This is a genomic window from Bradyrhizobium sp. CCGB01, assembly GCF_024199795.1.
Classification (GTDB): Bacteria; Pseudomonadota; Alphaproteobacteria; order Rhizobiales; family Xanthobacteraceae; genus Bradyrhizobium.
The window spans coordinates 5,890,797-6,119,111 of record NZ_JANADK010000001.1 but is presented as its reverse complement, the minus strand read 5'-3'; the positions used below and the strand labels follow the sequence as shown (position 1 = coordinate 6,119,111).

Below are 228,315 nucleotides of genomic sequence, written 5' to 3'. Positions count from 1 at the left end.
CAACTTATCGTAGCCCAGCACGTGCGTGTAGACTATTTGCAATTTCCACGGGGTATCGCTCTTGACACTTGGAGGACGGCGCTCCACGTTTCGCTCTGGTAGATACGACCTGCCGCTTGCGCCCTTCGGGGAATGGTGAACGTATCGCACGCATCGTCTTGGCCCCTTTGCCGAACAACGGGCTGGCAACGCAAGCACTGGCTTTCGAGTTGTTCAAGCAAAGGAATAAGCCATGCGCGACTTCCGCGATGCTAAAGCTATGGCGCAAACGCTGCGCGCCTCTCTCGTCTCCAAAGGCTTCAAGATTTCGATTGCCGAAAGCCTCGAACTGACTGCCGAGCTGTTTGGCTTGGCTGACTGGAACACGCTTGCGGCCGCTATTCGACGCGGATCGCCTGAGTCCCGTGCAGCCTCGTCTCGGCAACCGCGTGCAAGCATCAAATGGCCTGCGGGATTTACCCACGAACTCGACCTAACCCTGGCAAGGGCTCTGGCCTACGCCGAAGCGCGAAAGCATGAGTTCGCCACGCTCGAACATCTCTTGCTTGCGCTGCTGGATGATCCGGACGCCTTGGAGGTGATGAATGCCAACCAGATTGACCTCCAAGCCCTGCGGCGAGCCACGACCTCATATATCGATGACAAGCTGAGCACCTGGGTGATGATCAACGGCGAGCGCGACACGACGCCGACGATTGCGTTTCGACGTGTGGTGCATCGTGCAACCGTGCGCAGCTTGCAACGCGAAACGAGTGGGCTGGACGTGCTGGCGACCATGTTCGGCGAGAACGCGAGTCCTGCGGTTTGGCTCCTGAGCGAGCATGGAATGACCGGCGAGCGTCTTGAGAGGGCGCTTCCTCGCGCCAGTTGAGGGGACGGTGAACGTTTCCTGTCCCCGCGGAGCTGAGATGCGGGCTACGGTATTTCCAACGTCGCGATGCTGTCATAGGCTGACCGCAAACCCGCACCATCAATCACAACAAGCGGGCAGCGAGGAAACAGCCATGGAACAGATTCGCGTCTGCACCCACGCGGGGCCGGGCTCGGAGCCCGTCATCCGCACAGTGCCGTGGCCGAAGGTCGGCCGCAAGGCCGCGCTGATCAAGGTCGGTGCCTGCGGCGTCTGCGGCACCGATCTGCATATCCTCAAGGGGCATTGGCCGAAGCCGCTGCCCTGGCCGTTCACGCTCGGCCATGAGCTCGGTGGAATCATCGTCGAGTGCGGCGAGGAGTTTACCGAGGACTTCATGAGCAAGCCGCTCAAGGTCGGCTCGAAAGTGATGATCCCTCCGCTGATGCCCTGCGGCCACTGCTATTACTGTATTCATTATCCGCAGACCGCCAACAAGTGCCTGACGCCGGTCTATTACGGCCGCTATCTCGGCTTCGACAAGGCGCCGCACATGTGGGGCGGCTGGGCCGAATATGTCTATGTCGATCTCGACATGCTGCCCGGCACCAAGATCTACAAGCTGCCCGACGACATGTCGCTGCGGCTTGGCGCGTTGTCTGAGCCGCTGACGTCCTGCATTCGCGCCTTCAACCGCGCGAGCCGCGCCGGCGGCTTCAGCTGGGGCGACACCGTGGTGATCCAGGGCTCGGGCCCGATCGGCATCCTGGCTGTCGCGGCCGCAAGGGAGATGGGGGCAGGGCGCGTGATCTGCGTCGGCGCGCCGGAGGAGCCGCGGCTGAAGCTCGCGCGCGAGTTCGGCGCGGAGGCGACCGTGAACATCGAGGAGATCAAATCGCCGCAGGAGCGCATCGCGCGTGTGCGCGAGATTGTCGGCGGCTTCGGTGCTGACCTGGTGATGGATTGCTCGGGCCATCCGACCGCCGGCCCCGAAGGCATCGAGATGCTGCGCGACGGCGGCACCTATGTCGAGATGGGGCAGTTCACCGACGCCGGCTCTATCGAAACTTCATGGCATCGCATCTGTACCAAGGATCTCAACGTACTGGGATCCTGGGGCTTTACCGGCAACGACCTGCCGCTCGGCGTCGATATGCTCTACCGCACGGCGGGCAAGTACCCCTGGCTGAAGATGCAGACGATCTATCCGTTCACGGAAGCGGGCGTCGCGCAGGCGGTGAGGGATGCGATGGCGATGAAGACGGTGAAGTCGACCATCGTGCCGTGGCCGGAATTGGTGGAGTGAGATTGTATCTCAGCTTCCTCTCGCCGAGAGGGCGGCAAGCGGTCGCGAAAAAATCGCAACCGTGACTTCCATTTTACGTTGAAGCCGCTACCTTGCGCACCTCGCAAGGCCTGCAGGTGTCATGAACAATTCATCCGAGTTTTCCGACGCATCCCTCATCTCCGATATCGACCGGCTTGCCGCCGAAGCGATGTCCATCTGGAAAGTGCCGGGCACCGCGCTTGCCGTCGTCCAGGAAGGCAAGGTGGTACTTGCGCGCGCCTACGGCCAGCGCGACGTCGAGTCCGATTTGCCGGCTACGCCGCGCACGCAATTCGTAATTTGCTCGATCACGAAGTCGTTCACCGCGACCGCGATCGCATTGCTGCATCACGAAGGGCTGCTCGACTGGACCAAACCGGTCCGCGACTATCTGCCGGAGTTTCGCCTCTCAGACGCGGTGGCGACCGAACGTGTCACCATTCGCGACCTGCTCAGCCATCAGTCGGGGTTGCCGCGGCATGATTGGATTCATTTGCCTGGCGATCTGGCGCCGGCCGAGATGCTGCCGCTGATGCGGCACCTCGAACTAAGTCGCGACATCCGCACCACCTGGCAATACAGCAATCTCTGTTACAACGCCGCCGGTCTCCTTATCGAGCGGCTGAGTGGCCAGAGCTTTGAAGCCTTCGTGCGCGAGCGTCTTACAAACCGGCTCGGCATGACGGTCAGTTTCTCGCTCGATGAGCTCGAAGCAGGACCTGAACCGGCGCGGCCTTACAAGATCGACGTCGACACGCGGTCGCCAGCGCTGCGGCTCCCGATCCGCACCACGGCGGCAGGCGCCATCAACACGTCGGTCGCCGATCTCGCCAACTGGATGCGGCTGCATCTCGGCAAGGGCGAGTTCGAGGGCGAGCGCCTGCTTCCGGCTTCGCTGGTGGAGCAACTACACGCGCCGCTCGCTCCAGTCGGCAAGTCGGAATATTCCGAGTTCGGCCACGCGCACTATGGATTGGGGCTTCAGTCCAACAGCTACCGGGGCGAGCGCATGGTATCGCACGGCGGCGGTTGGAACGGGTGGGGCTCGTTTATGACCCTGGTCCCGGACGCCGGCATAGGCGTCGCCGTTCTGACCAACCGCAGTCCGAGCGAGATACCGCCGATCCTGGCGTGGTACATCATCGATCGGCTGCGCGGCCGGGAGCCGGTCGACTGGCTCTCGCGTTTCCGCAAGATGCGCGAGGACTTCATCGCCCATATCCCGGCCGACAAGGAGGCGCGCGAGAGGGCGCGCTACAAGGACACCAAGCCGGCGCATGCGTTGTCGGCTTATGCGGCCGACTATGCTCATCCCGCCTATGGTGTGATCTCGATCCGCGAGCGCGACGGCGCACTGCATTGGTCGTGGCGCGGCATGGGCGCGCTGTTGTCGCACCGGCATTTCGAGACATTCGTCACGCCGGAGATCATCGACCAGCTCCATCCTGATAATCTCCCTATCACCTTCCAGACCGACCGTGACGGCAACATTGTGCACCTGTCGGTGCCGCTGGAGCCGATGGTAAAGGACATCGTGTTCGAGCGCCGTGCGGCCGGCGACTGCGTCGATCCCGCATTCCGCGCACGCTGCGTCGGGCAGTTCAGGAGCGGCGCCATCACTCATCGCGTTACCATGGACAGCGAAGGCAGGCTCATTCTGAAGCCGGACTACCAGCCGGCCTATCGCCTGGAGCCGCAGCAGGGCCGCGGTTTTCGCGTCGCCGAGCTGGAGGGTTTTGCCGTCGAATTTCGCGGGGAGGGGGAGAGTATCGACCAGATCGTCTTCCACCAGCCGAACGGCATCTCCGTCGCCGACCGCGTGCTGGAGCAGGAGAGTGGTCACTGATGGAGTCAAGTAAGCCGCACTCCCCCTTCCACGCCATTCGCGCGATCGACTACACCGTCATTTTCGTGCGCGACATGGTGGCGATGCGCCGCTTCTACGAGGATGTGCTCGCCTTTCCGCTGCTGCGCGAGCTCTCGCCGAACTGGATCGAGTACGGCCTGGGCAGCAACACACTGGCCCTGGCACGACCAAGCCGGACCGCGGCTGACGCGCCGACGCCGGCGGGCAGCGCCTCGCTGCAATTGGCCTTCAAAGTGCACGCGGCCGAGGTCGATGCCTGCGCCGACGAACTCGTGCGGCAGAGCGTGACGCTGCTGTCGCCGCCGACGGACCAGTCGTTCGGGCATCGGACGCTGTTCTTCCGCGACCCCGACGGCAATCTTCTGGAGGTCTACGCGGAGATCTGAAACGCGGTGACCGGCGATGCCCAAAAAGTTCCACCGGGAATCCGCGACTTATTCACGCCGAGGTGAAACTTAGGCCCCTGGTTTCGGCTTACAGTTGGCGGGAGAGGTATCGTGAAGCGAATCCTGAAACCCGTCACTTACATCCTGGCCGCCATCTACTTCCTGGTGGATGCGGTCTTCATGACCGTGGCGAGGCCGGTAGCTCGCTGGATCGGCCGGCATTTCGAATTCAGGCGCTTGCGCGCCTGGATCAGGTCGCTTTCGCCTTATCCCTCGCTCGCCTTGTTTTCCGTACCCGTCATCATTCTGGAGCCGATCAAGCCGGTGGCAGCATACCTCGCCGCAACCGGTCAGATCGTAGGCGGCGCTGCGACCTTCATCATCGGCGAACTGCTCAAGCTCGTGCTCGTCGAGCGCCTGTTCCATCTCACGCGCGACAAGCTGATGAAGATTCCGGCTTTCGCCTGGGCGTACGGCAAGTTCACCGAGATGAAGGCGTGGCTACAGGCGACCGAGGCCTGGCGCGCCATCCGCGCCCTGACCCGCGCGGCGAAGGACGCTGTTGCGCGGGCGAGAGCCAAGCTGGCCGGCAGCTTCAGCAGGCTGGCTACGTCGAGGGATTAGATCCGGGCTACGCGCGTTGCCTCTACGCGAGCTTTCGCGCTGCGGCAGTGGCCTTGTCGCCAGTATTCGGCGTGCCGGTCGGCTCGATCAGCATGAGGTGAACCTCCTCGCGCGCCACTGGGCGGTGCTCGATACCTTTGGGCACGACATAGAGTTCTCCCGGACCGAGCGTCACTGTGCGGTCCCGCAATTCGATGTCCAGCTGGCCCTTCAGGACGAGAAAGAAATCGTCGGTGTCGTCGTGCTTGTGCCAGGTGAACTCGCCCTTCACCTTCACCACCATCACGTCGCAATCGTTGAAGGTCGTGACTGTGCGCGGCGACCAATGGTCCTCGAAGGTCGCGAGCTTGTCGGCAAGTGATATGCTGTCGGCCATGTTTCCCCCGTTGCTCTGTCGTGAGCACGATTTGGGATCGAATGGCCGGCGCGGCAAGGCCGGCTATTTGACATGTCCGGATAACATGGCCTGCGCCCAATCCGGACGGCCGTTGGCGAGCGCCTGCGCCGATGCCGCTTCCCAGTCGTATTCCAGGGCCAGCATCTCGACCTGCCAGCCTCTCATTCGTTTCGTGATGATCGCATAGCGGGCGTGAGGCGAGCGGTATTCCAGCTTTGCGGCAAAAGGAATGTCCGCGAACACGGGGCAACCGACACTCCCCGGATTGAGAACCAGACACCCGCCGGGTCCATGAACAGCCGCCTGGCGGTGGCTGTGACCACACAGGACGACGCGCGCCGTTGGCTCGCTCTGGAGGCGCGTTGCAAGCACGTCGCGGCACGCCGGCACAAAGCGGCCGTCGTCGAGCGATTCTTCCAGCAGGCACGTCGTATCGTCATCGGGCGTGCCATGGCAGGCCAAAATCCCGTCCTCCAGCCGCAGCTGGGCAGGCAAGCTGTGGAGTGCGAGACGTTGCTCCGGAGTCAATGCGTGACGCGCAAATCGGCCTGCCGATGAAAGCTTGTCTTCTGGAAACTCCTCAATCCAGCGGTCATGGTTTCCGCGCACGGTCGGTAACGATAGCGATTGGAGTGCCTCGAACGTCTCTCGCGGCCACAAAGGGCTGGTGACGCAATCGCCCAGATTGACCGTGCTATCGACGCCACGCGCCTTGATGTCGGCCAGCACGGCCTCCAAGGCAGCAAGGTTGCCGTGGATATCGGAAATGACTGCCAATCGCATCGTTGTGCTCCCACGACCCTCGGCCCGAACTTCGTCCAATTGCGCTTCAGGTTAATCGAGGTGGCCAAAAAAATCTGCTGCAACCTTCGGGCGCGGTTCTCCCCGCCAAGCCATGCATCAGAGGTATGGTGATTTCAGAGCACTTGGCGTAAAGAGCGCCCTGATCAATCCAGCGTGCGGCCGGGCCGTTTGCCGCGCATGCAGCTCAGGTCTGCCGGTTCACCGTTCCGCGCCTGAATTAACCAAGGTTTTCCATCTCGTGTCTTTCCCGGCCCTGACCCCGCCGCTCGCCCGAGCTTTGGCCGAGCGCAACTACGATTCCCCGACCCCTGTTCAGCTCGCCGTGCTCGCGGACGACGCCGCTGGCCGCGACCTGCTGGTTTCGGCCCAGACCGGCTCCGGCAAGACGCTCGCCTATGGTCTGGCCATGGCCAAGGATCTGTTCGGTCACGCCGAGCGGTTCGAGCAGGCCGGTGCGCCGCTTGCCCTGATCGTCGCGCCGACCCGGGAGCTTGCCTTGCAGGTCCAGCGCGAGCTCGCCTGGCTTTACGGACATGCGGGCGGCCGCGTCGTCTCCTGTGTCGGCGGCATGGATCCGCGCCGCGAGCAGCGCGAGCTTGCGGCCGGCGCTCACATCGTCGTCGGCACGCCCGGCCGGTTGTGTGATCATTTGCGCCGCGGCCGTCTCGACATCTCGCAATTGAAGGTGGTCGTCCTCGACGAGGCCGACGAGATGCTCAATCTCGGTTTTCGCGAGGACATGGAATTCATCCTCGAGACCACGCCGGATACGCGGCGCACCCTGCTGTTCTCGGCGACGTTTCCGCGCGGCATCGTCGCGCTGGCCAAGCAGTACCAGCAGCAGGCGTTCCGGATCGAGGTTGCCGGCGACGAGGGCGGTCACGCCGACATCGAGTATCGCGCGATCCGGATCGCGCCCGCCGATGCCGAGCACGCGGTCGTCAACGTGCTGCGCTTCTACGAGGCGCCGAGCGCGCTGGTGTTCTGCAGCACACGCGATCACGTCAGGCATTTGCAGGCGGCGCTGCTGGAGCGCGGCTTCTCTGTCGTCGCCTTGTCAGGTGAATTGACCCAGAACGAGCGCACCATGGCGCTGCAGTCGCTGCGGGACGGACGCGCCCGCGTTTGCGTCGCGACCGACGTTGCCGCCCGCGGCATCGATTTGCCGAGCCTCGATCTCGTCATTCATGCCGACCTGCCCAACGACGCCGAGGTCATGCAGCATCGCTCGGGCCGCACCGGGCGTGCCGGCCGCAAGGGGACAAGCGTCCTCCTGGTGCCGCCCGCGCGGCGGCGGCGCGCGGAGCTGCTGCTCAATCTCTCAGGCATCGACGCTGTCTGGGGCACGGCGCCGCAGGCGGAGGAAATCCGCAAGCTCGATCATGACCGCATGAAGGACGTGCTGTTCACCGAGGAGACGACCGCCGACGATCTGGCGCTGGCGCAGGCATTGCTGGCCGAGCGGTCGGCCGAGGACATCGCCGCGGCGCTCGCGCGGCTCTATCGCGCGCGGCTGCCGTCGCCCGAGGACATCATCGATCCCGGTGAGCGAAGCAGCCGGCCGCGCGACGATCGCGGTCGTGACAGGTTTCAGGGCGAGGGCGGCGACGATCGTCCCGGGAAGGTGCGACCGAAGTCCGGCAAAGCGTCCTCGAAACACGGCATGGCGGAGGCGAGCGTCTGGTTTCGCGCCGCGATCGGACGGCGCAAGAATGCGGAGGCGCGCTGGCTGCTGCCGATGATCTGCCGCCGCGGCGGCATCGACAAGCGCGACATCGGCGCCATCAAGATCATGGACACGACCACCGAGTTCGAGATTTCCGAGCGGGTCGCGGAGTCCTTCGCCGTCAAGGTCAAGCGACCGGACAAGGAAGACAGCATTCGCATCGAGCCGATGGCGGATGCGCCGCAGCGGCAGGCGCCGTCAGAAGAGCGGTTCGAGGCACCTCGGCGCGAAGCCCGCGACAGCGACCATCGTGAACGTCAGGGCGATCGCGCGCGCGACACGGGTGGATTCAAGCCACGCGGCAAGCCTCACGGCGAGCGCGCGCCGAAATTCGACGATGCTCCGGCGTTCGGAAAGAAAAAGAAGCACAAGAACAAGCCGGGCCACGCTGAGCCCTCAGTCACCCCTTGGCCGGTGAAGGGCGCGCCGGGAAAGAAGCCGAAGAAGAAAAAGCATCGCGGCTGAACTGCCGGCGATCAACATCGACAACAATGATGCCGCCGGATCGCACCGGCGACATCATCTGAAAAATCAGGTGCGGGATCAGCGGCCACCGCCGCCACCACCACCACCACCACCTCCGCCGCCGCCACCACCGCCGGCATCACGCATCGCCGAGCTGTAGCGGGGATCGGTCTGCTTCATGTAGGTGGGTGAGGTGTCGTGAGTGAGGTTGACGCGGCTTCTGCCAACCGGGGTCGGCATCTCGATCAGAAAGCCGCAGCCCTCGAAGAAAGCGGAATCGCAGCCGTAGGTCCGGAATTGCGCAGCGTTGGCACTGGTTGCGCTGAACGCCGTCGTCGCAACGAATGCAATCAAAGCAACTTTCGACAATGTGAGTTTCATGGAAATTCTCCAGTCTCGTTCGGCGAGACCAGAACGGCCCGCACAGTTCTTCGACGGAGGCTGGCTAAAACCGGTTCGAGTGCCACGCTTCACGCCCGCGTGAGCCGGGGCGCAGGATAGGGGCGTTACGTCGCAGCGAGGTCGCGGAGCATGTAGGTCGCGCCTTCGCCGTAGGACGCGAGCTTTGCGCGCAGTTCCGCGTCCGCCGTGACGGGCTGGAAGCCGAGACGTTCCCACAACGGCCGCGTGGCGTAGACCGAGACCAGCGCGAGCGTTGCGACGCGTGAGGCGCGCGCCAGCTCCTCGGTCGTTGCAACATAAGCGCGCGCAACGCCGCCGCGGAAATCAGGCAGCACGGCAACGTCGTGCACGTAGAGACAATCCGCATCATCGGGCAACCGTTCGAGGAAGCGGTTGAGCGGCGGAATCCGGTGCTGCTTCCAGGGATGCGCCAGTCCGTAGCCGGCGATCTCGTCGTCGGCGATGAGCACGCGGCAGCCATCGGGATAGAGCCGCATCTTCTCCGCGAACACGTCGGGGCTCTCAGGAAGATCAGGATGGATCCGCGCTGCGATCGCGCTGATCGCGATCAGGTCGGAGGCGCGCGCGGGACGCCAATGCGGCATGCTCATGTCGATCTGTTGGTCCGTCTCAATCATTCCAGTTTATTCCGCCGCGACGCTGCGCGCAGCGAAAAATATCTTTGCCGCCGTCCGAGGAATACGAAGCGTCGCGCGGCGTCCTATCCCATGCAAGCCAATTGCATGACAGGAGATACCATGACGTCCTCGATCCGCCTCGCGCTCACGCTCGCAGTCTCGCTCGCGATCGTTCCCGCCGCCTTCGCCGCGCCGCCGACCAAGACCGGCGAGACCGACAAGGGCAACGTGCTCACCGACGCCAAGGGCATGACGCTCTACACCTTCGACAAGGATGCGGACGGCAAGTCGGCCTGCAACGGACCTTGTGCGACAAACTGGCCCGTGCTGAAGGCCGAGCCGAGCGATGCCGCGGCCGACGGCTACACAGTCATCACGCGCGACGACGGATCGAGGCAGTGGGCCTACAAGGGCAAGCCGCTCTACACCTTCGCCAAGGACCAGAAGCCCGGCGACGTCACCGGCGACGGCTTTTTGAACGGCGCCTGGCATCTGGCGATGCCGTGAGCGGACCATCCGCTGCGGGAATGCGAGGTGGCGTCTGAAATTCGATGAGACGCCACCGGTCTCGTGCCCCGGACGCAGCGCGGCGTTGGCGATACGAAGTATCGTTCAAGGCGGTGCGCGGCAGGGCGGTCCATCAACGCGCAGCCAATCGGCAACAAGCCGCTATCCGGAAACGGGCAAGTCCTGGCCGCACACCCGGAGGAAGCTCCGGGTACCGGCGTCGCCGGAGCTGATCTCAAGTTGGCAGAAGTCATTGCGGCAACTTGAACGACGTAAAAGCGGCCGCCTGTGTCGCTTCGTCGCTTGAGGCGAATTTATTCAAGTCGAGAGTCCGAAAGCGAACCGAAGGCCCGACTTTAGTTGGTCATAGTTGGCTCCGGCGGGGGCGAGAGCATCACATCGGCAACAGCATCCCTCCGTTTTGAGAGTAGGGGCACTGGTTTCCCGGTGCGGCCCGCACCAGGGAGCTTCGGGGAGTCTTCAATCCATTATCTGGTTTCGCGTGAAAGGATGAATGACGATGAACGATGCCAATGTGAAAGCGGAGACGAATGCCACTCCGCCGAATGGTGACGCAAAGCTCAAGTTCGGCATGCCATTTTTCAACATCCAGGCGATCTTCGGCGATCTCGCCGAGCAACGCGCCGCGCGGGCCAAGGCAAATTTCGAGCAGATGAAGGTGGCTTCCGAGGAGATCAGCGGAGCTCTCCGCGAAGCCTGGTCGACCAGTGCCACGCGTGCCGCCGATTACGGCACCAAGGTCATTGAAATATCGAACGTCAATACCAGCTCCGCGCTGGAATTCCTGTCCCAGCTGGCGAATGCGAGATCGTTTGCCGATGTCGTGAACCTCTCCACCACCCACAGCCGCAAGACCTTTGAAGTGGCTTCTGGCCAGAATCGGGAGCTTTGGGACCTTGCCCAGAAGGTCGCGACCGAAACGGCCGAGCCGATCAAGAAGAGCTTCAACCGGGTTCTACATAGGGCTGCTTGAATCGAGGCTAACGGCCGCGTGGATCGGCTGGACGAGCGTCTTCGCCAGAAGAGACGCCGTCCAGCCGGTGGCGGCCAGACTTGCCGCGAGCTGATGCCAAGCTGGAGGAAATCAGATGGGTATGGTGATGATCAAATGCCCGGAAACGGGCCGCGCCATTTCGACCGGGATCGAGATGGATCGCGAACGATTTCGATGCAGTGCAGTGTTCTTTTCGCGCACATATTGCGGGATGTGCGCGGCGACGCACGAGTGGTTCGCCAAGGAGGCCTGGGTCTATGAATCGGTCTTGGCGAACGGGAAGTCCGGGGGCGGGCAGCCGTTGCGGGCCGGCGCGGCGTGAAGCAGCCTGACGGCATCCTGCGAAACGATCCGATCGATCCGGCGGCTCATCACCTTGTAGCACTCGCATGCGACGATCTCGAGCCGCTGCCTGTCGATTTCGAGTTGGCCGCGCCGGCTGGATTTCAGGGCCCTTGACGCGCGAAGTGCGCTCACGATGTGCGTGACGGTGGTGCGCCGGACGCCGAGCAGTTCCGACAGCGTCTCCTGCGTCAGGGGCAGGGCGTCACTGCTGCCCTCCGTCCGATCGTGAATGTGAAGCAGCCAGCGGGCCAGGCGGGCTTCGACGGAGTGCAGCGCGTTGCAGGCCGCGACGTGCTGGACTTGGGTCATCAGCGCCCTGGTGAGAATCTGAACCAACCTTCTGATGGCGGGACTGCGTTCGAGCGCCGTCTGAAACCGCGCGGGCGAGACTTGCAATGCGGTGCCGGCGACGCGGACGACCGCCGTCATGGGGGAGCGGAGGGGGCCGAGCGCCGTCATGAGGCCGACGGCGCCGTCGTTGCCGATGACGGCGGTTGCGGCCGTCTGTCCGTTCGGCAACTCCATGATGAAGGCGATCGCGCCGCTGCAGGGGAAGTAAAGGTGTTCGATCCGGTCGCCCGACCGGACCAGGACTGCGTCGTGTGGAAGAGGCACTTTCCGCAGATGCGGTGCGAGCAAGGCGAAGTCGGCCGGCGGTAACGCAGCTAACAGGCGATTACCAACTCTGGTCGCGTGCTCCATCACGGGGAATGGTCCCTCGACGGAGGCCCGGCGGCGAGCGAATGCATCGTCTCCGGCCGAGCCGCGTTGCCGTGCAGACACTTGCCCGGCAGACAGGAAAACGCACGATAGCAGTTAAGGTTCCACTGCTAGATCGCAAGTCTACACGCCGGCACGTTGATCCGAGATCTGATCGGGCGACAATGATCGGGCCGTTTGCACGCGCTGCGCGCACGGCATCAGCGTTGCTCTAACTCAGCCCCTCATACACCATCAGCCTGCGCGCGATCTGCAGCGGGCAGATGGCTACGCGATCAGCCGGCGCTGCAAGCCTTGCTCACGCAGCCGGTACCAGTCCGTAGCGCAGCATCGTCTCTTTCATCTTCGCGGGATCGGGTGGCGCGCCGGCCGACAGGAGTGCGGCCATCTCCGTGAAATATTGCGGGCCCAGCACCCCGGGGCTCAGGATGCACAGGCATGTTGCCGGTCCCATCGAACGGTTGGTGAAGCCGTGCACGATGCCGCGCTTGATGAAGACCGATTCTCCGGGGCCGAGATCGTTCTGCTTGCCGTCGATCGTCCAGGTCGATACGCCGGACAGCCCGTAGATGGTTTCGTCCCAGCGGTCGTGATAGTGCGGGATCGGCATCCGCGCATTCGGCTGCAACGTCATTTCGAAGATGTCGACGCTGCCGCCGGTGTCATCCTTGCTGTGCAGGAAGCGGAGCTGAAGCGTGCCGAAATCGATCATGTCGGACATGGCCGGATCATCCGGTGAGAGGCTGCATCGAAGTCGCGTCGTTCGCCCACATCGGAGCGAAAAATTACCTCAGCCCCTCATACACCATCAGCCCGCGTGCGATCTGCAATTTGCGGATCGCGCGCGGCAGCAGCTTCTCCGGCTGGTGCAGATAGCGCCAGGAGGTGAGGGCGAATGCGGACAACGCGCCGCATTCGTCGTCGAACGGTGCGAGCACGCCCGTGACACTCACCGGCGTATGCGGGCGGGCGTTGAAGGGCAGCAGCAGCAACTCGAGATGCGCCTTGCTGCCGTCTTCACGCGCCGCGGTGATGCCGGCGATCGCACCTAACGTCTCGTCGGCGACGATGGTGGTGATCTCCTCGATCTCGCTGCGGCTGGCCTCGGTGAACATCGCCGCAAAACTCTGGTCCTTGAGGTCGAGCCCCGCGAGCGCGCAGACGCGCGTGCCGGCAACGCGGAACGGGAAGCCGAGGTTTTGTTCGCAGGACAGCACGAAGATGTCGCCGAGCAGGCCGCGGACCGCGGCCGGATCGATGTCGGCCCGATCAGGGGCTCGCGCAGTGCCGCGCTTCTTGTCCCAATACGCGAAGAATGCGCGGCTCGATGGATGTTTCATGACTGAACGCTTACCCCGGGGCGCTACTTCACGGGACAAACCTGTCCCGCTTCAGTGCACCCGCGATCCCTTTCGTTGTTGTGCAGGAGGGGATTTGCAGCGTCCATGCCGTGGAGGCGTTTTCGCACCCCCGGAGGCCGTCTTTGCGTCGTTAACGTTAAATTAACTATGCGCTTTCCGTCCCAAGCCCCGCTGGTATGGTGATCGCGGTCGCAAGCCTCGCCGCTTTCATCCAGGTTCTCGGCGGGGCCTGTACACAGGCGTCAAACAGTTTGGTCGCGGGCCGCGGGGAGGGGGGGGGATACACCTTTTTCCTCTGGGTACCGGAAGACCGACACGGACAGGCAGGGCTTTCCCAGGGCCCTGCCTTTTCCTTTTGTGCACTTGCGCTAGGCCGGCAAAGGCGACTATCTCCAAGATCTGTCGTTAAGCCCGTCGCTCCGATCGCGCCTGAAAGCGAAGCTGCCTTGGATTCCCCGCAAGATTCTCCGCCGCAAGATCCTCGACCGGACATGCCGGCTGTTGTCGAGGGACCTCCGCGCGAGCCGATCCTGACGCTGCCGGTCGCGCTGACCGCCTACATCATCCTGCTGGCGGTGATCCATTTGCGGATGCTGCTGCCGCCGGAGATCGAGAACTGGACCGTCGACGTCTTCGGCTTCATCCCGAAGCGCTACGATTCTTCGCTGCTCAATCTGCAGATCCCCGGTGGGGCCGGCGCAAAGGTCTGGACCTTCGTGACCTATTCGCTGCTGCACGCCAATCTGACCCATCTCGGCTTCAACGTGCTGTGGCTGCTGCCGTTTGGCAGCGCGCTGGCCCGGCGCTTTGGCGCGATCAGGTTCTTCCTCTTTCTGGCGGTGACGGCGGCCGCCGGCGCGCTCGCCCATCTCGTCACCCATGAGCACGCGGTGGCGCCGATGATCGGCGCCTCGGCCTCGGTGTCCGGCGCGATGGCGGCGGCGATCCGCTTCGCGTTTGTTCGCGGCAGCTTCCTGTCGTTCAACCGATCGGACGCCGATACCGCCGCGCGGGTTCCGGCACTGCCGCTGTCGCGCGCGCTGCGCGACGGGCGCGTGGTCGGCTTCCTCGCGGTCTGGTTCGGCGTCAACATCATCTTCGGCGTCGGCGCCATCGGCGTGGACTCCGAAACCACGAGCGTCGCCTGGCAGGCGCATATCGGCGGCTTCTTCGCAGGCCTTCTGCTGTTCGCGCTGTTCGATCCCGTGCCGCGCGTGCGAAACGATGCTGCGGATGCGTCATCACAGGACGTTTCAGACCGAATTTGAAGCGGCGCTTGCGACGCCGCCCGAATTCATCCATCATTCCCGAGAAGAATGTTCCGAAGCGACAAGCCGCTAGCGGCAATGCTTCGCAAAGCGCCCGAGCGCGAAACCGGCGCCTAAACTGTTAGTTGAAGACTCGAAGAACAAGTCCGGACCGCGAAGAGCGGACGGATCCGATTCAGGAGGCGACAATGACGGTACGTTCCATTCTCAACGCCAAGGGCCACCAGATCATGAGCGTCGAGCCCGACGCCAAACTGGCTGCTGCGGTCAAGCTGCTCGGCGAGAAGAAGATCGGCGCAGTGCTGGTGATGAACCAGAGCCGCCTCGAAGGCATCCTGTCCGAGCGCGACATCGTGCGCGTGATCGGCGAGCGCGGCGCCGGCGCGTTGGAGGAGCCGGTCTCTCAGGTCATGACCCGCAAGGTCGTGACCTGCAAGGAGACCGACACGGTTGCCGAGCTCATGGAGACGATGACCACCGGCAAGTTCCGCCATCTGCCCGTCGTCGACAACGGCAAGGTGGTCGGCCTGATCTCGATCGGCGACATCGTCAAGCGCCGCGTCCAGGAATACGAGAACGAGCAGGAAGCCCTGCGCGACTACATCAAGACCGCCTGACCGGTCTCACTCGTTCGCCGTCGGCGCGGTGCCCGCGGGCGCCGGCGCCAGCACATGGATTGCCTCCTGGATCGATTCCAGCGCGCGCTCGGCGGCGCGCGTACCGTGCGCGATCAGATCCTCGGAGCGGTGGAAGTCGAACCAGCCGAACTGGCCGACCCGCGGCGTGATCAGGAGATCGGGTGGATCGCCGGCAAGGCGGGCGCGGGTGATGCGGTCCTGCATGATGTTGAAGGCGTCGACCATCACCGAGGAGATGCCGGGCCGTCCGGCCCCGCCGAAGAACTCGCGCTTCATGGTTTTCTCGGGCGAGAACAATCGCGGAAAGCGCCGCTTCGCCGGTGTCGCCGCGACCACGGGCGCGTCCGGTTCGGGCACCGTGCCGTGCGCATAGATCGTCGTGGAATGGGTGAAGATGTCGCTGGAAAGATTTGCAGCGATGACGATTTCGGCGCCGAGCGCGCGCGCGGCCGAGACCGGCACGGGATTCACCAGCGCGCCGTCGACCAGCCAGCGGTCACCGATCAGGACGGGCGAGAAGATGCCCGGCAGGGCGTAGGAGGCGCGCATCGCCTCGACCACGCGGCCGCGCGTCAGCCAGATCTCGTGGCCGGTGCGGACTTCAGTCGCGACGGCGGCGAACTTGATCGGAAGGTCTTCGATCAGGGTCTGGCCGACTGCTTCCTCGAGCCGGGTGGCGAGCTTTTCGCCGCCGATCAAGCCGGAGCCGTTGAGGCGGATGTCGAGATAGCCGAGGATGTTGCGCATGCCTTGCAGGCTGCGCCCCCAGTCCTCGAGCGTATCGAGCCGGCCGGCCGCATGAAGGCCGCCGACCACGGCGCCGATCGAGGTGCCGACCACGACGTCGGGGACGATGCCATTGGCGGCCAGGGTCCTGAGGATGCCGATATGGGCAAAGCCGCGCGCCGCGCCACCGCCGAGTGCAAGGCCAATAACCGGCCGTCGGACGCTGCCAAGACCGACCTTCTCGCCATTGGAGCCGTTCACGCCCCGACCCTTCAAGATATCAAGCACCGAAACCCTCCTACTCCGGGCCAGCCCTCACACCAGAGTAGGCGCCGTACTTCCGCTCCGCCAGAACAGGGGCAAAGCATGGTTTATACCGTTCGGGACGCAGGGGGCAGGAGTGTGGCGAGCACCGGCTGCCTCTGCTTTAATCATGCAGGCGTGAAGCGGGTTCCAAAGAACGTATCGGGGCCGTATTTCCTGGGGGGTCGGAGGCTTGAATTTGCCGCGTTTTCGGTGAAAAGCAGGTGGCATGACTCTCGGGGGTGACGGCATCATCGGATGGCGGCGCAGCGTATCGCTGCTGCCGACGCTGATCGTTGCTGCCTGCCTCTATACCCTTGGCCAAAACGCTGCGCAGGCGCAGCTTTTCTCCGATCGTCCGCCGCCGGTGCCGCCCGCCTCGGTGCCCGATCCCGGCGGCGCCGTCAGCTTGGCGCCACCCTCAGGCCCGGGCGCCGGGCCTCCGAGCCTGCCGCCGACCCTGATGCAGCCGAATACACCCAGCATGCCGCCGCCCGCGGTCTCGACCGTGCCGGCGGCCCCGCCGCTCAACGCGGCCGTGCCGGGCCAGGGCGTGCTGTCGCTGACCGCGAAATACGGCAAGGATTCTCCCGCGATCAGCAGCGGCCTGGTCTGGCGCGTGTTCGCCGACCGTCCCGACGAGAACGGCACCTTCAAGCTGATCCGCGAGGACCGCAACGCCACGCCGAACATCGTGCTGCCGCCCGGCAATTACGTCGTGCACGTCGCCTTCGGCCTCGTCAGTGCGGTGCGCACCGTCAGCCTCAAGGCCGAGACCGACCGCGAATCTTTCGTGCTGCCGGCTGGCGGCCTGCGCATCGAGGGCCGCGTCGGAACCAGCCGCATTCCGCAGAACCAGATCTCGTTCGCGATCTACAAGGGCAGCCAGTTCGAGTCCGGCGAGCGTGCCTCGCTGGTGCCGAACGTCGCTGCCGGCGACGTCGTGCTGATCCCGGAGGGCACCTACTACATCATCTCCAACTATGGCGACGCCAATTCGGTGGTGCGCTCGGACATCCGCGTTCAGGCCGGCAAGCTCACCGACGTCACCATCACCCACCGCGCCGCTGTGATCACGCTCAAGCTCGTCAGCGACAGGGGCGGCGAGGCGCTCGCCAACACCGCCTGGTCGGTGCTGACCCCGGGCGGCGACGTCATCAAGGAATCGATCGGCGCCTTCCCGCGCGTCGTGCTCTCCGAAGGAGAATACCGCGCCATCGCCAAGAACGAGGGCAAGGTCTACGAGCGGGGCTTCAACGTCGTCAACGGCGTCGACGGCGAAGTCGAAGTCGTCGCGCGCTAGCCACCCGCAAGCCTTCTCACTTCCGATACCGCAGCGCCTCCACCAGCACGGCGAAGGCCGGCGTCGGCTGCCGCCGGCTCGGGTAATAGAGGTGATAGCCGGCGAACGGCGCGCACCGTACCGCGCTTCTCATTCAGCGCACGAAAATCAAACCGGACGCTTGTCGAACTGCTCGGCGAGATCCGCGGCAGTGAAGAAGGTGACGCCGGCACAGATCGCGCTGGCCTGGCTGCTCGCGCAGAAGCCGTGGATCGTGCCGATCCCCGGCACCACCAAGCTGCACCGGCTCGAGGAAAATCTCGGCGCGGCCGCAGTGACGCTGTCGGATGCGGATCTGACTGCAGTTGCAGGGGTGCTGGCCAAGGTGGCCGTGCAGGGCGACCGCTATCCCGCGCATCTCCAGGCGCGAGTCGGCCGCTGAGCGGTGTCGTGAATGCCCGGTGAGCGTTCGCTTACCGGGCGTGCCCGACTTGTGTTCTGACTTGAATACCTTTGCGAGCGCTACCAGGCAGCATTCGAAGCATTAAGAAACACCGGCAGCGCGTGCTTATTCCACAAGCGTCGCGACTTCGTCACAGCCGGTGCAAGATACGCATTTCCGATAATCAATTTTATTCTCTTTCCATCCTGCTGCGTTATATGTCGGACATCCGTCTAACGGGGGAGGCCGGAGCAGGCGTACGCGCTTTGCGAGACCGGCAAGAGCAGGGGACCAAGCCCGTCGGCATGTTCGAAGTGATCCTCACCAGGCGTAAGCGGTTTGGCTGGCGATGGCAGGTGTGCGACCAGTCCGGCAAGATATTCGCCGGCGGCTTCGAGCGCACCCGGCCGTCCGCGAAATATCATGGCGAGCGCGCATTGTTCTTCCTGTTGTCGCAGGCCTATCTGCGCAATCGCTCCGCGGCGTCCAGCGAGGACTAGCCGCGTTCGCGCTCCGGGCTACCAGGCCAAGCTCAGACATCGACGACCAGTTTCGTAGCCCGGGTGAGCGAGGCGATACCCGGGACAGCTCTTGCGGAATCCCGGATGTCGCTTCGCTCATCCGGGCTACAGCTTCGATCTCAGATATCCACCACCAGCTTGCCCTTTGTGGCGTGATCCCTGATCAGTGCATAGGCATCGCCCACACTCTCCAGCGTGAAGCGCCTGTTATCGACGAGCGGCACCAGCTTGCCGGCCTCAACGAGGCGCGTGGCCTCGATCATGATCTCACCGTGATGCGCGCGGCCTTCGCCTGACAGCAGCGGCAGCAGCGTGAACACACCGGAATAGCTGGCGGCGCGGAACGAGAGCGGCGCAAGCGCATGCGTGCCCCAGCCAAGCGCGCTCACGACATGGCCAAAACGGCGCACCGCTTCGAAGGACGCATCGAGCACCTTGCCGCCGACAGTGTCGTAGACGACGTCGAAGCCGCGCCCGCCGGTATGCTCTGTAATGTAAGCTTCGATCGCAGCGCCGCGGTCGATGAATACAGCGCCAAAGCCTTCGATGGTGGCGCGCTGCGCTGCCGAGCCGGTCGCGAACACCTCTGCCCCGAGGGCGCGCGCGATCTGGATCGCGACATGGCCGACGCCGCCCGCACCGCCATGAATCAAAACCTTCTGGCCGGCCTTCAGCGCGGCGCGATCGATCAGGCCCTCCCAGGCCGTGATGAAGATCAGGGGCAGGGCGGCTGCCTCCCGCATGCTGAGATTGGCGGGCTTGGGCGCCAGCAGGTCGGCATCGACGGCTGCGAATTCGGCCAGCGATCCCGGCACGCCGCCGACGCCGCCAGTCATGCCATAGACTTCGTCGCCCGGCTTGAACCGCGTCACGTCGTGTCCGGTCTGTTCGACCACGCCGGCAAGGTCGATCCCGGGGATCGCGGGCAGCGGATGGCACGCATGCGCCGCAGCACCCGCGTGGATCTTGGTGTCGAGCGGATTGACCCCGCTGGCGCGCACCCGCACCAGCACCTCGCGCGGGCTGATCTCGGGTGTGGAAATGGTTGAAAGCCGCAATGGCGCGTTGTGGGTCTCCAGGATGGCTGCGCGCATCGTCGATGGCCTGGTCATGATCGTCTTGCTCCGTTGTCGGCCTCCAATATGCTCATGAATTTTTGCATGAGAAGGAACAAGAATGTACGATGATCGTGCATTTATGTATGAGGGGGCTGGATGGACTGGAGCGATCTGCGCATCTTCCTGGCAATTGCGCGCGAAGGCACGCTCGGGGCTGCCGCGCGAAAGATCGGCCAGACCCAGCCGACGATGGGACGGCGGCTTCGCGCGCTCGAGACGGCGTTGGGACAGACGCTGTTCCAGCGTACCGCCGATGGTTTCGTGCTGACCGACGAGGGCACCGCCGTGCTGCGCCACGCGGAGCGGATCGAGGAAGAGGCGCTTGCGCTTCAGCGTCACGCCTCCGGCGCGGAGACGCAGCTCGACGGCGTGTTGCGGCTGTCGTCGTCGGACTGGTTCGGAACGGTCATGCTGTCTCCGGTGATCGCCGCGTTCGGCAAGCGCCATCCCAAGGTGACCGTCGAGCTCCTGACCGATGCGCGCCTCTACAGCCTGCCGCGCCGCGAGGCCGATCTGGTCTTCCGTATCAAGCCATTCGACGAGCCTGAAGTGATCTCGCGAAAACTGCTGCACATTCCCTACGCGCTCTACGGCAAGAGGGGCAGCAAGCCGCCGCGTGCGGGAGACGGCAGCGGCATCCGCGTTGTGACCATGAATGCCGAATTCGCCGACATGCCCGACGCCGTGTGGCTGAAGCGCACGCTGCCGCATGCGGAGATCGCTTCGCGCAGCAACAACAGACAGGCACAGGCCGAGCTCTGTGCGAGCGGCGGCGGGTTCGCCGTGCTGCCGCGTCCGCTTGGCGACAGCGACCGCCGCCTCGTCGCGCTCGACATCGGTGCGATGCCGCCCGGGCGCGATACCTATGTCGGCTATCACCGCGATCTCAGGAGCCTGGCGCGCCTGCGCGCGCTGCTCGATGTCGTGATCGAGAAGCTGGCGTGATGGTCTCGTAGCCCGGGTGAGCGAAGCGATACCCGGGACCGGTGGTGCCGTGGAACCCCGGATGTCGCTTTGCTCATCCGGGCTGCGAGATATCGCGTTGCCCCTCGGGCAAAATAGCTCAACACTCGATCAACCCGCGCCGTGCTGGGCGGCTCTGCGCCGCAACGCCAAGCGCGTTGCAGCGCGTCCGGGACACGAGAGGGACGGACGCCTTTGCACCACCGTCATAGTCTCTAACGCGCACTAACCAACGCCTGACTTAAAACTGTCATAATCGCTGAATTGGAACCACGCCTGCGTCCTTTTTACACGCCATTAATCGCCTCTGCATTGGATACGCGGGGAAAGTGCGTTGGGGACTGCAATGAGTGCCGCGAAGAAAGCGTCGGGAAAACCGGCCACCGAAATGTTTGACGACATCCCGGTGCTTCAACGCAAATGGCGTGCCGCGTTGAAGCCGGGTGACCGGCTGCCGCGCTATGAGGACGTGATGCTCGGCAGTCTTGGACGGCTCGCCGACCATATCGCGCTGCTGAAGAACGATGGCGCGCTCGAGCTGTCGCGCAGCGGGCGTTACGTGCAGAAATGGCTCGGCGAGGAGCGCTGGGACATCCCGGTCGCCGAGCTCTCGCCCGATTGCGCCACGGCGCTGTCGGAGGCCGTGGCGAGCGCGCTCGAAAACGGACGGCCGCACCAGGCCAGCGCGCATTGCGTGCGCGACGGCATGGTCAGGACTTACGATCTGCTGGCGCTGCCGACCGCCTCGCGCTGGGGGGCCACGCTGGTTGGCGCCTACATCAACGAGCGCGGTGCGCAATACAATCTCCTGGACGCAATCTTCTCTTCGACCGATGACGCCGTGGTCTCGCTGGCGACGCTGCGCGATGCCGCGGGCAAGCCGTTCGACCTCCAGATCGTGCACCACAACAAGAGCGCCGGTGCGCTGCTGAAGGTCGCGAGCGCGGGCCTGTTGTGGCGGCGGATCGGCGAGGGGAATACGCTCCTGGCCTTGCCCGAAGTCATGGATTTCCTGCTCAAGGCGGTCTCGGGCGGCCGCGGCGAGCAGCTCGAGATCGAAAACGACGGACGCTACCTTCGCCTCAGTGCCACCGCGTTCGCCGACGTGGTCTCGCTGACGGTCTCCGACGTCACCGCGTTGAAGCGGCGCGACGCCTCGTTCCGCCTGCTGTTCGACAACAACCCGATGCCGATGTGGGTGTTCGAGGCACAGACCAAGGAATTCCTCAGCGTCAACGATGCCGCGGTCCAGCATTACGGCTACAGTCGCGCCACCTTCCTGCGCATGAAGCTGCACGAGATCTGGCCCGAGGACGAATGGGACAGCCACGCCGAGGCGCTCGAACGCATCGGCGACACCTATCACTCCTCGCGCAACTGGCGCCATCTGCGCGCCGACGGCAGCGAGATCGAGGTGCTCACCTTCGGCCGCCGCGTCGTCTTCGACGATCGCGACGGCTATCTGGTCGCGGTCGTCGACATCACCGAGCGGCGCAAGGCCGAGGCGCGGATCGCTCACATGGCGCACCATGACGGGCTCACCGACCTGCCGAACCGCGAACATTTCCAGCAGCGCTTGAAGCAGGCGCTCGACCAGGCCGGGGGAAAACGGGTTGGCGTACTCTATATCGACCTCGACCTGTTCAAGAACATCAATGATTCCTTCGGGCATCCGGTGGGTGACCGCCTGCTGAAGCAAGTAGCCGAACGCCTCAATACCGCGGTCCGCGGCGCCAATCTCGCGGCCCGGCTTGGCGGCGACGAGTTCGCGGTGATCCTGGCGGCCGAGGTCTCGCCGAACGAGGCCAGCGCCTGCGCGGCCCTGCTGATCGACATGCTGAAGGCACCCTACGACCTCGACGGCCAGGAGATGGTGATCGGTGCCAGCATTGGCATCGCGCTGTCGCCCGGCGATGGCACGACGTCGGAAGAGTTGATGCGCAATGCCGACATGGCGCTGTACCGGGCCAAGTCGGACGGCGGCGGCGTGCATCATTTCTTCGAGCGCGAGATGGATCTGCAGGCGCAGAAGCGCCGCGACATGGAGCTCGACCTGCGCCGCGCGTTTGCCAATGGCGAGTTCGAGCTGCACTACCAGCCCCTGGTGTCGATCGCTTCCGACCGCATCGCCGGCTTCGAGTCGCTGCTGCGCTGGCGTCATCCCGACAAGGGCATGATCTCGCCGGCAGAGTTCATTCCGGTCGCCGAAGACATCGGCCTGATCACGCAGCTCGGCGAGTGGGTGCTGCGCGAGGCCTGCGCCGAAGCGGTGAAATGGCCCGTCGACGTCAAGGTCGCGGTCAATCTGTCGCCGGCGCAATTCCGCAGCCGCAACCTGGTGCAGGTCGTGATTTCCGCGCTTGCGCAGTCCGGCCTGTCGCCGAAGCGGCTCGAGCTCGAGATCACCGAGTCGATTTTCCTGGCCGAGACCGATGCCAATCTCGCCATCCTGCATCAGCTGCGCGAGCTCGGCGTCAGCATCTCCATGGATGATTTCGGCACCGGCTATTCCAGCCTCAGCTATCTCCGCAGCTTTCCGTTCGACAAGATCAAGATCGACCGTTCCTTCGTCAAGGACCTGGCGCGGCGGCCCGATTGCGGCGCGATCGTGCGAGCGATCTCCGGCCTCGGCCGCAGTCTCAACATCACGACGACCGCGGAGGGCGTCGAGACCGAGGATCAGCTCGACTGGCTGCGCGCCGAAGGCTGCAACGAGGTGCAGGGCTTCTTGTTCAGTGCAGCGCGGCCCGCCGCCGAGATCGCAAAGCTGCTGGCCGATTTCGGCCAGCGCGCCTCACGGGCGGCGTAGCCCCTCCGGATAGCAGCCGTAGACCAGCTCCTTGAAGGCGGGCGTGATGCGGCTGCGCTCGTTCTGGGTCTGCTGCATCAGGAGGTAGACCATATCGAGCTTGGGATCGACACCGAAATAGGTGCCGCTGCCGCTGTCCCATTTCAACTCGCCGATCGAGCCGGCCGGGGGCGGCTTTGCGTTGCCGGGATCGGTCCGCACGCCAATGCCGTAGCCATAGCCGAAGCCGTCGCCCGGAAAGTAGAAGTAGTCGCGTCCGACGCCGGAGCCGGGTCCGACGTGATCCGTCGTCATGGCCTTGAAGGCGGCGGGGCTCAGGTAGCGCCTGCCCTCGAACTCGCCGCCGTTGAGCAGCATCTGCGAGAAGCGCTGATAGTCGGTGATAGTCGAGAGCAGGCCGCCGCCGCCGGATTCCCATTCGGGATGGGCGAGGCGGTCCTGCTCGCCGGCGAGCAGGACCGGGTCGTTCGGCAGCGGTCGTGCCATCCGTGCGTGCTCCTCCGGAGTCTTCAGCACGAATTTGGTGCTGCTCATGCCGAGCGGATCGAGGATGCGTTGCTTGAGGAATTGATACAGCGTCTGGCCAGAGATGATCTCGATGACACTGCCGAGCACGTCGGTGGAATGGCCGTAGCGCCACAGCGTGCCCGGCTGCCGCGTGAGCGGCAGCTTGGCGATGCGGTCGGCGAATTGCCTGTTGTTGAAGGGGCCTTCGAAGATATTGGCGGCTTTGTAGACCTGCATAACCCATGGGGCGCCGATGTATTCGTAGCTGATGCCCGAAGTTTGCCGCAGCAAATCCTCAATGTTGACAGGACGGATCGGCGGCTCGAGTTCGACAGTCGATGTGCCTTCTGGCTCGATGCCCACCTTGGTGCTGGCAAAGAGCGGGATGTATTTCGACACGGGATCGGTGAGCGCGAGCTTGCCCTCGTCGATCAGCATCATCGCGCCGAGGCACGTGATCGGCTTCGTCATCGAGTGGATGGCGAAGATCGTATCCGGCGTCATGGCGAGGCTGGTTCTGGTGTCGCGCACGCCAAAGGTCTTCAGATAGACCGGCTTGCCGTGCTGCTGGACCAGGATCACCGCACCCGGCAGCCGGCCGAGCGTCACCTCGTTGTCGAAGAATGCGGTGATGCGGTCGAGGCCGTCGGCCGACGGAGCAGGGATGTCGGCGGCGCGGCCTCGCGCCATGGTGCCGGCCAAGAGCGCGGCCCCGACCAGAAATTCGCGGCGTTTCATCCAGGCTTCCTCCCTCACCGGGAACAAAGCCGCAAGACGTCGGAGGCGTCAACAAGCCTTCGATTAAAATCGCGTCACGATTTCCGAAAGGAACGGCCGCGGACGGTCTTCGCTCGGCTTGGTCGGCGTGCCGATATGGACGAGGCCGGCGAGCTTTTCGTCCGGCTTGAGGCCGAGGCCGTCCAGCACGTCGCGATCGAACGAGAACCAGCCGGTCAGCCAGCAGGCGCCGTAGCCGAGGGCGGTCGCGGCCGTGACGATGTTCATGACGCTGGCACCGGCCGACAATTCCTGCTCGAACGCCGGCACCTTCGGATGCGGCTTGGTGAAGCTGACGATGCCGATCACCAGCGGGGCGTCGGTGAGGCGTCTGCGCTCAATCTCGACGTTCGCCGCCGGCGCGTCCGGATTCTTGCGGGCGAAGACCTTCGCGATGACCTCGCCGGCACGCTCTCGAGCGTCACCCTCGAAAATGATGAAGCGCCAGGGCGCGAGCTTGCCGTGGTCGGGCACGCGTGCACCGATGGTGAGGATGGTTTCGAGCTCGGCCGGGGAGGGGCCGGGCCCCGTCATCTCGCGCGGCTTGACCGAGCGGCGGGTTTTCAGGAGTTCGATGGCGTCGGGCACTGCGATGTCCTCTTCGGCTGGTCGTCGGGCGTGCCATGCCGAGATAAGCATGCACGCCCGCAACCGAAAGCGAGTTTAGATCGATTTCAGGACTCAGGCCGCCTCGCGCGCCCGCCGGACGTCCGGCGGGGTGGCCTCGTCGACGAGGGCGGCAAGCGCCTCCACCGTCGTCATCACCTTCTGGCCGTCGCTTCCGAGCCGGCGGACGGAGACCGACTGCGTCTCGGCCTCCTTCTTGCCGACCACGAGCAGCGCCGGGATCTTGGCCAGCGAATGCTCGCGGACCTTGTAGTTGATCTTCTCGTTGCGCAGATCGATCTCGGCCCGAAGCCCCGCGCGCCGGACCTGCTCCAGCACCTGCTTGGCATACTCGTCGGCCTCCGAGGTGATGGTGGTGACCACCACCTGCACCGGCGACAGCCAGAGCGGGAAGTTGCCGGCATAGTGCTCGATCAGGATGCCGATGAAGCGCTCCATCGAGCCGCAGATGGCGCGGTGCACCATGACCGGCGGCTTCTTGCCGCTGTCGTGGTCGATGTAGAACGCGCCGAACCGCTCCGGCAGGTTGAAGTCGACCTGCGTGGTGCCGCACTGCCAGTCGCGGCCGATGGCGTCGCGCAGAACATACTCGAACTTCGGCCCGTAGAAGGCGCCTTCGCCGGGATTGATCTCGGTCTTGATGTGATTGTTCTGCGTCTGGATCTCGCGCAGCACGGTGGCCATCACGCGTTCGGCGTGATCCCACATCGCATCGGTGCCGACGCGCTTCTCCGGCCGCGTCGACAGCTTCACGGTGAGATCGCCGGTGAAGCCGAAGTCCGCATAGGTCGACAGGATCAGATCGTTGATCTTCAGGCACTCGTCGGCGAGCTGATCCTCCATGCAGAAGACATGCGCGTCGTCCTGGGTGAAGCCGCGCACGCGCATCAGACCGTGCATGGCGCCTGATGGCTCGTAGCGATGCACCACGCCGAACTCGGCAAGGCGCAGCGGCAGGTCGCGATAGCTCTTCAGGCCATGCTTGAAGATCTGCACGTGGCCGGGGCAGTTCATCGGCTTCAGCGCAAACCAGCGCTTGTCCTCGGCCTCGTCGCCGGCCGACTGCGCCGCGAACATGTTCTCGCGGTACCAGCCCCAATGGCCCGAGGTCTCCCACAGCACCTTGTCAAGGATTTGCGGCGCGTTGACCTCGCTGTAGTCGGCGGCGAGGCGGCGGCGCATATAGGCGATCAGCTGCTGGAAGATGGTCCAGCCCTTCGGGTGCCAGAACACGACGCCCGGACCTTCCTCCTGGAAATGGAAGAGGTCGAGCTCGCGCCCGAGCTTGCGGTGGTCGCGCTTCTCGGCTTCCTCGATCTGCTTGAGGTAAGCGTCGAGGTCCTCCTGCTTGGCGAAGGCCGTGCCGTAGATGCGGGTCAGCATCGGATTGTTGCTGTCGCCGCGCCAATAGGCGCCGGCCACCTTCATCAATTTGAAGGCGTTGCCGACCTTGCCGGTCGAGGTCATGTGCGGGCCGCGGCAGAGATCGAACCAGTCGCCCTGGTAGTAGATCTTGATCGGCTCGTTGCCGGGAATGGCATCCACGAGTTCGACCTTGAAGGCCTCGCCCTTGTCGCGAAACACCTGCTTGGTCTTTTCGCGATCCCAGACTTCCTTGGTGAAGGGTTTGTCGCGCGCGATGATCTCGCGCATCTTCTTTTCGATCGCGGCAAAGTCTTCCGGCGTGAACGGCTCGTTGCGGAAGAAGTCGTAGTAGAAGCCGTTCTCGATCACGGGGCCGATGGTGACTTGCGTGCCCGGCCACAGCGTCTGCACGGCTTCGGCGAGCACGTGTGCGCAGTCATGGCGGATCAGCTCGAGCGCGCGCGGATCGTCGCGGTTGATCAGCTCGATCTTGGCATCGGCTTCGATGGGATCGTCGAGGTCGGCGACCACGCCGTCGAGCGCCATTGCAACCGTGCGCTTGGCCAGCGACGGCGAAATGCCCTTGGCGATATCGAGGCCGGTGATGCTCTTGTCATATTGGCGCTGGGCGCCGTCGGGGAAGGTGAGGGTGACTTTGGCGGCGGGGGACACGGGCTTGAGATTGCTGAGGCTGTATTGGAAACCGGATTCGGATTTGGGCTGTTCGGACATTGCATTTCTCCTGAAGCTCACTCCTGCGAACGAGCGCAGGTAAGCGGGAACGAGCGATATATCAGGCGATTCGGCCTGCGCAATCCGGCTTTTCCAAGAAAAGGCAGCGTGGCCCATCATCCGCGACGCTGGAGCCCCGGTTGCGCTGAAATATGCCGCACCGCTCGATCCGGCCTGTTCGATCAGGCCTGGCCCCGGAACAGGCGGGGCGGATCTATCGGGATGGCGGCTTCAGGACCTTTTCGCGCGTCTTCGGCGGAGGCGTTGACGTCTCCTCCGTCAGCTTCCAGCCCTCGGCGTCGCCAAGCGCCTTGCTGATCGCCCGCGGCGCGCCGGCGACCAGTAACATGTTCGGTTGTTGTTCTACGATCTCCAAGCCCTCGGCGCGCAAGCGCTTCACCACGCTCTCGCACGCCTCGGATTTGGGATCGGCACGAAAGACCACGGTGCGTTCGCTCATCGTCTGCCATCCGTCAATGAGCCGGGCCTTCCGAGCGCTGCCCTATGGAAGGGGTAGTCCGAACCCTTCATAGTCGCGGCCGAAATTCTCCGGCTTGCAAGCAGCATATAGGGCGTCCTTGAGGGCGCGAGAACGGTTGGAACCGCTTTTTTGCTTCAATGCCGGATCCTTGGCAAGGAGATAGGCCGCAAACCCCGCGACGGCCGGGCACGCCATCGACGTTCCGCTCATCGAGCCGTGGCCGGTTCCAGGCAGCGTGGAGACGATCTCGACGCCGGCTCCGGTGGTATCGATCTCGGGGCCGAAATTGCTGAAATCAGCGACGAAATCCCCTGTGTGCGGACTGCCTTTCGGAGCGGCGACATTGCTGCTCCCGATCGAGGTCTTCGGAAAGGTGCCGACCCGCCCCATGGCCGACACTGCGACGCACTCGACGTACGCGGCGGGAAACGAGACCGGGCTTCGATCGTCATTGCCAGCGGCTGCGACCACCACGACGCCGGCCGCGATCGCACGGTCGATTGCCGCGCGCGTAAGGTCATCCTTGGGACCGCCACCAAGGCTCATGTTGATGATATCGCACTTGTCTGCGACGGCCGTGTCGATCGCCTTGGCGATGTCGAAGTTGCTGGCGCCGTTGTTCGGCGGCGGTCGCGGGTGATCCGGGAATACGCGGTAGCTCCGAAGCTTGACCCCCGGAGCAACGCCGCGGAATCCGCTCGCTGGTCCACGGCCACCGACGATGCCCGCGACGTGCGTGCCGTGCTCGCCCTCGGTCAACGCCGGCCGCCAATTCTGCGCGGCCGCGGGATTGGCACGGACCTCGTCGCTCACGCAATTCAGGCCGCCTGTCACGTTGGTCAGGTCGGGGTGCGTGCCGTCGACGCCGCTGTCGATGATTCCGACGGTGACGTCAGCGCCGGCATTCACGGGGAGCCCGGCATAGAGCTGGGTGAGCAGCAGCGTGGAATCGCGCACGTCGATGGACGTCAACTTGATCTGCGCAAGGTTCGCGCCGGTTGTGTTGATGGCAAAAAATCCCCAGTAGCCGGCCGGCGCATAGACATAGACGCGTTCGAGGGGCTGGCTCGGCGGGAGCAGGTTCAGCGTGGCGCTGCCGTTGGCGCCCGTTGTCGCCTCGGCCCCCTGACGCGCTGCGAAGTCCGTGAAAGCGACGATGTGAGCGCCTTCGACCGGAGCGCCGCCTGACCGTGCCACGACCGAGACGGTGAAGCTGGTTGCCGAGACGCCTGCCACGGTGGCCAATCTGACCCGGCCCGCGGCGGCCTTTTTCGCGGTTTTCTTGCCGGCCGCCTTTTTGGCGGTGGTTTTCTTCGCGGCTGCCTTCTTGGCCGCGGGCCGGGGAGGACGCTGATGAACGCGGAAGCGCTCCCACTGCCGGTGATAAAAGACTTCCGGGATGATCTTCAGGTCCGGTGAGCTGAGACGAAGGCTGAGCTCTCCCTCGGGAGCCATTTCGACCAGCTTGGGGCCGTTCTCGTGAAGCGAATCCAGCACCCGCATTTGTGGGGCCGGCGCGACGGCGCGCGCCCGCGTGGCAAGCGTTACCGTGCCGGCACTCGGTTGCAGGTTCGCGGTATCGAGCGGCTCTGCAAGATAGCCATCCTTGCTCATGACGATGTAACGGCGGACGCCTTCGGGTTTGCTCGGCATCGATGTTTCCTCAAATGTTCAATTAAAAATAGCAATAATATCCCCAACAAACCTCTGGAAGACAAGTGGCTTCGTGTTCCGCGGGCCGGATTTGGAGTTGTGCAGCGCTTTCAATCGGCGTGCACATCCACTACATGCACGTGCATGAAATCCCTGTCCCCCGCCGCCTTTCGTTTTACGCCAACTGCCCTGATGCTCGGCAATCTCGTCACCGGCTGCTCGGTGCTGGCGCCGGCGGGCATGCTGCCGGAATTGTCGACGGGGCTCGGCATCAGTATCCATGCAGCCGGGCTGCTGATCACCTTCGGCGCGATCACGCTGTGCATCGGCTCGCCGCTGACCGCGTGGCTGACCAGCCGCATCGAGCGGCGGACGCTGCTGACGACGACGCTCGCGGTGCTCGCCCTTGGCAATCTCGCCTCGGCCTTTGCCCCTGACTACACGAGCCTGCTCGTCATCCGCCTGGTGATGCTCGCGGTCGGCGCGCTCTACACGCCGCAGGCCGCCGGCACGGCGGCGCTGATCGTGCCGGTGGAGCGGCGGGGCAGCACGATCGCCTATATCTTTCTCGGCTGGTCGTTGGCTGCCGCCGTCGGCCTCCCGCTGATCACCTTCATCGCCAGCCGCTATGGCTGGCGCGCGGCCTATGGCGGGATCGGCGCGCTCGGCTGCATCAGCTTCCTGTTGTTGCTGCTGCGGCTGCCGGCGGGCCTGACGGGCGCGCCTGTTGACCTGAAGACCTGGAGCGCGGTCGGGCGAAGCAGGGCTATTCTGCTGCTGCTTGCGATCACGATGCTGCAGATGTCCGGGCAGTTCGTGGTGTTCACCTTCATGGGCCCGCTGCTCAAGAAGCTCACCGACGCCAGCCCCGATGCGATCGGCATGGTGTTCGGCATCTACGGTGTTTGCGGTTTCCTCGGCGTTGTCATCGCGACCCGCATCGTCGACACCTGGGGACCTTTTCGGACCTCGCTGCTGTTCACCTGCCTGCTGCTTGCGGGCATCACCGGCTGGGCAGTCGGTGCGGGGAGCCTGGTGTTGATGGCGATCGCGGTCGCGATCTGGGGCCTCGGCTTTGCCTCGACCAATTCGATGCAGCAGGTGCGGCTGGTTGCGGCGGCGCCGCCGCTTGCATCGGCAACCGTCGCGCTCAACACCTCCGTTCTCTATATCGGCCAGGCTGTCGGCTCCGCCATCGGCGGACTGCTGTTCGCCCGCGAACTCCTGCATCCGCTCGGCTTCGTCGCGGTCGGCTTTGTCGTGCTGGCTTTGATCCTGGTGGTCCTGACCCGGCCGCGGCCGGCTGTGGCCGCCACAGCCTGAATCCCGCGTTTTCGTGTGCGCAAGGTGCTTGGCAAACCGCGCGCGGGAGCGCTAGAAGGCGAGGCATGGGGACCAAAGAGAGTTGACTGAGATGAGGATGATTCTGGCGGTTGCCGCGGTGCTCTATTCAGCCTCCGCGTTTGCGCAAGCCGACAAGCCACCGATGGTGGGGGACAAGCCGCTGGTGCAGGTCAAGCCCAAGGGGACTAAAGAGGCGGCAGCCAAGCCGGCCGCAGCGCCGAAGGGCAAGCCGCAATCGATCGCGGCGCGGCTCCAGGCCTGCCTCGATCTTGATGACGGCACCAAGGACCGCCTCAACTGCTACGACGCCATTATCCCGCCGACGCCGAAGCCGAAGCCGGCGAAGGCCAAGGGCTACGCCGATTGCCGTTTCTTCAAGGAAGAGGACGAGCGGCTGGCCTGCTTCAACGGCTTTGCCGAGAGCATTCCGAAGCTGCCCAAAACCTGAAGATCAAGAGCTGAGGTCTGGAAGCCGGACGGCTAGTCGCTGAGCCGGCTCAGCACGGCCCTGAAGGCCACGCCGGGCACTTGCAGCGCGGTGCCTTCGAACTCCGCCGTGTCGCCGTCCTCACGGCCGGCGAGCGTCAGCGTGATCCGGTCGTTCCCGAACAGCGGCTTGAAGGACGGATCATCATTGTAGCGCTCGGTCGAGATCTTGACCTTGATGCTGTCGCCTTCGCCCGCATAGGTGCCGATGAAGGCAAAGGCGGAATTGCCGCCGCGCATCTTGCCCTCAGTCACATAGACGACGCCGCAACCGGTTCCGTGAACCGTGTGGAAGTCGACCTTGTACAATCCCTGACGCACTGCTTGTCCCTGCGGAATTTCAACACCAACTTGGCCGCAAATTATGGTCCTTGCCGGCGGAAGCAATCCGGTCGGCCCCGGGGATATCGGCCAATCAACATCACATTTTGATCAAAGCCTGAGACAATTACGGGCAGCGCGGCCAAATGCCGGCGCGCGCAATATCGGTTAGCGGCTTGATGCAGGCGGATTGGTGGATGCCACGCGCGTCAGCGCCAGCGACGGCGTCGCCGACATCTTCACCAGCACGTCCTTGAGCGGGTCCCGCGTCCAGGCGCGCGTCACATAATCACGATGTGTGATGCCGTCGCCGGTTTCGACGAACACCACGCTGCCGGGACGCAAGGGCCCGTCCATGTCCTCGGAGACGCTGATGCCCTTTTGCCGCAGCATGCTCATCAGCTCGCGGTCGCGCCGCGCGGTGTAGCGGGTGTAGGAGCTGACGAAGAAGCCGGAGCGGTGGCTCTCGATCCAGGAGGCGAACTTGTCCATCTCGCCATACACGGCATCGAGCAGCACGACGCCGCGGACGCGGTCACTGATGCCGCCGACCTCGAGGCTCCAGGCCGTCGGCAGGAAGCCGCCGCTGTAGCCGACGATCACGATCGGCATGTTGGCGAAGGCGCGTGCGTTGTTGGGATCGCCGGTGACCTGAGCCAGATGGTTGGCGGACTCTTCCATGAAGCGCTTGAAGCCGCCGGGCTGCCAGAATTTGCCGGCGCTGGAATCGGCGGCATCGACCGCCATCTGCGGCGCCAGCAGGATGGCATTGGCGCCGGAATCGGTGACCTGCCGCGGCACGAGTTGGCGATCGCGCACGTCGCGCTCCAGCGTTGCGCCATTGCCGTGGAAGAACACCACGATCACGCCCGGCTTGCGCACGTCGAAATGCTCGGGCACGTGCATCAGCACACGGCTGTCGCTGTAGGTCTCGTCCTGCCAGTAGACGCGACCGGAATAGCTGCGGTGGCCGCGGCGGTCGCCCTTGGAGATGTTGAGGAACGGCGCGTCCGAGGCAGGGTTGTTGCCGAAATAGGGGAAGGCCGACGATTTCATGCTGACGAGCGTCGTCAGGTCCTCGCGCGGCGGACGCTGGTAGGGGACCTGCGGCGCGAGCGAGGCCACCTTGTAGGGCGCCTGCTCCTGTTGAGGCTGCTGCTGCACGGCGCGTTTGGGCGAGAAGTCCGACATCTGCCGTTGCAGAAAACTCTCGCTCGCCGACGGGAAGCGCTCCCCGAACTGCGGGGCCGGGAAGCGATCCTCGAACGTGTCGGCGCTTGCAACTTGCGGATTGGCGGCTCGCGGATTTGTCTTGGCGACCACCTGGACGTTGGCCTGCGAGTTCGCCGCGAGCGCCGCCGGGTTGGGCGCCCGGCCGCATTGAACCAGCGCCAGCGACAGCGGCACCAGGGCCGAGATCAGCCCGATCCGGAGCGCGCGACCGTGCGCAACGGACAGCGTCCGATCGGCACGAGTGTCAGCTCTCAGTTTCGGAACGGCCCCGACCATCCACCCATGACCCCAAGTCACGACCCAAGTCACACGTCCATCGGCAAGCATTTAAGACAATTGAGCCGACTGGCGTTTAGGCGACGTTAAGTGTCCGGAGAAACTTCCCCACATCCGGAACGCTCGAAGGGACCATGCAATCGTGTCCTGATTGTGGGGGCGCGAAACGGGATTCTCCGGTGTTTGCGGTGGTTTATTGCCCAGGACCATGCATAAAAGGTGCGGCGGTACCGATTTCGCATGCCTCATTTAACCCTTGTTAACCCTGCTTGAATTGACTGGACCGAACGGCACGATGCTTCCCACGAGGCGTGACGCCTCAGGTTTGAGGACCCCGATGACGGCATCAGATGTGGGACCTGCGCCCTGGACTGGCCGGCTGACCGGAAGCGGATCCGGCGTCTCCGTTCTGGTCGCAACCGCCATCGTCGTGGCCGACATGATCGGGGTCGGCGTCTTCACCAGCCTCGGCTTCCAGGTCAAGGACATCCCGTCCGGCTTCTCGATCCTCTCGCTCTGGACCATCGGCGGCATCGTCGCGCTGTGCGGAGTGTTCTCCTACAGCGAGCTCGGCGCCATGTTTCCGCGTTCGAGCGGGGAGTATAATTTCCTCGGCCGCGCCTACCATCCCGCCTTCGGCTTTCTCGCCGGCTGGGTCTCGGCGACAGTCGGCTTCGCCGCGCCCGTCGCGCTTGCGGCGATGGCGTTCGGCGAATACGCGAAATCGGTCCATCCCGGGCTGCCGCCGATCCCGCTCGCCATCGCCGTGGTGTGGCTGGTCTCGATCGTGCAACTGACCGGCGTCAGGCACTCCTCGACTTTCCAATTGATCTCGACCATCTTGAAGGTCGTGCTGATCGTCGCCTTCCTGGTCGCCGGCTTCGTCATCGGTGTGCCGCAGCCGATCGCCTTCACGCCGCAGCCGGGCGACTTGGCGCACATCGTCAGTGCGCCCTTCGCGATCGGGCTGGTCTTCGTGATGTACTCGTTCTCGGGCTGGAATGCTGCGACCTACATCATCGGCGAGATGAACACGCCGCAGCAGAGCCTGCCGCGCGCGCTGCTCGCGGGCACGCTGATCGTGCTCGTCCTGTACGTCGCGCTGAATGCGGTGTTTCTCTACGCGACGCCGGTCGGCGCGCTGGCCGGCCAGATCGATGTTGCCAGCGTCGCCGGCAGCGCGATCTTCGGCAGTCTCGGCGGCCGGATCGTCGGCGCGATGATCTGCGTCGGCCTGATCTCCTCGATCAGCGCGATGATGTGGATCGGCCCGCGCGTGATGATGACGATGGGCGAGGACATCCCGGCCCTGCGCGTGTTCTCGAAGCGATCGGCGAGCGGAGCGCCGGCCTATGCCATCCTGTTTCAGCTTGCCGTCGCCAATCTGCTGCTGTTCACGCGCAGCTTCGAGGCGGTGCTCGACTTCATCCAGTTCGCGCTGTTGTTCTGCTCGTTCTTCACGGTCGCCGGCGTCATCAAGCTGCGCATCACCGATCCGGGCCTGCCGCGACCCTATCGCGCCTGGGGATACCCGTTCACGCCGCTCGTTTTCCTGCTCGTGACCGGGTTCATGATGTACTACCTGTTGACCGAGCGGCCGGTGCAGTCGTTGTCGGGAATGCTGCTCATGCTCTCGGGCCTGTTGATCTATGCTGTTTTCCGCAGGCGGCCGGTCGCCGCTGGCACGTCACACAATCGCGAATAGACATGTTCCGACCCATGAGAATTGCGGCTGTCGCGCTTGCCCTTCTGGCTGCGGCCGTCTCGTCTGCGCGTGCCACCGAGGTCACCTTCGATGATACCGCGCGCTTCCTCGCGGGCATGCAGCCTTCGGCGGACTCGCCGCTGGTGCCGCTCACCAGGGACCCGGGCTGGCAGCGCCACGCAAAATTCTTCGACGGCGCCTTCGCCCAGCTCGAGCAGCGACAGCTCTCGAAGATCCGCAATTGGGCCGAGGTCAACCTGGCCGCGCCCCGGCCGACCATGTTCTACTTGTTCAGCGGCCCGGATTTCCTCTACGCCGATGCGTTCTATTCCAAGGCCAGCACCTACGTGCTCGGCGCGCTGGAGCCGGTCGGCGCGGTGCCTGACCTGACGCGGCTGCCGCGCGGCTCGGTCGGTGCCGCGCTCTACAATGTCGAGCGTTCGCTCAGCTCGATCCTGAGCTTCTCCTTCTTCATCACCAAGCACATGAAGGTCGACCTGCACGCCAACCAGGTCAACGGCACGTTGCCGATCCTCTATGTCTTCCTCGCGCGCTCCGGCAAGACCATCCGCAACGTCGAGATGGTCGCGCTCGACGACAAGGGCGGGATGCACGTCGGCAACGACAATCCGGGACGGAACGCCACGCGCGGCGCTCGCATCACCTTCGTCGGCAGCGACGGCGAGGTTCGCACGCTGTATTATTTCTCGACCGATCTTTCCAATTCCGGTGCACGCGCAGCCGGCTTCCTGAAGTTCTGCGGGACGCTCGGTCCCGGCAACAGCCTGATCAAGAGCGCATCCTATTTGATGCACTCCGGCAACTTCACCGTCGCGCGCGACTGGCTGCTCGCCAACAGCGCGACCATCGTCCAGGACGATTCCGGCATTCCGCTTGCGAACTACAATGCGCGGCAATGGCGGTTCTTCCCGTTCGGGCGCTATCTCGGCCCGATCGACGAATTCCCCGGCCGTTATCAGGAGCGTTACGCCGAACTGTTCACGCGCGCGCAGCCGATCGATTTTGGTGTCGGTTACCGCTGGCGCATGCACGAGTCGAACTTGCTGCTGGCGGTGAAGGTGCCGGGAAGCGAGATGGCGCCGGCGGCGGAGACCACGTCATCCGCCGAACCGCCGCCAAAGCCGGCGCGTCCGAAGCGGCTGCGTCCGCCCGAGCCGATCCCGCCGCCGCCCGGACGCTTTTTCTGGTTTCGCTAGCTACCAGTGCACGCTCTGACTAGGCACGATGAACGCCGTCGAGCTCGGCGGCGTGGCAAGGCTCGTCGCCAGATACCAGCCGGAGCCGGCCGCGAGCGCCAGCAGTGCGATGATGGCGAGCATGTCGATGGTTCTGGGGTCGTGATGCCCTTTGGAACCACGATGAGGACCAAGCTTGAAGTGAAAATGAGGGCTGATTTTCCAGCGCATTGTTCTTTCCTCCCGCGGGAGCATCAAAACAACGCGACGGGAAAGTTCCGGTTCCATCCAAGGCAGCGATGCGGGAAGCACCGCGGCGCTTCTGGTCAGCATGCTCAGGAAGCGTTGACGCCGCGCCAGCGGGCGTAACGCCAGGGAAAGTACCAGCGCGCGCCCTGCGGTGCGGTGAGGGGCACGTTGTCGATTCCCGAAGTGCCGAACGGGTTGCAGCGGAGCAGGCGCGCCAGTGTCATCCAGCCGCCGGCCCAGAGCCCGAACCGTTCGATCGCCTCGTCGCCGTATACGGAGCAGGTCGGCAAGTGCCGGCAGTTGTAGCCGACCAGCGGCGAGAGCGTGTGACGATACAGCCAGATCAGTCCGCGGCCGAGATTACGAGGCTGCCGCCGCAGTGACGCAGCGATTGTGGAACCGACACCGGAGTCTGGATGCTTCATGTGCGCTCTGCTTCAAACCTTGACGTCACTTGCGCGGTTCCTGCGCAGGGAACCAGACCTTGTTGCGCGCGCGCCATATTTTGCATGTTTTTAGGGAGCAGTGCAGCAAGTGCGTGGACGAGCTGTATTCCTCCGGATACCATTTTTGTGACACTCGTGGAAACATACGTCCGTATGATCGACTCATCGAGCGCGAAGCGGGGATAATCGCGCAAATGGGGCTTGGGGAAGGGACCAGTTTGAAACTTCTGAAGTCGCTCAAACTTCGCGGCTGGTTGTTGGTGGGGACCGCCGCATGTGGAGTCGTGCTGGCTGGCGCCGTCGCGACATTCGGGTCGTCGGCCCGGGCCGGTGCTGCCCTCGAAGAGCGCAAGCTGCCGATGAAGTTCAACTGGGTTGCCTGCGAGCCGAACTGCCGCGGCTGGGTCAGCGCAGTCGGCATCATCACCGCTGACACGCCCAGGGATTTCGAGGAGTTCTCGCGCGGCCGCCAGCTTGGCGGCGCCACCGTGGTGCTCGATTCCAGCGGCGGCTCCGTCAACGACGCGATCACGCTCGGCCGGCGCTTCCGCAATCTCGGACTCCTGACTACGGTCGGCATCAGCGTTCAGAACCGCGGCGGGCAGGCGGCCCGTCCGGCGATTGTGCCCGAGGCCTATTGCGAATCCATGTGCGCGTTCCTGCTGCTGGCCGGCAAGAAGCGCTACGTGCCCGAAGCCGCACATGTCCGGGTCCACCAGATCTGGATGGGCGATCGTGCCGACGATGCCAAGGCGGCGAGCTACAGTGCGCAGGACCTGATGATCGTGGAGCGAGACATCGGCCGGCTCGCCAAATATACGTTCGACATGGGCGGTGCCGGCGACCTTCTCTCGCTCGCGCTCAGCGTGCCGCCGTGGGAAGATCTGCACGAGCTGGATGCTGGCGAGCTGAAGCTCACCAACCTCGTGACCACCAACCTGATGGCCGACGTGCTGCCGCATGTCGACGTCGCGGCGCCTGCGGTGGCGGAACTTGCGCCGAAGACGCAGGCAAGGTTCGGCGCGGAAGCCGAACAACAGCCGCAACCCGTCAAGTCGACCAAGACGGCGGAGGCCGTGGTGCCGACGGGCACGGCGCCGAGCGCAGGCTCGCAGAAGTAACGAAAGTCCTTGATGGTCATTCCGGGGGCGCGCGTCAGCGCGAACCCGGAATCTCGATCGGCAACCGGCTGGATTCCGGGGGCGATGCCGTGCATCGCCCGGGAATGACTGGAGGGGTCAGCCCTGCGCCGCGGCCGGCTGCTTGGCCTTTGCCTCGATCTGGCCGATCGCGTCGACCACGGCATCGAAGGTCAGGAGGGTCGAGGCGTGACGCGCCTTGTAGTCGCGGACCGGCTCGAGGAATTTGATCTCTTCCCATTTACCTTCAGGAGGCGCGCCGTTCTCCTTGAGCATCTTGCGAACGGTTTCACGTAACTCACGGAGTTCGCTCGCGGTCGAGCCGACGACGCGACTTGCCATGATGGATGAAGAGGCTTGTCCAAGAGCACAGGCCTTCACGTCATGGGCGAAGTCGGTGACCTTGTCGCCCTCCATCTTGAGGTCGATCTTCACGGTCGAGCCGCACAATTTGGAATGGGCGGTGGCGGTGGCGTCGGGGTCCTGCAGCCGTCCGAGGCGCGGAATATTCCCAGCCAGCTCGATGATCCGCTTGTTATAGATGTCGTTCAGCATGTGATGGAGTCCAACACTTCCGCACCGGATCGGCCTTGGCGGGCGCCGTCCAGGGTCCTATATAGGGTTGGAACTGGCGGAAAAACAGTCCAGCGGTGCGGCAGCGGTGATCCAGACCTGCGCTGCCGGCGCGATGACCCGGGGCCCTTTTTCGTCAAAACTGTTCTCTTCAGGCGTCCGGCGGCTTGGCCGCCCCGTCTGCCGGTGACACTCCGGCCGCAAGGCCGTCGAACGGAGTAGACATGGACGCTACCATCAAATCCATCCGCCCTAACAAGCCTTCTGACCGCCAGCCCGAGAGCCGCCCGGCGGAGCTTGATCCTGCCGAATTCCTCGCGGCGGCTGTTCGCGCCGACCAGCCCCGCCCGGCGCGCGCCGAAGCGGAAGCGGCGGTGAAGACGCTGCTCGCCTATATCGGCGAGAACACCCAGCGCGAGGGTCTGCTGGATACGCCGCGCCGTGTCGTCGAGGCCTTCGACGAGCTCTATCAGGGCTACCACCAGTGCCCGGCCGAAGTGCTCGACCGCACGTTCGGCGAGACCGCCGGCTACGATGACTTCGTGCTGGTGCGCGACATCGAGTTCACCTCGCAGTGCGAGCATCACATGATGCCGTTCTATGGCAAGGCGCACATCGCCTATACGCCGGTGGAACGGGTCGTCGGCCTGTCGAAGCTTGCGCGCCTGACCGACATCTTCGCCCGCCGGCTCCAGACCCAGGAGCATTTGACGGCGCAGATCGCCGCCGCCATCGACGAGATCCTCAAGCCGCGCGGCGTTGCCGTTCTGATCGAGGCCGAGCATACCTGCATGTCGGTGCGCGGCGTCGCCAAGCACGGCGCCTCGACCTTCACAAGCCGCTTCACCGGCATGTTCCGCGACAATCCGGCGGAGCAGGCCCGTTTCCTGTCCCTGGTGCGAGGCCTGCAGCGCTGACCTCGCAAACAACTGGCGAGGTTTGTCGTGTCCGCTCACTCCCATGAGATCGAGGAAGGCCTCGCCTTCCTGCCCAGGTTCGATGCCGCGGGCCTCGTGACGGTCGTCGCGACCGACGTCGCCACCGGCGACGTGCTCATGGTCGCGCACATGAACGACGAGGCGCTGCGCAAGACGATTGCGACCGGGGAGGCCTGGTACTTCAGTCGCTCGCGCAATGCCTTGTGGCGAAAAGGTGAGACCTCGGGTCAGACCCAGCGCGTGGTCGAGATGCGCACCGATTGCGACCAAGACGCGGTCTGGCTTCGCGTCGAGCAGATCGGTGCGGCGTGTCACACCGGTCGCCGGTCCTGCTTCTACCGCAAGGTCGAGGCCGAAGGCGGCGGCGCCAAGCTCGTCTTCGTCGATGCGGACAGGCTGTTCGATCCGGATGCGGTGTACAAGAAGTAACTCTCTGTCATTCGGGCGCGCACGGTACGCCCGGGAATGACGGGGAGGTCAAATTAACCCCGCGTTAACCATACCTGTCCCACGGTGAGACGACAGGGCGCCAAATTGCCGGCGCTGCTCAACGCCGCACGGGGCGGGCACTTCATCATGTCGGTCGACAATTCCAGTGCCTCGCAGACGGCGGTTCTCGATCCGTCGCGGGCGCGCGTCGCCGGTGCGATCAAGCAGGCCTCGAACATCAGCGGCGTCAGCTTCCAGTACATGCTGACCACCGCCAAGATGGAATCGGATTTCGATCCGACGGCGGGAGCCACCACGTCGTCCGCGCACGGGCTCTACCAGTTCATCGACCAGACGTGGCTCGGTACCGTGAAGGAGGCGGGCACCCAGCTTGGCTATGGCAATTATTCCGACGCCATCACCAGGACGTCCTCAGGCGGCTACACCGTCGATGATCCCGTGATGAAGCGGTCGATCATGAAGCTGCGCGACGATCCGGAAGCCGCTTCCACCATGGCGGCGGCGCTGACGCAGTCGAACAGTTTCAAGCTTACCGGCCTGCTCGGCCGCAGGCCATCCGACAGCGAACTCTACATGGCGCATTTCATGGGCGTCGGCGGCGCCGCGAAACTGATCGCCAATGCCGAGGACAATCCGCAAGCGGTCGGCGCGCGGCTGTTTCCCAATGCGGCATCCGCCAACCGCTCGATCTTCTACGCCAGGGACGGCCGCGCCCGCAGCGTCTCCGAGGTCTATTCGGTGCTCGATGCGCGTTACGCCAGCGCGGCGAATTCGAAGACGACCCGCAGTGCGATGGCGATGTATGGCGGCACGCCGTCGACCACGCAGGTCGCGAGCGCCAACGGCGTGCAGCCCACCGCGCCCGTCATCGACAATGCCGCTTATCTCCAGACCTTTCCGGATGCGCGCGGCGTCACGCCGGTGAGCGCGACGTCGTCAACGACGGTCGCAGATAGCGCGCCCACCACGCCCGCATTCCGCTCGATCTATCAGCCCGGTGACGTGCAGCCAGTCTCGACGACCGTGCAGAAATTGTGGGGCAACAACGCCTCGCTCACCTCGGTCGCATCGGCGACGCCCGAGGTGCGGCCGCCGCAGCCGCTCGATCTCTTCAGCGATCGCAGCGGCACGTTCTCGAGCTGATACTCACGCTCGTGTCCCGGACGCGCTGTGGCGCAGGGCCGGAATCCCGTCGCTCAGCCGGTTTGGTTCCCTTAACAAAACGTCAATAAAACCAGCCGGTTATGGTGAACGCTTTGTTAAGCGTCGTGGTTTATTTTGTGTTGCAGGTGACGAGCCGTCACCGCCTCGTCTTCGTTGCGTAAGCCGGAAGCACCATGATCGTTCGGCAGTTCATCAATTGGATCAGGACGGCGCCCGCTGGCGAGCGGGCCGAGGCAACACGGGCGTTGGCCCGGGCCTGGCTGATCTCAGACCTTTCCCATGACGACCGCGTCGCCGCCGAAGGCGCGCTACTGATGCTGCTCGACGATCCCTCGCCGCTGGTGCGGCAGGCGATGGCCGAAGCCTTTGCACGCAGCACCGATGCCCCGGCATCGATCGTGCGGGCGTTGTCGGGGGACCAGCCGACCGTCGCGCTGCCCGTGCTCGAACATTCTCCGCTCCTGATCGATGCCGACCTCGTCGACATCGTCGCAACCGGCAATGACGAGGTGCAGTGCGCGGTCGCGCGCCGCATCGCGTTGCCGGTCTCGGTCTGCGCCGCGATTGCCGAAGTCGGCTGCGCGGCGGCGGCCCTCGAGCTGATCGAAAATCCCCACGCCGAGCTGGCGCCGTTCTCCTGGGACCGCATCGTCGAACGTCACGGCCATCTCGCCGCGATCCGCGAGGCGATGCTGGTGCTGGAGGATCTGCCGGCCGCGACGCGTGTCGCGCTGGTGGCAAAACTCTCCGAGACTCTCGCGCAGTTCGTGGTGGCGCGGAACTGGCTGAGCGCCGACCGCGCCGAGCGCATTGCGACCGAGGCGCGTGACCGCTCCACCATGAACATCGCGGCGCGTTCGCGTGGCGAAGACATGCAGGGCCTGGTGCGGCACCTGCGCATCACGGGCCAGCTCACGGCGGGTCTGATCCTGCGTGCGCTGCTGTCGAGCAATCTCGATCTGTTCGATGCGGCGCTCGCCGAACTCGCGGACCTGCCGCTCGCGCGCGTCTCCGCGCTGCTGCACGATCGCGGCGGCAACAGCCTGCACGCGCTGCTCCGCCGCGCCGGGCTGCCCGAGGCGACCTTTGCGGCGTTCCAGGTCGCGCTCGATGCCTGCCACGAGCAGGGTTTTGTCGACAGCGACGACGGCGCGGCGCGGCTGCGCCGGCGCATGGTCGAGCGCGTGCTCACCCATTGCGAGACCGACCGCGGCGCCACCGAACCGCTGATGGTCCTGCTGCGCCGCTTTGCGACCGAGTCGGCGCGCGAAGAGGCGCGGCTGTTCTGCGATGAGCTCGTCGCGGATGAGGCGATCGATCCGGTGTATGACGATCTGATCGCGGCGTAGTGAGATGCCGTAGGGTGGATTAGCCGAAGGCGTAATCCACCACTGTTCGTCTCCGCAGATACTGAAGTGGTGGATTACGCTACGCTAATCCACCCTACGATTCCTATCGTGGCGATAGAGCGAGCTCGTCGCCCCAAACTCCGTCATTGCGAGCGCAGCGAAGCAATCCAGCCTGTCTCCGCGGAGGGGCTCTGGATTGCTTCGCTGCGCTCGCAATGACGAGAGGAAAGAGCTGAGCCTTACTCCGCCGGCACGATGCTCGGTGCCAGGATCACTTCGAGATGCTCGGGGCGGTCGCGGTTGACGTCGGCGAGATAGTCGTCGGCGACCTTGCGCAGGCGGCGGCTGAGCTCGGCGGAGACGCTGATGCTGTCGAGCTTGGTGTTCTCGTGCACGATGGCGAGGATGGCGTTGATGTGGTGCGTGAACAGTTCGACCGGCACCTTGTCGAGATCGGGCGCGTGCTCGATGACGCGGCACAGGCTCTCCGCAATTCCCGCCGCCGCCGGATAGCCGAATGTCGCAGCGTCGCCCTTGATGTCGTGCGCGGCGCGGAACAGTTCGTCTCGCCTGTCCTTGGTGAAGCCGTCATTGCGGATGGCGACGTAGGCGGCGGACAGCCGGTTCACTTCGGTCGTCATCCAGTCCTTGAACTCGCCGGCGAGGCCTGCCAGCGCCTGCTCGGCGCGGCCGACCGGATCGTCCATGTCCTTTTCCTCGACACGGCGCAGAACCTTGCGCAGCGGATTGGGCTGCGTGATGACATGATGCGTGGCGAAGGCCGTGACCTCGATGTCCTTTGCGCTGTTCTTCGCCATGATGCCTGCCTCGCGTGAGACGCTGCGCTAGATGGAGGACCGCGCCTTGTCGAGCAGCGAGGGCTGTTGCATCACCTCGTGCTTTTCGCCGACGCGGCGTTCGGGACCCATATAGGCGGAGTTGGTGTTGCGGCGCCGGTCCGGACCGAAATAGGTCTTGGTCTTGATGAAGGGGCGGGGACTGGCGACCACGTTGAGGATGCGCTGGTAGAGCCCCTTGGCCGAGATCGGCTTGGCGAGGAATTCGGTGACACCGGCATCGCGCGCCACCGTGACGCGGCGCTTCTCGGAATGACCGGTCAGCATGATGATCGGCGCGTAAGGATTGCCCTTGGATTCCGGCTGCCGGATCATCTGCGCGAGCTCGAGCCCGTCGAAGATCGGCATCGCCCAGTCGGTGATGACGATGTCGGGGACGTAATGGCTGTACATTTCCAGCGCGGTTGCGCCGTCCTCGGCTTCATAGACCTCGCGCGCGCCGAAGGAATGCAGCAGCGTCCGCAGGATGCGGCGCATGTGCGGATTGTCGTCGCAGACGAGGAAGCGCAGCTTGTTGAAATCGATGCGGAACATGGCGCCCGGGCGGAAGCGGTCAACTTTCGTTAACCATATCGCGCCGGGGGTTAACGAAGGGTTGCCGCGGCCTTCGGTGACGCTTCGGAGCACGGGAAATTTGCATATCGTAATTCTGCCATTTTTTATTGTAAAACAATAAAAATACTCGATTGAGCGGGAGTTGTTTCGATGAGCGTGATCGCGTTTCCTTATCCTGTCCCGGCCGAGCCGCGGCTCCGGCGGATCGGGCGTGTCGTGGCCGTCGGCGCGCTCGTCTGCGTCGCCGGCGCGGTGCTTGCGGTGCCGCTGCTCTGGTCGAGTGACGAGGTGCTTCGGCACTGGATCGCGACAGAGTCCCCGCTGGGGGCGCGGCCGTTCACCCTCAATTTTGGCACGCGCTTCGCCGGCGGGCTGATCAGCCTGATCGGCCTTGCGCCCGTCATTTACGCGTTGTTGCAGCTCTCGATGCTGTTCTCCCGTTTCGCGCGCGGCGAGGTCTTTGTGACCGGGAACGCCTGGCGTATCCGCCGCATGGGCCTCGCGCTGATCGTCAATGCGTTCATGTCGCCATTGGTGCAGATGCTTACCACGATCAACCTGACGCGGGCCAACGATCCCGGCCAGCTCGTGGTCATGTTCGGGATCGAGCAGTCGCATGTGCTGTCGGTGCTGAGCGGCCTGGCGCTCGTCGCCTTCGCGACCGTGATGGCCGATGCCGTCCGCCTGTGGCACGAGAACAGTGAGATCATCTGACCATGCCGATCGTCGTCAATCTCGACGTCATGCTCGCCAGGCGCAAGATCAGATCGCGCGAGCTCGCGGCGCGCATCGAGCTCACGGAGGCGAATGTCTCCCTGCTGAAGTCCGGCAAGGTGCGCGGCATTCGCTTCGACACGCTGGAGCGGATCTGCGCCGTGCTCGACTGCCAGCCCGGCGATATCCTGGAATACGTCCCTGATGGCGCGGACGATGCGTTGGAGCCTCGCACGGCCGGTCGGAAATCGGCCTAGCCAAGCCTCGTTCAATCCAAGCCTCTTTCAATCTTGAACCGGAGATGCCTGCGATGAACCGCCTCGCGCGCGTTCTTGCGAGCGCGGCTGCGCTCGCGCTTGCCGGATGCAGCGCGGTGCCGCTGACATCGATCCCGCCGCTTGCCCGCATCGACGCCAAGACGACCGACCTGTCGATGCTGCGCGTCGCCGTGCAATTGCCTGATGCGTTGCGGCCACGCGCGGGCGGCGTCAAGCTCGACGTTGTCACCAGGGTGGTGGGGGAGGCGGAGGCCAGGACGAGCTTCGCCATGCTGGAGATGAGCGCGCGCGAGCGCCCAGGCCTGCCGGCCTCGCCGCAGGGCTCCTCCATGTACGCCTATCGCTTGTCGTCAGAAGATGCCGCGCGCTTCGAGGTGCTGCGTAGCTCGATGATCGAGCAGGGGCAGAAAGGCAGGCGCGGGTCGATGGGGCTCGGCGTGGCAGCCAAGGAATTCTGTCGCGCCAACGCGGCGCCGCAGGCATCGCTACTCGTAACGATCTATCTCATGACGTCGGAGACGAAGAGCCTCGTCCCAGTCGTCAGGGATTTTGACCTGCTTGGCGATCCCGCAATGGCGGGAGGCCTGGAATCGATTCAGCCTTGCGGCCAGTGATCCGCGCCTTGGCTCAGGAGCCGAATTGCTCGCGCAGGATCCGCTCTTCCAGGCTGTGGCCGGGGTCGAACAGCATGCGCATCGAGATGGTCTTGTCGGACAGGACCTCGACACGGCGGACATCGCGCACCTCGTCATGGTCGGCCACCGCCGCCACCGGCCGCTTGTCGCCCTCCAGCACCTCGATCACGACGTAAGCGGTGTTGGGCAGCAGCGCGCCGCGCCAGCGGCGCGGGCGGAAGGCGCTGATCGGCGTCAGCGCCAGCAGCGCGGCGTTGATCGGCAGGATCGGTCCCTGCGCGGACAGATTGTAGGCGGTGGAGCCGGCCGGCGTCGCCACCATGATGCCGTCGGCGATCAGCTCGGCCATGCGCTCGCGCTCGTCGATCAGGATCCGCAGGCGCGCGGCCTGGTAGGTCTGCCGGAACAGGGCGACCTCGTTGATGGCGTGATGCAGGTGGACGCGGTCGTTGACGTCGGTGGCCCGCATCAGAAGCGGGTTGATCTCGGATTCCTGCGCCGCCTCGAGACGGGCGCGAAGGTCGATCGTCGAGTACTCGTTCATCAGGAAGCCGACGGTGCCGCGGTGCATGCCGTAGATCGGCTTTCCCGTGTGCATGTTCCGGTGCAGCGTCTGGAGCATGAGCCCGTCGCCGCCGAGCGCGACCACGACGTCGGCGTCCTTCGGGTCGCAATTGCCATAGTCGCGGGAGAGCTGGCTGAAGGCGGTTTGTGCCTCGCTGCTCGGGCTGGCGACGAAGGCGATCCGGTCGTATCGCGCTGGCTTGGTCATGGCTTCCGGGCAGGGCCGCTGGCTGGAGAAAGTTCCGCCGGGCTCGTCTATACGACCTGGGCCTCCATTGTCGAGAAGGACCGCTCTTCAAGGCAAACAGCGTCCATCCGATTCAGGGCAAAACCGGGTCGATTTGCGCCCGCCCGGCTTCTTCAGGGCCGAGGGGCCGGCAATCCCCCAAACCGTCGCAATTTCTCGCTAGCCTTTCGATACTCGCCGGCTCTCATCGCCGGACAAGGAGAATGATCATGGTCATGCGTTTGCCGGCGCTGCGCCGCGCGACCCTGGTACTGGCGGTGTCGACTTTCGCGCTCGCGGGATTTGCGCGCGCGGAGGATCCGCCGCAGCCTCGCGCCGAGACGACGGCACCCGCCGGACAGAAGGGTGGGCGCGGCGGCAACGCGCCAGGCGCGCCGCAGAATTCATCGTCCGCCGCCGAGCCGCATCGTCTGCCGCCGGATTCGACCACGAAGCAGACGCTCGATCTGCCGGGCCGCGCACTCAACTTCAGCGCGACGGCCGGCTCGATCCGCGTGTTCGACGGCAAGGGTGAGCCGCTCGCCGACATCGCCTACACGTCCTATGAGCTCGATGGTGCCGACCGCGCGACGCGGCCCGTGACGTTCCTGTTCAACGGCGGTCCCGGCGCGTCCTCGGCATGGCTCCAGTTCGGCGCCGCGGGTCCGTGGCGGCTGCCGCTCGATGGCGAAGCGCTGTCGCCGTCGGCCTCGCCCGAGGTGAAGCCGAACGCGGAGACCTGGCTCGACTTCACCGATCTCGTCTTCATCGACCCCGTCAGCACCGGCTACAGCCGTTTTGTTGCGAGTGGCGACGACGCGCGCAAGTCCTTCTATTCCGTCGACGGCGACGTCAATGCGATCGCGCTCGTGATCCGTCGCTGGCTCGAGAAGCACGATCGGCTGACTTCGCCGAAATACGTCGCGGGCGAAAGCTATGGCGGCATTCGCGGGCCGAAGGTGGTGCGCCAGTTGCAGCTCCAGCATGGCGTCGGCGTCCGGGGACTGATCCTGGTGTCGCCGCTGCTGGACTTCCGCGAGTTCACCGGCACCAGCGTCCTGCAATATGTCGCGACGCTGCCGAGCTATGTCGCGGTGGCGCGCGAAGCCAAAGGATCGGTCAAGCGCGCCGATCTCGCCGACGTCGAGGCTTACGCGCGCGGCGAGTTCTTGGCCGACCTCGTCAAGGGCGAGGCGGACAAGGAGGCCACCAACCGTCTCGCCGACAAGGTCGCCGAGCTCACCGGGATCGACCAGGCTGTGAGCCGCAGGCTCGCCGGCCGCTTCGACGTCGGTGAATTCCGCCGCGAGTTCGACCGCAAGAACGGCAAGGTGACGGGGCGCTACGACGCCTCGGTGCGCGGCTTCGATCCCTATCCGGATTCGAGCAGCTCGCGGTTCGGCGACCCCTCAGGCGATGCGCTCCAGGCGCCGCTGACGAGTGCCGCGGTTGACGTGCTGACGCGCAAGCTCAACTGGCGGCCCGATGGCTCCTACGAGGTCCTGAACGGCGCCGTCGAGGGCCACTGGGATTTCGGCCGTGGCATCAACCCGCCGCAGTCGGTGTCGGAGCTGCGCCAGATCCTCGCCACCGACGCGAAGCTCAACGTGCTGGTCGGGCACGGCCTGTTCGATCTCGCCACGCCCTATTTCGGGACGAAGCGGGTGCTCGACCAGTTGCCTGCGTTCGCAACACCGCGGGTCAAGTTCGTCGTCTATCCCGGCGGCCACATGTTCTATTCGCGCGACGGCTCGCGGCAGGCGTTTCGGAGCGAGGTGGAGGCGTTGATCAGGGAGTAGGCCGCCGCTTGCGCGGCTTGTATCTCCGCTCAATCTCCTTCGCCACGACGCTCGCAGGTTTCACGTTGGCGCCGGCGATCCAGATGTCGCTGACCTTGCCGCGCGCGTTGCGGACGCGCCGCACCGGCTCGCCGTGGCTGGAGTAACCGGCCGCCCAGGCGAGCTTGCCGGTGTCGCGGCCGGTGACCTCGATCTCGGCGGCATCCATGAACGGATTGTTGAACTGCGGATTGGCGACCAGCACGCGATTGCCTGCAGGCACCAGGTCGCTCGCGCCCCAGATTGTCCACCAGCGGCCGGTCCAGTCGCGCACGCGGCGGTCGGGCGCACCACGTGTTTTGAACACGCGTAAAATCTGCATCGCGCCGTCCATCCAGAACGGTGCTGCGCCGTCGATGGAGTTGCTGAGGATACTGATCGCGAGCTCGCAGGAAGGGATCGAGCAGGTCCTGGAGATGTAGCCCTGGAAACCGCCGCCATGGCCGAACCAGTCCCAGCCGTCGGTCTTGCCGGCGTTGACGCCGAGGCCGTAATACCCCTCGAAGCTTTGCGGGATGCGCCAATGGTTTCGCGTCATCTCGCGGCGGCTTGCGACCGACAGAACGCTCTTCCTGGCATTGGGCGCGAGCTGCGCGAAGAAGCGGGCCGTGTCGCCGGCGGTGGCGACGAAGCCCGCGGCGGACGCCATCGCATGCGCGGGATTGTCGCCGGGGACCACACCGCGCTCGCCGAACGGCAGCTTTCGCGTGTGGCCGCGCGCAAAAGGCGCCCCCTTGGGAAGCGGCGCGTTCGGCTCGGTCTCGCGCAAGCCCGCCGGCTCGATGATCTCGCGCTTGATCCAGACCGGGTAGGGCTCCTTCGTCACGGCTTCGATGACGAGACCGATCAGGCCAAAGCCGTGATTGGAGTATTTGAAGCGTGTGCCGGGCTCGATCGCGGTCGGCAGTTTCAGCTCCGCGAGCAGCTCCCTGGCGTTCAGGTAGGGACGGCTGTCGATGAACTGGCCGGAATCGACGCCGTCGCGCGTCAGCCCCGCGCTGTGCGAGAGCACCTGCGCAATCGTCGTCTCGGCGACGCGCGGATGCAGGCCGCCGATATATTGGCCGATGGGATCATCGAGCCGGAGCTTGCGCTGCTCGCGCAGCTTCATGATGCCCGCGGAGGTGAAGCTCTTCGAATGCGAGGCGATGCGGAAGCGGTGGCGCGGGGTGAGCTTCTCGCCGGTGTCGAGATTGGCAAGGCCGAACGCATGCTCGGCGACGACCTCGCCGCGATGGACGAATGCGACGAGGACGCCCGGCTGCTGGTATGTCGTCTGTTGGAATTCGATCCAGGAGCCGATGTAGTCGATCGCGGATCGCAGCCACGTGTCCATTGCGCTACCGGTTTTCGGGGGGAGATTTGGTGCGCGAGGCTAGCCGAGAAAGCGGAACGGGCACAACCTGAAAGGTTGTGCCCGTTCGTTTCGTTCGAAGCTGCGACGTCTCAGTAGACGAGCGTGGCGCCGGTCGGCTTGTCGAGCGCGGCGGCAAGCGAGCGATATTCGGAGCTGTCGGTGCCGGCGAGCGAGGCGATCTTGTTCAGATGATACTGCGCCTGCTCGCGGTTGCCCTGCTCGAGCTGCCAGAGGCCGTAATACTGCCAGGTGCGGACGTGGTTCGGATCGTCCTTCAGCGCCAGCTCGTAATAGACCTTCGACGACTGGTAGTCGCCGAGCTTGCGATAGGAGTAGCCGATCAAATTGGCCACGTCGGCGACGTCGTCGCGCTTGAGCGACTTCAGCTGGCCGATCGCGCTCGTGTAGTCGTGACCGTCGTAGATCGTGGTGTAGGCGGTGCGATAGGCCGCGAGGAATTTGGGATCGCTGATGGAGGAGCTCTTCTTCTTCCCCTTCTTGGCCGAGCTGTCCGACTTCGGCGGCGGCGACGGCTCGTCGCTGCCCGCGGCGTAGGCGCTGGTCAGCGCCGGTCCGGCGGCCAACGCCATCGAGACAAGCCCCGGTACCAGAAGCATGGAAAGTCTGCGCATCTATCTTCTCCCGTATGGAACGTGGCGATCCTACACGATTGCCCGAAGACCGGAACACCCAACGGGCAAAAACATTCCCGCTTCACACGATCTATTCGCCCAGGGGCAGATGACAAACTTGTCATCGAGATGAACGGAAGCTGGCAGCCGGCTTCAGAATGGGTTCAGCGCGCCGCGCCTAGGCTCACACCCACGATCGAAGAGCTGGCGAGAGGGCGCCGCCTCAAGATCCTTCCAAGAGGAGACACACCATGTTGAAGACCATTTCCGCAGCCTTGCTCGCAGCTTCCGTGATCGCAGCCCCGGCCTTCGCCGCTGAAGCCGGCAAGACCACAACGACCGCGCCGGTGATCAAGGCGGACCAGGCCCAGACCAAGGTATCGACCCCCGCCGCGAAACCCGAGGCCGCCATCAAGGCCGACGCCAAGGCCACCGACGTCAAGGCGGACGCCAAGGTCGATACCAAGGCGAAGGCGATGAACGCCAATGCCGCGGTCACGCCCGACGAGCACAAGACCGTGCGCACGCATCGTCACCACAACAAGCATCTGTCGGCCAAGAAGTCGCTGAAGGCGCAGCCCGACGTGACCAAGCCGGCGACCGTCGACAAGCGCAGCTAAGACTGATCCCGCGCGGCGGCATCCAGCATTGCCCCGCCGCCGCGTGCGGAATTCAGGCCAGGCCCGTCGTCATGCCTTGTGCGAAAGCGCGAGGTGTTGGCGGCGGGTCGGTGCGCCGATGCCGGGGCGCAAGCGAATTCCATTCGTTTCGCGACCGCAAACAAAAATCTCGAAAACAACCCCATGCACAGTAGCCGCCGATAGATGAATCAATGGGTTGACGGTCGGTGCGCTACTCTGCGGATTTTGCGAATCCGTTTGACTCGTCGGGCAAAACACCTCTAGACGTGTATCATTGCAACCTTGGGGCTGGAACATCTCCGAGTCTGATCGAGCGGAGAGCGTGACCTGTGGGGCATCTGGTGAAACGTGCGGTGATTTTGGCATTGCCGTTGGCGCTCGCGGCATGTTTCGGCAGCGATGGTGACCGCCCGACCGTGATGGGCGGGGCCCAGGCCGGAGGGCCGCAGCCGTTTCCCGACAATTTCCGTAGCGATACACTCGCCTTGATGCGCTCCTATCTCAACAATCCGGTCGGCGTGCGCGAGGCCAGCATGGCCGAGCCGGCGCAGCGCGAGGTTGGCGGCCGCCAGTTCTATGTCAGCTGTTTGCGCTTCACACCACGCGAGACCGACGGCAGCTACAAGGGCACGCGCGAGCGTGCGGTCATCTTCGTCAACGGCCGGGCGGACCGCGTCGTCGACCGCGCCGGCGAGCTCTGCGCCGGTGCGGTTTACGCTCCCTTTCCGGAACTGGAAAAGATGACGCGGTAGGGCAAAGCCCGCCTTCATCGCTTGCTGCTAGGACAGAAGCCACCGGAGCCGCTGGATCACATTTTGGCGAGCTTTGAACGGGGCGGTTTCGCCTTGCGACAGATCGTTACGGCAGGCCTTGCGCCAATGACAAAATTGGTCAGCGCAAGCAGGTGTGACGGAACAAAATCGCGTTGTTGCCACCCCGTCACAGTCACGAACGATCAACGTTCCGGCATCGCTGCGAAGCAACCAAATTCACGCCACGTTGTTTGCTGAGGGTCGATTTTGAAAGAACGGGGATGACAATGAAGACGATTTTGCTGGGCGCTGTCGCTCTGCTTGCGCTGGCCGCGCCGGCCGCAGCGGCCGACATGCAGCCGCGCACCTACACCAAGGCTCCGGCCTATACGCCGCCTCAGGTGATCTACAACTGGACCGGCTTTTACATCGGCGGCCATGTCGGCGGCGCCTTTGCCGGCGACAGCAGCTTCCAGTCCAGCGACGCCCGCTTCCTGGGCGGCGTGCAGGGCGGTTTCGACTATCAGTTCGCGCCGAACTGGGTGGTGGGTATCGAGGCCCAGTACTCCTGGCTGCCGACCAACAACAACGGTGTCACGTTCCCGCTGGGCACGCAGGTGACGTCCAACACCGACCAGCTCGGGTCGGTGACCGGCCGCATCGGCTATACCTGGGGTCCGACGCTGCTCTACGCCAAGGGCGGCTACGCCTGGCGCAATGGCGGCCTCGGCGTCAACGTCGCCGGCGTCGCGCAGCCCTTCACCGCCACCGGTAACAGCAAGGACGGCTACACCGTCGGCGCCGGCCTCGAATACATGTTCGCCCCCAGCTGGTCGGCCAAGGCCGAATACCAGTACTACAACTTTGGCAGCACGACCTTCACCTCCGGCCCGGCCGACATCGTCGGCGTCCGGGGCCGGGAGGACGAGCATACGGTCAAGGTCGGTGTGAACTACCGCTTCGGCTGGGGCGGTCCGGCAGCCTCGCGCTACTGACGCCCGGCAGCGACCACGATCTGACAAAGGCCGGCTCACGCCGGCCTTTCGTTTGCCAGCCCGTTGTTTGCCTGCCTGTTGTTTGCCAGCCTGTTGTTTGCTTTACGTGAACCATCTGGCGCGTCATTTGCAAGCAAATGGTCGGGCGCGCACCTTCTCACGCGCGTCATGGGACTGGCGTAAAGCAAAAATAATTTTTGCCGCTTACGGAACTCGCGCTCCGGAAGGCGTTATATGACAATTACCGGGCTGGTGGGACGACGGACATGCGTATCTTTGTGTCGGCAGTAGTGCTCTCGTGCTTCATCTCCCTGCCGTGCGCTGCACAGACAATCCTCAAATCCGAGCCTCTAATGCTGGCACCCTATGAGGTGGCCTTCGTCAAGGACGCTTCCTGCCCATCCGGCAAGGTGCTGAAGGTGACAGGCGCGATCCGCGGGCTGCACCGCCGCAAGGCCTGCGTGGTGCTGGCCGGCGAGCAGGCCTCGCTGGCGACCGCGACCCCCTGAGATCCCTTCCTGAGATAGCTTCCCGGGACAGCCTGGGCTTCCTGCCGAACCTCAAGAATTCAGCTCGAGCTCCATCCGCGACTGCCGTTCGGCCTCGGCCTTGTTTCTGGCGGGGTCCTCGCCTTGAGCGGCCCGGCAGGGCTTGATCTCGTAGTCATTGTCCAGGACCCGGCGCGGCCCCTGGCGCTCGTCGTCGGCGCTGATGTCCACGACGAGGCCGCTCTGTTGCGCGAGCTTCCAGACATCGGCATCGCTGGGATAGGCCTTGCTGATTTGGGCGTCGTGGCAGAACAGGGCGTAGGGCATGCTTCCCGCTCCTGGAAAACGCTTTAACGGCCTGACGGGCGAGGGGTTCCGGCCGGCTGTTCGATCACGGGGGCGTGATCAGGGCCGCCGGGCCCTGAGTCCTTAACGAGTCCTGAATCCCCAAAAAAAGAAACCTTGGGACTCGTTTGCCGGAATCAGCGGATGTTTCCGGCCATGACGACCGACCTCAAAACCTGCTGCGGGCACATGCTGCTGCCACTGACGCTGGCATTGTTCGGCGCCTGTGCGGCCAATCTCTGGCTGGTGTGGTCCTGGCTGTGAGGCGGAAGCCGCCTCACTTCTCCGCCGGCGGGCGGGGGGAGATGTCGCCGATGGCGGCGCGCAATTTGGTCAGGGTGGACGCGCAATACTCCTCACGCTCGCGTTCGAACCGCTCCTGGTGCTTACGGAAATTGGCGATGCGGGTCTGCATTTCGGAGCGGAAATCGCCGCTCGTCCGTGCAGGCGGGATCACGACGGGCGCGGGCGGCGGGACGGCTTGCGGCGGCTCGATCTCGACCGCGAGGGCCTCGACGGTCAAGGTCTCGACCGTGACGATCCCCACCGGCACAAGCGGTGTAGGCGTCGGAATCTCCGGCGGATGGACGTCATCCTTTTTGCCGGTTACCGATTGGACGAAGGCCATTGTCTGCGCGATCAGTGCGTCGCGCTCCCTGATCCACTTCATGGTCCACCTCTCTTGGAGCTATTCCAGCAAAGCTGGCGGGGGCCGAATCAAGAAGGTGTCCGGTTGGGGATTGCATATTTTTCCCGCTCGCCCGACAGTGAGAGATGGACGCCAAAACAGACCAGTCGGACGAAGCGCAGGGCCTGAGGCTTGTCCGCGCGTTTCTGTCGCTGCCGCCCGACAAGCGGGCGGAGGTGATCGCGTTCGTCGAGGAATTGGCGCGGGCCCAAGGCCGGCCCGAGGCGGGCTCGGAGGCATCACCGACGTGAGCGCTATCGCTCGCGCGGGTTGACGTTGGGCTCGAACGGCGCCCCGACCACCCGGACCGGAGTCGGAGCGGTCACGTCGATCGGCGCGGGTTCGGCGACCTGCGTTGCCGGAGCCGTTCCCAGTGCCAGGTCGAACAGCGCTACGGTGCTCGCCACGGCGACACAGCACAGCGTCACCATTGCCAGCAGAAACATGTTTCGGTTTTCTTCCTTGATCCGCATGGGCGGACAACGACTGAGGCCGGCGACCTGTTCCGGCCGGCCTTGCCTGGATCGTGCCCCGGAAAGGCCGAAGCTTACGTGAAGCTTACGCCGCCACCCAAAATAGTTATTTTTCCGTAAGACTACCCGGCGCATTTGGTATCAAATCTTAACGTCCGCCGGTTCCAATGCACCATGCTGGGATTATGCGTCAGCAGGAATCATTGGGACGGCTGCGATGAGCTTTTTGAACAATCTGAAAATCGTGTGGAAGGTCGCGCTGATCGTGGCCGTGATGGGCTGTGCGATGGTTGCCGTCGCTGGCTTCGGCACGCAAGAACTCTCGGCGACCGTCGACGGTTTTGCCGAGCTCTCCGCCGCGCAATCCTCGGCGCTCAACCTGACGCGGGCCCAGCGCCGTGCCGAGACCTATCATGCCGCGCTCTACGCGGTCTTCACTGAGGCGACGGAGGCGGGCAACGCCGGCCGTCTCAAGACCGCGACGCAGAACCGCGACGAGATCCGTCAATTCCTGGATGCGGCGGAGCAGGACGATCCGGCGCGCGCGAACCAGATCAGGAGCATCGGCGACCAGTTGAAAGCAGCGTTCGCCGGCTGCGATCCGGTGCTGAAGGCCGGCTCGCAGGCGAACAGCACGGAAGAGAATGCCAAGGCTGCCGACCGTGCGCACAAGGAGTGCGATCCGGTGCTGGATGCGGCCCTCGCACGCATCGTCCAGTTCGTGACCGAGACCGCGCAGACGGTCAGCAAGCGCAAGGAAGCCATCAACCGCGACGCCAGGTCGGCGACATGGACCGTGATCGGCGTCAGCGCCGGTGGCCTGGTCCTCGGCATCGCGATCGCGCTGTTCATCGGTCTCAATGCGATGTCCCGGCCGATTGCCCGCCTCAAGCTCGCGATGGAGGGGATCGCCCGCAACGATCTCAAGACCGAGGTGCCCGAGAAGGACCGACGCGACGAGATCGGCGACATGGCCAAGACCGTCGAGGTGTTCAAGACCAACGCGCTCGAGGTCGAACGCCTCAAGGCGGCGCAGGCCGAAGCCGAGACGCAGGCTGCAGCGCAGCGCAAGCGCGACATGGTCAACCTGGCCGACGGCTTCGAGCGCGCGGTCGGCGAGATCATCGAAACCGTCGGATCCGCGTCCACCGAGCTCGAGGCGTCGTCCTCGACGCTGGCCACCACGGCGCAGCGCGCGCAGGAGCTGACCTCGGTCGTTGCGGTCGCGTCGGGCGAAGCCACCGGCAACGTGCAGTCGGTCGCAACCGCCACGGAAGAGCTGTCCTCCTCGGTCAACGAGATCAGCCGGCAGGTGCAGGAGTCCGCGCGCATGGCGGGCGAAGCCGTAACCCAGGCCCGTACCACGACCGAGCGCGTCAGCGAGCTTTCGGTCGCGGCGACGCGCATCGGCGACGTGGTCGAGCTGATCAACACCATCGCCGGCCAGACCAATCTGCTGGCGCTCAACGCCACCATCGAGGCGGCGCGGGCCGGCGAGGCCGGCCGTGGTTTCGCCGTCGTCGCCTCCGAGGTGAAGACGCTGGCCGAGCAGACCGCGAAGGCGACCGGCGAGATCAGCCAGCAGATTTCCGGCATCCAGACTGCGACCCAGGAATCCGTCAACGCGATCCGCGACATCTCCGCGACGATCGAGCGGCTGTCGGAGGTGTCGTCCACCATTGCCGCCGCCGTCGAGGAGCAGGGCGCCGCCACCCAGGAGATCTCGCGCAACGTGCAGCAGGCCGCTCACGGCACCCAGCAGGTCTCCACCAACATCACCGACGTGCAGCGCGGCGCGGCCGAGACCGGCTCGGCGTCCTCGCAGGTGCTCTCGACCGCCAAGATGCTGGCGACCGACAGCAACCGGTTGAAGGACGAAGTCGGAAAATTCCTCCGCACCGTGCGTGCGGCGTAAGTCGGCGCGACGGCATCGGCCCGTCGCACCCTCTATCGCGCCAGCAGGAAACCGAGCGCGAATACCAGCAGCACGGCCGTCATGACGACGGCCGTCACTGCACCGGCGGCGATCCTGGCCTTCTCTTTGGCGGTGGTCGGGCGCATCGGATACGGAGACTACCTCATGTTGAGCTCCGATCCAATCTGTGGTCAGTAACGGTGCGCGCGATGCGCGCGGCCACGATCCATTCCCGAAGGTCGACCCATGAACGAGGATGTCAGCGACGGCTGGGCCGCGTCCGCGGCCGCCTGGATCATCGAGCAGGGGGAAGACGGCGACTATGGCCGCCGCTTCGTGCTGGATGCGCCGATGCGGGCGCGGATCGAAGGGCGCGGCTTTCGCAACGCGCTCGACGTCGGCTGCGGGGAGGGGCGCTTCTGCCGCATCATGCAGCGCGCGGGCATCCGCACCACCGGCATCGATCCGACCGAAGCGCTGCTTGCGCGCGCCAGGGAGCTCGATCCCAGCGGCGACTACCGGGTCGGCCGCGCCGAGACGATGGATTTCGACGCGGAGTTCGATCTGGTTGTCAGCTATCTCAGCCTGATCGACATACCCGATCTTGCTACGGCCATCGCGAAAATAGCGACGGCGATGCGGCCGGGCGGCACGCTGCTGATCGCCAACCTGACCAGCTTCAACACCGCCGGCCCGCCCGAGGGCTGGACGCGTGACCGCGACGGCGCCCTGCGGTTCACCATTGATCACTACATGGATGAACGTGCGACCTGGGTGAGCTGGAGCGGCGTCCGCGTCCAAAACTGGCATCGTCCGCTCAGCACCTACATGACGCTGCTGCTCGATCACGGCCTCCAGTTGCGCCTGTTCGTCGAGCCGCAACCCATCGGCGGTGATCCCGACAGAATCGCCCGTCATCGCCGGGTGCCGTTCTTCCACATCATGGAGTGGCAGAAGCCGGCTTGAGCGAAGAGGCTGGCGATTTCGGACGCGACGCTCCCCCTGTATAGTGGACCCGCGACGGAATCTTGACGCGAGTCCCGCCCGATGATCGCCAAACGTCCACCCGTGCTCGCTCACGAACGCTTCGTCGCCGACCGCGACAGTTTCGCAGGCCTCGATCTCGCCGCGCGGTTCGAGCGGATCGAAAAGACGAACCTGTGGGGTGCCGCCAGCTCGGTCTCGGGCCTCGGCTCGGAGGATCCGGCGACCGCCGCGCTCCGGGAGGCGCTTCCTGCCCTGTTGCAACAGCTCGGCGCGCGGTCGCTGCTCGATGCGCCCTGTGGCGATGCCGGCTGGATCGGCCGCATCAAGCTCGACCTCGACTACACCGGCATCGACATCGTGCCGTCGCTGATCGAGTCCAATCGCCGGCGTGTGGCCGGCGGCGATTTGTCCGGCCGTTTTCTCGTTGCCGACATCACGCGCGATGTGTTGCCGCGCGCCGATGTCATTCTGTGCCGGGATTGTCTGGTTCATTTGAGCTTCGGCAACATCGCCCGCGCCATGGCCCGCTTCCGCGAGAGCGGCGCGCGCTTCCTGCTGGTGACGACATTTCCGGAATGGAATGCAAATCGCGATTGCGAGGATGGCGACTGGCGCGCGCTGAACATGGAGAGGGCGCCTTTCCATTGGCCCTTGCCGCGCGCCCTGATCAACGAGCGATGCGAGGAGGGCGGCGGCGGCTGGCGCGACAAGAGCCTCGCCCTGTGGCGGCTGGACGAGCTGCCCGATCGCGTCGGCATTGCCACGGATGTGTGACAGGCGCGGGCGGAACGTCCATTGCTTCCGGGATCGCTCCAGCGCTACACTTTGGGTTGTGTGCCGCCATCCCCGGGGCGCGGTGACATGTCGGAGCCCACCATGAGAGCAAGTGCCATCCTGGCCGCTTTGTTGATCTGGTTCTCCGCGCCGGCGCTGGCGCAGCAGGATGGCGCCGCGCTCTACGCAGCGCACTGCGCACAATGTCACGATGCCGGCGACGCCCGGAGCCGCGCGCCCGCGCGCTCGGCCATGCAGGCGATGTCGTTCGATCATGTGCTGGGGACGCTGACCTCCGGCAGCATGGCCGCGATGGCGAAGGAGCGCAGCGACGACGAGCGCCGCGCGATTGCGTCCTTCGTCACCGGCAAGGCCGCGATCAACAGCGCGTCCGACGCGCAGGGCCGCTGCACGCAGCAGATCAGCGGCTTTCCGCAACCGCTCGACGGTCCTCACTGGAATGGGTGGGGCGTGGACCTCAACAACAGCCGCTTCCAGCCGGCCGACATGGCGGGCCTGACCGCGGCGCAGGTGCCGAACCTGCGGCTGAAATGGGCCTACGCGTTTCCAGGCGCCTCGGTGTCGTTTGCGCCGCCGACGATCGTCGGGGGCCTGTTGTTCATCGGCGGCACCGACCGCAAGGTCCACGCGCTCGACGCGCGAACCGGCTGCACCCTGTGGACCCTCGCGACCGATGGCGCCGTGCGCGCCGCGATCACCTTTGCACAGCTTCCGGGCTCCGATCAGTTCGCGATCTTCTTCGGTGATTTGCGTGCCAACGCCTATGCCGTGAACGCGCTGACGGGTGCGCTGATCTGGAAGACCAAGGTCGAGGAGCATTCGGCCGCGCGGATCACCGGGGCGCCGGTGCTGCATTCCGGCGTTCTCTACGTGCCGGTGTCATCGCTCGAGGAAGCCGCAGGCTCGCAAGCTTCTTACGAATGCTGCACCTTCCGCGGCAGCGTGGTGGCGCTGGAGGCCGCGACCGGCAAGCTGGCCTGGCAAGCCTATACGATCCCCGAAGTGCCGCATCCGACCGACAAGAATGCCAGGGGTACGCAGCTCTTCGGCCCGTCCGGTGCCGCGATCTGGTCGGCGCCGACGATCGACGCGAAGCGCAGCGCGATCTATGTCGCGACCAGCAATTCCTATTCGAACCCGCCGGCCGCGACCGCCGATGCGGTCCTCGCTTTCGATCTCGGAAGCGGAAAGTTGCTCTGGAAACAGCAGGCCACGCCGAAGGACGCCTTCGTCGTCGCGTGCTTCACCGCAGACAGGACCAATTGCCCTGACGATCACGGGCCCGACCACGATTTCGGCCAGTCGCCGATCCTGGTGACCTTGCGCGACGGCAAGCGCGTGCTTGCTATCGCGCAGAAATCCGGCGTCGTGCACGCGCTCGATCCCGACGACGGCGGCAAGATCCTGTGGCAGACACGGATCGGGAAGGGCGGTGCGCTCGGCGGCAGCGAATGGGGCTCGGCCGCGGACCAGGAGCGCATCTACGTCGCGAACTCCGACGTGCGTTTCCTGCGTGACGGCACCAGACGTCTCGACTCCACGCAAGGGGGCGGCCTGTTCGGCCTCGATCTCGCCAGCGGGACGGTTGTGATGGAGGTGCCGCCGGTCGCCTGTGGCGATCGTCCCCAATGCAGCCCTGCGCTTTCGGCGGCGGTGAGCCTGATCCCCGGCGTCGTGTTCTCCGGCGGCGTCAGCGGTTTCCTGCGCGCCTATGCCACCGACGGCAAGCTGCTCTGGGAGTTCGACACCGCGCAGGATTACAAGGCCGTCAACGGCGTCCCCGCCCATGGCGGCGCGATCGATGGTCCCGGACCGGTCATCGCCGGCGGCATGCTCTACACCAATTCCGGCTATGGCCAATGGAGCGGCGTCGCCGGCAACGTGCTGCTGGCGTTCGAGGCGCGAACGGAGTGAGGCTTCGTCGTCGTTGCGATCCGATCGACAGATCGCATTGCATGCACGGCTTCTCGCGGCGTAGTTCGCGCCAGCTTTGCGGTCTCTTCCCTCCAGGAACAGTGCTCCATCCGGGCGACCAGACCCGTCGACGAACGAGGAGTGAGTTCGATGCTCGACGCCAGATGCAGTTGCGGCGCTGTTGCGCTTTCGCTTCCGGGGCCGTCCCGCCTTGTGGCCGCTTGTCACTGCATCGCGTGCCAGCGGCGAACCGGAGCGCCGTTCGGCGTCGGCGCCTTCTATCCGGTTGCGGTCGTCACGATCTCGGGAACGCCGAAGGAGTATGTTCGTGCGGCCGACAGCGGTAGCAGCGTCCGGTTCTATTTTTGTCGTGACTGCGGGTCGACGCTCTATTGGAAGGCCGACAATCTGCCTGACATGATCGGCGTTGCCGTCGGCACGATCGCGGACCCGAATTTCCCGGCGCCGGTCAGATCGGTTTTCGAGCAGTCGAAACATGGCTGGGTTGAGGTCAACGGCGCCGGCGTCGAGCACTTCCGGCAAAGCAGCGCGCACAAGAATTCGAGCTAAGAGACCGGGCGTCGAGCAATGGTGCCGGCTGAGGGGATTGAACCCCCGACCTTCGGTTTACAAAACCGCTGCTCTACCGCTGAGCTAAGCCGGCCACGCTGGGATGTGGGAAGAGACCGGCACGTGCCGGGGCCGTCCACCCGCGCGTCGCAATATCAGACTTGGTTGGAAAGTGCCAGAACCGGTGCAAGCACTGTCGGAATGAAACAGGCGGCCGTGGGGCCGCCTGAATCGCTTCGCCAGATTGTGGCTTATTGGCAGATGTGCTGGAGGCCGTCCGCGCCCTTATACCAAGTGCCGGGCCGGCAAACGATGCCGTTGCGAGCCGCGTAGGTATCCCAATTGCCATACCAGCCCATTTCGCCACGGTTGTAGGTGCCGTAGCCGCCGGAATTGTCATAGGCGTACGAGTTGCCCCAGCCGCTGAACGGTGCTGCGGCAACGGCTGCTGCGGTGCCGACGGCGGCGCCTGCAACCGCGCCTGCGGTCGCTGCTGGCCAGAAGCCGCTATTCGTTCTGTTCACATCGTTGTAGCGGTTCGGGTTGCGATAGGCTGCCCGCTGATATTGTCGTTGCTGACGGCTGGTGGCGTAAGGGCTGCCGGCGCCAGCGTTCAGGCAATTGGCGCTGGCGAACATGGATTCGCAGGCGGCGGGATTGGTGATGGATGCTTGACCCATTGCAGGGCCTGCGAGCGCGGAGGCAACGATCGAAACCGCGCCGATCAGTTTCAGGCTCGTCATGGCATATCTCCATGTGGTTGGAACGGTTGCTAAGTTCCTCAGTCGCGGAGACGTTCCCATCGTTTCGCGCGAACGAGGTCACATCGCTGTGAGCACGCGGAGGATGTGCAGTTTGTGCCATGCATGCGGCTTGTCGGACGATGGCGGCATCGCGAGCGGGGCCAAGTGTTAACGCTTCGCTAGTGCGCTCGGTGCATTCGAAAGACGACCGATCCTTACGCGTTAGGCTTACCGGAAATTGGTGAAGCGGCCTTAACTCTCTCGGCGGAGCGATCGGTTAGGTTGTAGCCCGGACAATTCGGGATCCTTCCATGCGCGCTCTGGCGCTCGCAGCCTTTCTGATCGGACTGCCCGCGACGGCGCTTGCCGGTGGCGGCTTCGATATCGTCGTTCCCGGCCGCCCGGGCGTGCCCATCATCATCAACAACATCGACGCGTCCTACACCGTGGTCGAGGGTGTCTGGGGCCTCGGGAAAAACATCCAGGTGCAGCCGACGATCTATGGCGGGCGCTATATCGCCGAGCGGCAGCCCGAAGATGTCGGCCATTATTATCCGACGCTGGGCTTGCGGCCCGGCTATGGCCGGCTCGAGGTCGAGCCGCCCGCGAACCGCAGATTGCCCAAGCCCGCCGAGAGCTATCACCAGAGCTGGGGCGCGCAATCGGCGCCGCTGCCGCCGCAGATGGACGTGCCCGTCAATCCGCCGCCGGTGATCTTCGCGCCTGAGATCAACGACCGCCCGCGGCGTCCTCGGCCGCGGCCGCACGCAGAAATACCCGGCAGGCCGCCGGGTTAAGAAACGTCAAAAACCAAAGATACGAAATTCAACAGGAGAGAGTAATGCGTCAGATGATTTCGGGACTGGTCGCGGCGGCGGCCGTGATGTTCGTCGGGGCCGCGCCGGCCGCGGCTTGCGGCTTCAACGGCTGCGCGCCGGTTGCGCCGGTCTATAGCGGCTGCAACACGGGTTGCGGCAGCTGGGGTTATGGCCCGGGTTATGGCGGTTGGGGCTTTGAGCAGCTCGCCGAGCCGGCTACGCAGTACTATTACGTCAACCAGGGGCCGACCTATACCGGCCCGGGCGCGTTCGCGCCGTATCCGACCTATCGTGAGGACGCGGTCGTTGCGCCCGCCAACTACGGTTACGGCTATGGCTATCGTGCCGCCGCGATCGCAGCCCCGGGCGCCTATCCCTATCGCCGCCCCTACTATCGTCCGTATCGCTACGGCTACGGCCCGCGCTACGGCTATCTGCCGCGCACGCACTACGGCTACGGTCCGCGCTACGGCTACCGCCCGGCGCCGTACTATTACGGCGGCCGCCGCGTGCTGCGCCGCTATTACTGATCGCTTGATCGGCTGAGCTGACGAGACGCCCGTCCGCGTGATGCGGACGGGCGTTTTGTTTTGCTAGCGCTTCATCAGCCCGAGGCGGCTTGCGCCGACATAGAGCGAGAGCACGGCGGCGTTGGAGACGTTGAGGCTCTTGATCTCGCCGGGCATGTCGAGCCGCGCCACGACGCTGCAGGTCTCGCGGGTCAATTGCCGCAGGCCCTTGCCTTCCGCGCCAAGCACCAGCGCGAGCGGCTCGCGCAGAGTGACCTCGGAGAGATCCGCGCTGCCTTCACTGTCGAGCCCAACAGTCTGGAAGCCGCGCTCGTTCAGCGCGGTGAGCGCGCGGGCGAGGTTCTGCACCGTCACCATGGGCACCAGCTCCAGCGCGCCGGAGGCGGCCTTGGCGAGCACGCCGGTGGCCTCCGGGCTGTGGCGCGCGGTAGTGACGATCGCCTTCACCGCGAAGGCCGCGGCGGAGCGCAGGATGGCGCCGACATTGTGCGGGTCGGTGATCTGGTCGAGCACCAGCACCATGCCCTCCTGCGCCAGGGTCTCGATGTCGGGCGAGGGCAGGGCATCGGCCTCGGCGAGCAGGCCCTGGTGCACGGCGTCGGGCGAGAGCAGCCGGTCGATCTCCTGGGGACGGACGATCTCGGGCGTGACGCGGGTTTCGATGTTTTCGTCCGCAAGGCGCCTTGCGGCGTTCTCGGTCAGCGTCAGCTTGCGGATCCGTCGCTGCGGATTGGCGAGCGCCATGGTGACGGTGTGCCAGCCATAGAGGATGACAGGCCCGCCGGGGTCCGAATCACGGTCGCGCCAGGCCGGCCGGCCGGCCGATTTCCCGGGCCTGTTGAAGGGCTTAGCCCCGCCGCGCGGGCCCCTCGGGGCGAATTTCTTGTCCTTCATGGGCTCGCTTGTGTCACGGGTGCCGGAATATGGCAATTTGGGTGCGAATGGGGGCCATTTTAGCTGTTCGCCTCGGTTGACTTTGCCCCACCGCTTCGCCCATAAACGCGCCCGGTCGCGCCCCCATCCGGGCTGTCGCGGCCTTCACGTTCCATGGCCGTCTTCGGTCGCCGGCAAGGTCCGGCCCGATTGTGCTGCCGTCGAGCGGGGGAGTGTCCCGAGTGGCAAAGGGAGCTGACTGTAAATCAGCCGCCTCATGGCTTCGCAGGTTCGAGTCCTGCCTCCCCCACCAGCCTTGTTGATCAAGAGTTTAAATCAGACGCGGGATTGGCCCGGCGGTGGGTTGGCTCCCGGACGTACGGTGGCTGAAGGGGCGCTCGCGTAACGGACTTCTTCCAGGCTTGATAAGAATGCTCCGCTTTGGCACCTTGTTGGAGTATTCGGAGAAAAGTCATGTATCGTTCATGCTTCATGGCAATTGCCGCCGTCATCTGCATGAGTGGAGCGTCCGCTGGCGCTCAAGCCAGTCCGTACCCATTCGGAGATGAGCCATATCGGCTCAATTGGTATTCCGATCCAGAGATCGCGAATGGTTGCTGGAAGTGGAATTGGCAGCAATACCAGTGGGACAATTATTGCCCCGTCTACGTCCACCCCAAGGCCTTTATGTATCCTCGGGCGAGACCGGTCGTCGTTCGCACCAAAGGCTAACAAGCGAGGCGAACAGGCGGCGCCCCTGTGGGGCGCCGACCGGGCACGTCACCTAGTAGTTCTCGATTGTGCAGGCGACCTGGCTGTGCTTGCCAAAGTTGAGCAACGCATTGCCACGGAAGCCGTCGACCCAAACGCCGGCGCCGGCATAGCGATATCCGACGCCCATCGGGACCAAGCGCACGTGCACGCCGCCGGAGCGGCCGGTATGCAGCGACGCAGTCACGACCTCGCCTTCGACCGATACGGCTATCGGGCACAGCGGATACTGTCTTCCGTTCTCGCAGGTAAAAACCAACTCCGAGCAACTTCCGATCGCGCCGGGAGAAGCCTTCAAGGCCATGTCCGCAGCGACTGCCCTACCGGGGTCACCAGCCGCTCCCGCTCCGAAAAGGACAACTGCCGTCAGATACCTGAACATCGAATTGCGCATCGCCGCCCCCAGAGAAAATTTTTTAATCACGGGGCCCAAGAGAGCAAAAATCGCAAACAGCGTCAAACCACGGCGTTGCCGCGAGGGTCCTTCAGCCGCCGCTGCGTCGCGACAAGGCCGGGCGCGTCCGACCGCGCAGTCGCCTAGTATATAAGGTCTGTTCAGCGAATTCGCCGCGGTAGCCGCAGGAAGCGTGCCGAGGGGGCGCGAAAGCGCACTTCGCGCAGCGTCTTCATCGGCCTGATTTTGCAGCAACGTAAGAATGCCGCGGCTAGATTTTCTGCTGCGCGCCAGGGCCTGAAACGTTGACCGTGATCTTCTGAATTTCCGTTCGCCCGCCGGCGTATTTGACTTCGATCGTAAGCACATCGTCGCCGACGAAGTCGGGCTGCGATTTGTAGAATGCAACGTAGGCCGGCACTTCCAGCGCGAGACAGGATTTGTAGTTGGTCGCTTTCACCTTGGCCGACTTCACAGTGACTTTCCCGGACGCTGGCGGATTGACCAGGCGGATCGTTGGCAAGGGCCGGATGTGCAGTCGGGCAGTACGTTGAGGTACAGGCCGATTCGCGTGTCCTTGTTGGGGGCGGACTTCACCATTCGCTCGACCGGGATATTTGTGTCCTCAGCCCATACCGGGCCGCCAAATCCGCTCAGCGCAACGATCGTGGCGTAAAATAATACCTTTTTGGCCGCTCGCGAGCCCGCTTTGCCGTTCCAGTCGATACGCCGCAAGGTGTTCATTTCTCGTGCCTTTTTTGGCGTCATTGGCCAAAAATTGATCTATTTACCACGCTCGGCCGAAAACTGCTTGTTAACTAGTTGATTTTGTTGACCCATCGTGCGGTTAACAATAGCTTAATGCCTAAGTTTTTCGGCTTACTTTCTGTTTTTTCCAGTGCACAAGTCTTTGGCAGGGGCAATTCATGAATGCTCAATTCCAGGTGGCGCAAGCCACCGGTACGGCTGTTGCGACCAATTCAACCCCTGTTCGAACCTTCTCACTAACGAAGCCGCTGACCGATCAAGCCGTGGTGCTAAACCTCGGATATGATCAGAAGGTCAAGCTCGATTTCTCGGCAATTGCCAATGAGAAGATCACGCTCGTCCATGTCGGCGAGAAGCTGATCATTCTCTTTGACAACAAGTCGACGATCACCGTCGATCCCGTCTTCGACTCCCGGCACGACGGCCAGCAACTCCTGTCGATCGAGCTCGCGCCTGGGCGCGACGTCAACCTGCAGGAATTCGCGAGTCTCTTCCCCATTACAACCGATCAGTCGGTGCTGCCCGCTGCCGGTGACGGCAACGGCAACGCGCAAGGGAGCGGCGCCAACTTTACGAGCAGCACCGTCGACGCGTTGAGCGCCGGCGATCCGCTCGATCTGCTCGGACAGGAAGAACTTGGAACCTTCCAGACCGGCGATCCGCAGTTCCTCGCGGTCACGGCTCCTACAGTCAGCGTGACGGGTTCGATCGAACTTGTGGTCGACGAAAGCTTCATTCCGCTCAACGCCACGAATTCGGCCGGTTCGACGACCGGCCCGGCCGGGTCGAGCATCAGCACCCAGGCCCTCCAGGCCGTCTTCACGGTGAACTCGCAGATCGGCCTGCAGTCCCTGACCTATGCACTGAAGGTCGACAATCCGAATACCAATTTGATCGACTCGCTCAGCGGCAAACCCGTTGTCCTGGTCCAGAACGGGACCGGCGAAGTCGACGGAGTCGTCACGATCGATGGGCAGCAGGTCACGGTCTTCACGCTGACGGTGAACGGCAACGGTCTCATCACGATGACAGACCTGCGCGGCGTTCACGAGAACGATCCGCACGACAACAATGAGAGCATTCATCTCGATGCAGGTCTCGTCTCTGTAACGGCGACGGCGGTCGACGTCAGCGGCAACTCAACGAGCGGAACCTTCGACCTTGGTCCGCACATCACAATCAACGACGACAGCCCGAGCATCGACGTGGCGCAGGGCGAGGGCGGAGAAGAGGGGCCGCGGCTCCTGTTCCTCGGTCCCCTCGAAGTCGACGAGAGCGCGCTGCCGGACGGCACGCAGCCGGCATCGTTCTCGACCGTCGCCAAGCAGAACTTCAGCGGCGCCTTCACGCATGTCGATGGCGCCGATGGCGCCACCATCACCTTCGCGCTGTCCGTTACAGCCGGCGGCGTCGATACGCACCTGATCGATTCCCTGACCGGGCACGGGGTGTTCCTGTTCAACGAGAACGGCACGATCGTCGCGCGCGTTGGCGGGGAGGGCACCACGCCCGACGCCAATGGTGCGGTCGTTTTCACGCTCGAGGTGGATTCGTCGTCCGGCCAGGTGACGATGACGCTTGAGCGCTCGGTGCACGAGCTTACGCCTGAAGCGAATGTCCCGAGCGACGAGCCGATCCAGCTCTCGGGTGTCCCGATCACGCTGACCGCGACGATCACGGACAATGACGGCGATACGGACAGCGCCAGCATCGATATCGGCACGACGATCATCATTCATGACGATAGCCCGACCATCGCCGTAGTGCAGGGCGAGGGTGGCGAAGAGGGTCCGCAGCTCCCTGTCCTTGGTTCCCTGGAAGTCGACGAAAGCGCGCTGCCGGACGGCGTGCAGACGGCGTCGTTCCCGACCACGGCCACCCAGGACTTCAGCGGCTCGTTCACGCACGCCGCCGGCGCTGACGGCGCCACCGTCACTTATGCGCTGTCCGTTGCAGCCGGTGGTGTCGACACGGGTCTTGTGGATTCCCTCACCGGGAACAAGGTGTTCCTGTTCAGCGTGGACGGTGTCATCTCGGCCCGCGAAGGAACGGACGCCACCGCTGCGGCTTCGGGCCCCGAAGTTTTCAAGCTCGAAGTGGATTCCACGTCCGGCGAAGTCAAGCTGACGCTGGAGCGCTCGGTTCACGAGCTCATTCCTCAAGCGAATGTCGACAGCAACGAGTCGATCCAACTGACGGGCGTCCCGATCACGCTGACCGCGACGATCACGGACAATGACGGCGATTCAGACAGCGCCAGCATCGACATCAGCTCGACGATCGTCATTCACGACGACAGTCCTTCGCTGACCCTGTCAGCCAGCGAAGGATCCGTCACGATCGACGAAACGGCCGGTCAGCAGGCCGGCACCGACGAAGTCCAATTCACCGGCCTCTCGACCGCGGCGCAGACGGCGTTCGATGGCGTTGCAAACAAGGGCAGCGATCCCGACTTTTCGTCGGGTCAGAAGGACCATGGCGCGATCGGCTATGCCGTGAATTCGGGCCTTGTTTCCGCCAGCATCAATTTCGGCGCAGATGGCGCCGATGGTATCCAGTCGAAACTGTATGAACTGACGCTGGCCAAGAGCGGCGTCGAGTCGGGCCTCCAGACGACTTCGGGCCGCGAGATCTACCTGTTCCTCGAGAACGGTGTCGTCGTCGGCCGCTATGACGCACCTAATGACGGCAATACGGTTGTCAACGGAAGCGATCCGGCTGCTTTTGCGATCACTATCGATCCGGCCACCGGCGAGGTCTCGGTCGCTCAGTATGTCTCGCTCAATCAGCCGGACCACGCGACGGCCGCCAATAGCTACAACAGCTACAACGAGGCGATCTCGCTCGCGACGGGCAGCGTATCCATTCAACTGACGGTAACGGATGCCGATGGCGATACCGCCAGCGATCGTGTCGATATCTCCGGCAAGATCCAGTTCCTGGATGATGGCCCGAGCATCTCAGGCAAGGCGATCAATGAGAAGGTCGCCGAGAATGACATCGACACACAATATGCGTTGGGCACCAGCCCGAACGACGGCGACGCCGACGGCTCCTGGACCAACAGTCCCGACAACGAGAGCCCGGGTCCGGCCGACGTCTTCGGTACGCTCGCGGGTCATGTGAACTTCGGTGCCGACGGGCCGGGGGCGAACGCCTTCACCTTCGCGAGCAGCTATGCGACGACGTTGAGCAATCTGAACCTCACGTCGCACGGAACGGCGCTGACCTATCAGGTCAACGGCGACACGCTGACCGCCAGCGCCAACGGTCACACCATCTTCACGCTGCAGGTCAATGCCGCGACGGGGACCTATGCGTTCAAGCTCTACGATAGCCTTGACCACGTCACTGACAATGGCACCAATTCCGATCTGAAGTCGGGTAACAGCAGCATTTCCAGCATCGACTTCGGTTCGGTGCTGGTGGCGACGGATGGCGACGGCGATACGGTCGGCATGACCGGCCAGCTGAAAGTGACCATTGTCGACGACGTCCCGCACGCGCACGATATCACCGCCCAGAAGATCCTGGACGACGAAGCGCAATCGCTGTTCACGCCGGTGAACTTTGGCGGCAATGGCGACGTTTCTCCGAGCGTCAACTCGACCTCGGGCGGAGTTGGCTCGCTGTTTGCTCCGGGTGCCGATGACGTCAAGACCATCAGCTTTACGACGCCTTCGGATATTAAGGCCATCTACAAGCTGCAGAGCGGCTTGGCCGGGCAGGAGACGCTCGACTATACGACCACGACGAGCAACGGCCACACGATCCTGACCGCGACGGGTCACTCCTCGGGCAACGTCGTCTTCACGCTCGACGTCGCCGCCGACGGCTCCTACACCTTCAAGGTCAGCGAGCCGCTGGTCCATCCGACCAACAGCACGACGGAAGAAAACATCTCGGTGAAGATCGGCTTCACCGTAACCGACGGCGACGGCGACAAGGACACGGGTTCGCTGACCGTGAAGGTCAACGACGATACGCCCACGGTCGAAGTCGATCAGGCCCAGAATAACCAGCATCAGAATATCACGCTGGCGACGCTGACGCTCGACGAGTCGATCGGCACCACCGCCGGCGACTCGAACGCGACCAGCGACGATCGTGCCGGGGTCACCGCTCCCTCGCTGCTGACACTCGCCGATGCCACCAAGGCGATCGGCATCGTAAAGACGCCGACGTCCGGCGGGACCTCCGTGGCCGACTTGTTCACCACCGACGTCAGCTTCGGCGCCGACGGTGCCAAGTCCAATCCGACATCGACCTACAGCCTCACGTTGAAGGACGATCACGGCAACACGGTTTCGAACGGCTCCTCGACCGGCGTGGAAACCAACCTCGTCGTGACCGCGCTCGCCGGAACGGCTCTGGCGAACCTCACGGATGCGCAGCGCACGATCTACCTGTTCAAGGAAGCCGACGGTTCGATCGTCGGCAAGATCGGCATCGGCGGTGGCGGCAATGTCAGCGATTACGTTGCCGTGCACGTCGTCATCACCGGCACGCCCCCGCAGATCTCGATCGAGCAGTACCTGCCGATCGAGCACAGCAACACCGCGTCGAGCGACGAGGCCGCCTCCCTGACATTCGCGGATCGCGACGCCAGCCTTGGCGTCACCTTGACCGTCACCGCGACGGACGGCGACGGCGACGTCGCCTCGGACTCGAAAACCGTCACGCTGGTCGGCTCCGACGGCTCCCTGATCAAGATCGAGGATGACGGCCCGACGGTGACGCTGGCCACTACCTCTGCAAAGGTCGTCGAGGACGAAACGCCGGGCGTGCAGACCTCGCCGGATCCGAACGCCGCGAACGACGTGAGCAGCAGCGGGCTGCCGACCGGCGTGCTCGCCAAGTTCGACGCCATCTCCAACAAGGGCGTCGACAACGACGTTCCGTCCGGATCAAAGGACCATGGTGCGATCGGCTTTGCGGTCAGCACGTCGTCGCTGGTCTCCGTCACGGCCGATTACGGCACCGACGGCAAGGCCCTCACCAATTCGCAGGTGCTGGCGCTCGCCATCAATGGGGGTAACGGAGCGGATTCCGGCCTGAAGACCACCGATGGCCGCGCGATCCATCTGTTCATGGACAGCAATGGCCTGATCGTCGGCCGCTATGACGCGAACGGTGGAAACATCACCAGCAGCGATCCCGCGGCGTTTGCCATTGCGATTTCGCAGGACGGTAAGGTCAGCATCGCGCAGTACGTCTCGCTGCAGAATCCGACCGGTGGCACCAGCTATGACGAAGCGGCCACTGGACTGAAGAATGTGCTCGCCAGCGTGACCGTCACGGATGGTGATGGTGACACGGCGACCAAATCCGTCGACATCTCCGGCCAGATCCAGTTCCAGGATGACGGTCCGAGCATCGCGGGAACCGCCATCAGCGAGAAGGTCGCCGAGAACGACATCGACACGTCGTATGCGCACGGCACCAGCCCGAACGACGGCAACGGCGACGGCTCCTGGACCAACAGCCCCGACAACGAGAGCCCGGGTCCGGCCGACGTCTTCGGCACCCTCGCGGGTCACGTGAACTTCGGTGCGGACGGGCCGGGAGCGAATGCCTTCACGTTCGCGGCGAGCTATGCGACGACGCTTGGCAATCTGAACCTCACCTCGCACGGCACGGCGCTGACCTATCAGGTCAACGGCGACACGCTGACCGCCAGCGCCAATGGTCACACCGTCTTCACGCTGCAGGTCAATGCCGGGACGGGAAGCTATGCGTTCAAGCTCTACGACAGCCTCGACCATGTCACCGACAATGGTGCCAACACCGCGCTGAAGTCGGGCAATGGCAGCATTTCCAGCATCGATTTCGGTTCGGTGCTGGTGGCGACGGACGGTGATGGCGACACCATTGCCATGACCGGCCAGCTGAAGGTGACCATCGTCGACGACATTCCGAATGCGTACGATGTCACCTCCCAGAAGGTCCTGGACGACGAAGCGCAGTCACTGTTCACGCCGGTGAACTTCGGCGGCGACGGCGACGTCGCGCCGAGCGTCAACTCGACCACGGGCGGAGCCGGCTCGCTGTTTGCGCCGGGTGCGGACGGCATCAAGACCATCAGCTTTGCGGCACCCTCGGACATCAAGGCGATCTACCAGCTGCAGAGCGGCCTGGCCGGACAGGAGACGCTCGACTACGCGACGACGACGAGTAACGGCCACACGATCCTGACTGCGACGGGTCACTCCTCGGGCAACGTCGTCTTCACGCTCGACGTCGCCGCCGACGGCTCCTACACCTTCAAGGTCAGCGAGCCGCTGGTCCATCCGACCAACAGCACGACGGAAGAAAACATCTCGGTGAAGATCGGCTTCACCGTGACCGACGGCGACGGCGACAAGGACACCGGCTCGCTGACCGTGAAGGTCAACGACGACACGCCCACGGTCGAAGTCGATCAGGCCCAGAATAACCAGCATCAGAATATCACGCTGGACGCCGTGAAGATGGACGAGTCCATCCACGTGCTCGCCGGTGATACCAACGCGGCCGCCGACAATGTCAGCGGTGTCGCGGGCCCGACCGTGACGTCCACGCTCAATCCCGCACTGGCGATCGGCATCCTGTCGACGCCGGCGTCGAGCGACGGCACCTCGGTGAAGGAGCTGTTCGATCCCCAGGTCAGCTTCGGCGCCGATGGCGCCAAGGCGAATGCCACCTTCACTTATAGCTTCACATTGAAGGACGATAACGGCCAGACGGTGAACGGGCCGACGTCGCATGGCGTCGAGACCAATTTGGTCGTGACCGCATTGACCGGTACCTCGCTGGCCGGCCTGACCGACGCCCAGCGCACGATCTACCTGTTCAAGCAGGCCGACGGCTCGATCATCGGCCGCGTCGGTGACAATCCGAACGGAGCGATCGCGCTGCATATCGTGCTGTCGAGTTCGGCCGATCCGCAGATCACGGTCGAGCAGTATCTGCCGATCAAGCACGGCAACACGGCTTCGGGTGACGAGCCGGCGTCGCTGACCTTCGACGATCGCGATGCGAGCCTGGGCGTCACCCTGACGGTGTCGGCGACCGACGGCGATGGCGATACCGCAACGGACTCGAAAACCGTCACGATTGCCAGCCAGAGCTCGTCGTTCCTCGTCATCGAGGATGATGGTCCGACCCTGACTGTGACCGCGCCGGCTGCCATCAACGGCCTCGACTTCGGTACGTTCAATCTCAACAATAACGAATGGGGACTGGGAAGCGGGACCGCGACCGGCACCAACGGCGGCTGGACCATTTCGGATACTAACAGCGGCCATTCCGGCGGCGATCTGGTCGCCAATCCCGGCGGCGGCACCGTTCAGCTCGAGCGCGTCGGTGACGGCTACCAGGGCATGCATTCGTCGACCGGCAGCTACATGGTCGACCTCGATGCGTCTCCCCACGACGTCAAGATCAGCCAGGTCGTCAACGGCCTGACGACGGGTCAGACCTACGACCTGAGGTTCGAGGCGGGCGCGCCGTATCCCAATTCGGCCCATCTCGAAGTGTGGTTTGGCGGCGTCAAGATTGCCGACATCTCGCCCACCGGCCAGATGCAGGAATACACGATCCAGGTGGTGGCCGGGTCCGGCCCGAACCATGACAATGTTCTCGAATTCCGCGAGACCGGTGCGCCGGACAATCAGGGCACCTATCTTGCCAACGTCTCGGTCGGCACCCTTGTCATCGACGAGACTGCCAACATCCAGGCGGGTTCGAACGAAGTCAGCTCGGCAACCCTGTCTCCGCTGTTCGCCGCGGTCGCCCTCAAGGGCACCGATCCGGACATGGCGGCGCAGTACGCGCAGGGGACGACGGCGGCGGTCAGCGTCACCGCGGATTACGGCGTCGACGGCAAGGCGGCCACCAACGCGATGCTTTTCGCGCTGAGCACTGCCGTCAATCATACCGACTCGGGCCTGCAGACCACGGACGGGCACGAGATCTACCTGTTCAATGAAACCTATAACGGCGTCGGCTATGTCGTCGGCCGTTACGACGCGGCCAATGGCAGCGTCGATGGTAACGATCCCGCCGCCTTCGCGTTCACGATTGATCCGGCGACGGGCAAGCTGTCGGTCGCGCAATTCGTTTCGCTGCATCAGCCGAATACGCACAGCAACGACGAGGGCGTGTTCCTCGGCACCGGCACGCTCTCCGTCACGGTGACCATCAAGGACGGCGACAACGACACGGCGTCAAAGACCGTCGATATTTCCGCCAACATCCGCTTCGACGATGACGGTCCGACCGCGGCTTTGGTCGTGACCGAGACCAGCGTGACGATCGACGAAACGGCCGGGCAGGACGCCGGCACCAACGATGTCGCGCATCTGTCCGACTATACCGGTCTGTTCAGCTCGCTTCCGGGGACGCCGATCGAGATCGCGCGGAGCGGCGTGGCCGTCGTTTCCGCGGCTGCGACGGGCTACGGTGCCGACGGGCAGGGGGCTTCCCCGGTGTTCGCGCTGAACGTCTCCACCAGCGGAGTCGATTCAGGTCTCGATGCGACCGACGGGCGTAGTGTGTTCCTGTACAAGGAAGGCAACCTCATCGTCGGCCGCGAAGGCCTGGCGGATGGCACGGCCGATTCAAGCGGCAAGGTCGCCTTTGCAATCTCGATCGACAGCGCGACCGGCGTGGTGACGGTCGCCGAATATACGGCGCTCCATCACAACAACCCGCTCGATCCGAACGAAGCGTCGAGCCCGCTCTCGATCGCCACCAACGCCATCCAGGCGAGCGTGACGGTGACAGATGGTGACGGCGACACCTCGGTCGCCTCGGTCGGCATCGGCGGCCAGATCCGTTTCCTGGACGATGGTCCGACGGTGGCCGCGGCTCCGCTGAACCAGATCGTCAACGGCGACTTCTCGCAAGGTGTCTGGTCTGCACCGGATTGGTGGGGTTCGGTCTCCTACAACGTGGCGGGCTGGGCTCTCGCTCCGTCGCCGGTCAATCCTGGGACGGTCGATCTCGAAAGGGCGCCTGACGGTCTCTATGGCCTGCACAGCTCGACCGGCGGTTACATGGTCGATCTCGGCAGCTCGCCGGGCAACATGCAGATCACCCAGGACTTCCAGCCTGGTGCGCTCGCGCCCGGCCAGACCTACGCGATCCAGTTCGAAGCCGGTGCGCCGTTCCCGGAGACGGCCAAGCTCGAGGTGATCTGGGACGGCCAGGTGATCGGCACGATCGATCCGACCGGACCGATGACGTCCTACAACTTCATCGTCACGGCGAACGGAACGGCCGGCGATACCCTGATCTTCCGTGAAATTGGCACCGGCAATGCTCCGTTGGGCTATGACTCGCAGGGCCACAATCTCCAGGACGAAGGTTACCAGGGCACTTACCTCGCCAACGTCAAGCTAGTCGCGACCTATGTCGTCGACGAAGACGGCCTCTCGGCCGGCAACCACGACCTGCCGACTCCGTCGCAAGGCGATACTGCTGGAATCGCGACCTCGGTTACCGGCGCGCTCGGCATCAACTGGGGTGCCGACAATTACGATCCGTCGAACGACGGCACTCACGCCGATGGTTCGTTCGCGCAGGACAACAACGGATCCGCGCTCACCGGCCGCTACCTGACCTTCACTGACGCCACGGTCGGTGCCAGCGGCATTGCGGGCCCCGACCTGATGTCGAATGGCCAGGTCGTCAAGTACATGCTTGCGGACATGGGGACCACGCTGATCGGCTATGTCGGCGACCTCAACCACAAGGTCTTTGTGGTGTCGCTGTCCGACGACGGCACAGGTGCGTTCAAATTCAGCCTGCTCGGTCGGCTGGACCACGCGCCGAACGGCTCCGAGAACGATATCGACCTGACCTTCCACTTCACTGCGACCGACTCCGACGGCGATTCAGCCTCCGGCAGCTTCATGGTCGGCATCGACGACGACGTGCCGGTGGTGACCGCCGCGGGCGATACCGTCAATGTGAACGAAGCCAACCTGCTCGACGATCGCAATCCGAATCCGGTTGCGCTTCCGGGCGGCGGCTTCGCCGGCGAGGCGCAGGCCGCGACCGGCTTCTTCCACATCAACTGGGGTGCCGACAACGGCGATGCGAAGCATCTTGCCTTTGCCAAGGATTCCCAAGGCCATGTGATCGGTCCGCAGCTCGAGTCCGACGGCGTGCAGCTCGACTATGTCGTCCGCTTCCCCAGCGACTCGCCCGACAACGAGCAGATCATTGCCTACAAGCATGGCACGGACCCCGACGTTCAATCCAACGTGGTGTTCTCGATCACGCTCTACGAGCAGGGTCACGGCTACTACACCTATGTTCAGTACCAGAACATCGACCATCAGGGCTCCGGCACCGATGTCGCTCAGCTGAACTTCAACGTCATTGCGACGGACAGCGATGGCGACAGCGTCCAGACCTCGCTTACTGTCAATGTGACCGACGACGTGCCGCAACCGGTCGTGACCGCGCCCACAACGCCGGTTTTGATCGTCGACGAAACCGCTGGCGAGGACAGCGGGACGAACGACGTGGCGTCGACCCCGGCCTTGCAGGCGCTGTTCACCGGTGTCTCCAGCTCGCCGATCATCCAGTTCGCGCAGAGCGGCGCGGCCCTGTTCTCGACCACGGGCTCGACCTATGGCGCCGATGGCGCCAACGGTTCTGCCTTCGGTCTGTCGGTCACGAGCGGGACCGATTCCGGCCTGACCGCTACCGATGGCCACAAGATCTTCCTGTATCAGGAAGGCAATCTGGTGGTCGGCCACGAGGATAACGCGGCCGGCAAGGTTGCGTTCGCGATCGCGATCGATGCGGCTACGGGCCAGCTCAGCATCGCCGAGTACACTGCGATCCAGCATCCGAACCACAGCGACGCGGACGAGGCGGCCTCACCGCAGACCATCGCGAGCGGTGTCCTCAAGGTCACTTATTCGCTCACGGATGGCGATCACGACACGGTGGCCGCGTCCGCCGACATCGGGAGCCTGATCCAGTTCCGCGACGACGGTCCGACCGTCACGCCGCAGACGAACCTGATCGTCAACGGTAGCTTCGAGGAAGGGCACCCTGAACTCGGAACCAGCGGATGGTCGATCTTCCATTCGATCCCCGGCTGGACCACTGCGGACATCGGCGACGAGGGGCCGGCTGGCGACGTTCCCTTCGAGATCCAGGTCGGCGGCGTCGGTGGCACTCCGGCGCAGCACGGAAACGCGCTCGTCGAGCTCGATGCCGACCTCACCAGCGGCACCGTTCCCGGAGATACGACCCAGCATTTCAATGATTCCGGCCAGCTCAACGCGACGATCCAGCAGGTCGTGAACGGCACCACCGATGGTCAGACCTATGAGCTGACCTTCTGGTACGCCCCGCGCATCGGCGAGGGCGGCAACGACAGCGGCGGCCTGAACGTGCTGTGGAACGGGCAGATCGTGAAGACGATCAACTCGGACGGCATGACTGAAGGCCAGTGGCAGCAGATCACGGTGTTCGTTGAGGGCACCGGGGCAGACACGCTTGCATTCCAGGGCACGGGGCAGGCCAACCAGCTCGGCGCGCTGATCGACAATGTCAGCCTCATCGCTGCGACCGTCGTCGACGAGGACGGCCTGACGAAGGGCCATCACGATATGCCGACCGCGTCGGCGGGCGACATTGCCGTTCCCGATGCCGATGGCGACCATAACGAAGCCACCGCAACTGGTCTCCTCAGCATCAAGTGGGGCGCCGACAATGCGGACGCCGGCGTCGATACGACCGGCTCCATGGGCGCATCCGTTCAGGATCATCCCGGCGGTGCTGGCAATCGCAGCGTCACCTTTGCCGACAGCGCACTCGCCAGCTTCAGCGGCACCCTGACGTCGGGTTCGCTGACCTCGGACGGCCAGACGATCACGCTGTCCTACAACGCAGACCACACCGTTCTCACGGGCATCGCAGGCACCGGCGAGAACGCACGCGCGGTGTTCGAGGTTTCGCTGTCGGACGAAGGCACGGGCTCCTACCGCTTCATCCTGCTCGATCGCCTCGACCATGCGAGCGGCAACAACGAGAACAACATCGTTCTCAGCTTCAACTTCGTCGCGACGGATTCCGACGGCGATGCGGCGCCGGGTACGTTCACGGTCGTCGTCAATGACGACGTTCCGGTGCTTACGGGCCAGACCGCGTCCGGCACGGTGTACGAGGCCAACATTCCGGTCCCGACCACGACCGGCTTCAATTTCTCGTTCACCAGCGATACGGTGAACCAGGCACCGAACCTCGGCACCTCGCATCTGCACGTGACAGGAAGCTACGTTGCGGATGTCAGCGGACAACATGTCCTGTTCGGACCGGATGCGCCCGGAGGCGTCGGCGCCTCGCCGTTCAAGCTGACGGCCGATGCCGGCACCACCTTCACGGTGGATAGCGTCAAGCTCAGCCTTTGGGGCTCGGGCACGACGACCGCAACGGTCATCGGGATCGACGCAAACGGCGTGCAGCACACTGCCCAGGTGTCGCTGCACAACACGCTGACGCCCGATACTCTCTTCACGGCGTTTGCGGGCCTGCAACTGACGAGCCTCGAGGTCGATCCGGCCTCCGGATTTGCGGGACGTGTGATCCTCGACGACCTCGGCGTTCACACCACCACTACGCCCGCCACCAACTACACCCAGTCCATCGTCGACCTGACATCGCTGGTCGACGTCGGTCCGGATCAGCCCGGCACCTGGTCGCTGGCCTCGTTCTCGACGCCGCAGAACGTGGGTACGCTGAGCTACAACGGCACCCAGATCACGATGACGTCCGATGGTCACACGATCACCGGCGTTGCCGGTGGCGCGACCATCTTCACGCTGACGGTCGACCCGGCAACGGGCAAGGCCACGTTCGATCTGTTCAAGCCGGTCGATGGCGGCCTGGAGAAGCAGATCGACTTCGCGAATCTGGTGAAGTTCACCGACTATGACGGCGACAGCCTCACGCTCGGCACCGGTGAGCTCATCATCAAGATCGATTCACCGACGGACAAGCTGCCGACGGTGTCGGCGTCGTCGATCACGGTGAACGAGGCTGGCCTTCCGCCGCATGGCGGCCTGCCGGCCGGTTCGGCCGAAGCTGCCGACGGCAATCCGAACAACGACAGCAACCAGAGCGAGAAGCAGACGGGCACGATCGCAATCTCGCTCGGCGATATGCCGTCGGTTGTGACCATTGCCGGCCACGTCATCGATGCGGGCTTCGTCGGTCATACGATCGACGGCCAGTACGGCACGCTGACGATCACGAGCTTCAGCTCGACCTCGATCGGCTACAGCTACACGCTGACCACGAACGTCACCACGAATCCGTCCGCCAACGACGGCGCGGTCGTGTCCGGCCATGACGATTTCACCGTCAAGGTCACGGATGTCGACGGCCAGTCCCAGACCGCTACACTCTCGGTCAGCATCGTGGACGACGTCCCGGTCCTGATCGCATCTGGCAGCGTGACGGGAGAGGTCGACGAGGACGGCCTGGCCTCACCGAATCTGTCCACCGGAAACGCCGATGCCGGCCGGACCGGTGAAACCGCCGGCACCGAACATGCGACCGTCTCGGGAGATGCCGGTTCGCTGAAGGCACTGGTCAATTTCGGTGCGGACGGTGCGGGCGCGCATCCGTTCCAGCTCGTCGACCAGACCACCGCGTCGACCTGGATCAACGGCCTGCATCTGACGTCCCAGGGCAAGGCGGTCGACCACGCCACGGTTTCCGGCAACACCGTCACGGCGCAAAGCCAGGATGGTCGCGACATCTTCTCGCTCACCGTCAACGACGATGGATCGTGGACCTTTGCTCTCAACGACCAGCTCGATCATCCGAAACATGATGATCCCAGCACGCAGCCGGTGGAGAAGGAGTTCGAGGATACGATCTCGGTCAGCCTCGGTGGACTGATCAATGCGGTCGACGGCGATGGTGACGTGACCTCGCTGAGCTCGGCGAATTTCTCGGTCACGATCCGCGACGACGAGCCCTATTTCGGGACGATCAGCACGGGCTCGGTGACGCAGCTCCATACGGCCACGACCGGAACGTTCGATTTCCACGTCGGTGCCGGCGAGCCGGGGCACATCTCCGTGACGGCGCCGACCATCAGCGGCGTCAATGTCTCGACGTCCACTGACAGCAATGGCGTCACGACCGTCACCGGCACGTTCAGCGGCACCGGGCTGACCTACTACGTCCTCACGGTCAATCCGAACGGTACCTACAGCTTCGAGATCGACAACCTTCCGACGTCGACAACGCCGCTCGCTCCGGTGAGCACGCTGGGGGCGTTTGGTCCCACCCCGGTGAAGGATTTTGGTCTGTTCACGTTCTCGTCGGATCAGGACGTCAACGGTTCGGCCAACGGCGTCGGCGTCGCCAGCAATGGACTCGAGGGCGGCGAGCACCTGACAGTGACGTTCGACAACCCGATGACGGTTGCGAACGTCGGCATCAATCTGAACGGCAGCGGGAGTCTGACTCTCGCCTGGAAGGCGATCGACAGCGCAACGCACCAATACGAAACCGGCACAGCGACGTTGAACGCTGACGGTACGCTGACGGTCGACATCCTCGGCAATAACGCTTCAACCGACGGCGATCCGAATACGACGGATATCCTGCATTTCGACACGCTCGAAATCTCGGCCACTGGTCCGAACAGCATCCACGGCAGGATCGTGAGTGTTGGAGGAACACAGCTGACGCAGAGCGGCCAGGTCGCGCCGTTCGAGTTCACGCTGACCGGCAGCGACGCCGACGGAGACGTTGCGACTGGCACGATCCACATCAACGCCAACATCGGCGTCAACAACCTTCCGTCGATCATGTCGACCGACTCCGCAGCGCTGAACGATGCCGACGGCAACGATCACGCCACTGGTCCGACCTTGCATGCGTTCGTTGCCCAGTCTGTGACCGGCTCCCTGCACATCGACTACGGCCAGGACGGAGCGGGTTCGCCGAAGTTCACCGCGGTCTATGACGGCGGGCTGGGATCTGCCGTCTCGCAGACATCTGCGGCCGGCGTGACGACGATCACGACCGCGTCGTGGACGCTGACCATCAACGAGACCACGGGCGACTACACGTTCAAGCAGACCGCCGCGTATCACCATGACATCGGCGCGGACACCGATAGCGGACAGGTCACCGTCACGGTGAAGGACGCCAGCGGTGACACGGTCACGGGTACGCTGACGCTGACGATCAACGACGACCTCCCGGCTGCGTATGCGGACAGCAATTCGGCCCAGTCGGGTGCGATTGTTTCCGGCAACGTCGAGAGCAACGACGTCGGCGGCGCCGATGGCATCGCGTCGATCGCCTGGAGCAATGTGTCGGCCAATCACACGGTGCCGGGCGCTCATGGCGTGCTGACGGTCGGCACGGATGGCTCCTATAGCTATCATGCCAATCCGAACGCTCCGACCGGCTCCGACCAGTTCAGTTATACGATCACCGATGGCGACGGCGATACGTCGACAGCCACGCTGACGATCAATGTCACGAACGGCCAACCCACGATCAGCGCTGCAGTCGCGACGGTCGACGAGGCCGCGCTCGACACCACGAAGGACACCGGCGATCTCGCGTTGAGCGCTTTCACCGGCTCGCATCCGATGTCGGGTGCGGAGACGGCGACGGGAACGCTGTCGATCACCGATGCGGATGGCGCCACGGTCACCGGCGTTGCCGCCGGCAACAGCGGTGCCGATGTCAGCGGCCATGTCGGGACCCTGGTTCAGGGCACCTATGGCGTGCTCGAGATCGACTCCGCGGGCCACTACACCTACACGCTGACGAAGCCCGTCACGGAAAGCCCGGCTGCCGATAACAGCACGGACACCGTCAATGGCGCGGATGTGTTCACCTTTACGGTGACGGATGCGCTCGGAAACACGTCAACTTCGACGGTTACCATCAACATCAAGGATGACGTTCCGACCGCGAACAGCGATGCCAAATCGCTCGAATCCGGCGCAATCGTTTCCGGCAACGTCGAGAGCAACGACGTCGGCGGTGCCGACGGCATAGCGTCGATCGCCTGGACCGGCGCATCGAGCGGCTCCATCACCGGCTCCTACGGCACGCTGACGGTCGGAACCGACGGCTCGTACAGCTATCATGCCAACACCAACACCGCGGGCACCGATCACTTCACGTACACCATCACCGATGGTGACGGCGACAAGTCGACGGCGACGTTGACCATTGATGTCGCGAACGGTCAGCCCACGATCGCAGCTGCGGTCGCGACGGTCGATGAGTCCGCGCTCGACACCACGAAGGACACCGGCGATCTCGCGTCGAGCACTTACACCGGCTCGCATCCGACGTCGGGTGCGGAGACGGCGACGGGAACGCTGTCGATCACCGATGCGGATGGTGCCACGGTCACCGGCGTTGCCGCCGGCAACAGCGGTGCCGATGTCAGCGGCCATGTCGGGACCCTGGTTCAGGGCACCTATGGCGTGCTCGAAATCGACTCCGCGGGCCACTACACCTACACGCTGACGAAGCCCGTCACGGAAAGCCCGGCTGCCAACAACGGCACCGATACCGTCAACGGTGCGGACGTGTTCACCTATACGGTGAAGGATGCGCTCGGAAATACGTCGACCTCGACAGTTTCCATCAACATCAAGGACGATGTTCCGACGGCGCAAGGCGAGACGGCGAACGTAGCCGAGGCTTCGGCGACCAACGTCGTGTTCATGATCGACACGTCGGGCAGCACGGACGGCACCGCTCTCGCGCGCGAGAAGCAGGCTGCGGTCAATCTCCTGAATGCCGGCATCAACGGCGGTCAGGTCCTGGTGGTCGATTTCAGCGACTCCGCCCACGCGTCGGGCTGGATGAGCGTTTCGGACGCGATCACCTACATCAATCAGCTCAGCGCCGGCGGCGACACGAACTACGATCTCGCCCTGAGCACCACGCAAACCTACATCAACACCCACACGACGCCGGACGCTGGCCAGACCATCGCGTACTTCCTGTCCGATGGTCAGCCGAACGAGCCGTCGGGCAGCGTCGGCATCAACGGCACCGAACAGGCCGCGTGGGATTCGTTCCTGGCGACCAATCACATCAGCGTGGTCTACGGCGTCAACGTTTCCTCGAGCAGCGGCGACTCCGACATCGCGCCGATCGCGTACCCGAGCTCGGGCAACAATATCGGCATCGGCAGCAACGCCAACGGACTGCTCAACACGATCCCGGCGTCCGTTCACACCACGTCCGGTAACGTGCTGACGAACGACACGTTCGGCGCGGACGGCCACGGCACCGGCGCGGGGATTCTGTCGATCAAGGTCGGCAGCACGACCTACACGTTCGACGGGACGAACTTCAATGACGGGCAGGGACACACCACGTCAGGTGCCGTCCTGACGGCAACGACGTCTCTCGGCACGCTGACGTTCAACTTCTCGACCGGCGCGTATTCCTACTCGACGTCCGCGTCAGTCAGCGCCAACCAGACCGAGACCTTCCACTACACGCTCGTGGATCGTGACGGAGATCAGTCCGGCGCGGATCTGTCGATCATCATCAAGAATGCGCCGCATGCGCCGACCGGGCTCGATCTGGCCTCGGCGGATGACAGCGGAACCAACAGCGACAACGTCACCAATCACACCACCGGCCTCACGATCTCGGGCGTGGCGGAGAACGGGACCACGGTGACGCTGTACGACGACGCCAACAACAACGGCAGCCAGGACTCCGGCGAAGCCACGCTGGGCTCCGCCAATGTCAGCGGCGGCACGTTCAGCGTCGACGTCGCGCTGGCGGAAGGTGTTCATCACGTTCGCGGCTTCGAGACCGACGGCTCCGGCAATGTGAGCCCGTCGTCCTCGCCGCTCGACATCACGGTCGATACGACAGCGCCGGTGGTGACCTTCACCAACATGGTCAACGACACCGGTCTCTCGTCGAGCGACTACATCACCAATGACGACAACAAGCTGACGTTCAACGGCACTGGCGAGGCCGGGGGCACCGTCACGCTGACCCGGGGAAGCACTGTCGTCGGTTCCGCGACCGTAGACGGCACGGGCCACTGGACCATCACGGACGGCGACAGCTCCATCAACGACGGGAATTACACCTACAAGGCGACCGAGGTCGATCTGGCCGGCAACACCGGCAGCGCGACGGTCAATGTCACGGTGGATACGGTTCGGCCGACGGAAGACGTCAGCATCAAGTCGATCTCGCAGGACACGGGTGTGTCGTCGACTGACTTCGTCACCAATGACACCCAACTGACGGTCTCGGGCACCAACGATGCGCTTGCCGCGGGAGACAGGGTGCAGGTCAGCAGTGATGGCACCAACTGGGTCGATGCGACCCAGGTGGATGCAACCCACTGGACCTATGCCGATCCGGCCACACACACGACGGACTTCACCTACTACGCGCGGGTCGTCGACACCGCGGGGAACGTCAGTTCCAGTTCCCATCAGGACAGCGAAGAGGTCGATATCGACCTCACGGCGCCAAGCACGACCGTGGCGATCTCCGGCATCCAGAACGATACCGGTGCAAGCTCGTCGGACTTCATCACCAGCGACCGCACGCTGACGCTGAACGGCACGTATGGCGGGAGCTTGGGCAGCAACGTCATCCAGGTGAGCACAGACGGCGGGCAGACCTGGAATAACGCCAGCGCCTCGTTCGGTTCCTGGAGCTACTCGGATCCGGCCACTCATGCCGACGGCACGTTCATCTACCAGGTTCGTGTCATCGACGTTGCCGGAAATGTCGGCAATACGACCTCGCATAGCGTGACGGTCGACGGTACCGCACCGACGATCGCAATCGCGACGACGCTCGCGGGAGACAATGTCGTCAATGCAGCCGAGGATGGCTCGCTCGTGATCTCCGGCACCACGACGGGTGCGGAGGATGGGAGGACCGTGACGGTGACGCTGTTCGACGGCTCGCATAGCGTGACGAAGACGACGACCGTGTCCAACGGTGCCTGGTCGACGTCCGGAGCCGATATCAGCGGTTTCACCAATGGCAACGTCACCGTGCGCGCCGACGTCTCAGACGTCGCCGGGAATGCGGCTACGCAGGCCAGCAAGACCATTACGCTGGACAACGTGGCGACGATCTCGATCGCATCGACGATTGCCGGTGACAACATCGTCAATGCCGCCGAAGACGGCTCGGTGGTGATTTCGGGCACCACGACGAGCGTTGAAAACGGCCGGACGGTTACGGTGACATTGTCCGACGGCGTGCACACCGCCGTGACCACGACCGCTACGGTCAACAACAACGCATGGACCGCGACTGGGGCCAATATCAGTGGCCTCAACAATGGCAGCATCACGGTAAAGGCGGACGTGTCCGACGCCGTGGGCAATCAGGCGACCCAGGCCAGCAAGACGATCGCGCTGGACAATGTGGCGCCCAACGCGCCTTCAGCGCCCAACATGACAACGGCCAGTGATACCGGAGCGTCGAACTCCGACAACATCACCAGCGACCAAACTCCGACCTTCACCGGCTCGGCGACGACCGGCACCAACGTGACGATCTATTCTGACGGTGTCGCCGTCGGGTCGGGTACCGCGAGCAGCGGAAGCTACTCGATCACCACCAGCACGTTGCCCGATGGACAGCATACCATCACGGCAACGGCGACTGACGCGGCCGGTAATGTGAGTGTGGCCAGCAGCGGCCTTTTGGTACGAATTGATCATACGGCGCCGACAGTGGCCATCACGACGGCCAACTCCACCTCGGATGTCATCGCGGGCACGGTCAGTGACTCCGGAAGTGGTGCCGTCTCTGTAGAGGTGACCAGAAACAGTACCTCGCTAGGCACCGACACGTCTTTCCCGAGCGGCAATTGGAGTATCTCAAGCAACAACTTCAATTCGGGGAACACGGTCACAGCAACGGCGACCGACCTGGCCGGCAACACGGCCACCGCATCGCTGAAGGCTGTCGCCCCCGCCGGCACCTCCGGCGAGGCGATCAACCTTGCTCTCGCCAGCACCGTCGCCGCCTCGCATGTCGGCCCGGTCTCGCTGACCATCTCCGGCGTGCTGGAGGGCTGGACCCTGAACGACGGCACACGTAATGCCGACGGTACCTGGTCGGTCCTGTCCAACGACGTCAGCAGCCTGTCGGTGACCTCGCCCGATGGTTTCACCGGCGCGCTGGTGTTCAACGTCATGGAGAGCTGGACCAACGCGGACGGCAGCGTCGGCACGGCCTATGTCCTCGACAACGTCGAGGCCTATGCCAAGGGCGCGCCGATCTTCGCCTGGTCCGGCGACGACACGCTGACTGCGTCGAGCGGCGACGATACGCTGGTCTTCGCCAACCGGATCGGCACCGATGTCGTGCACAAGTTCGACGTTGCGCATGACAAGATCGACCTGATCGGCTTCGACGGCTTCTCGAGCTTTGCCGACGTTCAGGCGCATCTTTCGACCGATGCGGCCGGCAATGCCGTCCTCACGCTTGGCGACGGCCAGACGATCACTCTGGTCGGCGTCGACGCGAAGACGCTGACCGGCGACGATTTCGTCTTCAACGAGACGCCGGTGATCCACAATACCGGCGATATCGTCCTGGGCGACGGCGCGATGTTGCCGCTGAGCGGCATCGTCGACAATTCGGGCAGGATCGAGCTCGGCTCGGCCGGTTCGACCACCGAGCTCGAGATCATCCAGCATGGTGCGACGCTCCAGGGCGGCGGAACGATCGTGTTGTCCGACAATTCGGAGAACCTCATCGTCGGCAGCCAGGGTGATGTCACGCTCACCAACGTGGACAACACCATCATGGGTGCGGGCGAGATCGGCGACGGTCAGCTCACGCTCGTCAACGAAGGCACGATCGTGGCGACCGGCGTGAACGCGCTGGTGATCGACACGGGGACGAACGTCATCACCAACTCCGGCACGCTCGAGGCTGCCGGATCAGGCGGCCTGATCATTCACGGGACGATCGACAACGAAGGCCTGCTGTGGGCCAACGACGGCGATCTCTCCGTGTCGGGCGATGTCAACGGTGGCGGCTCGGCCCTGATCTCGGGCCACGGCCTGCTCGAACTGGCCGGCGCGTTCAGCGGCGAGATCAAGTTCGACGCCGCCGCGTCCGGAACGCTCGTGCTCGACAATCCCTCGGATTTCCACGGGATTCTGTCCGGGTTCGACGGCAACGACACGCTGGATCTCGAGGGCTTCCTCGGTGGCAGCACGACCATGAGCTACAACGAAAACGCGCAGGGCAATGGTGGTGTTCTGACGGTGACGGATGGAAAGACGACCGCGAATATCGCCTTCACCGGCGAGCATGCGGCGTCCGATTTCCATCTCGATACGGGCGGCTCGGCGAACCAGGTCCTGGTCCATCTCGAGAACCAGGCCCAGCAGCAGGCGGCCGCGATGGTGCACGCAGCGTAGTGGGCTGACGAGCCTTCACAAAGAAAGGCGTCGGTTCGTCCGGCGCCTTTTTTCTTGTTTTATAGCATTTGTCCGCGAGCGGTGCTGGCGATCACAGCAGGAGCGGCAAGGAGCCGAGGCCGCCTTGGCCACCGCTACCGAGTGTCTCCTCTCCGGTCCATTCGACACGGTCGGTGCCTTCGGCCGCCGGTGCGGCCGCGATTTCGCCGGTGAGAGGCTGCCGTTTCGCGTAGGGCGCCGCGAACAGGTGAACACCGTCATGATTGATGGCGAACAGCGGAGTGAGGCTTGTTGCTTCGCCATCCTCGATCAGGCTGTTCCGCCGATTGTCGAGAATGAGCCAGCGGCCATCAAGGCGTGCGGCGAGCACCGCATGATCCTGGCGTACGGCGCGGTCGCGCACCAGCACGAGCCGCATGTCCTCGCTCGGAAATCCAGCCTCGTTCAGCGCCAACAGTTTCGCGATGGCATAGTCCTCGCAATCGCCCTTGGTCGTGGCGAAAGTCTCGAGCGGCGAGCTCCAGCGGTCGGCCTCGCCGTGCTGCGCGAAGTCGCTGACGTAGCGAACGACCATGTTGACGGCCCAGTTCGCCTCATCGAGGCGGTCCCGCCCTGATTTTGATTTGACGGAGGCGATCAGCCGCAGGAACTGGGCAGCATAGGTGGGGCAATTGCCAGCGTCCGACTGGCACTGTTTGAGTGTCTCGGCGTCCTTTGTGAGCTTCGCCTCGAGGCCACGCCACTTGTGCCACAGCAGCCCCTCGGGCGCGCGGAAGGTGAACAGGCCGAACGGTTCTTCGCCCTTGGCGGGTGCCGGTTTGGGTTCTGGTGCTGCGTCGGTCGCGGTACCGGAAGGCGTGAGGGCGGCAAGGCGGACCGCCTTCGGGCCGCGACCTCGCATTGCGTCGAGCTTGGAGAGCACATCGTTGATGCGGAAGAACGTCGCCGGCGGACGTGAGGCGGCGTCAATGCCGGGCGCGAAGGCTTCCTGAGAGTCCGACGCCATGGAGTCCGAAGCAATGGCCTCATCGGCCCGGGAGGGCGATGTTGCACCGGTCGCGATCAACGCAATCAGGCCGACGCCAAGCGCGCGCAAGCCTGCTCGCTGCAATTCCAATTGCAGTGCCATAAACGACGTCCCCTGCCGGGAGCGTCGTCAACGTCTATTGCGTCGATCCACGCCCCGATCCTGTTGTTGGATCGAGACTGCGACCTGGGACGCTTAGGTGAGGTTAAATCGCGGAAGGAGCGGGGTAATTGTCGCGAAGGCAGTCAATCGCATGCTTCGAGCGGCCGCCAAATTGCCGCACCTGACTTTGCGCTTTATTAACCGTACCGCGGCTCAGCGCTCGCGTAGCGCTTCGTCGCGCAGGGTGCGGGCCGGCTTGACGATGTAATCCAGAACCGATTTTTGGCCGGTGAGGACTTCAACCGTGGTGACCATGCCGGGAATGATGGGGAGTTGCTTCTCCTCCGTTCCCAGATGGTTCTTATCGGTCCGGATCATGACCCGGTAGAAACTCTCCTGTCGCTCCGGCGTCTTTTCCGCCTTGTCGTCGACGATGGTATCGGCGCTGATGCGCTCGACCTTGCCTTTCAGCGAGCCGTAGACAGAGGAATCGTAGGCCGAGATCTTCACGACGGCATCCTGGCCGGGCCGGATGAAGGCGATATCCTGCGGCCGAATGCGGCCTTCGACCAGGAGCGTATCGTCAAGAGGAACGATATCCATGACGTTGGCACCAGGCTGGACGACAGCGCCCAGGGTGGTGATGTTCAGCTTGTTGACGATCCCGTGCACTGGCGCCCTCAGATCGGTTCGCTTGACCCGGTCCTGTGCCGATTTGATGTTTTCGTCGAGCACGGCGAGGTCGCCCTTCGACTTGGCAAGGTCTTCGTCCGCCTGGGAACGGAAGGAAGAGACCGTACTCGCGATCTTGGATTGAGCCTCTGCGAGCTGTCCCCTCATTTCGGTCGCCTGGCGGTCGAGGCGCAGCATCTCGATCTCCGGCACGACCTTCTGCTCATACAGCTTCCGTGTCAGAGCCAACTCCCGATCGAGCAGCTTGAGCGTGCCGGTCAGGCGCGTGACTTGCTGGTTCAGCACGTCCACGTCCTGCGCCAGCTTCTGCGAGCGCATCTTGAACACGCTGGTCTCTGTGGCCACGGCCGACGGTACGACCTGGTCGAGTTGATCGGGAAATGCCAGCTCGGTCTTTCCCCTCGCTTCGGCCTCCAGCCGGGTGACGCGTGCGGCCATTGCGGCGCGTCGCTCCCTGATCTCGCCGAATTCGGATGCGAATTTCGTATCGTCGATGCGCATCAGCGATTGCCCCCGCTGGACGATCGCTCCTTCCTGCACGAGGATCTCGCCGACGATACCGCCTTCGAGTGACTGCACCACCTGGATCTGGCGCGCCGGCACGACACGCCCGTTGCCGCGCTTGACCTCGTCCAGGATGGCGAAGTGCGCCCAAGTCACGAACACCGCCAGCATGGCGAGGAATGTGATCAGGAGCATGCGTGAAGTTCGCGGCGTGCGCGTGAGCGCGGCAGCCCGGACATCATTGGCGAAAGCAAAATCGGATGACGCCATGGTTCAGCCCTGCGATTGAGCTCGGGACATGGTGGGGTGGGGCGCATTTTCGGCGGAAGGCCCACTCGGCCTTCCCTGAAGCAAGGCGAGGACCTTGTCGCGTGGCCCGTCGGCGACGAGGCGGCCGCTATCGAACAGCAGCAGCCGGTCGACCGCATTGAGCAGCGAGAGGCGGTGCGTCGAGATGATCAAGGTCATGCGGTCGCCGTGGATCGCCTTCAACCGCTCGAGAAACTCGGCTTCGCTGCGCACGTCGAAATGCGCCGTCGGCTCGTCCATGAATAGAATCCGCGGATTCCTGATCAGGACACGCGCGAGGCCGATTGCCTGCTTTTGACCGCCCGAGAGGCTGCGACCGCCTTCGGCGATCGGCATGTCATAGCCCATCGGATGGCCGGCAATGAACGTTTCAACACCGGACAGACGGGCCGCGTGAAGCACTTCCTCGTCAGTCGCCTCCGGCTTGCCGAGGGCGATGTTGTCACGCAGTTTGCCGAAAAAGAGATCGGTATCCTGGAGGGCAAAGCCGATGCCGGCGCGAAGATCGGCGGGATCGTATTGACGTGAGTCAACGCCGTCGACGAGGATTCGCCCTTCCTGCGGCTCGTAGAAGCCCAGCAGGAGCCGGCCAACTGTCGTTTTCCCCGATCCGACGCGTCCGATGATGCCAACACGCTCGCCACTTTCGATTTTGAACGTGACCTTTTCGAGCGCCTTGCCCGGCGCATTGGGGTAGGCGAAGCTGACGTTATCGAAGCTGATGCGCCCCTGGTCGATCTTCCTGGATATATAGGTGCGCTGGGGTGACCGTTCCCGTTCCAGCGACATGATGCGATCGATCGATTTCAGCGAGGATAGCGTCTGGGTGCCGCGCGTGATCACCGAGGCGATACCGGCGATCGGAGCCAGCACGCGACCAGCCAGCATGTTGGCTGCGACCAGCGCACCCATCGAGAGCTTGCCGTCGAGAATGAGGAGCACGCCGATGACGATGAGGAGGAGGCTCGTTGCCTGCTGGGCTGCGTTGGTGGCGGTAAGAGCCATCGAGGACCAGAAATGCACATCCTCGCCCGAGCGGGCGGTGGCCGCGACAGAGCGCTCCCAAGCCGTTTGCATCCGAGATTCTGCGCCAGTGGCGCGCACAGTCTCCATGCCGGACAGCGATTCCACGAGCACGCCGTGCCGCGCGGCAGACTCTGCCTGGAGCCTCTTCATGGCACGGCTCAGCGGACGCTGCAGCCCCAGACCGATGACAATCATGATCGGCAACATGGCGAGCGGTATCCAGGCAAGCGGACCCGCGATCGTGAACAATACACCGATGAAGATGATGGCAAAGAACAGATCGGTCGCCGAAACCACGCTGCCGGATGTGAAGAACTCACGGACCGAATCGAAATCACGAAGCTGGTTGGCGATGATGCCGACCGACGACGGCCGCTGCGCCATCTTGACCGACATGACGTGCTCGAAAATGTTCGCGGCCAGTACCACATCCATGGTCTTGCCGGTCGTGTCGATCATTTTGCTTCGAACCATCCGCAGCACGAAGTCGAACAGGATGGCAAGGCCCATTCCGATCGACAGCGCGATCAACGAGGGAACGGCGCCGTTCGGCACGACGCGGTCGTAGACGCTCATCGTGAACAGCGGCGTGGCCAGTGCGAGCATGTTGACGAGCAATGCGGCGAGCGCGATGTGCCCGTAGCTGCGCCAGTGCACTTTGGCGGTCGACCAGAACCAGTGACTTCGCGGCAGATCGCCGGCGGCTACGACACGCTCGTTGCTCTCGGCTGCAGCCCTGACGAAGAACGCATATCCGGTGTAACCCGGCGCGAGAGTTTGGACGGAGTGTACTTCCGGGCTATTCGGCGTCAGGGACGGATCGATGACCCTGATGTCGCGTCCGGAGTTTTCGAACTCCAGGAGAATGAGCGTCGTCCCGTTTTTCATGATCAGGACGGCAGGCAGCACAAGTGCGGGTATGTCCGCGATCTCGCGCTTGACCGCTTGGGTCTCGAGTCCTGCGCGCCGAGCTGCGCGATCGTAGAGCGGGACTGACAATCGCCCGTCGAGGATCGGCAGTCCTCCGAGGAGCGCCTCTCGACTGACGGCGCGGCCGTGATAGGCGGACAAGTACATCAGGGATGATGTGAGCGGGTCACCCTGATGGGGAGCGGCTGCTGCTTGCTCGGGTTCGGGCGCGGCTGTCGTTACCGCAGCGGAGCGGCCATGCGTGCGCGTTGGCTCGGTTGATCGAAACAACAATTGCAAATGCCCAAAATGAAATGACGTGTTTCGTTAACAAGTTCGTCATTCCAACATAGCCGAAAACGTCGAGGAATCATTTAGTTAATAGGTTGAAGTCCGACTAAAGGTTAATCGTCAAAGAGATTTTCGTCGTTTGGCGCACCGCCAACCGCACCCTTCTCCCTGGATTACATTCCGGAACCGGAACTATCTCTGAACCGGGTCAAATGCTGTCGCCAGCCAATGTGGCTTCTTGTCTGCCGCGTAAGCGGCAACAGGTAAGGTCTGCAACGCAACCGGGGCGTCCGTGCCTAGCTGCTGGGTAAGCCACGCGTTTGCTCCCGCCGAACTCGGCAGGGCGGACGATCTTGGCCACCTGTCCTTGAACATATCGGCGTCGGGTGCTTCACGCGCATGGCCAAGACGTTGCGGCGCCGCTTCAGGTGCGGGCACCGGAACATTGAGTGGCTCAGAGCCGGTCTGTGGCAACTTCAAGCGAGGCGTAGGCAATTTGTAGGTCGGCGTCCCAAGGAGCCCGAGATCCACCGGTGCGGCATCAACCGGTGGCGGAGCCTTCAGGTATTCGAGTAAGGTGCCCGTGGCCGCCAGGAGTTGATAGTCGGCAAATACCACGACGCCACGTGCCGAAGTCAACGAGACCAGCCCATTGAAGTACTGGTTCTGCGCGTTCAAGAGGTCGATCAGCGAGCGCTGGCCAAGCTCATATTCCTTCTGAAAGGCCGCAATCGTCTTCCGACTGGCGTCGTTCTCACGTATCAGCGTCGTTATTCTGGTCGCCGTGACCGTGCGCGCCGCCCACGCCTTGTCGATCGACTCGATGGCGTCGCGCTGGAGGCGTGCATGCCGCGCCGTGCTCTCGACATAGCGTTCGGCCATCTCGGACCGACGCCAGACATCCTGACCGCCGCGGAACACGTCCCAGGACATCACGACCTTGCCGCTGTAGTCGTCGTGAGTGACGCCCAGGTAGGGATAGGTGTTGTCGTTGTGTGTCGCGCGGCCCTCGAGTGAGAAGGTCGGCACAAACGCGCCGTCCGTCACGCGATACGCATGCTTTGCCGCATCAACGTCGGCCTGAGCGGCCTGAATTGTGGGGTTGAACCGGACAGTGGTCGCGAGCGCCTCGTCGCGGCTCGACGGCAGGCCGGCCAGCGGGGCCGGGAAACGAAGATTGATGGGTTCGAGTCCAACGACCTTGCGGTACTTGGCGCGCGACTCCTCCAGGCTGCGGCGGAATTCGATGAGCGTCGCACGCGCACTTTCAACCCGTTCGCGGGCCTGTTCGAGATCGCCTTCGCCGGCCCGTCCGCCGGAAAAGCGCGTGTTGACGTTGGAGAAGATCTTCTCGTGATTTGTGACGTTCTGCTCGCCAAGCTGAACCAGTCGCAGATAGCGCACGACGTCGACATAGGCTTCCGCCGCGTCCAGGGCAATCAGTTCGGTGCGTTCGCGCACCCTGAATGCGGCTGCATTGACACGGGCCGTCTGCCGCCAGATGTCGTGGATCGAAGCGAAGCCATCAAACAGAAGTTGTCGGACGACCACGGACTCCTGCGATCCGTTCCGCCACAAGCCATTGCCCGCGACCGGGATGGGCAGGGCGGTGCTGCTCGTGACGGCAGCGCTCTGATCGAACTTTTCGGGCCCCCACCGTGCTTCGACACGCACCTGCGGCAACAGCGTGCTCTGGGTTTGCCGAAGCTCGCTCTCCGTGGCGCGACGGTTGGCCGATGCCTCGCCGACGCCCGGGTTGGTTTTGACGGCCTGCTTTAGCGCGTCGTTGATCGAGAACGGCTCCGCCATGGCGGTTCCGCACGGAACGAGCAGCAAAGCACTAGAAATCAGAATTCGCCCAAACAATTTAACCTCCACCCGTGTCGGTTGCGACGAACGCGGGGCCCCCGGAAATAGCGATCAGCTTTGCAAGGACTGGAATGATAATCTAGGCCGAATGAGTAAAAGGTGGGCAAATGGAGAAGAGCTGTCGCATTTTCGCCACTTATTTGCGAAAAAGGGTGTTATATTACCTCTCCTGAGAGATTAGAGCGGCCCGCCCTTACGATTTGTTTACCTTGTCCTCCGTCAGGGATGCCCGATTCTCGTGCGCCGAATGAGAATACAAGCCATTCGTCGATGCCTTTAAGAATTGCATGTCTCTTTTACTGGAGGCGGGGATTGCAGGTTTGCCATCTTCATTTCCCGATACTTCGTCAATCTTGATCGAGCCGGCGCGGGCCATCTCGCATTCAGCCCATGATCTCCTGCACCATCGGCACCACCTTGCGGCCGTAAAGCTCGATGCTCTTCATCAGCTTCTCGTGCGGTAACGGCCCGGCCGAATATTTCAGCTGGAAGCGCGCAATGCCGAGCGCCTTCGCCGTCTCGGCGATCTTGCGCGCGACGGTCTCCGGCGAGCCGACATAGAGCGAGCCGTGCTCGGCTTCGTTCACGAACTCGTCGCGGCCCATCGGCGGCCAGCCGCGTTCCTTGCCAATGCGGTCGCGCATCGCCTTGTAGTCGGGCCACAGTTCTTCGCGCGCCTGTTCGTCGGTTTCGGCGACGTAGCCGGGTGAATGCACGCCGATCGGCTGCGCGATGCGGCCGAACTCCTTGAACGCGCGGTGATAGAGATCGACGAAGGGCGCAAAGCGTGCGGGATCGCCGCCGATGATCGCGAGCATCAGGGGCAGGTCGTAATGCGCGGCGCGCACCACCGATTGCGGGCTGCCGCCGACGCCGATCCAGGTCTTAAGCCGGCCATTCTCGACCGGCGGATAGACCAGCTGATCCCGCAGCGGCGGACGCAGCTTGCCTTCCCAGGTCACCGGTTTCTGCGACAGCAGCGCGGCGAACAAATCGAGCTTTTCCTCGAACAGCGCCTCGTATTTGCGCAGGTCGAAGCCGAACAGCGGAAAGGATTCCGTGAACGAGCCGCGGCCGAGGATCACCTCGGCGCGCCCGTTGGAGAGGGCGTCGAGCGTGGCGAAGCGCTGGAACACGCGGATGGGATCGTCCGAGCTCAGCACGGTCACGGCCGAGCCGAGATGGATGCGCTTGGTGCGCGACGCGACCGCGGCGAGCACGGTCTCCGGGGAGGAGATCGCGAAGTCGGCGCGGTGATGCTCGCCGAGGCCGATGAAGTCGAGGCCGAGCTCGTCGGCAAGCACCGCCTCGTCCACGACGTTGCGGATCACCTGCGCATGCGCAAGCATGGCGCCGGAGGCGTCCCTTGTGACGTCGCCAAAGGTATCCAGTCCGAATTCGAGCGGTGCGGTCATCGTTCAGGTCTCTGAGGGGAGGATCGACCACACCTAATGGACCGCCCTCAGTTCACAAGTCGGCTTTCGGAAATGCTCGGTTTCCGTTTGGAAGACTATCAGGAGATCCGCACGACCATCTTGCCGAGTGCCCCGCGGGTCTGCATCGTCCTGAACGCCTCGCGAAAATCATCCAGCGCGAAGACGCGGCCGACCGCTGGCTTCAGCTTGCCCCCGGCGAGCCAGCCGATCAGCTGCGCCATCAGGCGGTTCTGTACTTCGGGCTCTCGTGTCGGAATCTGCGCGAGATCGACGCCGAGCAGGGCGCCGCCCTTCAGCAGCGGCAGATTGAAAGGCAGCGCGGGAATGGCGCCGGCGGCAAAGCCGACCACGAGATGACGTCCGCGCCAGGCGATGGATCGGAACGCCTGCACCGAGATCTCGCCGCCGACGGGATCGAAGATCACGTCGGCGCCGTGTCCGTTGGTCAGCTCTTTGAACGTGTCGCGCCAGCCCGACTGCGTGTAGTCGATCACCGCGTCGGCTCCGTGCGCCAGCGCGAACTCGCGCTTCTCCGGGGTCGATGCCGCCGCGATCACGCGGGCGCCGAGCAGCTTGCCGATCTGAACGGCCGCGGTCCCGGTGCCGCCGGCCGCGCCCAGCACCAGAAGGTGCTCGCCTGCGACCAGCATGGCGCGTGCGCTCAGCGCATAGAGGGCGGTGAGATAATTGGCACGAAACGAGGCCGCGACCTCAGCCGTGACGCCGTCCGGGAGCGGATGGAGCGCTTCGGGCCGGACGACGATCTCTTCAGCGAGCGCGCCCGACCGCGTCATTCCCATCACTCGCATGCCGGGCTGATAGCCACCCGGCCTGCCAGGCGCTTCGCTCACGATCCCGGCGAACTCCGTCCCGGGAATGAAGGGCAGGGGATCCTTGGTCTGATAGAGCCCTTGAATCTTCAGGCCGTCGACAAACCCGATTCCCGCAGCCTCCACCCTGACGCGCAGCTGTCCCGGCTCGATGTGCGGCGACGGAACATCCTTCAGCGCGATCTGATCGATGGGCGCGTATTGCTCGACGACGACGGCTTTCATTCCGGACCTCTGTGGTTCCAGCTATCCTGACAGGTCCCGAGATTAGCCTCTTGTGTCTACCGCCACATCCCCCGCATCCGCGCGCCGATGTCGACCTTGGGTCCTTGCGCGGCGGTGCGCGCTCCGGCCGCGCCTGCCTTCGGCCAGGCGGTGCGCTCGAACAGATAGACCAGGGATTCCGGGATGAAGCGGGTGCGCGAGGCGTAGACGTGGCGGTCGCCCTTGGCGGCCTGGCCGTGGACGAAGAAGCGCTGGGGCACGACGAGGTGCAGATCGTCCTTGGCGCGGGTCATCGCGACATAGAGCAGGCGGCGCTCCTCCTCGAGCTCGGCGCTGGTGCCGGCGCCGAGATCGGAGGGCATGCAGCCGTCGACCACGTTGAGCACGAACACCGACTTCCATTCCTGGCCTTTTGCGGAGTGGATGGTGGAGAGGATCAGATAGTCCTCGTCGCGCAGCGGCGGCCCGGATTTGTCGCTGGTCGCATCCGGCGGGTCGAGCGTGAGCTCGGTCAGGAATTTCTCGCGCGAGGCATAGCCACTCGCGATCTGCTCGAGCTGCATCAGATCGGCACGGCGCGTCTCGGAGTCTTCGTGGATGCGGTCGAGATGCGGCTCGTACCAGAGCCGCACGCGCTCCAGATCCGCCGGCCATTCCGAGTAGCGCAGATTTTCGACCGTGCGGACGAAGTCGGTCCAGTCTGCACCGGTGCGCGCCGGTACCGGGAGCTGGCCGAGCGCGTGCAGCGGGTCCATGCTCTCCGCCATCTGATCGAGCACGCGCTGTGCGGTCGCGGGGCCAATGCCTGGCAACAGGTGCAGGATGCGAAAGCCGGCGACGCGATCGCGTGGGTTCTCGGCGAAGCGCAGCAGCGCCAGCACGTCCTTGACGTGCGCTGCGTCGAGGAATTTGAGCCCGCCGAACTTCACGAACGGGATGTTGCGGCGGGTCAGCTCGATCTCCAGCGGACCGGAATGCGAGGAGGTCCGGAACAGCACCGCCTGATGCTTGAGCAGGGCACCTTGCTCGCGATTGGCCAAGACTTCCTCGACGATGTAGCGCGCCTGGTCGGCCTCATTGTGCACGGTGACGAGCTGCGGCTTCTGCGAAGCGTTGCGGTCAGTCCAGAGGTTCTTGGTGAAGCGCTCGCGCGCGAGCCCGATGACGCCGTTGGCCGCCGCCAGCACGGGTTGCGTCGAGCGATAATTGCGGTCGAGCGTGATCATTTCCGCGCGCGGCGAAAAGCTCTGCGGGAAGTCCAGGATGTTGCGCACGGTGGCGGCGCGGAACGAATAGATCGACTGCGCGTCGTCGCCGACCACGGTGAGGCCGCGTCCATCCGGCTTCAGCGCCAAGAGGATCGAGGACTGCAGGCGGTTGGTGTCCTGATATTCGTCGACCAGCACGTGATCGAAGCGGCCGCCGATCTCTTCGGCGATCAGCGCATCGCTCATCATCTGCGACCAGTAGAGCAGGAGGTCGTCGTAATCGAGCACGTGCTGGGCCTGTTTGGCTTCGACATAGGCCGCGAACAGGCCTTTCAGCTCGGCGGCCCAGCCCGCGCACCAGGGATAGTGCGCCCCCAGCACCTTCTCGATCTCCATCTCGGCATTGACGCAGCGCGAGTAGATCGACAGGCAGGTGCCCTTGGCCGGAAAGCGGCTCTCGGTTTTCGACAGGCCGCGCTCGTGCCGGACCAGGTTCATCAGGTCGGCGGAATCCTCGCGGTCGTGGATGGTGAAGGCGGGATCGACGCCGATCCGCTCCGCATATTCGCGCAGCAGTCGCGCGCCGATGCCGTGGAAGGTGCCGGCCCAGGTGAGGGCGTCGCGCATGATCGCGGCGTTGTTCTCGCCGAGTACCTTTCGGGAAATGCGTTCGACGCGGCCGGCCATCTCGGACGCGGCGCGGCGGGAGAACGTCATCAGCAGGATGCGGCGGGGATCGGCGCCGGCGACGATCAGATGCGCGACACGGTGGGCCAGCGTGTTGGTCTTGCCGGAGCCGGCGCCGGCGATGACGAGCAGGGGGGCGCCCACGGTCGCACCGTCGGCCACGCCATGCTCCACGGCGCGGCGCTGCTCCGCATTGAGCGTGTCCAGATATGTCGCCACGAATCGCCCCGGTGAAAGGGTGAGAATCGGCGATCCCGGCACGAATCGCAATGCGGCTGGACGGAACCGGTGTTAAGACCTAGGGACAAGACGGCCCAAAGTTCCAGCCCGAAAAGCGCACCCGGCATGACCGAGCTCAAGCCCGACCAGTTCGAGATGCGACGGCTGGAATCGCTCAGCAACACCATCTTTGGCGTCGCCATGACGCTGCTCGCCTACGACCTGCCGAAGGCGGCGGTGTTCACCAGCGCGCCGGACTGGAATGATCTCGCGCGGGTCTATTCCGGCAAGCTTGCCGGCTTTGCGCTCAGCTTCATCATCGCCGGTGTGTTCTGGATCAGCCATCACCGGCGGCTGGCGCGCCAGCCCGTAGGCAGCCGCGGCATGGTGATCCTCAACCTGTTCTTCCTGCTGTCGATCGTGCTGCTGCCTGTCACCAACGGCCTCTACACCAATTACGGCATGAGCAGCGCGGTCGCGGTGCTCTACGGCCTGCACCTGACTGCGATCGCCGGCCTCAATGCCTGGCTGTGGCGGAGGATTCTTGGCGGCTGGAGCCAGGAGCTCATGGCGTCGCTGTTTCCGCTGCTGGTGTTCATCCCGGGCACGATCGTTGCGGCCTTCGCGCCGCATGTCGCGCCCTTCGTGTGGTTCATCGCCTTCGGCGGGCTCCTGATCCAGCGCTTCTATGTCGCGCCGAACCCGTCGGCCGGCACGTAAAGCTTGACCGGGCGGATTTCGTAGACCGCGCTCGGATTGACCTCGCGCAGCTTCCGCGCCGCCGCGATCGCCTCCTCATCCGTGTCGTATTCCACAAGGTGGAAGCCCAGAAGCTGCTCCTTGGTCTCGGCAAACGGGCCGTCCAGCACGATGCCCGCGCCGGGACCGCGCAGGGTGCGGGCCTTTCGGGTCTCATCCAGGCGGGCGGCCGGCCCGAGGTGCCCGCTTGCCCGGAGCGGCTCCTGAACCTCGATGACTTTCGCCACGACCGCGGCGTCCTTCTCCGGAGTCCAGGACAGGATCTCGTCTTCCACGTGATAGGCCAGGATGGCGTAGAGCATCATTACCTCGTTGATTTTGCTGCGCGCGCCCCAAAGGACGTATCACCCCAACCGCTCCCGACAATGGCGGCGCGTAAAATATTGCGTGGCGGGAGCGGCGACGAAACCGTTCTGAAACCCGATTGCGGCCCAAAAGTGTGAACGCGGCCCGAAACCGGCGCGACTGATGGCCACTGAGAATAATGAAGCAATTCGGAGGCGGCCATGTCGACCATCAAGATCATCTGCGATGCGCGTCGGGCGGCACAATCGGTGCCTGCCGATCTGCACGACCAGAGCGGCCATCACCGCTATTACGGCAGCTCGGTCGAGAACGGCGGCGAGCGGATCGTCGAAAGCCGCCGCGGCAAGCAGCCGCGCGCACTGAACGTCTGCGGCTTCTGAGCCCTGCGCGGCGAACCGGGGTGCGACAATGAGCGTGCTTCACATATTGATCGCCACGATGCCGTTCCTGCTCTCGCTCGCGAGCCGGTCCAGCAAGGTGATCGCCCCGTGCCTGTTCGCCAGCATCTTCACGGTCCTCCTCGGCGATGATCCGCCGCGCGCCGCCATGGCCTGGTGCATCGGCCTGCTGATTGCCGCCGTTGCCCTGCGTGAGCGGCTGCGTGCGAGCTGAGCCCGGCGAGGTCACTGCGCGCTCAGGACCCGTTTGACCAGCGCCTCGCGCAGCGTTGCCAGCTCGCCGCTCGCTTCCATCTGCGCGATCACCGTGCCGACCTTCGGCACCAGATCGCGATGCCGTTCGTGCAGATAGTGGTAGATGTGGATGCGCTCCAGCGGCGGCGAGAGCGGGTGGATCCTGGCCTGCAGATCGAGTTTCCTCACCGCGACGAGCCCGCTGAAGAGGTCGGTGACCATCACGTCGAAACGGTCGGCGTCGAGCATCCTGACCATGTTCTCGAGGCTCGTGGTCGCCGTGACGCGGGCCATGCCGCGCGTGCCGGCTTCCGAGGAGCCGACGCCGCGGACGATGCCGATGCTGTAGTCTTTGATCGAATTCCAGCCATCGACGTCGAAACGGAGTTTCGTCGCGAAGACCGCCGGCTCGATATAGTTGATCGCCGGCGTGACCTGAATCAGCGTCGGGTAGTCGCGGGAGAGCGTTCCGATCCGCTGGATCTCGCCGTCGACCTCGCCGGCGCTCGACAGTGCCAGCGCGCGCTTGCCGGGGACGTCCTCGAACTCCAGCTTGATGTTCAGCTTGGCGTAGACGGCCCGCAGCATCTCGCCGCCGACATATTGATCGGGGATGTCGGCGATCCGCGCCAGTCGGATCAGCTCCTGCGCCGGTGACGGACCGGCTGCGAGCAATGCCAGGCAGGCGACGATGATCCGCCACATGAGGCGTCTCCTTCGATCGTTTGTTGCTACCACTGGATTCTGATGCCCGCGCGATCTACCGGTGGTGGCGCCTGTGGCGGCCGCAGCGCTCACCGCGCCCCCGTCATGCAGGACTTTACCCAATGTCATTCCAGGACGTGAAGTGATAGTTTGCGCGAGAATCCTGCTGCTGGGCGCAAGATAAGACCCCGCCAAGGCGCCCATGGGCCGGCAGGATCATCACGCAAGTCGCGTGAAGAGAGAATCTCAACTGTCGAATTGCTCGCGGCCGCGACCGGCCGTCCGGAGCAGGGTGTCGCCATTCCGGGGACGTGGTGCATGGGCAATGCAGGCGACGAGGACTCCAAGCGCAGCCGCCGTGCCGTTGCCCCGGCGGCCGCGAAGCAGGATTTGAGCGGGATCGGCCCCGCACTTGCGCCAGCGATGACCGGGACACTGCTGTCGCGGATCTTCGACTGGTTGCGCAGCGGCGTTGGACCGCGCCTGCTGGCCGCGGTGCTGCTGTTCTCCTCGATCGTCACGCTGATGCTGACCGCGCTTCAGCTCTATCTCGACTACCACCGCGAGGTCGGGCTCATCGATACGCGGCTCGACGAGATCGGCCGCAGCTCGACCGGCAGCCTCGGCGAGAGCCTGTGGAATCTCGACCAGAACCAGCTCAAGCTCCAGCTCGAAGGCATCCTGCGGCTGCCGGACATCCGCGCCGCCGAGGTGCGCGAGATCGCCGATCGTCCCAATCCGATCCGGGTCGCGGTCGGCGAGAAGGGCACCCGCTCGGCGGTGACACGCGACTACCCGCTGAACTACAGCGTCCAGGGGACGGCACGCCCGATCGGCGTGCTCCATGTCGAGGCGACGCTGAGCGAGGTCTATCAGCAATTGCTGAACCGGGCCCTGATCATCCTGGCAAGCCAGGCAGCGAAGACCTTTCTCGTCTCGTTGTTCATCATCTACATGTTCCACCTGCTGGTGACGCGGCATCTCGTCGCCATCGCCGAGTTCGTCAGCAAATACAGCCTGGCGCGGCCGCCGCCGCCTTTGCAGCTCGAGCGCCGGCCGCCCAACGATCCCGACGAGCTGGACAAGGTGATCGACGCCTTTAACGCCATGTGCGCGAACCTCGGGCGGGGCTATGGCGAGCTGCGCGAGGCCAATGCGAATCTGGAGCGCGACCTGAAGATCCGCCGGCGCGCCGAAGAGGACGCGCGCGCGAGCGAGCAGCGTTTCCGCGACTATGCCGAGACCGCCTCCGACTGGTTCTGGGAGACCGGACCGGATCACCTGTTCACCTACATCTCGGAGCGGGTCGGTGCCTTCGGCATGGACCGTGCGGCCCTGATCGGCAAGCGCAGGTCCGATGGCGCCTTCGACCGCGACGCCGAGCCGGAGAAATGGCGCGCGCACAATGCGACGCTCGACCGCCACGAGCCGTTCCGGAAGTTCGAGTATCGTGGCCGCGATACGGCCGGACGCGTACGCCATTTCAGCGTCAACGGTCACCCGGTGTTCGACGCCGACGGAGCCTTCATGGGCTATCGCGGGTCGGCCACCGACCTCACCGTGCAGCACGAGACCCAGGAGCGGCTGCGCCAATCCCAGAAGATGGACGCGATCGGCCAGCTCACCGGCGGCGTCGCGCACGACTTCAACAACGTCCTCACGGTGATCACCGGCACCATCGAGATCGTCCAGGAGGGGCTTGCGGACAAGCCCGAGTTCGCCGCGATCGCGCAGCTGATCGACGATGCGGCCGCGCGCGGCGCGGAGATCACCTCGCAACTGCTGACCTTCGCGCGCCGCCAGCCGCTCGAGCCGCGCGAGATCGACGTCAATGCACTTGTGATCGAGACGGCGAAGCTGCTGAAGCCGATCCTCGGCGAGCATATCGAGATCGTGACCCGGCTCGCGGACGACGCCTGGTTCGCGATGGCGGATCCATCGCAGCTCTCGTCCGCGATCGTCAATCTCGCCGTCAACGCCCGTGACGCGATGCCGGGGGGCGGCAGGCTCACGCTCGAGACCGCGAACCGCGACCTCAACGGCGCCAGCGGGGCCGGCGACGGCGATGTCATGCACGGCGCCTTCGTGATGGTCGCGGTCACCGACACCGGCCACGGCATTCCCGCCGATATCCGCGAGCGGGTGTTCGAGCCGTTCTTCACCACCAAGGGCGTCGGTCGCGGCACCGGGCTCGGGCTGAGCATGGTCTACGGCTTCGTCCGCCAGACCGGCGGCACTGTCGCCATCGAGAGCGAAGAGGGCCACGGCACGGTCATGCGGCTGTTCCTGCCGCGCTCGGAGGGCGAGGCGCCGGACAGGACGGCACCGGTTCAGGCGCTCGCGGCGGCGCGCGGGCACGAGACGATCCTCGTGGTCGAGGACGATCCGCTGGTGCAGGGCTATGTCATCGCCCAGCTCGGCACCCTCGGCTATCGCACGCTCGCCGCCGGCGACGGCGCAGCCGCGCTTGCGCTGGTCGACCAGGGCGCCAAATTCGATCTGCTGTTCACGGACATCATCATGCCCGGCGGCATGAACGGGCGCGAATTGGCCGACGCGGTCCGGATTCGCCGCCCCGGGGTGAGGGTGCTCTACACCTCCGGCTACACCGACGACACCATCGTCCATGAAGGGCATCTCGATCCCGGCGTGGCTCTGCTCGGGAAGCCCTACCGGAAGTCGGAGCTGTCGCAGAAAATTCGCGAGGTGCTTGCGGGCGAGCCACCGGCCTGACGGCGCGGACTTCATGAAAAAGGCGCGGCGGGGAAGGCCCCGTCGCGCCCGATTTCTTGCTCGCTGGTCCAGGGCTGAGAGCGCCCCGATGCCAAGCCCTACTTAAAGCTCAGCGGGCGATCCCAGCGAGGTGACAGCGCTTGGTAAAAGACACTGGATCACCTCCTTTCGTTGGTTTCGGGAAACCTCAATATAGGGGCAAACCCTGCCGCCGTTAAGGGGGGCGCCGGAGGCGGGAACAGGCCTGTCCGCGAGGCGGGAAAGACCGGTCCTGAGCAGTTGAGACTGCCGCCCGGGCGTGTTAGGTGATCGCCCGACGCGGGTGTAGCTCAATGGTAGAGCAGCAGCCTTCCAAGCTGAATACGAGGGTTCGATTCCCTTCACCCGCTCCAATGATTTCAATAGCTTAGTGCGTCAAGTTCTTTTCATTCTGACAAGTCGAGCGTTTTCATTCTGACAAGCGTTCACTTTCCTTTCGCTTGTCTTGCTCGGCCCTTGATGCGCGTCATTTGCGCATCTTGCTTGGCTTCGTCATCATCGCGCAGATCGTGCGCCATGGCCGCTGTTCACGACCATTTTCCGTGAGCCCTGATGTGCTTGCTTCGGTCGTGCCGCCATGGCGACGTACGGCAGCCAATCGCGCTATGAAGACCGCTCGTAACACCTCTTTGAAGAGGAGCTTATCGAAGAGCTGATCCACAAAAGGGGTGTCGATGCTTGTGACCCGGCGCGTTCCCAGTCGTCGGCCGTCCTGCAACGCGTACTCGCAAATCATCTGATGCCTGTCTCATGAACACCGCGTTGGCCGGGGCTTAAAGGTTGAAGTCGCTTCGCAGTTTTCTGGGACCAAGTTTGCCGCGCTCTTGGAGTATGCACTTCAGTGCAGAGTCGGGGTCTGCTCTCTTGATCGATTCAGTTTTGAGCGATTCTGATTTGCGCCACTTTCGTGCGCCGCCTGGTCTCCGTAGAAGGGACCGAAGGATTTTTGACGGACGAATAACGGGTGACCACACGAACGATGGCGGGGGAGGCGGGCCGCGGGAACGAGCGGCTCCAGATGCTTGCCGGCGCGATGATCCTGTCCGCCGGTATCAACCGCTTCGAGCAGCCCAAGCGGGTCAATACGGCGCTCACCGCGGGCATCAAGACGGTGGTGTTGCTCAGCGGCCGTCTTCAGATCAGCGTCGGCGGCGGGCGCGAGCGCGAGGTCTGCGGGCCGGCCGTTCTGTTGATCCGCAGCTCGGCGGAGACCGAGCGCGACCAGGTCTTCGCCGCCAACGTGCCGATCCGCTATCTGATCGTGCAGATGAACGAAAGCGTGCTCGGCGCCGCGATGACGAACGCGCTCGACCGCTCCTTCGAAGCGATCGACAGCAAGGGCGCCAGCGGCGCGCAGCTGGCCTCCTGTCCCGCCGGCCGGGATCTGCAGGCGCTGGTGTTCCAGATCAACAACTGTCCGATCCAGGGGCCTGAGCGCGAGCTCTATCTCTGCGGCAAGGCGATGCAGCTTGTCGCACTCGCGATCTCGTCCTGCACCACCAAGGCGGGCGATGCCGACAACCGGCTCGCGGCGCGCGACGTCGAACGCATTCGCAAGGCGCGTGATCTGCTTGTGGCATCCGTGCGCGAGCCCCCAAGCCTCGATGCGCTGGCGCAGCAGGTCGGCCTCAACGTGCGAAAACTCTCCGCGGGCTTCCGCCAGGTCTATGGCGCCAGCGTGTTCGGCTTCCTCCAGGAATACCGGCTGGAGCAGGCGTACAAGCTGATCTCGACCGGCGAGATGAGCGTGTCGGAAGCGGCCTTCCATGTCGGCTACGGTGCCGCTCATTTCGCCACCATCTTCCGCAAGCGCTTCGGCGTCTCGCCGAGCAGCCTGCGTTGATGGCAGGAAACGCGACACCATTCGCGGCATCCTGGCCCAGTTTTTAGGTCTCCTAACTTTGAACGAAAGCGAGAGTCTGGCGAACGAAAGTCGGCCCCTAGGTCCTGTTCCCCCATCGTGCAACACCGATTGCTGCGCGGCGCGGGGTGCCGCGGCAAATGTCGGACTTTGGGGATGATGAAGATTTCTCGCGGTAGATGGATGCTCTACGCTTCGGCGTTGGTTGTTGCGGGCCAGTGGCCGGATGCCGTCCAGGTCGCCCATGCGCAATCGGCCAATGGGACGAACCTGCCGCCGGTGGTGGTCGAGCGGTCGACGCCGAGGACAGTGCGCCGTCCGGCGCGCGCGACGGCTGCCGCTCCGCGCGCCGCCGCGGCAACCCAGCCGACGCCGACGCTGGCCGCAGGATCAAGCACTGCGAAGGAGACGGCGCGCGGACCCGTGCGCGGCATCGTCGCCCATCGCACCGGAACGGGATCGAAGACCGACAGTTCGATCCTGGAGACGCCGCAGTCGATCACGATCGTCACCCGCGAGCAGATGACGACGCAAGGCGCCCGCTCGGTCGCCGAGGCCCTGCGCTACGAGCCGGGCGTCGTCGCGGAGAGCCGTGTCGGCGACCGTTTCGACAACGTCTTCATCCGGGGCTTCGGAGGCTTCGGTGCGAACGCCAACTATCTTCATTTCTGGGACGGCCTGCGGGTGCCACGCGGCGTGTCCTATGCGATGCCGTCGATCGACCCGTATCTGCTGGAGCGCGTCGAGATCCTGCGCGGCCCGGCCTCCGTGCTCTACGGCCAGAACAATCTCGGCGGCATGGTCAATCTGATCAGCAAGAGCCCGTCGGCAACGCCGCAGGGCGAGGTGTTCACCCGCTTCGGCGACCACAATCGCATCGAGGGCGGCTTCGACGTCAGCGGTCCCATCACCCAGGACGGGCAGCTGCTCTACCGGTTGATCGGACTCGGCCGCAAGGCCGACACCGACGTCAACTACACCACCACCGAGCGCGAGTTCATCGCGCCGATGATCACGTGGCGGCCGACGATCGACACCACCTTCACCGTGCGCGCCGTGCACGATCGCGATCCCTCGAGCTACCAGCCGAACTGGCTGCCGGCGCTCGGCACGCTCCAGGTCAACGCGAACGGACAGATCCCGCGCAACTTCTTCGCGGGCAATCCGAACTACAACAGCTACGACCGTACGCAGAATTCCATCGCCTACGAGTTCGAGCATCATTTCGACGAGACGTGGACGGTCCGGCAAAATCTCCGCTACATGACGGTGTCCAGCGACTTCAAGGCACTCTCGGTGACAGGCTTCGGTGCGGGCGCGACCTGCGGCGCGGGCGCCACGACCAACCTCTGCATCGGCCGCACCAGCACGCATTACATCGAGACGCTCAAGGCCGGCGCGATCGACAATCAGGCGGAGGCGAAGTTTGCGACCGGCTGGCTCCAGCACACCGTGCTAATGGGCGTCGATTTCCAGAAGACCACGGCGGACGCCACCTTCGGCAACGGCACCACCACCTATGTCAACTACCTCAATCCCAATTACGGCACGATCGCCGCGCCGGCCATCACGACACAGACGCTCCAGGATCGCGAGCAGACCGGCGTCTATCTCCAGGACCAGATCCGCCTCGGCAAGCTCGCCGCGGTGATCGGCGTGCGCAACGACTGGGCCAATGCCACTTCGGACACGCGCACGATCGCAACCGGTGTCTACAACAACCGCAGCCACCCTTCCGACTCCGCAACGACATGGCGCACCGGCCTGACCTATCTGTTCGACAGCGGTTTGGCGCCCTATGTCAGCTATGCGACCTCGTTCGAGCCGACCATCGGCACGGACTACACCGGCGCGGCCTTCGTGCCGACCACCGGCCAGCAATACGAAGTCGGCGTGAAGTACCAGCCCAACGGCTTCAACGGCTTTTTCATGCTGTCGCTCTACGACATCACGCAGAACAACGTGCTGACCACGGACACGACGCATCTCTATGCGACCTATCCGGCGTGTACCCAGTCCGGCGTCAACTGCCAGATCCAGCAGGGCCAGGTGAACTCCAAGGGCATCGAGTTCAGCGCCAAGCTGACGCCGATCCCCGGTCTCGACATCATCGCGGCCGCTGCCCACAATGACATCGAGATCACCAAGAGCACGCAAGTGGTCAGCGGCATCTCGATCCAGGGCAAGGCGCCGGTCGGCGCGCCCGCCAACACGGCTTCGCTGTGGGCCGACTACACCATCCAGAGCGGCCGGATGGCGGGCTTCGGCTTCGGCGGCGGCGTTCGCTATGTCGGCGAATCCTTCGGCGACAACATCAACTCCATGGCGATGATCGTGCCGGCCTACATCCTCGCCGACGCCATGCTGCACTACGACCTCTACGGCCTGTCGCCGCAATTGAAGGGCTGGAAGCTGGCGCTGAACGTCACCAACCTGTTCGACAAGACCTATGTGTCGGCCTGCGCCTCCGCGACCCAGTGCTTCTATGGCAACGGCCGCTCGACCATGGGGACGATCCGATACCAGTGGTAGCGAACGATAAGTCTCCGATGATCGATGCCGTGCTGCCCGGTGCGTCGGTGCGCGACATGCGCTCGAACGCCGGGCACGACTATCGGATATTCGTCTGGCAGCCGGAACCGCGGCCGCGCGGGCCGCTGCCCGTGCTCTATCTGCTGGACGGCAACGGGATGTTTCCGATCGCGGCGGCCGCGCTGGCGCTGCAGTCGCGCCGCGCCGAGCGTACCGGCGTGGCGCCGTCGATCATCGTCGGCATAGGCTATCCGGCCGCGCACTGGATCGATGCCAGGCGGCGGACCTGCGATTATACGCCGCCGGTCGCCGGAGGTCGCCTCGCGCAGCGGCCGGGCAATCGCGAATGGGGCGAGACCGGCGGCGCCGACCACTTCCTCGACTTCATCCAGCACGAGTTGGCGCCGGCGATCTCGAACGAATTCCCCATCGATCCCGACCGCACCGCGCTGTTCGGTCATTCCTTCGGCGGCCTCTTTGCGCTCTACGCGCTCTTGACCCGGCCGGCGCTGGTCCGTAGCACCATCGCGGCCAGCCCGTCGATCTGGTTCGCACCCGATGACCTCAGGGAGCGGTTGGCAAACTTTGCGGCGCCGCCGATGGCGCGGCGGCGCGTGCTCGTTACCGTCGGCAGCCTCGAGCAGGGCGGCATGTCCGGCGACAATGATGCCGACGATTACGGATCATGGATACGGCGCAACCGGATGGTGGACAACGCCCGCGAATTCTCGGCCGAACTTGGGCGCGCAGGCGACGCCTCGCTCGATGTGTCCTTTCGGATGTTCGAGGACGAGAATCATGCGTCCGTGGTGCCATCAGCCATCAGTCTCGCGCTTCGTTTCGCGCTGTCGCCGAAGTGACCCCATGCGCCGCCTTGTGATCATTCTCCTCGCTGTGATCGCGTCCGCGTATGTCACGCTTGCCGCTCTGCCGGCCGCGGCGGACGAAGGCGTCGTCGTGACCGATATCACGGGCCGCACCGTCACCTTGCCGCGCCCCGCAAAGCGCGTGTTGCTCGCGGAGGGTAGGCAGATCATCGCGCTGTCGCTGCTCGATCCAAAGCCGGTCGATTTCATCGCGGCCTGGCTCGGCGACTTCCGCCGCAATGACAGCGAGAGCTACGCGCAATACCGCCGGAAATTCCCTGAGATCGATCAGGTCCCGGTGCTCGGCATCGGCAGCGACGGCACCTTTCCGGTCGAACGGGCCATCGAAATCAAGCCCGACGTTGCCGTGCTCGGGATCTCCTTCGCACCTGGCGGCAGAGCCAATGACGTGGCGCGGCAGCTCGAAGCCGCCGGCATCCCGGTCGTGTTCACCGACTTCTTCGTCGCGCCGTTCGAGCACACGGTGGCGAGCGTGCGTATCCTCGGCCGGGTGATCGGGCGCGATGCGCGGGCGGATGAGTTCGCCGAATTCTACGAACCGCGCATGAAGCGCATTGCCGACCTCGTCGCGCGTGCCAATGGGCCGCGTCCGCGCGTACTGCTGGAGACGCACGCGAGCGTCGGTGACTGTTGCCACGCGCCGGGCGCCGGCAACATCGGCCGCTTCATCGCATTCGCCGGCGGCGACAGCATCTCGGCCTCCGTCGCGCCTGGGCCGACCGCGCAGCTCAGCCTCGAATATGTCATCGCGGCCAATCCCGACATCTATATCGCCACAGGCGGGGCTCATCTGAAAGCGTCAGGCGGTCTCGTCATCGGGCCCGGCTTCGACCCTGCGGCCATTCGCGAGCGGCTCGCCGCGGTGGTGGCGCGGCCGGGCTTCTCCGGCCTCAGCGCCGTCCGCAACGGCCGCGTCCACGGGCTGTTCCACAACATCATCTCGACCCCGCTCAATCTGGTCGCGGCCGAGGCGCTGGCGCGCTGGATCCACCCGGAAGCCGCGCGCGAGATCGATCCCGATGCGACCATCTCCGAGCTCAACGCCCGCTTCCTCGCCGTGCCGTTGCAGGGTGTCTACTGGATCGACCTGAAATGAGCGCCGTGTCGCCGCAGGCCGGCCGGGGGCAGGGGGATGCGTCACCCGATCTGCTGGCGCGCACGGAAGCCGCGTATCGTGCATTGATGTGGCGCAGGATGATCTGGCTCGTGCTGGTGGCGCTGGTCGCACTCGCCGCGTTTATCGCCGATCTCGGCACCGGGCCTTCGCGGCTCGGGCTTGGCGGCGCGCTCGGCGGCATCCTGCGACCGGACTCGCTCTCGGGGGCCGAGGCCGCGATCCTCTGGGAGGTCCGTCTGCCTCAGGCCGTGCTCGCCGTGCTGGTTGGCCTCGCGCTCGCCACAGCGGGCGCCGAGATGCAGACGATCCTGGACAATCCGCTCGCAAGCCCCTTCACGCTGGGCGTGTCGTCCTCCGCTTCGTTCGGCGCGGCGCTGGCGATCGTGCTCGGCATCGGCATCCCCGGCGTGCCGCAGACCTGGCTGATTTCTGCCAATGCCTTCGTGTTCGCGACCATCGTCGTGCTGGTGTTGCAGGCCGTGGTGCGCTGGCGCGGTTCGGGGACGGACATCCTCGTGCTTTGCGGCATCGCCCTGTTCTTCACCTTCAACGCGCTGGTCGCGCTGACGCAGTTCCTGGCGAGCCAGCAGGCGCTCCAGCAATTGGTGTTCTGGACCATGGGCAGCCTGTCGCGGGCGAGCTGGGACAAGGTCCGCGTGCTCGCGCTCGTGCTTCTCGTTACCTTGCCGTTCGCCCAGCGCGCAGCATGGCCGATGATGGCGCTGCGGCTCGGCGAGGATCGCGCCCGCAGCCTCGGCATCAACATCGCACGGCTGCGGCTGATGGCGCTGTTGCGCGTCAGCCTGATGACGTCGACTGCCATCGCTTTCGTCGGAACGATCGGATTTGTCGGGCTTGCCGGCCCGCATATCGCGCGTCTCTTGCTGGGGGAGGATCACCGCTTCCTGCTGCCCGCGAGCGCCCTGACCGGCGCCGCCATCATGTCGCTGGCCTCGGTCGCTTCCAAGACGATTATTCCCGGCGTGTTGATCCCGATCGGGATCGTGACCGCCATGGTAGGGCTGCCTGTGTTCTTCTCGCTGATTTTCAACAGGCGCGGGACGGTCTGAGTGATGACGGGTCTCGAGATCGACAATGTACGGGCGGGCTATCGCGGGCGTGAGGTGCTGACGGGACTGACGCTGCCGCCGATCGGGCAGGGACGCATCACCGCGTTGGTTGGCCCCAACGGTGCGGGCAAGACTACGCTTCTGCGTGCGCTCGCGAGCCTGCTTCCGGCCAGCGGCACGATCCGACTGGATGGAGTGAACCTGCTGGGTATTTCTGCCGCCGAGCGGGCGCGTCGGATTGCGTTCATGCCGCAGTTTGCGCCGCAGCGGCTATCGCTCACGGTGGTGGAAGCAATCATTGCGGCGCTCCGTGCCTCTCCCGTCGATGCGCCGGCTGATGGACACGACGCACGGCAGCGCGCGCTCGAAGCGCTGGACCGGCTCAAGATCCTCGACCTCGCGCTCCAACCGTTCGACACGCTCTCTGGCGGTCAGCGGCAACTGGCCAGCCTTGCCCAGGCCCTGGTGCGTCGTCCACGGCTCCTGCTGCTGGACGAGCCGACCAGCGCGCTCGACCTGCGCTACCAACAGAAAGTGATTGCCAATGTTCGCGAGACAGCAAGCGCGGGCACGATCGTGATCATGGTGCTTCACGATCTTCAGGCTGCGGCGTCATGGGCAGATTCGGTCATCGTGTTGAGCGACGGCAGGCTGTTCGCTCACGGCGGCCCGGGAGAGGTGATCACATCGTCGATGCTGGGAAAGGTCTACGGGATCGATGCGGTCGTGGAGCATACGGCCGGAGGCGGACTACATATTCAAGTCGGCTGAGCGCGGCAGCTCAACCGGTCAGGTACCCTGCTGAACCGCTAAGCCGACAATTTATGTAGCAGAAACTCGAAGAATTTCGGGTTGTCGGCCCGTGAGACGTTGATGCGGATAGCTCTGGCGAGCGGGCTCCGCTTGTTCAGGCAGAACAGGCTTCCGGGCGCGATGAAGATGCTCTCCTTCGCGCCGTCGCGTGCGAGCTTCATGTCGTCCACGCCTTCCGGAAGCAGCAGGTAGACGTAATAGCCTGCCTTGGCGGTAGAATAGATCTGATGACCCGCCCGTAACAGATTGGCCTGAACGCGGCTTGCCGCGGCTTCGGTCCGCTGCCCGAGCCTCTTGAGGTGCCTGTCGTAGTGGCCATCGACGAGCAGGCGATGCAGCAGGCGCTCGACATGTCCGGAGCTGTTCACCGTGGTGAGCATCTTAAGCTCCGCGAGCGTCGCGATGCGGTCGATGTGGGCCGCAATGAAGCCGGACCGTAGGCTCGCCGATAGCGTCTTCGAGAAGGTTCCTATCGATATGACGTTGTTGAGCTGGTCGAGCGTCGCCAGTCTGTTGGCCGTACTCATGGGAAGATCGGCGAACGGATCGTCTTCGACTATCACGAGGTTGGATCGTGTTGCCGCCTTGAGCACGGCATGCGCCACGGGGAGGGTGATCGAGCCGCCAGTCGGATTATGGCCAAGCGACTGCGTGAAGAACAACTTTGGGCGTTCAGCATCGATCTTGGCCATGAGGTCGTCGACATCGGGGCCATCGGGCGTGCGGCGAACGCCGACAATCCGGACCTGCGCCAGCGTAAGCTTCGCGAACAGCGGATAGTAGCCGGGTTCGTCCACGAGGACGGTATCTCCCGGCGACAGCATCGCCCGGATCACCAGGTCGAGGGCGTGGTTCGCGCCGAACGTGAGCAGCAGGCTGTTCTCCTTCACTGCAACCTGCTGCGCTTGCAAGCGTAACGCGATTTGCTGCCTGAGTGGAAGGAAGCCCAGCGCGGACCCATAGGCGTCGGCATCGGCCGGCAGAATCCGTCCGTTGCTGCTCAGGTAACGCTTGATTTCCGAATGCTCGGTCCAAGACGCGGGCGGCCGACCATCGCCGACGCGGATCTCGAAATTCTGCGAGAGCTGGGCGCTCAACAGCGATGCGATGTCGACGGCTTCCGAGACGTGTCTCGGTCGGCCCCCATCGTCGCCACGATAGATGATCACGAAGCCGGAGCCTGCCTTGGCGGTGATGAGCTGGTCGAGCACCAGCCGGTCGTAGGCTTCGACCACGGTGTTCTTGGACACCCCGAATTCTGCAGCGGCTTTTCTGATCGAGGGCAGGCGGCTGCCTTCGGGCATCGCGCCAGACAGGATTTGCGCACGCAGTCGATTGGCCAGCCCGCCCGCTAGCGTTGCCCCATGATCGCGATTGTCGGGCGCTCGCGCCAAGCAGCCCCTCCTGTCGGGTACGGTGTAGGACAGTGGTTCGGAAGTGTATCCTGAATTGACAGTAATCAGATGCTGTCGGACGGTTCAATGGGGCGGCGGCCGACTTGTCGCGTGGCCTCGAACCGCAAAAACGGGAGTTCCGCCCGAGAAAGCCGTCCGATCTTCCCGCTCATGCGTGGGTACAGTTGTGGACAGTATTTTCAAATTGTCCCTTTTGGCCGCAGTGCGATGCTGCCTAACGTCGCCCCAACCGAAAAATTCGTGGTGGGAGACGCGGCAATGGCCGGACCCGAGGCGGGGCAGCTGTCCCGAAACATCAATTCGCGCCTGGAGAATCTGCGTAACCTGTCGCCAGCGCAGCGGATGGGGCGCGTGACTGAGGCGACCTCGCTCGGCGAGGCCGAGAGCAAGGCCTTTGGTGCCGGAACGCTGCCGGTCGAGCTCGCCAATGGCATGATCGAGAACGTCATCGGCACGTTCGAGCTGCCCGTCGGTATCGCCACCAATTTCACGGTGAACGGCCGCGACTATCTGGTTCCGATGGCGATCGAAGAGCCCTCGGTCGTCGCTGCGGCCTCCTACATGGCGCGCATCGTCCGCAAATGCGGGGGCTTCCACACATCGAGCACTGGGCCGATCATGCGGGCACAGGTGCAGGTGCTGGGCGTAACCGACGTTCACGGTGCCCGTGCACGGGTGCTGAAGCAGCGCTCGGGCATCATCGAAGCCGCCAATGCCAAGGACAAGGTGCTGATCTCGCTCGGCGGTGGCTGCCGGGACATCGAAGTCCATATTTTCGAGGAGACGCCGGTCGGCCCCATGCTCGCCGTGCATCTCATCGTCGACGTCCGCGATGCCATGGGCGCCAACACGGTCAACACGATGGCCGAGACGGTCGCGCCGATCATCGAGCGGATCACCGGCGGCACAGTGCGCCTGCGCATCCTCTCGAACTACGCGGATTTGCGCATTGCACGCGCCATGGTGTCGGTGACCCCGGAGGCGCTGAATACCAACGAGTACAGCGGCGAGCGCGTCGCGCGCGGCATCGTCGAGGCCTGTGCGTTCGCGATCGTAGATCCCTATCGGGCGGCGACCCACAACAAGGGCATCATGAACGGCGTTGATCCCGTCGTCGTGGCCACCGGCAACGACTGGCGTGCGATCGAGGCTGGTGCCCATGTCTGGGCGTCGCGCTCCGGTCGCTATACGTCGCTCTCCAATTGGGAACTCGACGGCAAGGGCAACCTTGTCGGCACGCTGGAAATGCCGATGGCGCTCGGTCTCGTCGGCGGCGCCACCAAGACACATCCCGCCGCGCGCGCGGCGCTGAAGATACTGGACGTGCAGAGCGCACAGGAACTGGCGGAGGTCACCGTCGCGGTCGGGCTCGCCCAGAACATGGGCGCGCTCCGCGCGCTTGCGACAGAGGGTATCCAGAAGGGGCACATGGCGCTTCACGCCCGGAACATCGCGATCGTTGCAGGGGCCGCCGGCGACGAGATCGAGAAGGTCGCCGCTGCGCTCGCCGCCGATCACGACGTACGCGTCGATCGCGCCAAGGAGGTTTTGGAGAAGCTGCGTTCGTGAGGTGCCGATGCCTGCATGACGTGCAGGCATTTCGTCGCCTCGACGCGCGAGCTCGAAAATGTATGTTCGGCGCTCACCCCCTAAGCGAGATTGCGCGCCATGCCGGCGGGCGTTCAACGGGGGAGGGAGGATGATGTGAAAAAAGAAGAAAACATGGGCGGGTTGGCCGCGCGCAGCGGCCCTCTCAAAAACGTCGTGGTTCTCGACATCACGCGTGTCGTCGCAGGACCGTTCTGTTCGATGCTGCTAGCCGATCTCGGCGCCACTGTGATCAAGATCGAACATCCCGGTGATCCCGATTATGCCAGGACGTTTCCGCCCTTCGTCGGCGACGAGCAGCTCAGCGCCTTCTTCACGCAGTTCAACCGCAACAAGCAGGGCATCACGATCAATCTCAAATCGGATGACGGCAAGGCACTGCTGAAGAAGCTCGTCCGCAAGGCCGACATCCTCATCGAGAATTTCCGCCCCGGCACGATGGACAAGCTCGGCCTCGCCTACGAAGTGCTGCGCGCCGAGAATCCAAAACTCATCTACACCGCGATCAGCGGCTTTGGCCGCACCGGGCCCAACTCGTCGAAACCCGCCTATGACAATACCGGGCAGGCGGCGGGCGGATTGTGGTCGATGAACGGCTACGCCGAGATGCCGCCGGTCCGCGTCGGCACCATCATCGGCGATCTCGCGGCCTCGCTTTATGCGGCGATCGGAACGCTCGCGGCGCTGCGCGAGGCCGAGACATCAGGCGTCGGCCAGGTCGTCGACGTCTCGCAGCAGGATTCGGTCCTGACGCTGACCGAGAATGCGGTGGTCCGCTACACCGCCGAGAAGGACGTCGCATCGCCGCTCGGCAATGATCATCCGTTCGTGCGGCCCTATGGCCAGTTTCCCTGCAAGGACGGCTACGTCTTCTTCGGCGGCTACACCGACAAGTTCTGGGCGATCACCTGCGCCCTGTTCGGCGAGCCCGAGCGCGCCAGGGACCCTGATATCGACACGATGGAGAAGCGGTTCGACCGCGTCGTCGCCGAGACGAAAGTGAAGCCGCTGCTGGAGCGCTGGTTCAGCCGCTACACCAAGGCCGAGCTCGAGGAGATGGCGGGTGACAAGATCCCGCTCAGCGCGATCAAGACCATCGCCGAGGTGGTCGAGGACCCCCACATCGCCGCGCGCAACATGATCGTCAACGTGCCCGTTGCCGGCAAGCTGATCGGCATGTTCGGCCAGCCGATCAAGCTGTCCGGTGCCGAGCAGATATCCTTCGAGAAGGCGCCGCTGCCCGGCGAGCACAATGCGGACGTGCTCGCGCGGCTCGCGGAGGTCTCTCCCGAAGAGCTGGCGCGTCTCAAGGCGTCGGGAGCGATTTGATGTCGATCGAATTCACCAGGGACGGCCATATCGCGACGGTCAGGATCAACCGGCCGGACAAGCTGAATGCGCTGACGCTCGCCATGTATGACGATCTCGGCCGCGCCTTCTTCGAGATCAGGGACGATGACAAGATCCGCGCCGTCGTGCTGACCGGGGCGGGCGAGCGGGCCTTCTGCGTCGGCGCCGATCTCACCGAATCCATTCCGGCGCTCGCCTCCGATCGCTTCGATATCTCCGAGTGGGATCCGGCGCACATCAAGTTTCCCGGCTTCTTCAAGCCGGTCGTCAGCGCCGTCAAAGGCATGTGCATGGGCGGCGGCTTCGAGATCATGCTGGCGACGGACATCCGCATTGCCGCGCGGAATGCGGTGTTCCAGCTGCCCGAGCCGAAGCACGGTTTCGTGCCGGCCGGTGGCACGCTGGTGCGGCTGGTACGGCAGATCGGCTACGCGCATGCGATGGAGATCATGCTGACGGCGCAGCGCTTCTCCGCGGACGACATGCAGGCCAAGGGCGTCGTCAACCACGTCGTCGACGCCGACAAGGTCGAGCCGCTCGCGCACGAGTTTGCCGAAAAGATCGCCGCGCTCAGCCCGGTCGCGATCCAGACCATCAAGGAAGCCGCGCTCACGCTGCAGGACCTGCCGCTCACCGAAGCGTTTCGCATCGAGGCCAAGCTCGGCCAGCGCACGTTCACCAGCGCGGATGCCAAGCGGGGCCTTGCCGCATTCGCGGGCAGGGCCGGCGACAAATGACGTCACGGCCGCTTCGGTGGCCGCAAACAAGAAGACTTCATTGGAAAGGGGTAGGGCTATGAGGCGATCGGAATTCAGGATGTGTTATCTGGCGGGCGGGGCCGCCGGCCTGTTGCTGTTTGCGGCGCCCGCGGCGGCGCAGAACGAGAAGGTGTCCGACGGCGTCGTCCGCATCGGGCTGATCGAGGACATGTCGGGCGTCTATGCCGACATCACCGGCAAGGGCGCGGTCACCGCCGCGCAGATGGCGGTGGAGGAGTTCGGCGGCAAGGTGCTGGGCATGCCGATAGAGATCGTCTCGGCCGATCACCAGAACAAGCCTGATATCGCCGCCAACGCCGCGCGCAAATGGTTCGACACCGAGAAGGTCGACGCCATCCTCGACGTCGCGTCGTCTTCGCCCGCCCTGGCCGTGCTCGAGATCGCCAAGGAGAAGAAAAAGATCATCACGCTGAGCTCACCGGGCTCGACGCGCATCACCAACGAGGTCTGCGGACCCTATGTCGTCCACTGGGCCTACGACACCTTTGCGATTGCCAACAGCACCGGCAAGGCGCTGGTCGGCCAGGGCTTTGACAGCTGGTACTTCGTGACGGCGGATTACGCGTTCGGCCAGGGCCTCGAAAAGGACACCGGCGAAGTCGTCACGGCGCTCGGCGGCAAGGTTCTGGGAAGCACGAAGCACCCGGTCGGGACGGCCGATTTCGCCTCCGTTTTGCTGACCGCACAGGGTTCCAAGGCGAAGGTTGTCGCGCTGGCCAACGCCGGCGGCGACACCATCAATTCGATCAAGCAGGCTGCCGAGTTCGGCCTGACCTCAGGTGGCCAGAAACTCGCTGCGCTCGCCGGCTTCATCAACGACGTCCATGGTCTCGGACTGAAGGAAGCCAAGGGCCTGACGATCACCGAAGCGTCCTATTGGGACATGAACGACGATACGCGGAAGTGGTCGAAGCGCTTCTATGCGACCATGAACGCGATGCCGAACATGCTGCAGACCGGCACCTATTCGTCGGTCCTGCACTATCTGAAGGCCGTGCAGGCCGCGGGCACCGACAAAACCGAAGACGTCATGCAGAAGATGCGCGAGCTGCCGGTCAACGACGTCTTCTACAAGAACGGCAAGATCCGCGAGGATGGCCGCATGGTCCATGACATGTATCTGTTCGAGGTGAAGAAGCCGGAAGAGTCCAAAGCACCTTGGGACTACTATAAGCTTCTCGCCACGATCCCGGCCGATCAGGCTTTCCAGCCCTTGGCGCAGTCGCGCTGTCCCTTGATCAAGAAACCGGGATAACGTGACCGTCTGACCGTGGTTGTCAAAGCCGGGCTCATGGCGGCAGACGGCGAGCGCAAATGAGGGAGCGTACGCGTATCGAGAGACGGGCACGCGCGCTCCCGTGCAGTCGCGGCGATTAGCGCAGCACGACTTCTTGATCGGTCCAGCGGAGGTAATGCCGCGGTGCCGCACCAAGCTCACGTTTGAACATGGCGGCGAAAGCGCTTGGGCTATCGTAGCCGACATCCAGCGCGACGCATGTCACGGGTTCGCCCGCACCCAGGCGTGCCAGGGCTTCCAAAAGCCGCACGCGCTGCCGCCACACCGAAAAGCTCTGGCCGGTCTCGCGACGGAATAATCGGGTCAACGTTCGCCGGCTCAGGCTGCATTTGTCCGCCCAGTCATCGAGCGTGAGGTCTGAGGCCGGATCGCCGAGGACCGCCTTGCAGATAGCCGCAAGCCTTGGGTCCGGCGGCACCTGCACGTGCAGCGTCACCTCCGGCATGCGCGCGATTTCGGTCAGCAGGAACTCGACGAGCTTGCCGTCGCGTCCGCTCTGATCGTAGGTCTCTGGCATGCGCACCGCTTCGTCCATCAGCGCTTCCACCAGCGACGAGGCACGGACCAGGCGGCACATATCCGACGCCTCGCGTTCGCGGTCGGGCGTGACGTAGATCGACTGCGCCTCGACCTCGCCCCAGGCGCGCGACTGATGCACAACGCCGGCCGGAATCCACAATCCGTGGCCGGGCGGGATCACGAAATGGCCGCGCTCCGTCATCATGGCGGTGACGCCCGCGATTTGGAGGACGAATTGATCGCGCCGATGCGCGTGCCGCGTGCTGGTGGTCTCGTTCGGGTAGATTGCCGTCATCGCGGCCACCGGTCGTTCGACCTTCTGAAGCTGGCCGGCATAGCGTGCCACTTCTGCGGGGCCCACCGGCTTGTGGCTGGAGCGCAATTCGCCGGTGTCATTTCGCCGCGCTACGATTCTCACGTGTCGTGAACTCCCGATTTAAGTCCTTTTCGCAAGGCTCTTATGCATCTTCCAGGCCAGTTATGGCCCGATCGCGATGGTTATTGTCCCCGATCAGGTAGCGCGGGACAGGACGTTTGGCAACAATGCACCCGCCCGCGACATTCGCCGAACCCCGAATGCGAGGCTTGACCAAGTCGATATGCGACCACGGAGAGCTCGATGAACAGACGCGAATTCACCCAGGCCATGCTGGCGGCGGGTGCAGCTATTCCCCTTGGCATCACACGGGCGGTGGGCCAGACACGTGGTGGCACGCTCAATGCCATCATCCAGCCCGAACCGCCGGTGCTGGTGACCGCGATCAACCAGCAGCAGCCAACGCTGACGCTCGGCGGCAAGATCTACGAGAGCCTGCTGAAATACGGCGAAGACTTGAAGCCGATGCCGGGCATGGCGCAGTCCTGGGAGATATCGCCCGACGGTCTCACCTATACGTTCAAGCTGTTTCCCAACATCACCTTCCACGACGGCAAGCCGATGACGTCGGAAGATGTCGTCTTCAGCTGCATGAAGGTGCTGACCGAGACGCATCCGCGCGCACGGCAGAATTTTGCCCGCGTCGCTTCCGCCGAAGCGCTCGATCCGCTCACCGTAGTGTTCAAGCTCAAGCAGCCTTTCTCACCGTTTCTCGGTTGCTTCGACTGCACCTCGGCGCCGATCGTGCCCAAGCACATCTACGAGGGCACCGATTTTCGCAAGAATCCGATGAACGACAAGGCGATCGGCACCGGGCCGTTCAAGCTGAAGGAGTGGGTGCGCGGCTCGCATGTGCATCTGGTACGGCATGAGGGCTACTACCTGAAGGACCAGCCCTATCTCGACGAGATCGTCTATCGCATCATTCCGGATTCGGCCTCGCGCGCCCTGGCGCTGGAGAACGGAACGGTGCAGCTCACTCAGTGGTCCGATCTCCAGTTCTTCGACGTGCAGCGCTTCAAGTCACGGAAGAATCTCGAAGTGACCACCAAGGGGTACGAATATTTCGCGCCGCATTCGTGGCTCGAGATGAACAATCGTATCGCGCCGATGAACGACAAGCGCTTTCGTCAGGCCATCATGCACCTGATCGACCGCGACGCGTTGAGCAAGCGGGTCTATTTCGGGATGGCCAAGCCCGCGACCGGCCCGATCTCGTCGAAGACGAAATTCTATGACGGCAAGGTCAAGCGCTACGAATATTCGATCGAGAAGGCCAAGGCACTGCTCGACGAGATAGGACTGAAGCCTGACGCCAACGGCAAGCGTGTCGAAATCAAGTACGTCGTACCGCCCGTGGACGAATCCTACCAGCGTGCCGGCGAATTCTTCCGCCAGAGCTTTGCCCGCGTCGGTATCGATCTCGTTTTGGTCGGCACCGACATGGCAGGCTGGGCCGAAAAGGTCGGCAACTGGGACTACGAAATGACCCAGAACCTGCTTTACCAACTCGGTGATCCCGCGCTCGGCGTCTCCCGCACCTACGTCTCCTCGAACATCAAGAAGGGCATCCTGTTCTCGAACACGCAAGGCTATTCCAACCCCGAAGTGGACAAGCTGTTCGACGAGGCCGCTGTGACGCTCGACGAGGCCAAGCGTCAGGAGCTCTATTCCAAGGTGCAAGCCATCCTGGTCGAAGACGTGCCGGTCGCCTGGACGCTGGAACTCGAATATCCCATCATCTACGACAAGGCGTTCAAGAACATCGTGTCGACTGGCATCGGCTCGCACGAAACCTTCGGGTCGGTCTACAAATCGTGATCCGTCTCGGCAGCGCGGTGACGATCGGGCTGATGGCGCTGAGCCGGATCGCCCAGCTCGTCGCCGTCATCCTCGTCATCGCCACTTTCAACTTCGTGCTGGTGCGGGCCGCCCCCGGCGACCCTGCCCAGGTCATGGCCGGGCAATCCGGCGCGGCTGATCCAAAGCTGCTCGAGGATCTGCGCAAGGAGTACGGGCTTGACAAGCCGTACGCCGTGCAGCTCGCCAGCTATCTCGGGCGTGTCGTCAGGCTCGATCTCGGCTATTCCTATCGCCAGCGTCGTGCCGTGGTCGATCTCATCCTCGAACGTCTCCCGGCGACGCTGTTGCTGACGGTGACGGCCTTCTGTCTTGCGCTGCTCATCGGTACGATACTTGGGGCGCTCGCGGGGCTCGCGGCGGGAAGCGTGCTCGACACGGTCTTCACCGTGCTTTCGCTAGTGCTCTATGCGACGCCGGTATTCTGGCTCGGGCTGATGCTCGTCCTTGTCTTTTCGGTGACGCTCGGCTGGCTGCCGCCGTTCGGCTACGAGACCATCAACGTAAAAATCTCGCCGTTCGAGCACGTGCTCGATATCGCCAAACACATGATCATGCCGGTGACCTCGCTCGCGGCGATTTATCTCGCGATCTATGCCCGGCTGATGCGCTCCTCGATCATCGAGGTCGCCCAGCAGGACTTCATCAAGACCGCACGTGCCAAGGGCCTCTCCGGCCCCAGCATCGTGGTCGGCCACATGCTGCGGAACGCGCTGGTGCCCGTTGTCACGGTCGCCGGCATGCAGGCCGGCGCGCTTGTCGGTGGTGCCGTGGTGATCGAGACCGTGTTCGCCTGGCCGGGACTGGGGCGGCTCACTTTCGATGCCTTGCTGCAACGCGATTATCCCGTGCTGCTTGGCATCTTTCTCATCCTGTCGGTCGTGGTCATCGTGCTCAATCTGCTGACCGACCTGATTTACAGATTGATCGATCCCCGAATGACGACGGGGGCCGCATGATGGATGCAATCCGCGCCTTCCTGCGTCATCCCTCCGGCATGGTGGGTCTCGTCGTGTTGCTTGCCGTGGTGATCGTTGCGATCATCGCGCCCATCGTCTTTCCAGTCTCCCCCTGGGAAATGGTCGGCGCCCCTTTCACGCCGCCCGGTGAGGACGGACTGCTGCTCGGCGGCGACACGCTCGGTCGCGACGTTGCCGCCGGCGTTGCCTACGGCGCCCGTGTGTCGCTGGTGATCGGCATAGCCTCGGCCATGGCCGCGATGGTGATAGGCGTCACGATCGGCGCGATCTCCGGCTATTTTGGCGGCAAGGTCGATATGGTCCTGATGCGGATGACCGAGCTGTTCCAGACGATCCCGGCCTTCGTGCTCGCGATCCTGCTGGTCGCGACCTTCGCTCCGTCGCTGCTCACGATCATCCTGACCATCGGTGCGGTGAGCTGGCCGCCGTTGGCACGCCTCACTCGTGCCGAGTTCCTGCGGCTGCGCAACCGGGAATTCGTCGAGGCAGCGCTGTGTCAGGGGGAGGGCACGTTGCGCATCGTGCTCGGCCACATCCTGCCCAACGCGATCTCGCCAATCCTGGTCGTGACCTCGCTGACGGTCGCAACCGCCATCCTGCTCGAAAGCGCGCTGTCCTTCATGGGTCTCGGCGATCCCAATCTGATGTCCTGGGGTTTCATGATCGGTGCGGGCCGCACCGTCATGCGCAACGCCTGGTGGATGAGCGTATTCCCCGGGCTTGCCATCCTCATCACCGTGCTGGCGATCAATCTGTTCGGCGAGGGCCTTTCCGACGTCCTCAATCCGCGTGTGTCGAGGCGCCGGTCATGAGTGACGCCGTGCATGCCAATGCCCCCGTGCTGTCGGTCCAAGGCCTCTCGATTGGGCTGCCCGAAGGTGGCGATCGACCGTTCGCGGTCGAGAACGTCTCTTTCGAGGTCAGGCCGAATGAGGTCGTCTGCCTTGTCGGCGAGTCCGGCTCGGGCAAGTCGATGATCGCGCACGCGGTGCTGTCGCTCCTGCCGAAGGGCGTTGAGGTCGCTTCTGGTGCAGTGACGGTCGCGGGACAGAACCCGGCAAAGCTGGACTGGCGTACGCTGCGCCGCCTGCGCGGCGGCGAAGCGGCGATGATTTTTCAGGAGCCGCTGTCCTCGCTGAACCCTCTCAAGCGCGTCGGCAAGCAGGTCGAGGAGATGATCCTCACCCATCAGCGGCCGACGCCGTCAACGAACGAAGTGCATGAGCGCGTGCAGCAACTCCTTACACAAGTTGGTCTGCCCAATCCAAAGCTGCTCGAAAGGAGCTATCCGTTCGAGCTCTCCGGCGGCCAGCGCCAGCGCGTCATGATCGCGATGGCGATGGCCAACCGGCCTGCGCTCCTGATTGCGGATGAGCCGACCACGGCGCTCGACGTCACCACCCAACGTCAGATCCTGCGCCTGATCGACGATCTGCGCCGTGACCGCGGCATGGGCGTGCTGCTGATCACCCACGATTTCGGTGTCGTCGCCGATGTCGCCGATCGCGTCGTGGTTCTGCGCCATGGCAAGGTGGTTGAGCAGGGCACCGTCCAAGAAGTCCTGCGTCATCCCAAAGCAGACTATACCCGCGAGCTGATCGACGCCGTGCCTAAGGCGCGGCTCGACGAGATTCGCCGCGCCGCGGTCGACCCCGCACCGCTGCTCCAAGTGATCGGCCTAGAGAAGACGTTCCGGGTCAAGCGTGGCTTCCTGCAGCCGCCGCGCGAAGTCGTCGCCGCCGACGGCATCTCGCTGACCCTGCACGAGGGCGAGACGCTCGCTGTCGTCGGCGAATCCGGTTCCGGAAAATCTACGCTCGGGCGCATGATCATGCGTCTGACCGAACCCGACGGCGGTGCGATCCGCTTCAACAATCAGGATCTCCGCCAACTCCGCGGCGAGGCGCTGCGTCAGGCGCGAAAGCAGCTCCAGATCGTGTTCCAGGATCCTTTTGCGAGCCTCGATCCCCGCCAGAAGGTCGGCGATGCCGTTGCACGCGGGCCGATGGCCTATGGCACGTCGCGCGCGGACGCGATGGAGCAGGCGAAGAAGCTGTTGGTGCGAGTTGGCCTCAACGCCAATGCCGCAGATCGCTATCCTCACCAATTTTCCGGCGGCCAGCGCCAGCGCATCTGCATCGCGCGGGCGCTCGCGCTCAAGCCTCGGGTGCTGATCGCTGACGAGGCGGTGTCAGCGCTTGACGTCTCTGTACAAGCCCAGGTGCTGGCACTGCTCGCCGAGCTGCGTCAGGAGATGAAGCTCGCGATGGTCTTCATCACCCACGATTTGCGCATCGCCGCTGAGATCGCCGACCGCGTCATCGTGCTCCAGAAGGGCCGTATCGTGGAGGAGGGGGCGACCGCGGACGTCTTCAGCGCGCCGCAAGCGGCCTACACCCGCGATCTGCTCGACGCGATCCCGGGCCGCGACTTCTTCGACCAGCCGGGCTTTGCCAGCGCGGCCGGTGCAACTCCGAAAGCAAGGATCAGTTCATGACCGACAACCTCCCGCTTCCAGCCGGTGCCCGTGAGCGCATCGAAGCCGCCGTGGATGCCGCCTTCGACAAGCAGATCGACACTACGATCGCGTTTACGGCCATCCCGAGCACGCGCGCGGCGGAAGCCCCTTGTCAGGACATGTTCGCAAAGCTGCTGCGCGAGCGCGGTTATGAGGTCGACGATTGGGTCATCAACCAGGATGATCTGAAGACGCTCCCCGGTTACGGGCCGGTTGAGACCGATTTTTCCCGCGCGCGTTCCGTCGTCGGCACCTATCGGCCGGCGAAAGAGGAGGGCCGCTCGTTGATCCTCCAGGGCCATTGCGACGTCGTGCCCGCCGGGCCGCTCGACATGTGGGAGCGGCCGCCGTTCCAGCCCGTGGTCGAGGATGGCTGGCTCTATGGCCGCGGCGCCGGTGACATGAAGTCCGGCACCATCTCGGCGCTCTACGCGCTCGATGCGATCAAGACCGCGGGCTACAAGCCCAAGGGCCGCATTCATCTGCAGTCGGTAATCGAGGAGGAGAGCACAGGTCTCGGCGCGCTCTCGACGCTCCAGCGCGGCTACCGCGCGGACGCTTGCATCCTGCCCGAGCCGACCGACGAGAAACTGATGCGTGCCCAGGTCGGCGTGATCTGGTTCCGCCTCAAGGTGCGCGGGATACCGGTTCATGTCGCGCGCGCCGGCACCGGCTCGAACGCGATCAAGGCTGCCATCCACCTGATCCAGAAGCTCGAAGGTCTCGAGGCCGAGTGGAACGAGCGCGCCAAGACGCATCCCTCCTTCAAGTCGGTGGATCATCCGCTCAATTTCAATCCGGGTATCATCAAGGGCGGCGACTGGGCCTCCAGCGTGCCCGCCTGGTGCGATGTCGATTGCCGCATCGGCGTGCTGCCCGGCTGGAAGATCGCCGACGCCCAGGCCGAGATCGTGGATTTCGTCGCCAAGGCGGCGCGCTCACATCCGTTCCTCGCCAACAACCCGCCGGAGATCGTCTGGTCCGGCTTCCTGTCGCCGGGCTACGAGGCCACCGAGATTCAGGAGAGCGAAGCGGTTCTGGCTCCGGTCTACGAGCACGTGTTCGGCCGCAAGCTGACCAGCTTCTCGTCAACCGCGCTGACCGATGCGCGCTTCTATGGTCTCGATTTCGGCGTTCCGGCGTTCTGCTTCGGCGCCACGATGGAGGGAGCGCACGGCTTCAACGAGCGCGTCGATCTCGCCTCGGTGAAGCGGGTGACCAAGGCGCTTGCGTTGTTCACCGCGAGCTGGTGCGGGATCGAAGCCAAGTAGTCGAGAAGGAAACTCACCACAAAGGGAGGTTCGCGAATGGACAGCCAGGGTGCAGGCGCCAAGCCGCCGGTCAAGACGCAAGAGGATCTGCGAGCGCATTTCGGGCAACTCAGCCCGCTAGCCGAGAAGAAGGTTCTCCACCATCTCGACAAGTTCTGCCGCGACTTCATCGCGCTGTCGCCGTTCCTGGTCCTCGCCACCAGCGACGGCAATGGCCACGCCGATGCCAGCCCCCGCGGCGACGCGCCGGGCTTCGTCGCCGTGCTTGACGACAAGACGCTGCTGATCCCCGACCGGCGCGGCAACAACCGCGTCGATACCTTCGGCAACATCATCGCCTCGCCCGGCATCGGCCTGATCTTCCTGGTGCCGGGGATCAACGAGACGCTGCGCGTCAACGGCCGCGCCGAGATATCGCAGGATGCCGAGCTGCTGACGCCCCTCGCGGTGCAGAACGTCGTCCCTGTCATCGGGTTGAAGGTTCATGTCGAGGAAACCTATTTCCACTGCGGCAAGGCACTGATGCGCTCGAAGCTGTGGAACCCGGCCGCGCAGGTCGAGCGCAACAGCTTTCCGACGCTCGGCCGGATCATTGCCGAGCAAACCGCGGCCATCGCGATCGAAGAGGCCGAGAAGACGATGGAAGAAGGCTACCGCACGAGGCTCTACTGAGAGTAGCAGATCTGACGTCTTGGCGGCAACGAGCCGGCACACTCTTCGATTGCGAGAAGAGCCCGCAATTTTGAGTGCTAAACGATGGTTTTCAGATAGAGACCCGGATCAAAATATTTCGAAGCCGGCGTGAAGTCCTTGATACCGGCATTAGCCATGAAGAAATCCGTCGATTGCTGCAGCCAATTGGTGACCGTGCCGTCTGAATACATGCGCTTCCAGTCCTTCGAAGTGAACATCTTCTGGGCCTTGAACGACTCGTTGATATCGGCCATCGGGGTTTGGCTGTAATGGCCCTTCTGCAGCCTCTCCATTGCTTCGGTACTGTTGGCGACAATGTAGTCGTTGGCGTCTGCCCACCCACGGATCAACTTCGCAAGTGTTTCCTTGTTTGGCTCGTAATAGTCGTTGGCTGCCGCCCAGCCGCCGATGATCGCTGCCTTCGGATAATAGGCTGACGCATCGGCGAGCTTGACCGCGCCCGGTACTTTGTCGCGCACCGTCACGTTGAAGGGCACCCAGAGCGCGACGGCAGGCACTGCGCCGGAAATGAAGGCGGTTACGGCGGCTGGCATGGTCTGGTTGACGAGCTCGACCTCCTTGGGATCGACCTTGTTGGCGCGAAGCGCGGTATCCAAGAACACATGCGCAGTGGTGCCGGTCGCGGTCGCGATGCGCTTGCCCTTCAAATCCGCGAACGTCTTGATGCCCTGGTCGCCGCGAACCCACAGCTGAGCGGTTGCGACCTCGATGTCGTTGATCAAAAAAACCTTGCCTTGGCCGCGGGCAGGGAAGTTCGAGAGCACGGCGCCCGTCGCCAGCACGTCGAGGCTGCCGCCGATCAGCGCTTGGAAGATTTCGAGGCCGGTGTTGAATTGTCGCAGCTCGAGATCGAGGCCCTGCTTTTCGAAGGAGCCGCGGTCCATGCCGGTCCAGATCTGGCCGTCGACGGCGACGGTGTGGAGGTAGCCGACGCGAACTTTTGTCTTGGCCTGCGCGATCGCGGGCGCTGCGGCGGTGAACGTGCCGAGTGCAAGGCCTGCCGTCGTGGTCAGAAATTGCCGCCGATCCATGATGTGTCCTCCGTTTCGTTTGTTATTCCGAGAATGAGACTGGACGCATCTGCGCCTGCTGGGCGCGGTACTCGTCCATCACGAGCTGCTTGATGTAGCTGCGCAGTTCACTGAATTCGGGCCGCTCCTGGATCGATTCGTCTCGCGGATAGGCGAACGGCACGTCGATGATTTCCCGGATGCGCGCCGGTCGCGCGGTCACCACCACGATGCGGGAGGCGAGGTAGATCGCCTCTTCGACGGAGTGGGTGATCAGCATCACCGTCTTGCCCTCGGTAGCGAGCACGTTGAGCAGCAGGTTCTGCATATTGGAGCGGGTCTGCGCATCGAGCGCGCCGAACGGCTCGTCCATCAGCAGGAACTGCGGCTTGACGGCATAGGCGCGCGCGATCGCGAGCCGCTGGCGCATGCCGCCGGACAGATGCTTCGGATAGGAGTTGGCGAAGTCCGATAGCCCCATCAGGCCGAGATAATGGTCGCAGATCGCGTCGCGCTCGACCGTCGGGACATGGTTGGCGTTGAGCGTCAAGCCGAAGGCAATGTTCTTCTTCACCGTCAGCCACGGGAACACTCCATATTCCTGGAAGATGACGCCGCGCTCGGGACCGGGGCCGACGACGGGACGCCCTTCGAACAACACGTTACCGGTCGTCGGCTTCTGGAAGCCGGCGAGCATGCTCATCATCGTCGTCTTGCCGCAGCCGGACGGGCCGATCACGGCGATGAAATCGCCGTCGTTGATGTCGTAGCTGACGTTCTCGACGACGTTGAGGCGCCCCTTCGCCGTATCAAAGGACAACGAAACGTTTTCGAACTGTGCACGCTTAATCATGCGACGGCCCGATCCTGCCAGACCAATAGCCGCGCCGTGATCTTGCGCAAGATCACGTCCATGATCAGCGCGATCAGGCCGATGCAGATGATGCCGACGTAGATAACGTCGAGCAGGAAGTAGGTCGAAGCGTTCTGAATCATGGCGCCGAGTCCACGCTGGGCCGCGATCAGCTCGGATGCGACCAGCGTTGCCCAGGCTACGCCCAACGCGACGCGCAGTGCGGTGAGTATATGCGGGACGGTGAGGGGAATGATCACCTTGCGGAAAATCTCCGCCTGATTGGCGCCGAGCGTCTGCGCCACGCGGATGTAGAGCGGCGTGATCTGCGAGACGCCCTCATACATCACGATCACGCCGGAGAAGAACGAGGCGTAGAACAGGATGACGAGCTTTGCGACCTCGTCGACGCCGAAATAGACGATCACCAGCGGGATCAGCGCGATCGGCGGCAGCGCGCGGAAGAAGTTGATCATGGGATCCGCGAAGGTGCGCGCCGGGCGATACCAGCCGAGCAGGAAGCCGACCGGGACGGCGACGAGGATGCCCAGCGAGACGCCGAAGAGGACGCGACGGGTCGAGGCGAAGACGTCGATCAGCAGGCCTTCCTTGGTGAGGAGCTCAACAAACTTTGCCGCAACCTGATGCGGTGCGGGGATCAGCGTGACGTTGACAAAGCCGCTCCAGCGTACGGCGTACCAGAGCAGGATCGCACCGATCCACGGTGTCAATCCGAGAACAAAGCGTCTCACGCCAGCTCCGTCCATTCGACGCGTCCACCCAGATAGCGATTGATGTTTTCAGAGGTCATATTATAAATAGGATGACCATACAAGAGGCGCCTTTGGTCGTAGGTGCCGCAGGCTTTTCGCGCATGACATCGCCTCCCTTCACCATCCGCAGCGTCGAAGCCTTCGGCTTCCGATACCCGCTGAAGACGCAGGTCATCACCTCGTTTGGGCGGATGGCGGACCGGCCGGCCGTTTTCGTCCGGGTCGAGGATACCGACGGTTACGTGGGCTGGGGCGAGGTATGGTGCAACTTTCCAGCGCCGGGCGCCGAGCATCGTGTTCGCCTCGTCAACGAGGTGTTGGCGCCGGCCCTTGTCGGATTCAAGGCGAAGCAGCCTTCGGATACGTTCGCACGCCTGACGCAGGGAACCGCGGTGCTCGCGTTGCAATCCGGCGAGGCGGGGCCGTTCGCGCAGTCGATCGCCGGTATCGATCTCGCGGTCTGGGATCTCCACGCGCGTCGCCAGAACGTTGCGTTATGGAAGCTGCTCGGCGGATCGCGGAACCAGATCAAGGTCTACGCCAGTGGCATCAATCCAATCGGGTCGGAGCAAGCCGCTGAAGCCGCGCTCGGCCGTGGCTACCGCGCCTTGAAGCTGAAGATCGGCTTCGACCCGGCGGCCGACCGCGCCAATCTCACGGCGCTGCGCCGGCTTGTCGGCGATGGGATGCTCGCAGCCGACGTCAATCAGGGTTGGACTATCGCGCAGGCGCTCGAGCTTGCGCCGCAGCTCGCGCATTTCGGACTTGCCTGGCTCGAGGAGCCGCTTGTCGCCGACCGCCCGCGGCAGGAATGGCAGCAGCTGTACGAAGCCATCCGCTTTCCACTCGCGGCCGGCGAGAACATCGCAAGTCACGCGGGCTTTGCCGAGGTGCTGGGCGAGCCGGTTCTCGGTGTCGTTCAGCCCGATATCGCCAAGTGGGGCGGGCTGTCGGCTTGCGTGGGCATTGCCCGCGACATTCTGAAGTCGGGCAAAATGTTCTGCCCTCACTATCTCGGTGCCGGCATTGGCCTCTTGGCATCGGCGCATCTTCTGGCCGGCGTCGGCGGCGACGGCCTGCTGGAGGTCGATAGCAACGAGAATCCGCTGCGCGATCTCTTCTGCGGGCCGGTGCTTGATGTCCGGGACGGAATGATCGAGCTTGGCGACGAGGCTGGTCTTGGCATTACGCCCGATCTTGCGTCGATCGAACAGTACCGGACGCTGTGATGTCCAGGCAAAGCTACGACTACATCATCGTCGGCGCGGGATCGGCCGGCTGCGTGGTTGCAAACCGGTTGTCGGCCGATCCGACCTGTCGCGTGTTGCTCCTGGAGGCGGGCGGATCGGATCGGAACTTTTGGCTGAAACTTCCGGTCGGGTACTACCGGACCATCTACAATGAACGCTTCTCGCGCCTGTTCAGGACCGATCCGTCGGAAGGAAGCGGCGGGCGCTCCATCGTCTGGCCGCGCGGGCGCGTGCTCGGTGGATCCTCGTCGATTAACGGGCTGATCTTCATCCGCGGCCAGCACGAGGATTTTGATGATTGGGAGCGCCTCGGCGCCGATGGCTGGAGCTATCGCGAAGTGCTGCCCTACTTCCGGCGCTACGAGCGCTATCGTGGCGGCGAGAGCCAGTTTCACGGCGGCCTCGGCGAGTTCGAGGTCTCTGATCTCCGCAACGACAATCCGGCATCACAAGCCTGGGTCGAGGCGGGCGTGCAGTTCGGCCTGCCGCGCAATCCCGACTTCAACGGCGCGACGACGCTCGGCGTGGGCACCTATCAGCTCGGCATCGGGCGGCATTGGCGGACCAGCTCGGCATCCGCGTTTCTTCGGCCGATCGCCGACCGGCCCAATCTTTCCATCATCACGCACGCACAGGTGAGCAAGGTTACCTTCGCCGGCCGCGTCGCGACCGGCGTCGAGTGGATCAGCAATGGGCAGGTGCACAACGCTGCGGCCGATCGCGAGGTCATCCTGTCCGGTGGCGCGTTGCAGTCGCCGCAGATACTCCAGCTCTCCGGCGTCGGCCCGGCCGATCTGCTCCGCAAGCACGATATTCCCGTCATTGCCGACTCGCCCGAAGTCGGCGCCAATCTGCAGGACCATTATCAGGCCCGGCTGATCGTGCGCCTGAAAGAGCGGATCTCGCTCAATGACCAAGTCCGCAATCCCGTCGAGCTTGCGAAGATGGGGTTGCAATGGATGCTGGCGGGCAGGGGGCCTTTGACCGTAGGAGCGGGACAGGTGGGTGGCGCGGCCTGCACCGAATTCGCGCTTGATGGCCGTCCAGACGTGCAGTTCAACGTGATGCCGCTCTCGGTCGACAAGCCCGGCGAGCCACTGCACAGCTATTCCGGTTTCACAGCCTCGGTCTGGCAGTGCCACGGACAATCGCGCGGGCAGCTTGCGATCAGCTCGGCCGATCCGTTCGAGCAGCCGCGGATCGCGCCGAACTATTTTGCCGAGGAGATCGATCGCAAAACCGTGGTCGCGGGCCTAAAGATCTTGCGCGAGATATATCAGCAAAAGGCGTTTCGCCCGCTCTGGGACGTCGAAATGGTGCCGGGCGAATCCGCAAGCAACGACGCCGGGCTGTGGGATTTTGCGCGGACCACCGGCGGCACCGTGTTTCACTGCGTCGGGACCTGTCGCATGGGCCGAGACGAGGCAGCCGTGCTCGATCCGCAACTGCGCGTGCGCGGCGTTGAACGGCTCCGGGTGATCGATGCCTCGGTGATGCCGCAGATCACCTCGGCCAACACCAATGCGACCAGCCTGATGATCGGCGAACGCGGTGCAGCCCTTGTCATGGCCTAATTGGGCCGCCTGATTACTGGAGGACGAGATGGAATTGAGTTCCGATAGTCACGTCCCCAAATACGCGCAGATTGCGGATATCTTCCGCCAGCGGATCGCGCGCGGCATCTGGACCCAGGGCTTTCGCCTGCCGGCCAACGAGGAGCTGGCGACCGAGTTCGGCGTGTCGCGAGTCACGATAAGGCAGGCCGTCGAGCTGCTCGCCCGGGACGGCGTCATCGAGGCGCAGCAGGGCCGCGGCACCTTCGTCACCGGGACCGTGCGGCAGGATCGCTGGCTCAAGGTCGAGACTACTTTATCCGACCTCGCGGACATGTATCGCGACACCTCGCCGGAGATCATCAACATCTCGGAAAGCCGCAGCGATGCGCCACTGCTTCCCGAAGACGGCAAGCCGGCCGAGAAGTACGTATTCATGCGCCGCCTGCATTCGCGCGAAAAGCAGCCTTACTGCGTCATTTCTATTTATCTCGACGAGAAGATTTTTCGCAGGTCACCAAAACGCTTTCGCAACGAGACCGTGATTCCAATTCTCAATGATCTCAGGGATCCCGCCATCGCCAGCGCCCGTCAGACCCTGACGATCGGCACCGCGGATATCGAAGCGGCGCGGCTGCTGCGCGTGCCCCTGAACTCGCCGGTTGCCGAAGTCCGCCGTGTCTTCACAGCCAGGGACCGTACCGTGATCTATCTCGGCGAAGTGACCTATCGAGGTGATTTCGTGCGGATCGACATGGACCTGCGGCCGTAACGGGTTTACCGGGAAAACAGCTCCTGGTTCCGGCGCTCGAGCTCCTCTCCGTAAGTCCGTAGCACATGCGACTCGCTCAAGGTGCCGATCGCGGCGCGATGGTCGGCTCGGTGCACGACGGCGAGAACGTCGGCCTCGCTCCGTTCGAAAGCCTTCAAGATCTCGCGGACCGAGGTGGTCGGCAGCAGGCATTCGTCCTGCTGCTGCGCCAGCGATCCCAACGGTTCGTCGTCCTGGTTGGCGACGGAATGCAGCGTCGCGGCTGCGACGATGCCGGCATAGATGCCGTTGGCATCGCGCAGCACGACTTGGCGGACCTGCGCCGGGGAAAACAGCTTTTGCGCCTCGCCGATCGGCATTGTCGTCAGCGCGTTCTCGAAGTCGGTGCGCATCAGCGAGGCTGCGCTCATCTGCCGGACCCAGCCGATGTCCTGCGGGCCGCGGATCGCCTCGCCGCGCAGATGGAAGCGCCATGTCGCGAAGCTGTAGCCGAACAGCTCCCGGACGATCAGCGCGCAGACCGTTGACGCAACAACGGCCCCGACGGTCACCGAGAAATCGCCGGTGATCTCGAGCGCGAGACAGACCATGCTGAATGGTGCCCCCAGCACGCGGGTCCCGAGCGCGGCGAGCGCCGCGATGGCGGCCGTGCCGGGCTGGAGGGCGAGCGTGGGGAGCGGGCCGCTCAGCGCGACGCTGTAGAGCTGCCCGATCAGCGCGCCGAGCAGCAGCGAAGCGAAGAACAGGCCGCCACGAAAGCCGGAGCCCAGCGAGATGGCGGAGGCCAGGATCTTGAGCACGATGGTCGTCGTGAGCAGGAGCCCGGTCGGGTTGCTGACCAGCAGGATCTGCATTGCGCCGTGGCCGGCGCCCAGCACGGTCGGGGTCAGCAGAGCAAAGCCGCCGAGGAGAAAGCCTCCGAGGATTGGCCGCATCAATCCCTTGAACAGCGTGACGCGCTGGAAGCAGCGTTCCGAGAACGCGACCGCGAGCATGACAAGGATGCTGACGAACGCGCAGATGATGCCAATCAGTACGGTTTGCCCGATCATCTCGACCGACACGGGCGAGGGGAAGCCGGGTACCATCAGAAAGGACTGGTGTGTCAATTGCCGCGCGACCAGCCACGCGGTGACGGCGCTTGCGATGACGGGCACGAGGGCGGCGGAAGTGTAGGCACCCAGCACGACCTCGAAGGCGTAGAAGGCGCCGGCCAGCGGCGCCGAGAACGCCGCGCTGATAGCGCCCGCAGCGCCACAAGCCACCAACAGCCGCATGTCGTTGCGCCGCGCGGCCAGGCGTTGGCCGACGTGCGAGCCGAACATCGAGCAGATCTGGGTGTAGCCGGCTTCCAGTCCGACCGACCCACCGAACCCGTTGGACAGCAGGGTCTGGATCGAGATCAGAAGGCTGCCCCGAAAAGACACCCGGCCGCCGTAGAGAGCGTTGGCCTCGATGGCGTCGGCGAGTTGCTGGCCCTTCACCCTTCGCGCGAAATACAGTCCTATCAACGCGAGTACCAGGCCGCCAAGCATCGGGATCAGCAGCGTGCGCTGCCAGGAAATCACGCCGGTGGCGCTGAGATGCGCGTCGAAGGGAATGTCGAACAGCAGTGCGTGCGAAACCTGGCTAAGACTGGAAATCGCAGCGACCAGGACGCCGCTGAGGCATCCGACGACGATGGCGACCAGGACGAGGCCGGTCTCGCGATTGCGCACGAAATTGCGCAGAAAGAGCGGCAGCAGACGGATCCCGGGAGCTTGGGTCGGCTTCGAGGCATGCGGCGCCATCCTATGCCGGATCCCGCAGCGGTTCAGCGCGCACGACACGGAAGCCGATATTGCTCGACGAGGAGTCGGGCGTGTTGGAGCTTCGCGCCGCAACGCGGTAGCGGTTGCAGTAGGACTCGTGGCAGAGGAAGGACCCGCCGCGCATCGATCGGTTGGGAGCTGGCTCGTGGTTCAAGGGGTCTCGTGATGGCGTGAGGCGGTGATAGCTCGGCGAAAAATAGTCCTCGCACCATTCCCAGACATTTCCGGCGACATTGTGCAGGCCATAGCCGTTCGGCGTGAAGACGTGAACGGGCGCCGTGCCGAAATAGCCGTCGTCCATGCTGTTACGATCAGGAAAATCGCCCTGCCAGATGTTGCATCGATGCTCGCCGCCGGGCTGCAGCTCATTGCCCCAAGGGTAGGTCGCCTGATCCAATCCGCCGCGCGCGGCCATCTCCCATTCCGCTTCGGTCGGCAGGCGCGTGCCCGACCATGCGCAATAGGCCTGCGCATCATTCCAGGAGACATGGACCACCGGGTGATCGAGCCGTTCGAGGACGCTACTCGACGGCCCCTCCGGCTGCGCCCAATAGGCATGCAGTACCTGGATCCACCACGGTGTTTCCTGGACGCGGGTCGTGTGCGCCGCTCGCGTCTCCTCCGGCAAAAGTCCGTCGAAGACAAAGCTCCAGCCGTAGCGCTCAGCTTCTGTGATGTAACCCGTTGTACGGACGAAGTCGCCGAATTGCAGATTGCTCACGGCGTGGCAAGAAATCGCAAAGGACGACAACGTGACTGATCGCGCCGGGCCTTCGCCGTCTTCGACAAAGACCTTGTCAGCCGATCCCATGTGGAAGGTTCCACCGATCAGTTTGCTCCAGCGGCGCGGGATTGCGGTCGGACTGGGAAGGATCGCTGCTTGCGCATCATCGATCGCCGCCGGTGCCTTGTCGGCGGCGCCTTGAGTGCAGCAGTGCGACCGATCCCTCGTCATGTCCTATTTCTGCTTCTCTTCCTCCCAAAAGGCTGTCCCGCCTTCCGCCTTCATCAGCTCGAGAATCTTTTCGCGCGGGATCACGCCGCAACGGCTGGCCCATTGCTGATACTGCGCGGTCATCTCGCGGACGCGATCCGGATGCTGCGCGGCCAGATCGTTCATCTCGGTCCGGTCCGTTTCCATGTCGTAGAGCTCCCACGGTCCTGGATATTTCCGCACTAGCTTCCACTTGCCGACGCGTACGGCCGCATTGCCCTCGTGCTCCCAGAATAGCGGGCCACGGTTGCCATAGGCCGCCGCGAATGACGGCACAAGGCTCTCACCCTCGCAGGGCAGGATGGCGTTGCCGTTGTACTCCTTGGGGTAGGTGGCGCCGGTGACGTCGAGGATGGTCGCCATCACGTCGGTGAGCTGGCTCGGATTGTGCCGCAGGCCGCCCTTTTCGGAGATGCCGCGCGGCCAGTGCACGATGAACGGCGTTGCGATGCCGCCTTCGTGGATCCAGTGCTTGTAGAGCCGAAATGGCGTGTTGGAGAGATTGGCCCACGCCGTGCCGTAGCTCTGATAGGTGTCTTCGGCGCCGGGCATCAGGGTTGGATCATTGCCGAAGCGCACTGGCTTGCCGTCGCGCGTTTTGGCCTTGGCGATCATCAGCTGGTCCACCAGCTCCTTTGCGGTGACGCCTTCCGGAATGTCCTCGGCGCAGGCGCCGTTGTCGGACAGGAAAATGATCAGCGTGTTGTCCATCTGGCCGGTCTCTTCCAGCGCCTTCAGGATGCGGCCGATACCCTGGTCCATGCGGTCGATCTGGGCCGCATAGACCTCCATGCAACGTAGCGTCCATTCGCGCTGCTCGGCGTCGGTCCACGGCGGCTGGGTCGGGTCGCGATCGGTCAGGCGCCAGTTCGGATGGATGATGCCGTCATCGACGAGGCGCTTGAGGCGTTCTTCCCGCAGCTTGTCCCAGCCCGCATCGAAACGACCTTTGTATTTGGCGATATCCTCGTCATGGGCATGGAGCGGCCAGTGCGGCGCCGTGTAGGCGACATACTGGAAGAACGGCGCGTTAGGCTTCTCCGCCTTGTGCTGGCGGATGAAGGCGGCGGCCTGGTCGCTGATCGCGTCCGTATAGAAAAACGATGGATCTTTTTCAGCCTCGTGCTCGATATTGTCGTTGCCGCGCGTCAGCGTGTTTGGATGATAGAAGCTGCCGGCGCCGATGATGGTGCCGTAGAAATGGTCGAAGCCGCGCTGCATCGGCCAGGCGTCGGTTGGTTCGGTGAGGCTGCTGGCGATGTGCCATTTGCCGCTGAGATAGGACGTGTAGTTCCGGCTCTTCAGCGCCTCGGCGATTGTCACGCAGCTCTTGTTGAGGTTGCCGGCATAGCCCTCGGGTCCGTTGCTGTAGGTGAGGATGCCGATACCGGTCTGGTGCGGGTGCAGGCCGGTCAGGAGCGAGGCGCGCGAGGGGCTGCAGCGGGCGGTGTTGTAGAACTGCGAATAGCGCAGCCCGTTGGCCGCGAGGCGATCGAGGTTCGGCGTCTGGATCTCGCCGCCGTAACAGCCGATGTCCGAAAAGCCCATGTCGTCGTTGAGGATGAGCAGGATGTTAGGGCTCTCAGGGGTCTTTGCGCCATTCGGCATGTTTGTGTCCTCGTGATTGACGTGTGGCGTAGTTAGTGGCGGCGCGTCAGGCTGATGCTGAGGCGGAAATATTTCGGCAGATAGACGGCGCGCAGCAGCTCCAGCGCCCGTCCGTCCTTGCCGAAGGTGACGCGCTCGATGGCGAGCAGCGGCGAGCCGACTTTCACGCCGAGCAGCTTGGCGCTGCTTGCGTCGGCGAGATCAGCGCTGATGGTCTGCTGCGCATCCTTGATGGCGAGGCCGAGCTCGTCCTCGAAGACGCGGTACATGATGATCGAGATCAGATCGCGCTTCTCGAGCTCGAGACCGATGTCCGGCGGATAGAAGGCATGCTCGATCGCGATCGGCGTGTCGTCCGCGAGCCGGAGGCGTCGAAGCTGCCAGACGGCCCGTTCGCGAAGCTGCTCGCGAACGGCGGCGTCGTGCCGGTTGGTCATGCCCTGCTGCAGGATCCTTGCACCGGCCTGGTAGCCAGCGTCGCGGATGGTTTCCGAAAACCCCATGAGGTGACCGACCCAGTTCTCGGGCTGGTTCGAGCGCAGGAAGGTGCCGCGGCCGCGAGAGCGGTCGAACATGCCTTCGTTCACCAGCGGCGCGATGGCGTTGCGGATGGTGATGCGGCTGACGCCGAAATGACGGCCGAGCTCGGCTTCGGTCATCAGGCGGCCGGTCTCGTCGATCAGCTTGCCGTCGCGTACCTGGCTGCGAATGGATTCTCGGATCTGGATATGCAGGGGCGTCGAGCCCTCCGCGACGACGTCGCTGCCGAGCGGTGCAGGTTTCTTCTTGCGCGTTGGAACAGCCATGGTGTCAGAGCCGCATGCGTGTCGCTGGATCGAACAGGTGAATGTCTTGCGGTCGGGCCGTGATCGAGATCGTGTCGCCTTCGCCGGGAATGTTGCCGTCGGCGACGCGCATGCGGATCATGGTGCCGGCGCAGTCGAGATCGAGCACGGCGGTATCTCCGAGGTCCTCGATCAGGTCGACGCGCGCGCCGAGACCGCCCTCCGTCATGCGCAGGGCGCCGGGGCGAAGCCCGACCACCACGTCGCGCTCACCCGCGGTCGTGGTCGTCGTCTTGAGACGATGGCCGGCGACAATGACGTCGCCATTCACGTAACGGGCGGGGACGAGGTTCATTGGGGGATTGCCGATGAAGCCGGCGATGTCGATCGAGTTCGGGCGCGCGAACACTTCCGCGGGCGTCCCGACCTGCTGGATCTCGCCGGACATGAACACCGCCATGCGGTCGGCGAGCGTCATGGCCTCTTCCTGGTCGTGGGTGACGTAGACTGCGGTGACGCCCAGCGAGCGCTGCAGCTTCTTCAACTCGGCGCGGGTCTCAAGCCGCAGCTTGGCGTCGAGGTTCGACAGCGGCTCGTCGAGCAGGAACAGGCGCGCCTTGCGCACGATGGCGCGGGCCAGCGCGCAGCGCTGCTGCTGGCCGCCCGAGAGCTGGCCGGGCTTGCGGTCGAGCAGGTGATCGATCTTCACCTTGCGTGCCGCATCCTTCACGGCGGGCGCGATCTCGGCCTTCGGCAGCTTGGCCATCTCCAGCGGGAAGGCGATGTTCTCGGCTACCGTCATGTGCGGGTAGAGCGCGTAGCTCTGGAACACCATCGCGATGTCGCGGTCGCGCGCATCGGTCGAGGTGACATCCTTGTCGTCGATCAGCACGCGGCCGGCGGTCGGCGCATCCAGGCCCGCGAGGATGCGCAACGTGGTGCTCTTGCCCGAGCCGGAGGGACCGAGCAGAGCGAAGAACTCGCCCGGCTTGATGTCGAAATTGACGCCCTTGAGCGCGGCGAACTCGCCGTGCATCTTGACGATGTTGCGAAAACTGACCTGGCCCTGGCCGCTCATCGTCGCCCTCCGCCCTTGACTGCACCGACCGTCAGGCCCTTCACGATATGCTTCTGTGCGACCACGCCGAGCACGACGACAGGCAGCATGGCAAGGACCGAGACCGCTGCGAGCTTGGCCCACAGCGTCTGCTCGACGGAGACGAAATTGAACATGGCGACCGTGACCGGACGCACCGTGTTGCCGCTGAGCACGACGGCGAACAGGAACTCGTTCCACGCATTGAGGAACACGAACACGACGGTCACAGCGATGCCGCCGCGGACCTGCGGAATGATGATGCGCCACAATGTCTTCAGTCGGCTAGCACCGTCGAGATAGGCGGCTTCCTCCATCTCGAAGGGAATGTCCTCGAAATAGGAGACAAGCAGCCAGATCGCGAAAGGCAGGGAGAACGACAGGTAGATCAGGATGATGCCCTGATAGGTGTCGATCCAGCCAATGTTCCGCAGCACCAGGAAGTAGGGGATGATGATGCCGACCGGCGGCAGCATCTGCGTTGCCAACACGTAAAAGCCCGCGAACTTCTTGCCGCGAAAGCGCAAGCGCGCCAGCGCATAGGCCGCTGGCACCGCCATCAGCATGGTGACGATGGTGGTGCCGACCGAGATGATGACGCTGGAGAGGAGGTTCGGCAGGATCGATCCCGAGCCGAACAGCACGTCGCGATAGGCTTCGAGTGTCGGTGCGAACACCAGCTTGGGCGGATAGGCCAGCACGTCGGAATCGGTCTTGAGCGAGTTCAGCACGCTCCAGATGATCGGGAATGCCCAGGCCAGCAGGAAGACCATGGAGATCGCGAGCAAGGCGATAACGCGAAAGCGCTTTGCAGTCATTTCGCCCTCCGCATCGCAAACAGGATGCCGGAGATGATGATGGTCACGATCAAGAGCGCCACCGCGAGCGCCGAGCCGTAGCCGATCGACAGCTCGGTGAAGGATTTCCGATAGGCATAGAGATTGAGGATCTCGGTCGCCGTGCCGGGGCCGCCCGCGGTGACGGTGAAGATCGCGGCGAACGCGGTCAGCGCCACCATCGTCCGCATGATGATAACCATCACGATTGCGGGGCGCAGCAAGGGCAGGGTGATGCGACGGAAACGCTGCCAGGCGGAGGCACGGTCGAGCCGCGCGGCCTCGTAGATGTCCTCGGGCAGAGAGGCCAGCGAAGCCAGCAGCACCATGAACGCGAACGGCGTCCACTGCCAGGTATGGATCGCGATCACCGAGACCATCGCGAGCGTGGGATCGCCGAGCCAGTTCTTGCTGCCGAGCCCCGCATTGATCGCTAGGAAATCAACGATGCCGAATTCGGGGGCCAGCATGAAGGTGCGCCAGATCATGCCGACCACGGCCGGCGACAGCACCACGGGCAGGATGGCGATAACCCTGAACCAGCCCTGGCCGCGCTTCATGTCCATGACCAGCAAGGCGAGCGCCAGCCCGATGATGACCTGGAGCGCGACGGTCGAGCCGGTATAGACGAGGCTCACCAGCAGCGAGGTCCAGAAGCGCTCGTCGGCAAGCAGCACCTGGTAGTTCTCGAACCCGACGAAGCCGTTGGTGAACGGCATCGCCAGATCCATCCGGAACGCGCTGGTATAGACCAGGAAGAGCAGCGGAAACGTCGTCGTGGCGAGCAGGGCGAGAAACGCCGGTGCAAGCAAAGCTGCTGCAAACCGGCGCTCGCGCTGCGCCAATACGCGGCCGAAATCGCTGCGAGGCGCCTCACTCGCAATGTCGACCGATGTCACCGCTGTCGTCGCCATGGCTCAGCCGCGCATCATTGGCTCGATGCGGCGCTGCGCATCGTCCAGGGCGGCCTTGATCGTGGCCTGGCCGGAGAGGGCCGACTGGATCGCGGTCGCCATGGTGTCGCCGATCGCCGGCCATTGCGGCACGCGCGGACGCCAATCGACATCGGTGTCGTCCTGCAAGGCGCCCATCGTGGCCTCGACGAAGTTCTCGCCAAAGCCGTTCATCAGCTTGATGTAGTCAGCATCCTTCCAAACCGAGGTGCGGTTGACGCCGGAACGCTTGGTGGGACCAGCGAAACGATACGAGGTGCGCGCCTGGGTCTCGGCGCTCGCGGCCCACTGGATGAACAGCCAGGTGGCCTTCCGCTTCTTCTCCGGCAGCGCGGAATTGATTGGAAAACCCCAGTTCCAGATCGAAGTGGTGCGCTTGCCCGAGGGCCCCTTCGGCCAACGGGCATAGGCGACCTTGCCGATCACTTTCGACTTCTCGGGATTGTTGATCACCGAGGCCGACGAGTGCGCATCGATGTAGCTGGCAACGGTGCCTTGCGAGAAGGCATCCGCGATATCCGGCCAGTTCCAGTTCGCCGCCGCGGTCGGCGCGTATTTCTTCATAATATCGACGTACCAGGCGAGCGCCGCCTCGGCCTCGGGGCCGTTGACGGTGAGCTTGCCGCCCTTCATCCAGTCGCCGCCGAATTCGCGGAAGATCGACGGATAAATGTACATGTTCTGGCCCGCGCCGGCGACGCCGCGCAGCGCCGCGCCCCAGACGCGATCGTTCGGCGTGTTCAACGCTGCGGCATTAGACATATAGGCTTCAAGCGTATCGGCCGGCTTCAGGCCCTTCGCATCGTAGAGATCCTTGCGATAGACCTGGATTGTGACCTCGCCGTCATAGGGCATGCCGTAAAGCTTGCCGTCGATGCCGTTGGCGCTGCGCCAGGCCGGAATGATGTCGTCGAGCTTGAACCAGGCCTGATCGGTCAGCGCCTTGTCGTTCAGATAAGTGTCGAGCGGCTCGACCCATTTGTTCGCGGCGTAGAGCGCATAATACATGGGGTCTGCGGCGTGGGTCGCGTAGGTGCCGGTCTTCGAGGTCAGGTCGATGACGCTCTTCTGCCGGATCTGCGCCGGCGGAATCTTTTCGAAGCGGACGTCGATGCCGGTCAGCGCCTTGAACTGCGGCGCCAGCGTGATCAGGTTTTCGAAATAGCTCGCCGGGATCACCGCAACAGTAATGGTCTCGCCGGAAACCTGTTGCCAGTCGATCTGCGCGGATTTGTAGGGCGCGAGGTCGGCGTCCTGTGCGGATGCGTGCCGTAGGATGCCAGGCCCAAACGTTGCCAGAGCCGCAGCCGCGGTTCCGGTTTTGAGTAGTGTTCGTCGCGTCGGCTTGAATGACGTCATGCTGTCCTCCCGAAAATCCGGATTTTTCCGGTTAGTAGGGACTTTTGCCTAAATGTTATAACAAGTCAATCGGGGGGAGGTTCGGTCGAGGAGCCGGCGAATGACGGCGGTGAGGAGTGACGCCGGCGGAGCTGGAGCCCACCGTGCTAGATCCAGACGGCATAGGCGCATCTATCGTGCGCGCAACGAGATCGTATCAGTTGGGGTTTTCCAGGCTGAACCTGTCCGACTGCTCGTCATAGGCGAACAGCTGGGCATAGCGCCCCCAGACACCACCGTCCTCAGCGTCTCCTCCGCATAGTTCTCGGACATGTAGTCCTCGAGCTTGTTGCGGAACCGCGCCGAACGGGCGGTATGCGAGGGACGCTCGTCGAGCACGCGACGAATCAATCCCATCAGAGGCACGTAAGCGACGAGATGTTCTTTCCGCTCTCGCGTGATCGCCAGACATCGCAGCGAAGCGGAGATCTTGAACTCGCTACGGCCCGCGATCGCGAAAGTCAGGTTGGCGAGTTTTGGGGCGTCCCTTCGGGGACGATGGTGCGGACGATACTCTGATCAAGCGCTTCGTAGTCCGAATATCCGATGGTGCGATAGAGCTCGGCGCGGGTCTGCATCGAATCGAGCATTCCGTGCGTGCCATGGTCGCGCTTCAAGGCAGCGTAAAGGTTTTCCTGCGCGCGCGCGGCAACGCGCAATGACGAAACCGGCCAGATCACCATCTTGTAGCCCATCGCCTCGAATTCCGGCGCCGTAAAGAAGGGAGTTCGACCGAACTCCGTCATGTTGGCCAGCAACGGGACGTCAGGCATGCGGCGCGAAAATTCCCTGAACATCTCGGAGGTGGTCAGCGCTTCCGGGAAAATGGCGTCGGCTCCTGCCTCGATATAGAGCCGGGCGCGCGCAACAGCCCCTTCAATCCCTTCTTCCGCTGCGGCGTCCGTGCGTGCCACGATATAGAGATGGTGGCGGGCCTTTGCGGCCGCGGCGATCTTCGTGGCGAAATCGCGGGGATCCGCGAGCTTCTTGTCGTTGAGATGCCCGCACTTCTTTGGCAAGAGCTGATCTTCCAGCTGCACCGCAGCCGCGCCCGCGTCTTCGAACACGCGCACCATATGCATGACGTTGAGCACTTCGCCATAGCCGGTGTCGCCATCCGCCAGGATGGGAAGGTCGGCCGCGCGCTTGAGCTGACGTATGAAGAACGCGACCTCATCCACGGTGATGATGCCAAGATCCGGAATGCCCATGGACGCGGTCATCGCGGCGCCCGACAGATAGAGAGCGCCGAAACCGGCCTGCTTGGCCTGGAGTGCCGCCATGCCATTGTGGGCGCCGGGCATTGCCAGAATGCCGGGACGCGCAAGAAGATCGCGAAACCGAAGGCCGGGGGCGCGCGTGTTGGTGTCGGCTGAAGTCAGATAGGTCATTGGCGAGGGCTCCCGTATTGTTACGCGCTGCGCTTCGCAAGCGCAGTCGTTCGGTCATTCCTGTAAAAGACGTTTCCCTCGAACAGCCGTCTCGTGGTGCGGTAGACCGCGCCGTGAATCGCCCGCGCTTTTGCGGGATCGTCAGCGTGTTCGACGGCCGCATCGACCACGGTCGTGCCGGAGGGGTGTGCAATGGTGATCGGGCCATCGCCGGCGCGCGCCATCCGGTTCGCAAGCGTGCCGTTGATGCGCACCGCGATCGCGAGGCAGGTGGCGCCGGTGATCGGGACCGCCCGGTGCGGCTGGCCGATCGAGATCATCCGGATGCCCAGCGACATGTCCGAGGGCTCCAGCCGCTGCCCCGACAAGGTCGTCATCGGGCGCGGCGAGACAATCATCGCGACCTTGGGCACGCTGGGGATCCTGGCTGCTTCGGCCACGCTCGGCGCGAGGCCCATCGCCACGGAGGCTGCGCAGCGAATCGCTTCCATCCGTTCGAGAAAAACTGGATCGCTCTCGAGTGCTTCGGGCATCTCGCCGCCGTCCTTGCCGACCGAGGCGGCCGCAACAAAGACGCAAGGGTTGGCGGCATCGACGAGAGATGCTTCGATCGAGCCGAGGCCGGGAATATCGAAATGATCGCACGGATGCCCGGTCGGGAGCAGGCGTCCGGTCCTGGTGCCGCCGGGATCGATGAATTCCAGCCGGACAGGGGCACCGTGTCCGCTCACGCCATCGATCGCCATCTCGCCGTCGGTCTCGATCTCACCGTCGTTCACAGGGAAGCGCGCGACGATGATCTTGCCGGTATTGGTGTTGTGAATGCGCACGACAGCTTCACCGTTCGCGGGCGCCTTCACCAGGCCTTGGCTGACGGCGAACGGGCCCATCGCCGAAGACATGTTGCCGCAATTTGCGCTGTAATCGACCGCGGCGCTCTTCACCGAGATCTGGGCGAACGTATAGTCGATGTCGGCGTCCGGCCGCGTCGGCGCGCCGACGACGCAAACCTTCGAAAGGGATGACAGCCCGCCGCCCATGCCGTCCAGCTGGCGGCCATTGGGATCGGGCGAACCCATCACGGACAGGAAGATCGGATCCCATTGTGCAGGATCTGCCGGCAGGTCGCGTCTGTTGAACACAACGGCTTTCGACGTGCCGCCGCGCATGAAAGTGGCTCTGAGCTTGTTCTGGGGCATTAAGTCCGTCTTTTGCATACCGATGTATACGCTGGATACCACTGTATACATTCATCCGGCGGGCTGCTACCCTTATTCTATTCGGTGGACGCTGATTGCCTCGTTCCAGACAGGCGGCGCGGCGCCGAATATTTTGTGTCGTTCGCTTGCCTTGTACGGTCAGAAGAATCGGACGCAGATCATTGATGGACGGCTTGGCGCGTCACGCTCGTACGAGCAGCTCCTGCCGAATGAGATCGGAAAGACTTCATGAACGACGAGATGGTGTTGCCGGACCGCACGAAGTTCGCATCTGCTGCCGACTACGCTTACGCGGCGCTGCGGCGTGAGATCGTCGAAGGGCGCTTTGCTCCGGGGCGGCGCATGCGCGAAGTCGAATTGGCGGAACATCTCGGCATCAGCCGAACGCCGACGCGTCAGGCGTTGACGCGGCTCGAACTCGAGGGCCTGCTCGATCTTCGGCCGCGAACCGGGCTTGTCGTCTCCGTTCTCGATCTGGATGCGGTCGAAGAACTCTACGAGATGCGTGCGGCGCTCGAAGGGACTGCGGCCGCATTGGCCTCGAAGCATGCAAGCCCGAAAGATCTTGCCGCACTGGCAAGACTTGTCGCCGAAGGTGAAAAGCTCGAGCGCGAGCCGTTCAAGCTCTATCGCCACAACAGGGAGCTGCATGACGCAATCCAGGTCGCCGCCCACAACCGCTATCTCGAAAAGAGCTTGTCGGCTCTTCAGGATGCGATCGCGCTGCTGGGGCCGACGACCTTGGCCGAGAAGGGCCGCTTTGCCGTCGCGCAAGCCGAGCATGCGGCGATCGTGCAGGCCATTTCGCAGCGAGAAGGGGAGAAGGCCGAGCGGCTTGCGCGGGCGCATGTCCTGAGCGCGCTCGAGACCCGTCGGGCGATCCTGGCGAAAGAGCGTGATCTGGAAGCGCGCCGCGAACAGGACGGCTCCTGAATCAACGTGCGAGCTGAACCGTCTTCGTTGCTCGCAGAGCTGTTTCTGATCCTCAGTCAGCCGACATATCCCCCGTAAAATACTGTTCTGGCTCAATTTTCCGTAAAATCCGGAATCGTCTCATTCTGTCTTGCATTCCAATGTATACATTGGTATTCACAAGAATACAGAAACGCAGCGACGAAGGCTTGGCGGGAAGGAACGGAAATGCACGAAGAGTTCGATGTGATCGTCGTTGGCGCGGGAAACGCCGCTCTGGCTGCGGCAGTCTCGGCGAAAGAAAACGGCGCCGATCGTGTCGTCGTTCTCGAGAAAGCTCCTCGCGAAATGCGAGGCGGAAACACGCACTGGAGCGGCGGCGTTCTGCGCTTCGCTTATGACGAGCCGCGCGAGATCGGGGCTCTGCTGCCGGGCATCGAAGACGAGTTCGACAATTTCTACGACGGCATATCTCCCTACACGCAGGAAGACTTCCACGGCGATCTCGTGCGCGTCACCAACGGGCGGACGGATCCGACGTTGTCTCGTCTTCTCGTGTCGAACTCGCAGGCGACCGTTCGCTGGATGAAGGACACCGGCGGCATCAAGATGGAGCCGGCGATCAGCCTTTCCGCGGTCAAGAAAGACAACGTCATGGTCTGGGCGCGCGGCCTCGTCGTGCGCGCGGCGCACGAGGGCGTCGGTCTCTCGCGCAGCTGGTTTTCGACCTGCGAGCGCATGGGCATCGAGGTGCGCTACGGCAATGCCGTCTCGGAGCTGCTTGTCGATGACCAGGGGCGCGTCGTCGGCGTCAAGACCAAGGACGAGGAGGGCGTTCGCTCGCTCGGCGCGAAGGCCGTCGTGCTCGGCTGCGGCGGTTTTGAAGCGAATGTCCAGATGCGCACGCAACACATCGGTCCGCTGGTCGGCGCTGCGAAGGTCCGCGGGACGCCTCACAACCAGGGCGACGGCTTGCGGATGGCTCTGGCGATCGGCGCCATGCCATGGGGGCAATGGAGCGGCTGCCATGCCACGCCGATCAGCGCGGATTGGGGTGACTTCGCGCCGCGCGAAATGACCGACCGGAGCAATCGTCTGTCCTACGTCTATTCGGTGATGATCAATCGCAAGGGCAAGCGCTTCGTCGACGAAGGCGAGGACGGCGCGCTCTTCACCTACGCCAAATTCGGCCGCGCCATTCTGGCCGAGCCGGGCGCCAAGGCCTACCAGCTGTTCGACAGCAAGGTGATCCATCTGCTCGAGCCGCGCTATTCGACCAGCGATCCGATCAAGGCCAATTCGCTCGAGGAGCTGATCGCGCAACTCGATATCGACGACAAGGCGCAGGCGCTCAAGACGGTCCTCAACTACAACGACCACGCGCGCTCGGCGGACGAAGGCTTCGATCCCACGAAGAAGGACGGCCTGTCCACCAAGGGGCTCGATCTCGAAAAGACCAACTGGGCGCTGCGGCTCGACAAGCCTCCTTACTATGCCTACAGCGCGACGGGCGGCATCACCTTCACGTTCGGCGGCCTGAAGATCAACGAGAACGCCGAAGTGATCGGCACGGATTGGCGTCCGATCAAGGGATTGTACTGCTGCGGCGAACTCGTCGGCGGCCTGTTCTACGACAATTATCCCGCGGGCACCGGTCTCGTCTCGGGCGCGACCTTCGGCAGGATCGCGGGCCGCAATGCCGCGAGCCAGCAAAGCGTCGCGCCGGCCGCGGCGGTGGCATCGCGATGAGCGCCGGCGCCATGAGGTCGGGTCCTGATGCCTGGGCCGAAAGCCTGGCGGACAAGATCTCCGCCCGCGATCCGCGGTCGCGAGATACCAAAGCGGCAGCAAGGGCCAGGGCGGCGGTCATCACCGCGTTCGGTCGGACGCTGTCCGGTGCGCCGGCCACCATCACGAAAGCGCTGCTGGGGACGTCCGGTGTCGCAACGACCGGCGGCCCGTCGCTGATCTTCGGCACCGAACGGCGCACGAGCGCGGTCGATGCTGCGTTGATCAACGCCACGGCTGCGATGGCGGGATCCGAAGCATCACGTGAAGCCGTGAATTCGGCCTGTATCGTGGCGCTGTTTGGGCTCTGCGAGGAGCGCGGAAAAACCGGGCAAGACTTCCTCGACGCGTTGATGTCAGGCGCGGAGATCGCTCCTTGTCTTGCGCCGATGCTGTCGCCGGCAGGCGGCCAGTTCGGACCAGCCTTGTTCGGTGGCGTCGCGGCGGCTGCACGCGTGCTCGAATTGAGTCGCCCGAAAATTGCAGCCGCGCTGCTCCTGGCAGGAATGGCAAACGTTGACAGTCCTCCGGCCGGACGGGTCGGACCGGCGTCGCTCATGGTCGGTCTGAGCTTTCGAAGCGGATTGCTGGCTGCCTTGCTTGCCGAAGCCATGGACGAAGCGTCCTGCGCCGAGATGATCAGGAGCGAAGGGGGCGAGATCGCAACTCTGGCGGCGAACGACAGCGCGCCGAGCGATGCGGCCTTCGATCTTCTTGCAGTTCAATTGCCGCCGTCAGCTGATCTCTGGGATCAATTCGAGCGGCAGGCGAGCACTGTCCTGCCGCGCGATCAGATCGGTCCGCTGTTCGAGCGGCTCGAGACCATCGACAAGGTGACAGACCTCGCGACGGTATCGCGCCTGTTGCAGGGACGCGGTGCCCAAGCGGCTCCAAAGAAGGTCGTCTTCGCCCCGCGGGGAACGCACGAGCCGGAGGAGACGAACTGGGTTCCGTAACCCGCGAGTGAATGCGAGGCGGCCAAGCCGCGATCGCAACGACAAGCCTTACCTGAAAACAAAAGAACAAGGCAGACAAGAGTCACATCTGGGGAGAGATTGGAATGAAGCGTTTTGAGTTGGTTGCCGTACTCGCCGCATCGGTCGTGTGTTCCGCGGCGCAGGCCGAAGACAGTGTCACGATCGGCGTGCACGCCAGTTTTTCCGGTGCCGGCGCTGCGTTTGCCGAGGGCATGCTCGCCGCCACCGATTTTGCCGCCGAAGACGTCAATAAAGACGGCGGCCTCGAGGTCGCCGGCAAACGCTACAAAGTCCTGCTCAAGCAATATGACGACCGCTATCGCGCCCAGGACGCGGTCACGGCCATGGATCGCCTCATGATCCAGGACGGAATCCGCTTCGTGGTGGGTCCGATGGGATCGGCAGCGGCGGTGGCAACGAAGGATCAGACCACCTCTGGAAAAGTCATCACGATGACGCTGGCGTTCACGCCGCGGGCGCTCGGCGCGGATGCGCCGTATGCGTATCGGCCGGTGATCACCACCGGCGAATTCTCCGACCCGCAGGTGGCCTGGCTGATGAAGAACACCTCTGCCAAGCAGGTCGTGTCGCTGCTTCCCAATGACGAGACCGGGCAGCAGATCGGCGTTGCGAACTTCAACTCATACGCCAAGGCCGGCGCGAAGCTGCAGGTCGAATATTTCGAACGTGAGCGCGTCGACTTCGTGCCCATTCTGACCCGCATCCTGATGAAGGCCGACGGTCTCGAGCTTGGCGGCAACTCTCCGACCACCGCCGGGCTCATCCTCAAGCAGGCCCGCGAACTGGGCTATCGCGGTCCGGTGTTCGTCACGGGCGGCGATGTCGCCGCCGAGATGCTCAAGGTGGCGGGCAAGGATGCGGCTGAAGGCACCTATGTCCACCTGCCCATCGATACCGGCCTGCCGGACACGGCGGCCTATGTTGCCCGCTTCAAGGCCAAATACGGCCCGAACATGAACGGGTTCAGCCCGTTCTTCTATGCCGGCCTGCAGATGTTGTTCACGGCCATGAAGAAGGCCGGGACCGTCGACGACACGACGAAGATCGCAACGACGCTGGATGGATTGTCCGACGTTCCCACCGCGATGGGCAAGGCGGGCTGGACCGGCGAGCAGAAGTACGGGATCAAGCACCAGATCGATCTTCCGTTCTATGTGGGGCAGATGAAGGACGGCGTCGTCACCAAGGTAGCCACCTGCGACGTCAACGCCTGCAAATAAGCGACTGCCGGAACACGCGAGGCGCTTGGCGCGCCTCGCTGAAGCGATTGGAGTTGTCGTCCCGTGAGCATGGAAATCATTCTAGCCCAGACCATCGTGAACGGCCTCATGGTCGGCATGATCTACGTGTTGATGGCCATCGGCTTCACCATGGTGTTCGGCATCATGCGCATCGTGAACTTCGCGCATGGTGAGTTCTACATGGCCGGCGCGTTCCTGTTCGCGATCCTCTATGGCAGCAACGATGTGCCGTTCTCCATCAGCGTTCTGCTGGCCGTAGGCGCCACGGCGTTGCTGGGCCTGCTGATGGAGCGGATCGTCTTCCGCAAGTTTCGCGGCAACGAGCTGAACGGGATGATCGCTTCCGTCGGCGTCGCTCTCATTCTGCAGAACAGCGCGCTGCTGATGTGGGGGGCGTCGGCACGCACCGTGCCGCCTGTCATATCCGGGGTCCTGTCCGTCGGTGGCGTGGTGTTCCCCTGGTCGCGGCTGGTCGTCATCATCGGGGCGATCGTCGCCGTCGTGTCGCTCAACCTGCTGATCGGTCATACGCGAATTGGTCGGGCCATGCGTGCCGTCGCCCAGGACGCCGAGATCGCGCAGGTGCAAGGTATTCGCGTCGACGTGATATTTCCGGTCGCGTTCGTGCTGGGCGTGAGCCTTGCGGCCTTCGCCGGCGTCCTCATGGCTCCTGTGCTGTCGGTCTCGCCCTTCATTGGCCTCGCGCCGACGCTGAAGGCCTTCGTGATCGTCGTCATCGGCGGGCTTGGTAGCGTTCCCGGCGCCGTGGCGGGCGGATTGCTCATCGGCCTGATCGAGAGCTTTGCGGGAACGTTCGTGAGCGCCTCGCTATCGGAGATCCTCCAGTTTCTCGTCGTCATCGCTGTCGTACTGCTGCGTCCGCAGGGCCTGCTGGGCCGAAAGGAGCGTGAGGCGTGATTGCTCACACAGCCCAGTTCAAGCCGATGTCCTATGTCGGCGTCGCAGCCGCCGTCGGTCTCGCCGCGCTACTGCCCTGGTTCGCACCGAACCAGTTCTATGTTCACCTCGCGACAGTCGGCTGCATCAATCTCATGCTCGTGCTGGGCCTCGCCATCATTGCCCGGGCGGGGCAGCTATCCATGGGCCATGGTGGCTTTGCGCTGGTCGGCGGATATGTTTCGGCGCTGTTGTCGATGAGGGGCTGGCCGCCTCTGGTGACCCTGTTCGTCGCGGGGCTGGTTGCGGCCGTCATCGCCGCCGCTCTTGGCTGGATCATCCTGCGCTTGCGCGGCGTCTATTTCGTGCTGGTGGCCTTTGCGTTCAGCCAGATCGCGGTGTTGCTGGCGCTGGACATGAGCTCGGTCACGGGCGGCGCAAACGGGCTCGTCGGTGTGCCCCCGATCTCGATCTTCGGCTACGTCCTTCGCACCAAGCCGCAATTCTATCCCTTCGCGCTCGGTTGCGCGCTGGCGACGCTGCTCCTGACCTGGCTGCTCTACCGGTCGCCGCTCGGCACGATGATGGCGGCGACCGCCGAGAACCAGCGCCTTACCGAATCGAGCGGCATCGACACGCATCGAGTGCAGGTGATCGCCTTTACGATCGGATCCGGCATCGCGGGTTTTGCGGGCGCGTTGTCGACGCACTATCTCCGGTTCATTTCGCCGGATTCATATACGTTCTGGGAGTCAGTCTCCTACCTGACCATGCTGGTCGTCGGCGGGCGTGACGGGGTGCTGGGGCCGGTCGTCGGCGTGCTGGTCCTGACGCCCTTGCCGGAGCTGCTGCGATCCACTGAGGGATTGCAGCATATCATCTACGGGGGCGTGCTCGTGCTTTGCCTGATGTTCGTTCCGAACGGTCTGGCGAGCGTTGTCCAGGCCTGGCGTTCGCGCCAACGGGTTGCAGAAATTAGCGCAGCGCGCGTGGCCGAGGAAGTGCCATGAGCATGCTCGAAGTCGATAGCCTGAAGCGTTCCTTCGGCGGGCTTGTTGCCGTTCGGGACGTGTCGTTTGATGTCAAAGAGGGAGACTTTCTCGGCCTGATCGGTCCGAACGGCGCAGGCAAGACCACGTTGTTCAACGTGATCTCGGGCGTTCTGAGGCCGTCGGCGGGGACGGTCCGGTTTCTGGGCCGCGATATCTCCGGGCAGCCGGCCAATCAGACGGTTCGCCAGGGGCTGTCGCGGACCTTCCAGGCTGCAACCATCTACCCGGAGGCGACGGTCATCGAAAACGCCGCGCGTGGCACGCTGGCTTCGGGCTTGTCCGGCCTGTGGGGTGGGTTGCTTTCGGATAGATGGCGGGTGGCAGCGGAAGAGAAAGCGTTTGATGTGCTCGATCTGTTCGGGCTAACCCGTCGCGCAGGCTTAAAGGCTCGCGAGCTGTCCTATGGCGAGCAGCGGCGCCTCGGCGTCGCCATCGCGCTCGCCAGCGAACCCAGGCTCCTGATGCTCGATGAACCGGTCGCAGGGCTCAATCCAGAGGAAGCGGCTGAGCTCGCGTCAGTTCTCCGCCGTGTGCAGGCGGAGCGCGGTGTCACCATGGTGATGGTCGAGCATCACATGCGCACCGTCATGGGCCTGTGCAATCGCGTCGTGGTGCTGGACCACGGCACGCTGATCGCACAGGGAACGCCTGCGGAGGTCGTATCAAACCCGGTCGTGATCGAGGCGTATCTCGGCAAGGAGGCTGTCCATGCTTGACGTTCGCGGGATCAGCGTTGCCTACGGCCCTCTCACGGCGGTCCGCAATCTGAGCCTGTCCGTTGCCGACGGCGCCATTGTCTCTCTCATCGGTTCAAACGGTGCGGGCAAGACCACCACGATGAAGGCCATCATCGGCCTTAAACCCGTGAGCGGCGGAGAGATCTATTTTGACGGCGAGCGGATCGACGGTGCCTCTGCGCCCCAGCGCGTCGGGCGCGGTATCGCGCTGTCGCCCGAAGGACGACGTGTCTTCCCGCAGATGAGCGTGCTCGACAATCTCCTGGTGGGTGGTTATTCGCAGCGAGACAGGGCTCACCAGAAGAAGACGCTGGACCAGATCTACGGATATTTTCCCCGTCTTGTGGAGCGAAGGAGCCAAATGGCCGGTTCGCTGTCGGGCGGCGAACAGCAGATGGTCGCCATTGGCCGCGCGCTCATGGCGAGGCCGCGCCTGTTGCTCCTGGACGAGCCCTCGCTCGGGCTCGCTCCGATCATCGTCGACGAGATCGCGCGTATCATCGTCGAGATCAACCGCGATATCGGCATGTCGATCATCCTGGTCGAGCAGAATGCAAAGCTGGCGCTCAATCTCTGCAACGAAGCCTTCGTGCTCGAAACCGGCGCGGTCGCGCTGAGCGGGAAGGGCAAGGACCTGCTGGCCAGCGACTACGTGCGGCGCGCCTATCTCGGCATCTAAATAAGTGTCTGTCTGGAAATTCCGGAGTTGTAACATGACTGGATCTTCGACCTTCGGCTTCATCGGTTTGGGCGTCATGGGCGAACCCATGTGCCGGCACCTCGTGCAGAAGACGAAGCAGAAAGTACTGATTCACGACATCAATGCCGAGCCAGTGGCGCGTCTCGTTCAAGCTGGTGCGGTCGATGTTGGCTCGATCTCGGGGCTCGCAGGGGCGGATGTGATCTTCATTTCCATGCCGAGCGGCGAGCACCTCAAGAAGATATGCGAGATGCGCGGAGGGCTGCTCGAGTTCGCACGCGCCGGCCAGACCATCGTCGATCTCTCCACCAGTCCGTTGAAACTGACGCGCGAACTGGCCGGCGTCTTCAAGGCAAAGGGCGCCGACTATGCCGACGCACCCGTGGCCCGGACGCGGGCGGCGGCGGAGGCGGGGACGCTTGCGATTTCGGTCGGGGCGACGGCGGACGTGTTTGCCCGCATCGAGCCGCTGCTCCGCTGCTTTGCCAGCGAGGTCACCCATTGTGGCGATGTCGGATCGGGTCAGGTCGTGAAAATCCTCAACAACATGGTCGTGGTCGGGACCGTGACCGCGCTGTGCGAAGCCGTCGCAATCGCGAACTCGGCGGGCGTATCGACAGAGACCTTGTTCGACGCCTTCTCCAAGGGCTCCGCCGACAGCTTTGCGCTGCGCAATCATGGCTACAAGGCGGTCGCGGCGCAGGAATTTCCCGAACGGGTGTTCTCGACCGACTACATGCACAAGGACATGTCCTACGCGCTCGACATGGCCAGGGATGCCGGGATCGAGGCGAGGGAAGCGGCCCTCGGCGCCGGTCTTCTGGCCGAAGCCTCGCAGAACGGCTTTGGGGCGAATTACTGGCCGGTGATCCTGAAGATCATCGCGCGTTCCTCGAAATAGTCGTGATCGAGCCATTCGGGCTCTAGCAAGAAAGACAACGGGAGGGTCTGGTGCGGGTGCTGTTGTTGACGATTGTCCTGCTGCTTTCGCAGTTGAGCGGGGCAGGGGCGCAAAACTATCCCTCGCAGCGGATTACGGTGATCGCGCCGTTCGCGCCCGGCAGCGGGACCGATGGCGTTGCGCGCATCGTGTTTCAGCGGCTGTCGGAGCTGCTGAAGACGACGATCGTCATCGACAATCGCGTCGGCGCCAATGGAGCGCTGGGCGCAACGGCGGCTGCTCGTTCAGTACCTGATGGATATACGTTGCTGGTCGGCGGAACGTCCACGCACGCAGCCAACCCCAGCATGCTGAAATCGATCCAGTACGATCCCGTCGCCGACTTCGCGCCCATTTCGCAGTTTGGCCTGTTTCCCTATTTTCTGATCATTGATCCGGGCCTGCCCGTCAAGAACGTGGCCGATCTCGTGGCGCTGGCCAAGACCAAGCCGGGCTCGCTCACGTTCGGTTATGCCAACGCGCTTGGCCAGCTGTCCGGCGAGGCATTCAAGCGGCGGGCGGGCATCGATATTGCTGCCGTGCCCTATCGGAACAGCCCGCAGGTCGTCACCGACATCATCGCGCAACGCGTGTCCATGACGTTCACGGATATGGCTCCCGCGGTGTCCCAGGTCGAGGCCGGCACGGCACGCGCGCTCGCCACCACAAACCTCGGCCGGGCCTCGCGTTTCCCCGAGATCCCGACGATGAAGGAAGGGGGCCTCGAGTTCATCAACATCTCCGCATGGAGCGGGCTCTTCGCGCCCAAGGGCACGCCGCCGGAGATCGTTGCAAAGCTCGCCGAGGGCGTGCGCGAGGTGTTGGCCGAGCCCGAGACCCGCAGCCGGCTCGCCGATATCGGCTTCGAGGCGCAATGGGTCGGGCCGGCGGAGTTCGGCGAGCACGTCAAGAGCGACATGGAATTGTGGGCGACGACAACGAGGGAAGCTGGCATCGAGCGCCAGTGAACGACGACATGTCCGAGTATGAAATCTATGCGATCCGTTACGCCAGGAAGGATGACCGGCGCTCGTCGGAGAACTTCATCGCGCACGATGCGCCCGATACGCAGATGCCGATGGACTTCTTCGTCTGGGCGCTGGTCAGCCGAAACCGGACGGTGATCGTCGATACCGGCTTTGACGAGAAGGCCGGAAGGGCGCGCAACTACGCCGTCACGCGGCCGGTTGCCGAAGGGCTGAAGCAGATCGATATCGATCCTGAGAACGTCAAGGACGTCATCCTGACCCACATGCATTGGGACCATGCCGGCAACCACGATTTGTTTCCCCGGGCGCGGTATCACGTGCAGGAGCGCGAGATGCATTTCTGCACGGGCCGGTGCATGTGCGACGCGCAGCAAAGCAAGGCCTACAATGCGGAGGACGTCGGCCATATCGTCAGACGGAACTTCGAAGGAAGCGTGACCCTTCACGATCCAAACTCCGATTTCGACGACGGAATATCCTTGCACTGGCTCGGCGGTCACACCGCGGGACTTCAGATCGTCAGGGTCAGGACGCGACGAGGTTACGTGGTGCTCGCCTCGGACGCTTCGCACTACTACGCCAACATTCTCCAGAGCCGGCCATTTCCTGTGTTGTTCGATACGAAGCAGACGCTGAACGGCTTCGCGGTCATCCGGAAATTGGCCGATAGCCCGTCCCATATCATCCCGGGGCATGACCGGCAGGTGCTGTCGCTGTTTCCTGCCGCGCGCGATGAGCTCGACGGCATCGCGCGACTGGATGCCGATCCTCGCGGAAGCCCTGCCTAAACACCAAGCCAAAAGCGAAGGCCGGCGCAGCGCGCGCTGTCCGGATCAGAAGCACAACAATTCGCCAATTGCGGAGATGATGGATCATGCCCAGGAAGTATGGACTTGCGATTGCCAACGAGACGGTGACCACGCCGAACCAGGAATGGTTCGCCGCCATAAACCCCTATAGCCGCGAGGAATGGGCATTGGTGCCGCAGGCAACGCCCTCGCAGGTCGCCGATGCGATCGCCGCTGCCAGGACCGCCTATGACTCCGTCTGGAGCAAGACCACCGGGCTCGCCCGCGCGACGTTGCTGAACAGGCTGGCCGATCTGCTCGATGCCCAAGCCGAGCGCATGGCCATCATGGAGAGCACCGACAACGGAAAGATCATCCGGGAGACCCACGGTCAGATGCATTTTGCCGCGCGCGCCTATCGGTTCTTCGCGGGCTGCGCCGACAAGATCTTCGGCGATACCATTCCGCTGGACCAGCGCGATGTCTTCGACTTCACGCGCCGGGAGCCGATCGGCGTTGCGGTTCTCATCACGGCCTGGAATTCGCCCATGGGCCTGCTTGCGAACAAGCTTGCCCCGGCGCTTGCGGCAGGCAATTGCGTCGTCATCAAGCCTTCCGAGCATGCATCGGTGACGACGCTGGAATTCGCCGAGCTGGTCCGGGAGGCGGGCTTTCCGGCGGGCGTCGTCAATGTCGTGACCGGCGACTACAGGGCGGGGCAGGCGCTGCTCACGAGTGGCCGGATCGATCGTGTCAGTTTCACGGGGAGCCCCAATGTCGGCCGTCAGATCGCGGCAGAGGCGGGCCGCTCCCTTGTCCCGGTCACGCTGGAGCTGGGCGGCAAGTCTCCCAACGTCATCTTCGAAGACGCCGACCTCGACAAGGCGACCGTCGGGGCTCTCGCCGGCATTTTCGGCGCAACGGGGCAAACATGTATTGCCGGCTCGCGGCTCCTCGTTCAGCGCTCAGTTCACGATGAGATCGTGAAGCGGCTCGTCGCCCGCGCCCGGAAGATCAGGCTCGGCAATCCATTGGAAAAGGCGACCGATATGGGGACGGTGGCGAACGAGCCACAGTTCGAGCGGATCCTCAAATGCATCGGCGATGCGCAAGGGGAGGGCGCGGTTCTCGCTTGCGGCGGAAAGCCAGCGACAGGGGATGGTCTGGGGAAAGGCCTGTTTATCGAGCCGACCATCTTCACCGGCGTGGAGAACAAGATGGCGATTGCCCAGGAGGAGGTGTTCGGGCCTGTGCTCTCGATCATTCCCTTCGATACGGAGGAGCAAGCGATCAGCATCGCCAACGATACCAGATATGGCCTGGCCTCCGGGATTTGGACGACGAACCTGTCGCGCGCATTGCGCGTCTCGCGGGCCATTCATGCAGGGACGGTCTGGGTGAATACCTATCGTGCGTCCAGCGCGATGGCGCCGTTCGGTGGCTTCAAGGAGTCGGGATTTGGCAAAGAGCGTGGGGTGGCGGCACTGGATGAATTCTTGCAGACCAAGAACGTCATGATCGATTTTTCGAACGAAGAGCGCGATCCGTTTGCTCTGAAGATGTGAGGTCTCGTGAACAGAGCGGTGCCAACGTGCCGCTCCTCGCAATCTCTGGAGGCACAATCGCTGCCTCCGGAGAACAACGGCGGTCGATGAGATCGCCATCGCCCTCGGGGCGTTTCCTCCCCTGACTCGAGCTCCGTGGCCGGCGCGGCTGCGGAGCTCCTTTTCCCGACAATGCCGGGCTGCCTCGGCCGGCGAGGGCGATATTTGACCGGCAGATCGAGAGCTCGGCGAAGCCTGCCAAGCGCTTTGACGGGCGACGCCGTCGCATAGTCGGTCAAAAAAATGCATTATCTTGAGTCGAGCGCCTTCCTCTGATTGAGCCCTCTGAGGCTGATTTCGCTGATAGTTCGACCGAATTCCCGCATCGATGCAGGAATTTCTGTCAAACGAGGTGTTGACCGTCGCCGAATAGAATGCATTATGCATTTTATGTTGGTCACTGAAGCCCAGGGCAAGGCGCTGCTGCGCGCCGCCGCCATCGCCACACCGTCCAGCCAGGAATTGCGCTCCCTCGACGAAGCGCGGACCTGTCGCATCGAGCTGCCCGTTGCCGTGAAGGCGCAAGTCGCCGCCGGTGGGCGCGGCAAGGCGGGGGGCATTCGCAAGGCGAATTCGCCCGCCGAGCTGGAAAATGCATTCGATGCGATCATGGGAATGCGGTTCGCCGGCGAGGCGCCGTCGTCCGTTCTGGTCGAGAGCTGGCTCGATATCGAGCGCGAGCTCTATCTCGCCGTGGCGATCGATAGCCGTGTCGGCGGCTTCAACGTGCTCTATTCGCCGCGCGGCGGGGTCACCATCGAGGATGGGCCGCCGCCGCTGAGCTATCCGGTCGGGCTCGCACGCAATTTCCGCGCCCACGCTTTTCGCGCGCTCCTCGCGCCGGTCGAGAGTGACCCGAAGGTGCGCGAGCGCGTGATCTCCATTGCGCGTCGCCTGCTCGATATCGCGCAGGCGAATGAATGCACGACGGTCGAGATCAATCCGCTGGTCGTCGCCAGGGGCGGCGCACTGATCGCAGCGGATGCCAAGGTCGTCCTGGACGAGGCGGCGGCCTTCCGCAAGGCCGCCACGGCGTCGGCCATTGCGGCGTCCCGCGACAGGGCCGAGCGTGAGATCCGGTTGTGCGAAGAGGCCAGCCTGATGCTGGTCTGGCTCGACGGCGAGATCGGCCTGATCTCGGGCGGGGCCGGCATGACGATGGCTGCGATGGATGCGATCGACGGCGCCGGCGCGCAGCCGGCCTGCTTCCTCGATGTGAGCGGCAATCCGACGCCCGCAGGCTTCGGGCTTGCCTTTGATCTGCTTGATCGCGCTCCGAACGTGAAGGGCATTCTGGTCAGCATGTTCGGCGGCGGGCTGCACACCGACCGTGTGGCCAAAACCCTCGTCGAACTTCTCGCGAGGCGAACATCCTCGAAGCCGGTGACTTTGCGGCTGAATGGCACCCGCAGCGATCTCGCGACGACCATCCTGCGCGACGCCGGCCATCGAAACCATGCGACGTTGGAAGCGGCCGTGACCGACATTGTGAAGCAGGTTGGGGAGGCGCGGTCATGAGCATCCTTCTCGACGCGGATGCGCGCGTGCTGATTGTCGGCATCACCGGCAAGTTCGGGACATTTTCAGTCAAGGATCTCGCGCAGAGCCAGACCAGGGTCGTGGCCGGCGTGGCGCCGGGGCGCGGCGGTCAGACGATCGAGGGCGTTCCGGTCTTTTCCAGCGTCGCGGCCGCCATGAAGGAAACGCACGCCAATGCGGCGCTGATCTATGTGCCGGCCGCGGTCGCGCTCGACGCGGTGCTCGAGACCATCGAGGCAGGCTGTCCGCTGATCGCCTATCCCGGCGACGGCCTGCCGGTGCTGGACGCGATGGAAATGCGTGCTGCTGCGCTGGAGCATGGAGCGCATCTGGTCGGCCCGAACTCACCCGGACTGATCTCTCCCGGCAAGGCCAAGCTCGGTTTCATGCCCTCCTTCTGCTACGCGCCGGGACCGATCGGCGTCATCTCGCGCAGCGGCTCGCTCTCCTATGAAGCCTGCTTCCGCCTGTCGTCGGCCGGCCTCGGCCAGACCAGCGTGATCGGCATCGGCGGCGATCCCGTGCGCGGCGTCAATGCCGCCGAAGCGATCGCGTTGTTTCACGGCGACCCGGACACGCGCGCCATCGTCTATCTCGGCGAAATCGGCGGCTCCGAGGAATATGCGCTTGCCGAATACGCCGGGCGTCCGGATGCCAAGCCGTCGGCGGCCCTGCTGGTCGGCCGCACCGCGCCCGCCGGCAAAAAGATGGGGCACGCCGCCGCGATGATCGGCTCCTACGCCGAGAGCTGGGCCGCCAAGGTCGAGGCGCTGGATCGTGCCGGCGTCGTGATCGCGCGAGACCTCGACGGTCTCGCCGCAGCTGCCGCTGCGGCACTGGCCCGCGCCATGAAACCCGCAGCCTAGCAAACGTAAACTCATACAGGGATGGAGACGAGAATGTCAGACGTGATGGAAAAAGAGGTCGGTCACGCACCGGCGGAAGGAAAGATCACCGACGAGGCGATCGCGCAGGCGCGCAGCATGATCGGTCTCCAGCTTCGTCCCGAAGGGCCGTATCTCCAGGACGCCACCGAAGACACCATCCGAAATTTCTGCAACGGCATCGGCGATCTCAACCCGCTCTATCGCGATGCCGAGCACGGCCGCCAGAGCCGCTACGGCGCCAATGTCGCTCATCCCATGTTTCCGATGGCGTTCGGCTGGATCGGCCGCACGCGCTGGGGCCTTCCGGGCGTGCACGGTTTCTACGCCGGCAACGATTGGGAATTGTTCCGCCACATCCGTCCGGGCGACCGTATCACCGCGATCGAGCGCGTGGTCGGTATCGAGGAGAAGGAAAGCAAATTCTCCGGCCGCCTCGTGCTGCAATATGTCGAGGCGACCTATTCCAATCAGCGCGGCGACGTCGTTGCCCGCGCGCTCGGCACCTGCACGCGTCACGAGCGCAAGGCCGCGCGCGATGCCGGCAAGTACAAGGACGTCAAGCCCTATGAGTACACCGCCGACGAATTCGCCGCGCTCGACGAGGCGATCCTGAAGGAGGACGAGCGGATGCGCGGCACCGCAGTACGCTACTTCGAGGACGTCAATGTGGGCGACGAGTTGCCGCCGATCGTGCGGGGCCCGCTCTCGCTGATGGACACGATGGGTTTCCTGGTCGGCTGCGGCCGCGGTCACACCCACGGCATCGTGCTGAAGTCCGCGGTCAAGCATCCCGGCCATTTCTTCCGCAATCCGGAAGCGGGCGGCGGCATCGAATATACCGGCATCGGGCACCATCGCGAGTCGGTCGCCAAGGAGGTCGGCGTTCCCGGTACCTATGATTACGGCCCGCAGCGCTCCTCCTGGCTCGCGAGCCTCGTCACGAACTGGATGGGCGACGCGGCGTTTCTGAAGCGCGTGCGCACCGAGATGCGGCGCTTCAACACCATGGGCGATTCCACCTGGTGCAAGGGCAAGGTCAGCAGGAAATACGTCAAGGACGGCTTTGCGCTGGTCGATCTCGAGATCTGGGGCGAGAATCAGCGCGGTGAATTGACCACGCCGGGCCTCGCCACCGTGATGCTGCCGTCGCGCAACGTGGAGAACCGCGTGTTCTTCGATGGCGGCCAGCTCGACCTTGAACTGCCGACGATCCGCTAGAGCGGACGCGAACAACGGCCCCGAAAGCATGATGCGACTTCGCGTCATGCCTTCGGAAAGAGCCGGCCAATGACAAGACGGGGAAGCGTTGCCATGATGGACGGGGCCGTAGCGCCGCTGTTGGCGGGAGTGACCGTCGTCGAGATCTCGCGCGGGGTTGCGGCGGCCTACGCCGGCCGGCTGCTCTCCACCCTCGGCGCCGAGACGGTTCTTCTCGAGCCGCCGGATGGCAATCCGCTGCGCCGCGAGCCGCCGTTTCTTCCGCCGGCGGCCGAAGCCAGTGCTCTGTTCGCCTTCCTGGCCGCGGGGAAGAAGAGTGTTACTTGCGATTTCGAAAGCCCGGCCGGGCGAGCCGGGCTGTCTACCCTGCTAGCGGCGGCCGATGTCTTCATCCATGATCTGCGGGCCGACGAATGCGCGCGCCTGGAAGTCGACGAGCAGACAGTCAGGGCGCGTTACCCGAAGCTGATCGATGTCTCGGTGCTGCCGTTCGGCGCGGTTGGGCCGAAGGCCGGCTGGCAGGCCGAGGAGATCAACCTGATCCACGCATCGGGCGAAGGCTTCCTCTTGCCAAACGGCCTTGCTGCCGAACTCTTTCCCGATCGTCCGCCGCTGAAGGTCTACGGCCATTTCGCCGAATACCAGGGCGGCGTGGTGGCCGCGCTCGGCGCACTGTCTGCGTTGATCGGACGCCAGCAAGGTGATGCCGAAAGCGTCGACGTCTCGGTGCAGGATGCCGCGCTCGCCGTGGGCGCGTTCGCGCTCCAGCGTTTCGGCGACGGCTCGCTGGAGCATCGCCGCACGCGGTCGTTCAAATATGGCGGCGTGCTCCAATGTGCCGACGGCTATGTCGAGCTGCTGACGCTCGAGGAGCGGCAGTGGCAGGGCCTGATCGAGCTGATGGGACGCCCCGGATGGATGCTCGACCCTGTCCTCGCGGACTCGCTGGAGCGCAGCCGCCGCGGCGCCGAGATCAACCGCGCCATTCGCGCCTGGGCGCTCGAACAGCAGACGGCAGACGTCGTCGCGCGAGCCCAGGCGCTCGGTGTCCCCATGGCGAAATATGCAAGTCCCGCGGAGGTCCTGTCCGATGCCCATGAGCGCGCGCGGGAGCTGTTTCAGCCGGTCGAGATCCCGGGCGGCGGCTCCTTGCCGCTGTTGTCGGCGCCGTTCCATGTCGATGGTGCGGCACTACGCCTGAAAGCCGGGCCGCCGCGGCTCGGCGAACATCAGCACCTGCTGACAGCCAGCCGCACCCGCAATCAGCCGCTCGTCGCTGCGGAGGCCTCATGAAGCCGCTCGCCGGACTCCGCATCGCCGATTTCACGCTCCACGCCGCGGGGCCGTTCTGCACGCACATCCTGTCGCAGCTCGGCGCGGAGTGCATCAAGGTCGAGAGCGCGGCGCGCCCGGACATCTTTCGCAAGCCGCACCCGGTCTATGGCCGGATGGGGCCCGCGAGCTTCGATCAGGTCGCATCGAACAAGCTCTCGATCCGCATCAATCTGAAGGACGCCAAGGGCATCGCGCTGGCCAGGAAGCTCGTTGGCGTGAGCGATCTCGTCTGCGAGAGCTTTCGGCCTGGCGTGATGGAGCGGCTCGGCCTCGGCTATGCCGCGTTGGCCGCGCTGAAGCCGTCCGTGGTGATGGTGTCCGTGTCGTCGTCGGGCCAGAGCGGGCCGGATTCGCATTTCGCCGGCTACGCGCCGCTGTTCGGTGCCTGGGGTGCGCTCGGCTATCTCACCGGCTATGAGGACGGACCGCCGGTCGAGATGCGCCATGTGATGGATCACAGCGTCGGCATGAACGCGGCGATGGCCGCAGTGGCTGCGGTGTATCGCCTTCGCCGCACCGGGCGTGGCGGACATGTCGACGTCAGCGCGCGCGAGGTTGCCTGCTCGCTGGCTGGCGAGGCGCTGCTGTTCGCCGCCGCCGGAGGCGTTCCCACACGGATCGGCAATGATCATCTGCGCATGGCGCCGCACGGCGTGTTCCGCACCCGTGAGGAGGATCGCTGGCTGACCATCGCGGTCCGCACCGAGGCGGAATGGCGATGCCTGGTGAAGTTGATCGATGCATCGCATCTGCTGACCGATCCGCGTTTCCAGACCGCGGAGAGCCGGCACAAGCACCGGCGGCCGCTACATGGCGAAATCGAGCACTGGACGATGACGCGCGAGGCCGGCGAAGCCGAGCGATCGCTCCAGGCCGCCGGGATCGCGGCGCACGTGTCCTGCGACATGGAAGACATCGCGCACGACGAGCATCTGCGCGAGCGCGGAACCATCGTCGATGTCGAGGATACGACGGGCCGCAGCCGCGCCGCACTGAAGGCGCCGATCCGTTTTTCCAGATCCGACGTCGGCATGACGCGCGGCACGCCGCGTCTCGGCGAAGACGAGGACTATGTGTTCGGCGAGCTGCTCGGCCTCAGCGGCGAGGAACGCCAAAGCCTGATCGACCAGCGGGTGATTTACTGACCGATTGAAGTGGAGTTTGCCGTCATGAGCGAGAGCACCGTATCGGGCGAGGAAGACTGGCAGGCCTGGGTTGGCCGCAAGGAGACGATCCACGAGCTGATCGCGCCGGATCGCGCCGCAGCGCTTGGCGCCACGCTCGGTCTTGAAGGAAACCGCGCGGCCGGCGCTCCATTGCCGCCGGGATGGCACTGGATCTTCTTCAACCGCGTCGTGCCGCGACAGCAGCTGGGGACGGACGGGCATCCCAGGCGCGGTGGATTCCTGCCGCCGGTGTCGCTGCCGCGCCGTATGTGGGCCGGCGGCCGGCTCACCTACCACAAGCCATTGATCATCGGCAGGGAAGCTGAGCGCGAGAGCACCATCGTGAAGGTCGAGGCCAAGTCCGGCCGTGCGGGAAAGCTGGTCTTCGTGACTGTCAGCCACAGCATTGGCTGCGACGGCGCGCTGTGTATCACCGAGCAGCAGGACATCGTCTATCGTGAGGCGGCAGCACCGGGGGCGCCAGCACCGGCGGCCACTCCCGCTCCGCAGGATGGAGCATGGTCGGAAGAGTTTCGGCCCGATACCGTGCTTCTGTTCCGCTATTCGTCGCTGACGTCGAACGGGCATCGCATCCACTACGATCAGGCCTACGCGCGGGCGGAAGAAAACTATCCCGATCTCGTTGTGCACGGACCCCTGACGGCGACGCTGCTGCAAGGCTTTGCGGAAAGGCACGCCGGCAAGCCGCTCAAGTCCTTCGAGTTCAGGGGCGTCTCGCCGCTGTTCGTGAGTTCGGCGTTTAAGCTGGAAGGGAAGGGCGATGCGAGCGCGCTTGACCTGTGGGCCGGCGGCCCCAACGGCGCGCTCGCGATGCGCGCAGCCGCAGAGGTCTGAGGGCGCGATCCGGGGCGGAACGGAAACATGAGACGTGCAGGGGAGGCAAGACGATGAGATCGGCGCACCTGTCTGTTGTCCCTGCGCAAGGTTGCGATACGCAACGCGTGCCCGCGGTCGAGCTGCGCGGCGTCAGCAAGACCTTCAGCTCGCGCAATGGCCGGGTCGACGTCCTCCGCGGATTGGACTTCTCGCTTCAGAACGGCGAATTCCTCGCCATCGTCGGCCCGAGCGGCTCGGGCAAGTCGACGGTGCTGAACCTGCTCGCCGGCCTCGATCAGCCGACCGCAGGTACGGTCCTGTGCCAGGGCGCGCCGGTTGCGGCGGTCAACACCGGGATCGGCTACCTCACCCAGCATGACAGCCTGCTGCCGTGGCGGACCGTGGAGCAAAACATCGCAGTCCCCCTGGAGCTTCGCAACGTCGACCGCGCCGAGATCGCCGCGCGCGTGCACGACGTGATCGTGCAGGTCGGCCTCGAGGGCTTTGAGCGGCATCATCCGAGCCAGCTCTCCGGCGGCATGCGCAAGCGCGCGATGCTGGCCCGCACGCTGATCTATGATCCGCCGGTTCTCCTGATGGACGAGCCGTTCGGCCCGCTGGACGCCCAACTCAAGCTGGCACTCCAGGGCGAGCTTTTGGAGCTGTGGTCGGCAAGGCGCAAGACAGTGGTGTTCGTGACCCACGACATCGTCGAAGCGATCACGCTGGCCGATCGCGTCCTGGTCTTCTCTGCGCGCCCCTGCCAGATCAGGCTCGATGAGCCGATTGCTATTCCGCGGCCGCGCGAGGTGCACGAAGTGCGCTTCCATCCCGCATTTGAAGAGCACTATCGGCGCCTCTGGGCAGCGCTCGAACCTCCTGCGAGGCGACCATCGTGAGCACACAGGCATTATCCGAGACGCGGGCCGAACCGGCGCTTGGCCCATCCAGCCGCGTGTGGCTCTACCGCACACTCTTCGTGGTCGCGGTGCTGACCGCCTGGGAAGCCGCATCGGGAACGCTGCTGGATCCGTTCTGGGTGAGCAGCCCGAGCGCCGTGTTCAAGACGCTGGTGGCGTGGACCGCGAGCGGCCTGCTCGAATATCACCTCTTCATCACCTTCAAGGAGACGTTCGCCGGATTCGTGCTGGGTGCGACGGCGGGCATCCTGTTTGCGCTGCTGGTCGGGGCGGGCGATATCCTGCATCGCACCGTCGATCCCTTCGTCACCGCGGTCTATGGCGTGCCCAAGGTTGCGCTCGCGCCGCTCTTCATCATGTGGTTCGGCATCGGGCTCGCGCCGAAGATCGTGCTCGCCGCGATCAGCGTATTCTTCCTGGTGTTCTTCTCGACCTTGCGCGGCGTGCGCGAGGTCGACCTGAAAATGGTCGATGCGCTGCGGACCATGGGCGCGGGAAAATTCGCGATCCAGCGCATGGTGATCTTCCCGGCCGCGCTGCCGTGGCTGTTCACGGGATTGAAGCTCGGCCTGCCATACGGATTTGTCGGCGCGGTCGCGGCCGAGATGATGGCCTCGAATGCCGGCATCGGCTACCTCACGCAGAATTCGGCGGGCCAGCTCGATACCGCCGGCGTGTTCGCCGCGCTGTTCGCGCTGATGGTCGTCACCACCCTCCTGAACGAAGCGCTCGGACGGCTGGAGAGCTGGATCTTCCGCTGGCGCTGAGGAGACGTCGTCACAACGAAGAAAAGAGGGAGGACATCATGATCACGCGTCGGACGATGCTCGGCGGTATCGCCGGAAGCGCGCTGGCCGGTTCGGCCACGCGAAGCCTGTCGCAAGGTGCGGGCGGCAGGCCGGTCACGATCGCGATCGGCGGCTACACATTCGCCTATCTGCCGCTGCTGGCCGCAACGGCGGCTGGTTTCATGAAGGATGAGGGGCTGGACGTCTCCCTGATCGATACCGGCAGCGGCACCAACAGCATGGCGGCCATCCTCGGCGACAGCGTCGACGTCGCCGGCCTCGTGATGAGCGACGTGATCCTTGCGGTCGCCAAGGGGCAGAAGATCAACGCCTTCGCCCCGCTGATGTCGCAATATGCGAGCGATGCCGTGATCAGCCGGAAGACGGCGGAGAAGATCGGTCTTGCACCGCAGATGCCGCTGAAGGAGCGCATGGCCCGCATGAAGGGCCTGACGCTGGCGATCTCCGGCCGCGGCAGCGGCACCGACAAGATCTGGCGTTATCTGCTGTCGCTGGGCGGGCTCGATCCGGAGAAGGACGTGAGCCTCACCGTGGTCAAGCTCGACAAGATGTATCTGGCGCTGCGATCCGGCCAGATCGACGGCTTCAACACGACGGCGCCCGCGAACAACCAGGCGGTGGAGGACGGCCTTGCCGTCTGGGCCGCGCGCCCCTCCCACGGCGAGGTCCCGGGCATCGAGAATTTCCTCTACACCGTACTGTGTGGAAGGCCGGATTTCCTCGACAAGAATCCCGACACGGTTGCGGCGCTGGTCCGCGGCATGACCAGGGGGGCGGCGTTGATCCGCAACGATCCCGATGCGGCTGGGCAGGTTTTGCGCGAGCGCTTCTTCCAGCAGACCAGTCTCGAGCTGATCAAGCACACGGTGTCGGATCAGCGCATGACCGTTTCGGTGCCGCCGACGCTGTCCGAGCAGCAGTTCGCGCACAATATGGAGTTCGAGCTGAAGTTCAGCGATGCCGTGCGCGGCGTTACCTATCAGCAGGCGATCAATCCGCGCTGGCTGGGAGCATAGTTCTCTCCCCGCAAGGAGCGGGGAGAGGATGACTCAAGCGAAGCTTACATCCGCGCTGTTCTTGATCGCGGCGAAGCGGCCGAGGCAGCGCAGGGCGCTGTCGTGCTCGTCGGTCGTACCGCCGGCGCAGCAATCCTCGAGCACCGTGCAGGCGTAGTCGCGGTCGTGCGCCTCCCGCGCGCCGGTGTGTACCACGCCGTTGGTGGAGACGCCGGACAGGAACAGGTCCGTGACGCCATGGGCGCGCAGAATCGGCTCCAGCGACGTGCCGTAGAACGGGCTCACACGGTGCTTGACGATGTCGAAATCGCTCGCCTCGGGCTTGAGGTCGGGATGAACTTCCGTGCCCCAGGTGCCGAGCTTGAACATGCCGGCGCCGCGGGCGCGGGAGAAGATCGGCGAGTTGGGCGGGCATTCGCGATAATCGGGCGAGAAGCCGACGCGGACATAGCCGATCAGCACGCCGGCCGCACGCGCTTTCGCGATCACCGCCCTGGTGCGGCCAAGCACGTCACGCTCCCTCATCAGCGGAACGTAGGTCGTGGCCCCGCCGCCGTTCTCGTGGACGAGGTCATTGAGCATGTCCATGACGAGCAGCATCGCCTTCATAGCGTCTCCTTTTCAGAGCTCTTCGATTTGACGGAATTTTCGGATCGGGCCGGCAGGCTGTTGCGCAGCTCGTTCCAGCCGGTCTCGATGTGCTGCCGCATCGTCAGCATCGCGCCCGCGGCGTCGCTTTCGATCACGTTCTTCAGGAGCTCGTTGTGCTCCTTGGCGGCGCGCACCGCGCGGCCGCCGATGCGGTTGATGACGTCGAACGGATATTGCGCCCACAGCACCTGCACGAAATGCAGCGTCTTCGGCAGCCGGGCAAAATCATACATTCGCCGGTGGAATCGGTAGTTGATGCCGCGTGCCGCGGTGCTGTCATCGGCAAGCGCGGCCTGCTCGAACTGCCGGGCCAGTTCGCGCAGTTCGGCGATCTCCTCGGCGGTGATGTTGCGCACGGCGCTTTCGACCAGCTGGGTCTCGAGCGTGATCCTCAGTCTCAGAATCTCGGTGGACGCCTCGACGTCGAATGGCGCCACCGTCGCGCCGCGGTAGGAGTCGCTCGAAAGATAGCCTTCGGCCTCGAGCAGCTTCAGCGCCTCGCGAACCGGGGTGATGCTGATCTTGAGCTCTTGCGCGATTTCGGTCTGCTTCAGCCGGGCACCCCGCGGCAGCCTCCCGGAGAGGATGCCCTCGCGGAGGAAGTCGGCGACCTGCTCCTCTTTCGTCCGATATTCCATTGGATGCCGCTGCCCCTGACCGATTTGCCCGCGACTACCATAGACGCGCCTCACCGAGGAGGGTAGAAGTACAAACGATAATGCATTATGCATAATCGAGGTTAATCCGCAATGTCCAGCCTTTTGTCTCGCTCCTTCCTGTTTGTCCCGGCGAACCGTCCCGAGCGGTTCGACAAGGCGGTCGCGTCAGGTGCCCATCAGGTCATCCTCGATCTCGAGGATGCGGTCGCGCCGGCCGACAAAGCGGCTGCGCGCCGCTCCGTGATGGAGTGGTCGGGGCGGGCCGATGCGATCGTGCGCGTCAACGGTGCGGATAGCACCTTCTTTGCCGCCGACATGGAGATGATACGAAGCGCCGGCGTGACCAGGCTGATGCTGCCGAAATCCGAGCCCGCAGCGCTCAATCGCCTCGTCGGATCGCTCGACGGGCCGTGCCGGATCATTGCGCTGATCGAGACCGTCAAAGGCTACGCGGAGCTCAGGAGTATCGGCAAAAGCGGGCTGGTAGCGCAGCTCGCCTTCGGCAACCTCGATTTCGGAATCGATTCCGGCGTGACCGAGACCGCACAGGAGCTCGATCCCGTCCGGCTCCAGATCGTCCTGGAATCGCGGCTTGCAGGCCTCGCACCTCCGATCGACGGCGTGACGACGTCATGGGCGGATCCCGTGGCCTTCGGCGCTGCGGTCGGCCGCGCCAGGGCGCTGGGCTTCGGCGCCAAGCTCTGCATCCACCCGGCGCAGGTCAAGCTGGTCAACGAAGCCTTCCTGCCGACGACCGACGAGCTCGATTGGGCGCGTCGTGTGATGGCGGCCGCTGAAGGAGGAGGCGGCGCTGCCGTGGCGCTCGACGGCAAGATGATCGACGCGCCCGTCATCCGCCGCGCCGAGCAGATCTTGGGGAGTATTGGCGCGACATAATGCATAATGCATTTTATCTTGACCTGATCAGTTCCTCCCTATAGAGATCGATGCATAAAAACAGATATCGGGGAGGGCTCATGAAACGGCGAGATTTTCTAAAACTCTCGGGCGCGGCTGCGTTGGCGTCAGCCTATCCCGGCAGTTCGCTCCTTGCGGACGAGATCGGTGTCGATGCCGCCGCCAAGACCATCACCATCGGCGGGTTCACGCCGGTCACGGGGCCGGTCCCGTTCTACGCGATCCTGACCCATGCGGCGGACGCCTACTTCAAGAGCGTCAACGAGGCCGGCGGCATCAAGGGCTGGAAGATCAACTATGTGACCCTCGATGACGGTTACGATCCCGCCCGCAGCGTCGCCGCGGTTCGTCGCCTCGTCGAGGACAACCACATCTTCGGGCTCGTCGCCGCGGTCGGCACGGCGACCAACGTCGCGGTCATCCCCTTTGCCAAGGAGAGCGGCCTCGCCATGATCGGGCCGATCGGCGGCGCCAGCGCGTTCTTCGCCGAGCCGAACATTTTTCCGCTGCTGCCCGACTACGGCTGGTCCGCGGCCTCGAACGCCGAGTTCGCGGTCAACGACCTCAAGCTGAAGAAGATCGCACTGCTGTGGGAGAACGACGAACTCGGCCGCTCGGCAAAGCGCGGCTTCGATCTCTTCATGGAGGCGAACAAGCTCACGCCGGCGGAGTCGGTTCCGTTCGAGGTGAAGACCACCGACTTCACGCCGCACATCCGCCGCGTCGCCAATTCCGAGGCCCAGGCGGCGATCCTGTTCGGCTCCAACGCCAATCTCGCGGCCGCGCTGAAGGCGGCCGACCGGCAGGGCGTCAAGCTCACCTGGTTTGCGCCGTTCTTCACCGCGGATCCCGCGACCTACAAGCTGACCGGCGATCTCCTCAACGGCGTCTACTTCTCCTCGTGGCTGCTGCCGGTCGATAGCGCCGAGCCCGAGATCAAGGCCTATCGTGAGGCCGTAACCAAATACTATCCGAACGATCCGGTCGGCGTGTTCGGCCTGAACGGCTGGAGCAACGCCGCACTGTTCGGCGCCATTTTCGGCGCGCTGGTCGACAGCGGCAAGCCGATCACGCGGGCCAATCTGATCGAGGCAGGCAACACGTTGAACAATGCCTCCGTTGGTGGAGCGCGCAAGGTGACCTTCACCGGCGCCGATCATCGCGGCACGCGGCAGGAGGCAATCCTCCAGGCGCAGGGCTCCTTCGTCATGGTGCGCGACTTCAAGCCCTATCCTGCGGTGGCGTTCGACGCCAAGCCGGCCTGAGACTCAATCCTTCACCGGGCGATCGCCGGACATGATCGCCCGCTGCTCCTGTTGACGACCAAGAAAAACAAGGAAAATACGACATGGCTGGATCGCCCTTGAGCGGGCCCTCGCGTCTCGACGGACAAACTGCGCTCATTACTGGAGCCGCCGGCGGCATCGGCCGCGCCGTGGTTGCGGCGTTCTGCGAAGCCGGCGCCGACGTCATCGCCACCGACATCGTGGCCGATGGCGGTGCGTTTCCGGCGAAGGCGAGCTATCGCCGCTGCGATGTGACGGATCGCGCGGCGACCGAGAAGCTGATCGACGAGGAGCTGAAGGCGCGCGGCAAGATCGACATCCTCGTGCTGTGTGCCGGCACGATCGCCAACACGCCGTTGCCGCAGTCGACCGACGAGGAGTGGGAGAAGATTCTCGCCGTCAACCTGATGGGCACGGTCAATCCCGTTCGCAAGCTCTATCCGGTGATGGCCGAGCGCGGCTTCGGCAAGATCGTGGCGCTCGGATCGATCGCCGCCAAGATCGGCGGCGTCGCGTCGGGGCCGGCCTATGTCGCGGCGAAATCGGCGGTGCACGGCCTGATGAAATGGGTCGCCAAGAACGGCGCCGGGAAGGGCGTCTATGCCAACATCATCGCGCCGGGCCCGGTCGAGACGCCGATGTGGGCAACCGTCACTGACCGCGCCGCACCGTCGGCGAACGGTAACGTGCCGCTGGGACGGTTCGGTCAGCCCGAGGATATCGCACAGAGCATTCTCTTCCTCTGTTCGCCGGCGTCGAATTGGATCACCGGTACGGTGCTCGACGTCAATGGCGGCATGTTGATGGATTGATGCCGATGAGCGCAGTGGAAACCATCGGCTTCATCGGGCTCGGCGTCATGGGCGGACCGATGTGCCGGAACATGGCGAAGAAGCATGCCAGCCGCGTGCTGATGCTCGATCGCGACGCCGCCGCAACGACGGCACTGTCCGATACCAGGGCGGAAGCAGCAACGTCGCTCGAAGCGCTTGCGGCCGCCGCCGACGTGATCTTCCTCTCGCTGCCTGGCGGGCCGCAGGTCGAGGCGGTCTCTGCCGCGATCGCGCAGGCGGCGCGGCCGGGGGCGACGATCGTCGATCTCAGCACCACGCCCGTCGCGCTCGCGCGCAGCGTGTCCGGGCGGCTGAAGGCCGAGGGCTTTGCCTTCGCTGATGCGCCGGTGGCGCGCACGCGGGAAGCCGCGCAGCGTGGCGAGCTCAGCATCATGGTCGGCGCCGAGGCGGCCGTGTTCGCGCGGATCAAGCCGCTGCTCGATTACATCGGCTCCGATGTCACCCATTGCGGCGAGGTCGGCTGCGGCCAGGTCGTCAAGCTGATCAACAATGCACTGGTGTTCGAGAACACGCTGGCGCTGGCCGAGATGATGGTGGTCGGCGAGCGTGCGGGCGTGAAGCCCGAGACACTGTTGAGCGCGGTGTCGAAAGGCTCGGGCGACAGCTTCGTGCTGCGTAATCACGGCACCAAGGCGATGCTGCCGCGCAATTTTCCGGAAAAGGCGTTTCCGCCGGAATACGTGCTGAAGGACCTCGATTACGTGCTTCAGCTCGCCTCGGATGCCGGCGTCCGCCCGGGCGTCGCCGAACTCGCGCGCCGCTATTATGACGCGGCATGCCGGCAAGGTCTGTCCGGGCGCTACTTCCCGGGCGTGATCGAATTTATCGAGAAGGGCGGGACGCCCGGTGAAGGGCAGGCGTGAGCGTGGCGGGATTCATCAGGGACATCCTGCCGCTGCTGTGGTCCGGCATCATTTCCGGCTGCCTCTACGGCGTCGGGGCCCTCGGCCTCGTCATGGTTTTCAAGAGCTCGCGCGTCGTGAATTTCTCGCACGGCAATCTCGCCTGCCTCGGCGCCTTCGTGGTCTACGGCTTCTCCAGCGGCAGCCTGCTCAGCCTGTCCTGGGGCAGCGCCGTGGCGCTGGCGCTCGGCATCGCGGCCGCGATCGCGGCGATGAGCTATGCCCTGATCGCGCCGATCGTCTTCAAGTCCGATCTCGCCTCCACGATTGCAACGCTCGGCATCGGGCTGATCCTGCAAGGCGCCGTGCAACTCATATTCGGCGCCGACATCGTCAATCTCGACCTGCCGGTGCCGCGCTTCAGTTTCAGCATCGGCGCGATCCGCATCTCCGCCTATGATCTCGCGGTCCTCGCCGTCACGCTCGCAATCGTCGGCGGCCTGTTCGCGATCATCGAACGGACGAAGCTGGGCGTCGCGTTCCGCGCGGTTTCGACCAATCCGTTCGCCTGCGAGGTGTGCGGGCTGAACCTGCGCTCGGTCCATCTGTTCTCCTGGTTCGCGGGCGCCGTGCTCGGTCTCGTCGCGGCGCTTCTGATCGTGCCGACGACATTCCTGAGCTCGACGACCGTGCCGTCCTTCATGTTGCAGGCCTTCACCGCGGCCGTGGTCGGCGGCTTTTCCAGCCTGCCGGGCGCCGCGCTCGGCGGCATCCTGGTGGGGATCGCCATGAACCTGTTCTCGTTCTACGTCGCGCCGGAGTTCATGAACACCTTCCTGCTCGGCGTGATCCTGTTGACGCTCAACTTCTTCCCCAACGGACTGCTGGAAAGGGCGATCGGTGGCCGTGTCTGAGCTCGCGCACGGGTCCAAGGCCGCAGTGTCGGCCCGCGGCGGGAACGTCGATGCCGCATGGCTGTCCATGCTCGCCCTGGTGGCGGTGCTATCTCTGATGCCGCTCTTCGCCGGCGGTTTCCTGCTCTACAGCCTGTCGCTGTGCTTTGCCAACGCGTTGGGGGTTCTCTCTGTCAGCATGCTCGTACGTTACGGCGGCGAGGTGTCGATCGGGCACAGCTTCTTCGTGGCGCTCGGAGCCTATGCGGTCGCGATCGTCGAGCACCGGCTTGGCCTGTCGATCGCGGTGAGCTTGCCGCTCGCGATCCTGCTCGGTGCCGGGGTGGGCTTCATCTTTGCGTTTCCTTCGCGCCGGCTGTCCGGAATTTATCTGGCGGTGGCCACCATGGCGCTCGCACTGGCGCTGCCCGAGATCCTGATCGGCTTCGAGAAGTTCACCGGCGGCTTCGAAGGTCTCTACATCGCACAGGACCTGGTCCCCGGCGTCTCGAAGGCGTTGCAGCGCTACTACGTCGCCCTCGTTGTTCTGGTTGTCGTCTGTCTGGCGCTCATGCATTTCCGCAGGTCGGCACAAGGCCTGGCGCTGCTGATGGCGCAGGCGCAGCCGCGTGCGGCCGAGGCCATGGGGATCACGCGGAGCTGGGCGCGCGTCTCGATCTTCACCGTGAGCGCGGCGCTTGCCTCGCTTGCAGGCGCCCTGACGGGCTTTGCATCCTCGACCGTCTCCCCGAACAGCTTCACCTTCTTCAGCGGCGTCTTTCTGCTGGTCGGTTCGGTCGTCAGCCTCAACCGCCTGTCGTTGCCGGCCGCGCTCGTCGGCGGTGCCTTCATCACGCTGGTGCCGACCTATCTCGCGAAGGCCGGCGACTGGGTTCCGATCTTCTACGGCGTGGCGCTCGTCGTCGTCACGCTGGTGGCGAATGCCGGCGATCTGCGCCGCTTCCTGCCGCGGAGGAGGAGATGATGACGGCAACGGCCGGCAGCGACGGGCTCGTCGCCGAAAATATCGCGCTCGCCTTCGGTGGGCTCCAGGTGCTCAGTAACGTGTCCTTGACGCTGCGGCCCGGCGTCATCACCGGCCTGATCGGACCGAATGGCGCGGGCAAGACCAGCCTGTTCAACTGTCTCACCGGGCTCTACCACGGCCAGCGCGGCAACAGCCGTTTTGGTGGCCGGTCGCTGAACGGCATGGGGCCGGCGCAGCGCGCCGCATGCGGCATCACCCGCAGCTTCCAGAATCTGGCGATGTGCCCGGATCTGTCGTTGCTCGAAAACGTCCTGGTCGGTCTCACCCTGACGCGGCGCTCGGGCTGGTTCAGCGCCTTCGTGCCGACGCCGGCGCAGCGGGCCGAGCAGCAGGACGTCGAACGCCGCGCCATGGCGGCGCTCAATGAGCTCGGCATTGCTTCCGCGGCTCACGACAAGCCGTCCGACCTGCCGCCGGGAACGCTGCGCCTCGCCGAAATCGCGCGCGCCATTGCCAGCGGGCCGAGGGCGATCCTGCTTGACGAACCGGCCGCCGGACTCAATGCGGTCGAGACGCGAGATCTGATGCGCGCCTTGAAGCGGTTGATGCGGCCCGACCTCGTGCTCCTCGTCGTCGAGCACGACATGGACCTGATCATGGAGCTCTGCGAGCACATCTATGTGCTCGATTTCGGCAGGATGATCGCGAACGGCTCGCCTGCCGAAATCCGAGCGCATCCCGACGTGATCCGCGTCTATCTCGGGGACGACGCCGATGACTGAGCTGTTTTCCGCGCGCGGCCTTTCGGTTCGCTACGGGGCGGCACGCGCCGTCGAAAACGTCGATCTCTCCGTGCCGGAGAACGGCGTTGTGGCGCTGTTGGGCGCCAACGGAGCGGGCAAGTCGTCGGTGCTCAAGGCCATTGCGGGCCTGGTGCCGGCGGAAGGCGAGATGCGCTTTGCCGGCGAGGACATCGGTGCGCTCGCTGCACGGCAACGTGTCCGGCGCGGCATCGTCTATGTCCCCGAGGGACGTCAGATCGTCGGCTCGCTCACGGTTGCCGAAAATCTCCTGCTCGGCGGTTTCTTCCTCGATGCGCGCACGCAGCGACAACGGCGCGATCTCATGCTGGAGCTGTTTCCCGAGATCGCGAACCGTCTGAAGTCACCGGCCTGGATGCTGAGCGGCGGCGAGCAGCAGATGCTGGCGATCGGGCGCGGCCTGATGAGCGCGCCGCGGCTTCTGCTTCTGGACGAGCCGTCGCTGGGACTGGCGCCGCTCCTGATCCGGCGCGTGTTCGAGCGCCTCGTGACCATCAAGCAGGACAGCGGCCTTGCCATCATGCTGGTCGAGCAGAACTTCCGCATGACAATGAAGGTCGCCGACGCGCTCTATTTCCTGCGCAATGGCGCGATCGTGGGCCATCGCAGCGCGGCCGATCTCGCCACGGCTGCAAGCCGTGCCGAGGTCGTGGAAGCCTATCTCGGCACGGGTCAGCCGGCGCCGGCCTGAGCACAGGGAGTGACGAGATGCGCCTCGAGGGCAGAGAGATCGCGAGCGGACTGGCCTTTCCCGAAGGGCCGATCGCGCTCGCCGACGGCAGCATCATCGTCGTCGAGATCGAGGGCGGCCGGCTGACGCGGGTGCTTGCTTCGGGCAGGAAAGAGGTGGTCGCGCATCTCGGGGGCGGGCCGAACGGCGCTGCCATCGGTCCGGACGGCAAATGCTATGTCTGCAACAATGGCGGCTTCTCCTGGCATAGGGACAGGAGCAATTTTGCGCGCCCGACCGGCCGCGCCGAGGACTACACGACGGGCCGTATCGAGCTGGTCGACCTCGACAGCGGTGCCGTTCGAACGCTCTACGACAGTTGCGATGGCGTCCACCTCAAGGGGCCGAACGACATCGTCTTCGACGCCAAAGGCGGTTTCTGGTTCACCGATCTCGGCAAGACCTATGGCCGGTTGATGGACCGCGGCGCGGTGTATTATGCGCGCACCGACGGCTCCATGATCCGGGAGGTGATTTTTCCGATCATGACGCCGAACGGTGTCGGGCTGTCGCCGGATGGTCGCACGCTCTACGTCTCGGAGACCGAGACCAGCCGGATCTGGAGCTACCCCATCACCGGTGAAGGCGAGGTTGCGAAACAGCCCTGGCCGTCGCCCAATGGCGGCCGGCTGCTGCACGGCTTGCCCGGCTACCAGCGCTTCGATTCGCTCGCGGTCGAAGACGGCGGCAATATCTGCGTCGCCACGCTGGTGCGCGGCGGAATCAGCGTGTTCACGCCGACCGGCGACCTCGTGGAATTCCACGAGGCGGACGAGATCTATTGCACCAACATCTGCTTCGGCGGCGCGGACATGAGCACCGCCTTCATCACGCTGTCCGGCACCGGGCGGCTGATTGCGGTAGACTGGCCGAGGCCGGGTCTTGCCCTCAATGATCCCCGCACCGCGCGCAGATAGACGCGCCGACCCCGCTGCAAACCTTACACCCGCGTATGCTGTGACCGCGTTTCATCGCGGTTGTTCAAGCTGATCGATCCGTATCGTCATCTTGAATAGCGGCAAGCTGCGCGATCGCTCCCGGAGAATTCGCCTGCGCCCGGTCGTACCCGGGTTGACGCGTATGGCCGATATGTCAAAGAAGGGCGGGTTTGAGGCAATGCCCGTCGTTGAGTTGCCGCGGAGCAGGTTCATAAAATGGCTGAGCGGATCGCTCTGATCACCGGTATTACCGGTCAGGACGGCGCCTATCTCGCCGAATATTTGCTGTCGCTCGGCTATGTCGTGCACGGCATCAAGCGGCGCTCGTCCTCGTTCAACACCGCGCGCGTCGACCATCTCTACCAGGACCCGCATGTCGGCAACGTGCCGTTCCTGATGCATTACGGCGACATGACGGACTCGACCAATTTGATCCGCCTGGTGCAGCAGATCCGGCCGACCGAGATCTACAACCTGGCCGCCCAGAGCCACGTCGCCGTCAGCTTCGAGAGCCCGGAATACACCGCCAATGCCGATGCCGTCGGCGTGCTGCGCCTGCTGGAAGCGATCCGCATCCTCGGCATGGAGAAAGAGACGCGGTTCTACCAGGCCTCGACCTCCGAGCTCTACGGCCTCGTGCAGGAGATCCCGCAGAAGGAGACCACGCCGTTCTATCCGCGCTCGCCCTACGGCGTCGCAAAACTCTACGGCTACTGGATCACCGTGAACTACCGCGAAGCCTATGGCATGTTCGCGAGCAACGGCATCCTGTTCAACCATGAGAGCCCGATCCGCGGCGAGACCTTCGTCACCCGCAAGATCACGCGCGGCGTCGCGCGCATCGAGGTCGGGCTCGAGGACACGCTCTATCTCGGCAATCTCTCGGCCAAGCGCGACTGGGGCCATGCCCGCGACTATGTCGAGGGCATGCACATGATCCTCCAGGCCGACACGCCCGACGACTTCGTGCTCGCCACCGGCGAGATGCGCTCGGTGCGCGAGATGGTCGAGCTGTCCTTTGCGCATGTCGGCCGCCGCATCGAATGGCGCGGGGCGGGCGTCGAGGAGACCGGCGTCGATGCGAAGAGCGGCAAGACGGTGGTGAGGATCGATCCGACCTATTTCCGTCCGACCGAGGTCGATCTCCTCGTCGGCGACGCCAGCAAGGCGCGGGACAAGCTCGGCTGGAAGCCGAAGCGCAGCTTTGCCGAGCTCGTCGCGGAGATGATGGCCAGCGATCTGGCGGAGGCAAAACGGGACGCCGGCCGTGGCAAGCGCAGCGTTTGAGCTGAAGGGCAAGACCGTCTACGTCGCGGGCCATCGCGGCATGGTCGGCAGCGCGATTGCGCGCCGGCTGGCGCGGGAGGACGTGCAGCTCGTCACGGTCGACCGGCGCGAGCTCGATCTGTGCAACCAGGCCGCCGTGTTCGACTGGTTCGCCAAGGCGCGGCCGCAGGTGATCTTCCTCGCCGCCGCCAAGGTCGGCGGTATCGTCGCCAACGACACGCTGCGCGCCGAGTTCATCTACGACAACATCGCGATTGCGGCGAACGTGATCCAGGCGGCGCATCAGACCGGCGCCGAGAAGCTGATGTTCCTGGGCTCGTCCTGCATCTATCCAAAACTGGCGCCGCAGCCGCTGCGCGAGGATTCGGTGCTGACCGGCCCGCTGGAGCCGACCAACGAACCTTATGCGATTGCCAAGATCGCCGGTATCAAGATGGCGGAAGCCTATCGCAGCCAGTATGGCAGCGACTTCATCAGCGTGATGCCGACCAATCTCTATGGCCCCGGCGACAATTATCATCCGGAACTGAGCCACGTCGTTGCCGCGCTGATCCGCCGCTTCCACGAGGCGAAGGTCGCGGGCGCGCAGCGTGTCGCGGTGTGGGGCACCGGCACGCCGCGGCGCGAGTTCCTCTATGTCGACGACATGGCGGATGCCTGCGTGCACCTGATGAAGACCTATTCCGGCGCCGGCCTCGTCAACATCGGCACCGGCGAGGACATCACCATCGCCGAGTTCGCGCGCGTCGTGGCTGACATCGTCGGCTATCGCGGCGAGATCGGTTTCGACGCCTCGCGCCCCGACGGCACACCGCGCAAGCTGCTCGACGTCAGCCGCCTCACAAAGCTCGGCTGGCGCGCCACGACCTCGCTCGAGGATGGCTTGAAGCGCGCTTACGAAGCGTATCTGACTGACGCGCTGGTTCCGCCGCGACAGTAGGAACCATCACTTCCAGCACGAGTTGGCCGATCGGGTGGGTAAAACGTCTCACGAGGCTAACCGTGCAAGAAGCTGTGCGCGTGCGCTCCACCGCGCAAATCGCAGGCCATCCGATTCATCCGATGCTGGTGCCGATACCGATCGCGTGCTTCATCGGGGCATTGCTGACCGACATCGCCTATGTCGTCAGCGCCGAGATCATGTGGGCGAATTTTTCGGCGTGGCTTCTGGTCGTCGGCGTCATCTTCGGCGTGCTGGCGGCGATCGCGGGCCTCACCGATTTCCTCGGCAATCGCCTGGTGCGGGCGCAGGCGCCGGCCTGGCCGCATTTGATCGGCAACGCCGTGGCGCTGATCCTGGCGATCGTCAATGCGCTGATCCACACGCGCGATGCCTGGACCTCGGTGTGGCCGACCGGGCTCATTCTCTCGGTCATCACCGTCCTGATCCTGCCGGTCACCGGCTGGCTCGGCTGGGCGATGGTGTACCGCCATGGCGTGGGAGTTGCGCGATGACGTCCTTGCTTGTCCGCGCGTTGCTGTGCTCTTCGCTGCTGTGTCTTGCCGGTTGCGATGACGGCAGCGGTGATCCCAGGGCGCAGATTGGCGCCAATCCAAAGCTGCCTGACATACAGCAATATCTGCTGCCACCGATGCACATCGCGCGCATCGTCGGCTGGAAGAAGGACGAGACGCCGACGGTTGCGCAGGGCCTGCAGGCCAAGGCGTTTGCAACCGGCTTGCAGCATCCGCGCTTTCTCCACGTGCTTCCGAACGGCGACGTGCTGGTGGTGGAATCCAAGGCGCCGAAGGGCGCCGCGATCAAGAGGCCCAAGGAAATCGTGATGGGATACATCGAGTCCTGGGCGACATCCGGCGGCGATACCGGCGAGAGCAACCGCATCACGTTGTTGCGCGACAGCAACGGCGATGGCGTGCCTGATATGCAGAGCGTCTTCCTCGACCACCTCAACTCGCCGTTCGGCGTCGCGCTGGTCGGCAACGATCTCTACGTCGCCAACACCGACGCGATCGTGAAGTATCCCTACACCGAGGGTGACACCAAAATCACCGCGCCGGGCACGGTGCTGACGCCGCTGCCGGGCGGGCCGATCGACCATCACTGGACCAAGAGCCTGGTCGCGAGCCCTGACGGCTCGAAGCTCTATGCCGGCGTCGGCTCCAACAGCAACATCACCGAGAACGGCATGGAGGCCGAGCACAATCGCGCCGCGATCCTCGAGGTCGACCGTGCCAGCGGCCGCTGGCGCATTTTTGCAAGCGGCCTGCGCAATCCCAACGGTCTCAGCTTCGAGCCGCAGACCGGTGCGCTGTGGACGGTGGTGAACGAGCGCGACGAACTCGGTCCCGATCTCGTTCCCGACTACATGACATCGGTGAAGGATGGCGGCTTCTACGGCTGGCCCTACAGCTATTACGGCCAGCACGTCGATCCCCGCGTCAAGCCGCAGCGGCCCGACCTCGTCGCCAAGGCCGTCGTGCCGGACTACGCGCTGAGCTCACATGTCGCCCCGCTCGGGATGGCGTTCAACACCAGCACGAGCCTGCCGGCGGCTTATCGCGGCGGCGCCTTCGTCGGTGAGCACGGTAGCTGGAACCGGCAGGTGCTGAACGGCTACAAGGTCGTGTTCGTGCCGTTTGCGGACGGCAAGCCGAGTGGCCCCGCGCAAGACGTCGTCACCGGCTTCCTCAACAGCGACAACCACGCGCGCGGCCGTCCCGTCGGCGTCGCCATCGACAAATCAGGCGCGCTGCTGGTCGCCGACGACAGCGGCAACACGGTGTGGCGCGTGACTGCCGCGCATCCGCAGCTCACGCAGCGTTAGACATATCGAGGAGTGTACAATGGGTCTTGCTCAATACGCGATCGTGCCGGTTCAGGACGAGTGGGGCGTGCTGCACGACGGCAACGTCAACGGCAAATACGCTACCAAGGAATCCGCATTCGAATCTGCGGTGGCCGCGGCCTCGCTGGCGTTACGCCAGGGCCATGAGGTCCATGTCAGCGTGCCCGGCCGCGAGGCAGGCGAGAACGCGCTGGGAAGCTAGCGCCGGCACACGATCCGCCGCGCAGCTGCTCGGCGATACGATGACTTTCAATCCGCCTGATTGATTTCCCGCGCCGGCATGTCGAGCCGGTCCGCGCGCCTGCCCGCCGTTCGGAGCTCGCAGCTCCCGCGCAAATAACATCATGTTAGGTTTATCGCATAACTGGGTAATTGTGTTAGCCCGGCGAAAGCCTATTGTCGCGACCAATCAGACACCTATCGGCAGCGACAAGCGCGCGGAAACTCCGCAGAGCGCCCGGAGATTGCTGCCCAATTTTGAGCGAAGCCCGCCAACGGGACGACGTCAGCAAACCAGGTTGGAGGAATTCCCGAGATGGTCACGACCCGCGCGATCCACGACATGAGTCAGTCCAGGAAGGCTGCTGCCAGCGGCTGGATCGGGTCGGCTCTCGAATATTATGACTTCTTCATCTACGCGACCGCCGCGTCGCTGATCTTCCCGCAGATCTTCTTCCCGTCGGACAATCCCACCGTCGCCATCGTCGCATCGCTGGCGACCTATGGCGTCGGCTACGTGGCCCGGCCGATCGGTGCCTTCGTGCTCGGACATTGGGGCGACACCCATGGCCGCAAGACCGTTCTCATCCTCTGCATGTTCCTGATGGGCATCTCGACGATGGCCGTCGGTCTCCTGCCGACCTATCATCAGGTCGGCATCCTGGCGCCGATCCTGCTCGTCATCCTTCGCCTCGTGCAGGGATTTGCCGTTGCCGGTGAAATCTCCGGCGCGAGCTCGATGATCCTGGAGCACGCACCGTTCGGCCGGCGCGGCTTCTACGCTAGTTTTGCGCTTCAGGGCGTGCAGGCCGGACAGATCCTTGCGGCTGCGGTCTTCCTGCCTCTAGCAGCCTATATGCCGACCGATGCCTTCAACAGCTGGGGCTGGCGGATTCCGTTCCTGCTCAGCTTCTTCGTCATCGTCGCAGGCTATATCATCCGCCGCGAAGTCGACGAAACCCCTGCCTTTGCCCGAGAGGGCGAGCGGGGAGAAACGCCGCGGGCGCCCATCGTCCAGGCCATCAAGCTGAGCTGGCGCGACATGCTCAGGGTCATCTGCATGGCCTTGATGAACGTCATTCCGGTCGTTGCGACCATCTTCGGTGCGGCCTACGCGGTCCAGCCGGCCTATGGCATCGGCTTTGCCAAGGACGTCTACCTGTGGATCCCGGTCCTCGGAAACATGCTGGCCGTGTTCGTCATTCCCTTCGTCGGCAATCTCTCCGACAAGGTCGGCCGCAAGCCTCCGATCATCGTGGGCGCGTTGCTCTCCGGCTTGCTCGCCTTCGGCTATCTCTATGCCATCAGCATCAGGAACGTGCCGCTCGCGATCCTGCTGTCGCTCCTGATGTGGGGCGTGGTCTACCAGGGCTACAACGCGATCTTCCCGAGCTTCTACCCGGAGCTGTTTCCGACCCGCACCCGCGTCTCGGCGATGGCGATCTCGCAGAACATCGGCACGACCATCACCGCGTTGCTTCCGGCCCTGTTTGCGACCGTGGCGCCTCCCGGCTCCGCCAACATTCCCCTGACGGTGGGGGCGATCGCCTTCGGCATCACGGTCATCGCGGCGCTGGCGGCCGTCACGGCCCGGGAAACCTATCGGATCCGCATCGACGATCTCGGCAATCCCAATGCCGTTCCGATGGCGCGGGCGGACTACGAGCGCCAGCGCGCGGGAGCGGCGAGCGGCGCTGCCACAGTCCCGACCTGACAGGGACGCAAGGAAGCCATGCCGCTGCGATCGATGATGTTTGCAGCGGCAGGGCTCACGCGTTACGTGATTGCCTAGTCGAACTCCTGTGCGCGCAAGCGCGATCATCATGAGGTTGCAGGATGAACCCCGTCGTCGTTGCTGTCGCTATCACCGGCTCCGTTCCGCGCAAGAAGGACAATCCCGCGGTGCCCATCCTGCCGTCGGAACAGATCGAGTCGACGCATCAGGCCTTCGAGGCCGGCGCCACGCTTGCCCACATCCACGTTCGCAACGATGACGAGACGCCGTCCTCCGACCCGGAGCGCTTTGCGTTGGTGCAGGACGGGATCAGGAAGCATTGTCCCGACATGATCGTCCAGTTCTCGACCGGCGGGCGCGGCCGCGATCCCTCTGCGCGCGGGTCGTCGCTCTATTTGAAGCCCGACATGGCGTCACTGTCGACGGGGTCGGTGAACTTTCCGACGATCGTCTATGAGAACAGCGCCGCCCTGGTCGAGACGCTCGCCACCGGCATGAAGACGAACGGCATCCGGCCGGAAATCGAGATATTCGATCTGTCGCATCTGCACGGCGCCCGCCGCCTGATCGAGGCGGGGCTGATCGATCAGCGTCCGCACGTGCAGTTCGTCATGGGGGTCAAGAATGCGATGCCAGCCGACGAGCACGTCCTCGACATCCTCCTGGGAGAGCTGAAGCGGCTGATCCCGAAGGCGACCTGGACCGCCGCCGGGATCGGACGTCACCAGGCCGAGGTCATGGACTGGGCGCTCGCGCGGGGCGCCGACGCGGTTCGCACCGGCCTCGAGGACAATGTCAGGATCGACAAGACGCGCCTTGCCGCCAGCAATGCTGAGCTCGTGACCATCGCCTGCGAGGCCGTCGCGCGCCACGGCCGGCGCGTTGCGACCGCGGCCGAGGCGCGATCCCTGCTCGGGATTGCGGGATAGGGGCTACTGCCTCCTGCTGACATGCTCCCGGCCGCCTTCTGCCATTCGGCGGCGAGCGTTTCGCTGCGCCAGGACTCCCGCTATGAGGTGCCTGTGCGCGGGCATGCAGCTGGGGCGGGCGACGATCGGAATGCGGTTCTTGAAATCTGACGGCAGGCTCATCGGGGTCCTGCTGGTGCTTGCGACCACCCAGCTCATCGGATGGGGCACGATCGGGCTTCCGCCCATCGTCGGACGCGATCTCGCCGCCGATCTCGGCATGAGCCTGCCAATGGTGTTTGCCGGCACCTCCACGCTTTATGTCACCATGGGGCTCTGCGCGCCGTGGCTCGCCAAGGCCTTTGCGCGGCACGGGGCACGCAAGGTGATGATGGTGGGCACGGTCGTGGCCGTGCCGGGCTACGTCGTTCTGTCTGTTGCCCACGACCCGATGCTCTATTTCGTGGCATGGGTCATTCTCGGGATTGGCGGCAGCGCGACGCTGTCCACCGGTGCCTATATCATGCTCAACGAAGTTGCAGGCCGACAGGCCAAGAGCGCGATTGGCGCGCTCATGCTGGTGACGGGACTGTCCGGCAGCATCTTCTGGCCGACCACCTCGTTCCTGAGCGGCCATTTCGGCTGGCGCGGCACCTGCCTCGTCTACGCCGCAATGCTGCTTCTCGTTTCGCTTCCGCTTTACGCCTTTGCAACACCGCGCCGGGCCGTCGCGAAGGAGGGGGGCACCGCGCCCGCAAAGCCAACCCATGCGCTGTCAATTCCGCGGAGCACGTTCGGTCTCGTCGTCGCCGCGATCACCCTCAATGCCTTCGTCACCTTCGGCCTGAGTGCCGTTTTCATCGAATTGCTGCGGGCCGAGGGGCTGGCGCCGGCGCAGGCGATCGCCTTCGGCTCGATGCTCGGCGTGATCCAGGTCAGCGCTCGCGGGCTGGATTTCCTCGGCGGCGGGCGCTGGGACGGAATCACGACGGGGCTTGTCGCCGGCACGGCGCTGCCCGTGGCCATGCTGCTCTTGATGCTGAGCGAGGGGGCGACCTGGGCGGTCGCGGTCTTCATCCTGCTCTACGGCGCCGGCAGCGGCGCCATGGCGGTGGCGCGGGCGACGATACCGCTCGTGTTCTATGACCAGGCCGAGTTCGCCAAGGCGTCGTCGATGATCGCGCTGCCCCTCAACCTCGCCTCGGCCATCTCGCCGCCGCTCCTTGCCGGCCTGCTCACCCAGTTCGGCAGCCGGGGCGCGCTCGGTCTCACCTTTGTCTTCTCCTGCGCCGCGGTGCTGATCCTGGTCCTGCTCGGCCGGCGTCGTCCGCAGGTGGCTGCGGCCGCGGCGACCTGACCGGATAATATTCGCAGAGCGGAAATTGGCCGGCGCGGGCAACCTCGCTGCGGGGCAGGGGATGGCCGTATGCCCCAGGTGCAGTGCTCAGAACGCCAAAATGGTGTATCCGCAGGGAGCGCGGCCCGCGATCTCGCCGCCGCGCCAATATCCAGTTCCCGGAGGAAATCGACATGTCGGCCCTGCCGCTCTCAGGCATCAAGATCCTTGACCTCACCCGCGTGCTTGCCGGTCCCCTGTCGGCCCAGATGCTGGGCGATCTCGGCGCGGAGGTGATCAAGATCGAGCGGCCCGGCACCGGCGACGACGCGCGCGCCTTCGGGCCGCCTTACCTGACCGATCCCGAGGGCAAAGCCAACAACAACAACTCGTTCTACCTCTGCGCCAACCGCAACAAGAAGTCGGTCACCGTCAACATCGCCAAGCCCGAGGGGCAGGCGATCATCCGCGAGCTCGCCAAGGACGTCGACGTCTTCATGGAGAACTACAAGGTCGGCGATCTCAAGCGCTACGGCCTCGACTACGAGACGATCAAGGCGATCAACCCCGGCATCATCTATTGCTCGGTGACCGGCTTCGGCCAGACCGGCCCTTACGCGCCGCGCGCCGGCTATGACGCCATCCTGCAGGCGATGGGCGGCCTGATGAGCGTCACCGGCCATATCGACGGCGAGCCCGGCGAGGGCCCGATGAAGGTCGGCCCGTCGATCGTCGACTACATGACCGGCATGAACACCTCGATCGGCATTCTCTCGGCGCTCTACCATCGCGACGCCAATGACGGGCAGGGACAGCACATCGACGTCTGCCTGTTCGACACGGTCATCGCATCGCTGTCGCACTGGCTGCAGATCTACCTCGTCAACGGCAAGACGCCGCCGCGCCGCGGCACCTGGGGCAATGGCGGCATGCCGGCCGGCGTGTTCCGCTGCACCGACGGCGAGCTGATGCTGGTGGTCGGCAATGACGGCCAGTTCCAGCGCACCTGCGCCGTGCTCGGCGAGCCGGAGCTCGCCAACGACAAGCGCTTCATCAAGAACAACGACCGCGTCGTGCACGGCAAGGAGATCATGGCGATCTTCGCCGGGCTGTTCCTGAAGCAGCCGGTGGCCTACTGGCTGGACAAGCTGGAGGAGGCCGGCGTGCCGTCAGGCCCGATCAACAATTTCGAGCAGGTGTTTTCCGATCCGCACGTCCAGTCGCGCGGCATGCGGGTCAAGGTCGACCATCCGTTCGAGCACGACCTCTCGCTGATCCGCAACGCGCTGACCCTGTCGGAGACTCCGATCAAGGACTACCGCGCCCCGCCGCTGCTCGGGGAGCACACCCAGGAGGTGCTCGGCGGCAAGCTCGGCTATGATGCCGGGAAGATCGAGGCGCTGAAGCAGCAGGGTATCATCTAGCGCGCTCTTACCCTGCCCTGGAGGGGGAGGGTCGATGCGCATGCAGCGAAGCGGAATGCGCAGCGGGGTGGGGTGACAGTCTCGCCGCGTCGGACGCTGCCCGTGTTGAGATCACCCCACCCCGGCGCGTTGCGCCGACCCTCCCCCTCCAGGGGAGGGTGAGATAGGCTCGCGCGCCCTCTACGACGACATCGGGACAGCATCACATGACATCAGGCAAAACCGTCATCACCTGCGCCATCACGGGCAACCTCACAAAGCCCGAGCAGTCGCCGTATCTTCCCATCACGCCCGAGCAGATCGCGACATCCGCGCTGGAAGCGGGCGAGGCGGGCGCTGCCATCGCGCACATCCATGTGCGCGATCCCGCGACCGGCCGGCCCTCGATGGAGATTGATCTCTATCGCGACGTGGTGGATCGCATTCGCGCCCGCAACAAGAGCCTCGTCATCAATCTCACGACCGGTCCGGGTGGGCGTTTCGTGCCTTCGATCGAGGATCCCCGCGTCGCCGGTCCCGGCACCACGCTGCTTGCTCCCGAGAAGCGCGTCGAGCATGTCGAGCTGCTCAAGCCCGACATCTGCACGCTCGACCTCAACACCATGAATTCCGGCGGCGAGGTCGTGATCAACACCCCGCGCAACGTCCGCATCATGGCCGAACGGATGAAGGCCGCCGGCGTGCTGCCGGAGATCGAGCTGTTCGATTCCGGCGACTGCCATCTGGCGCGCGACCTGTTCGCGGACGGCACGCTGAAGGGGCCGGGCCTGTTTTCGCTGGTGCTCGGCGTGAAATACGGCTTCTCGGCAACGCCGGAGACCATGTTCTATGCCCGCAGCCTGCTACCGCCGGGCGCGATCTGGTCCGGCTTCGGCATCGGCCGCGCCGAATTCCCGATGGTGGCGCAGGCGTACCTGCTCGGTGGCCATGTCCGCGTCGGCATGGAGGACAATCTCTTCATGTCCAAGGGCGTGCTGGCGAAGACCAATGCCGAACTGGTCGCGCATGCGGCTGGCATCTTGCGGAGCCTGGGGGCGACGGTGGCGACCGCTGCGGACGCGCGCGCGATGTTGGGGCTGATGCAATAGTTTGGCGGCAGCAGTGTGACACTGGCGTGGCCTTGTGCGAGGCTTGCGCGCAATCCCCAAATAAACACGGTCCGTACTCGCACAGGCTTTCGCTTCGCGCGCGACTCTGATTCGATCCTCCCCACTTAAGTCGGGAGGGAACGAATGTCCTACACGATCGGGTTTCAGGCCAAGGACCAGAAGGCAGTGCTGGCGACCGAGGCAGCAACGGCCAACCAGGCCGTCGCCATCATTGCCGCGCTGCGGCAAAGCGCCGACGAAATAAAGTTCATCCGTTCGCCCCAGGAAGGCGAGATGGGCATCGAGATGCTGCTGCTGCTCGCCAAGGAAGAGGCCGAGGAGATGCCGCAGCGGGTGTAACCTCGCCCGGCAGACCACACTTCGATCAGAAGCGAAGCATGCCGGCTGCAGAATGATGTAGTCAGGCGCCAGTCTTGCTCGAACCGAAGGTGGCCTCCGATGAAACGCGAAGCGCTCCGCGTCGAACCGATCTCGACATTCCTCGATCGCGTGAAGGCGCCGACCTCGCCGGTGACGCGCGCCGGCAACATGATCTTCGTTGCCGGCCTGCCGCCATTCGACCCCGAGACGGGCGAGATCGCGGCAGTGCCGATCGAGCGGCAGAGCGAGCGCGTCATGGCGCAGATGAAGCTGTGCCTCGAGACGGCCGGCGCCTCCCTCGACAATGTCATGAAGTGCAACGTCTACTGCACCTCGACAAAGCACTTCGCCGCGTTCAACGCGGTCTATGCGCGCTACTTTCCGATTGATCCGCCGGCGCGGATCTTCGTCTGTACGCCGGAATGGTTCGGCCCCTTCGACGTCGAGATCGACTGCATCGCGATGATGTGAGGGGCTAGCGCGCGTCCCGAGCCATTGCGCGGGCCGGCGCCTTTGCCTCGCTCCGTCCCGCCGTCAATGCCATCGTCGCGACGCTGACCACGCGCGCGATGACGTCCTCGACGTCGTCGAGATCGCATTTGCCTTCCGACAGTTTCGTCAGGCGCTCGCTTTCGCGGATGGTGTGATGCGCCATCGCGAGCGCGAAGTTGAGGCCCCAGTAGATATCGACGTCGCTGCGGTCGGGCAGGGCCCGGCGCATCGCGCCGGCAAATTTCCGCAGGTGGTCGATCTCGCGGTTCTTGATGCGGCGGATCGGCGGCACGGATTCGATCGAGGCGCGGATCATGAAGCGCGCCGCGGTGGAGCGCTGGTTCTCAGGACCGAGGCAGCCGCGCAAGGTCGGGCCGACCAGGGCGCGCAGGATCACCTCGATCGGCGCGCGGCCGCCGCCTTGCTCCTCCGCCGCCTTCAACTCGCGCAGGCGCTCGCGGTTGGTGGCGATCGAGCGGGAGACGAACAGCTCCGCGATCAACTCGTCCTTCGAGCCGAAATGATAGTTCACCGCAGCCAGATTGACATTGGCCTCCGCGACGATGTCGCGGAGCGTGACGTCGCCGAAACCGCGATCGGCATAGAGCCGTTCGGCGGCGGCGAGGATGGAAGATCTCGTATGATCGCTGGCCATGGATTGCCCTCAGGGGAGGGAGTTGCAATTCAAACACTTGTATGAAACTATCGTTTGAAGGCCGGAGAAAGTCAATCCGCATGATGGAATTGCGCCGCATCAAACGCGGCGCGGGTTCCATCAGGTATCTGCGAGCAGCCGGAATGGCGCTTGCGGGTCGCGCGCGGCGGGAGGACAGTCCGGCGCAAAACAGGCTTTCAAAGCGAGAGACGAGGAGCGTCCCATGGATTTCGATCTGTCCCCCAAGCAGAAGGAATGGCTCGACCGCGTGCAGTCCTTCATGGCCAAGCACGTGCGGCCGGCGGTGCCGATCTATAACGAGCAGGATCACAGCGGCGAGCGCTGGAAGGTCATTCCGGTCCTGGAAGACCTCAAGAAGAAGGCGAAGGCCGAAGGCCTCTGGAACATGTTCATGCCGCCGAGCGAGCATGAGGACGACGAATTCCGCGGCGCGGGATTGACCAATCTCGAATACGCGCTGCTGTCGGAAGAAATGGGCCGCATCACCTGGGCCTCCGAAGTGTTCAACTGTTCCGCGCCCGACACCGGCAACATGGAAGTGTTCATCCGCTACGGCTCCAAGGAGCAGAAGCGCAAATGGCTGCGTCCGCTGATGGACGGCGAGATCCGTTCCGCCTTCCTGATGACGGAACCGGCGGTGGCCTCGTCGGACGCCACCAACATCGAGACCCGCATCGAGAAGGACGGCGACCACTACGTCATCAACGGCCGCAAATGGTGGTCGTCCGGCGTCGGCGATCCCCGCTGCAAGATCGCGATCCTGATGGGCAAGACCGATTTCAAGGCGGCCAAGCATCAGCAGCAGTCGCAGATCCTGGTTCCGCTCGACACCCCCGGCATCAAGGTGGAGAAGATGCTGCCGGTGTTCGGCTTCGACGACGCGCCGCACGGCCATGCCCAGGTGCTGCTCGAGAACGTGCGGGTGCCGAAGGAGAATATCCTGCTCGGCGAGGGCCGCGGCTTCGAGATCGCGCAGGGCCGCCTCGGTCCCGGCCGCATCCACCACTGCATGCGCACCATCGGCAAGGCCGAGGAAGCGCTGGAGAAGATGGTGAGGCGGCTCACCTCGCGCACCGCCTTCGGCAAGAAGATCGTCGAGCACAGCGTGTGGGAGCAGCGCATTGGCGATGCCCGTACCAACATCGAGATGACGCGTCTGCTGTGCCTCAAGGCCGCCGACATGATGGACAAGGTCGGCAACAAGACCGCGCAGGCCGAGATCGCCATGATCAAGGTCGCAGCGCCCAACATGGCGCTGAAGATCATCGACGAGGCGATCCAGTCGTTTGGCGGCGCGGGCGTCTCTGATGACGCCGGCCTTGCCAAGGACTACGCCCACATCCGCACGCTGCGTCTCGCCGACGGTCCGGACGAGGTGCACAATCGCGCCATTGCAAGGCTCGAAGTTCGGAAGTATGCAAACTCTCCCAGTCACTAACAGGGAGGGCCGCGTGGCGCTCCCGATCTGAAGAAACGACAGGGCTGATCCGATTGGGGTGACCGCTTGACGCAAGTGCGTCAGCGGTTACCGATTAGGATCATGCTCGACCTGAATTGGTCAGGACTGAAGAGGGAGCGTCACTGTGGCTGACGGCGTCAGGAAAGACGAAGAATTCTCGGGCACCAAGCCGGTCGAGGAGCGGCATCGTTTCGACGAGCTGCGCCTGGAAGCTTGGATGCGCGACAACGTCGAGGGCTATGAGGGCCCGCTGGTCGTTCTCCAGTTCAAGGGCGGCCAGTCGAATCCGACCTACCGGCTCAACACGCCGAACCGCTCCTACGTGATGCGCCGCAAGCCGTTCGGCAAATTGCTGCCGTCGGCCCACGCGGTCGATCGCGAATATCGCGTCATTGCGGCCCTTGGAAAGCAGGGCTTTCCGGTCGCACACGCCTATGCGCTGTGCCAGGACGACAGCATCATCGGCGCCGCCTTCTACATCATGTCGATGGAGGACGGCCGGGTGTTCTGGGATCCGACGCTGCCGAGCCAGGATGCCGACGCGCGCCGGAAGATCTTCACCAGCAAGATCGAGACGCTGGCAAAGCTCCACATGTACGATCCCGTCGCGATCGGGCTCGGCGAGTTCGGCAAGCCCGGCAACTACTTTGCACGGCAGATCGACCGCTGGACCAAGCAGTACCGGGCGTCCGAGACCCAGCACATTCCGGAGTTCGAGAAGGTGGCCGAATGGCTGCCCAAGACCGTGCCGGAGCAGGCGCGCGTCTCGATCGTCCACGGCGACTATCGCCTCGACAACATGATTTTCCACGCGACGGAACCGCGCGTGCAGGCCGTGCTCGACTGGGAACTGTCGACGCTTGGCGATCCCATGGCCGACTTCACTTATCTCTTGATGCAGTGGATCATGCCGGGCCTTGAGGGCGCCGACCTCAAGGCGCTCAACATCCCGAGCGTGGAGGAGGCGGCGCAGATCTATTGCAACGTCACCAAGATGACGGTGCCCGACCTCAACTGGTACTTCGCCTACAATCTGTTCCGCCTCGCCGGTATCACCCAGGGCATCGCCGGCCGCGTCCGCGATGGCACCGCCGCCAACGCCAAGGCGCTGGAGTCCGCCAAGCGCACCGTGCCGCTGTCGAAGGCCTCATGGGAATACGCGCAGAAGGCCGGCGCGGGGTAGGTGAGACAAGGGCGCGGCTGATGGCCGCGCTTTTTAGTTTGTGGTTCGCCGAAAACTCTTGTGTCCCGGACGCGGTGCAGCGCGAAGTGCTGCTCCGCAGAGCCGGGACCCAGTCATGTCGCCAAAGTATTCAGTTCATCGGTGAGATCGCGCCAATCCGGATTGAGCTCTTCGATGAGCTTAAGCTTCCACGCGCGTCGCCAACGCTTCAGCGAATGTTCGCGTGAGCGCGCCTCGAGTATCGACTCGAAGATTTCGAAATAGACTAACAATGTGACGTCATACAGCCGCGTGAAGCCGGGTATCAGCTTGGCTTTGTGTTCGGTCATTCTACGGGCGAGGTCGTTGGTCACTCCGATGTAGAGAGTACCGTTTCGTTTGCTGGCGAGGATGTAAACGAAGAAAGGCATGTCTGCGCAGCCACTGTGTCGATGGCGATACGCTCTAAAGTTGCATGTTTCAATGCCGCCGCCAAGCACTCTGGGTCCCGGCTCTGCGGAGCGTCACTTCGTGCCGCACCGCGTCCGGGACACGAGACCGGATTTTCCGGTGTTCACATCTCTCTCGCCGTAGATGCGGATTAGCGGGGCAGTGTCGCGTCCCGGACGCGCTGCAACGCGTAAGCGTTGCTGCGCAGAGCCGGGACCCAGTCAAGTTACGGATATCGTCTACTCCTTCACACAACGCGCGATCAGCTTCTCCACAAACCCCGCGCATTTCTCCAGCTCTGCCATCTCCACGAATTCATCCGGCGTATGCGCCTGTGCGATCGAGCCGGGGCCGATCACCACCGACGGGATGTCGGCCATGCTGGCGAACAGGCTCGCCTCGGTGCCGAAGGCGACCTTGGCGTGGTCGTTGCGGCCGGCGAGACTCTTGGCGAGCGTGACGATGGCGGCATCGGCCCTGGTGTCGAGGGCGGGGTAGTCGAGGATCTCCTCGAAATCGATGCCGCACTCCGGATGTCGCGCCTTCATCGCCGGTTCGAGCTCGGCTTTGGCCCAGGCGACGATCGCATCCGTCACCTCGCGCGACTCGGTGATGCCGATGCCGCGGCATTCGAAATCCACCGTGCAGCTATCGGGCACGATGTTGAGCGCCGCGCCGCCATGAACGATGCTGGTCAGCAGCGTCGAGTGCGGAACGTCGTAGAGGCTGTCGTTTGATCGTACGGCCGCGAGCTGGACGGCGCGGCGGCGGATTTCGACGATCAGCTCGGCGGCATATTCGATGGCGTTGACGCCTTCGGGCGCGATCGAGGAGTGACGGGCGAGGCCGTGGAACGTCGCGCGTACGCCGTGCTTGCCCTTGTGGCCGATGATGACTTTCATCTCAGTCGGCTCGCCGATGAAGGCGCCTAACGGCTTGACCCTCTTCTTCGCGACCTCGCGCAGCATCGGCCGCACGCCGACGCAGCCGATCTCCTCGTCATAGGAAATCGCCAGATGAATCGGTGTGTTGAGCTTCGCCTCCAGCATCTCCGGCACCATCGCAAGGCACACCGCGACAAAACCCTTCATGTCGGTGGTGCCGCGGCCGTAGAGCTTGCCGTCGCGCTCGATCAGTCTGAACGGATCGTGGCTCCAGTCCTGGCCGACAACGGGCACGACGTCGGTGTGCCCCGACAGCACGAGCCCGGGCCGATCCTCGGGCCCGATCGTGACCCAGAGCGAAGCCTTCTGTCCGGTCTCGTCGACGATGCGATCGCTCTTGACGCCGAGCGCGGCGAGATAGCTTTCGATGTGCGTGATCAGGGGCAGGTTGGTGCGGTCACTGACGGTGTCGAAGCCGACGAGGTCGGCGAGGAGTGTTCGGATACGGTCGGGTCTTGAATTTGGCATTGTCACGTTTTGTTTGGAATTGCGGAAGCTGAGGTTATTTGCACGAACCATACCAACGTGGAGCCCTGATGAGCAAATCAACACAGGTTCGTAGCCCGGATGGAGCGTAGCGCAATCCGGGACCACTGCATCCGCTTGCAGGACCGCCAGATTACGCTTCGCTCCATCCGGGCTACCAGGTAGCGCGTTGCTTGACGGTCTTACCCGCGATTTGTTCCACCGCAGCGAGATCGCGCGGCAAAACCTGCTTGAACAGCGCGAGCGACCGCCGGCCTTCGGCAGGCGGCAGGATGATCGCATGGCGCACAGCGGCTGCGATCAGCACCATCGTCAATTGTGTGAAAGAGGCGAGGGCGGCCGCCGGGACAGCAGGCGCGACCCGCTTCAATGCATCGCTGAGCAGGCCGGCGAGAAAGGTGACATCCTCCTCGTCGATCTTCTGCAAGCTTCGGTCGGCCTGTGTCGCCTGCCAGATGTGATGCGCCACGGGGTGCTCGCGGAACATCTGCTCGTAGCCGTCGGTGATGCGGCACAGTGCGGCGTGCAGGTCGGAGAGTTGCTTCATCTCGGCGAGGTCGCGCTGGACGCAGTCGCGGCCGATGGCATTGCAGCGCTCGGCGAGCGTCGCGATCACGGCGCTCTTGTCCGGAAAATATTGATAGAGCGAGCCGAAGGCGATTCCGGTGCGCTCGACGATGTCGCTCATCCGGAAAGCATCGCCGCCTTTCTTGGCGAGGATCTCGGTGGCAGCCGTCAGGATGCGGTCGAACCGCTCCCGGCTCCGCTCCTGCGTCGGCACCAGCGGCGGGCGCCGCCTGGACGCCTGCGTCGCTTTGCCCGTCCGGCTTGTCCGGTCCTTCATCCTGGTTCCCGCCATCTGCGCTTGACGCCACAAATAAGAGAGTTTATCGCATTTATCAAATGCGAGAACTTATCGTGTTTAGCGGAGGCGTGGCATGCGGCAGGTTTTGACGACCGGGCTTCTCTGGTTTTCGGCAATCGGCTGCGGCCTGATGGCCGGAATCTATTTCGCTTTCTCGACCTTCATCATGACCGCGCTCGGCCGCCTCGATCAGGCCGCCGGCATCGCGGCGATGAACGCGATCAACGTCGACATCGTGCGCTCGCTGTTCATGCCGCTGTTCCTCGGCACGACGGTGGCGGGTGCCGCGCTGGTGGTGATGGGCGTGTTGCGCATCAGCGAGCCGGGTGCGGTGAGCATGATTGCCGGCGGCGGGCTCTATGTCGTCGGCATGTTCGTGGTGACGATGGTGTTCAACGTCCCGCTCAACAACGCACTCGCCGCGATACAGCCATCCGCGCCGGAGGCGGGCGTGGTGTGGGCGACGTATCTGAAGGATTGGGTGGTCTTGAACCATGTGCGGACGGTCGCGTCGGTGGTGTCGACCGCGCTTTGTATCGCAGCGCTGACTTCGTAGACTTCGTAGACTTCGTAGCCCGGGTGAGCGGAGCGACACCCGGGACAACTCATGCCGCGAATCCCGGATGTCGCTTCGCTCATCCGGGCTACAAGACCGTGCGTTGCCCGTCGGGCAAAACACCCGAGCGGTGGGGCAATCCACTCCGTTAAACATATTCCACTTTACCGAAATTCGGAAACGGCGTATGTGTTGCCGCAACCCGGCCCAAGGAAGAGGGGCGTATCGCGATCGTCACGAACGCGGGCCGGGCGGCGGTGGACGCAGGCCACATCGGCGCAAAGGATTTCGCGGGGCGGGTCACCGTGAGCGAAACACCTCGCGCACACGACCGGTGTGATCCGCGTACGGCCAAATCGTGTCGTCCTGGCGCCCGGGGTCTGTGCGCCAAGTCTTGCGGTGATGTGTGTCGTCCAACCGGGCGCTTACATCAGCCATCCGCAAGGCGACGGGGGCAATAGTGCATCGCTCCCCGAGGAGAGCACGACATACGCCGTTCCAACCACTGCGCAGGGAAGGCCGGTTGCTGAGGCTTCACCTGTATGCCGCTGTGCAATTTCTTGTTGCCACCTTTCGCACAGTGGACCGTGGGTGCCCGGCCGGCACCCGGTCTTCCCTGCGCCCTCTTTCAATCGGGGGTGAGGCGATGAAGCAAAGCTCGGGCGAGATAAGCCGCGAGGATGCGAAGCTGTGTCTGCAATAGAGATGCGAATGAAGAAGCGACGCTATCACCACACGCGCCGTCATTGCGAGCGCAGCGAAGCAATCCAGAAGCCCGCCGCGGAAAGACTCTGGATTGCTTCGCTGCGCTCGCAATGACGACGTGGAGAGAATTTCGCGCCACACTCCCGCTCTCGTGCCCCGGACGCAGCGCAGCGCTCCTTCAGCGGTGCGCTGCAGAGCCGGGGCCCATGTATCAGCGAGTTGTGCGGCCTGCTGGGTCCCGGCCCTGCGGAGCGTCACTGCGTGCCGCACCGCGTCCGGGACACGAGGGAGGGCCACTAGACCGGCTTGCCCGTATACGGCATCGACGCCGTCAGACCGCCGTCCACCGGGAATGCCTGGCCGTTGACATACGAGGCCTCGTCGCTGGCCAGGAACAATCCCATCGCTGCGAGCTCGTGCGGCTGGCCGGGGCGCTTGAGGGGGTTGAGCTGGCCGATCTTGTCGGAAGTGCCGCGCTCCTTGGCGCGGTCGAAGATCGGTTTCGTCATGCCGGTCTCAATCAGGCCAGGGCATACCGCGTTGATGCGCACGCCGGTGCCGGTGAGCGAATACGCCGTGGTCTGCACCAGGCTGATCACGCCGGCCTTGCTCGCCGCATAGGGATGACCGCTCGCGCCGGCCTTGAGGCCTGCGACGGACGCGGTGAGCACGATGGCGCCGGACTGCTGCTTCACCATGTGCGGCATCGCATGCTTCACTGCAAGGAACGGCCCGATCAGATTGACGCGCAGCACCTCCTGCCACTGTTCCACGGTCTGTTCGCCGAGCGGGACGAGCCCGCCGGAGACGCCGGCATTGGCCCAGATCACGTCGAGCCGGCCGTGCGTCTTCACCGCCTTGTCGATGACGGCGATGACGTCCTTCTCGGAGCCCGCATCCGCCATCATGGCTTCCGCGACGCCGCCGGCCTTCTTCACCTCGTCGACGGTCTCCTTCACCGCCTCGGTGCGATCGACCGCGATCAGCTTGGCGCCTTCCTTGGTGAAGAGGAGGGCGGCGGCGCGGCCGATGCCGCTGCCGGCGCCGGTGATGATGACGGATTTGCCTTGCAGACGGCCCATGCGTTTCTCCCTTTGGTGTGCCGCACGACGCTTGCCGCGCGACGGAATTTCAAACAAGATTTCAAACGGTAAAGTGTCTTGAGACACGTTCACACCTGACGTACAGCGACATCAAACGGGATGGAAGAGTTTCGATGGCAACCGCAGACAAGTCCAATGTGGTCACGACACGGTGGTGGTGGGTCCGTCACGCGCCGGTGCGCAATGACGGCGGCAACATCTACGGCCAGAGCGATCTCGCCTGCGACACCAGCGATACCTACGTGTTCAATGCTGTTGCCAAGGTGCTGCCACGCAAGGCGGTCTGGTATTCGAGCAATCTGATGCGCACACACCAGACCGCGGAAGCGATCTGGGCAGCAGGTTACCCGAAGCCCGCGTCGATGCCATGGGAAGCGGATCTCGCCGAGCAGAATCTCGGGAAGTGGCAGGGTATGAACCGCGCCGCGTTCATCGCAAGCCGTCCCGTCGGTTCGAGCTGGTTCGCCGACATCAACGAGCCTGCGCCGGGCGGCGAAAGTTTCATGGACCTCTACAACCGTACGCGCCGCACCATCGAGCGGATCAACAACGAGGCCGGCGGGCAGGACATCATCGCGGTCGCGCATGGCGGCACCATCAAGGCGGCGATCGGCCTTGCGCTCGACGGCCAGGTGGAGCGGGCACTGTCGTTCGACATCGACAATGTGTCGATCACGCGGCTCGATTATTTCGCAAGCCCCGAGCGCACGGTGTGGCGGCTGCCGATGGTGAACCAGCAGCCCTGGATCGCCGATGACGCGCACGCGGCAATGCATCAGCCGGCGGGACCGGAAGTCAAGAAGCTCGCCTGAAGCCGTTGCCCGCTTGCGCGGGCGCGGCGTAAGCTTCAAGCCAAATCAAATCATACTCTGGGAGAGAAACATGACCTTGTTCGACATGAAGGGGAAAGTCGCCGTCATCACCGGATCGACGCGCGGCATCGGGCTTGCGATCGCCGAGCGCATGGCCGAGCACGGCGCCAAGGTCGTGATCTCCTCGCGCAAGGCCGACGTCTGCGACCAGGTCGCTAAGGGCATCAACGACAAGTTCGGCAAGGGCACCGCGGTCGCGATCGCCGCCAACATCTCGTCGAAGGAAAATCTGCAAAACCTCATCGACGAGAGCAATCGCGCCTTCGGCAAGATCGACGTGCTGGTCTGCAATGCCGCGTCGAACCCGTATTACGGTCCGCTTGCCGGCATCTCCGACGATCAGTTCAGGAAGATTCTCGACAACAACATCGTCGCCAACAACTGGCTGATCTCGATGGTGGTGCCGCAGATGATCGAGCGCAAGGACGGCTCGATCATCATCGTCTCCTCGATCGGCGGATTGAAGGGCTCGACCATCCTCGGCGCCTACGCGATCTCCAAGGCCGCCGACATGCAGCTCGCGCGCAACCTCGCCTGCGAATACGGCAAGGACAACATCCGCGTGAACTGCATCGCGCCCGGTCTGATCAAGACCGATTTCGCCAAGGCGCTGTGGGACAATCCGGAGAACCTGAAGGCCTCGACCTCGCGCTCGCCGCTGCTCCGCATCGGCATCCCCGACGAGATCGCCGGCGCCGCCGTGTTCCTGGGATCGAAGGCCGGAGACTTCATGACCGGCCAGACCATGGTGATCGACGGCGGCGCGACGATCAGCTGAGGCGTTAGAGCGTCATCCCGGGGCGCGCTTAGCGCGAACCCGGGATCTCGAGATTCTCTGGTGCGCAACTGCGCACCAGAGCTCGATGCTTTGCATCGCCCCGGAATGACCCTTCGGGTCAATCCACCGCCGCGTAAACCAGATCCCGCACCAGCGTCCGCGTGTAATCGCGCTGCCCCGGTCCCTGCGACATAAACACGACGAACAGATCCTCCTTCGGGTCGATCCAGAAGAACGTCCCGGCAATGCCGCTCCAGAAATACTGGCCGACGCTGCCGGGGAAGGGCGCGATGCCGGCCTCGCGGCGGACGGCGAAGCCGAGACCGAAACCATGGCCGGGCGACAGCAGCGTGCCGTTGGTCACGACGTGTGGTCCGAGGTGATCGGACGCCATCAGCTCCAGCGTCTTGCGCCCGATGATCCTGACACCGTCGAGCGTGCCGCCGTTGCGCAGCATCAACGCGAAGCGGGCATAGTCCATCGTGGTCGAGACGAGGCCGCCACCGCCGGATTCCATGACCGGCTGCTCCAGCATGTTGAACAGCGCGACCTTGTCGCCGGTCCAGGGATCGGCCGCGAATGGCTCGGCGAGCCTGCTGGCATTGGCCTCGCTGGTCGAGAAGCCGGTTTCGGTCATCTGGAGCGGGGCGAGGATGCGCTCCGTCAGGAACGTGCCGAGCGACTTGCCGCTGACGACCTCGATGATGCGGCCGAGGATGTCGGTGGAGCGGCTGTAGTTGAACTCGTCGCCGGGGTGGCAGACCAGCGGGAAGCTCGCCACCAGCGCGGCGTGCTCCGCATTGGTGATCTTGCGGCTGCGCACCCGGGAGTCCTGGTAGATCTTGTGCACGGGGCCGTCGCCCTGGTGCTCGTAGGTCAGGCCCGAGGTGTGGCGGAGCAGGTCCTGCACCGTCATCGGCCGCTTGGGCGGAACCAGTTCCAGTCTGCCGCCGCTGACCACGCCGACTTTCTGGTCTGCGAACTCCGGAATGAACTTGGCGACGGGATCGCCGAGCAGGAGGTGGCCGTCTTCGACCAGCGCCATGATGCCGACCGAGACGATCGGCTTGGTCATCGAGAAGATCCGGAAGATCGAATCAAGCGCCATCGGCGCTGATACAGCCGGGCTCTGCTTGCCGAGCGCCTCGAACCAGCCGACCTGGCCGCGCCGCGCCACCAGTACGGTCACCCCGGGGACGGTTCCCTTGTCGATCTCGCGCTTGAACGCGTCCGACATCGCCTGGAGGCGGGGGCGCGACAGGCCCAGCGTCTCGGGCTTGGCCTCGGGCAGAGGCGGGGTTTTTGGCGCGGTTGCAGAATTGAGGGCGGCTGTCGCAGAGGCTGTCGCAGTCATGGGCACTCCCGGTTGCTCTTATTATCGGGAACGGACTGTGGCCCAGAAGGCGCGGCACGAACAAGCGAAGCCAGCGCGCTTCACCCTTGCAATCCGTCCTTGCAATCCGGGCGCCCCCTGTGCTTGAAAGCGGCCCTGATCCTGAGCGGCGACGCGAGGGTCCGTAGGAGTGTAGCTCAATTGGTAGAGCACCGGTCTCCAAAACCGGGGGTCGCAGGTTCGAGCCCTGCCACTCCTGCCAGCTAATCCACAATGGGATCGACAGGCAGGACGGCGCCAGGCCGAAAGCTCGGACCGTGGATCATGTGGACTGGGTAAGCCCTTGATCCGGATCAGGTCCGCAAGGCGGGGCCGCAAGCTGCCCGGCCTGCCAGACCTTGACCTTTGGCCCCATCCGCAGTAGATACCCGGCACTCGCAGCCGGCCCGTTAGACGCGGATCTCCGGCGCGGCTTTGAAATCCCCGAACAATCGAGCCCGGTTTCCGGCTCATCCTTCGAGATAGAGGGCTGGGCCAACGGCGGCTGTTCGGATCCCTGAAATTCATTCGCGTCTGTCGACGGACGTTGGACATCAAACGATGGCAGTCAGCCCGTTCAAGTTTTTGCAGGAAGTGCGCTCGGAGACCGCCAAGGTCACCTGGCCGACCCGTCGTGAGACCACGATCACCACCATCATGGTGTTCGTGATGGTCGCCGTGGCCTCGATCTTCTTCTTCGCCGCCGACCAGATCATCCGTTATCTCATCACCTTCCTTTTGGGCATCCACTGATGGCAACAGCCGCTGCAACCCAATCGTCCGACAAGCGCTGGTACATCGTCCACGCCTATTCGAACTTCGAGAAGAAGGTCGCCGAATCGATCCGCGAGCAGGCCAAGCAGCGCGGGCTCGAGGAGCTGTTCGAGCTGGTGCTGGTTCCGACCGAGAAGGTCACGGAAGTGCGCCGCGGCCGCAAGATCGACGCCGAGCGCAAGTTCTTCCCGGGCTATGTGCTGGTGAAGATGAAGCTGACCGACGAGGCGTTCCATCTGATCAAGAACACGCCGAAGGTCACGGGCTTCCTCGGCGCCGAGAACAAGCCGATGCCGATCTCGGAATCCGAGGCCATGCGCATCCTGCATCAGGTGCAGGAGGGCGTGGAACGGCCGAAGGCGTCGGTGTCGTTCGAGATCGGCGAGAACGTGCGCGTGGCCGATGGCCCGTTCGCCTCGTTCTCGGGTGTGGTCGAGGAAATCGACGAGGCGCGCTCGCGCGTGAAGGTCGCGGTGTCGATCTTCGGTCGCGCCACGCCGGTCGAACTGGAATTCGGTCAGGTCGAGAAGGTCTGACCGGGTAACGCGCGAGACTTCGGTCTCACGCAACAAGAGGCCGTGGGAGGGAGAGGGCGGTTGCCAGCCGCATCCGACCCAGACCACGAACCTGAAACCGCCGGCCTGGCCGGCACAACAGGAGTGATACATGGCAAAGAAAGTGACCGGATACCTGAAGCTTCAGGTCCCGGCCGGTGCGGCGAATCCCTCGCCCCCGATCGGTCCCGCGCTCGGTCAGCGCGGTCTCAACATCATGGAGTTCTGCAAGGCGTTCAACGCCCAGACCCAGAAGGAAGAGAAGAACACCCCGATTCCCGTCGTGATCACGATCTACGCCGATCGTTCGTTCACGTTCGAGATGAAGACCCCCCCGATGTCCTTCTTCCTCAAGCAGGCTGCCAAGATCCAGTCCGGCTCGAAGGCGCCGGGCCGTGACAAGGCCGGCAAGGTGACCAAGGCGCAGGTGCGCGAGATCGCCGAGAAGAAGATGAAGGATCTCAATTGCGATTCCATCGAGTCGGCCATGAAGATGGTCGAGGGCTCCGCCCGTTCGATGGGTCTGGAAGTTGCGGGGTAAGCGGTCATGGCAATCGGAAAGCGTTTGAACAAAGCCCGCGAAGGTGTTGACCGCGAAAAGCTTTACCCGCTCGCGGACGCCATCAAGATGGTCAAGGAACGCGCCAAGGCGAAGTTCGACGAGACCATCGAGGTCGCGATCAATCTCGGCGTCGATCCGCGTCACGCCGACCAGATGGTCCGCGGTGTCGTGACCCTGCCGAACGGCACCGGCCGTACGCTCCGCGTCGGCGTGTTCGCCCGCGGTGCCAAGGCTGACGAGGCCAAGGCCGCAGGTGCCGACGTCGTCGGCGCCGAAGACCTGGTCGAGAAGGTGCAGAACGGCTCGATCGATTTCGACCGCTGCATCGCCACTCCCGACATGATGCCGCTGGTCGGCCGTCTCGGTAAGGTGCTGGGCCCGCGCGGCCTGATGCCGAACCCGAAGATCGGCACCGTGACCATGGACGTCACCGGCGCGGTGAAGGGTGCCAAGGGCGGCTCGGTCGAGTTCCGCGTCGAGAAGGCCGGCATCCTGCAGGCCGGCGTCGGCAAGGCCTCGTTCACCGAGGAGAAGCTGGTCGAGAACATCAAGGCCCTGGCTGACGCTGTCACCAAGGCAAAGCCGGCCGGCTCCAAGGGTACTTACATCCAGCGCGTTGCGGTGTCCTCGACGATGGGCCCGGGCGTGAAGGTCGAGCCGGGCACCATTCTCGGCTGAGGTTTGGAAATTGCATGAGGCGAGGGGCGGAATTGGGCAACCGATTCCGCCCCTCGTCGTTTGTGACGGCGTTCATCGGAAGCAAGAACCGGGAAACAAGAACAATGGCTGACAAGGTCCTGATCTACTCGCGCTTTCCGAAGACGATGATGGCGCGTTTCGCCGAGCGGTTCGAACTGCTCGACACTGGCGGCAAGCCCGCGCGCGAGGTGTTTTCGGCCGATGAGCTCGGCGGCATCCGCGCGATGCTCACCGCTGGCGGTACGCCGCTGGGCGCCGAGGCGATGGACCTGTTCCCAAAACTCGGCGCCATCGTCTGCTACGGCACCGGTTATGACGGCGTCGACCTGAAGGCCGCGGCCGCCCGCAACATCGCGGTCGGCCACAGCCCGGGTGCCAATGCGGCCTCGGTCGCCGATATCGCAATGACCCTGATGCTGGCAACGACCCGGCGGATCCTGGTCGCCGACCAATATGTCCGCAGCGGCGACTGGGCGGGATCGAAGCAGTCGCCGATGATGCGGCCGCAGGCCGGCATGCCCGGCCGCCGCATCGGCATCTACGGCATGGGCGAGATCGGCCGCAAGATTGCCGCCCGCTGCGCCGCGTTCGAGAGCGAGGTCGGCTATTTCAGCCGCAGCAAATACGATCTGCCCTATCAATTTTTCCCGACGCTGGAGGCGCTCGCCGATTGGTGCAGCGTGCTGATGATCGCGGTCCGGGCAGGGGCCGAGACCCAGCACGTCGTCAACGCCGATATCCTCAGGCGCCTCGGGGAGCACGGCTACGTCGTCAACATCTCCCGCGGCTCGGTGATCGACGAGAAGGCCCTGGTCGCGGCGCTCTCCGACAAGACCATCGCCGGCGCCGGCCTCGATGTCTTCGAGAAGGAGCCGCACGCCCCCGACGCGCTGACCGCGCTGCCCAACGTGGTGTTAGCCCCGCATATCGGCGGTCACACGCTCGACTCGCACATCGCTATGCAAAACTGCGTGCTGGCGAACCTGACCGCGTTCTTCGAGGGCAAGCCGCTGCCCTACGGCGTGAGAGCCGACTAGCGGCCAGCGAACTCTCGGAACCACTCCTGCAGGTCGCGTCGCAGCTTCTCGTCTGGCACGGCCGCGATGCGGACGGCTGCCAGCTGACGCAGCAGGCTGGTCGCCGTGGTCACCGATTTCTCGTCGGGATTGCGGTTCCAGCCCGCGGCAGTGAGATAATCATGTAGCAGCTTGTCGGGTACCCGATCGAGCTGGTGTGCGAAGAATTCGCGTTCCTCATCCCTGCGGAAAAAATAGACTCTCTTGAATGCGATTGCGCGTCGCGCGAACGCGTCGCTCGCATCGTCCTGGACCAAGCGGAAACGCCGCTGCTGTTCGGAGAGATAGTTCTCGGACCCGAGCCGCGGCTGATCGTCGTGCGCGAGACGCAACGCCATTTCGTATTGCCATATCTGAAGATCGCGCCGGGTGGCAAAGATTTCCTCGGCCTGTGGCATGTAGGCCGTAAGCTCTTCGCGGTGCATTCTAATTTGGAAACGCGCCTGGGTGTGGTCGCTGCCGTCGACGATCGGATTGCTGATGAGCGCAATGATGTCTTCGACGAATTTGCGCTTGCGTCGCGGTTGAGCCGCGCCCAGAATTTGTAGAGCTTCTGATCATCGCAGCATTGGACAAATCGCGCCGCGACTCCGATGAGTTCGTCATCGACGTATCCGCTGCCTTGAACCTGAAGGGCGATATCGAGCGCGGGGAACGGATTTTTCGTGAGGGCCAGCTGCTGTGCGCGCTGGGAGAGCTCGACATTGCTCGTTTCGACGAATTTCAGTGGCGCTTTCCAGTCAATTCCATAGACGGCGGCGGCGAGATCCTCGCCCGAGAACGCGGGTCCCCCCACTTGAATCGACTGACGTGGCCCGACCGAGGCATACGTCCAGAGTGGCGTTGGGTGAGGGTTGTTGCCAAGAAACGGCAGGTAACTCAGAACGGTTTGGCGGCCGTAGCGCCACGTCGCCGCAACGCGCTCGTCGCCATCCTGTCGGATGCTAATGGTGCCGGAGTTACAGCAGCCGTCGCCGAGAAGCGGCTCCGCGGGCTGGGTGCGGATCACAAGGCCGTCCGGAATGGCAACCAAAATGGTGGTCTTCAGGCACTGATCGGTGCGTCCAGAGCTGCGCAGCTGGCTGGAGCGGAGCAACTCGTCTGCATCGCAATCCTTGGCCGCGGCAAGCTGTGTCGCATGAATTGCACCTACGCGGCCCTGTTTGTCGGTCTGAGCGTGGACGAAGCTGTCGATGGTGTGGTCAACGAGGAGCGTGATGCTTCCGCAGCACGGCTGTCCCGGACCCACGATCGTGAGCGTCCGCATGCTGCGCAACTCGGCCGGCACCGGACGGCTGGCGAGTGACTGATCCAAATCCCTGGCGAACTCGTGCCGGTTCCAGACCGAAGCGAAGTACCATGCTGCAAAGAACAGGAGCGGAGCGACAGTCAGGCCCGGAAGTTTCCGATAGATCCCGAATATCGCGATCCCGCTGATGGCGACGAGCCAGGGGAAATTCAGGTATCCGGGCATGACGGCGAGAGCCAAGACGCCCAAAAGTCCGAACCATCCGCCCATCAAATGCGGTAAGTTCAGCAACGACACGTAGGTACCTGCAAGCGCCACGAGACCGAGAAGAAGAGTGGCGGCGTGCCGGATCATTGCTGTCGAACCTGTTCCCCAGAGGATGTGGGTTCAACCTGTAGCTGAGAGACGTTGCTTGATCCGTAATGCGTGCATTCCGATGTGCTATCGGGCAAAAAGGCTTCGCTAACCTTCTGCCGGAACGCGCCTTCGCGCGGTCTTAACCCCCGCCGGCAACGGATTGGAACTGGTGTGAATTTTGCTCTTGGCAATCGGGCTCCGAGCGGTTAAAGAACCGCTTCCGGACGTGCCGGCCTCGGCTGGCGCGTTCGTGCACGCATTCAAAAATCCGACACGACAGGAGATCATTCCTTTTCAGGACGTCCGTGAGGATTTGCCCGGAAAAGGAAGGAAAACCCGTCAGTTGGTGGGATGCGGGCAGAGGTCGGGCGGTTCGCCGGCTGACCTTGTCCTGTCCAAGACTGCAGGCGCCCGCGAGAAAATTCGATTTCTCAACGGCTTAATCGCATGGCCTGCATAGACGGGTGAAGACCGGATTTCACTTCGCACCCTGCCTTAAGGGCTGGTTTGCGAAACGGGTCTGGTTCGGACCTCGACACGCCGTGGGCCTTCAGGGGCTCCCGGAGGGCAGGCTTTGAATTGTCGTCTCGCCCGGCGCGTGTCCGATGGGTTTTGGCCCGGAGGTTCAGGTTTTGGGTGGGACGATGGGTGCAACCCGGCGGTCCCGCTTTCGCGATGACCGCCAACCGGAAAGAGCTTGCTGTGGAACGAGCGGCAAAAAAGGAAGCGGTCGAACAGCTCAATGGGGTCTTCAAGACCACGAGCGTCGCGGTCGTTGCCCAATATTCCGGCCTCACCGTTGCCCAGATGCAGAAGCTGCGCACGCAGATGAAGCAGGCTGGCGCCTCGGTGAAGGTCTCGAAGAACCGTCTCGCCAAAATTGCTCTTGAAGGCACTGACGTCGTTGCCATCGGCCCCATGCTGAAGGGGCCGACCGTGATCGCTACTTCGAACGATCCGGTGGCGGCGCCAAAGGTCGCCATCGAATTCGCCAAGGCGAACGAAAAGTTCGTCATCGTCGGCGGCTCGATGGGGAAGACCGTCCTGAATGTCGACGGCGTGAAGGCGCTTGCCTCGCTGCCGTCGCTTGATGAACTGCGCGGCAAGATCGTCGGCCTGCTTGTGGCCCCGGCGACCAAGCTCGCTCAGCTCGCCAACGCGCCCGCGGGCAAGCTCGCGCGCGTCATCCAGGCTCATGCCTCAAAGGGCGAAGCGGCCTGACGCCCTTCGCAAAACTCAAACCCGAACCAGACTTACATTCAAGGAAACTGAACAATGGCTGACTTGCAGAAGATCGTTGACGACCTCTCGAGCCTCACCGTGCTCGAAGCTGCCGAACTCGCGAAGCTCCTCGAAGAGAAGTGGGGCGTTTCGGCTGCCGCGGCTGTCGCCGTGGCTGGCCCGGCTGGTGGTGGCGCTGCTGCCGCTCCGGCGGAAGAGAAGACCGAGTTCACGGTTGTTCTCGCCAACGCCGGCGACAAGAAGATCGAGGTCATCAAGGAAGTCCGCGCCATCACCGGCCTGGGCCTGAAGGAAGCAAAGGACCTCGTCGAGGGTGCGCCGAAGCCTGTCAAGGAAGGCGTGAACAAGGACGAAGCCGAGAAGATCAAGGTCCAGCTCGAGAAGGCTGGCGCGAAGGTCGAGCTCAAGTAAGCAACGCTTACTGGCGCGAGATCCCGGGCAAGCATCAGCGAGACCGGGGTCTCGGTCCACGCCTTGAAGGGGTGGGCCAGATGCAAAAGGCGTGCGACGGAACGTCCCGACGCAGGTCGAACACGAAAAAGTGTGGGGATTTGAGGGTTTACCCCTCGAATCTCCACTATTGTCGCCCCATATCGGTTCGGCAGCACGAAAGCGCGGTGGGCAGGGATGCCGGATTTCCCTGTAAGCCGTTGGGAGAGCAGGCTATTTCGGGCTTTTGCAGTCCGTGAAGACGATCGTTGTGACGGGCGGGCGCGCACCAGCGCCCCGCGCGTCGTTTTGCGTTTTGAAGGTCTGAAGAACAGATTCAGGACATTCCCGCCTGAAACTGAGTCTCCGGCCCCCAAAGCGGGTTCGAAAAATTCAACCCGGGGAGCGGTGGCAGCCGCGTTCCGGACGGCGCGCCCAGAGCGGGCGACGAAAATGAGAGGCCACGATGGCGCAGCAGACATTCACCGGTCGCAAACGCGTTCGCAAGTTCTTCGGACACATCAAGGAAGTCGCCGAGATGCCGAACCTCATCGAGGTTCAGAAGGCGTCCTACGACCAATTCCTGATGGTCGACGAACCCCAGGGCGGGCGGTCCGATGAGGGCTTGCAGGCGGTGTTCCGCTCGGTGTTCCCGATCTCGGATTTCTCGGGCACCTCGATGCTGGAATTCGTCCGCTACGAGTTCGAGCCGCCGAAATACGACGTCGACGAGTGCCGCCAGCGCGGCATGACCTTCGCGGCACCCCTCAAGGTGACGCTGCGCCTCATCGTGTTCGATATCGACGAGGAAACCGGCGCGAAGTCGGTGAAGGACATCAAGGAGCAGGACGTCTACATGGGCGACATCCCGCTCATGACGATGAACGGCACCTTCATCGTCAACGGCACCGAGCGCGTCATCGTCTCGCAGATGCACCGTTCGCCGGGCGTGTTCTTCGACCACGACAAGGGCAAGACCCATTCCTCGGGCAAGCTGCTGTTCGCCGCCCGCGTCATTCCGTACCGCGGCTCCTGGCTCGACATCGAGTTCGACGCCAAGGACATCGTCTATGCGCGTATCGACCGTCGCCGCAAGATTCCGGTGACGTCGCTGATGTTCGCCCTCGGCCTCGACGGCGAGGCGATCCTGTCCACGTTCTACAAGAGGATTCTCTACAAGCGGACCAAGGAAGGCTGGCGCGTTCCGTTCGACGCCAACCGTTTCCGTGGCTACTCGACCATCAACGACCTGATCGACGCCGACACCGGCAAGGTCGTGCTCGAGGCCGGCAAGAAGCTCACCGTGCGCGGTGCGCGCCAGATGCAGGAGAAGGGCCTGAAGGCGCTGCGCCTGTCGGATGAGGAGCTCGTCGGCAACTACCTCGCCGAGGACCTCGTCAACCCGAAGACCGGCGAGATCCACGCGGAGGCCGGTGAAGAGATCACCGACAAGTCCATGAAGGCCCTCAACGAGCAGGGCTACAAGGAGCTGCCGCTGCTCGACATCGACCACGTCAATGTCGGCGCCTACATCCGCAACACGCTCTCGGCCGACAAGAACATGACGCGCGAGGACGCGCTGTTCGACATCTACCGCGTGATGCGTCCGGGCGAGCCGCCGACGCTGGATTCGGCGCAGGCCATGTTCCAGTCGCTGTTCTTCGACGCCGAGCGCTATGACCTGTCCGCGGTCGGTCGCGTCAAGATGAACATGCGCCTCGACCTCGATGCGCCCGACACCCAGCGTACGCTGCGCAAGGAAGACATCCTCTCCGTCATCAAGACGCTGGTGGATTTGCGCGACGGCAAGGGCGAGATCGACGACATCGACCATCTCGGCAACCGCCGTGTGCGCTCGGTCGGCGAGCTCATGGAGAACCAGTACCGCATCGGCCTGTTGCGCATGGAGCGCGCGATCAAGGAGCGCATGTCCTCGGTCGACATCGATACGGTCATGCCGCAGGACCTGATCAACGCCAAGCCGGCGGCTGCCGCCGTGCGCGAGTTCTTCGGCTCCTCGCAGCTCTCGCAGTTCATGGACCAGACCAACCCGCTGTCGGAGATCACCCACAAGCGCCGTCTCTCGGCACTTGGACCGGGCGGTCTGACCCGCGAGCGCGCCGGCTTCGAGGTGCGCGACGTGCATCCGACGCATTACGGTCGTATCTGCCCGATCGAGACGCCGGAAGGTCCGAACATCGGCCTGATCAACTCGCTCGCGACCTTCGCGCGCGTGAACAAGTATGGCTTCGTCGAGACGCCGTACCGCAAGGTCAAGGACGGCCGCGTCACCGACGAGGTCGTGTATCTCTCGGCGATGGAAGAGGGCCGCTACACGGTCGCGCAGGCCAACGTGCCGCTCGATCCGAAGGGCCGCTTCACCGAAGACCTCGTGGTCTGCCGTCACGCCGGCGAAGTCTTGCCGGTGACGCCGGACAAGGTCGACTACATGGACGTGTCGCCGAAGCAGCTCGTGTCGGTCGCCGCGGCGCTGATCCCGTTCCTCGAGAACGACGACGCCAACCGCGCGCTGATGGGCTCGAACATGCAGCGCCAGGCGGTGCCGCTGGTTCGCGCCGAGGCGCCGTTCGTCGGCACCGGCATGGAAGGCGTGGTCGCGCGTGACTCGGGTGCCGCCATCGCGGCGCGCCGCTCGGGCGTGATCGACCAGATCGACGCGACCCGCGTCGTCATCCGCGCCACGGAAGATCTCGACCCGACCAAGTCGGGCGTCGATATCTACCGGCTGATGAAGTACCAGCGCTCCAACCAGTCGACCTGCATCAACCAGCGTCCGCTGGTGAAGGTCGGCGACATCGTCAAGAAGGGCGACATCATCGCCGACGGTCCGTCGACCGATCTCGGCGAGCTCGCGCTCGGCCGTAACGTGCTCGTCGCGTTCATGCCGTGGAACGGCTACAACTTCGAAGACTCGATCCTGCTCTCCGAGCGGATCGTGAAGGAAGACGTGTTCACCTCGATTCACATCGAAGAATTCGAGGTGATGGCCCGCGACACCAAGCTCGGACCCGAGGAAATCACCCGCGACATTCCGAACGTCTCGGAAGAAGCGCTGAAGAACCTCGACGAAGCCGGTATCGTCTACATCGGTGCGGAAGTGCGCGCCGGCGACATCCTGGTCGGCAAGATCACGCCGAAGGGCGAAAGCCCGATGACGCCGGAAGAAAAGCTCCTGCGCGCCATCTTCGGCGAAAAGGCCTCCGACGTTCGCGACACCTCGCTGCGCGTTCCTCCGGGCGTGCAGGGCACGATCGTGGAAGTGCGCGTGTTCAACCGTCACGGCGTCGACAAGGACGAGCGTGCGCTGGCGATCGAGCGGGAAGAGATCGAGCGTCTGGCCAAGGACCGCGACGACGAGCAGGCGATCCTGGACCGCAACGTCTACAACCGTCTTGCCGAGCTGCTCGAAGGGCGGCAGGGCATTGCGGGTCCGAAGGGCTTCAAGAAGGACACCAAGATCACCCGTGCGGTGCTCGAGGAGTACCCGAAGTCGCAGTGGTGGCTGTTCGCCTCGCCGAACGACAAGCTGATGGCCGAGATCGAGGCCATGCGGAAGCAATACGACGAGTCGAAGAAGGGGCTGGAACAGCGCTTCCTCGACAAGGTCGAGAAGCTTCAGCGCGGTGACGAATTGCCGCCCGGCGTGATGAAGATGGTCAAGGTCTTCGTCGCGGTGAAGCGCAAGATCCAGCCCGGCGACAAGATGGCCGGCCGCCACGGCAACAAGGGCGTGGTGTCGAAGATCGTGCCGATCGAGGACATGCCGTTCCTCGAAGACGGTACGCATGCCGACATCGTGCTCAATCCGCTGGGCGTGCCCTCGCGCATGAACGTCGGACAGATCCTCGAGACCCATCTCGGCTGGGCCTGCGCCGGCCTCGGCAAGCGTATCGGCCAGACGGTCGATGCCTACCTGTCGAAGCAGGACATCAAGCCGCTGAAGGAAACCTTGAAGAAGGTCTACGGCGAGGACGAGACGATCAAGTCGCTCAACGACAACGAGCTGATCGAGCTCGGTCACAATCTGAGCCGCGGCGTGCCGATCGCGACGCCGGTGTTCGACGGCGCCAAGGAAGCCGACATCGAGGAGATGCTGAAGCTTGCCGGTCTCGACGCTTCGGGTCAGTCGACCGTCTATGACGGCCGCACCGGCGATCCGTTCGATCGCAAGGTGACGGTGGGCTACATCTACATGCTCAAGCTGCACCATCTCGTCGACGACAAGATCCATGCGCGTTCGATCGGTCCGTACTCGCTCGTCACCCAGCAGCCGCTGGGCGGCAAGGCGCAGTTCGGCGGCCAGCGCTTCGGCGAAATGGAGGTGTGGGCGCTCGAGGCTTACGGCGCGGCGTACACGCTCCAGGAGATGCTGACGGTGAAGTCGGACGACGTCGCCGGCCGCACCAAGGTGTACGAGGCGATCGTGCGCGGCGACGACACGTTCGAGGCCGGTATTCCGGAATCGTTCAACGTGCTGGTCAAGGAAATGCGCTCGCTCGGCCTCAACGTCGACCTGCACAACTCCAAGATGGGTCCGGCGCCGACGTCGGAAGCGGCCGAGTAATTCGACCTTTCATGCCCGGCCTTCACGGCCGGGCACTGGTGCCCCTCCCGAGGCCTTGAGGGCAGGGCGCCCCGCTTAAGTGATTTTCGAATTTGCGGCCGGAGGCGACCGGCACGCGAGGAGAAGACGATGAACCAAGAAATTATGAATCTCTTCAACCCGACGACGCCGGCTCAGGTCTTCGACCAGATCCGGATCTCGATCGCGTCTCCAGAGAAGATTCTGTCCTGGTCCTACGGCGAGATCAAGAAGCCGGAGACCATCAACTACCGTACCTTCAAGCCCGAGCGCGACGGCCTGTTCTGCGCCCGCATCTTCGGGCCGATCAAGGACTACGAGTGCTTGTGCGGCAAGTACAAGCGCATGAAGTACAAGGGCATCATCTGCGAGAAGTGCTCGGTCGAGGTCACGCTGTCGCGCGTCCGGCGCGAGCGCATGGGCCATATCGAGCTCGCAGCCCCCGTCGCCCACATCTGGTTCCTGAAGTCGCTGCCCTCGCGCATCGGCCTTCTGCTGGACATGACGCTGAAGGATCTCGAGCGGATCCTCTACTTCGAATATTACGTCGTGCTGGAGCCGGGCCTCACCGCGCTCAAGGACCGTCAGCTGCTGTCGGAAGACGAGTATCTGAAGGCGCAGGACGAGTACGGCCAGGATTCCTTCACCGCCATGATCGGCGCCGAAGCGATCCGCGAGCTGCTGAAGGGCATGGACCTCGAGAAGCTCGAGGCGACCTTGCGCCTCGAGATGCAGGAGACCGACTCCGACATCAAGCACAAGAAGCTCGCCAAGCGCCTGAAGATCGTGGAAGCGTTCCGCCACTCCGGCAACAAGCCGGAATGGATGATCATGACCGTGGTCCCGGTGATCCCGCCGGACCTGCGTCCGCTGGTGCCGCTGGACGGCGGCCGCTTCGCGACCTCGGACCTCAACGACCTCTACCGCCGCGTCATCAACCGCAACAACCGCTTGAAGCGGCTGATGGAGCTGCGCGCGCCCGACATCATCATCCGCAACGAGAAGCGCATGCTTCAGGAAGCGGTCGATGCGCTGTTCGACAACGGCCGCCGCGGCCGCGTCATCACGGGTGCCAACAAGCGCCCGCTGAAGTCGCTCGCCGACATGCTCAAGGGCAAGCAGGGCCGCTTCCGTCAGAACCTGCTCGGCAAGCGCGTCGACTATTCGGGCCGTTCGGTGATCGTGGTCGGTCCCGAGCTGCGCCTGCATCAGTGCGGCCTGCCGAAGAAGATGGCGCTCGAGCTGTTCAAGCCGTTCATCTATTCGCGGCTTGACGCCAAGGGCCTGTCCACCACCGTGAAGCAGGCGAAGAAGCTGGTCGAGAAGGAGCGGCCCGAGGTCTGGGACATCCTGGACGAGGTGATCCGCGAGCATCCCGTGCTGCTCAACCGCGCACCGACGCTGCATCGCCTCGGCATCCAGGCGTTCGAGCCCGTGCTGATCGAGGGCAAGGCGATCCAGCTTCACCCGCTGGTCTGCGCCGCGTTCAACGCCGACTTCGACGGCGACCAGATGGCCGTGCACGTTCCGCTGTCGCTCGAAGCGCAGCTCGAAGCGCGCGTCCTGATGATGTCGACCAACAACATCCTGCATCCGGCGAACGGCCAGCCGATCATCGTGCCGTCGCAGGACATCGTGCTCGGTCTCTACTACGTCTCGATCATGCGCGAAGGCCTGCCCGGCGAGGGCAAGATCTTCGGCGACATGGCCGAGCTCGAGCACGCGCTGCATGCGAGGGTCATCCACCTCCACACCAAGATCAAGTACCGGTGGCAGGGCATGGATGAGACCGGCAAGGTCTCGACGCGGTGGATCGAGACCACCGCGGGCCGCGTCATGCTCGGCAATCTCCTGCCGAAGAACCCGCGGATTTCGTACGAGATCATCAACAAGCTGATGACCAAGCGCGAGATCTCCGGCGTCATCGACCAGGTCTACCGCCACTGCGGCCAGAAGGAGACGGTGATCTTCTGCGACCGCATCATGGCGCTCGGCTTCTACAACGCGTTCAAGGCCGGCATCTCGTTCGGCAAGGACGACATGGTCGTGCCGCACGGCAAGTGGAAGATCGTCGACACCACCCGTACGCTGGCGAAGGATTTCGAGCAGCAGTACAACGACGGTTTGATCACCCATGGCGAGAAGTACAACAAGGTCGTCGACGCCTGGTCGAAGGCCACGGAAGAAATCGCCAAGGCGATGATGAAGGAGATCTCCGCCACCAAGAAGACGGCGAGCGGAGCCGATGCCGACATCAACTCGATCTACATGATGGCTCACTCCGGTGCCCGCGGTTCGCCGGCCCAGATGCGCCAGCTCGCCGGCATGCGCGGCCTGATGGCCAAGCCGTCGGGTGAGATCATCGAGACGCCGATCATCTCGAACTTCAAGGAAGGCCTCTCGGTGCTCGAGTACTTCAACTCGACCCACGGCGCCCGCAAGGGCCTCGCGGACACCGCGTTGAAGACCGCGAACTCGGGCTACCTGACCCGTCGTCTCGTCGACGTCGCGCAGGACTGCATCATCACGCAGAACGACTGCGGCACCAAGCTCGGCATCAAGATGCGCGCTATCGTCGATGCCGGCACCGTGGTTGCCTCGCTCGGCTCGCGCATCCTGGGCCGCACGGCCTGCGAAGACGTGCGCGACAGCTCGGGCAAGGTGATCATCAAGCGCGGTACGCTGATGGAAGAGAGCCATCTGGATGCCATCCATCAGGGTGGCGTGCAGGAGGTGAAGATCCGCTCGGCTCTGACTTGCGAACTCGTCAACGGCATTTGCGGCATGTGCTACGGCCGCGACCTCGCCCGCGGCACGCCGGTCAACCACGGTGAAGCCGTCGGCGTCATCGCGGCGCAGTCGATCGGCGAGCCGGGCACCCAGCTCACCATGCGCACCTTCCACATCGGTGGTGCGGCGCAGCTCAACGAGCAGTCGTTCGTCGAATCCAACTTCGACGGCAAGATCGTGATCCGGAACAAGGCCATCGCCCGCAACAGCGAAGGTCACCTGGTCGCGATGGTGCGCAACATGGTGGTGGCAATCGTCGATGCCGACGGCACCGAGCGTGCGACGCACCGTATCCAGTACGGCTCGCGCCTGCACGTCGACGAGGGCGACAACGTCAAGCGCGGCCAGCGCATCGTCGAGTGGGATCCCTACACCCGTCCGCTCCTCACCGAAGTCGAAGGTACCATCGGCTTCGAGGATCTGGTCGAGGGGCAGTCGATCTCGGAAACGCTCGACGAAGCCACCGGTATCGCCAAGCGCGTGGTCATCGACTGGCGCTCGACCCGCGGCGGCTCGGACCTGCGTCCGGCCATCGTGGTCAAGGGCAAGGACGGCAAGGTGCTCAAGCTCGCCCGTGGCGGCGATGCCCGCTACATGCTGTCGGTCGACGCCATTCTCTCGGTCGACGTCGGAGCAAAGGTCAACCCGGGCGACATCCTCGCCCGTGTCTCGACCGAAAGCGCCAAGACGCGTGACATCACCGGCGGTCTGCCGCGGGTGGCGGAACTGTTCGAGGCACGGCGTCCGAAGGATGCGGCGATCATCGCCGAAATCGCGGGCACCATCCGGTTCGGGCGCGACTACAAGAACAAGCGTCGCATCTCGATCGAGCCGATGGACAAGACCGACGAGCCGCGCGAGTACCTGATCCCGAAGGGCAAGCACATCCACCTTCAGGACGGCGACGTCGTCGAAAAGGGCGACTTCATCGTGGAAGGCAACCCGGCGCCGCACGACATCCTCGCGGTCAAGGGCATCGAGGAACTCGCGGCCTATCTGGTCAACGAAATCCAGGAGGTCTACCGGCTCCAGGGCGTGCTCATCAACGACAAGCACATCGAGGTGATTGTCCGTCAGATGCTCCAGAAGGTGGAAGTCACCGACCAGGGCGACACGGACATGATCTCCGGCGAGCAGGTCGACAAGATCGAGTTCGACGCGCTCAACGAGAAGGCCAAGGAAGAGGGCAAGAAGATTGCCACGGGGACGCCGGTTCTGCTCGGCATCACCAAGGCGAGCCTCCAGACCCGCTCCTTCTTCTCGGCGGCCTCGTTCCAGGAGACCACCCGCGTCCTCACGGAAGCGGCGGTCAACGGCAAGGTCGATCCGCTGGAAGGTCTCAAGGAGAACGTCATCGTCGGCCGGCTGATCCCGGCGGGCACCGGCGCCTCCATGGCCAAGATCCGCGAAGTCGCGATGAAGCGCGACAAGCTGATCCTGGACGAGCGCGAGAAGCAGGCGGCCGTCGTGTCGCCCGCACCGGAAGCTGAGCTTCCCGCGCTGCCGCCTGCGGAATAATGGTTCATCCGTAAGAATACGAGGATAACGAAAAGGCCGGCGAAAGCCGGCCTTTTTGCTGCTTTGTTTGCCCTGTTGCGTTGCGGGATCAACCTTTGTTCATCTTTCCTTCAGCCGCAAAAGCGCTTCTGCTAAGGGAACTTAGACCGGTGGTCCCGTGACGGGGGCAGGGCCGGAGACCACGGAACTCACATGCTTGATCTCGCAATCGTAGGCGGCGGCCCCGGCGGGCTGATGAGCGCCTGGTACCTGAAGCGTAAGCTCGGTGATCTCTGCCGCGTCACCATCTATGAGGCCTCTGACCGGCTCGGCGGCAAGATCGTCACGCGCAAATTCGATTCCGCGCCGGCGATGTACGAGGCCGGCGTTGCGGAGATCTACGACTACTCGATGACGGGTCCCGATCCGCTGCGCGAGCTGATCCAGCATTTCGGACTTCAGACCATTCCGATGGACGCCGAGCAGGTGCAGTTCGGCGGCGAGCTCCTCAACGACGTGCCGGGCATGCGCCGCAAATACGGCGACAAGACTGCGGCGGCGATCGAGGCATTCCGCAAGCGCTGTGCCGAGGCGATGTCGCCGATCGAATATTACGAGGGCGTCGGCGCGCACGACAACGAGAATCCCTGGGCCTACAAGACCGCCGAGCAGGTGCTCGACGAGGAGGTCGAGGACGAAACCGCAAAGCGTTTCTTCAAGGTGATGGCGCGCTCCGACATCGCGACCGAAAGCCACAACACCAACGGGCTCAACGCGCTCAAGAACTATCTGATGGATGTCGACGGCTATATCGGCCTCTATTCAATCCAGAACGGCAATGAGCAACTGATCGAGTGCCTGCAGTCGGAGGTCAATGCCGACATCCAGCTCAACCATCGCGTGCTCACCGTCGGCAAGGCGCCGACCGGCCGCTACCAGCTGAAGATGATGAACGGCAAGGGGCCGGAGACGCGCGACTTCGACCTCGTGCTGGTCTGCCTGCCGCATTCCTGGCTCGCCACCGTCGGCTGGGAAGGCGAGCAGCTGCGCAAGTCGATGGTCAAGCACGTCTCGTACTTCGATCGTCCCGCGCACTATCTGCGCGTCTCGATCCTGTTCGACACGCCGTTCTGGGGCGAGAAGATTCCCGGCGCCTGGTTCATGTCGGAAGCCTTCGGCGGCTGCTGTGTCTACAACGAGGGCGCGCGCCACGACGTCGGCAAGCACGGCGTGCTGAACTGGCTGATCCCGGGCTCCGACGCGCTGGCCTTCGCCAATCTGTCGGACCAGGAACTGATCGATGCCGCGCTGAAATCGCTGCCGGCCTCGCTCGGCGATGCGCGTTCGCATTTCGTGGAAGGCAAGATCCACCGCTGGCTGTCGTCGGTGAACGCGATCCCGGGCGGTTTGCCCGTGCGCGACGTCATGACCAACCACCGGCCGGAGCCGAAGGAGCACCCCGGCATCGTCGTGGTCGGCGACTATCTGTTCGACTCCACGCTGAACGGCCTGCTCGATTCCTCGGACGCTGCGACCGACATCATCCTGACCGAGATGATGCGCCTGCGCCGCGAACGTGCCCAGGAAGAGGGCCAGCCGGTCTCGGACAAGATCGACCGCGACTATTTCGAGAACTATCGCGGCCTCGGTCCTTACAGCGAGGCGTGGCGGCACTTCACCGATCCCGATTATCTCGGCAAGCTGATCGGCATCGTCTGGGGCAAGGCCAAGGGCGCCAAGCTGCTGGTCGCGGGCTCCGCCAGCGGCGAGCTGGTCGGCGCGCTGCGCGATCGCGGCATCGATGCTTGGGGCATCGAGAACAACCGCGCCATCCACGCCAGGACGCCGAAGGCGCTGAAGAAATACAACAAGCTCGGCTCGATCACCGACATGCCGTTCAAGGACGGCGCCTTCGACTTCGTGTTCGAGACCAGCCTCTGCCATGTTTCCCCGAAGCAGGTGGTCCGCGCGATCCGCGAGCTCAACCGTGTGGTCAGGACCGGCCTCGTGTTCGGCTCGATCACCTCGGACATGGCTTCGGTGGTGATCGACCGCTACGACCTCTTGCGCGGCGTCAAGAAGCTCGGCACCTGGTGGGAATGGTCCGAGCTGTTCTTCGGCAACGGCTTCGACCTGTCGATGCATCGCAAGGACTGCGCCGATGCGCTCTGGGAGGCGACGCTTGCCGCCAACAAGGGCCCGGGCCAGTGGTACGCCGACGCGGATTCCTTGCGCTATTCCTTCTTCGACAAGGTCGAGGACGAGGACGACGACTAGAGGCCGGCCCGGCCCGGCCTAGCCAATTGCTTTGCCGAATTCATCATGATCGCATAGAATCGGTGCGATAGCGGCTACCGCTATGTCCTGCTTTCTCCGCGGTCATGCCGGCCGTCAGCATCGGTTGGTTTCATGGCGTCCAAGCCCCTCCCGCCCGACAAACAGAAGCTCGCCGTGGAAGAGGCGGCCGAGCTCGACGACAAGCTCGTCCCCGCCAAGCCGGACCTCGAAGACGACGAGGACGACGAAGACGAGGAGGATGACGAGCTGGAGCTCGACGACGACGATGAGGACGAGGACCTCGTCGTCTTTACGGCGCGCGAGGCCGCCGGCGCGCTCGCGACCATCCTCGGTTTCGTCAAGCCCTTCCTGTCCAACTACAAGCGGATGCTGTCATTCGTGGCGTTCGGCGTCTTCGTCGAGACGCTGTTCAACGTCATCATGCCGCTCAGTCTGAAGTACCTGATCGACGACGCGCTCGGCGAGGAGGATTTCCAGGCGCTCTACAAGATCCTCGGCGTGCTCGCGGTCGCCGGCATCTTCACCTCGATCGTCGCGGTCTGGTACGAGCGCTGGGACGCGCGGCTGGCCGCCTGCATCATCTCCGACGTCCGCAAGCGCCTGTTCGAGCATGTCCAGGACCTGCCGGCGGCCTATTTCGGCCGCACCAAGCGCGGTGAGATCCTGTCGCGCTTTTCCGTCGATCTTTCGGCCTTCGAGGGCTCGGTCAAGACCTTCGCGAACAGCGCAGCGCTGCCGTTCCTGGAACTGATCGCCGGTATCATCCTGATGGTGTTCCTGAACTGGCAGCTCGCCGCGGTCGCGCTGCTGGTGTTCCCGATCACGCTGATCGGCCCGCGCATCCTCACCCCGAAGGCGGTGCAGGCCAATTACGAGCAGAAGCAGAACGAGAGCGCGCTGCTCGGCATGGTGCAGGAGAACGTGGCGGCGCAGGCCGTGATCAAGGCGTTCAGCCTGCAGCGCAAGATGTTCGGGTTCTTCCGCTTCCGCAACGACGAGACGCGCAACAAGATCGCCTCGGCCGCGTTCCTGTCGACCATGGTGGAGCGGACGGTCACCATTTCGGTTCTGCTGCTGCACCTCGTCGTGCTCGCGATCGGCGCTTATCTCGCGACCAAGGGCCAGATCACCATCGGCACCTTCGTCACCTTCGAGAGCGCGTTCTGGGAGGTCTCCTACAACATCGCCCACGTGATGCACTTCATCCCGGTGTCGATCTCCTCGGCCGCCGCGATCCGCCACATGCAGGAGCTGCTGGACGAGCCGACGCGCGGCGCCGATCGTCCCGGCGCGCCCGATCTGCCGCGCATCACCAACGACATCACCTTCGACCACGTAACGTTCCAATACGAAGGCAGCCAGACGCCGGTGCTGGACAATCTCAGCCTCAAGCTCAATGTCGGCAAGCGCATCGCCATCGTCGGACCCTCGGGCTCCGGCAAGAGCACGCTGCTGAATCTGATTCTGCGGCTCTACGTGCCAGACGAGGGGCGCGTCACCATCGACGGCGTCGACGTCCGCAAGGTGACGCTGGATTCGCTGCGCCGGAGCATGGCGGTGGTGTTCCAGGAAAACATGCTCTTCAACATGTCGATCCGCGAGAACATCCGGCTCGGCAAGGAAGGCGCGACCGACGAGGAGGTGGAGGACGCCGCCAAGAAGGCCGAGATCCACCGCTACATCATGAGCCTGCCGCAGCGATACGACACGCCGGTCGGCGAGCGCGGCGACACCCTGTCGGGCGGCCAGCGCCAGCGCATCGCGATCGCGCGCGCCATCATCCGTAACCCGTCCGTGCTGCTGCTGGACGAAGCCACCTCGGCGCTCGACCAGACCACGGAAGCCGCAATCAATCGCACGCTGCTGAAGGTCGCGAAGGGGCGTACCATGATCTGGTCGACCCATCGCCTGACCTCGGTGGTCGAGATGGATGAGATCATCGTGATCTCAGGGGGCAGGGCGATCGAGCGCGGCTCGCATGCCGAGCTGCTCGCCAAGAACGGCACCTATCGCAAGCTCTGGAACGACCAGATCCACCAGCCGCACGGCGCCGTGGCTCAGGCCGATGACGACAGCGACGATGACGACGAGGATGAGGACGACCTCGACGAGGATGATGAGGACGAAGACGACGAGGAGGAATGACCGAGGAAGTTCGGCTCCAGATCGAAGGCTCCTCCCAGCGGCCGCAATAGCCCCTGAACCGACCAGGCAAAGAAGCGCGCCCAGCGCTGCGCCGCCCAGTAGGGGCTCGTCGCAATCGAGACCGAGCGGAAGTCGAACGCCTTCGCCGCCGACCATTCGTCGCAGGCCCGCTTGACCGGGTCGGCGTAGAACGCGGCGATCTTGGCCGCGTCCATTCCGTCGGAGGCGAGCCAGTCAGGGATGTAGACGTTGCACAACCGCTCGACGTCGGTGAAGACCTTGTCGCAGCCGGTGCCGGCGGCGGGGCAGGACGTCGCGAAGGCGTCGCCCACCAGCACGAGGCCGGGCTGGCCGCCTGCGTCATTCTCGTAGAGATCGACCGGGCGGATCTTGATCTCGCCGGGGATGTCGAAGGCGCCGGTGATGCGCTTGAGCCGGGGCAGGGCGGCGTTCAGCGTCTCGCTAGGTGCGCGGCGCAGCTCGCGCAGCCAGGGATCGTCGAAGCTGCGATAGACGAACAGATTGGCGCGCATCCGCGTGCCGACCGGAAACAGCGTGATGTAGGGGATGCGGTCGCTCGGCCGTTCCGAGAAATAGGTCAACGCCGGGAAGTCGAACGAGCTCCGCCCCGCCGGCACCACGTCGAACCCGATCGAGATCGAATGGCAGGCGCTGACGACTCTTCGCGCGATTCCCAGCTGGTGGCGCAGGCCGACATTCAGGCCGTTGGCGAGCACGACGAGTCGGGCCGAGATCGTCTCGTCGTTGGAGAGCGTGATCTTTTGCCGCTCCGGGCTGGTCTCGAGCGAAACCGCCTTGGCACAGATGCGCTCGACGCCGGCAGGGATTTCGTCGCGGATGGCGTTGACGAGGGAATCGTAGAGCATGTTGAACTGCCGGCTCGGCGCCTTGTCGAGCAAATGGCCGAAGCGGGCGATCCAGTTCTCGCCGGCAAAGGTCGCGCGGCGGAGCACCGATTCTCCGATTCCGGTCTTCAGGAATCGCTCGACCTGCACGTGGCCGCTGAGTTTTTCGACCCGAAAGTCCGCCGGATAGCTCTCATGCGGATCGATCAGCACCGTCGAAATGCCGGCGCGGCCGAGCATTGCGGCGGCGGCCGACCCGGATAATCCTCCGCCGATAATGGCGATGTCGGTGTACCGCATGACGCAATTCTCTGCCGAAGGCGGCAGATTGACGCATCAACAGGAAAAAAAGCCTTAGCAGGAGTCATAAAAGTATATTTCGCCCGGGTATAATCGTCCCTGGGCTAGCGGAACCAAGGTCCCATCCCCATATCCGAGGGGCGCGGGGAGAGCGGGCAAACAGCGATTTCGGCAGATGCCACAAGCGCTTTCTGACTGTCGTTTCGCCTTGACTTGACCGATTCTCACTTATAGAAAGCGCCTCACTTAACGACAGGCGGTGAGCATCGCCAGCGTCGGAACGGGCCACCCGTTTGATCCCATTGGGGTCACCAGGACGGGCACCAACCTCGACGAATGCCGCTCAAACGCTGTCGATCATAGCTAGGCAATGCCAGTGCGATTTTAGGTCTCTTGAGCCCGTTCTCTTGAGGTCGAATTCGGATGCATGACCTCGGTGCGCGGGCCGCGGCTTTACGCTGATCGGTCTCGATACTGCGGTCCTCTGTGGCGTCGAAGCGCTTTCCGCTCGTTGATGGAGTGGTTGGCGCAATTTCGCTTTGTGCGGATTGTTCCGTGCGAGGCACCCCGTCGGGCGGGTTGCTCGAAAGAATTTGCGGTCCCGGCAACGGGCCGCGGCAAGACAGCGGACCCGGAAGGGCCCGCGACAGAACAAAGGGTAAGGCCAGGATGCCGACGATCAACCAGCTGATCGCTCAACCGCGTGAAGTGCAGAAGTCGCGCAAGAAGGTGCCGGCGCTGCAGCAGTCGCCGCAGAAGCGTGGTGTTTGCACCCGCGTCTACACCACGACCCCGAAGAAGCCGAACTCGGCGCTTCGTAAGGTTGCCAAGGTGCGCCTGACCAACGGCTTCGAGGTGATCGGCTACATCCCGGGTGAAGGCCATAACCTTCAGGAGCACTCGGTGGTCATGATCCGCGGCGGCCGCGTCAAGGACTTGCCCGGCGTGCGCTATCACATCCTCCGCGGCGTTCTGGATACCCAGGGCGTCAAGAACCGTAAGCAGCGTCGTTCGAAGTACGGCGCGAAGCGTCCGAAGTAAGCGGGAACCAGCTCAATGTCTCGTCGCCACTCAGCGGAAAAGCGCGAAGTCCTTCCCGATCCGAAGTTCGGGAACATCATCGTCACGAAGTTCATGAACTCGGTGATGTACGCCGGCAAGAAGTCGGTCGCCGAAGGCATCGTCTACGGTGCGTTTGGCATCATCGAAACCAAGACCAAGCAGAACCCGCTCGGCGTATTCGAGCAGGCGCTCGAGAACGTCATGCCGACGATCGAAGTGCGCTCCCGCCGCGTCGGCGGCGCGACCTACCAGGTTCCGGTCGAAGTTCGTTCGACCCGCCGTCAGGCGCTGGGTATCCGCTGGCTGATCTCGGCCGCGCGCGAGCGCAACGAGAAGACGATGACCGAGCGGCTCTCGGCCGAACTGCTGGATGCCTCGAACAACCGCGGCAACGCCGTCAAGAAGCGTGAAGATGTGCACCGGATGGCCGAAGCCAACCGCGCCTTCTCGCACTATCGCTGGTAACGGCGACACACGGAATCTAAGGAACAGCCCATGCCTCGCGTTCATGCCATAGAGAACTACCGCAATTTCGGTATCATGGCGCATATCGATGCCGGCAAGACCACGACCACCGAGCGCATCCTCTATTACACCGGCAAGAGCCACAAGATCGGCGAAGTGCACGAAGGTGCCGCGACGATGGACTGGATGGAGCAGGAGCAGGAGCGTGGCATCACGATCACCTCGGCTGCGACCACCGCGTTCTGGGCCGGCAAGCGCCTGAACATCATCGACACTCCCGGCCACGTCGACTTCACCATCGAAGTCGAGCGTTCGCTGCGCGTGCTCGACGGCGCCGTCTGCGTGCTCGACTCGAACCAGGGCGTCGAGCCCCAGACCGAGACCGTCTGGCGCCAGGGCGACAAGTACAAGGTTCCGCGCATCGTCTTCGCCAACAAGATGGACAAGACAGGCGCCGACTTCTTCAAGTGTCTGGCCGACATCGTCGACCGCCTCGGCGCCAAGCCGATCGCGATCCAGCTTCCGATCGGTGCCGAGAACAACTTCAAGGGTCTCGTCGACCTCGTGAAGATGCAGGGCATCATCTGGAACGATGAATCGCTCGGCGCGAAGTTCGACTATGTCGACATCCCGGAAGATCTAGTCGAGCAGGCCAAGGAATATCGCGAGAAGATGGTGGAAGCCGCCGTCGAGCTCGACGACGACGCCATGGCCGCCTATCTCGACGGCAAGGAGCCGGACGAAGAGACGCTGAAGCGGCTGATCCGCAAGGCGGTGCTGACCGGCGCGTTCTATCCCGTGCTGTGCGGCTCGGCGTTCAAGAACAAGGGCGTGCAGCCGCTGCTCGATGCCGTCGTCGACTATCTGCCGTCGCCGATCGACGTGCCCGCGATCAAGGGCACCGACGACCGTGGCAACGAGGTCGTGCGCAAGGCCGACGACAAGGAGCCGCTCGCGCTGCTCGCGTTCAAGATCATGGACGACCCGTTCGTCGGCACCATCACCTTCTGCCGCATCTACTCCGGCGTCCTGCAGAGCGGCACCGGCGTCGTGAACTCGACGCGCGAGAAGAAGGAGCGCATCGGGCGCATGCTGCTGATGCATGCGAACAACCGCGAGGACATCAAGGAAGCCTATGCCGGCGACATCGTCGCGCTGGCCGGCCTGAAGGAAGCGCGCACCGGTGACACGCTGTGCGATCCCGACAAGCAGGTGATCCTGGAGAAGATGGAATTCCCCGAGCCGGTCATCGAGATCGCGATCGAGCCGAAGTCCAAGGCCGACCAGGAAAAGCTGGGCGTGGCGCTGGCGAAGCTCGCCGCGGAGGATCCGTCCTTCCGCGTGTCGACCGACCAGGAGTCCGGCCAGACCATCCTCAAGGGCATGGGCGAACTCCATCTCGACATCAAGGTCGACATCCTCAAGCGTACCTACAAGGTCGACGCCAACATCGGCGCGCCGCAGGTTGCGTTCCGTGAGCGCGTCACCAAGAAGGCCGAGGTCAAGTACACCCACAAGAAGCAGACCGGCGGTACCGGTCAGTTCGCGGAAGTGTCGATCGTGGTCGAGCCGAACGAGCCCGGCAAGGGTTACGAGTTCGAGTCCAAGATCGTCGGCGGTGCGGTTCCGAAGGAATACATCCCCGGCGTCGAAAAGGGCCTCAACAGCGTGATGAGCTCTGGTGTCGTCGCGGGCTTCCCCGTGGTCGACGTCAAGGTTCAGCTCGTCGATGGCAAGTATCACGACGTCGACTCGTCGGCGCTCGCCTTCGAAATCGCATCGCGCGCGGCATTCCGCGAAGCGCTGCAGAAGGGCAAGTCCGTCCTGCTCGAGCCGATCATGAAGGTCGAAGTGGTGACCCCGGAAGACTACACCGGCTCGGTCATCGGCGACCTGAATTCCCGGCGCGGTCAGATCCAGGGGCAGGACATGCGCGGCAACGCCAACGTCATCAACGCGATGGTGCCGCTCATGAACATGTTCGGTTACGTGAACAACCTGCGCTCGATGAGCCAGGGGCGCGCGACCTTCACCATGCAGTTCGACCACTACGCAGAAGCGCCGGCCAACGTGTCGGCAGAAGTCCAGAAGAAGTTTGCCTGATTGTCGTCGGTTGAAAACTGACGATTGAACGGAGAGTCAAATGGCCAAAGCAAAGTTTGAACGTAACAAGCCGCACTGCAACATCGGCACCATCGGTCACGTCGACCATGGCAAGACGTCGCTGACCGCGGCGATCACCAAGGTTCTCGCCGAAGCCGGCGGTGCGACGTTCACCGCGTACGACCAGATCGACAAGGCGCCGGAAGAGAAGGCGCGCGGCATCACCATCTCGACCGCGCACGTCGAGTACGAGACGCCGAACCGCCACTACGCCCACGTCGACTGCCCCGGCCACGCCGACTACGTGAAGAACATGATCACCGGCGCCGCCCAGATGGACGGTGCGATCCTGGTCGTGTCGGCCGCTGACGGTCCGATGCCGCAGACCCGCGAGCACATCCTGCTCGCCCGCCAGGTCGGCGTGCCCGCGCTCGTCGTGTTCCTCAACAAGTGCGACATGGTCGACGATCCGGAGCTCCTCGAGCTGGTCGAGCTCGAAGTCCGCGAGCTGCTCTCGAAGTACGACTTCCCGGGCGACAAGATCCCGATCATCAAGGGTTCGGCGCTCGCCGCTCTCGAAGATTCCGACAAGAAGCTCGGCCACGAGGCCATCATCGAGCTGATGAAGAACGTCGACTCGTACATCCCGCAGCCGGAGCGTCCGGTTGACCAGCCGTTCCTGATGCCGGTTGAAGACGTGTTCTCGATCTCGGGCCGCGGCACCGTCGTGACCGGCCGTGTCGAGCGCGGCATCGTCAAGGTCGGCGAGGAAATCGAGATCGTCGGTCTGCGCGCCACGCAGAAGACCACGGTCACCGGCGTCGAAATGTTCCGCAAGCTGCTCGATCAGGGCCAGGCCGGCGACAACATCGGCGCGCTGCTCCGCGGCACCAAGCGCGAGGACGTCGAGCGCGGCCAGGTGCTGTGCAAGCCGGGTTCGGTCAAGCCGCACACCAAGTTCAAGGCTGAGGCCTACATCCTCACCAAGGAAGAGGGCGGTCGCCACACCCCGTTCTTCACCAACTACCGTCCGCAGTTCTACTTCCGCACCACCGACGTGACCGGTGTCGTGCATCTGCCGGAAGGCACCGAGATGGTGATGCCGGGCGACAACATCGCGATGGAAGTGCACCTGATCGTGCCGATCGCGATGGAAGAGAAGCTCCGCTTCGCGATCCGCGAAGGTGGCCGCACCGTCGGCGCCGGCGTCGTCGCCTCGATCATCGAGTAATTACGAGAATAGGGATCGGCGAGTAGCGAATGGTGACATTCGCTATTCGCTATTCGCCACCCACTGAAGAGAGACCACGGCAATGAACGGCCAAAACATTCGTATCCGTCTCAAGGCGTTCGACCATCGTATCCTCGATACGTCGACCCGCGAGATCGTGAACACGGCGAAGCGCACCGGCGCGCAGGTCCGCGGACCCATTCCGCTGCCCACCCGCATCGAGAAGTTCACCGTCAACCGTTCGCCCCACGTCGACAAGAAGAGCCGCGAGCAGTTCGAGATGCGCACTCACAAGCGCCTGCTCGACATCGTCGATCCGACCCCGCAGACCGTCGATGCTTTGATGAAGCTCGACCTGGCCGCCGGTGTCGACGTCGAGATCAAGCTCTAAGATTTTTGGATCCCGTTCGCGCAAGCGGACAGAAAGAACAGGAAGCAAGCCGATGCGCTCCGGAGTGATCGCACAAAAGGTCGGGATGACGCGGGTCTTTACGGAGGCCGGCGAACATATCCCCGTGACCGTGCTGAAGCTCGGCAATTGCCAGGTCGTAGGCCACCGCACCGAAGAGAAGAACGGTTACGTCGCGCTCCAGCTTGGTTCTGGCAGCCGCAAGACCGTTTACATGCCCAAGGCCGAGCGCGGCCAGTTCGCGGTCGCCAAGGTCGAGCCGAAGCGCCGGGTCGAGGAATTCCGCGTCTCCGCGGATGCCATGATCCCCGTTGGCGCCGAGATCCTCGCCGATCACTTCGTCGTCGGCCAGTTCGTCGACGTCACCGGCACCTCGGTCGGTAAGGGCTTCGCCGGCGGCATGAAGCGCTGGAACTTCGGCGGTCTGCGCGCCACGCACGGTGTGTCGATCTCGCACCGTTCGATCGGTTCGACCGGCGGCCGTCAGGACCCCGGCAAGACCTGGAAGAACAAGAAGATGCCCGGCCACATGGGTGTCGACCGCATCACCACGCTCAACCTTCGAGTCGTTCAGCTCGATGTCGAGCGCGGCCTGATCCTCGTCGAAGGCGCCGTTCCCGGCTCCAAGGGCGGCTGGATCCGCGTGCGCGACGCCGTCAAGAAGCCGCTGCCGAAGGAAGCTCCGAAGCCCGGCAAGTTCAAGGTTGCTGGCGAAGCGGACGCCGCTCCGGCTGCGCAGGAGGCGTGAGATGGAATTGAAGGTCACGACCCTCGAAGGTAAGGAAGCCGGCTCGGTCCAGCTTTCCGACGCCATTTTCGGCCTCGAGCCGCGCCAGGACATCATTGCGCGTTGCGTGCAGTGGCAGCTCAACAAGCGTCAGGCCGGCACCCACAAGGCCAAGGGCCGCGCCGAGATCTGGCGCACCGGCAAGAAGATGTACAAGCAGAAGGGCACCGGCGGTGCTCGTCACGGCTCGGCCCGCGTGCCGCAGTTCCGCGGCGGTGGCCGTGCCTTCGGCCCGGTGGTGCGTTCGCACGCCACCGACCTGCCGAAGAAGGTCCGCGCGCTCGCTCTCAAGCATGCGCTGTCGGCCAAGGCCAAGGACGGCGATCTGCTGGTGATCGACAAGGCCGCGCTGGAAGCCGCCAAGACCAAGGCGCTGCTCGGTCACTTCTCGGGCCTCGGCTTGACCAATGCGCTGATCATCGACGGCGCCGAGCTCAACAACGGCTTTGCCGCTGCGGCCCGCAACATCCCGAACATGGACGTGCTGCCGATCCAGGGCATCAACGTCTATGACATCCTGCGCCGTCAGAAGCTCGTTCTGACCAAGGCCGCCATCGATGCGCTGGAGGCGCGCTTCAAATGACGAAGAACATCGAGCCTCGCCACTACGACGTGATCCTGTCGCCGGTCGTGACCGAAAAGGCGACGATCGCTTCGGAGCACAACAAGGTGCTGTTCAAGGTGGCTGCGAAGGCGACCAAGCCGCAGATCAAGGAAGCGATCGAGAAGCTGTTTGACGTCAAGGTCAAGAGCGTCAACACGCTGGTCCGCAAGGGCAAGACCAAGGTCTTCCGCGGCAATCTCGGCTCGCAGTCGAACTCCAAGCGCGCGATCGTGACTCTCGAAGAGGGTCACCGGATCGACGTGACCACCGGTCTGTAAGGTCGTACGACGATGGCACTGAAGACA

197 protein-coding genes, 4 tRNA genes and 3 pseudogenes (1 of these 204 cut by a window edge) are annotated in these 228,315 nt (G+C 64.1%); 135 read left to right on the top strand and 69 right to left on the bottom strand.

The window, feature by feature from the left end; translation table 11 throughout:
- Positions 1–232 precede the first annotated feature (232 nt).
- The 5 genes from NLM25_RS28520 to NLM25_RS28500 all read left to right on the top strand — a co-directional run bounded on the left by NLM25_RS28520 (position 233) and on the right by NLM25_RS28500 (position 5,054).
- Positions 233–871 carry a Clp protease N-terminal domain-containing protein gene (locus NLM25_RS28520; protein ID WP_254139204.1) on the top strand — a complete coding sequence of 213 codons (639 nt, stop codon included), beginning with the start codon at positions 233–235 and terminating at the stop codon, positions 869–871.
- A gap of 133 nt (positions 872–1,004) precedes the next feature.
- A complete protein-coding gene (locus NLM25_RS28515; RefSeq protein ID WP_254120784.1) occupies positions 1,005–2,156 on the top strand; it encodes a zinc-binding dehydrogenase in 1,152 nt (383 codons plus the stop codon).
- A gap of 121 nt (positions 2,157–2,277) precedes the next feature.
- Positions 2,278–4,023 carry a serine hydrolase gene (locus NLM25_RS28510; protein WP_254139203.1) on the top strand — a complete coding sequence of 582 codons (1,746 nt, stop codon included), beginning with the start codon at positions 2,278–2,280 and terminating at the stop codon, positions 4,021–4,023.
- A complete protein-coding gene (locus NLM25_RS28505) occupies positions 4,023–4,430 on the top strand; it encodes a VOC family protein (RefSeq protein ID WP_254139202.1) in 408 nt (135 codons plus the stop codon). Before NLM25_RS28510 ends, NLM25_RS28505 begins: the two co-directional genes overlap by 1 nt.
- Before the next feature lie 111 nt (positions 4,431–4,541).
- Complete coding sequence (locus NLM25_RS28500; protein ID WP_254139201.1) at positions 4,542–5,054, top strand: hypothetical protein; 513 nt, start codon at positions 4,542–4,544, stop codon at positions 5,052–5,054.
- Positions 5,055–5,076: 22 nt separating this feature from the next.
- Here the strand turns inward: NLM25_RS28500 and NLM25_RS28495 are convergent, their stop codons facing one another.
- Positions 5,077–5,430: a cupin domain-containing protein gene (locus NLM25_RS28495; protein WP_254139200.1), complete on the bottom strand. Its 354-nt coding sequence runs from the start codon at positions 5,428–5,430 to the stop codon at positions 5,077–5,079.
- A gap of 63 nt (positions 5,431–5,493) precedes the next feature.
- Positions 5,494–6,234, bottom strand: a complete 741-nt coding sequence (locus tag NLM25_RS28490) for a metallophosphoesterase (protein WP_254139199.1) — start codon at positions 6,232–6,234, stop codon at positions 5,494–5,496.
- 259 nt (positions 6,235–6,493) lie between these two features.
- Here NLM25_RS28490 and NLM25_RS28485 point away from each other — a divergent pair, with 259 nt between their 5' ends.
- Positions 6,494–8,446 (top strand): DEAD/DEAH box helicase, encoded by a 1,953-nt coding sequence (locus tag NLM25_RS28485; protein WP_254139198.1) that lies wholly within the window; start codon positions 6,494–6,496, stop codon positions 8,444–8,446.
- A gap of 78 nt (positions 8,447–8,524) precedes the next feature.
- Here the strand turns inward: NLM25_RS28485 and NLM25_RS28480 are convergent, their stop codons facing one another.
- On the bottom strand, positions 8,525–8,827 hold the full coding sequence (locus NLM25_RS28480) for a hypothetical protein (RefSeq protein WP_254139197.1): 303 nt from the start codon (positions 8,825–8,827) through the stop codon (positions 8,525–8,527).
- A gap of 125 nt (positions 8,828–8,952) precedes the next feature.
- Positions 8,953–9,459 carry a GNAT family N-acetyltransferase gene (locus NLM25_RS28475; protein WP_254141282.1) on the bottom strand — a complete coding sequence of 169 codons (507 nt, stop codon included), beginning with the start codon at positions 9,457–9,459 and terminating at the stop codon, positions 8,953–8,955.
- Between the two features lie 147 nt (positions 9,460–9,606).
- Between NLM25_RS28475 and NLM25_RS28470 the strand changes: the two genes are divergently transcribed.
- Together NLM25_RS28470 and NLM25_RS28465 are read left to right on the top strand one after the other, a co-directional pair.
- The gene (locus NLM25_RS28470; protein WP_254139196.1) at positions 9,607–9,993 is read left to right on the top strand and encodes a hypothetical protein; all 387 of its coding nucleotides are present in this window, start codon (positions 9,607–9,609) and stop codon (positions 9,991–9,993) included.
- A gap of 520 nt (positions 9,994–10,513) precedes the next feature.
- Positions 10,514–10,987 carry a phasin gene (locus tag NLM25_RS28465; RefSeq protein WP_254139195.1) on the top strand — a complete coding sequence of 158 codons (474 nt, stop codon included), beginning with the start codon at positions 10,514–10,516 and terminating at the stop codon, positions 10,985–10,987.
- Between the two features lie 276 nt (positions 10,988–11,263).
- Here NLM25_RS28465 and NLM25_RS28455 read toward each other — a convergent pair whose 3' ends face one another.
- The 3 genes from NLM25_RS28455 to NLM25_RS28445 all read right to left on the bottom strand — a co-directional run bounded on the left by NLM25_RS28455 (position 11,264) and on the right by NLM25_RS28445 (position 13,413).
- On the bottom strand, positions 11,264–12,058 hold the full coding sequence (locus tag NLM25_RS28455) for a Crp/Fnr family transcriptional regulator (protein ID WP_254139194.1): 795 nt from the start codon (positions 12,056–12,058) through the stop codon (positions 11,264–11,266).
- Between the two features lie 313 nt (positions 12,059–12,371).
- A complete protein-coding gene (locus NLM25_RS28450; protein WP_254139193.1) occupies positions 12,372–12,794 on the bottom strand; it encodes a cupin domain-containing protein in 423 nt (140 codons plus the stop codon).
- Positions 12,795–12,858: 64 nt separating this feature from the next.
- Positions 12,859–13,413, bottom strand: coding sequence for a PAS domain-containing protein (locus NLM25_RS28445; protein WP_254120760.1), 555 nt, complete (start codon positions 13,411–13,413; stop codon positions 12,859–12,861).
- 467 nt (positions 13,414–13,880) lie between these two features.
- Between NLM25_RS28445 and NLM25_RS28440 the strand changes: the two genes are divergently transcribed.
- Positions 13,881–14,702: a rhomboid family intramembrane serine protease gene (locus NLM25_RS28440; RefSeq protein ID WP_375167847.1), complete on the top strand. Its 822-nt coding sequence runs from the start codon at positions 13,881–13,883 to the stop codon at positions 14,700–14,702.
- A 188-nt stretch (positions 14,703–14,890) separates the two neighbouring features.
- Entirely contained in the window at positions 14,891–15,319 is a 429-nt protein-coding gene (locus NLM25_RS28435) for a CBS domain-containing protein (RefSeq protein ID WP_254120756.1), read from the top strand.
- Between the two features lie 6 nt (positions 15,320–15,325).
- Here the strand turns inward: NLM25_RS28435 and NLM25_RS28430 are convergent, their stop codons facing one another.
- The gene (locus NLM25_RS28430) at positions 15,326–16,354 is read right to left on the bottom strand and encodes a patatin-like phospholipase family protein (RefSeq protein ID WP_254139191.1); all 1,029 of its coding nucleotides are present in this window, start codon (positions 16,352–16,354) and stop codon (positions 15,326–15,328) included.
- A 244-nt stretch (positions 16,355–16,598) separates the two neighbouring features.
- On the opposite strand from NLM25_RS28430, the gene NLM25_RS28425 reads away from it, so the two are divergent.
- Positions 16,599–17,672, top strand: a complete 1,074-nt coding sequence (locus NLM25_RS28425) for a hypothetical protein (protein WP_254120752.1) — start codon at positions 16,599–16,601, stop codon at positions 17,670–17,672.
- A gap of 16 nt (positions 17,673–17,688) precedes the next feature.
- Here the strand turns inward: NLM25_RS28425 and NLM25_RS28420 are convergent.
- Positions 17,689–17,787: pseudogene (locus tag NLM25_RS28420) on the bottom strand (LysR family transcriptional regulator); the annotation flags it as partial.
- Here NLM25_RS28420 and NLM25_RS28415 point away from each other — a divergent pair.
- Positions 17,766–18,093, top strand: a pseudogene (locus tag NLM25_RS28415) (aldo/keto reductase); the annotation flags it as partial. The pseudogenes NLM25_RS28420 and NLM25_RS28415 overlap by 22 nt on opposite strands.
- A 266-nt stretch (positions 18,094–18,359) precedes the next feature.
- Positions 18,360–18,593, top strand: coding sequence for a hypothetical protein (locus tag NLM25_RS28410; RefSeq protein ID WP_254120750.1), 234 nt, complete (start codon positions 18,360–18,362; stop codon positions 18,591–18,593).
- A 140-nt stretch (positions 18,594–18,733) separates the two neighbouring features.
- On the opposite strand, the gene NLM25_RS28405 is transcribed toward NLM25_RS28410, so the two are convergent.
- The gene (locus NLM25_RS28405; RefSeq protein WP_305887584.1) at positions 18,734–19,726 is read right to left on the bottom strand and encodes a zinc-dependent alcohol dehydrogenase family protein; all 993 of its coding nucleotides are present in this window, start codon (positions 19,724–19,726) and stop codon (positions 18,734–18,736) included.
- Positions 19,727–19,828: 102 nt separating this feature from the next.
- On the opposite strand from NLM25_RS28405, the gene NLM25_RS28400 reads away from it, so the two are divergent.
- Positions 19,829–20,677, top strand: a complete 849-nt coding sequence (locus NLM25_RS28400; protein WP_254139190.1) for a LysR family transcriptional regulator — start codon at positions 19,829–19,831, stop codon at positions 20,675–20,677.
- Between the two features lie 364 nt (positions 20,678–21,041).
- Positions 21,042–23,504, top strand: coding sequence for a bifunctional diguanylate cyclase/phosphodiesterase (locus NLM25_RS28395; RefSeq protein ID WP_254139189.1), 2,463 nt, complete (start codon positions 21,042–21,044; stop codon positions 23,502–23,504).
- Here the strand turns inward: NLM25_RS28395 and NLM25_RS28390 are convergent.
- The 5 genes from NLM25_RS28390 to NLM25_RS28370 form a co-directional block, all read right to left on the bottom strand.
- Positions 23,490–24,749 (bottom strand): serine hydrolase, encoded by a 1,260-nt coding sequence (locus NLM25_RS28390; protein ID WP_254139188.1) that lies wholly within the window; start codon positions 24,747–24,749, stop codon positions 23,490–23,492. The genes NLM25_RS28395 and NLM25_RS28390 overlap by 15 nt on opposite strands.
- Positions 24,750–24,812: 63 nt before the next feature.
- Positions 24,813–25,376, bottom strand: coding sequence for a nitroreductase family protein (locus NLM25_RS28385; protein WP_254120740.1), 564 nt, complete (start codon positions 25,374–25,376; stop codon positions 24,813–24,815).
- 93 nt (positions 25,377–25,469) lie between these two features.
- Positions 25,470–27,512, bottom strand: coding sequence for a threonine--tRNA ligase (gene thrS, locus NLM25_RS28380; RefSeq protein WP_254120731.1), 2,043 nt, complete (start codon positions 27,510–27,512; stop codon positions 25,470–25,472).
- 214 nt (positions 27,513–27,726) lie between these two features.
- Positions 27,727–27,972 carry a hypothetical protein gene (locus tag NLM25_RS28375; RefSeq protein ID WP_254120723.1) on the bottom strand — a complete coding sequence of 82 codons (246 nt, stop codon included), beginning with the start codon at positions 27,970–27,972 and terminating at the stop codon, positions 27,727–27,729.
- Positions 27,973–28,014: 42 nt separating this feature from the next.
- Complete coding sequence (locus NLM25_RS28370) at positions 28,015–29,646, bottom strand: S8 family serine peptidase (protein WP_254139187.1); 1,632 nt, start codon at positions 29,644–29,646, stop codon at positions 28,015–28,017.
- Between the two features lie 144 nt (positions 29,647–29,790).
- On the opposite strand from NLM25_RS28370, the gene NLM25_RS28365 reads away from it, so the two are divergent.
- Positions 29,791–30,969, top strand: a complete 1,179-nt coding sequence (locus NLM25_RS28365) for an MFS transporter (protein WP_254139186.1) — start codon at positions 29,791–29,793, stop codon at positions 30,967–30,969.
- A 91-nt stretch (positions 30,970–31,060) separates the two neighbouring features.
- Positions 31,061–31,438, top strand: coding sequence for a hypothetical protein (locus NLM25_RS28360; protein ID WP_254120718.1), 378 nt, complete (start codon positions 31,061–31,063; stop codon positions 31,436–31,438).
- A 32-nt stretch (positions 31,439–31,470) separates the two neighbouring features.
- Here NLM25_RS28360 and NLM25_RS28355 read toward each other — a convergent pair whose 3' ends face one another.
- Together NLM25_RS28355 and NLM25_RS28350 are read right to left on the bottom strand one after the other, a co-directional pair.
- Positions 31,471–31,797, bottom strand: coding sequence for a GrlR family regulatory protein (locus NLM25_RS28355; protein ID WP_254139185.1), 327 nt, complete (start codon positions 31,795–31,797; stop codon positions 31,471–31,473).
- 168 nt (positions 31,798–31,965) lie between these two features.
- A complete protein-coding gene (locus tag NLM25_RS28350) occupies positions 31,966–33,306 on the bottom strand; it encodes an alpha/beta hydrolase (protein ID WP_254139184.1) in 1,341 nt (446 codons plus the stop codon).
- Between the two features lie 337 nt (positions 33,307–33,643).
- Here NLM25_RS28350 and NLM25_RS28345 point away from each other — a divergent pair, with 337 nt between their 5' ends.
- Together NLM25_RS28345 and NLM25_RS28340 are read left to right on the top strand one after the other, a co-directional pair.
- A complete protein-coding gene (locus tag NLM25_RS28345; protein ID WP_254139183.1) occupies positions 33,644–35,011 on the top strand; it encodes an APC family permease in 1,368 nt (455 codons plus the stop codon).
- A 14-nt stretch (positions 35,012–35,025) separates the two neighbouring features.
- Complete coding sequence (locus NLM25_RS28340) at positions 35,026–36,228, top strand: hypothetical protein (RefSeq protein WP_254139182.1); 1,203 nt, start codon at positions 35,026–35,028, stop codon at positions 36,226–36,228.
- Here NLM25_RS28340 and NLM25_RS28335 read toward each other — a convergent pair whose 3' ends face one another.
- Together NLM25_RS28335 and yidD are read right to left on the bottom strand one after the other, a co-directional pair.
- On the bottom strand, positions 36,229–36,438 hold the full coding sequence (locus NLM25_RS28335; RefSeq protein ID WP_254139181.1) for a hypothetical protein: 210 nt from the start codon (positions 36,436–36,438) through the stop codon (positions 36,229–36,231).
- Between the two features lie 104 nt (positions 36,439–36,542).
- Positions 36,543–36,881 (bottom strand): membrane protein insertion efficiency factor YidD, encoded by a 339-nt coding sequence (yidD, locus tag NLM25_RS28330; RefSeq protein WP_254120708.1) that lies wholly within the window; start codon positions 36,879–36,881, stop codon positions 36,543–36,545.
- A 239-nt stretch (positions 36,882–37,120) separates the two neighbouring features.
- Here yidD and NLM25_RS28325 point away from each other — a divergent pair, with 239 nt between their 5' ends.
- Positions 37,121–38,023: a hypothetical protein gene (locus NLM25_RS28325; protein WP_254139180.1), complete on the top strand. Its 903-nt coding sequence runs from the start codon at positions 37,121–37,123 to the stop codon at positions 38,021–38,023.
- 117 nt (positions 38,024–38,140) lie between these two features.
- Here the strand turns inward: NLM25_RS28325 and NLM25_RS28320 are convergent, their stop codons facing one another.
- Positions 38,141–38,596 (bottom strand): iron-sulfur cluster assembly scaffold protein, encoded by a 456-nt coding sequence (locus NLM25_RS28320; RefSeq protein WP_254120705.1) that lies wholly within the window; start codon positions 38,594–38,596, stop codon positions 38,141–38,143.
- Positions 38,597–38,838: 242 nt separating this feature from the next.
- Between NLM25_RS28320 and folE the strand changes: the two genes are divergently transcribed.
- From folE to NLM25_RS28300, 4 genes are all read left to right on the top strand, one after another.
- Complete coding sequence (folE, locus tag NLM25_RS28315; RefSeq protein WP_254120703.1) at positions 38,839–39,531, top strand: GTP cyclohydrolase I FolE; 693 nt, start codon at positions 38,839–38,841, stop codon at positions 39,529–39,531.
- Between the two features lie 27 nt (positions 39,532–39,558).
- On the top strand, positions 39,559–39,981 hold the full coding sequence (gene hisI, locus NLM25_RS28310; RefSeq protein WP_254120700.1) for a phosphoribosyl-AMP cyclohydrolase: 423 nt from the start codon (positions 39,559–39,561) through the stop codon (positions 39,979–39,981).
- 105 nt (positions 39,982–40,086) lie between these two features.
- The gene (locus NLM25_RS28305; RefSeq protein WP_254141280.1) at positions 40,087–41,145 is read left to right on the top strand and encodes a lytic transglycosylase domain-containing protein; all 1,059 of its coding nucleotides are present in this window, start codon (positions 40,087–40,089) and stop codon (positions 41,143–41,145) included.
- Positions 41,146–41,339: 194 nt separating this feature from the next.
- Positions 41,340–42,515, top strand: coding sequence for a DUF2336 domain-containing protein (locus NLM25_RS28300; protein WP_254120696.1), 1,176 nt, complete (start codon positions 41,340–41,342; stop codon positions 42,513–42,515).
- Between the two features lie 239 nt (positions 42,516–42,754).
- Here NLM25_RS28300 and NLM25_RS28295 read toward each other — a convergent pair whose 3' ends face one another.
- The gene (locus tag NLM25_RS28295) at positions 42,755–43,333 is read right to left on the bottom strand and encodes an Hpt domain-containing protein (RefSeq protein WP_254139179.1); all 579 of its coding nucleotides are present in this window, start codon (positions 43,331–43,333) and stop codon (positions 42,755–42,757) included.
- A gap of 27 nt (positions 43,334–43,360) precedes the next feature.
- Positions 43,361–43,906, bottom strand: a complete 546-nt coding sequence (locus NLM25_RS28290) for a response regulator (RefSeq protein ID WP_140981728.1) — start codon at positions 43,904–43,906, stop codon at positions 43,361–43,363.
- Positions 43,907–44,077: 171 nt separating this feature from the next.
- Here NLM25_RS28290 and NLM25_RS28285 point away from each other — a divergent pair, with 171 nt between their 5' ends.
- From NLM25_RS28285 to NLM25_RS28275, 3 genes are read left to right on the top strand one after another with little or no spacing between them, the layout of a single operon-like run.
- Entirely contained in the window at positions 44,078–44,641 is a 564-nt protein-coding gene (locus NLM25_RS28285) for a DUF2975 domain-containing protein (RefSeq protein ID WP_254139178.1), read from the top strand.
- Positions 44,642–44,643: 2 nt separating this feature from the next.
- Positions 44,644–44,898, top strand: coding sequence for a helix-turn-helix transcriptional regulator (locus NLM25_RS28280; RefSeq protein WP_254120691.1), 255 nt, complete (start codon positions 44,644–44,646; stop codon positions 44,896–44,898).
- A gap of 53 nt (positions 44,899–44,951) precedes the next feature.
- Positions 44,952–45,533 (top strand): hypothetical protein, encoded by a 582-nt coding sequence (locus tag NLM25_RS28275; protein ID WP_254139177.1) that lies wholly within the window; start codon positions 44,952–44,954, stop codon positions 45,531–45,533.
- 13 nt (positions 45,534–45,546) lie between these two features.
- Here NLM25_RS28275 and NLM25_RS28270 read toward each other — a convergent pair whose 3' ends face one another.
- Positions 45,547–46,326 (bottom strand): NAD kinase, encoded by a 780-nt coding sequence (locus tag NLM25_RS28270; RefSeq protein ID WP_254120687.1) that lies wholly within the window; start codon positions 46,324–46,326, stop codon positions 45,547–45,549.
- A 248-nt stretch (positions 46,327–46,574) separates the two neighbouring features.
- On the opposite strand from NLM25_RS28270, the gene NLM25_RS28265 reads away from it, so the two are divergent.
- Positions 46,575–48,143: a S10 family peptidase gene (locus NLM25_RS28265; protein WP_254139176.1), complete on the top strand. Its 1,569-nt coding sequence runs from the start codon at positions 46,575–46,577 to the stop codon at positions 48,141–48,143.
- On the opposite strand, the gene NLM25_RS28260 is transcribed toward NLM25_RS28265, so the two are convergent.
- Together NLM25_RS28260 and NLM25_RS28255 are read right to left on the bottom strand one after the other, a co-directional pair.
- On the bottom strand, positions 48,133–49,518 hold the full coding sequence (locus tag NLM25_RS28260; RefSeq protein ID WP_254139175.1) for a serine hydrolase: 1,386 nt from the start codon (positions 49,516–49,518) through the stop codon (positions 48,133–48,135). The two genes, NLM25_RS28265 and NLM25_RS28260, sit on opposite strands and share 11 nt — an antisense overlap.
- A gap of 110 nt (positions 49,519–49,628) precedes the next feature.
- Positions 49,629–50,171, bottom strand: a complete 543-nt coding sequence (locus NLM25_RS28255) for a lipopolysaccharide assembly protein LapB (protein ID WP_254139174.1) — start codon at positions 50,169–50,171, stop codon at positions 49,629–49,631.
- A gap of 251 nt (positions 50,172–50,422) precedes the next feature.
- Between NLM25_RS28255 and NLM25_RS28250 the strand changes: the two genes are divergently transcribed.
- From NLM25_RS28250 to NLM25_RS44165, 4 genes are all read left to right on the top strand, one after another.
- A complete protein-coding gene (locus NLM25_RS28250; protein WP_254139173.1) occupies positions 50,423–50,791 on the top strand; it encodes a His-rich protein BRANT in 369 nt (122 codons plus the stop codon).
- Between the two features lie 377 nt (positions 50,792–51,168).
- Positions 51,169–51,564, top strand: a complete 396-nt coding sequence (locus NLM25_RS28245; RefSeq protein ID WP_254124442.1) for a hypothetical protein — start codon at positions 51,169–51,171, stop codon at positions 51,562–51,564.
- A 287-nt stretch (positions 51,565–51,851) separates the two neighbouring features.
- Positions 51,852–52,559: an outer membrane protein gene (locus tag NLM25_RS28240; RefSeq protein ID WP_254120678.1), complete on the top strand. Its 708-nt coding sequence runs from the start codon at positions 51,852–51,854 to the stop codon at positions 52,557–52,559.
- A 266-nt stretch (positions 52,560–52,825) separates the two neighbouring features.
- Complete coding sequence (locus NLM25_RS44165; RefSeq protein ID WP_038935984.1) at positions 52,826–53,068, top strand: DUF6719 family protein; 243 nt, start codon at positions 52,826–52,828, stop codon at positions 53,066–53,068.
- A 51-nt stretch (positions 53,069–53,119) separates the two neighbouring features.
- Here NLM25_RS44165 and NLM25_RS28230 read toward each other — a convergent pair whose 3' ends face one another.
- Together NLM25_RS28230 and NLM25_RS28225 are read right to left on the bottom strand one after the other, a co-directional pair.
- Positions 53,120–53,374: a hypothetical protein gene (locus tag NLM25_RS28230; protein WP_254120676.1), complete on the bottom strand. Its 255-nt coding sequence runs from the start codon at positions 53,372–53,374 to the stop codon at positions 53,120–53,122.
- Positions 53,375–53,669: 295 nt separating this feature from the next.
- Positions 53,670–54,062 (bottom strand): hypothetical protein, encoded by a 393-nt coding sequence (locus NLM25_RS28225; RefSeq protein ID WP_254139172.1) that lies wholly within the window; start codon positions 54,060–54,062, stop codon positions 53,670–53,672.
- 104 nt (positions 54,063–54,166) lie between these two features.
- Between NLM25_RS28225 and NLM25_RS28220 the strand changes: the two genes are divergently transcribed.
- Entirely contained in the window at positions 54,167–54,331 is a 165-nt protein-coding gene (locus NLM25_RS28220; RefSeq protein ID WP_254139171.1) for a hypothetical protein, read from the top strand.
- A gap of 3 nt (positions 54,332–54,334) precedes the next feature.
- On the opposite strand, the gene NLM25_RS28215 is transcribed toward NLM25_RS28220, so the two are convergent.
- Positions 54,335–54,553 carry a hypothetical protein gene (locus NLM25_RS28215; RefSeq protein ID WP_254139170.1) on the bottom strand — a complete coding sequence of 73 codons (219 nt, stop codon included), beginning with the start codon at positions 54,551–54,553 and terminating at the stop codon, positions 54,335–54,337.
- Between the two features lie 217 nt (positions 54,554–54,770).
- Here NLM25_RS28215 and NLM25_RS28210 point away from each other — a divergent pair, with 217 nt between their 5' ends.
- The 5 genes from NLM25_RS28210 (at position 54,771) to NLM25_RS28190 (ending at position 60,734) form a co-directional block, all read left to right on the top strand.
- Positions 54,771–56,468 carry a methyl-accepting chemotaxis protein gene (locus NLM25_RS28210; protein ID WP_254139169.1) on the top strand — a complete coding sequence of 566 codons (1,698 nt, stop codon included), beginning with the start codon at positions 54,771–54,773 and terminating at the stop codon, positions 56,466–56,468.
- A gap of 246 nt (positions 56,469–56,714) precedes the next feature.
- A complete protein-coding gene (locus NLM25_RS28205; protein WP_254139168.1) occupies positions 56,715–57,434 on the top strand; it encodes a bifunctional 2-polyprenyl-6-hydroxyphenol methylase/3-demethylubiquinol 3-O-methyltransferase UbiG in 720 nt (239 codons plus the stop codon).
- Positions 57,435–57,515: 81 nt separating this feature from the next.
- Positions 57,516–58,229, top strand: coding sequence for a class I SAM-dependent methyltransferase (locus tag NLM25_RS28200; RefSeq protein WP_254139167.1), 714 nt, complete (start codon positions 57,516–57,518; stop codon positions 58,227–58,229).
- A 102-nt stretch (positions 58,230–58,331) separates the two neighbouring features.
- A complete protein-coding gene (locus NLM25_RS28195; RefSeq protein WP_254139166.1) occupies positions 58,332–60,164 on the top strand; it encodes a PQQ-binding-like beta-propeller repeat protein in 1,833 nt (610 codons plus the stop codon).
- Between the two features lie 150 nt (positions 60,165–60,314).
- Complete coding sequence (locus tag NLM25_RS28190) at positions 60,315–60,734, top strand: GFA family protein (protein WP_254139165.1); 420 nt, start codon at positions 60,315–60,317, stop codon at positions 60,732–60,734.
- Positions 60,735–60,753: 19 nt separating this feature from the next.
- Here NLM25_RS28190 and NLM25_RS28185 read toward each other — a convergent pair.
- Positions 60,754–60,828 (bottom strand) — tRNA-Thr (locus NLM25_RS28185).
- A gap of 157 nt (positions 60,829–60,985) precedes the next feature.
- Positions 60,986–61,477, bottom strand: coding sequence for a hypothetical protein (locus NLM25_RS28180; protein WP_254139164.1), 492 nt, complete (start codon positions 61,475–61,477; stop codon positions 60,986–60,988).
- A gap of 311 nt (positions 61,478–61,788) precedes the next feature.
- Between NLM25_RS28180 and NLM25_RS28175 the strand changes: the two genes are divergently transcribed.
- Positions 61,789–62,274 (top strand): hypothetical protein, encoded by a 486-nt coding sequence (locus tag NLM25_RS28175; protein WP_254120660.1) that lies wholly within the window; start codon positions 61,789–61,791, stop codon positions 62,272–62,274.
- A 44-nt stretch (positions 62,275–62,318) separates the two neighbouring features.
- Complete coding sequence (locus NLM25_RS28170; protein ID WP_254120659.1) at positions 62,319–62,825, top strand: hypothetical protein; 507 nt, start codon at positions 62,319–62,321, stop codon at positions 62,823–62,825.
- Between the two features lie 63 nt (positions 62,826–62,888).
- Here NLM25_RS28170 and rlmB read toward each other — a convergent pair whose 3' ends face one another.
- On the bottom strand, positions 62,889–63,719 hold the full coding sequence (gene rlmB / locus NLM25_RS28165) for a 23S rRNA (guanosine(2251)-2'-O)-methyltransferase RlmB (protein ID WP_254139163.1): 831 nt from the start codon (positions 63,717–63,719) through the stop codon (positions 62,889–62,891).
- Positions 63,720–63,925: 206 nt separating this feature from the next.
- On the opposite strand from rlmB, the gene NLM25_RS28160 reads away from it, so the two are divergent.
- Positions 63,926–64,011 (top strand) — tRNA-Tyr (locus tag NLM25_RS28160).
- Between the two features lie 471 nt (positions 64,012–64,482).
- Here the strand turns inward: NLM25_RS28160 and NLM25_RS28155 are convergent.
- The 3 genes from NLM25_RS28155 to NLM25_RS28145 form a co-directional block, all read right to left on the bottom strand.
- A complete protein-coding gene (locus tag NLM25_RS28155) occupies positions 64,483–64,929 on the bottom strand; it encodes a hypothetical protein (protein ID WP_254139162.1) in 447 nt (148 codons plus the stop codon).
- A 205-nt stretch (positions 64,930–65,134) separates the two neighbouring features.
- On the bottom strand, positions 65,135–65,338 hold the full coding sequence (locus NLM25_RS28150) for a hypothetical protein (protein WP_254139161.1): 204 nt from the start codon (positions 65,336–65,338) through the stop codon (positions 65,135–65,137).
- Complete coding sequence (locus NLM25_RS28145; protein ID WP_254139160.1) at positions 65,335–65,607, bottom strand: hypothetical protein; 273 nt, start codon at positions 65,605–65,607, stop codon at positions 65,335–65,337. Before NLM25_RS28145 ends, NLM25_RS28150 begins: the two co-directional genes overlap by 4 nt.
- 182 nt (positions 65,608–65,789) lie before the next feature.
- Here NLM25_RS28145 and NLM25_RS28140 point away from each other — a divergent pair, with 182 nt between their 5' ends.
- Complete coding sequence (locus NLM25_RS28140; protein WP_254139159.1) at positions 65,790–87,071, top strand: DUF5801 repeats-in-toxin domain-containing protein; 21,282 nt, start codon at positions 65,790–65,792, stop codon at positions 87,069–87,071.
- Positions 87,072–87,162: 91 nt separating this feature from the next.
- Here the strand turns inward: NLM25_RS28140 and NLM25_RS28135 are convergent, their stop codons facing one another.
- The 7 genes from NLM25_RS28135 to NLM25_RS28105 form a co-directional block, all read right to left on the bottom strand.
- Positions 87,163–88,200, bottom strand: a complete 1,038-nt coding sequence (locus tag NLM25_RS28135) for a transglutaminase-like cysteine peptidase (RefSeq protein WP_254139158.1) — start codon at positions 88,198–88,200, stop codon at positions 87,163–87,165.
- 213 nt (positions 88,201–88,413) lie between these two features.
- Positions 88,414–89,667, bottom strand: coding sequence for an HlyD family type I secretion periplasmic adaptor subunit (locus NLM25_RS28130; RefSeq protein WP_254120649.1), 1,254 nt, complete (start codon positions 89,665–89,667; stop codon positions 88,414–88,416).
- Positions 89,668–89,670: 3 nt separating this feature from the next.
- The gene (locus tag NLM25_RS28125; protein WP_256570745.1) at positions 89,671–91,941 is read right to left on the bottom strand and encodes a type I secretion system permease/ATPase; all 2,271 of its coding nucleotides are present in this window, start codon (positions 91,939–91,941) and stop codon (positions 89,671–89,673) included.
- A gap of 183 nt (positions 91,942–92,124) precedes the next feature.
- Positions 92,125–93,741, bottom strand: coding sequence for a TolC family outer membrane protein (locus tag NLM25_RS28120; RefSeq protein WP_254139157.1), 1,617 nt, complete (start codon positions 93,739–93,741; stop codon positions 92,125–92,127).
- A 443-nt stretch (positions 93,742–94,184) separates the two neighbouring features.
- Positions 94,185–95,216 (bottom strand): LLM class flavin-dependent oxidoreductase, encoded by a 1,032-nt coding sequence (locus NLM25_RS28115; protein ID WP_254139156.1) that lies wholly within the window; start codon positions 95,214–95,216, stop codon positions 94,185–94,187.
- Positions 95,217–95,314: 98 nt separating this feature from the next.
- Entirely contained in the window at positions 95,315–96,292 is a 978-nt protein-coding gene (locus tag NLM25_RS28110) for an NADPH:quinone oxidoreductase family protein (protein WP_254139155.1), read from the bottom strand.
- Between the two features lie 56 nt (positions 96,293–96,348).
- Positions 96,349–98,406, bottom strand: a complete 2,058-nt coding sequence (locus NLM25_RS28105) for an ATP-dependent helicase (protein WP_254139154.1) — start codon at positions 98,404–98,406, stop codon at positions 96,349–96,351.
- Between the two features lie 126 nt (positions 98,407–98,532).
- Between NLM25_RS28105 and NLM25_RS28100 the strand changes: the two genes are divergently transcribed.
- Positions 98,533–99,126: a TMEM175 family protein gene (locus tag NLM25_RS28100; RefSeq protein WP_254120635.1), complete on the top strand. Its 594-nt coding sequence runs from the start codon at positions 98,533–98,535 to the stop codon at positions 99,124–99,126.
- Here NLM25_RS28100 and NLM25_RS28095 read toward each other — a convergent pair.
- Entirely contained in the window at positions 99,093–99,467 is a 375-nt protein-coding gene (locus tag NLM25_RS28095; protein ID WP_254139153.1) for a YciI family protein, read from the bottom strand. The two genes, NLM25_RS28100 and NLM25_RS28095, sit on opposite strands and share 34 nt — an antisense overlap.
- Positions 99,468–99,671: 204 nt before the next feature.
- Here NLM25_RS28095 and NLM25_RS28090 point away from each other — a divergent pair, with 204 nt between their 5' ends.
- Entirely contained in the window at positions 99,672–99,851 is a 180-nt protein-coding gene (locus NLM25_RS28090; protein WP_254120632.1) for a hypothetical protein, read from the top strand.
- A gap of 28 nt (positions 99,852–99,879) precedes the next feature.
- On the top strand, positions 99,880–100,083 hold the full coding sequence (locus NLM25_RS28085) for a hypothetical protein (protein ID WP_254139152.1): 204 nt from the start codon (positions 99,880–99,882) through the stop codon (positions 100,081–100,083).
- 11 nt (positions 100,084–100,094) lie between these two features.
- On the opposite strand, the gene NLM25_RS28080 is transcribed toward NLM25_RS28085, so the two are convergent.
- Entirely contained in the window at positions 100,095–100,808 is a 714-nt protein-coding gene (locus NLM25_RS28080) for an ABC transporter substrate-binding protein (protein ID WP_254139151.1), read from the bottom strand.
- Between the two features lie 318 nt (positions 100,809–101,126).
- On the opposite strand from NLM25_RS28080, the gene NLM25_RS28075 reads away from it, so the two are divergent.
- The 8 genes from NLM25_RS28075 to NLM25_RS28040 all read left to right on the top strand — a co-directional run bounded on the left by NLM25_RS28075 (position 101,127) and on the right by NLM25_RS28040 (position 111,818).
- The gene (locus NLM25_RS28075) at positions 101,127–103,541 is read left to right on the top strand and encodes an ATP-binding protein (protein ID WP_254139150.1); all 2,415 of its coding nucleotides are present in this window, start codon (positions 101,127–101,129) and stop codon (positions 103,539–103,541) included.
- 318 nt (positions 103,542–103,859) lie between these two features.
- A tRNA-Gly gene (locus tag NLM25_RS28070) sits at positions 103,860–103,933 on the top strand.
- Positions 103,934–104,544: 611 nt separating this feature from the next.
- A complete protein-coding gene (locus NLM25_RS44160) occupies positions 104,545–105,423 on the top strand; it encodes a helix-turn-helix transcriptional regulator (RefSeq protein WP_254139149.1) in 879 nt (292 codons plus the stop codon).
- Between the two features lie 174 nt (positions 105,424–105,597).
- Positions 105,598–107,973, top strand: a complete 2,376-nt coding sequence (locus tag NLM25_RS28060) for a TonB-dependent siderophore receptor (protein ID WP_254139148.1) — start codon at positions 105,598–105,600, stop codon at positions 107,971–107,973.
- A gap of 17 nt (positions 107,974–107,990) precedes the next feature.
- A complete protein-coding gene (locus NLM25_RS28055; RefSeq protein ID WP_254139147.1) occupies positions 107,991–108,833 on the top strand; it encodes an alpha/beta hydrolase in 843 nt (280 codons plus the stop codon).
- A 4-nt stretch (positions 108,834–108,837) separates the two neighbouring features.
- A complete protein-coding gene (locus NLM25_RS28050; RefSeq protein ID WP_254139146.1) occupies positions 108,838–109,956 on the top strand; it encodes an ABC transporter substrate-binding protein in 1,119 nt (372 codons plus the stop codon).
- 86 nt (positions 109,957–110,042) lie between these two features.
- Positions 110,043–111,047, top strand: coding sequence for an iron ABC transporter permease (locus NLM25_RS28045; RefSeq protein ID WP_254141278.1), 1,005 nt, complete (start codon positions 110,043–110,045; stop codon positions 111,045–111,047).
- Between the two features lie 3 nt (positions 111,048–111,050).
- The gene (locus NLM25_RS28040; protein WP_254139145.1) at positions 111,051–111,818 is read left to right on the top strand and encodes an ABC transporter ATP-binding protein; all 768 of its coding nucleotides are present in this window, start codon (positions 111,051–111,053) and stop codon (positions 111,816–111,818) included.
- Between the two features lie 38 nt (positions 111,819–111,856).
- Here NLM25_RS28040 and NLM25_RS28035 read toward each other — a convergent pair whose 3' ends face one another.
- A complete protein-coding gene (locus NLM25_RS28035; RefSeq protein WP_254139144.1) occupies positions 111,857–113,254 on the bottom strand; it encodes a PLP-dependent aminotransferase family protein in 1,398 nt (465 codons plus the stop codon).
- A gap of 279 nt (positions 113,255–113,533) precedes the next feature.
- Between NLM25_RS28035 and NLM25_RS28030 the strand changes: the two genes are divergently transcribed.
- The 4 genes from NLM25_RS28030 to NLM25_RS28015 all read left to right on the top strand — a co-directional run bounded on the left by NLM25_RS28030 (position 113,534) and on the right by NLM25_RS28015 (position 118,267).
- The gene (locus tag NLM25_RS28030; RefSeq protein WP_254120613.1) at positions 113,534–114,844 is read left to right on the top strand and encodes a hydroxymethylglutaryl-CoA reductase, degradative; all 1,311 of its coding nucleotides are present in this window, start codon (positions 113,534–113,536) and stop codon (positions 114,842–114,844) included.
- A 135-nt stretch (positions 114,845–114,979) separates the two neighbouring features.
- Positions 114,980–116,212, top strand: coding sequence for a CaiB/BaiF CoA-transferase family protein (locus NLM25_RS28025; RefSeq protein WP_254139143.1), 1,233 nt, complete (start codon positions 114,980–114,982; stop codon positions 116,210–116,212).
- The gene (locus NLM25_RS28020; RefSeq protein ID WP_254139142.1) at positions 116,212–116,970 is read left to right on the top strand and encodes an enoyl-CoA hydratase/isomerase family protein; all 759 of its coding nucleotides are present in this window, start codon (positions 116,212–116,214) and stop codon (positions 116,968–116,970) included. The genes NLM25_RS28025 and NLM25_RS28020 overlap by 1 nt, the downstream gene beginning before the upstream one ends.
- 79 nt (positions 116,971–117,049) lie before the next feature.
- On the top strand, positions 117,050–118,267 hold the full coding sequence (locus tag NLM25_RS28015; RefSeq protein ID WP_254139141.1) for an ABC transporter substrate-binding protein: 1,218 nt from the start codon (positions 117,050–117,052) through the stop codon (positions 118,265–118,267).
- Between the two features lie 118 nt (positions 118,268–118,385).
- Here NLM25_RS28015 and NLM25_RS28010 read toward each other — a convergent pair whose 3' ends face one another.
- A complete protein-coding gene (locus NLM25_RS28010) occupies positions 118,386–119,123 on the bottom strand; it encodes a helix-turn-helix domain-containing protein (protein ID WP_254141277.1) in 738 nt (245 codons plus the stop codon).
- A 324-nt stretch (positions 119,124–119,447) separates the two neighbouring features.
- Here NLM25_RS28010 and NLM25_RS28005 point away from each other — a divergent pair, with 324 nt between their 5' ends.
- Genes NLM25_RS28005 through NLM25_RS27980 form a run of 6 tightly spaced genes read left to right on the top strand, consistent with a single transcriptional unit; the run spans position 119,448 to position 126,505 of the window.
- Positions 119,448–121,025, top strand: a complete 1,578-nt coding sequence (locus NLM25_RS28005; RefSeq protein ID WP_254139140.1) for an ABC transporter substrate-binding protein — start codon at positions 119,448–119,450, stop codon at positions 121,023–121,025.
- Positions 121,022–122,023, top strand: a complete 1,002-nt coding sequence (locus tag NLM25_RS28000) for an ABC transporter permease (RefSeq protein WP_254139139.1) — start codon at positions 121,022–121,024, stop codon at positions 122,021–122,023. The genes NLM25_RS28005 and NLM25_RS28000 overlap by 4 nt, the downstream gene beginning before the upstream one ends.
- A complete protein-coding gene (locus tag NLM25_RS27995) occupies positions 122,023–122,856 on the top strand; it encodes an ABC transporter permease (protein ID WP_254141276.1) in 834 nt (277 codons plus the stop codon). Before NLM25_RS28000 ends, NLM25_RS27995 begins: the two co-directional genes overlap by 1 nt.
- Positions 122,853–124,541 (top strand): ABC transporter ATP-binding protein, encoded by a 1,689-nt coding sequence (locus tag NLM25_RS27990; RefSeq protein WP_254139138.1) that lies wholly within the window; start codon positions 122,853–122,855, stop codon positions 124,539–124,541. The genes NLM25_RS27995 and NLM25_RS27990 overlap by 4 nt, the downstream gene beginning before the upstream one ends.
- On the top strand, positions 124,538–125,833 hold the full coding sequence (locus NLM25_RS27985; RefSeq protein WP_254139137.1) for an ArgE/DapE family deacylase: 1,296 nt from the start codon (positions 124,538–124,540) through the stop codon (positions 125,831–125,833). Before NLM25_RS27990 ends, NLM25_RS27985 begins: the two co-directional genes overlap by 4 nt.
- A gap of 36 nt (positions 125,834–125,869) precedes the next feature.
- A complete protein-coding gene (locus tag NLM25_RS27980; RefSeq protein WP_254139136.1) occupies positions 125,870–126,505 on the top strand; it encodes a pyridoxamine 5'-phosphate oxidase family protein in 636 nt (211 codons plus the stop codon).
- 77 nt (positions 126,506–126,582) lie between these two features.
- Here NLM25_RS27980 and NLM25_RS27975 read toward each other — a convergent pair whose 3' ends face one another.
- Genes NLM25_RS27975 through NLM25_RS27965 form a run of 3 tightly spaced genes read right to left on the bottom strand, consistent with a single transcriptional unit; the run spans position 126,583 to position 129,162 of the window.
- Positions 126,583–127,578 (bottom strand): ABC transporter substrate-binding protein, encoded by a 996-nt coding sequence (locus NLM25_RS27975; RefSeq protein ID WP_254120595.1) that lies wholly within the window; start codon positions 127,576–127,578, stop codon positions 126,583–126,585.
- Between the two features lie 22 nt (positions 127,579–127,600).
- Positions 127,601–128,410, bottom strand: coding sequence for an ABC transporter ATP-binding protein (locus NLM25_RS27970; protein WP_254139135.1), 810 nt, complete (start codon positions 128,408–128,410; stop codon positions 127,601–127,603).
- The gene (locus tag NLM25_RS27965; RefSeq protein WP_375167846.1) at positions 128,407–129,162 is read right to left on the bottom strand and encodes an ABC transporter permease; all 756 of its coding nucleotides are present in this window, start codon (positions 129,160–129,162) and stop codon (positions 128,407–128,409) included. Before NLM25_RS27965 ends, NLM25_RS27970 begins: the two co-directional genes overlap by 4 nt.
- Positions 129,163–129,284: 122 nt before the next feature.
- Here NLM25_RS27965 and NLM25_RS27960 point away from each other — a divergent pair, with 122 nt between their 5' ends.
- From NLM25_RS27960 to NLM25_RS27950, 3 genes are read left to right on the top strand one after another with little or no spacing between them, the layout of a single operon-like run.
- A complete protein-coding gene (locus tag NLM25_RS27960) occupies positions 129,285–130,412 on the top strand; it encodes a mandelate racemase/muconate lactonizing enzyme family protein (RefSeq protein ID WP_254139133.1) in 1,128 nt (375 codons plus the stop codon).
- Complete coding sequence (locus tag NLM25_RS27955; RefSeq protein WP_254139132.1) at positions 130,412–132,007, top strand: GMC family oxidoreductase; 1,596 nt, start codon at positions 130,412–130,414, stop codon at positions 132,005–132,007. The genes NLM25_RS27960 and NLM25_RS27955 overlap by 1 nt, the downstream gene beginning before the upstream one ends.
- A gap of 28 nt (positions 132,008–132,035) precedes the next feature.
- Complete coding sequence (locus tag NLM25_RS27950; RefSeq protein ID WP_254120585.1) at positions 132,036–132,758, top strand: GntR family transcriptional regulator; 723 nt, start codon at positions 132,036–132,038, stop codon at positions 132,756–132,758.
- 5 nt (positions 132,759–132,763) lie between these two features.
- On the opposite strand, the gene NLM25_RS27945 is transcribed toward NLM25_RS27950, so the two are convergent.
- From NLM25_RS27945 to NLM25_RS27895, 11 genes and pseudogenes are all read right to left on the bottom strand, one after another.
- On the bottom strand, positions 132,764–134,548 hold the full coding sequence (locus tag NLM25_RS27945) for a chloride channel protein (protein WP_254139131.1): 1,785 nt from the start codon (positions 134,546–134,548) through the stop codon (positions 132,764–132,766).
- A 1-nt stretch (position 134,549) separates the two neighbouring features.
- Positions 134,550–135,524 (bottom strand): formylglycine-generating enzyme family protein, encoded by a 975-nt coding sequence (locus NLM25_RS27940; RefSeq protein ID WP_254139130.1) that lies wholly within the window; start codon positions 135,522–135,524, stop codon positions 134,550–134,552.
- A 3-nt stretch (positions 135,525–135,527) separates the two neighbouring features.
- The gene (locus tag NLM25_RS27935; protein ID WP_254120580.1) at positions 135,528–137,171 is read right to left on the bottom strand and encodes an arylsulfatase; all 1,644 of its coding nucleotides are present in this window, start codon (positions 137,169–137,171) and stop codon (positions 135,528–135,530) included.
- A 32-nt stretch (positions 137,172–137,203) separates the two neighbouring features.
- Positions 137,204–137,977, bottom strand: coding sequence for a GntR family transcriptional regulator (locus NLM25_RS27930; RefSeq protein ID WP_254139129.1), 774 nt, complete (start codon positions 137,975–137,977; stop codon positions 137,204–137,206).
- A gap of 4 nt (positions 137,978–137,981) precedes the next feature.
- Positions 137,982–139,034 carry an ABC transporter ATP-binding protein gene (locus tag NLM25_RS27925; protein ID WP_254139128.1) on the bottom strand — a complete coding sequence of 351 codons (1,053 nt, stop codon included), beginning with the start codon at positions 139,032–139,034 and terminating at the stop codon, positions 137,982–137,984.
- A complete protein-coding gene (locus NLM25_RS27920; protein WP_254139127.1) occupies positions 139,031–139,870 on the bottom strand; it encodes a carbohydrate ABC transporter permease in 840 nt (279 codons plus the stop codon). The genes NLM25_RS27925 and NLM25_RS27920 overlap by 4 nt, the downstream gene beginning before the upstream one ends.
- Complete coding sequence (locus tag NLM25_RS27915) at positions 139,867–140,802, bottom strand: carbohydrate ABC transporter permease (RefSeq protein ID WP_254120572.1); 936 nt, start codon at positions 140,800–140,802, stop codon at positions 139,867–139,869. Before NLM25_RS27915 ends, NLM25_RS27920 begins: the two co-directional genes overlap by 4 nt.
- 3 nt (positions 140,803–140,805) lie before the next feature.
- On the bottom strand, positions 140,806–142,200 hold the full coding sequence (locus NLM25_RS27910) for a sugar ABC transporter substrate-binding protein (protein WP_254139126.1): 1,395 nt from the start codon (positions 142,198–142,200) through the stop codon (positions 140,806–140,808).
- A 196-nt stretch (positions 142,201–142,396) separates the two neighbouring features.
- Positions 142,397–142,623 (bottom strand): annotated as a pseudogene (locus NLM25_RS27905) (AAA-associated domain-containing protein); the annotation flags it as partial.
- A gap of 77 nt (positions 142,624–142,700) precedes the next feature.
- Positions 142,701–143,630, bottom strand: a complete 930-nt coding sequence (prpB, locus tag NLM25_RS27900; RefSeq protein WP_254139125.1) for a methylisocitrate lyase — start codon at positions 143,628–143,630, stop codon at positions 142,701–142,703.
- Between the two features lie 20 nt (positions 143,631–143,650).
- Positions 143,651–144,829, bottom strand: a complete 1,179-nt coding sequence (locus tag NLM25_RS27895; protein WP_254139124.1) for a 2-methylaconitate cis-trans isomerase PrpF family protein — start codon at positions 144,827–144,829, stop codon at positions 143,651–143,653.
- Between the two features lie 249 nt (positions 144,830–145,078).
- Here NLM25_RS27895 and NLM25_RS27890 point away from each other — a divergent pair, with 249 nt between their 5' ends.
- From NLM25_RS27890 to NLM25_RS27790, 21 genes are all read left to right on the top strand, one after another.
- On the top strand, positions 145,079–145,783 hold the full coding sequence (locus tag NLM25_RS27890; RefSeq protein ID WP_254139123.1) for a GntR family transcriptional regulator: 705 nt from the start codon (positions 145,079–145,081) through the stop codon (positions 145,781–145,783).
- Positions 145,784–145,990: 207 nt separating this feature from the next.
- Complete coding sequence (gene tcuA, locus NLM25_RS27885) at positions 145,991–147,511, top strand: FAD-dependent tricarballylate dehydrogenase TcuA (RefSeq protein WP_254139122.1); 1,521 nt, start codon at positions 145,991–145,993, stop codon at positions 147,509–147,511.
- 11 nt (positions 147,512–147,522) lie between these two features.
- Positions 147,523–148,506, top strand: a complete 984-nt coding sequence (locus tag NLM25_RS27880) for an MmgE/PrpD family protein (protein ID WP_254139121.1) — start codon at positions 147,523–147,525, stop codon at positions 148,504–148,506.
- A 104-nt stretch (positions 148,507–148,610) separates the two neighbouring features.
- Positions 148,611–149,768 (top strand): ABC transporter substrate-binding protein, encoded by a 1,158-nt coding sequence (locus NLM25_RS27875; RefSeq protein WP_254139120.1) that lies wholly within the window; start codon positions 148,611–148,613, stop codon positions 149,766–149,768.
- 69 nt (positions 149,769–149,837) lie between these two features.
- Positions 149,838–150,707, top strand: coding sequence for a branched-chain amino acid ABC transporter permease (locus tag NLM25_RS27870; protein WP_254124434.1), 870 nt, complete (start codon positions 149,838–149,840; stop codon positions 150,705–150,707).
- Positions 150,704–151,696: a branched-chain amino acid ABC transporter permease gene (locus tag NLM25_RS27865; RefSeq protein ID WP_254139119.1), complete on the top strand. Its 993-nt coding sequence runs from the start codon at positions 150,704–150,706 to the stop codon at positions 151,694–151,696. Before NLM25_RS27870 ends, NLM25_RS27865 begins: the two co-directional genes overlap by 4 nt.
- Complete coding sequence (locus tag NLM25_RS27860) at positions 151,693–152,454, top strand: ABC transporter ATP-binding protein (RefSeq protein ID WP_254139118.1); 762 nt, start codon at positions 151,693–151,695, stop codon at positions 152,452–152,454. Before NLM25_RS27865 ends, NLM25_RS27860 begins: the two co-directional genes overlap by 4 nt.
- Entirely contained in the window at positions 152,447–153,154 is a 708-nt protein-coding gene (locus NLM25_RS27855; RefSeq protein WP_254139117.1) for an ABC transporter ATP-binding protein, read from the top strand. The genes NLM25_RS27860 and NLM25_RS27855 overlap by 8 nt, the downstream gene beginning before the upstream one ends.
- Positions 153,155–153,188: 34 nt before the next feature.
- Complete coding sequence (locus tag NLM25_RS27850) at positions 153,189–154,076, top strand: NAD(P)-dependent oxidoreductase (protein ID WP_254139116.1); 888 nt, start codon at positions 153,189–153,191, stop codon at positions 154,074–154,076.
- 50 nt (positions 154,077–154,126) lie between these two features.
- A complete protein-coding gene (locus NLM25_RS27845; protein ID WP_254139115.1) occupies positions 154,127–155,083 on the top strand; it encodes a tripartite tricarboxylate transporter substrate binding protein in 957 nt (318 codons plus the stop codon).
- Between the two features lie 8 nt (positions 155,084–155,091).
- Positions 155,092–155,892, top strand: coding sequence for an N-acyl homoserine lactonase family protein (locus tag NLM25_RS27840; protein ID WP_254139114.1), 801 nt, complete (start codon positions 155,092–155,094; stop codon positions 155,890–155,892).
- A gap of 86 nt (positions 155,893–155,978) precedes the next feature.
- The gene (locus NLM25_RS27835) at positions 155,979–157,457 is read left to right on the top strand and encodes an aldehyde dehydrogenase (protein ID WP_254139113.1); all 1,479 of its coding nucleotides are present in this window, start codon (positions 155,979–155,981) and stop codon (positions 157,455–157,457) included.
- Between the two features lie 420 nt (positions 157,458–157,877).
- Positions 157,878–159,014, top strand: a complete 1,137-nt coding sequence (locus NLM25_RS27830) for an ATP-grasp domain-containing protein (protein WP_254139112.1) — start codon at positions 157,878–157,880, stop codon at positions 159,012–159,014.
- Positions 159,011–159,901, top strand: a complete 891-nt coding sequence (locus NLM25_RS27825) for a CoA-binding protein (protein WP_254139111.1) — start codon at positions 159,011–159,013, stop codon at positions 159,899–159,901. Before NLM25_RS27830 ends, NLM25_RS27825 begins: the two co-directional genes overlap by 4 nt.
- A 33-nt stretch (positions 159,902–159,934) precedes the next feature.
- Complete coding sequence (locus NLM25_RS27820) at positions 159,935–161,140, top strand: MaoC family dehydratase N-terminal domain-containing protein (RefSeq protein WP_254139110.1); 1,206 nt, start codon at positions 159,935–159,937, stop codon at positions 161,138–161,140.
- A 93-nt stretch (positions 161,141–161,233) separates the two neighbouring features.
- Complete coding sequence (locus tag NLM25_RS27815) at positions 161,234–162,433, top strand: CaiB/BaiF CoA-transferase family protein (RefSeq protein ID WP_254139109.1); 1,200 nt, start codon at positions 161,234–161,236, stop codon at positions 162,431–162,433.
- Positions 162,430–163,620, top strand: coding sequence for a CaiB/BaiF CoA-transferase family protein (locus NLM25_RS27810; RefSeq protein ID WP_254139108.1), 1,191 nt, complete (start codon positions 162,430–162,432; stop codon positions 163,618–163,620). Before NLM25_RS27815 ends, NLM25_RS27810 begins: the two co-directional genes overlap by 4 nt.
- Positions 163,621–163,644: 24 nt before the next feature.
- Positions 163,645–164,496, top strand: coding sequence for a MaoC family dehydratase N-terminal domain-containing protein (locus tag NLM25_RS27805; protein WP_254139107.1), 852 nt, complete (start codon positions 163,645–163,647; stop codon positions 164,494–164,496).
- Between the two features lie 53 nt (positions 164,497–164,549).
- A complete protein-coding gene (locus tag NLM25_RS27800) occupies positions 164,550–165,377 on the top strand; it encodes an ABC transporter ATP-binding protein (RefSeq protein WP_254139106.1) in 828 nt (275 codons plus the stop codon).
- Positions 165,374–166,165 (top strand): ABC transporter permease, encoded by a 792-nt coding sequence (locus NLM25_RS27795; RefSeq protein ID WP_254139105.1) that lies wholly within the window; start codon positions 165,374–165,376, stop codon positions 166,163–166,165. The genes NLM25_RS27800 and NLM25_RS27795 overlap by 4 nt, the downstream gene beginning before the upstream one ends.
- Positions 166,166–166,203: 38 nt before the next feature.
- Positions 166,204–167,223 carry an ABC transporter substrate-binding protein gene (locus NLM25_RS27790; protein ID WP_254139104.1) on the top strand — a complete coding sequence of 340 codons (1,020 nt, stop codon included), beginning with the start codon at positions 166,204–166,206 and terminating at the stop codon, positions 167,221–167,223.
- 33 nt (positions 167,224–167,256) lie between these two features.
- Here NLM25_RS27790 and NLM25_RS27785 read toward each other — a convergent pair whose 3' ends face one another.
- Together NLM25_RS27785 and NLM25_RS27780 are read right to left on the bottom strand one after the other, a co-directional pair.
- Positions 167,257–167,832: a cysteine hydrolase family protein gene (locus tag NLM25_RS27785; protein ID WP_254139103.1), complete on the bottom strand. Its 576-nt coding sequence runs from the start codon at positions 167,830–167,832 to the stop codon at positions 167,257–167,259.
- The gene (locus tag NLM25_RS27780) at positions 167,829–168,512 is read right to left on the bottom strand and encodes a GntR family transcriptional regulator (protein ID WP_254120529.1); all 684 of its coding nucleotides are present in this window, start codon (positions 168,510–168,512) and stop codon (positions 167,829–167,831) included. The genes NLM25_RS27785 and NLM25_RS27780 overlap by 4 nt, the downstream gene beginning before the upstream one ends.
- A 111-nt stretch (positions 168,513–168,623) precedes the next feature.
- On the opposite strand from NLM25_RS27780, the gene NLM25_RS27775 reads away from it, so the two are divergent.
- The 21 genes from NLM25_RS27775 (at position 168,624) to NLM25_RS27675 (ending at position 188,459) form a co-directional block, all read left to right on the top strand.
- Positions 168,624–169,430, top strand: a complete 807-nt coding sequence (locus NLM25_RS27775; protein ID WP_254139102.1) for a CoA ester lyase — start codon at positions 168,624–168,626, stop codon at positions 169,428–169,430.
- An 80-nt stretch (positions 169,431–169,510) separates the two neighbouring features.
- Positions 169,511–170,716 (top strand): ABC transporter substrate-binding protein, encoded by a 1,206-nt coding sequence (locus tag NLM25_RS27770; protein ID WP_254139101.1) that lies wholly within the window; start codon positions 169,511–169,513, stop codon positions 170,714–170,716.
- 83 nt (positions 170,717–170,799) lie between these two features.
- Positions 170,800–171,549, top strand: coding sequence for an SDR family NAD(P)-dependent oxidoreductase (locus NLM25_RS27765; RefSeq protein WP_254120523.1), 750 nt, complete (start codon positions 170,800–170,802; stop codon positions 171,547–171,549).
- Positions 171,550–171,554: 5 nt separating this feature from the next.
- Positions 171,555–172,454 carry an NAD(P)-dependent oxidoreductase gene (locus tag NLM25_RS27760; protein ID WP_254139100.1) on the top strand — a complete coding sequence of 300 codons (900 nt, stop codon included), beginning with the start codon at positions 171,555–171,557 and terminating at the stop codon, positions 172,452–172,454.
- Positions 172,451–173,347, top strand: coding sequence for a branched-chain amino acid ABC transporter permease (locus NLM25_RS27755; RefSeq protein WP_254139099.1), 897 nt, complete (start codon positions 172,451–172,453; stop codon positions 173,345–173,347). Before NLM25_RS27760 ends, NLM25_RS27755 begins: the two co-directional genes overlap by 4 nt.
- A complete protein-coding gene (locus tag NLM25_RS27750; RefSeq protein WP_254139098.1) occupies positions 173,340–174,311 on the top strand; it encodes a branched-chain amino acid ABC transporter permease in 972 nt (323 codons plus the stop codon). The genes NLM25_RS27755 and NLM25_RS27750 overlap by 8 nt, the downstream gene beginning before the upstream one ends.
- A complete protein-coding gene (locus NLM25_RS27745; protein ID WP_254139097.1) occupies positions 174,308–175,096 on the top strand; it encodes an ABC transporter ATP-binding protein in 789 nt (262 codons plus the stop codon). Before NLM25_RS27750 ends, NLM25_RS27745 begins: the two co-directional genes overlap by 4 nt.
- Positions 175,089–175,826, top strand: coding sequence for an ABC transporter ATP-binding protein (locus NLM25_RS27740; RefSeq protein WP_254139096.1), 738 nt, complete (start codon positions 175,089–175,091; stop codon positions 175,824–175,826). Before NLM25_RS27745 ends, NLM25_RS27740 begins: the two co-directional genes overlap by 8 nt.
- Before the next feature lie 17 nt (positions 175,827–175,843).
- Entirely contained in the window at positions 175,844–176,782 is a 939-nt protein-coding gene (locus NLM25_RS27735) for an SMP-30/gluconolactonase/LRE family protein (RefSeq protein WP_254139095.1), read from the top strand.
- Positions 176,783–177,019: 237 nt separating this feature from the next.
- Positions 177,020–178,090, top strand: a complete 1,071-nt coding sequence (gmd, locus tag NLM25_RS27730; RefSeq protein ID WP_254139094.1) for a GDP-mannose 4,6-dehydratase — start codon at positions 177,020–177,022, stop codon at positions 178,088–178,090.
- Positions 178,071–179,030, top strand: a complete 960-nt coding sequence (locus NLM25_RS27725) for a GDP-L-fucose synthase (protein ID WP_309143617.1) — start codon at positions 178,071–178,073, stop codon at positions 179,028–179,030. Before gmd ends, NLM25_RS27725 begins: the two co-directional genes overlap by 20 nt.
- Before the next feature lie 62 nt (positions 179,031–179,092).
- Positions 179,093–179,545 (top strand): DUF2231 domain-containing protein, encoded by a 453-nt coding sequence (locus NLM25_RS27720; RefSeq protein WP_254139093.1) that lies wholly within the window; start codon positions 179,093–179,095, stop codon positions 179,543–179,545.
- Entirely contained in the window at positions 179,542–180,876 is a 1,335-nt protein-coding gene (locus tag NLM25_RS27715) for a sorbosone dehydrogenase family protein (protein WP_254139092.1), read from the top strand. Before NLM25_RS27720 ends, NLM25_RS27715 begins: the two co-directional genes overlap by 4 nt.
- A 19-nt stretch (positions 180,877–180,895) precedes the next feature.
- Positions 180,896–181,099 carry a hypothetical protein gene (locus tag NLM25_RS27710; RefSeq protein WP_041748230.1) on the top strand — a complete coding sequence of 68 codons (204 nt, stop codon included), beginning with the start codon at positions 180,896–180,898 and terminating at the stop codon, positions 181,097–181,099.
- A gap of 333 nt (positions 181,100–181,432) precedes the next feature.
- Positions 181,433–182,830 carry an MFS transporter gene (locus NLM25_RS27705; protein ID WP_254139091.1) on the top strand — a complete coding sequence of 466 codons (1,398 nt, stop codon included), beginning with the start codon at positions 181,433–181,435 and terminating at the stop codon, positions 182,828–182,830.
- A 122-nt stretch (positions 182,831–182,952) separates the two neighbouring features.
- Entirely contained in the window at positions 182,953–183,780 is an 828-nt protein-coding gene (locus tag NLM25_RS27700; protein WP_254139090.1) for a 3-keto-5-aminohexanoate cleavage protein, read from the top strand.
- A gap of 130 nt (positions 183,781–183,910) precedes the next feature.
- Positions 183,911–185,116 (top strand): MFS transporter, encoded by a 1,206-nt coding sequence (locus NLM25_RS27695; RefSeq protein ID WP_254120503.1) that lies wholly within the window; start codon positions 183,911–183,913, stop codon positions 185,114–185,116.
- Positions 185,117–185,289: 173 nt separating this feature from the next.
- Positions 185,290–186,519: a CaiB/BaiF CoA-transferase family protein gene (locus NLM25_RS27690; protein ID WP_254139089.1), complete on the top strand. Its 1,230-nt coding sequence runs from the start codon at positions 185,290–185,292 to the stop codon at positions 186,517–186,519.
- A gap of 206 nt (positions 186,520–186,725) precedes the next feature.
- Positions 186,726–187,607 carry a 3-keto-5-aminohexanoate cleavage protein gene (locus NLM25_RS27685; RefSeq protein ID WP_254139088.1) on the top strand — a complete coding sequence of 294 codons (882 nt, stop codon included), beginning with the start codon at positions 186,726–186,728 and terminating at the stop codon, positions 187,605–187,607.
- A gap of 144 nt (positions 187,608–187,751) precedes the next feature.
- The gene (locus tag NLM25_RS27680; protein WP_166342295.1) at positions 187,752–187,967 is read left to right on the top strand and encodes a hypothetical protein; all 216 of its coding nucleotides are present in this window, start codon (positions 187,752–187,754) and stop codon (positions 187,965–187,967) included.
- A gap of 99 nt (positions 187,968–188,066) precedes the next feature.
- Positions 188,067–188,459, top strand: a complete 393-nt coding sequence (locus NLM25_RS27675; protein WP_254139087.1) for a RidA family protein — start codon at positions 188,067–188,069, stop codon at positions 188,457–188,459.
- A gap of 4 nt (positions 188,460–188,463) precedes the next feature.
- Here the strand turns inward: NLM25_RS27675 and NLM25_RS27670 are convergent, their stop codons facing one another.
- Positions 188,464–189,135, bottom strand: coding sequence for a TetR/AcrR family transcriptional regulator (locus NLM25_RS27670; protein WP_254139086.1), 672 nt, complete (start codon positions 189,133–189,135; stop codon positions 188,464–188,466).
- 223 nt (positions 189,136–189,358) lie between these two features.
- On the opposite strand from NLM25_RS27670, the gene NLM25_RS27665 reads away from it, so the two are divergent.
- Complete coding sequence (locus NLM25_RS27665; protein ID WP_254120495.1) at positions 189,359–190,594, top strand: acyl-CoA dehydrogenase family protein; 1,236 nt, start codon at positions 189,359–189,361, stop codon at positions 190,592–190,594.
- A gap of 145 nt (positions 190,595–190,739) precedes the next feature.
- Entirely contained in the window at positions 190,740–191,798 is a 1,059-nt protein-coding gene (locus NLM25_RS27660) for a phosphotransferase (protein WP_254139085.1), read from the top strand.
- A gap of 113 nt (positions 191,799–191,911) precedes the next feature.
- Here the strand turns inward: NLM25_RS27660 and NLM25_RS27655 are convergent, their stop codons facing one another.
- From NLM25_RS27655 to NLM25_RS27645, 3 genes are all read right to left on the bottom strand, one after another.
- Complete coding sequence (locus NLM25_RS27655; protein WP_254139084.1) at positions 191,912–192,208, bottom strand: GIY-YIG nuclease family protein; 297 nt, start codon at positions 192,206–192,208, stop codon at positions 191,912–191,914.
- 258 nt (positions 192,209–192,466) lie between these two features.
- Positions 192,467–193,639, bottom strand: a complete 1,173-nt coding sequence (argE, locus tag NLM25_RS27650) for an acetylornithine deacetylase (RefSeq protein WP_254139083.1) — start codon at positions 193,637–193,639, stop codon at positions 192,467–192,469.
- A 172-nt stretch (positions 193,640–193,811) separates the two neighbouring features.
- Positions 193,812–194,501, bottom strand: a complete 690-nt coding sequence (locus NLM25_RS27645; RefSeq protein WP_254139082.1) for a TetR/AcrR family transcriptional regulator — start codon at positions 194,499–194,501, stop codon at positions 193,812–193,814.
- Between the two features lie 94 nt (positions 194,502–194,595).
- On the opposite strand from NLM25_RS27645, the gene NLM25_RS27640 reads away from it, so the two are divergent.
- The gene (locus tag NLM25_RS27640; protein WP_254139081.1) at positions 194,596–195,078 is read left to right on the top strand and encodes a DUF1772 domain-containing protein; all 483 of its coding nucleotides are present in this window, start codon (positions 194,596–194,598) and stop codon (positions 195,076–195,078) included.
- A 1,001-nt stretch (positions 195,079–196,079) separates the two neighbouring features.
- Here NLM25_RS27640 and NLM25_RS27635 read toward each other — a convergent pair.
- Positions 196,080–196,865 (bottom strand): SDR family NAD(P)-dependent oxidoreductase, encoded by a 786-nt coding sequence (locus NLM25_RS27635; protein ID WP_254139080.1) that lies wholly within the window; start codon positions 196,863–196,865, stop codon positions 196,080–196,082.
- A gap of 134 nt (positions 196,866–196,999) precedes the next feature.
- Here NLM25_RS27635 and NLM25_RS27630 point away from each other — a divergent pair, with 134 nt between their 5' ends.
- Together NLM25_RS27630 and NLM25_RS27625 are read left to right on the top strand one after the other, a co-directional pair.
- Positions 197,000–197,698, top strand: coding sequence for a histidine phosphatase family protein (locus tag NLM25_RS27630; protein ID WP_254139079.1), 699 nt, complete (start codon positions 197,000–197,002; stop codon positions 197,696–197,698).
- A gap of 70 nt (positions 197,699–197,768) precedes the next feature.
- Positions 197,769–198,536, top strand: a complete 768-nt coding sequence (locus NLM25_RS27625) for an SDR family NAD(P)-dependent oxidoreductase (RefSeq protein WP_151649639.1) — start codon at positions 197,769–197,771, stop codon at positions 198,534–198,536.
- Between the two features lie 118 nt (positions 198,537–198,654).
- Here NLM25_RS27625 and NLM25_RS27620 read toward each other — a convergent pair whose 3' ends face one another.
- Complete coding sequence (locus tag NLM25_RS27620; protein ID WP_254139078.1) at positions 198,655–199,890, bottom strand: serine hydrolase; 1,236 nt, start codon at positions 199,888–199,890, stop codon at positions 198,655–198,657.
- A gap of 165 nt (positions 199,891–200,055) precedes the next feature.
- On the opposite strand from NLM25_RS27620, the gene NLM25_RS27615 reads away from it, so the two are divergent.
- From NLM25_RS27615 to NLM25_RS27590, 6 genes are all read left to right on the top strand, one after another.
- Positions 200,056–200,131: transfer RNA gene (locus tag NLM25_RS27615), tRNA-Trp, on the top strand.
- 338 nt (positions 200,132–200,469) lie between these two features.
- Entirely contained in the window at positions 200,470–200,661 is a 192-nt protein-coding gene (secE, locus tag NLM25_RS27610) for a preprotein translocase subunit SecE (protein ID WP_007611620.1), read from the top strand.
- Positions 200,661–201,218: a transcription termination/antitermination protein NusG gene (gene nusG, locus NLM25_RS27605; RefSeq protein WP_015685389.1), complete on the top strand. Its 558-nt coding sequence runs from the start codon at positions 200,661–200,663 to the stop codon at positions 201,216–201,218. The genes secE and nusG overlap by 1 nt, the downstream gene beginning before the upstream one ends.
- Positions 201,219–201,348: 130 nt before the next feature.
- On the top strand, positions 201,349–201,777 hold the full coding sequence (gene rplK / locus NLM25_RS27600; protein WP_006611824.1) for a 50S ribosomal protein L11: 429 nt from the start codon (positions 201,349–201,351) through the stop codon (positions 201,775–201,777).
- Positions 201,778–201,783: 6 nt separating this feature from the next.
- Positions 201,784–202,476: a 50S ribosomal protein L1 gene (gene rplA, locus NLM25_RS27595; protein ID WP_018322253.1), complete on the top strand. Its 693-nt coding sequence runs from the start codon at positions 201,784–201,786 to the stop codon at positions 202,474–202,476.
- Between the two features lie 104 nt (positions 202,477–202,580).
- Positions 202,581–203,534: a 2-hydroxyacid dehydrogenase gene (locus NLM25_RS27590; protein ID WP_254139077.1), complete on the top strand. Its 954-nt coding sequence runs from the start codon at positions 202,581–202,583 to the stop codon at positions 203,532–203,534.
- Here the strand turns inward: NLM25_RS27590 and NLM25_RS27585 are convergent.
- Entirely contained in the window at positions 203,531–203,998 is a 468-nt protein-coding gene (locus NLM25_RS27585) for a hypothetical protein (protein ID WP_254139076.1), read from the bottom strand. The two genes, NLM25_RS27590 and NLM25_RS27585, sit on opposite strands and share 4 nt — an antisense overlap.
- A gap of 143 nt (positions 203,999–204,141) precedes the next feature.
- Here NLM25_RS27585 and NLM25_RS27580 point away from each other — a divergent pair, with 143 nt between their 5' ends.
- From NLM25_RS27580 to NLM25_RS27550, 7 genes are all read left to right on the top strand, one after another.
- Entirely contained in the window at positions 204,142–204,879 is a 738-nt protein-coding gene (locus NLM25_RS27580; RefSeq protein ID WP_254139075.1) for a hypothetical protein, read from the top strand.
- A gap of 1,002 nt (positions 204,880–205,881) precedes the next feature.
- Positions 205,882–206,400, top strand: coding sequence for a 50S ribosomal protein L10 (gene rplJ / locus NLM25_RS27575; RefSeq protein WP_195803885.1), 519 nt, complete (start codon positions 205,882–205,884; stop codon positions 206,398–206,400).
- A 54-nt stretch (positions 206,401–206,454) separates the two neighbouring features.
- Positions 206,455–206,832, top strand: a complete 378-nt coding sequence (rplL, locus tag NLM25_RS27570) for a 50S ribosomal protein L7/L12 (protein WP_254120476.1) — start codon at positions 206,455–206,457, stop codon at positions 206,830–206,832.
- 484 nt (positions 206,833–207,316) lie between these two features.
- Complete coding sequence (rpoB, locus tag NLM25_RS27565) at positions 207,317–211,435, top strand: DNA-directed RNA polymerase subunit beta (protein ID WP_254120474.1); 4,119 nt, start codon at positions 207,317–207,319, stop codon at positions 211,433–211,435.
- Between the two features lie 129 nt (positions 211,436–211,564).
- Complete coding sequence (rpoC, locus tag NLM25_RS27560) at positions 211,565–215,761, top strand: DNA-directed RNA polymerase subunit beta' (RefSeq protein WP_254120472.1); 4,197 nt, start codon at positions 211,565–211,567, stop codon at positions 215,759–215,761.
- A 192-nt stretch (positions 215,762–215,953) separates the two neighbouring features.
- Positions 215,954–218,017 carry an FAD-dependent oxidoreductase gene (locus NLM25_RS27555; RefSeq protein ID WP_254139074.1) on the top strand — a complete coding sequence of 688 codons (2,064 nt, stop codon included), beginning with the start codon at positions 215,954–215,956 and terminating at the stop codon, positions 218,015–218,017.
- Positions 218,018–218,149: 132 nt separating this feature from the next.
- Positions 218,150–220,183, top strand: coding sequence for an ABC transporter ATP-binding protein (locus NLM25_RS27550; protein ID WP_254139073.1), 2,034 nt, complete (start codon positions 218,150–218,152; stop codon positions 220,181–220,183).
- Here NLM25_RS27550 and NLM25_RS27545 read toward each other — a convergent pair.
- Positions 220,096–221,349, bottom strand: a complete 1,254-nt coding sequence (locus tag NLM25_RS27545; protein WP_254139072.1) for an NAD(P)/FAD-dependent oxidoreductase — start codon at positions 221,347–221,349, stop codon at positions 220,096–220,098. The two genes, NLM25_RS27550 and NLM25_RS27545, sit on opposite strands and share 88 nt — an antisense overlap.
- 669 nt (positions 221,350–222,018) lie before the next feature.
- Here NLM25_RS27545 and rpsL point away from each other — a divergent pair.
- The 9 genes from rpsL to rplB all read left to right on the top strand — a co-directional run.
- Positions 222,019–222,390: a 30S ribosomal protein S12 gene (rpsL, locus tag NLM25_RS27540; RefSeq protein ID WP_007603006.1), complete on the top strand. Its 372-nt coding sequence runs from the start codon at positions 222,019–222,021 to the stop codon at positions 222,388–222,390.
- Between the two features lie 15 nt (positions 222,391–222,405).
- Positions 222,406–222,876: a 30S ribosomal protein S7 gene (gene rpsG / locus NLM25_RS27535; protein ID WP_027520967.1), complete on the top strand. Its 471-nt coding sequence runs from the start codon at positions 222,406–222,408 to the stop codon at positions 222,874–222,876.
- A gap of 30 nt (positions 222,877–222,906) precedes the next feature.
- Positions 222,907–224,979: an elongation factor G gene (gene fusA / locus NLM25_RS27530; RefSeq protein WP_018322261.1), complete on the top strand. Its 2,073-nt coding sequence runs from the start codon at positions 222,907–222,909 to the stop codon at positions 224,977–224,979.
- 40 nt (positions 224,980–225,019) lie between these two features.
- Positions 225,020–226,210 (top strand): elongation factor Tu, encoded by a 1,191-nt coding sequence (tuf, locus tag NLM25_RS27525; protein ID WP_254120464.1) that lies wholly within the window; start codon positions 225,020–225,022, stop codon positions 226,208–226,210.
- Positions 226,211–226,292: 82 nt separating this feature from the next.
- Positions 226,293–226,601 carry a 30S ribosomal protein S10 gene (gene rpsJ / locus NLM25_RS27520; RefSeq protein WP_002712302.1) on the top strand — a complete coding sequence of 103 codons (309 nt, stop codon included), beginning with the start codon at positions 226,293–226,295 and terminating at the stop codon, positions 226,599–226,601.
- Between the two features lie 52 nt (positions 226,602–226,653).
- Complete coding sequence (rplC, locus tag NLM25_RS27515; RefSeq protein WP_254120463.1) at positions 226,654–227,367, top strand: 50S ribosomal protein L3; 714 nt, start codon at positions 226,654–226,656, stop codon at positions 227,365–227,367.
- Between the two features lies 1 nt (position 227,368).
- Positions 227,369–227,989, top strand: a complete 621-nt coding sequence (gene rplD, locus NLM25_RS27510) for a 50S ribosomal protein L4 (RefSeq protein WP_011088150.1) — start codon at positions 227,369–227,371, stop codon at positions 227,987–227,989.
- Positions 227,986–228,288, top strand: coding sequence for a 50S ribosomal protein L23 (locus NLM25_RS27505; RefSeq protein WP_008136362.1), 303 nt, complete (start codon positions 227,986–227,988; stop codon positions 228,286–228,288). Before rplD ends, NLM25_RS27505 begins: the two co-directional genes overlap by 4 nt.
- 12 nt (positions 228,289–228,300) lie before the next feature.
- Positions 228,301–228,315: the beginning of a 50S ribosomal protein L2 gene (gene rplB / locus NLM25_RS27500; RefSeq protein WP_130212056.1), read on the top strand. It continues 819 nt past the right edge of the window; the window shows 15 of its 834 coding nt (coding positions 1–15); the start codon lies at positions 228,301–228,303; its stop codon lies off the right edge, out of view.

What these genes read in the sequence shown, in the direction of transcription:
- NLM25_RS28520 (WP_254139204.1), top strand. Translation starts at nt 233, where the DNA reads ATGCGCGACTTCCGCGATGCTAAAGCTATGGCGCAAACGCTGCGCGCC.
- NLM25_RS28515 (WP_254120784.1), top strand. Translation starts at nt 1,005, where the DNA reads ATGGAACAGATTCGCGTCTGCACCCACGCGGGGCCGGGCTCGGAGCCC.
- NLM25_RS28510 (WP_254139203.1), top strand. Translation starts at nt 2,278, where the DNA reads ATGAACAATTCATCCGAGTTTTCCGACGCATCCCTCATCTCCGATATC.
- NLM25_RS28505 (WP_254139202.1), top strand. Translation starts at nt 4,023, where the DNA reads ATGGAGTCAAGTAAGCCGCACTCCCCCTTCCACGCCATTCGCGCGATC.
- NLM25_RS28495 (WP_254139200.1), bottom strand. Translation starts at nt 5,430, where the DNA reads ATGGCCGACAGCATATCACTTGCCGACAAGCTCGCGACCTTCGAGGAC.
- NLM25_RS28490 (WP_254139199.1), bottom strand. Translation starts at nt 6,234, where the DNA reads ATGCGATTGGCAGTCATTTCCGATATCCACGGCAACCTTGCTGCCTTG.
- NLM25_RS28480 (WP_254139197.1), bottom strand. Translation starts at nt 8,827, where the DNA reads ATGAAACTCACATTGTCGAAAGTTGCTTTGATTGCATTCGTTGCGACG.
- NLM25_RS28475 (WP_254141282.1), bottom strand. Translation starts at nt 9,459, where the DNA reads ATGAGCATGCCGCATTGGCGTCCCGCGCGCGCCTCCGACCTGATCGCG.
- NLM25_RS28470 (WP_254139196.1), top strand. Translation starts at nt 9,607, where the DNA reads ATGACGTCCTCGATCCGCCTCGCGCTCACGCTCGCAGTCTCGCTCGCG.
- NLM25_RS28465 (WP_254139195.1), top strand. Translation starts at nt 10,514, where the DNA reads ATGAACGATGCCAATGTGAAAGCGGAGACGAATGCCACTCCGCCGAAT.
- NLM25_RS28450 (WP_254139193.1), bottom strand. Translation starts at nt 12,794, where the DNA reads ATGTCCGACATGATCGATTTCGGCACGCTTCAGCTCCGCTTCCTGCAC.
- NLM25_RS28445 (WP_254120760.1), bottom strand. Translation starts at nt 13,413, where the DNA reads ATGAAACATCCATCGAGCCGCGCATTCTTCGCGTATTGGGACAAGAAG.
- NLM25_RS28435 (WP_254120756.1), top strand. Translation starts at nt 14,891, where the DNA reads ATGACGGTACGTTCCATTCTCAACGCCAAGGGCCACCAGATCATGAGC.
- NLM25_RS28425 (WP_254120752.1), top strand. Translation starts at nt 16,599, where the DNA reads ATGACTCTCGGGGGTGACGGCATCATCGGATGGCGGCGCAGCGTATCG.
- NLM25_RS28405 (WP_305887584.1), bottom strand. Translation starts at nt 19,726, where the DNA reads ATGACCAGGCCATCGACGATGCGCGCAGCCATCCTGGAGACCCACAAC.
- NLM25_RS28400 (WP_254139190.1), top strand. Translation starts at nt 19,829, where the DNA reads ATGGACTGGAGCGATCTGCGCATCTTCCTGGCAATTGCGCGCGAAGGC.
- NLM25_RS28395 (WP_254139189.1), top strand. Translation starts at nt 21,042, where the DNA reads ATGAGTGCCGCGAAGAAAGCGTCGGGAAAACCGGCCACCGAAATGTTT.
- NLM25_RS28390 (WP_254139188.1), bottom strand. Translation starts at nt 24,749, where the DNA reads ATGAAACGCCGCGAATTTCTGGTCGGGGCCGCGCTCTTGGCCGGCACC.
- thrS (WP_254120731.1), bottom strand. Translation starts at nt 27,512, where the DNA reads ATGTCCGAACAGCCCAAATCCGAATCCGGTTTCCAATACAGCCTCAGC.
- NLM25_RS28375 (WP_254120723.1), bottom strand. Translation starts at nt 27,972, where the DNA reads ATGAGCGAACGCACCGTGGTCTTTCGTGCCGATCCCAAATCCGAGGCG.
- NLM25_RS28370 (WP_254139187.1), bottom strand. Translation starts at nt 29,646, where the DNA reads ATGCCGAGCAAACCCGAAGGCGTCCGCCGTTACATCGTCATGAGCAAG.
- NLM25_RS28365 (WP_254139186.1), top strand. Translation starts at nt 29,791, where the DNA reads ATGAAATCCCTGTCCCCCGCCGCCTTTCGTTTTACGCCAACTGCCCTG.
- NLM25_RS28360 (WP_254120718.1), top strand. Translation starts at nt 31,061, where the DNA reads ATGAGGATGATTCTGGCGGTTGCCGCGGTGCTCTATTCAGCCTCCGCG.
- NLM25_RS28350 (WP_254139184.1), bottom strand. Translation starts at nt 33,306, where the DNA reads ATGGTCGGGGCCGTTCCGAAACTGAGAGCTGACACTCGTGCCGATCGG.
- NLM25_RS28345 (WP_254139183.1), top strand. Translation starts at nt 33,644, where the DNA reads ATGACGGCATCAGATGTGGGACCTGCGCCCTGGACTGGCCGGCTGACC.
- NLM25_RS28340 (WP_254139182.1), top strand. Translation starts at nt 35,026, where the DNA reads ATGAGAATTGCGGCTGTCGCGCTTGCCCTTCTGGCTGCGGCCGTCTCG.
- NLM25_RS28335 (WP_254139181.1), bottom strand. Translation starts at nt 36,438, where the DNA reads ATGCGCTGGAAAATCAGCCCTCATTTTCACTTCAAGCTTGGTCCTCAT.
- yidD (WP_254120708.1), bottom strand. Translation starts at nt 36,881, where the DNA reads ATGAAGCATCCAGACTCCGGTGTCGGTTCCACAATCGCTGCGTCACTG.
- NLM25_RS28320 (WP_254120705.1), bottom strand. Translation starts at nt 38,596, where the DNA reads ATGCTGAACGACATCTATAACAAGCGGATCATCGAGCTGGCTGGGAAT.
- folE (WP_254120703.1), top strand. Translation starts at nt 38,839, where the DNA reads ATGGACGCTACCATCAAATCCATCCGCCCTAACAAGCCTTCTGACCGC.
- NLM25_RS28300 (WP_254120696.1), top strand. Translation starts at nt 41,340, where the DNA reads ATGATCGTTCGGCAGTTCATCAATTGGATCAGGACGGCGCCCGCTGGC.
- NLM25_RS28295 (WP_254139179.1), bottom strand. Translation starts at nt 43,333, where the DNA reads ATGGCGAAGAACAGCGCAAAGGACATCGAGGTCACGGCCTTCGCCACG.
- NLM25_RS28290 (WP_140981728.1), bottom strand. Translation starts at nt 43,906, where the DNA reads ATGTTCCGCATCGATTTCAACAAGCTGCGCTTCCTCGTCTGCGACGAC.
- NLM25_RS28285 (WP_254139178.1), top strand. Translation starts at nt 44,078, where the DNA reads ATGAGCGTGATCGCGTTTCCTTATCCTGTCCCGGCCGAGCCGCGGCTC.
- NLM25_RS28280 (WP_254120691.1), top strand. Translation starts at nt 44,644, where the DNA reads ATGCCGATCGTCGTCAATCTCGACGTCATGCTCGCCAGGCGCAAGATC.
- NLM25_RS28275 (WP_254139177.1), top strand. Translation starts at nt 44,952, where the DNA reads ATGAACCGCCTCGCGCGCGTTCTTGCGAGCGCGGCTGCGCTCGCGCTT.
- NLM25_RS28270 (WP_254120687.1), bottom strand. Translation starts at nt 46,326, where the DNA reads ATGACCAAGCCAGCGCGATACGACCGGATCGCCTTCGTCGCCAGCCCG.
- NLM25_RS28265 (WP_254139176.1), top strand. Translation starts at nt 46,575, where the DNA reads ATGGTCATGCGTTTGCCGGCGCTGCGCCGCGCGACCCTGGTACTGGCG.
- NLM25_RS28260 (WP_254139175.1), bottom strand. Translation starts at nt 49,518, where the DNA reads ATGGACACGTGGCTGCGATCCGCGATCGACTACATCGGCTCCTGGATC.
- NLM25_RS28255 (WP_254139174.1), bottom strand. Translation starts at nt 50,171, where the DNA reads ATGCGCAGACTTTCCATGCTTCTGGTACCGGGGCTTGTCTCGATGGCG.
- NLM25_RS28250 (WP_254139173.1), top strand. Translation starts at nt 50,423, where the DNA reads ATGTTGAAGACCATTTCCGCAGCCTTGCTCGCAGCTTCCGTGATCGCA.
- NLM25_RS28240 (WP_254120678.1), top strand. Translation starts at nt 51,852, where the DNA reads ATGAAGACGATTTTGCTGGGCGCTGTCGCTCTGCTTGCGCTGGCCGCG.
- NLM25_RS44165 (WP_038935984.1), top strand. Translation starts at nt 52,826, where the DNA reads ATGCGTATCTTTGTGTCGGCAGTAGTGCTCTCGTGCTTCATCTCCCTG.
- NLM25_RS28230 (WP_254120676.1), bottom strand. Translation starts at nt 53,374, where the DNA reads ATGCCCTACGCCCTGTTCTGCCACGACGCCCAAATCAGCAAGGCCTAT.
- NLM25_RS28225 (WP_254139172.1), bottom strand. Translation starts at nt 54,062, where the DNA reads ATGAAGTGGATCAGGGAGCGCGACGCACTGATCGCGCAGACAATGGCC.
- NLM25_RS28220 (WP_254139171.1), top strand. Translation starts at nt 54,167, where the DNA reads ATGGACGCCAAAACAGACCAGTCGGACGAAGCGCAGGGCCTGAGGCTT.
- NLM25_RS28215 (WP_254139170.1), bottom strand. Translation starts at nt 54,553, where the DNA reads ATGCGGATCAAGGAAGAAAACCGAAACATGTTTCTGCTGGCAATGGTG.
- NLM25_RS28210 (WP_254139169.1), top strand. Translation starts at nt 54,771, where the DNA reads ATGAGCTTTTTGAACAATCTGAAAATCGTGTGGAAGGTCGCGCTGATC.
- NLM25_RS28205 (WP_254139168.1), top strand. Translation starts at nt 56,715, where the DNA reads ATGAACGAGGATGTCAGCGACGGCTGGGCCGCGTCCGCGGCCGCCTGG.
- NLM25_RS28200 (WP_254139167.1), top strand. Translation starts at nt 57,516, where the DNA reads ATGATCGCCAAACGTCCACCCGTGCTCGCTCACGAACGCTTCGTCGCC.
- NLM25_RS28195 (WP_254139166.1), top strand. Translation starts at nt 58,332, where the DNA reads ATGAGAGCAAGTGCCATCCTGGCCGCTTTGTTGATCTGGTTCTCCGCG.
- NLM25_RS28190 (WP_254139165.1), top strand. Translation starts at nt 60,315, where the DNA reads ATGCTCGACGCCAGATGCAGTTGCGGCGCTGTTGCGCTTTCGCTTCCG.
- NLM25_RS28180 (WP_254139164.1), bottom strand. Translation starts at nt 61,477, where the DNA reads ATGACGAGCCTGAAACTGATCGGCGCGGTTTCGATCGTTGCCTCCGCG.
- NLM25_RS28175 (WP_254120660.1), top strand. Translation starts at nt 61,789, where the DNA reads ATGCGCGCTCTGGCGCTCGCAGCCTTTCTGATCGGACTGCCCGCGACG.
- NLM25_RS28170 (WP_254120659.1), top strand. Translation starts at nt 62,319, where the DNA reads ATGCGTCAGATGATTTCGGGACTGGTCGCGGCGGCGGCCGTGATGTTC.
- rlmB (WP_254139163.1), bottom strand. Translation starts at nt 63,719, where the DNA reads ATGAAGGACAAGAAATTCGCCCCGAGGGGCCCGCGCGGCGGGGCTAAG.
- NLM25_RS28145 (WP_254139160.1), bottom strand. Translation starts at nt 65,607, where the DNA reads ATGAACACCTTGCGGCGTATCGACTGGAACGGCAAAGCGGGCTCGCGA.
- NLM25_RS28140 (WP_254139159.1), top strand. Translation starts at nt 65,790, where the DNA reads ATGAATGCTCAATTCCAGGTGGCGCAAGCCACCGGTACGGCTGTTGCG.
- NLM25_RS28135 (WP_254139158.1), bottom strand. Translation starts at nt 88,200, where the DNA reads ATGGCACTGCAATTGGAATTGCAGCGAGCAGGCTTGCGCGCGCTTGGC.
- NLM25_RS28130 (WP_254120649.1), bottom strand. Translation starts at nt 89,667, where the DNA reads ATGGCGTCATCCGATTTTGCTTTCGCCAATGATGTCCGGGCTGCCGCG.
- NLM25_RS28120 (WP_254139157.1), bottom strand. Translation starts at nt 93,741, where the DNA reads ATGGCGGAGCCGTTCTCGATCAACGACGCGCTAAAGCAGGCCGTCAAA.
- NLM25_RS28115 (WP_254139156.1), bottom strand. Translation starts at nt 95,216, where the DNA reads ATGACCGCACCGCTCGAATTCGGACTGGATACCTTTGGCGACGTCACA.
- NLM25_RS28110 (WP_254139155.1), bottom strand. Translation starts at nt 96,292, where the DNA reads ATGAAAGCCGTCGTCGTCGAGCAATACGCGCCCATCGATCAGATCGCG.
- NLM25_RS28100 (WP_254120635.1), top strand. Translation starts at nt 98,533, where the DNA reads ATGACCGAGCTCAAGCCCGACCAGTTCGAGATGCGACGGCTGGAATCG.
- NLM25_RS28095 (WP_254139153.1), bottom strand. Translation starts at nt 99,467, where the DNA reads ATGCTCTACGCCATCCTGGCCTATCACGTGGAAGACGAGATCCTGTCC.
- NLM25_RS28090 (WP_254120632.1), top strand. Translation starts at nt 99,672, where the DNA reads ATGTCGACCATCAAGATCATCTGCGATGCGCGTCGGGCGGCACAATCG.
- NLM25_RS28085 (WP_254139152.1), top strand. Translation starts at nt 99,880, where the DNA reads ATGAGCGTGCTTCACATATTGATCGCCACGATGCCGTTCCTGCTCTCG.
- NLM25_RS28080 (WP_254139151.1), bottom strand. Translation starts at nt 100,808, where the DNA reads ATGTGGCGGATCATCGTCGCCTGCCTGGCATTGCTCGCAGCCGGTCCG.
- NLM25_RS28075 (WP_254139150.1), top strand. Translation starts at nt 101,127, where the DNA reads ATGGGCAATGCAGGCGACGAGGACTCCAAGCGCAGCCGCCGTGCCGTT.
- NLM25_RS28060 (WP_254139148.1), top strand. Translation starts at nt 105,598, where the DNA reads ATGATGAAGATTTCTCGCGGTAGATGGATGCTCTACGCTTCGGCGTTG.
- NLM25_RS28055 (WP_254139147.1), top strand. Translation starts at nt 107,991, where the DNA reads ATGATCGATGCCGTGCTGCCCGGTGCGTCGGTGCGCGACATGCGCTCG.
- NLM25_RS28050 (WP_254139146.1), top strand. Translation starts at nt 108,838, where the DNA reads ATGCGCCGCCTTGTGATCATTCTCCTCGCTGTGATCGCGTCCGCGTAT.
- NLM25_RS28045 (WP_254141278.1), top strand. Translation starts at nt 110,043, where the DNA reads ATGTGGCGCAGGATGATCTGGCTCGTGCTGGTGGCGCTGGTCGCACTC.
- NLM25_RS28040 (WP_254139145.1), top strand. Translation starts at nt 111,051, where the DNA reads ATGACGGGTCTCGAGATCGACAATGTACGGGCGGGCTATCGCGGGCGT.
- NLM25_RS28030 (WP_254120613.1), top strand. Translation starts at nt 113,534, where the DNA reads ATGGCCGGACCCGAGGCGGGGCAGCTGTCCCGAAACATCAATTCGCGC.
- NLM25_RS28020 (WP_254139142.1), top strand. Translation starts at nt 116,212, where the DNA reads ATGTCGATCGAATTCACCAGGGACGGCCATATCGCGACGGTCAGGATC.
- NLM25_RS28015 (WP_254139141.1), top strand. Translation starts at nt 117,050, where the DNA reads ATGTGTTATCTGGCGGGCGGGGCCGCCGGCCTGTTGCTGTTTGCGGCG.
- NLM25_RS28010 (WP_254141277.1), bottom strand. Translation starts at nt 119,123, where the DNA reads ATGACGGCAATCTACCCGAACGAGACCACCAGCACGCGGCACGCGCAT.
- NLM25_RS28005 (WP_254139140.1), top strand. Translation starts at nt 119,448, where the DNA reads ATGAACAGACGCGAATTCACCCAGGCCATGCTGGCGGCGGGTGCAGCT.
- NLM25_RS27995 (WP_254141276.1), top strand. Translation starts at nt 122,023, where the DNA reads ATGGATGCAATCCGCGCCTTCCTGCGTCATCCCTCCGGCATGGTGGGT.
- NLM25_RS27990 (WP_254139138.1), top strand. Translation starts at nt 122,853, where the DNA reads ATGAGTGACGCCGTGCATGCCAATGCCCCCGTGCTGTCGGTCCAAGGC.
- NLM25_RS27985 (WP_254139137.1), top strand. Translation starts at nt 124,538, where the DNA reads ATGACCGACAACCTCCCGCTTCCAGCCGGTGCCCGTGAGCGCATCGAA.
- NLM25_RS27980 (WP_254139136.1), top strand. Translation starts at nt 125,870, where the DNA reads ATGGACAGCCAGGGTGCAGGCGCCAAGCCGCCGGTCAAGACGCAAGAG.
- NLM25_RS27975 (WP_254120595.1), bottom strand. Translation starts at nt 127,578, where the DNA reads ATGGATCGGCGGCAATTTCTGACCACGACGGCAGGCCTTGCACTCGGC.
- NLM25_RS27970 (WP_254139135.1), bottom strand. Translation starts at nt 128,410, where the DNA reads ATGATTAAGCGTGCACAGTTCGAAAACGTTTCGTTGTCCTTTGATACG.
- NLM25_RS27960 (WP_254139133.1), top strand. Translation starts at nt 129,285, where the DNA reads ATGACATCGCCTCCCTTCACCATCCGCAGCGTCGAAGCCTTCGGCTTC.
- NLM25_RS27955 (WP_254139132.1), top strand. Translation starts at nt 130,412, where the DNA reads ATGTCCAGGCAAAGCTACGACTACATCATCGTCGGCGCGGGATCGGCC.
- NLM25_RS27950 (WP_254120585.1), top strand. Translation starts at nt 132,036, where the DNA reads ATGGAATTGAGTTCCGATAGTCACGTCCCCAAATACGCGCAGATTGCG.
- NLM25_RS27945 (WP_254139131.1), bottom strand. Translation starts at nt 134,548, where the DNA reads ATGGCGCCGCATGCCTCGAAGCCGACCCAAGCTCCCGGGATCCGTCTG.
- NLM25_RS27940 (WP_254139130.1), bottom strand. Translation starts at nt 135,524, where the DNA reads ATGACGAGGGATCGGTCGCACTGCTGCACTCAAGGCGCCGCCGACAAG.
- NLM25_RS27935 (WP_254120580.1), bottom strand. Translation starts at nt 137,171, where the DNA reads ATGCCGAATGGCGCAAAGACCCCTGAGAGCCCTAACATCCTGCTCATC.
- NLM25_RS27930 (WP_254139129.1), bottom strand. Translation starts at nt 137,977, where the DNA reads ATGGCTGTTCCAACGCGCAAGAAGAAACCTGCACCGCTCGGCAGCGAC.
- NLM25_RS27925 (WP_254139128.1), bottom strand. Translation starts at nt 139,034, where the DNA reads ATGAGCGGCCAGGGCCAGGTCAGTTTTCGCAACATCGTCAAGATGCAC.
- NLM25_RS27920 (WP_254139127.1), bottom strand. Translation starts at nt 139,870, where the DNA reads ATGACTGCAAAGCGCTTTCGCGTTATCGCCTTGCTCGCGATCTCCATG.
- NLM25_RS27915 (WP_254120572.1), bottom strand. Translation starts at nt 140,802, where the DNA reads ATGGCGACGACAGCGGTGACATCGGTCGACATTGCGAGTGAGGCGCCT.
- NLM25_RS27910 (WP_254139126.1), bottom strand. Translation starts at nt 142,200, where the DNA reads ATGACGTCATTCAAGCCGACGCGACGAACACTACTCAAAACCGGAACC.
- prpB (WP_254139125.1), bottom strand. Translation starts at nt 143,630, where the DNA reads ATGACCTATCTGACTTCAGCCGACACCAACACGCGCGCCCCCGGCCTT.
- NLM25_RS27895 (WP_254139124.1), bottom strand. Translation starts at nt 144,829, where the DNA reads ATGCCCCAGAACAAGCTCAGAGCCACTTTCATGCGCGGCGGCACGTCG.
- NLM25_RS27890 (WP_254139123.1), top strand. Translation starts at nt 145,079, where the DNA reads ATGAACGACGAGATGGTGTTGCCGGACCGCACGAAGTTCGCATCTGCT.
- tcuA (WP_254139122.1), top strand. Translation starts at nt 145,991, where the DNA reads ATGCACGAAGAGTTCGATGTGATCGTCGTTGGCGCGGGAAACGCCGCT.
- NLM25_RS27880 (WP_254139121.1), top strand. Translation starts at nt 147,523, where the DNA reads ATGAGGTCGGGTCCTGATGCCTGGGCCGAAAGCCTGGCGGACAAGATC.
- NLM25_RS27875 (WP_254139120.1), top strand. Translation starts at nt 148,611, where the DNA reads ATGAAGCGTTTTGAGTTGGTTGCCGTACTCGCCGCATCGGTCGTGTGT.
- NLM25_RS27870 (WP_254124434.1), top strand. Translation starts at nt 149,838, where the DNA reads ATGGAAATCATTCTAGCCCAGACCATCGTGAACGGCCTCATGGTCGGC.
- NLM25_RS27860 (WP_254139118.1), top strand. Translation starts at nt 151,693, where the DNA reads ATGAGCATGCTCGAAGTCGATAGCCTGAAGCGTTCCTTCGGCGGGCTT.
- NLM25_RS27855 (WP_254139117.1), top strand. Translation starts at nt 152,447, where the DNA reads ATGCTTGACGTTCGCGGGATCAGCGTTGCCTACGGCCCTCTCACGGCG.
- NLM25_RS27850 (WP_254139116.1), top strand. Translation starts at nt 153,189, where the DNA reads ATGACTGGATCTTCGACCTTCGGCTTCATCGGTTTGGGCGTCATGGGC.
- NLM25_RS27840 (WP_254139114.1), top strand. Translation starts at nt 155,092, where the DNA reads ATGTCCGAGTATGAAATCTATGCGATCCGTTACGCCAGGAAGGATGAC.
- NLM25_RS27835 (WP_254139113.1), top strand. Translation starts at nt 155,979, where the DNA reads ATGCCCAGGAAGTATGGACTTGCGATTGCCAACGAGACGGTGACCACG.
- NLM25_RS27830 (WP_254139112.1), top strand. Translation starts at nt 157,878, where the DNA reads ATGCATTTTATGTTGGTCACTGAAGCCCAGGGCAAGGCGCTGCTGCGC.
- NLM25_RS27825 (WP_254139111.1), top strand. Translation starts at nt 159,011, where the DNA reads ATGAGCATCCTTCTCGACGCGGATGCGCGCGTGCTGATTGTCGGCATC.
- NLM25_RS27820 (WP_254139110.1), top strand. Translation starts at nt 159,935, where the DNA reads ATGTCAGACGTGATGGAAAAAGAGGTCGGTCACGCACCGGCGGAAGGA.
- NLM25_RS27815 (WP_254139109.1), top strand. Translation starts at nt 161,234, where the DNA reads ATGATGGACGGGGCCGTAGCGCCGCTGTTGGCGGGAGTGACCGTCGTC.
- NLM25_RS27810 (WP_254139108.1), top strand. Translation starts at nt 162,430, where the DNA reads ATGAAGCCGCTCGCCGGACTCCGCATCGCCGATTTCACGCTCCACGCC.
- NLM25_RS27805 (WP_254139107.1), top strand. Translation starts at nt 163,645, where the DNA reads ATGAGCGAGAGCACCGTATCGGGCGAGGAAGACTGGCAGGCCTGGGTT.
- NLM25_RS27800 (WP_254139106.1), top strand. Translation starts at nt 164,550, where the DNA reads ATGAGATCGGCGCACCTGTCTGTTGTCCCTGCGCAAGGTTGCGATACG.
- NLM25_RS27790 (WP_254139104.1), top strand. Translation starts at nt 166,204, where the DNA reads ATGATCACGCGTCGGACGATGCTCGGCGGTATCGCCGGAAGCGCGCTG.
- NLM25_RS27785 (WP_254139103.1), bottom strand. Translation starts at nt 167,832, where the DNA reads ATGAAGGCGATGCTGCTCGTCATGGACATGCTCAATGACCTCGTCCAC.
- NLM25_RS27780 (WP_254120529.1), bottom strand. Translation starts at nt 168,512, where the DNA reads ATGGAATATCGGACGAAAGAGGAGCAGGTCGCCGACTTCCTCCGCGAG.
- NLM25_RS27775 (WP_254139102.1), top strand. Translation starts at nt 168,624, where the DNA reads ATGTCCAGCCTTTTGTCTCGCTCCTTCCTGTTTGTCCCGGCGAACCGT.
- NLM25_RS27770 (WP_254139101.1), top strand. Translation starts at nt 169,511, where the DNA reads ATGAAACGGCGAGATTTTCTAAAACTCTCGGGCGCGGCTGCGTTGGCG.
- NLM25_RS27765 (WP_254120523.1), top strand. Translation starts at nt 170,800, where the DNA reads ATGGCTGGATCGCCCTTGAGCGGGCCCTCGCGTCTCGACGGACAAACT.
- NLM25_RS27760 (WP_254139100.1), top strand. Translation starts at nt 171,555, where the DNA reads ATGAGCGCAGTGGAAACCATCGGCTTCATCGGGCTCGGCGTCATGGGC.
- NLM25_RS27745 (WP_254139097.1), top strand. Translation starts at nt 174,308, where the DNA reads ATGATGACGGCAACGGCCGGCAGCGACGGGCTCGTCGCCGAAAATATC.
- NLM25_RS27740 (WP_254139096.1), top strand. Translation starts at nt 175,089, where the DNA reads ATGACTGAGCTGTTTTCCGCGCGCGGCCTTTCGGTTCGCTACGGGGCG.
- NLM25_RS27735 (WP_254139095.1), top strand. Translation starts at nt 175,844, where the DNA reads ATGCGCCTCGAGGGCAGAGAGATCGCGAGCGGACTGGCCTTTCCCGAA.
- gmd (WP_254139094.1), top strand. Translation starts at nt 177,020, where the DNA reads ATGGCTGAGCGGATCGCTCTGATCACCGGTATTACCGGTCAGGACGGC.
- NLM25_RS27715 (WP_254139092.1), top strand. Translation starts at nt 179,542, where the DNA reads ATGACGTCCTTGCTTGTCCGCGCGTTGCTGTGCTCTTCGCTGCTGTGT.
- NLM25_RS27710 (WP_041748230.1), top strand. Translation starts at nt 180,896, where the DNA reads ATGGGTCTTGCTCAATACGCGATCGTGCCGGTTCAGGACGAGTGGGGC.
- NLM25_RS27705 (WP_254139091.1), top strand. Translation starts at nt 181,433, where the DNA reads ATGGTCACGACCCGCGCGATCCACGACATGAGTCAGTCCAGGAAGGCT.
- NLM25_RS27700 (WP_254139090.1), top strand. Translation starts at nt 182,953, where the DNA reads ATGAACCCCGTCGTCGTTGCTGTCGCTATCACCGGCTCCGTTCCGCGC.
- NLM25_RS27695 (WP_254120503.1), top strand. Translation starts at nt 183,911, where the DNA reads ATGCGGTTCTTGAAATCTGACGGCAGGCTCATCGGGGTCCTGCTGGTG.
- NLM25_RS27690 (WP_254139089.1), top strand. Translation starts at nt 185,290, where the DNA reads ATGTCGGCCCTGCCGCTCTCAGGCATCAAGATCCTTGACCTCACCCGC.
- NLM25_RS27685 (WP_254139088.1), top strand. Translation starts at nt 186,726, where the DNA reads ATGACATCAGGCAAAACCGTCATCACCTGCGCCATCACGGGCAACCTC.
- NLM25_RS27680 (WP_166342295.1), top strand. Translation starts at nt 187,752, where the DNA reads ATGTCCTACACGATCGGGTTTCAGGCCAAGGACCAGAAGGCAGTGCTG.
- NLM25_RS27675 (WP_254139087.1), top strand. Translation starts at nt 188,067, where the DNA reads ATGAAACGCGAAGCGCTCCGCGTCGAACCGATCTCGACATTCCTCGAT.
- NLM25_RS27670 (WP_254139086.1), bottom strand. Translation starts at nt 189,135, where the DNA reads ATGGCCAGCGATCATACGAGATCTTCCATCCTCGCCGCCGCCGAACGG.
- NLM25_RS27665 (WP_254120495.1), top strand. Translation starts at nt 189,359, where the DNA reads ATGGATTTCGATCTGTCCCCCAAGCAGAAGGAATGGCTCGACCGCGTG.
- NLM25_RS27655 (WP_254139084.1), bottom strand. Translation starts at nt 192,208, where the DNA reads ATGCCTTTCTTCGTTTACATCCTCGCCAGCAAACGAAACGGTACTCTC.
- argE (WP_254139083.1), bottom strand. Translation starts at nt 193,639, where the DNA reads ATGCCAAATTCAAGACCCGACCGTATCCGAACACTCCTCGCCGACCTC.
- NLM25_RS27645 (WP_254139082.1), bottom strand. Translation starts at nt 194,501, where the DNA reads ATGAAGGACCGGACAAGCCGGACGGGCAAAGCGACGCAGGCGTCCAGG.
- NLM25_RS27640 (WP_254139081.1), top strand. Translation starts at nt 194,596, where the DNA reads ATGCGGCAGGTTTTGACGACCGGGCTTCTCTGGTTTTCGGCAATCGGC.
- NLM25_RS27635 (WP_254139080.1), bottom strand. Translation starts at nt 196,865, where the DNA reads ATGGGCCGTCTGCAAGGCAAATCCGTCATCATCACCGGCGCCGGCAGC.
- NLM25_RS27630 (WP_254139079.1), top strand. Translation starts at nt 197,000, where the DNA reads ATGGCAACCGCAGACAAGTCCAATGTGGTCACGACACGGTGGTGGTGG.
- NLM25_RS27625 (WP_151649639.1), top strand. Translation starts at nt 197,769, where the DNA reads ATGACCTTGTTCGACATGAAGGGGAAAGTCGCCGTCATCACCGGATCG.
- NLM25_RS27620 (WP_254139078.1), bottom strand. Translation starts at nt 199,890, where the DNA reads ATGACTGCGACAGCCTCTGCGACAGCCGCCCTCAATTCTGCAACCGCG.
- secE (WP_007611620.1), top strand. Translation starts at nt 200,470, where the DNA reads ATGGCAGTCAGCCCGTTCAAGTTTTTGCAGGAAGTGCGCTCGGAGACC.
- nusG (WP_015685389.1), top strand. Translation starts at nt 200,661, where the DNA reads ATGGCAACAGCCGCTGCAACCCAATCGTCCGACAAGCGCTGGTACATC.
- rplK (WP_006611824.1), top strand. Translation starts at nt 201,349, where the DNA reads ATGGCAAAGAAAGTGACCGGATACCTGAAGCTTCAGGTCCCGGCCGGT.
- rplA (WP_018322253.1), top strand. Translation starts at nt 201,784, where the DNA reads ATGGCAATCGGAAAGCGTTTGAACAAAGCCCGCGAAGGTGTTGACCGC.
- NLM25_RS27590 (WP_254139077.1), top strand. Translation starts at nt 202,581, where the DNA reads ATGGCTGACAAGGTCCTGATCTACTCGCGCTTTCCGAAGACGATGATG.
- NLM25_RS27585 (WP_254139076.1), bottom strand. Translation starts at nt 203,998, where the DNA reads ATGCACCGCGAAGAGCTTACGGCCTACATGCCACAGGCCGAGGAAATC.
- rplL (WP_254120476.1), top strand. Translation starts at nt 206,455, where the DNA reads ATGGCTGACTTGCAGAAGATCGTTGACGACCTCTCGAGCCTCACCGTG.
- rpoB (WP_254120474.1), top strand. Translation starts at nt 207,317, where the DNA reads ATGGCGCAGCAGACATTCACCGGTCGCAAACGCGTTCGCAAGTTCTTC.
- rpoC (WP_254120472.1), top strand. Translation starts at nt 211,565, where the DNA reads ATGAACCAAGAAATTATGAATCTCTTCAACCCGACGACGCCGGCTCAG.
- NLM25_RS27555 (WP_254139074.1), top strand. Translation starts at nt 215,954, where the DNA reads ATGCTTGATCTCGCAATCGTAGGCGGCGGCCCCGGCGGGCTGATGAGC.
- NLM25_RS27550 (WP_254139073.1), top strand. Translation starts at nt 218,150, where the DNA reads ATGGCGTCCAAGCCCCTCCCGCCCGACAAACAGAAGCTCGCCGTGGAA.
- NLM25_RS27545 (WP_254139072.1), bottom strand. Translation starts at nt 221,349, where the DNA reads ATGCGGTACACCGACATCGCCATTATCGGCGGAGGATTATCCGGGTCG.
- rpsL (WP_007603006.1), top strand. Translation starts at nt 222,019, where the DNA reads ATGCCGACGATCAACCAGCTGATCGCTCAACCGCGTGAAGTGCAGAAG.
- rpsG (WP_027520967.1), top strand. Translation starts at nt 222,406, where the DNA reads ATGTCTCGTCGCCACTCAGCGGAAAAGCGCGAAGTCCTTCCCGATCCG.
- fusA (WP_018322261.1), top strand. Translation starts at nt 222,907, where the DNA reads ATGCCTCGCGTTCATGCCATAGAGAACTACCGCAATTTCGGTATCATG.
- tuf (WP_254120464.1), top strand. Translation starts at nt 225,020, where the DNA reads ATGGCCAAAGCAAAGTTTGAACGTAACAAGCCGCACTGCAACATCGGC.
- rpsJ (WP_002712302.1), top strand. Translation starts at nt 226,293, where the DNA reads ATGAACGGCCAAAACATTCGTATCCGTCTCAAGGCGTTCGACCATCGT.
- rplC (WP_254120463.1), top strand. Translation starts at nt 226,654, where the DNA reads ATGCGCTCCGGAGTGATCGCACAAAAGGTCGGGATGACGCGGGTCTTT.
- rplD (WP_011088150.1), top strand. Translation starts at nt 227,369, where the DNA reads ATGGAATTGAAGGTCACGACCCTCGAAGGTAAGGAAGCCGGCTCGGTC.
- NLM25_RS27505 (WP_008136362.1), top strand. Translation starts at nt 227,986, where the DNA reads ATGACGAAGAACATCGAGCCTCGCCACTACGACGTGATCCTGTCGCCG.